The following is a 230,686-nucleotide window of genomic DNA, read 5'->3' on the forward strand; positions in this document are numbered from 1 at the left end:
GTCTTTCTGCTCCATTACACGACGGATACTGTTTCCATACCCATCGTAACGTTCTGCGATATTTTTTAAGGTTTCTAATCTGGACTGTTCTTTATGGTATCTGGTAACATCCTGCTCTAGTTTCTGACTGGTCCCGGAATACTTTCTGCGCCACTCGCGGTTCTTTTCTTCCATTGCAGCCGTCACTTCTTTCAACCCGCGGATCGTTTCATTGACATCATCTAATTCCTGCTGATACGCAGACAGCACATTATCTAAATCTTCTTCCTCTGTCTTTCTGGCAAGAAGTCTCTGTGTAAGTTTCGCTTTACGGATATTGATCTGCTCTGCCATCGTATCAAAACGCTGCTGTCTCGCCTTGATGGATGCCTTGTTATTAAGAAGTTCGATGATCTCGCTCTTTCCACGTTCAATCCCATCACTGCATTCTTTCATTCCATTTCGCAGATCTTCTAATTCTTTTTCGGCAGCCTGCTTTCTCTCAGAGATCCCGGCTAATGCCTCTAAGAGTTCTTCCCGTTCCCTGCCATAAACTTCTTTCTGTCCGATGCGCTCCTGTCTGTCTTTTTCGATGGAATCCAGCCTGTTTTTTAAATGCTCGTCCGTCATCTCCGCTGTATGGATCTGCTCTTTTAAGACATTGATCTGACCTTCTAATTTTCCTTTTAAAACAGTAGAACCACTCAGGTTATCACGCACTGCGGTGATTGCCTGCTCTAACTGTTCAATCTCTGATTCCATGCGCTCATATTCCGTTTTGACCTGCTCATAAGAATCTTTTGACTCATTCAGCTGTGCATTGGCAATGCCGCACTTTTCTTCTACCTCACGAAGCTGTGCGTCAATACGTGTCATCTCCATCAGAAACATATTGACATCATATGTTTTTAATTCTTCTTTTTTCTTTAAATAAACATGCGCTTTTTCTGCCTGTTTTTGAAGCGGACCAACCTGACGCTCCAGTTCACTTAAGATATCATTGACACGAACCAGATTTTCACGCTCATTCTCTAACTTTTTCTGCGCAGTTGCCTTGCGCTTTTTATATTTTACAATTCCGGCAGCCTCGTCAAACAGCTCTCGCCGTTCTTCCGGTTTACCGTTTAGGATTTTCTCGATCTGTCCCTGTCCGATAATGGAATATCCTTCTTTTCCGATACCGGTATCATAAAACAGCTCGGTCACATCTTTCAGACGGCAGGCATTGCCGTTGAGCAGGTACTCACTCTCCCCGGAGCGGTACACACGCCTTGCGACCGTAACTTCCTCATAATCTACAGGAAGTTTATGATCCGCATTGTCAAGTGTGATCGCAACATAGGCATAACTGAGCGGCTTACGGTTTTCCGTTCCCGCAAAAATAATATCCTGCATGCTGGCACCACGAAGCTGCTTTGCACTCTGTTCACCAAGAACCCAGCGCACCGCATCTCCGACATTGCTCTTACCACTGCCGTTTGGTCCCACAATTCCTGTGATCCCGTTATGAAAATCAAAAACGATCTTATTCGCAAATGATTTAAATCCCTGCACTTCAATACTTTTCAGATACATACTAAACCTCATTCTTTACAGTTTTGGTTTCAAAAGCAAAAGTGCCTGGTAGGCAGCTTCCTGCTCTGCCGCTTTTTTCGTGTGACCGCATCCCTCCCCGATCACTTTATCTCCGATGCGTGCTTCGACCGAAAACTTTTTATCATGATCCGGTCCTTCTTCTGAAATCAGTTCGTAATGCAGACTCTCCTTATAATTGCCCTGCACAACCTCCTGTAAAATAGTCTTGCTGTCATAAAACAGCTTTTTGTGTTCAATATCTGTCAGGATAAATTTATGTATAAACTTTTTCGCCGGCTCAAAACCACCGTCTAAATAAATGGCTCCGATCACAGACTCTAATGCATCTGATAAAATTGACTTACGCTTTCTTCCACCTGTCTGGTTCTCACCTTTGCCAAGCAGCAGATAATCACCAAGATCCATCTCTCTGGTGCAAAGTGCAAGTGTCGGCTCACAAACGATACTTGCGCGAAGTTTTGTCAGATCCCCCTCCGGCAGATCCGGATAATTGCGGTACAGAAAATCACTCGATACGATCTCTAAAACTGCATCACCTAAAAACTCCAGCCGCTCATTGTCAGAATGTTTTTTCATATGCTTTTCATTGGCATATGAACTGTGTGTCAGTGCCTGACGCAATAAACCTTCTTTCTCAAATGTATATCCTATCTGATTCTGTAATTCCTGTAACTTTGACATTTCATCCTCCCTAGTCAGGGGCTTTTTTCTACCTTACTGTCCGTCCAGCAAAATATAAAAAAGACTCTGTTTTTTATTATAATAACGGAAAAGCCCTTGCCTGACAAGATTTTGTCTTCAACAAGGGCATACGTTATCCTTTTATTTAGTTTAAAGCATTTTTGATCTGCTCAACTGCATCTGCAACTGTCACGATATGCTCAGCATCCTCATTTGCGATCTCGATATCGAATTCTTCTTCAATTCCCATAATGATCTGAAAAATATCAAGGGAGTCAGCTCCAAGATCATCCACAAAAGTGGTATCCATTGTGATCTCCTCCTCATCTACATTTAATACCTCTGCAATGATTTTTTTCAGTTTTTCAAATTCCATAACTTTACATTCCTTCCTGTTCCGTTGAACTTATAATATTTTTTCTGATTTTTCCGTTGATGTCCTGCTCTTTGAACGTCACACATTGAAAAATGGAATTGGTAATCTCAACTGCTTTCGCACTTCCATGAGTCTTTACCACAAGTCCATTCAGTCCTAATAAAGGAGCGCCGCCATACTGAGTTGCATCAAACGCTTTTAATGTTGACTTTAATGCCGGAAGTGCAAGTGCCGCACCGATTTTACTTCTTACGGTACTCATCATGCCTTTTTTTATTGCTCCGACAAGCGTTCCTGCCAGTCCTTCATACAGCTTTAAAATTACATTTCCAACAAATGCCTCACAAACGATCACATCTGCCTCTCCATGCGGGATCTCACGAGCCTCAATACCGCCCACAAAATTAATATCCGTACATTCTTTCAAAAGCGGAAATGTCTCTTTTACCAGTGCATTTCCTTTTTCTTCCTCCGCACCGATATTTACGATCGCTACTCTCGGATTTTTGATTCCAAGTACATTCTCCATATAAATGGAACCCATCTTTGCAAACTGAACAAGATGTGATGCCCTTGCATCTACATTCGCCCCGCAGTCGATCAGAAGTGACACACCCTTTTCTGTCGGAATAAGCGGTGCTAACGGTGGTCTCTCGATTCCTTTGATCCTGCCTACAATAACCTGTCCGCCGACTAATATGGCACCCGAACTTCCTGCCGATACAAATGCATCCGCTTCTTTTTGTTTTACCATATTCATGCCGACAACGATCGATGACTGTTTTTTCTTGCGGATCGCATTTACCGGCGGTTCTGCCGTCTCGATAACTTCCTCAGCATGTATAACCTCGATCTGCTCTGTCGGATAAGTGTATTTTTCAAGTTCCTTGCGGACCACATCCTCCTGTCCAACCAGAAGAATCTTAATATCCCTTCTCGCATTGACCGCATCCACAGCACCCTTTACAGGTTCGGCAGGAGCATAATCTCCACCCATTGCATCTAAGACAACTTTCGTAATCTCAAGTGATTGATTCTGCTGCATAATTACTTCTCCATTCTAATACGTTTAGGACTCTCCCTTCACGTCTATATTGAAATATACTATAACTCTTTCTATAAATCAATATAAAAATCGCTTGTCATTAGTTATAAAATTCCTGATTTCTTTCATTTTCTGCTTCACGGTCTTCATCAGACATATAACGCTCAAACACACCTTCTAATATGTAATTAAGTAACAGTGTCGCTAAAGCCGGTGAAATAATGGCAACAACCGGCAAAAGGTATGTTCCGATGCAGCATGCAAGGAAAAACATCAATGCCATAAATGTTTTTGGCAGATTACCGATCGCCATCAGTGCAGAATTTTTAAGGATCATTTTCGTTGTATTTTCAAAGCGCGCCATATATGGAAATACATACACTGCCCATGCAATGACCACAAGCATCAGCACAAAGAAAACTACATAAAGCACACCTGATTTTTCACCTGCTTTTGCAAACTGATACATAATGTAGCCATCGAGACCTACGAGAACAACTGCTGCTGCCACAATAAGCGTTACCAATGCTCCCTGCTTCATATTTGATCTAAAAGAATGCCAGAAAGAACTCCAAAGGTATCCTCTGCTGTGCCGGATCACCTTGTTTACTGCATAATAAAGTGCTGTTGTTGCAATTCCAGCCGGAACTGCCAGTACGATACACGGCAGTGCTAAAATGATCGCTTTTGTCACATATGCCACATAAATTCCAAATGCAAGCGGTATGCAGCATATCATCCACAACAGACTTAAACATACACAGTCGACACCCTTTCCAAGTGCCTGAAAAAACTTATTGTCCAGATTAAAAATATCTCCCATTGCCCTACTCCTTTGTTAAAACATTATTCTACCATTTTATTCTGTTGGCAACGATTATGCAACCGCTAATTTGTGAATTATTTGTTTACCCGGTTCTTTACCAGCACTTGCTGCATTTGCCCAGTCCCTGACTGATTGCCTGCGCCTCTGTGATCTGTGTTGCCTTATCAGGATTCATATTTCCGCAATTATTAATGCTGTGATACTTTGATCCTGTTGCAGATTTCCAGACCATTAATGTATCTGAGCCACCTGAACCTGATCCAGTGTCATTCGTTACACTTCCACTTGCATCTGATCCTGACGACATACTTTCATTTTCCGAACCTGTATTTCCGAAATCTGCAATACCATCACCTGCCGAAACAGTGCTCTTTTCTGTCTCAACAGATTCATCCGATGTAACAGCCGCTTTCTGCCCGGATGAATCCGTACTGTCACTCTGCACGGCTGCATCTGCCAAAAGACTGCTGTCACCGGTCGCATAATCGATTTCCACATCCGGCTGTACATTATAACAATATACATTAAAAAGGATTCCTTCCCCTTTATCCTCCACAGATTCCGCTTCGATCTGCACTCCACTGGCAAGCAGATTATCACCCTCAAAAACAGGTGTCACACGGTACATCACATGGTTTCCGGTCTCTTTCACATAATCCGCCACCATATTTTCAAACGGCAGCATACCATCCACATTTAAGTAACGTGTACCCGTGATCAGATTCTTTGTATTCGCATTTTCACCCGAAAGCTGGTATCCGATCAGATGACAACGGTTATACAGATATTTTCCATCTACAACATCATATTTTACAGTATGCCATCCGGTAGGTTTTACTGCCCCGATATTTCCGCGTTCTTCCGTTGGCATCAGATCGGTTCCAATACATGCATACACGACACCACAACGGCCAAGATCGTCTAAGTCACTGTAATATTCATAAGATGATACTGATAGATCCGTTTCCCGGAAGTACGGTACATTGTCATTGATCTCAACATATGGTTTTCCGGAATAAGCCGGAATATCAGATGCTAAGATCGTTACCTCTGTTGATGGCTGAGTCTGCACCGCTATGGTCTGTTCTGTCTCAGTCTCTGTTTCACTTTCGGTTTCTGTTTCACTTTCAGTTTCTTCCGTTACAATTTCCGGAATTCCGGGTTCCTGTTTTTCCGTTTCCTGGATCTTAGCCTGTTTATTTACAGACTCTTCTATCGCCACCACGGATTCTGTTGACAATTCCGCAGTCTGACCGGCCGGGTTGCTCCCCGTAGGGATCATACTGCAAAATACGAAAAACAAAACACCCAGCAGTACGGGTCTTAAAACTTTGCTTTTCGGAAGTTTTTTCCATATTTTTCTGACAGGTTTTACCGGCAATGATGCAATACCAAGCAGGAACATCAAAACAGCCCCTGGATGAAATCCATATACCGGCAGACATAACATGCAAAAAACTGCAAAAATCCAATTAAATATCTTCATGTTTCCACTCCTCTAACGTAATTTTTTTATGTGAACTCCCCTCAAATTCAGAAACAGATATCATTTTCCACTCATTCTGTAACATTGAAATATCCAGATATATATCTGCAGGATAACTTCTGTTCCATCTGAAAAGAAAAATTCTTTTTATCTTATTCTGATATTCTGTCAATGGAAGATTTTCCACAAAACAAAAATCAGAGTCTTCTGCCTTCTTCAAAAATTCATCATCCACTATAATATTATCCGGCAAAGGATTTTCAAATTGTCTGGCAGTATAATGATTGATCCAGAGTCTTTCCCCCTGTACTAATTCTATCAGGTGTTTTCTCAGCAGCTTATCCTGACTCTGCCTGCGCCTGTTAAACATCATTCCCATGTTATCATCTACAGCTACACATACATTCAATTTTTTCACTTCCTTATTTTGATCCCGATCACCCATAAAAACAAAAAGACCAAGAGGAAACTTACCGTTCCACCCTTGATCTTCCTGTATCCCGTAAGGATTAGTCCTGAGGGATGATTTCTTTTTTGTTGTAAGAGCCACAGTTTTTACATACTCTATGAGGCATCATTAACTCTCCACATTTGCTGCATTTTACTAATGCCGGAGCAGTCATTTTCCAGTTTGCTCTTCTTTTATCTCTTCTTCCTTTGGAAGATTTATTCTTTGGACAAATTGACATATTCTCACACCTCCTTAAATTTGTTAAAGACATCTTGGATTGCTGCCATTCTTGGATCCAGTTCTGTTCTCTGGCAGTTGCATTCCCCTTTGTTCAGGTTCATTCCGCACACTTTGCAAATTCCTTTGCAATCATCCCTGCACAGAACTTTCATCGGCCAGTTCACCAAAATCTCTCCATAGATAAGTCTATCTATATCCAGATTAAATCCAATCAGGTAGTCATTATCTTCCACATCTTCATCATGAACAACAGAATCTTCTAATTTGATATCCTTGTCAATCGAAAAGTGGATATCTGTCGGAACTTCCTCCAGACAACGGCTGCACGGAATCGATACACGCAGATCAACATCACCCTGGATAAGCAGCCGCTTGTTCTCCCGGTTTGCGATATGCAGTTCTATCGGTGCTGCACTGATAATAGGAAATTCCCCTAACTTTGATACAAAAGACGCAAGTTCGATCTGAACCTGTTTCGTTTCTTCCTTGTTCTCACAAGATAAAATGTCTGAAATATCTATAATCACGGCATTCTCCTATATCTTTTTTTGTGAATCAAACCTTTTATCTAGGCTTTTCACACCTAAATGATTATACATAGTGAAAACAGGTTTGTCAAGTATTTTTTCTTGACAACCCTGTTTTTTTATCTTCGCGAATCTGCTGCTATTTACACATGTGCAGTCAGCAACGATTTCAGCCCATAAAAATGCGTTGTCTCTGCCTATTTTACAAGTGCAACCGTCTCTCTTGCGATTGCAAGCTCCTCGTTGGTCGGGATCACACAGACTTTTACTTTGGAATCTGCTGTGGAGATCACTTTTTCCTCTCCGTGTACTTCGTTTGCCTGTGCATCTACTGTAATTCCAAGATATCCAAGATACTCAAGTACCTTTGCTCTGACGATCGTTGTATTTTCTCCGATACCTGCAGTAAATGCAATCGCATCCACACCATTCATTGCTGCCACATATGCACCGATATATTTTGCAACACGGTAGCAAAATACGTCGATAGCACCGATTGCAAGCTCATTTCCTTCATTGGCTGCAGCCTCAAGATCACGGAAATCACTTGATAATTTTGATAATCCCTGTACACCTGACTTTTTATTCAAAACATTCATGACACCTTCGATATCTAAGTTCTCTTTCTTTGCAATGAACTCCATGATTGCCGGATCAATATCGCCGGAACGTGTTCCCATAACAAGTCCCTCTAAAGGTGTAAGACCCATGGATGTATCTACACACTCACCATTTAATACGGCACTGATAGAAGCACCATTTCCAAGATGAGCCACAATGATCTTAGAATTTTTCAGATCCATTCCAAGGAATTCAGCAGTACGTTTTGATACAAAACTGTGGCTGGTTCCATGGAAGCCATATCTTCTTACTTTGTACTTTTCATAGTATTCGTATGGAAGACCATAAAGGAATGCTTTCTTTGGCATTGTCTGATGGAATGCTGTATCAAATACACCTACCATCGGCACGTCTGGCATCAGCTCTTTACATGCATCGATACCGATCAGGTTTGCCGGGTTGTGAAGCGGTGCAAGGTCATTACACTCTTCGATTGCTTTTAATACTTCTGGTGTTAAGACGGTAGAAGAAGCAAACTTCTCTCCACCATGTACCACACGGTGACCTACTGCATCGATTTCAGCAAGGCTCTTGATCGCACCAGTTTTCTCATTTACCAGTGCATCAAGTACCATCTGGATTGCCTGTTTGTGTGTCGGCATTGCTGCTTCTGTGATCTCTTTGTCTGATCCGGTCTTCTGGTATACCAGTCTACCGTCAATACCGATTCTCTCGCAAAGTCCTTTTGCTAATACTGCTTCACTGTCAGAATCGATAAGCTGATATTTCAGTGAAGAACTTCCGCAGTTTACTACTAAAACGTTCATATTTTCCTCCCATGCCCTGCCTGCTTTTTAACGGCAGCTTTCTTTTCTTAAATGATAAATGGGCAGTCCGACTGATACGAACCGCATATAATTTTAGTATACGCCTCTAACTCTGTTCGCACAAGGTATTTAAAGTGAGATTTTTTGTACAAAATGAAAAACAGGTTGACAGAATTTTAACGTTATTTTTTTAACAAATACCATTCTTTCACATTTGCGAAAAAAAACTGTATATGGTAGTCTTTAATCAGAATATTATTCACAAAAATGTTCTTTAATTTTTTTGAATGGAGAACCTTATGAAAGTTATCGGAATCATTGCAGAATATAACCCTTTCCACAACGGACATGCCTACCAGATCGCCAGACTCAAACAAAAAACAAATGCCGACTTTGTCATCGTCGCCATGAGCGGTGACTTTGTCCAGCGTGGTGCCCCTGCCATTGTCGATAAATACTGCAGGGCCAAAATGGCTCTCTCATGCGGCGTGGATCTTGTCATAGAGCTTCCGACCGTCTGGTCAGTCTCCTCTGCAGAAGATTTTGCCATGGCAGGCGTTACCCTTTTCGATAAAATAAACTGTATTGATGGAATCTGTTTTGGAGCAGAGTCTGACAACCTTCCTTTGCTTAAGATCATTGCAGATATTCTCGCAGAGGAACCGGATACTTATAAATCTGCACTTGCTTACTATTTAAAAAAAGGTATGACATTTCCATCTGCACGGGTTGCTGCACTGACAGATTATTTTAAGAATAACCTCCAAATTTTTTATTCTTGTACAGAAGAGATTTCTTCTATTGTAAATTATTCCATAGAGTCACTTATTTCCACATTAAGTACTCCAAATAATATCCTTGCGATCGAATATCTAAAGGCTCTGAAACGCCGCAATTCTGTCATGACTCCGATCCTGATCCCACGTGCCGGTAGCGGATATCATGACACTGCCATACATGCTCCTTCCGGAAAATTATACTTTTCCGAAGATGAGCAGCACTCCCAGCCAACAGCATCGGCTTCTGCGATCCGGACTGCAATTTCTGATTTTATGACAGCAGATAAGTCACCGGTTTCCCTTTGTGAAATTGCCATTTCCATGCCAGAACCTGCTTTTACGTTGTTTCAAAATGAGATTCTATCCGGCAGTTTTCTTAACGCAGATGATTTTTCATCGATTCTCGGTTACCGTATCTTGTCATGTAATAAAGAAGATCTGCTTGATATTTCTGACATGACACCGGAAATTGCAAACCGCATACTAAAAAATAAATATCAGTTTTCCTCTTTTACACAATTTAGTGAAAAAAACAAGAGCCGTGATATTACCTATACACGGATGAGCCGGATTCTTATGCATCTTCTCCTGCGGATAACTGACGCAGATGTAAAACGATATAAAGAAGCTGATTATATCCCTTACCTGCGCATACTCGGTTTTCGCAAAGATTCTGCTGATCTGCTCTCTGTTTTGAAAAAAAACGTGACTGTGCCTGTCATATCAAAACTTTCCAAATCCCTGCACACTTTTGACGGCACCGCAAAATACATGTTAGAGGAGGATATTTTTGCTGCAGAACTCTATGAACAGCAAAAAGCAGGAAAAACAAAAGATTGTTTTTCCTGCCCTGAATGCAGTAAGCAGATTATCCGCATCTGATCAATGATGGAACAGACGGATTCCGGTAAATGCCATTGCCATATTGTATTTGTTACATGTCTCGATAACATTGTCATCACGGATAGATCCACCCGGCTGTGCCACATATGCCACACCGCTTCTATGTGCACGCTCGATGTTATCTCCAAATGGGAAGAATGCGTCTGAACCAAGTGAAACATTCGTATTTTTATCTAACCAGGCGCGTTTTTCTTCTGCGGTAAATACCTCCGGTTTTACTTTAAAGATATTTTCCCATGCACCGTCAGCTAAAACATCCATATAATCCTCGCCGATATAAAGATCGATCGCATTGTCTCTGTCGGCACGTCCGATCTTATCGAGGAACTGAAGTCCCAATACTTTTGGAGACTGACGCAGCCACCAGTTGTCAGCTTTCTGTCCTGCAAGTCTGGTACAGTGGATACGTGACTGCTGTCCCGCACCGATACCGATTGCCTGTCCGTCTTTGACATAACATACGGAGTTGGACTGTGTGTATTTCAAAGTGATCATAGCGATTGCAAGATCTCTTTTTGCAGCATCCGGGATTTCTTTATTTTCAGTTACCACATTGTCAAAAAAGTGCTCATCGATCACTAATTCATTTCTTCCCTGTTCAAAGGTAATACCAAATACTTCTTTGTGCTCGACCTTTGCCGGCACATAATCCGGATCGATCTGAATTACATTATAATTGCCTTTTTTCTTTGCCTTTAAGATCTCTAATGCCTCATCTGTATAGCCTGGTGCGATCACACCATCAGAAACTTCTCTTTTGATGATCATTGCGGTCGCCTTATCACAGACATCCGATAAAGAAATAAAATCACCAAAAGAAGACATACGGTCTGCACCTCTTGCTCTTGCATATGCATTTGCCAGCGGAGTAAACTCCATATCCATATCATCTACCCAGTAGATCTTACGTTCCACGTCACTGAGTGGAAGTCCCACTGCTGCACCAGCCGGTGATACATGTTTAAAAGATGTAGCTGCCGGAAGTCCGGTTGCCTTTTTTAACTCACTGACTAACTGCCAGCCGTTAAATGCATCTAAAAAGTTGATATAACCTGGTTTTCCGTTTAATACCTGGATTGGCAGCTCACCATTTTCCATATAGATTCTGGATGGTTTCTGATTTGGGTTACAGCCATATTTTAATTCTAATTCTTTCATGGGTTCTCCTTTACTTATTTTTATTTATGATTCTGCTCTCATATTTTCCGGTCTCAATATCAATATAGCGGACAAATAAAGAAACCTTGTTATCCTCATTGAGATTTTCCCATACAAATGATGTAAATGTATCAATATCACCCTCGATCGCAACCGGTGTCGGCTCTCCCTCAAAACTTGGAAGCGGATTACCGTCCCCCATATAAGTATGGATAAAATGTGCTTCACCTGCTGTGGGATTCTCATATGCAAATGTATAGCGGTTGCAGGAGGATGGATCCCCGTTGTTGCTCTTTAAAATAGACATCGCATAGTTGAATTTACCGTTTTCAATATGCATGATACCGGAAATTCTAGGTGTATAATTTGGTGCATCCGGCTCAAATTCTCTTGTGCGCAGTGCCTGTTCAAAAGTCTGCTGCTTATCCATCAGTTCATAGATCGTATCTGTCTGATCTCCGTTTGTCACGATCGTTTTATTGCCAAGCACACGGACAGGCGCATAGATGATCAGGCTCGGATCTGTCAGTTTAGAAGGATCAAACGCCTGTGTACGGATACCCTCGCCATCCTCAACAAACACACGGTTACGGCTGTTCTCGCTTCTGCCCATAATAAAATAAGCTGTAATAGCGTGTTTTCCGTCTGCAGATTTTCCGATAATGATTCCTCTTCCAGGATAGGAATTGCCTGAAAGTTCATTCTTTAATGACATTTTCTCCATGATATCCTCCAATTCTTGCGCTGTTTTGCTCTTTTTATTTATCTTATCATTTTGATCCTGTTTTTACAATTATTAGCGTCATGAATTTATTTACTTAATTTTATAAGTTATATTAATATATTATATGAAATATTATTTCATTCGCCCGCTGTCTCCATGTATGTTCCCGGACAGCTTTCCCGTATCCTCTTTCTGCAATTTCCATACACGCGTCCGGTTTTTGCAAAAGCTCATTTACAAGCTCCGGCAGTTCTTCTCTTTTTTCCAGCGAATAATAAACCAGATCTTTTTTATCTGTAAAATTTTCCTTTAGATACCTGCTGTCATCAGTCAGTGAAAGTGTATGCTGTAACATCGCTGTAAATACCCGGTCATGTGCTCCGTCTTTAAACCAGGGCATGATGTTCAACGAAATCTTAGCATCCGCTATCGCCTCTGCGCAGGTCACAGAATCCACCTCCCTGCCATTTTTTATAATGTAATCCTGATTTTCGCAGTCAAGTTTCTCCCAGTTTGCTCCAAATACATGCACTGGGATTTTATGCTCTGCAAGGCATTTTATGATCTCCCCCCGAAAATAACTCCGCATACATATATCAATAAAAACCATTCCCGCAAACGCTGCACGAAGCTCCTCTTCCGGCACTTCTCCTAAATCCCTTCTGATATGTGTCTCTAACATCTGATCGACCGATACCGCAGGATGCACTTTCATATCTTCCATGATCTCATAATAAAACGTCCGGTACTCTACGCCCTGTCTGTCGATTTCCCGGTAAAGGTGTTCCACCGGCGTATAGTTTCCGGTAAAAACAATATCATATTTCCGATTCTGATACGGTATATTTTTAAGTTCCCATTTTTTTCCGTTCTGCTTTTTAATGCAGTTTCCCGCCAATGGCAGAAAATCCACCTGCAATGCCGGATAAAACCGCTTCATATATATCACATGATCCCTGTCAATACAAAAGATCCGCATATCAGACACCGGAGGTCCTGCCAGTTTCGAATGATAATATAACGGATGATCCACCAGAATATTGATGCATGCTATCCCATGATTTTCCCAGATATAACGTCCGTTTTCCTCAATAAAAATCTCTTCCCCGGAAAGTCCTATAAAGTTGAACGTACAAAGCCATGTTTCCCCGGCTTTTACAAACCGGCTGATACCATCCACTGTATTTACCAAATCATCGTAATCCACAAAATAAGTATCATAACCCAGCTCCTGAAATGCTGCTGCTAACTGTTCCGAGAAATATCCTAACGTTTCTACCGCGTTTTTTATAAAAATTATTTTCATACTTTTATACTTCCACCTCTTTTTCATTCACAGGATACAATTTCCCATGAATCAAAAAATCCTGCCCCGGACAGGTATTTTTGCATCGTATGCTAATCCCTGACGCAGAGCAGGCTCTATATTACAATCCTGATCGCAATTTAATCTTATTTACTTTTCTCACGCCTGTGAACGATCCCATTCATTTTTTTAAGATCAGTTTTTAAAGCTGTGGATCGGTGCCGGGATTCTTCCGGTACGGTTGATAAAGTCATCACAGGAATATTTATTAACCGGCATGATCGGCGCATAACCAAACAGACCACCGAACTCTACCGTATCGCCAACACCTTTGCCGATTACCGGGATCAGACGTGCCGCTGTTGTTTTCTGGTTTACCATACCAAGAGCCATCTCATCTGCGATCATACCGGAGATCGTAGTTGCCTTTGTATCACCTGGAATGGCAATCATATCAAGTCCTACTGAGCAGACACAGGTCATTGCCTCTAATTTTTCCAGAGTGATCGCACCTGCCTGTACGGAATCGATCATTCCCTGATCCTCACTGACAGGGATAAAAGCACCACTTAAGCCGCCGACATAAGACGATGCCATGACACCACCCTTTTTAACCTGATCATTTAACATGGCGAGTGCCGCGGTTGTACCAGGTGCACCGGCATATTCCAGACCGATCTCACAGAGAATATCTGCAACGGAATCACCGATTGCCGGAGTTGGTGCAAGGGAAAGGTCAATGATACCAAACGGAATCGAGAGACGTCTGGATGCCTCCTGCGCAACCAACTGTCCGACTCTTGTTACCTTAAACGCTGTCTTTTTGATCGTTTCACAGAGTACTTCAAAATTCTCGCCACGTACCTTTTCAAGTGCTGTCTTTACAACACCCGGTCCGCTGACTCCGACATTGATCACTGCGTCCGCCTCTGTCACACCATGAAAAGCTCCTGCCATAAATGGATTGTCATCCGGTGCATTGCAGAATACGACCAGTTTCATGCAGTCCACAGAATCACGGTCTTTTGAACGCTCAGCAACTTCCAGTAAAATCTCTCCCATCAGACGCACTGCATCCATATTGATACCAGTCTTTGTGGAAGCAAGGTTTACGGAACTGCAGACACGATTCGTCCGGCAGAGTGCCATCGGGATGGAACGTATCAGCATCTCATCCGCTTTTGTCATGCCTTTTGACACCAGTGCAGAATATCCGCCGATCAGATCAGCACCGATTGCTTCCGCTGCACGATCCATGGTATCTGCGATCGTCGCAAAATCTTCCGGTGTCTTGCAGGCTGCTCCACCGATCAGTGCGATCGGAGTAACAGAAATACGCTTATTGACAATCGGTATACCATATTCTGCCTCGATCTCCCCTGCAACTTTTGCAAGATCTTTTGCAACGGATGTGATACGGTTATAAATATTTTCATTTAATTTTTTCAGATCAGAATCAATGCATGAAAGCAGGCTGATACCGATCGTAATGGTGCGGACATCAAGATTTTCGTGTTCCACCATGTTGTTGGTCTCGTTTACTTCAAATATATTAATCATTGCTGCTTTCCTCTCTAAATACGATGCATTTTTTCAAAAATCTCAGCTTTCTGGCACTTGATGGATACACCGATCTGTTCACCAATCCCGTCAAGATCTTTCTGACAATCCACAAATGATCTGGTGGATCTGTTCATGTCAACGATCATCATCATATTGAAATATCCGGAAACGATCGTCTGTGAAATATCAAGTACATTCACACCATTTTCGGAAAGATAAGTACATACTTTTGCAATGATACCAACGGTATCCTTACCCACTACTGTAATAATTGTCTTGTCTGCTGTGTTCTCCATCTCTGCTCTCCTCACTTTTCTGCTTTACTAAATCAGTGCAAATATTATGGATAATCATATCATATGTGATTTATAATTTCCACTGTTAAATGTGTTGGAATTTATAAATTTTTCTACTAAATGTCATTAGAAATATTATTTTTTAAAAAACGATACGCTCTGACGGCTCATCCCGTTTTGCCACATACATCGGAAAATCATCACCTTTATAAGGGTTCTCTCCCATTGTTACCTCCAGCCGGACTGTCTCATATGCAAGCTCTGCATAATTATTTTCCTTGCTGAGATGGCCTAAAATAACCGTATTGAAATGATCATGAAGTACTTCTCCTAAAAGCTGACCAGAGAGTTCATTAGAAAGATGTCCCTTTTCCCCAAGAATCCTCTGTTTTAACTGATAAGGATAACTGCCGACCTGCAGCATATGTACATCATGATTTGCCTCTAATAAAAGTACATCCAGATTTTTTATTTTATGAATGATATTTTCATCATAAGTGCCAAGATCAGTTACTACCGCAGCTGTTTTTTCCTCATTTTTTATTTTGTAGGCGACCGGATCTGCCGCATCATGTGAGATTGAGATCGGTTCGATCAAGAGATCTCCGATTTCAAAGGGCTGTTCCGGCGTTATTGCATGAAATAAAGATTCATCTATTTTTCCGACAGACTTTGTATTCAAAATTGCATCTATCGTACCTTCCGTGGCATAGATCGGAAGCCCGTAACGCCTGGCAATGACGCCCAGTCCAGATATATGATCGATATGTTCATGTGTTACGAGAACGCCTTTCATTTCTTCCGTTTTCAGATCAATTGAATTGAGTCCGTTTTCAATCCGTTTTCCACTGATTCCCGCATCGATAAGTACATGACAGTCATCAGATCCGACACAGATACAGTTTCCGCTGCTACCGCTTGCTATACTGCATAATTCCATTGCTTTAATTCTCTTTCCATCTAAGTTCGATCGTATCTCCGGCCTTTAATACTGCAGAATACGATGCATTCTCACCATTTAGATTGGTAATGATTGCCCTGCCGTTTGAAGCTGTGAGATCAAATTCGTAAAAATCAAAAATATCTACAAATATATACTGTGGTTTTCCGGTAAGTTTTACCGGCTGACCATTGATATATACTAATACCGCGTTGCCATCTTCCGGTTTTTCATCCGTGTTCTGTACACTCTGTACTTCTGTCTGTTCTGTTACATTTTCAGCTGTATCTTCTGCTGCAGCGTCTGGCACTGAATCTGACTGGGACGCTTCTGCATTCACTGTGTTCTCATCTGTTGCCGCAGCTGCATTCCCGACATTCACTGTGGCTTCATCTGACGCAGCCATGCTGTCTGATCCTGCCGTATTTTCTTCTGATGCAGTAACATTGTCTGTTCCCTCTGTGCTGTCTGCATTTACCTGATCTTCATCTGGTGCGGCAGCATCATCTGTCCGCGCTGTACTCTCCTTTGCACTGCTGTCATCATGCGAAACTGCTGCATCTGCGCTATCCTGTGCCTCTGTCTCTGTCTTTGGCTCTACAATATCCGGTATCTCTTCTTCTTTGTATTCCCCGACAGTCGGTGTCTTTACTTCTTCCTGCTCTAACGGCTGGAATGATGGTTTACCATAAGAACGCACGGTCCACTCGATCGTGAAGTTTTCATAGATCAGGGAATCGAGTGTTGCACGACGATTATTTACTAAGATCACATGCTCAACATTCACTTCCACATCCATAAATTCTGCAAGCTGTCCTACTGTGTAGAAACTTCTGGTCTCCACCTGGTCTCCCTCTTTGATCTGATAGGAAGGCAGCTCTAAATTACCGTTGACCTCTAAGAACTTCGGACATCTTATCACATTTCCATTGACTACAAATGCCACGTAATCAGAAGTATATTCCTCTAACTGATCTAACGTGCAGGATGCCGGCTTTCCCACTGTGGACGGCTCAATTATGATCTCACAGTTAGGCTCTAAGGCGGCATTCAGGTTTGTCGGCCGGTCATTCATATAAACTGCTGCCGACTCGCCCTGTTCTCCGCGGATGATACGTTTTGCACCGTTTACAAAAAAGTTAAGTTCCGATCCCCTCTTCGGGAAAAGATCCTCGTTCGGGAAACCTGCCTGCAATGCGGCATCCACGATCGTTAATCCCTCATTATCATATAATTTAAGCCGCTCACCATTGAAACGCACCATGATAAATCCATTTCTCTGCTCATAATAATTAAGGCAGATTCCGATCGGTGTTACAAGCAGCGGATCTTTCTTGATATCCTGCTGTTCAAAAACAACTTCCTGCAGTACCTCTTCGCCACGCAGTGCCACACGCACGTCCGGAAGATCTAATTTCTCTGCAAGCATTTTTGTGTAACCATGGATCTTACCACCGCCACCAACGATAAACGCTGCACTGACCGTCTGATCACCATTCAATTCTTTGATCTTGGCAGCTACTGCGGTTGTCATCTCATCCACTACGGGTTTAGTCAGCTCCCATACCTCTTTTGCCGGAATCGTATGCTCGATCAGCATGATATCTTTATAGGTGATCTCATCCTCTGTTGTGCTCTGCAATTTGATATATTCGGCAGTTTTAAAATCAACCAGATAATTCTGCACGATCAGTTCTGTCAGTTCATCTCCTGCAAGAGGAATCATACCGTATGCAATAATGCTTCCGTCTTTCGTAATGGAAATATCGGATGTTCCCGCTCCAATATCGACCAGTGCGATATTAAGCAGACGATAGCTTTCAGGGATTGCAACATTAATAGCAGCAATAGGCTCCAATGTCAGATTTGCTACTTCAAGTCCTGCCTGATTTACCGCCGCATAAAGTCCGTCCACTACATCCTCCGGCAGAAATGTTACGATAATATCTTCGCCGATACGGTCTGCTTTATGTGATTCAATGTTTGAAAATGGCTCATCATTCAAAAAATATCTGACCACTGAATATCCCACACAGTAAAATTTGTAATTGGTATCATTCATCTCCTGTAAAATTTTCTGTGCCTTTTCAATTCCAAGCAGATCAAGTGTATGTATATCTTCTCCGGTGACTACGCTTTCCTCCGGATAATCGTAACTGATACTTGTTGTAACCGTCTTAAGCACACGTCCTGCGGCAGCAATACATACTTCTGTCAGGGTTTTTCCGATCTGTTTTTCCAACTGTTCTTTTACTTTTCTTATCGTCCCTGATACACGTCCGATATCATGGATCTGTCCATCTAACATCGCTCTTGTATCATGCTGCATGATATACTGTGCAGTTACGATAAACTGATCCTCTGTACGGTAACCTACAGTTCCAACTACATTTCTTGTACCAATGTCAAGTCCGAACACCAATGACTGTTCCATGTCTTTTCCGTCACTCATCTGCAGTATCTCCTACTCGTTCTCCATATTTGTGATTGCCAAATCAATCTGCTTTCTTGCTTCTTCCACCGTTCCGTTATTATCGATCACCACTTTACAATACTTCCGGTAAACAGATTCCTCTAACTGACTGTCAAAAATCTGCTGTACTTTCTGCATGGAATATCCGCGCGATCTCATAAGGCGTTCTTTTCTTATATCCTCTCTGGTATAAATATACCAAAGTTCGTCACAAATTTCATCATAATGTTCTTCAATCAAAAGTGCCGCCTCTAAAACAAGAATCTTAAGTTCTCCCTTTTCCCGCTCTGCTTCTGCAACAGTTCTGATGTATCTCTTGACTGCAGGATGCACGATTCCATTTAAAGTTTCTCTTTTTCCCTCATCGGAAAAAATAACTGCTGCTAACTTTTTCCGGTCAAACGAACCATCCTCTGACCAGATATCTTCATTCCGGAATCTGTCTTTTAATTTCTGATAACAATCTGTTCCCGGAAGCATCAGTTCGTGTGCGATTTCATCCGCCAGCATGACTTTTACGCCGTCTTTTGTTTCAAGATAATGAAGTATTTCTGATTTTCCCGCACCGACACCGCCGGTAATTCCTATAAATTTCATCTGTTCTGTGCTCCCCGAAACTGAAATATTTTATTTTGCTTCATACCAGTTTTTTCCCACATGTGCATCAATCTCAAGCGTTACCGCAAGGTCTGCTGCTCCATGCATTTCTTCTTCAAGAATCTTTTTGACTGCATCTTCCTCCTCAACCGCTGTCTCCACCAACAGTTCATCATGCACTGTTAAGATCAGACGCGATCTTAAATTTTCTTTTAACAGTCTGTCATGCACACGTATCATTGCGATCTTGATAATGTCTGCCGCCGTTCCCTGAATCGGAGAGTTCATGGCAACACGTTCACCAAACGAACGCTGCATAAAATTGCTGCTCGAAAGTTCCGGTACCGGACGCCTTCTTCCAAACATAGTCGTCACATAACCTTTTTCTTTTGCCTCCGTCACAAGTCCATCTAAAAATGTCTTGATCTTCGGATAAGTTTCAAAGTAACGCTCTATATACTCTGCTGCCTCTTTCTTACTGATGCTTAAATCCTGACTCAGTCCAAATGAACTGATTCCGTATACGATTCCAAAATTTACTGCCTTGGCATTGCGGCGCTGCAAATCCGTCACTTCGTCGAACGGAATGTGAAATACCTGGGATGCGGTAATTCTGTGAATATCCTGTGCTTCCCGGTATGCCTCGATCAGCTTTTCGTCCCCTGACATGTGCGCTAAAACGCGAAGTTCGATCTGCGAATAATCGGCATCCATAAACTCAAATCCTTCTTTTGGCACAAACGCCTTACGGATCAGTCTTCCCAGTTCGATCCGCATAGGAATATTCTGAAGATTCGGCTCCGTACTGCTCAAACGTCCGGTAGCTGTGATCGTCTGATTAAAACTGGTATGGATTCTGCCATCTTCTGCGATATAGTTTACCAGTCCGTCCGCATAGGTGGACTTTAACTTGGTAAGCTGACGGTATTCTAAAATATCGGAAACGATCGGGTATTCCGGTGCAAGCCGTTCTAACACATCTGCTGCCGTTGAGTATCCGGTCTTTGTTTTCTTCCCATATGGCATGGAAAGTTTCTCGAATAAAATTACTCCAAGCTGTTTTGGGGAATTGATATTAAATTCTTCCCCAGCCTCCTCATAAATCTGTTTTTCCAGTTCTGTGATACGCACTGCAAGTTTATCTCCATACTCCATCAGCGCATCCCTGCATGCAATGATTCCCTCATTTTCCATATCTGCAAGAGTAAATACAAGTGGCATCTCAATCTCGGAAAATAGCTGATCCATGCCCTCTTCTTTCAGATCATCTTCGAGTGTCTTCTTTGATGCCTGCGCCACATATGCCATGTAGCATACATAACTTAGGAATGCTTCCGGCGCATTTTTCATTGCCTGCTCTATGGTCTGTTTTCCAAGAAGATCCGCCTTAGACGGCACCATCTGTCCCAGATAGTCTTTTGCAATATCTTCATATGGATATTCATTTTTTAACGGATTCAGAAGATAGGCTGCGATCACTCCGTCAAAAAGATCTGATAAAGCAATATTACCATTTTCCTGACGTTCCAGTAAACCAAGTGCTGCAAGCTGTGGTTTTAAATCAAGTGTCGCATAGGATGCAGCCTCGCTTGCAGTAAACATGGAAAGGATCTGCTTTGCAGAAAGATTCTCTCCAGCTTTTATAAAAAAGGTTTCTTTCTCCCCAATTGAAACTGCAGCTCCAAGACAGCGTTCATCGCTGCCTGATACAATATAAAATCCACAATTTCTGCCGCGCAGTTTTGCAAATACTTTTTCTGCTTCTTTTTCATCTTCGACAAGTTTAAAATGTTCTGCCGCCTGATTCTTCGGTGTTTCCACCTCAAACCGGTTCAAAAGATTCTTAAACTCCAGCCGTTTGCAGAGAAGATATGCCTCCTCGGTATACAGAGTGGAAATGCCGTTTATCTTAGCACCGGCAAGATCATAGTCAATGTCTGCGTGAATTTCGATCGTTGCAAGAGTCTTGCTCATCTGTGCAAGATCATAGTATTCTTTTAAATTTTTGCTTGCACGCGGCGGCTTTAATTCATCCACATGCGCATAGGCATTTTCAATGCTTCCGTATTGCGCAATGATCGCAGTTGCCGTCTTTTCACCGATTCCAGGCACACCCGGAATATTGTCCGCTGTATCACCCATCAGTGCCTTGACATCTATAAATTCGATCGGTGTTACCTGATACTTTTCTTTTACCTCTGTGGCATTATAATCTTCAATCTCTGTACCGGTGCGCTTTGTTTTTGGGATACGGATCTTTATATGATCCGTTGCAAGCTGTAAAAGATCACGGTCGCCGGAAACCACGGAAACGGTAAGACCTTTCTGTTCGCTCTGTTTTGCAATGGTTCCAAGCAGGTCATCTGCCTCGTAACCGCCTTTTTCGATCGTGGTGACTCCCATCGCCTTTAACATTTCTTTTATGAGCGGAACCTGTTCTCTCAGTTCCTGTGCCATCGGCTTTCTCGTGCCTTTGTATTCGGCGAACATTTTATGGCGGAAAGTCGGCTCTGACACATCAAATGCAACCGTCAGATAATCCGGCTGCTCCTCCTCTAAAATCTTGAACATAATATTCAAAAATCCATAGACTGCGTTCGTATGAAGTCCCTCCGAATTCGTCAGATCCGGGATTCCGAAAAATGCCCTGTTCAAAATACTGTGTCCGTCAATCAATACCAGCTTTCCGCCCATTGTTCTCTCCATTCTCTGTCTTTTAGATTGCTCTTGTGTAGCGTTTCAGCCACTCATTTTCCTCCGGTGTCATATACGGGGAAATGGTATCATATACCATCTTATGATAATCATTTAACATCTTTTTCTCACGTGCGCTTAAAAGATCCGGATCGATCGCATCAAGATCGATCGGCGCATAGGTAATATTTTCAAATTCCATGAACTGACCATACTCATTTTTCTCAGCCTTACGGCATACAAGTTCATTTTCCGTACGGATGCCGTATCTGCCCTCTAAATATACGCCCGGCTCATCTGTCGTGATCATTCCTTCTTCTAAAACACCATTGTCATGACGCTCCGGCACAACTCTCCAGCGGAAACCATTCGGTCCCTCATGTACGTTTAACACATACCCAACGCCATGTCCGGTACCGCATTTATAATCAATGCCCATCTCCCAGAGAGGACCACGGGACAAAATATCAAGGTTTAATCCGGTACATCCATATAAGAACTTCGCATGTGCAAGATTCATATTCGATCTGCATACGGTTGTGAAATGCAGACGCATCTCATCTGTGATCGGTCCAAGTGCCATGGTTCTTGTGATATCCGTGGTTCCCTCAAAGTAATGTCCACCGGAATCCACCAGTAAGAATCCTTCCGGTTTTAATTCCGTATCTGATTCCGGTGTTGCAGCATAATGCATCATCGCAGCATTTGCACCATAAGCACAGATCGTATCAAAACTCAACTCAATAAAATTCTCCTGCTCTCTTCTTCGCGCTTCAAGATAGTCAGAAGCCGAGATCTCTGTCATAGGGATCTTGCCGATATTTGTCTTGAGCCAGTACATGAACTTCGTAAATGCAACACCGTCTTTTACATGTGCAGCTCTGGTGTTATCCACCTCCGTCTTATTTTTTACTGCTTTCATAAGCTCGGTCGGGTTCGGTTTATCCACAACTTTGATTGCTTTATCAAGACTGTTTACGATACGGTAATTAACCATGCCGCGGTTCATCAGCACGACTGCGTCTGCCGGGATTTCCGGTACATAATCGTAGACCGCATTATATGGTTTTGTAATGATATGGTTTTCATCCAGATAAGCACGGATCTTATCATCCACTACATCCTCCTGCAAAAACCAGATACATTCTGTTTCTGTCAGCACCAGATATGACAATACGACCGGCACATAATCAATATCATTGCCACGGATATTTAAAAGCCATGCGATATCATAAAGAGAAGTTAAAATATGGACATTTGCACCATTCTCCTTCATAGTTTTCCTTAGATCTGCAATTTTATCCGCGGTGCTTTTTCCGGAATATTTTTCTTCTAAAATAAATAAAGGCTGTTTTGACAATGCAGGGCGGTCTTCCCAGATCAGGTCGATCAGATCTTCTGTCACATGCATGGAGGCATTTTTTGCAGAAGCAATTTTTTCAAGTTTACCTCCCCAGGTACCGTTTACAACACGTCCGTCAAATCCGAGACATCCACCTTCGTTTAATTTATCTTTTACAAATTCATCTACGGTCGGCACGCCCTCTTCGCCCATGCGGTAGAGTGTAACTGTGCTGCCCTTAAGCTGGTTTTCCGCCTGTACAAAGTAACGTCCATCCGTCCAGAGCCCTGCCTCCTCTGCTGTGATAACGGCAGTTCCTGCAGAACCGGTAAATCCGGTAATAAACTTTCTTGCCTTAAAATGGTCTCCTACATATTCTGATTCATGGAAATCAGCAGTCGGCACAACATATACAGTGATCCCTCTTTTCTCCATCTCTGCACGCAGTGCCTTTAATCTTTCCTGTATCATTTCTTACTTTCCTCTTTCTTATATATTTTCCAAAATCTGTATATTACATGATGGCTGTTTCTTCCATCACGCATCCGTATACTCAAAAAACTTCGTATCGATCTCCGGATAAGATCGTTTTAATGAGATCGGTCTTCCGGAACGGTTCAAAAAGCAGTGGGAACTCTTTCCGGTTGTCCGCAGTTCTCCGGTCTCTTTGTCTGTCATCCGGTATTCCAAATCCATCTTGATACCATTATAACGGGTGATCTTTGTCTCGATCACGACGGTATCATCAAAATGTACCATGCTGTGATACTCACAGGATACGGAGAGCACAGGACTTATGATCTCCATCTCCTCCATCTGTTTGTAACTGAGTCCGATCTGATCCATTAAATCCATCCTCGCCTCTTCCATCCATTTGATATAATTTGAATGATGGATGATCCCCATCTGATCCGTCTCATAATATTTTGCATGATGCTCATATGGGCGGATTTTGATATCATCGGCATTTTCATTATAAATTTCTATCTCTTTTTTACTCATATAAATCACTACCTTTCTCAAACTCCTCCAAGCTATAGTATCTCACAGAACCGCTTTAATTTCAATGGTGCCTTTTTATCCGTGCGGTCAGGCATGCGGTCAGGATAACGATCATAACACAGACAAATGAGATCCCGGCTCCCACCATAAATCCAGGTGTCCGGTAACGCAGTTCGATCGTGTGTGTTCCTTTTTCAAGATAAGTACTGATAAATGCCTCTCCAAAAACTTCCGGCTTGGTTTCTTCTCCATCAACATACAATTTCCATCCTGCATCATCCGCCACTGAAAAGATCAGCCGTCCTTCTTTTTTCACATCGATCGTCCCGGTGATCTTCGTATCGGAAAATGATGTCATCTCCATCGTCTGCTCATTTAATGTCTGATAAGCAGTATCTACTGCATCGAGATTTAAGGCATATGCAGTAATGTTCACCCTCTCCTCGCTGCTGTTTTTGATCTTTACTTCCATACCTGCCGTGCAGTATCCAAGATCAAGCGTATAACCATGCGAAACTTTCGTGAAAGATTTTGTCCTGCCGTCACTGATCTCTTCTGTCAGGCTGTCCACGGTCGTCGAATCATAGGTAGCAAAAATATATGCATCTTCCTGCACATCGATCGTTGATTCTCCGACCACTGATTCCGATGGGATCTCTGTCAGCATCGTCTCATCTGCACCGAGAAGTTCTGCAAGTTTATTCTGCGCTGTGATCTCGTCTAAATCAGAATAATCCCACGCTTCGATCACATTCTCATCCATCATAAAGCCAAGCGGGAGCACGTATTTATTTTCATAGAGATAAGTGTTTCCGCTTCCTGCCACAAAAGAACGGATCGGGTTTGCCTCAAGCGCATTATCTGCGATCACATAGCGCAGGGATAACATCGCAGATAAAAGCGGTGTTGCCCCATTCACGCAGTAAAAATTCTTACCGCCCTCCATTCCGACTGCCTGGTAAAAATGACTGACATCTAAATTCATCAGTGACGAAAACTGTGTTGCAGAACGATATCCATACAATGCGGCATCATTTTTCGTTTTACGCTCTAATTCCTCTGTCCGGTAAAATAATACGCCTTCCTTCTGTGCCTGATCTTTTGCCTCTGCAAGTACCACATGATAATCATCCACCGCCTTTACATAAGCAGTCCTGCTTGTTGTCTCAAGTCCGGTCACATTGTAATTAAAGAATAATTCTAACAGCATCGCTACGCAGCCACAGACAAGCATGATCTTCTTCAGTTCTTCCCTGGTTGCCCTTTTGATCCTTCCGATCTTTTTTACCTCATCTTCCCGGATACATTCCTCCGCATAAAAATAGATCAGCAGCACCACAATATAGCTGCCCAGAAATACATAAGTTGCCGTTGCCGCGCTCTCTCCTAAGATCGTCCCATCGGAAAAATGACAGGAAACTGCCATCAGACCAACTGATGCCACTCCCGCTGCGATCACATCTAAAAACCGCGTCCCTTTAAAATGTAAAAATGCCTCATATGCAACCGCAAGCAATAAAAATGCGTATAAAAAAGTCTGTCTTCCCGGCAGGGAATCAGGAAAATGCATACCATGCCAGATGAAATCAAGTATATTATTTGAAAAACTGAGAACAAAAAATACTGCCAGAATTCCACGCGCCAGCTTCTTTTTCCAGGATATTTCACGATTAAGCAAATATAGTACAAACAAAAGAATAACAAATACTCCACAGTAAATATTTGGCCAGTGGTCTTTTCCTGTATAGGGCTCTGCCATCACAGAATGTCTTCCCAGCTCCGCAATGATGTTAAAATACCATTCCATCGTATCCGGGAACGAAATATTCTGTGACCCACTCGCACCAAGTGTGATCGCCTCAGGAATGATCAGAACTGCACCCGTTCCACCTGCCAGAAGAGAATAAACTGCAAAACGAATCCAGGCACCGATCCCTGTTTCCTTATTTTCAAGCCATGTGATCAAAAACCAGATCACCTGAAAAATGCATACCATGATCGCAATGTAATAATTACTGATAATGCATAAAGACAGCGAGATATAATAAAGCAGTACCTTTTTCTCTTTGATCAGTTTTTCGAGCCCAAGAACAACAAGCGGCGCTAACATCATACAGTCTAACCACATGATATCCCATGCATAGGCTGCGGAGAATCCGCACAATGCATAGGCTGTCGCAAAAATACTGACCGCAATATGATTTTTTTCAAAGTGCTCTTTTAAATAATAACCAAAAAACAGTCCCGCAAATGAAATTTTCAAGATCACAAGCAAGGTCATAAATTCGATCACATGATTTTGCGGACATAACAGCAGCAGCCAGTTCAGGGGGCTTGCCAGATAATAGGCATACAGAGAGATGAAATCTGCCCCCAGTCCGACATTCCATGAGTAAAACAGACTGCCGCCATGTTTGATCTTATCCATCAGCTCCGTGAAAAAAGGACAGTACTGATGGTACATATCAATGTGTAAAATACACTGCTCTCCAAACGGATAAACGTCATGAAGGATACATATCACAACCAGAATAAAAAATGGCAGAAAGAATGAAGCAAGAAGCGGCATTCTTTCTTCCCACAATTGATTTTGTAGTTTCTTTTCTCTTTTCAAAACAAAACCTCTCTTTTTATCATTTTCTAATTGACAGTTCCATGATCAAACAACTCATAATACTGCAGTTTCCGGTAAATATCCATCTCATCTTTTTCATCGGAACCCCGCACTTCACTGCCATCTGCTTTTACCGTACGCACGGCAGAAATGACCGGATATTCTGTCTTTAAATGCATCAGATAGGAACGGTATTCGTCCAGTGGAACACCTGCACGCTCTAACACTTCTGCTGCAAGATAATTTGCACTCGTATCTGCACCCGTTTCCTCATCAATATCATAATTTGCCCATACCACATAAGGAACCTGATAACGCAGTTTCTGCTGTTCCTCTGTCAGGTGATTCCAGGACATTCCATTTTTTGCAAGAACCGTAGATGCAACGGCATCACTCGGCTGGTGATCCCCGAAGAAAACGATCACTGTTTTTTCATCTGCATCTTTAAAATAAGAGATTAAAGACTCCAACGCTGAATCAGAAAGTTTTACCAGCGATAAATACTGCTGCAGCGAAAAATTAGTGGAATCTTTCACTGAGATATCCGGGGTAAAATTGCCATACTGATCCTGATATCCACCGTGATTCTGCATTGTCACATTAAAAACAAACAATGGTTTATCTGTTTCTTTATTTTCATAAAATTCGATAATCTTATCCACACAGCTCTCATCACTGATATACTGTCTCACATACTGTGGATTCACATACTCATCTTTAAATACACTTTCGTTAAAACCTAACATCGGATAAACCGTATCACGTTCCCATCCGCCTGCATTGTATGGATGTGTTGCAATCGTCTGATATCCTAATGTTTTCAGATAATCCGGAAGTGCCTTTAAATCCCCATTGATATACTGCTGGTACGGAATACTTCCCTGTGGAAGAAATGCCATGGTATTGCCGGTCAGAAATTCAAACTCGGTATTTGCCGTATTTCCGCCACATACAGATACGTTTAACATTCCGGTAACCGTATTTTCTGCTCCCTGTTCCAAGCTGTGAATAAACGGCATGTAATCCTCATTTGTCTCAAAATCACCCAGAACCGACAGATCCGAAAACGACTCATTCATCATCACAATGATATTTGGAAGTTCTTCATCCTTTTGTGTATCATCTTTTGCTGCCGGATCAGTATCCTCCGTCATTGCACCTCCTGCTCCGTAGGAATCAAGCACTGCCTGTGCCTCCGAGTCACTGTAATGCTCCGGTTTATCGATCGACATATATGCAAGATTCATCACAAATGTGACTGCCATTCCATCCACATCTGTCATGTAGACCGGTGTAAACAGCTTATTATAAAGTCTGTGGCTGTTCTGAAAGCTCTCCTGCTGTAAGGTTCCCGCAAACAGTGAAAACACCACAGCCACAAGTGCTGCCGGTATAAGCCGTTTCCAGAATACAAAACGTGTTACTTTTACCTTTATAAAATGAAATAATGCGATTGCCACAAGAAACACCAGTGTTACCACGACCATACGCGTATCCGGCATAAAATTATAATTATCCGCCACACTCGCCGCCGTTTTCCATGAAAAAATATCCCACGGCACAATCGGATTTGTACGGAAACGCACTACATAACTGTTTGCAATACCATAGATCATCGCCACACCATAAACGATCCGGTGTGCTGTCTTTAATTTTCCTGTCAGCAAAAACAGTACAATCGTTACCAGTAAAAACAGTACAATATTAAAAAACTGAGCCCACGGACGCACGACCATAAACGGATTGTGTGAATAACACTCCATAAGATAAAAACATGCCGCAGGCGGCAATATGACAAGCAGCAACGATATGATACTGCTTCCTGCCTTTTTTAAAATATCATTCTTCTTATCCGACTTTTTGTTCCTGGCTGCTATTTTCTCATTTCTCTGCTCTTTTAATTTTTCCCAGAAACCTTTTGGTTTCGTATTTTTTCTTTTTCTGCTAGCATTCATGTCAAACCTCATTTCAAGGGTGTATCTTCCCTTTAGATAATTAGCCGAATGATATTTTAGCACATTCCTCCAGCAAATAACATCTATTCGTAAAAAATTCATAAATTCATAAGTTTCCAGTATTGCAACACTATTTCCCAGCCTTTATTTTTTGCATGTTCTGTCGAATCAAATAGTTATTTTGACGCTTTATGTTAATAAAGCAATAATCTTTCCCACAGACGTCTTTATTGTCTTGACATTTCAAATAATTTTTTTTAACATGAAAATATATACAATACCTGTATCGATTTGAGTGGCGCAAAAAGGAAGATGAAAATGAATAGTGAATCTGAAATCAACCGTCTGACAAAAGAGAATGAAACTTTCCGAAAAATCATTGAAACACAGCAGCATACGATCAATCTTCTCATTGATCATTTTATTGCCGGTAATACAGATAAACAGATCAAAAAGAACTAAATTTTGTATTTTTATTAAAAAAACAGAGCGACCGTCTGCCGCTCTGTTCCTTTTATCCGTGATAAAAAATCTTTCTTCAAAATATACAATCTGCTGTTTATGATCTTTTTGGGCACAAAAAAAGCTGCTGACGGGAATCGGACCCGTGACCTCCGCACTACCAATGCGACGCTCTACCGACTGAGCCACAGCAGCATTGTGTTTTTCAACACCTGTATTACTATACAATAGGATTGTACGCTTGTCAAGCATAAAATGCAGGAAATTTTTGTAATTTTTCAAAAAATTTACACAATCCCAGATCAACATTCCATGTCTCACCGGGATTGTGTTCTTCGGGTCTTCTGGCCAGATGGTGTTTTGTCACCACATCCGTTATGTTCTTCCCGTTTTGTTTCAATCAGCCTCTCCTTTTTTACATCCGATTCATAATCTTGATGTGTGACTTAAAAAGAGAATAATATTTCATTCCCTTATCTTTGCCATAATGTCCCTGCAATGCAGCTCTTAATGAATTGAGATTCTTTCTCTTCGCATTTGCCTTATACAAAAACGAGGAAAAATCTTCCGGACAGTCCAGTTTTGGATCACTGTAGGCAAATACTGTCTGACAATAAACGTCAAACTTCTCTTCCTCACTGATCGCATTCTGATTCTCACGGCAGATTGCATATGCAGAACTGTTCTTTGCCTCCTGGTAAAGTTCTTTTCCGATCTCTTCCCCAAAGAACAATACCAGTGCATTGTGAAAATCTGCAAGACGATCTTTGCTGATGCAGGTAAGCAGGCTGCGGATAACCTCATCCTGTTCCTTTGAAATCTCTGGTGTTTTCACCATTATATTCTTCTCTGGATCTGCATCTGACAATTCTTCATCCTGCTGATTTCCATCTGCTGTTTCATCCGGTCTCATAATTTCATCCGGCATTTCCATCTGAATCTCTTCTGGTTCAGACATTTCTTCTGATTCCGCATATTTTTCCGTCTGTACCTGTTCTTCCGCAGTTACCGTTTCGTTTTTCATAGACTCAGCTGTCTGCTCCGTCGCAGCTTCTGTCTCGTGTTTCAGAAACTCTGCCGTCTGCCCTGTCGCAGCTTCTGTCTTGTGTTTCAGAAATTCTGCGGTCTGCCCCGTCGCAGCTTCTGTGGAATTTTCCAATAACTCTGCTGTTTTTGTCTTCTGCTGTAATCTGCGGCTTAATTCTTTTCCGCTGATACGCTGTACCGGCATATTACGCTGTTTCCAATAGCGGACTGCTGCATCAAATCCGGTATCATTTGAAACGATCACATAACAGTTTTCCTGATTCTCACACAACATATACCCAAGCTGTGTAACAAGCTGGAAATCAAGTGCATTGCTTCCCTCAAAACATTTTATAAACTCTGCTTCTTTCTCCGTCTCCTTTAATAACCTCACATTTTCGTAATTCATATGCGGACTTTTCTGCGTATAAAATACGATCACTTCCTCATCAGGCTGTGATGCTACCAGTAACGGTACCCATATATCTCCTACATTCTCACTGTCAACCAAATATATTCTTTTCATCTGATCACCGGCTGATCGAAACACATTTATTATAACATAAGACGGAATCATGCCTCTACTCTTTTTTACAGAATATCAATATATTCTCCCGCAAGTGCTTTATTCATGCTGCGTACTGCACAGAATTTTCCACACATGGAACAGGTATCCTCGTGTTCCGGTTTTCTGCTGTTCCAGATTGCTTTAGCCGTTTCCGGATCTATTGCACATTCCCACTGTGCATCCCAGTCTAATACACGTCTTGCATCTGCCATCTTATCATCGATCTCCCTTGCTCCACGGACACCCTTTGCAATGTCTGCTGCATGTGCTGCGATCTTCGATGCAATGATCCCCTGTTTTACATCCTCCACGTTTGGCAGTGCCAGGTGTTCTGCCGGTGTGACATAACATAAGAATGCTGCTCCGTTCTGCGCTGCGATTGCTCCGCCGATTGCGGATGTTATATGGTCATATCCTGGTGCAATATCAGTAACCAGCGGTCCTAACACATAAAACGGTGCACCCATGCAGATAGTCTGCTGAATCTTCATATTTGCTGCGATCTGATCCATTGGCATATGTCCCGGTCCTTCTACCATAACCTGTACATCTTTCTCCCATGCACGTTTTGTCAGCTCTCCAAGTCTTACCAGTTCTTCGATCTGGCATACATCAGATGCATCCGCAAGACATCCGGGACGGCAGGCATCTCCAAGTGAAATGGTCACATCATGCTCACGGCAGATCTCAAGGATCTCATCGTAATATTCATAAAACGGATTTTCTTCTCCAGTCATACACATCCACGCAAATACAAGAGAACCTCCGCGGGAAACAATATTCATTTTACGTTTATGTTTCCGGATCTGCTCGATCGTTTTTCTTGTAATTCCGCAGTGCAGTGTCACAAAATCCACGCCATCTTCCGCATGCAGACGCACCACATCAATAAAATCTTTTGCGGTCAGTGTCGCAAGATCTCTCTGATAATGGATCACGGAATCATAGATCGGCACGGTACCGATCATTGCCGGACATTCTGCGGTCAGTTTTCTGCGGAACGGAATTGTATTTCCATGAGAGGATAAATCCATAATAGCATGTGCGCCCATATTGACTGCCGCCATAACTTTCTCCATCTCCACATCATAATCTTTGCAGTCCCTTGACACACCAAGATTGACATTGATCTTTGTGCGGAGCATGGACCCCACGCCCTCCGGATCAATACATGTGTGATGTTTGTTTGCGCAGATTGCAACTTTTCCCTCTGCTACAAGCGGCATCAGTTCCTCTACTGTCATACGCTCCTTTTTTGCCACGATCTCTAATTCTTTTGTCACAATGCCTTTTCTTGCTGCATCCATCTGTGTTGTATACTGTTCCATACATTTTCTCCTTTTCGCATGAAAGACTGCTGGCGATGAGAATTTTTCTATGAATGATTTAAAAAATCTCCTGCCGCAAGTGCGACAGGAGATAACATCTTCCCAATACGCTCCCTACGACAGTATTAACTGACAGGTTCAAAGAGTCAGGTTTTAACCTTCTCAACTGCAATCTCTCCAGGCACTATCCCAGACATGCAGTCCCTCTGCGTTGTTTTCTATTATATTTTACCGACTCATTCAGTCTAGCGGAATCTATGATAGTTGTCAATATTTGTACAACAAAAAAGACAGCCGATGCTGTCTTTTTAGGAGAAGGTATTTTTACTATGGGGTATAGCAAAAACTATATATAATGTATTGGGGGGTTTTTACAGTCATTATAATAGCATGATTTTCTCAATAAGTGTTCACAAATGTTACAATTTTCTCTTTTATTTTTTATGCAACATGCACAATCATTTTTCGTGACAATCCACAAAAAAGCAGATAAATCTTTTACATCTTCCCCATTTCAGGATTCATCTCACGGATTTTTGCCTTAATACGCGAGAGCGCATTATCAATGGATTTTGGCGTCTTTCCCATCTTTTCTGCAATCTGCTGATAATGAAGTCCCGCAAGGTACTGGTCTAATACTTCCCGTTCCATCCTGCTTAAATGTGTCCGGAGCCTTTTCCAGAACTGCTCTACATTCTCCTGATCGATCATCATCTGCTCCGGATTGCCGATTCCATCCATCGTCAGTGTTTCCGCCAGCGGATATCCGTTTTCGCCGTTTTCTGAATAGAAAGAAACATAAGAATTAAGTGGTGCATGCTTCTTGCGGTTTGACGCCTCAACTGCCTTATATAACTGTCTTGTGATACATAATTCCGCAAAATGAAAAAAAGACGCTTCTTTCGTGTTATCAAAATCTCTGATTGCCTTAAACAGACCGATCATCCCCTCCTGGATCAGATCATCCGTCTCCCCACCGATTAAAAATACTGCATTTGCCTTTTTGCGGACCAGCGGTTTATATTTATCCAGAATATAATCCATGATCTTTCCGTCCGTATCACCGCTGTCTTTTAATACCGCGATCAACTGTTCGTCTGTCAAATCCTGATATGACTCTAACATGTTCCTCCCAAGACTCCCGCTGCAAATTTAGCGCATACGCTGCCGCACGATCTCATATGCAAGTACACCTGCTGCTACTGATGCGTTCAAAGAATCAATATCCCCCTTCATTGGGATGGACGCAACAAAATCGCAGTTTTCACGCACAAGTCTGCCAACACCTTCGCCTTCACTGCCGATCACAAGACCGATCGGTCCTTTCAGATCGAGATCATACATACAGGTTCCATCCATATCTGCGCAGACAAACCACATTCCTTTGTCCTTTAACTCTTTCATCGTTGCAGTCAGATTTGTTACCTTTGCAACCGGGGTATAGTTGATCGCTCCGGCAGATGTCTTTGCCACGGTAGCTGTCAGACCAACTGCACGGCGTTTTGGAATAATAACACCATGTGCCCCCGCAAGATTTGCGGTACGGATGATCGCACCAAGATTATGTGGGTCCTCAATATTATCCAGAATAAATAAGAACGGCGGCTCACCCTTTTCTTCTGCCAGTTTTAACATATCTTCCACCTCGGCATATTCATATGCAGCAGCAACAGCGATCACACCCTGGTGTTTTTTTGTCTCAGAAAGCTGGTCTAAGCGTTCCTTTTCCACAAAATGTACGATCGTGTCGTATTTTTTCGCCTCTCTTACGATCGTGCGTACCGGACCGTCCTGACAGCCGTCTAACACAAATAATTTATCAATCGTTTTTCCGGAACGGAATGCCTCAAGCACCGCATTCCGTCCCTCTATTTTCAGCTCTTCGTAGCCCATTACTCTCTCCTTTTACATTTTCAGTGCAAGTTCGCCCACACCTGTCTTTACCAGTTCCACCAGACGTTCAAACTCATCTTTTAAATACAGATATCCCATCAGTGCCTCAAATCCGGTTGCTTTCCGGTAGTCTGACATTGTCGCATTTTTTGCCATTGTCGGCGATTTTGCATTTCTTCCGCGGCGGTACACTTCCGTTTCTTCCTCCGTCAGAACCGGCAGTAATTTCTCGATCATCTCCGCCTGTGTGTGTGCTTTTACAATCTGGCTTGTCCTCTTATGAAGCTCTCCTGCTCTCGTGTTTCCTTTTCCGACAACAACCGAACGGATCACCAGGTCAAATATCCCATCTCCGATATATGCTAACGTAAGAGGTGAATATGTCCGGATATCTACTTCACTGATCCCAAACTGTTCTTTAATATAGGAATCTATTCCTTTCTGCATCGGCATTTCCCCTCTCTCACGCTTTGTGCCAGATCACACCTTCTCTGGTATCTTTCAGTACAATGCCTTTTTCAAGCAGTTCATCGCGGATTGCATCTGCTTTTGCAAAATCTTTTGCTTTCTTTGCTTCCTTACGTTCCTCAATCTTTGCAAGTACATAGTTTTCTAACTCTGCATCGATCTCCTCTTTTGCATCTGTCTGTGCCGTTGTCAGATTTAAGGATAATACTTTGTCAAAATCATTGATCAACGCAAGTTTTGTTTTATCATTCATATCATCTTTGAGCAGATCGTAAATGATCGTGATCGCCATTGATGTATTCAAATCATTGCTGATCGCATCCTCAAATTTTGCCTTATAAGCATCAAATTTATCCTGCTGTACCGCTCCCTCATCCTTTAATTCTGCGATTCGTTTGGTCAGTTTTTTATAAGCTGCAGCCATATTATCTAATACTTCATAGGAAAACTCCAACGGTTTTCTATAATGGGACTGCAGACAGAACATACGGTATACGATCGGATCATACCCCTTTTCCTGCAGCAGGGATACGGTAAGGAAATCCCCTTTGGACTTACTCATTTTTCCGGATTTATCATTCAAATGCTGTACATGGAACCAGTATTTACACCATGTATGGCCAAGGTAACTCTCGGACTGCGCGATCTCATTGGTATGGTGCGGGAAAATATTGTCTACACCTCCGCAGTGGATATCTACATACTCGCCCAGATGTTTCATGCTGATACAGGAACATTCAATATGCCATCCCGGATATCCAACACCCCATGGACTATCCCATTTGAGTGCCTGATCCTCAAATTTTGATTTTGTAAACCAGAGTACAAAATCATTTTTATTTTTCTTATTCACATCTTCTTCCACATCATCGCGGACACCGACTAACAGTTCTTTCTCACTCTGGGAAGAAAATACATAATAATCGTCTAATTTTGAAGTGTCAAAATAAACATTTCCACCTGCCACATAAGCATAACCTTTTTCGAGCAGCACCTCGATCATATGGATGAACTCCAGGATACAGTTCGTTGCCGGCTCCACAACATCCGGTGTCTTGATATTTAACTTCTTACAGTCACTAAAGAATGCGTCTGTATAATATTTTGCGATCTCCATCACTGTTTTGTGCTCTCTTTTTGCACCTTTTAACATCTTATCTTCCCCGGTATCTGCATCAGAAGATAAATGTCCGACATCCGTGATATTCATGACGCGCTTGACATCATAGCCGACATAACGGAGTGATTTTTCCAATATATCCTCCATGATGTAACTTCTGAGGTTGCCGATATGTGCAAAATGGTATACGGTCGGTCCACAGGTATACATGCCGATCTTTCCATCCTCATGCGGGATTACCGTTTCTACTTTTCTTGTCAGTGTGTTGTAAAATTGAAATTTATTTTCCATTTAAATAATCCTCCTTGTTTTGCGAAGCAAAATGCGAATCCTCTGATGAGCAGAGGATTTTACTCCTTGTTTTGCGGAGCAAAATACAATTTTATTTTGTTTTTTGTGCATCAGCACTTAAAATCCGGACTGCCTGCTCTAAATCAAGCACACGGTTGACCAGTTCTGCATTTTCCCTCTGCAGTACGGTAATATCCTCTTTGACCGGATCCGGCAGATGGCATTGATCCATATCACTGCGCGGCATCTTCACATTGTCACGTTTTACGATTCTTCCCGGAACACCAACTACGGTACAGTTTGGCGGCACTTCCTCTATGACCACACTTCCCGCTCCGATCTTGGAATTTTCTCCAACGGTGAAGGAACCGATGATCTTTGCACCCGCACTGATCATAACGTTATCCCCGATCGTCGGATGACGTTTTCCGGTCTCTTTTCCGGTACCGCCTAGTGTCACACCCTGATACAGAGTAACATTGTCCCCAACGATCGCCGTCTCTCCAATGATCACACCACTGCCGTGATCAATAAAAAATCCTTTCCCGATCGTTGCTCCCGGATGTATCTCAATTCCTGTTTTTCTCGCTGCCCGCTGTGAAATATATCTCGCCCAGAAGAAATGTCCTTTTAAATACAGCTTATGCGCACGTCTGTAGCTCAACATAACCCGAAAACTCGGATAAAGCAATACCTCCATCGGCGATTTGATCGCCGGGTCCCGCTCCTTTATCACTGTAAATTCTTCCTTAATATGACTGATGATTCCCAAAACCGGCATCCCCTTTCCTGAATCAAAAAAAAGATCATTTCATCTCTAAGAGACGAAATGATCCGTGGTTCCACTCTAATTTAAGGATCTTATGATCCTCACTCAATACACTTAACGTGTGTAACCCGTATCCGGATACTGTATTGGCAGACAAAGCCCTTTCCCCGGACAGGCTCACGGAGGCACTTCGGAAATCTCTTTCTGAAAACTGCTTGCAGCCGATGGCAGTTTCTCTCTGTCAGCACTCTGGTTTCTTACTCTTCCCGTTCAACGCCCTTATCGTATTTATACTGGTAAGTTTATTTACTTACTCTAGTTTATGCACTTGCTTCCGATTTGTCAACTTTTTTATTTGTTCTCTTCCCTTTTTCTCATTGCATACGATCCTTTTCCGTGTTACATTATAAATAGTATCTGGTTATTCTGGGGATAATTTACAATTTATACGAAGGATTTTATTATGGAACAGCAAAGAGAAACTCTGTTGATTGTAGATGATTCACGCTTACAGCGTGCAGTTTTAAATGAAATATTTTCTTCAAACTTCAATATTCTTGAAGTATCCTCCGGCGAGGAATGTCTGAAAATGATCGAAGAAAAACAGGACATGATCGATCTTGTCCTTTTAGATCTGGTCATGTCCGGCATGGATGGTTTTGATGTTCTAAAACACAGACAGGGAATGCCGGAATTTAAGAAAATCCCGGTTGTAGTTCTCACAACCACCGATACCCCTGAAGTCCAGACAAAAGCATTCGAATTAGGTGCAAGCGACTTTATCAGTAAACCTGCTGAACCCGCCATCGCACGCCTGCGTATTGGTAACATTTTGAAAACCAACCGCAGACTGAATAATATTTTACAAAAGCGGGAAGAATTACGGATCAGATCAGAAGTTGATGAGATGACACATCTTCTGAATAAAACCACAGCTGAGCACACAATTTCCCATATACTTTTATCAAGTCCCGAAGGTCTGCATGCATTATTCGCCATTGATATCGACAATTTCAAAGCAGTTAACGATATCTGTGGCCACAAAATGGGGGATCACACAATATCTGTGGTAGCCGGTATTCTTGCATCCCATTTTTCAGGTTCTGATATTGTTGGACGCATCGGCGGAGATGAATTTGTTGTTTTTGTGCGAAATATAACAACCAAAGAGGCAATCTACGAAAAAGCACAGGAGCTTTTAAATGCCATTTCCGACAAGGAAGGACTGTCAATCCCTGAAAATGTTACGATCAGCATCGGTATTGCTTTCACAGATCCATACGAAACGTCTTATACCACACTTTTTCAGAAAGCAGATACTGCACTCAGCAACTCAAAAAAATCCGGGAAACAATGTTTTTCCGAATATGGGGTTTCTTCGCCAGTATCCGATGCCACGCTGAAAAATATTTTATTATATACACAGTCCAGGAATGTCGCATCCACGTTGAAGTTCGCTCATTCTTATCCGGACAGGCTTGTAAAAATATCTTCCCTTGCTGAGATACATTATGCGGTTATGGATAAAAACAACCACGTTCCTGCCGTTTACATAGATGTATCCGAAAGCGAAGATGACGGTCAGAAAATATGGGAAGAATTAAGTCATGAATCCTGGGCACAGTCAGTCCCTGTTATTGCCATCTGTCAGGAAAGTAACCTGACACAGGTTCGGAATGCCATATTATCCAATGTGATCAGCGATCTTATTTTTGATCCGATTGATGTTGAAAGTATCAAAAGACGCATCAAAAAATATCAGACACATGATGATATCTCATAAAAACAACGGTCAGATGACTTTATTTATCATCTGACCGCTTTTTATTCTGCGTATCTATTTTTTTGTTTTAACTGATTTTTTATTTGACCAGTCTGAATAAATCTTTACCTTTTTGGTTCCTGATTTTATTTCTTTGTACGTCCGTATTTTTATATAATACTTTTTCCCCGGCTTTAGACCTTTTATTCCTTTCGATGTAGTCTTATTACCTTTGACTACTGTCGTTTTTGTGTTCTTTTTGGAAAATGATGCATCCGTTGCATATGCGATTTCATATCCGCTTGTCTGTGATGCCTGTTTTTTCCATTTTAGTGTAAATGATTTTTTTGCGGCTTTTACATCTGTGAGGGATGTTCCCTTCGGGCAGATCTCAAACGTCTTTTTCAGTGCTCCGGTATAATTTCCACGGAATTTAACTGTTACAGTCGCTTTTCCGGTATTCTTATTGTTCTGATATGACACCTTATAAGAACCGCTTGAAATCACTTTTCCTTTATTATCTGTCACTTTTATGGCAGGCTTTTTCGCTTTTCCATCGTACACATAACGCTCTTTTGACAGTTTTAACTTCTTAGGTGCGTTAATTGTCTCCTGCTGCAGCACTGTTTTGCATACACTGCACACAGTCACATTTTTCCCATTACTGCCCGGCTTTGCCGGCGTCAGCTTCTTCTCCGGTGTGTGGGATTTCTTTGCGATCTTCTCTTTGTAGCTTTCCCCGCAGGTACAGGAATAAACTTTTTCGCCTTCTTTTTCACAGGTCGCCTCTACGGTCTTCTGCAGTACATAACTGTGTTTGTGTGCCGGCTTCTCTGTATCCGGTTCCGGTGTCTCTGTTCCCGGCTTTTCTGTATCCGGTTCCGGTGCCGGTGTCTCTGTTCCCGGCTCTTCTGTATCCGGCTCTTTCAGGGCTGGAATCACTATTTTTTCTCTGCTTAACTCCTCATGACATGTGGTGCAATACATTACTTTTTCATAGCTTCCTTCCACACCCACTTTTGCTTCCACACGATTTTCGATGACAGTGTCTCCCTTTTTATGCCCTAATGCTGAAACCATAATATTCTCACGGGAAAGTTCTTCCCCGCAGCCTTTATCCTTACAATAAACTACCTTATCGTAGCTTCCTTTTTGGGTACAGGTCGCAGCTATCTCGTTTTCTTTTACCGGCTCGCCCGCCACATGCTGATGCGATACATCTGGTTCATCTGTGAATATTATTTCCTTTTCTGCCAACACGGTATCTTTCAGTGCTTTTACATCTGCCACAGTATTCGGATCATCAAACGGATCCGAACATAATAATAAGGTGTATTTTCCTGTTTTCACTTCACCATATGCAATCAGATAATAGCGGTCTGACTCATTTTTATCCACATCCAGACGGATTGGGTTTTCCCAGTCCTTTTTTTGTTGAATGTCTTCATCATCACTATTCCAGTAATCAGAACGGATCAGTATCATATCATTATAAAATCCATAGCCATCATATTCATTTGCAACTTCATCAAACGTGTAATCTTCTCCATACTGATCCTTCCATATCACATCCAGATATGGTGCATCATCGGTTTTATCTGTAATGTCTGTCGGAATATTACCGGTGTAAACATTTTTCGGGCAGGATTTTATCTCGATACTATCAAGTTCACGTTCCTCCGGTACATAATTGCGATACGCTGTCCACATCCCATTTTTGCAGATCAGGCTGTAGTTGTTATTGATATCTTTATCTGATAACACAAAATTTCCTGCTGTTCCATTCTCTGCTATGATATAGGTATGCTCATTTAAAAGATTACCAGATATAGCATGACTTCCCACCTGGAACTGTGTAACACCGCTTACCTGTCCATTAATCTGAACGTATCCATTTTGATCAAGAACAAGCTTTCCCTTTGCCGCACTGCCACCACTTGTGAAATTGCCCTTTACCTGAGCATCTATTATTTTTGTAAGATCCAGACAACCACCGTTTTTCAATGTAATATTGTTTAACTGCGCTGTTTCATCTTTCGGCTGCAGTCTTCCTCCTGCATCTAAAACAATATCTTTAATCCCTGTTGTAATGACACCTGACACAGCACAGTTGTTTACGGTCAATACTGTATTTGCATTTCCCCTGATCTCCACAAGACTGATCTCGTCATATCCATTTTGTTTACCTGAAAGCGTAAGTGTTGCAGATGTTGTGTCCTCTGCCGAAATAATATCCCGCACTTTTGCATCTGCGTCCAGATTTAACTCCACACTCCCCGTATAGGCAGTCCTCTCACCTGCTGACGCTTTATGTCCCATATAGATATTCTGGAACATTGTATCACTGTTTGCATTTACAACTGTGAGTGACGCTTTCGTCCCCACCGCTGTATTACTGTGATATCCTCCTGCATAGATGGTTGGAAGAAGTTCTTTTTCTGTGCCGCCAAAACCACCCAGGCTGGCGTCCCCTCCTCCCGGCAAATATGTTTTTACATTATCCAGTGTAAGGCTGTGCCCTGCAAGAAAAATCTCACGATGCGGCACAGAATTCATACTATTGGTAGAGATAAAACCAATCTGGATATCCCGGATCACAACACCGTCTCCCATGATCTGGATTGGTCCGCTGAACGTAATACTTCCTGTATTATTTCCAGTAATCACTGTCCCGTCCGGTATCTCAACAGGCATCATCTGTCCACTCGCTTCTGCCTGACCTCTGACGGAAAAGCTTCCAGTTACAACAATATTCTTCTGCTTTTGTGCAAGTGCCGACAGAAACTCATTCTCATTCGACACTGTAACTGCTGTCTCAGCCGCCGCAGCCACATTCCACAGCAAATGATTTTGGGTTACTCCCTCTGCTCCCCCAGACGGTATGCCACAGATCAGCAGGCCCGCAGCCATAACTCCACAACAGAAACGTATCGTCCTTTTTTTCATATACTCATTTTCCCTTCTTTTGTACATAAAAAGACCCAGTATATATCTTTGCTTTGAATATCCCCTGATGTCCTTACAAAAAATATATCTGAGTCTTACTTCAATTCGCCAAAACATGGCTTATTATATCGTATTTATGCGATTGTGTCAATCATTTTTATACTTTATCTCCCACAGGCACATCCCGGACATCCCGCACATCCTCCGGCAGAATCAGCCACACTGACGCTGTTCTCATAGATCGTTGTCAATGCACAGACTGCCTGCGCAGAAATTCCCTGTTCTGTTCCGGTAAATCCCAGTCCTTCTTCTGTTGTTGCCTTCACATTGATCTGGTCTTCTGATATCTTAAGTGCTTCTGCAATATTTTTCTCCATCTGTTCAATATGCGGACGCATCTTCGGCTTCTGTGCAATGATCGTCGCATCAATATTTTCCACGATATAACCTTTTTCTGCAATCAGTTCTGCCACATGTTCAAGTAATTTAATACTTGAAATTCCTTCATATTTCGGATCAGTGTCCGGAAAATGTTTTCCAATATCACCAAGAGCTGCTGCACCAAGCAGAGCATCCATAATAGCATGAAGTAAAACATCTGCATCCGAGTGTCCCAAAAGCCCTAATGTATGCGGAATCTTTACCCCGCCAATAATCAGGTCTCTTCCCGCAACTAATTTGTGAACATCATATCCCATTCCTACACGCATTTTTTTCTATCCCTTTCATAAAATTTTTACTGTGGTGGATTACACTTCGAACATGGTGTAAATCCTCTTGCTTCTGTCTCTGATAATATCTCTTCAATATCACTTTTTCTTAAATACCGGCATCCCGATCTTATTATACAGAAAAAAATACCGATATACAACAAAAGACCTCAGAATGTCTGAGGTCTTGAAGTAGCGGAAGGGAGATTCGAACTCTCGACACTACGGGTATGAACCGTATGCTCTAGCCAACTGAGCTATTCCGCCATATTAAATTGTCATCAGAAGTTCTGATGTAATGGGACCTATAGGGCTCGAACCTATGACCCTCTGCTTGTAAGGCAGATGCTCTCCCAGCTGAGCTAAGATCCCGTCCGTGTCGGTCGCTTTCCGCAACCGACTTCTAAAGTATACTATTTCAAAATAAAAATGTCAACACTTTTTTTCATATTTTTTCAAAAAATTTCAAAAAAACATTCTTTAACAACAAAACAACCAGATTATGCCAGTAACCGTTCCACCAGTTTCACACATTCCGCTGCATCTTTGGAATATCCATCCGCTCCGATCTCATCTGAAAAGCTCTCTGTGATCGCCGCTCCTCCGATCACGATCTTCGCCGTGCATCCTTTCTCTTTTGCAAGTTCCACAACATCTTTCATCCGCATCATCGTGGTCGTCATCAGTGCAGAAAGGCCTATTACCTTTGCGCGCTCTTTCATTGCAGTATCCACGATCACATCTGCCGGAACATCCTTGCCAAGGTCGATCACATGATACCCGTAATTTTTCAGCATCAGAACCACCAGATTCTTGCCGATATCATGAATATCCCCCTCAACAGTTGCTACAACGATCGTTGCCATTGCCTCAGTATTGCTGCGCTCTAACATCGGCTCTAAATATTCGATTGCAAGTTTCATCGTATTGGCAGAAGAAATAAGCTGTGGCAGAAAATATTTCTTTTTATCAAATAGCTCTCCCACTTCATTGATCGCAGCGATCAGATGTTCATTGATAATTTCATCCGGTTTTGCACCGTCATCTAACATCTTTTTTACTTCATCTAACACATGCTCTTTATTTCCCTTTAAAACTGCCTGAAATACGCCGCTTCCTGCACTCTCCTTTTTGGTCTCACCACTCGCAGATGCACCTGTCGGAGTCTTTTGAACCATCACCCGTTCCATGCCGGCATATTTTTCTGATAAAAAGTTCATCCTTTCAATATAACGGATATCACTTTCCTTCTTATTTAAAAGCATATCAGATGCAAACGCAGCATTCATCAGAAGTTCCTGAGACGGATTTGCGATCGCCATCGTAAGTCCGTTTGCGATCGCCATCGTAAGAAATGCCGTATTGACATAAGTACGCTCAGGCAGTCCAAATGAAATATTGGAAAGTCCACACGCCGTTGGAAGTTCCAGTTCATTTTTGCAATAAGAAAAAGTCTCAAAACATTCTAATGCAGCATTTGGATTTGCCCCGATCGTGGCAACCAGTCCGTCCACAATGATATCTTCTTTTGCCATACCAATTCTGACTGCCTCATCCATGATTGTGCGGATAATTCCATGTTTCTCTGCAGAATCTTTCGGCAGCCCCTCATCTGAGAGAGGAAGCAGGATAAACATTGCACCATATTTCTTTGCAATTGGAAGGAGTTTTTCAAACTTTTCTTTTTCCAGTGATATTGAGTTGATAAGTGCACGTCCCGGATAAATACGAAGTGCAGCCTCAATAATATCCACGTGGCTGGAATCAATACAAAGCGGGCAGTCCACCGTTGAAGTTACCTCATATATAGTACGCAGCATCATTTCTTTCTCATCAATACCATTCATACCCATATTGATATCAAGGATCGACGCTCCGTTTTCTTCCTGCTCTAATGCCATCGTGCGGACAAGATTTAAAGAACCTTCTTTTAACTCAGCCTGCAGCTTTTTCTTTCCGGTCGGATTAATGCGCTCTCCAATGACCATAAAACGTCCATCGAGTGTGATCTCCACTGATTTGCGTTCTGAAGTCAGCATTCTTCTCTTTGTCTGAAGCGGTGCTTTGACCGGAATATCCTTTACTGCCTGCTTTAAAGCACGGATATGTTCCGGTGTTGTTCCACAGCATCCTCCAATGATGGCTGCTCCCTCTTCGACTAACTTTTTCCCGACTTCGGCAAATTCTTCCGGTTCTACATTAAAAACGGTCTGACCATCGATCAACTCCGGCATGCCGGCATTCGGTTTCGCAAGAAGCGGTATCGTTGCGTACTCTGCCATTTTTGCGATCGGTTCTAACATAGCTTCCGGTCCGGTTGAACAGTTCATCCCGACCGCATCCGCACCAAGACTCTGCATCACAACAACCGCTGTAACCGGATCAGTTCCGTAGAGTGTTCTTCCGTCTTCATTGTAGGTCAGTGAAACCATAATCGGCAGATCACACACTTCCCGGATCGCAAGTACCGCCGCACGGCATTCCTGCAGGCTCATCATCGTCTCAACTACAAAAAGGTCAGCCCCTGCATCTGCGATGATCTTTGCCTGTTCTTTATAAACATTCACCAGGTCTTCAAACATCAGATCTCCTAACGGGTAAAGCTGTTCTCCTGTCATGGTAAGATCTCCGGCAACCAGCGCATCCGTACCTTTTGCGGCTTCTTTTGACAATGCGATCAGCTTACGGTTCATCTCCTCTAAATGATCTTCTAAACCGTATTCTTTTAACTTGATCCTGCTCGCGGTAAAAGTCGGAGCAAATAAAATATCTGTTCCTGCCTCCACATACTGTTTCTGCAGATTAACCAGTACTTTTGAATTTTCCAGAATCCACTGCTCCGGACATACTCCAACCGGCATTCCTGCTTTCTGTAAATTTGTTCCTGTCGCACCATCAAGCAGTACCGGGCCATTTTTTACCAGCTCTCTAAACGCTTCTCTTGTCATCTCTGCCAGTTCCTTTCTTTTCCATGTCATTTGTATTTTCTGTGATCTGCCGTCTATTCATCGGATCACTTCAGCAGTTCTCTGTTGTTTATACTTTTCTAAAGGATGGTACCACCCCCGGCAACATATTCTCCATCATACAATACAACTGCCTGACCCGGAGTTACCGCACGCACCGGCTCTAAAAATTCACAGTGTATCGTATCCTCCCCTGTTCTTGTTACCTTGCACATACTTCCACTGTGGGAATAACGTATTTTGGCTTTTAAAAGCATCTCATCTTTAATATCCGGAATTGACATAAAATTAATATGATCCGCATCCAGTTCATAGGTAAACACATCTTTATTCTCGCCAAGTACAACTTCATTCGTCTCCGGACGTATCTCTGTGACAAAAACCGGATGCCCAAATGCGATTCCGAGTCCTTTTCTCTGTCCGATCGTGTAATGTGTGATTCCTTTATGTTTTCCAACCACAGTTCCGTCTGTCAGGACAAAATTTCCCGGAGGCGGTACCTGACCTTTGCATTCCCTGTCAATAAAACCGGCATAGTCGTTGTCAGAGACAAAGCAGATTTCCTGGCTGTCTTTTTTATGTGCAACCATAAGACCGATATTCTCGGCGATCTTACGGATCTCATCTTTATGATAGGTACCAACCGGCATCAGTGTATGTGATAGCTGCTCCTGCGTCAGATTATAAAGTGCGTAAGTCTGATCTTTTGCTGCCGTTACAGAATTTTTGATCGCATATCTTCCATTAGAAAGCTGTTCAATTCTCGCATAATGTCCGGTTGCAATGTAATCTGCACCAATTGCAAGACTCCTGTTTAACAGTGCTTCCCATTTTACATAACGGTTGCAGGCAATACACGGATTCGGCGTTCTGCCCTTTAAATATTCCGCGGTAAAATAATCCATAACATTTTTCTTAAATTCCTGTTTAAAATTCATAACATAATACGGGATTCCCAGACGGTCTGCCACTCTTCTCGCATCATCTACCGCAGAAAGGCCACAGCATCCGCCACTCTCCTCCTGCACAAATTCATCCTCATCCTGCCAGATCTGCATGGTCACACCAATGACGTCATATCCCTGTTCTTTTAAAAGGTATGCTGCCACGGAGGAATCCACACCACCGGACATGCCGACTACTACTTTCTTTGCTGCCATTTTATTCTCCATTTCATCTATCTCAAATTTTACATATAATCCTTATTCCTGCACACTACCTATTATTTGACCATACATCGCACCATTGTGCAATATTTTTTTCCGGCACGCTTATTATTTTTTTGCAAAATTTATGAGAAACCCAATCTGAGTTTCTCATAAATAGCCGTTTCTGCACAGACCAGCTTTCTTTCCGTCCATGCCAAACCAATATAATCATTACCGTCTGCTTTTCACATTTTATAACAGTAATGTAATTTCATCATCCCATTCTACGATCAGATCTTAGAATTATAAAGCTCACCTGTTCTGTAATTATAAGTATAAGAACCTGATTTCTGATAAGTATTCGCCTTTGCTGCCTCACTCTTTGCATAAGATTCTGCACGTGATGCCTGACGTTTTACTTCTGTCCCGTAATAACTGTTGTCTGCAAACATTGTCTTAACTTTGCCCATATCAGCTTTCTTAAACTTCTCTTCATCGATCGTAAGTTTATTATCTGCTCCAATGGAAATACCGATATCGGAAAGTGACCTGCGGTTTGCCTCTGTCACACTCACCATGCTTGCACCAGCTCTTAAAATACTTTTTGTATTCGAATCGCCGACTTCATCAAGCAGGCTGTTATAGCTGTCGGTAAAGTCTTTCACAGCTTTATAAATCGCATCCGTATCATATCCGGTTGTCTTATTTCCATCCTTATCTGTCTTTGTCACTTCTTTAAATAAGGATTTATCTCCCGTCTCCTGAAGTGCTGCAACGGATTTTTCCACATTCTTCGCATCACTCTCGATTGCTGCAAGTGTCTTAGTGTCATCTTTGGATGTTGATGTTGAAGAAGATGTTGTATCACCAGAGCCGCTGACCTGCCCGCCTTTTCCATAGTAGGCATCTAACAGTTTAAAATAGCTGCCGGATTTGATCGTTGCCCAGTCACTGTAATTAATTCCAAGTATATCACTTCCTGACATACTGCTGGAAAATAATGAATTCTTAGATGACGTGGTATTTAATCCAGAGAACAAAACTCCCATTGAATATGAATTATAACCGGAAATCGTTGCCATATATCTCACTCCTTTGAAATAATACAATAGATTACCAAAAACTTCCCTGTTGTTTCTTATATCGTCATTTTAGGCTGTTTTCTTTACATTTTCAAGTATTTTACACATTCAAAATAATCATTTCGTGCGTATGGTTAACCTCACCAATTTTTTTGTATTTTTCCCTGTTTTTTTGTTTTAAATCACTAAAAAAATTGTTAATTTATTATTCATACTTTGTTCATATATGATTGATATACTAAATACAGTTAAAAAATACTTAGACAACTTGTTATAATATACTTGATAAATTTTTTTCATAATAGCCCAGGCGCCGAAAGGTGTCTGGGCACTCCTCATTTATAGAGAAAATAACCAGAATGTACGCTATACGAACATTCTGGTTATTTAAAAATCGATGTACCAGACACCGAATCAGATATTCTCAATCTGCCAGTCGATCGGCGCGATCCCATTTGCTTTTAAGAAATCATTTGCCTGACTGAAATGTCTGCATCCAAAGAATCCTCTGTATGCTGAAAGCGGACTCGGATGCGGTGCCTTTAAGATCAGATGCTTCGGATTCGTGAGCATCGGGATCTTGCTCTGTGCGGGTCTGCCCCACAGCATATATACGATCGGACGATCCTGGGCATTGACAGCCTGAATGATCGCATCGGTAAACTGCTCCCATCCTCTTCCCTGATGGGAATTAGCCTGATGCGCGCGAACCGTCAGCACCGTATTCAAAAGAAGCACTCCCTGATCCGCCCATTTTTTTAAATATCCGTTGTTCGGTATATAACAGCCTAAATCATCCTGCAGTTCTTTATAAATATTCTGCAATGATGGTGGAATCTCCTTCTGTGATGGCAGTACTGAAAAGCTCAGACCATGTGCCTGATTCTCATTGTGATACGGATCTTGTCCTAAGATCAATACTTTTACTTCACTAAGCGGTGTAAAATGCAGCGCATTGAAGATATCATCTGCCGGCGGATAAATGACCGCCCTGCTGTATTCTTCTTTTACAAATTGAAATAATTCCCTGTAATATGGCTTTTTAAACTCTCCCTGAATTGCCGGAAGCCAGTCATTTGTGATCATTGCCATGATAAATTCTCTTTTCTTTATTTTTATCTTCTTACAGAAACACCACGCTCTGCCAGATAATCTTTCAGATCGCGGATTTCAAGTTCTTTATAATGGAATAAAGACGCTGCAAGTGCTGCATCTGCTTTTCCTTCCGTCAATGCATCATAAAAATGTTCTTTCGTACCCGCTCCACCGGAAGCAATTACAGGAATGGATACATTTTCCGCAATGGTGCGCGTCAGTTCAAGATCATAACCTGCCTTTGTTCCATCACAATCCATGCTCGTCAGAAGAATTTCCCCCGCACCGAGTCTGTCTGCTTTCATTGCCCACTCTACTGCATCAATGCCAACATCGATACGTCCGCCATTTTTATAGATATTCCATCCCGAACCATCAGCTCTTTTTCTGGCATCGATCGCCACAACCACACACTGACTGCCAAACTTATCTGCAGCCTCACTGATAAGTTCCGGGCGGTTGATCGCAGATGAATTGATGGATATCTTATCGGCTCCCTCGCGGAGTAAGGCTTTAAAATCATCCACAGTACGGATACCCCCGCCGACAGTAAATGGTATAAATACCTTTTCTGCCACCTTGCGCACCATATCCACAACTGTCTCCCTTGCATCTGAAGTTGCAGTAATATCAAGAAATACCAGTTCATCTGCGCCTGCTTTATCATAAGCTGCTGCTATCTCCACCGGATCTCCGGCATCTCTTAAATTTACGAAATTAACACCCTTTACCACACGTCCGTTATTCACATCCAGACACGGAATAATTCGCTTTGTAAACATTTTTATCCTCCCGTCTTAAATCCCGGCAAAATTTTCTAGTATCTTAAGTCCGACTGTACTGCTTTTTTCCGGGTGGAACTGACATGCAAAGATATTGTCCTGTTCCACAGAAGCGTGAATATGTGTGCCATATTCCGTAGTTGCCTTTACGATCATATCATCCTTTGCTTTCATATAATAAGAATGAACAAAATAAACATACGGATGTTCCGGCAGCCCTGCAAATAATCTTCCATTATTCTGAAAATCCAGTGAATTCCATCCGATATGCGGTATTTTTAATCCTTCTGTATCCGGTATCCGTAAGATCTGTCCGTCTAACAAATGCAGTCCTTCCACTCCGCTGCTTTCCTCACTGCCTTCAAATAAAAGCTGCAGTCCAAGACAGATTCCAAGAAATGGCTTTTTCTCTTCTGCCACTTCACGAATTACTTTGTCCAGCTCATATTTTTTTAACTGATCCATCGCCTCGCCGAAAGAACCAACCCCCGGTAATATTACCTTGTCTGCCTGACGGATCTCATGAAAATCCCTTGTTACCACGCAATCCTGATGTAAAAAATCAAGTGCTTTCTGTACGCTCTTTAAATTACCTGCATCATAGTCTATGATCGCTATCATTTTTATTCCTCACTAAGTCCTGCATCATCCAGTATCCGGTAAATCTCTTTTGAATATGCAGTCCGGTCTTTCATGCCATACACTTCAAGTGCTCTTTGGGCATCGATCTTAAATGCTTCCAATGCCTCCTCTGCTTTTGCCTGTATGTCTGAAATCTCTCTGTCACATCCAAGTTCTTTGGCATCACTGCTGTATTCATCACATCTTCCGATCGTACTGATCAGCGAATCTAACGCCATATCATAAATTTTCTGATTCATCAGATTCTGATATGCTCTGTACTGCCCTGCCGTGTATGCAAGAATACGGTATTTTCTGTATGTATCCTGATCTTTCTCCTTTACCTCAAGACCAGATACATCCTGAAATGCCTGCTCATAATTGCCCTTTGCATATGCATCTTCCGCATTTGAAAAACTGCTGGAATAACCCACTAAATTAGTTGCTAATACTACAAGAACAAGGAATGAAAATACCATCACAAAGATCAGAATTACCGGTACCTTCGGGAGTGGAGGTGTCAGATCCGGCTCCTTTGGTGGCTTCGGTTTCTTTTCTTTCTTTGGCTTTTTCGGTTTCTTCTCTTTCTTTGGCTTCTTCTCTTTTTTCTTTTTTTCTTTTTTCTTCTTTTTATCTTCTTCCGGATCTGATTTTTCTTCTTCCTTCGGCGCGTCCGATATACCTGGAATATCTCCAAGTTCCTGTAATATCTGCATATTCGGATCTGACAGATCAATGTCGCCTGCATTTTCTTCTGTTATCACTTCTTTTCCGGACGATGCAGGATCACCTTCCTCATCCTCATCATCTTCCCCAAAAAGAATACGTGATAATTTTTTCAGGAAACTTTCTTTTTTCGGCTTGTCTTCCCTGTCATTTGGCATGACATCTGACATGCTGTCCGAAGTATTTTCACTTTCTCCTGCTCCATCATCTCCAAATATATCCGCTTCACCAAGATCTCCAAAATCGTCTAGTCCATCACTGGCTGCATCCTCCATGCCTAAAGCATCACTTTCGCCTTTGTCTGTGTAATCCGTCATCTGTGCACCTTCTGTCACGTCAGCGCTTTCCTCCGATATATCATCCGATATTCCAAAATCTCCAAGTCCGTCTAGATCACCCAGTCCGCCTAGATTCTCCGGTGCTTTCGTATTCTCCTGCTGCCCGCTTTCTTCTTTTTCATCCGTCTGCGGTTCTGATGTCTGTGCAGGTTCTTCCTTTTTCATGATATCATCAATTCCTGGAATATCTCCAAGCGTATCCATCATGAAATCATCTTCTTTATTATTCTGACCTGTTCCATCTACAATCTGATCTAAACTGTTAAAGAAATCATCTTTTGTTTCCGCTTCTGGTGCAGACTTCTCATTTGCCAATTCCTTTTCAAATTGTTCTAAAAAATTATCTTCCGCCTCTTTGGAAAGTAAATCATTTTCCATCTCATTCATAATATCATCCTCTGTCCGCATCGTTTTACTCCCGGTTTCTTTCTCTGCATCCATATCTTTTTCTGATAAGGAATTTAACAGTCCATCCAGATAATCCTCTGTCCCGCTCATCCGACACCTCCGTCAAGCCTATAACTTAATTTGGGGATGTGACAATATATCACATCCCCTTCTTCGCTTCAACCTAATCAATGCTTTTATCAATTAAATTATCAATAGCCTCTACAAGATTGCCGATTTCAGGTTTTGTCAACTGGGCATCTGCCCCTAACTGTTTACCTTTAATTCTCATTTCTTCATTAACTAAAGATGAGAAAATAATAAGCGGTATCTTCTTCATATTATCGTTCGTCTTAACAAGTTTGGTCAGTCTGTGTCCATCCATCATCGGCATCTCGATATCAGTGATAATACAATGAACCTTATCACGTACATTACCCGCCTTTTCAAATTCGGTCAGCTTATCCCATGCCTCCTGGCCATTCATTGTCACGATCAGATTGGTGTATCCTGCCTTCTTCAGACAGTCTGTGATCAGACGGCTAAGAAGTGGCGAATCCTCAGCGATCAGGATCGGTGAATCACAGCGCTCACGGCTTGCCATATTATCAACATCTGATACCTTAAGACCTGTCTCCGGACTGATATCAGATACGATTTTCTCAAAGTCAAGGATGATGATCAGCTTGTCATCCATCTTGATCACTCCTGTGGATGCACTGTTATCCTCTGTATTGATCGTCGAATCCGGCTTGATAATAGACTCCCATGATACACGGTGAATGCCAATTACAGCATCTACATGAAACGCAATATTTAATTTGTTGAAGTTTGTGATGATAAAAAGTCCCTTGCCATCTCCACTCTCTGCCATCCCCAGACATCTTTTCAGATTAACAACGGTAATCATTGTATCACGTGGCATGAAAATACCTTCCACACTTGGATGAGAATTTGGTACCGGTGTTACCGGCTGATACGTCAATATCTCTCTGATCTTTGCAACATTGATTCCATAATGATTATTTCCTAATGTAAATTCCAGGACTTCCAGCTCATTCGTTCCTGACTCTAAAAGTATATTTGTATCCATTCCTGTCTCTCCTCCCGCGTATCATTTGCTACGCAATTCATTGCTTTTGCCATTGCATAAATATTAATGTCATTATAACACATTACTAATATCATTACAAAGTAATTTGATAATTTGTTTCACTGATATTTACATACAGATCCAGACTTTCAATACTTGTCACACTGTCCGGTACCTGAAACAGCAACACGGTATTTTCTGTCGCACCAGCCGGAATTGTTTCCTGATACAATGCAAAATCAGATGGAAGTATGGTATTTTCCTCATCTGCTTTTTCCTGACCATTGACCATGACAGAAAACTTCGGTGTCTTTGCAAAATTGTCGATCGCTATTTCATCTGTTCCGGAATTTGTAATATCAATACTGACAATAACAAATACTTTTCCTTTCTCTGCATCCAGCGAATAGTATCCGCCTTCCATATAATCCGCCGCAATCTCGGCTCCGGCATATGCTATGGTCAGGTTTTCTTCGCCAAACAGTTCATCAAGAGTGGAAGACTCTGCTGCAGCCTGCTCTGTTCCATCTTCTGCAATCTGTTCACCTGCAGACGCATTACCGGATGCATCCAGTGTAATTCTGTTCTCTGTTTCTGTCTCCTGTGGTTCATCCGTAGATTCCGTCTCCTGCTCATCATGACTCACATTTGCAAGACCTTCCGGCTGGCTCGTATTAAACTTCGCCACAGCGTGTGCCGAATAATCCACAATCACGCCTTCTTCATCTTCTGTTAAACTGTATGGCTGTTCTCCACATCCTCCAAGCAGCAATGTTGTTACTGCTGCCACTGCCGTTAATCTCATTCCTGTTCTTTTCATGGTATTCCTCTCATGATATCTGTAAATAATAGAATATACTCTATCCATATGTTAGCATTTTTGGTATCATTTATCAACTGAAAAAATTTCCATTATTTGTCTCTAATTCAAACCAGAATTCTACTCCGTCTTCGTGATTGATCACACCACACTTCTGATGGAATGAATCCATGATCGCCTGAACAATAGAAAGACCTATACCGCTGCCGCCGTATTCTCTGGTTCTTGCTTTATCCACCTTATAAAATTTGATCCAGATATTATCCACATCTTCTTCCGGTATCGGCTTTCCGGTGTTGAAAACACTGACGCGGACTTTATCATCTTTCTTTACACAGCGGATATCAATTCTTTTTTCACCCTCTGCATGATGAATCGCATTGCTTAAATAGTTGGTCACTACTTCTTCCACCTTAAATTCATCCGCCCAGGCAAATAACGGTTCCTGCTGCGAAAAGTTTAATGTGATCTCATTCTGATTTAAAAGGATCGCAGACGCATTGATCACTCCCTGTATCAGTTCCGTCAGATCAAACCTTTCCATGGTAATGACCTCATTACCAAATTCAAGCTGGTTTAAAGTCAGCAGTTTTTTGACCATTTTATTCATCTTGTCTGCTTCGTCCATGATGACTTCACAATAAAAGTCCCTGCTCTCCGCATCATCATTAATACATTCTTTCAGTCCTTCTGCGTATCCCTGTATCAGTGCAAGCGGTGTTTTTAACTCGTGTGAAACATTTGATAAAAATTCTTTCCGCATTTCATCGATCTGTGTTTTTTTATCGATATCAATCTGTAATTGATTGTTTGCACTCTTTAGTTCAGAAATCGTGTGCTCTAACGTAGTTGACATGACATTCATGTATTCGCCAAGCTCGTCCACTTCATTGTGATATCTGCTCCCAGGCTGATATTTTGCTTCAAAATCAAGTTCCGTCATCCGCTTCGATATATCCGTCAGACGTAAAAGCGGCGTTGTTATGCCTCTCGAAACGAAAACAATGACGACCGCACTGATGATCGCAGCAATGACACCTACCCATGCTAAAAATGTATTAGAGAGACTGACACTCTCACGGATACTCTCAAGTGCTGTCCGCATCAGGATCAGATTCCCATTGGAAAGTGTCCCGTAAAGCACCAGATACTCTGAATCCAATCTGGCATCTGTCTGTTTCTGTATAATATAATTGTCAGACTGCATCAATACCGTCACTTCATTCTGCTTCTCCCCAAAAATAATGTTCATAAATTCCAACATCATTTTCTGTGTATCATTCACGGACGACCGTACAATGGTCCGGTCAGAGCTTATGATCATGACAGTGATATTTCCATTTGCACAGAGATTATCAAATGTCACATCAAAAGAGCTGTCATCTAGTGATCCGTTCTCACTCGCTTCATTGATCGTCTCAAATCCGGACAGCAGTGTATTTTGTTTATTGACCACATAATACGGCTCCAAAAAAACGGTATTAATAAACCAGCATAAAAGAAGTGTTCCTGTAACCAGACAGATACTGATCAGTATCAACTGATGTGTCAGTGAACCAAAATATTTTCTTTTCCGATCTTTCATCAATTTTTTCATCATTTATCACTGCCGTTTTCTTCTGCTTCAAATTTGTACCCCATACCCCAGATGGTTTTGATATAGTCACCTTTTTCTCCGATCTTGGCACGCAGTTTTTTAACGTGTGTATCGATGGTTCTTGCATCTCCAAAGTAATCGTAATTCCAGACATGATTGAGAATTTTCTCTCTGGAGAGTGCAATGCCCTCATTTTCCATAAAATAAGTAAGCAGTTCAAATTCCTTGAAACTCAGTTCAATCTGTTTTCCATCCACTGTGACCGTATGTGCTGTCTGATCGATCACGATTCCTCCGATGGAAAGAAGTTTTCCCTCCTCAGGTGCTTTTCCACTTCTTCTTAAGATCGCACCGACACGTGCGACAAGAATCTTCGGAGAAAACGGTTTCGAGATATATTCATCAACACCAAGTTCAAATCCGGTGAGCTCGTCCTCTTCATCACCCTTTGCTGTCAGCATGATGATCGGCACTTTTGACGTTTCCCTGATTTCCCTGCATACGTCCCAGCCATTCATTTTTGGCATCATCACATCCAATATGATCAGTGCAATATTTTTTTCCTGATAAAAAATATCCAGTGCTGCCTCACCGTCTCCTGCCTCTAATACCTCATAATCTTCCCTGACTAAAAAGTCACGGACCAGCTTTCTCATTCTGCTCTCATCATCCACAACCAATATCTTTATCTTTTCCATACTTAATGCTCCATTCCTGCCATTTTTCACATTACAATTTAACAGATAATTATGAAATAAATGTGATAACTTCTATGGTTCTTCCACCATCTGTTCACGTTCATTCAAGGCAGCTTCCCGCTCATCAAGTTCCTGCTCCCATTCCGCATATTTATCGATCAGTTTATTCTCATAATTTAAAATTGTAGGGTTGTCACTCGTCGATGCAATGATAAACATGCCGATTATACTGATTGCAAGAATCACAGATATAAATAATGTAATCTCATACTTTTTGCGGTACCCATCTGCTTTTCCCTGTTTTTTCTTTTCATCTGACTGATGTTTTGCAGAAATCCTTAATTTCTTTTTGAGACTCTCCTCTAACATCGGATGTGTCACATAGATTGGAAGGATATCCGCATTATTGATTGCAGGATTCTGGATCAGGTATTCCTGAAGTTCTTTTAAATAGGTATATCCAACCGCTGTTTCAAACAATTCCTGCTTTACCATTTTAGTGTAGATTTCAAGTACTGTTTCCGGATGATGCATATCTGCACGTTCTTCCACATAATGGATTCCCTGCGCTTCCTTTTTTGCCTGCTCTGCTTCCGCTTCATCTGTAAATACAAAACCATTTATTTTTACTGTTTTCTTATTGGACATGATCATTCCTCTTATTATCTGACTAATTTGATACCATCATCATTATAAAAAAATGTGAAAAGAAATGCAATGCGTTATTGTATTGTAATTTCTATATAGTATAATCGGCTTATGAGATCACTTTTGGAGGGTATTTATGAACAAAAATAATTTTGCACCGCTGCCGCCTATGGGGTGGAACAGCTATGATTACTATGACACTACGGTAACAGAAGATGCCGTAAAAGCAAATGCAGACTATATGGCTGCACATTTAAAAGATTTCGGTTGGGAATATATCGTTGTCGACATCGAATGGTATGCGATCGGTGCCGGTTCCATGCGTGATCAGTTCCAGTACATTCCGTTTGCCGACGTTGCAATGGACGAATTTTCCAGATTACAGCCTGATCCGGATCGATTTCCATCTTCCGCTGACGGCACCGGATTTACCCATCTTGCAGACTATATCCACAGTCTCGGTTTAAAGTTGGGAATCCACATCATGCGAGGAATTCCCAGAACTGCCGCACATAATCACAGTAAGATCAAAGGCAGCAATGTGACTGCTGATATGGTTGCCAATCCTTCCTCCATCTGCGGATGGAACCCGGATATGTATGGAGTACGTGACACAGCGGCAGGACAGGCTTACTATAATTCCCTGATGGAACTTTACGCTTCCTGGGGTGTCGATTTTATCAAATGTGATGATATCTGCAACACCAATATTTATCCGGCAAACCCATATTCTGCACGCCACGAGATAGAAATGCTGCATAAGGCGATCACACGCTGTGGAAGACCTATCGTTTTATCCCTGTCTCCGGGTCCTGCACTGATCGAACATGCATGGCATTATGAAACTTACGCAAACATGTGGCGTATCACTGATGATTTCTGGGATAAATGGGATCTGTTAAAAGATATGTTCCATCGCTGTGAACTCTGGCAGAACCATGTTTCAAAGGGATGCTATCCGGACTGTGACATGCTGCCGCTCGGCTGGCTTGGAAAAGGCTTCGGACACGAATGGTACACTAATTTTACACCGGATGAACAGCATACCATGTTAACACTCTGGTGTCTTTTCGGCTCTCCTTTAATGCTTGGCTGTGAACTGACAAAATTAGACGATGCCACGCTTGCACTTTTGACCAACCGCGATATACTTTCCATGCTGACACCGGACTGTAAACCTCATCAGATATGTCTTGACGATGAAAAAGCCATCTGGTGCGCACATAATGCAGTTACAGGCGAACATTTTATTGCTTTCTTTAATCTCTCAGATGAAACACAGACAATCCATTGTGAGATTGAAACTCTCCGTGTCGGTGATGAATTATGCATCCATGAAAATGCCAGTCTGACAGAACTCTGGAGCAAAGAAAAAACATCCGTATCCGGCAGTGCGATCTCTGTCACCCCGCCAGCACACGGATGTCTGGTATTTCGTGTAGAAAACTGATCTTTGTCTTTGATGCTGTAAAATAAGTCTCTGATAAGCCAAAAGATTTATTCTTCCGGCATCCAGACGCGCATCTGATTTTCTCCCCGGTTCGCCCATGCATAATAAGGAATTGCGGTCAGCATTACGTCTGTCCGCTTTGGGCGTTCCTCGGAGTAAAGCGCATCACTGCTCTCCATCCGGTATCCCGGCAGATGGATCAGCACATTTCCCGCTAATACACCTTCTTTGCAAAGTTCCGTCTCAGCTTTGATCTCTCTTGGTATACGAAGTGCCTGAATGCACTCACCATTGTCTGCACCTTCAAAGCAGTAAACGACCGGTCCCCTCATCAACGCGACACAGCCCTCATCTTCACGCACATTCGTATTTGCATAAATTTTTCGTACCGGAAGATCAAATGTAAGTGCAACCACATCATTTTCTCCCCAGTTTCTCTTCAGATAAAGATAACCATCTTTCACAAAAGACATGTCATCTGTTTTTTCTCCGTTTACTGTCACAGCAAGTGTGTCCGGACGAATATGGGATGGGATATGAATTGCAAGTTCAAACGCCTTTTCTTTTTTTGCTTTTACCTGATAGGATACCTTTCCTTCCCACGGATAACTGCTTTCTACCGTAATCACCGCTTTATCAAAATCCGCGGTCTGTCCCAGAAACAGATGTGAATAGAGCGTCGTTTCACTCTCACTCCATGCATAAGTTCCCAGTGAAGTTACAAGACGTACCAGGTTCGGCGGACAGCATGCACATGCATACCAGCCCGGACGGGTCGGCAATACATGTTTATAACCAAAGATCGTGCCGGATGTTCCCGGATTTACCTCAAGCGGATTCACATAGAAAAACTGTTTTCCATCCAACTGGATACCGCTGATGGTTCCATTGTAAAATTCCCGTTCCATGATATCGGCATAAATTCCAAGGGGTTTTATTTCCAACATTCTCTTTGCAAAAAAGATCATTCCTATCGACGCGCAGGTCTCCGCATATGCCATATCGTTTGGCAGGTCATAATCAATCGTAAAAGCCTCGCCTTCAACCGTAGAACCGATGCCGCCGGTGATATACATTCTTTTCTTTACGATATTATCCCATAAAGTCTGGCATGCCTCATAAAGTCTCTCATCTTTATCTTCCCCGGCAAGGTCAGCCATTGCCGTATACATATAAACAGCACGGACACTGTGTCCGACTGCCTCTTTCTGCTCATAAATCGTAGCGTGCGTCTGCGTGTATCTCTGATCTAACGGTTCTAAGCTATACTGTCCCCAATGCTGCCAGCCTCTTTTTTTCTTTTCCTCATAAAAATAATCCGGATTTTTTCCTCGTTCTTCCAGAAAATACCGTGCCATCTTTTTGTATTTTTCTTTTCCGGTTGCACGGTATAGTTTCATCAGTCCGATCTCCACTTCCTGATGTCCCGGTATTCCCGGCTCTTTGTCCTCTCCAAATCTGGAAATGATATGGTCAGCAAGACGCTCCACCACATGAAGCAGTTTTTCTTTTCCGGTTGTCTGATAGTATGCGACACCAGCCTCCATCATATGTCCGGCACAGTACAGTTCATGGCACTCCTGCAAATTCTGCCAGCGGTGTTCCGGTTCTTTTACAATAAAAAAGGTATCAAGATAGCCATCCGGCTGCTGTGCCTTTTCGATGACGTCAATGATCTCATCCGCACGCGCTTCCAACTCATTGTCCGGCTTTACCGCAAGCGAATAGGCGACACCCTCTAACCATTTTGCGACGTCACTGTCCTGAAAGACCATACCGTAAAATTCTCCTTCGCTTAAACCTGCGGCAATACGAAAGTTTTCAATGGCATGGCTTTTTTCCACTCCCGGCACTTCATCATTTAATACTTTCTCCTGAAATGGAATGACGGTGTCTGTCATGCGGTGCTGCATGGCAGACCAGAATGGGTCGTGGATTTTTATCTGGTTGATGTTGATTTCACGAATATTTTTTGACATGATTTCTCCTTTAGTTTGTGGCTCCCGCTTTGTGCTTTACCACCTAACCCTTATACTCAAAATTAGGTATCTCTCCCCATCTCTCTTTAAAGTAATGCGCCGCCATTTTCGGTCTGCGCTCTCTCGTAAACAGTCCCTTTTTATTACCATCAACTCTCATGCATCCCTGCACGGTCGCAAAGTCCGCAAAGTTCCAGACATGCTCCCCGATAAAGAACTTCCTCTTATCGAACTGTGCATTTTGTCTCTTATAAAATTCCACCTGAAATTCCTCCGAGAACATCTCGGGCACACACTCATGGATACCGGCTACGGCATCAGCGCCGTACTCGGTGATCATGACCGGTTTATTCTGGGATTCCCAGAAGTCGAGTTCAAGATTTAATCCATAGCAGGCAGCGTCAAGATCTCCGGACAGGTTGTACCATCCATAGTAACGGTTAATGCAGACGACATCCATGCTTCTTGTGACAATATCTTTTTCATAGTTGTTCTGACAGCAGACTAAAGTAACTGGACGGTCAGAAGGGTCTGTCTCATGTGCCAGCTCATAGAGTGAATGCCAATACTCGTATGCTGACTCCGGAAAATTCTCCGTATCCGGTTCATTTCCAAGTGACCACATGACAACGCATGGATGGTTTTTGTCACGCGCGATCATGTCCTTAATGACCTGTTCATGGTGTTCACGGATAGGAAATGTCTCATAAGGATTGATTCCTGCTCCGGCACCGATCCCGACTGCCGGAACCTCGTCGATGATCACGATTCCTTCACGGTCGCACAGGCGGTACATTTCTTCCGCATATGGATAATGGCTGGTACGGAAAGAATTTGCATGCAGCCAGTGAATCAAATTGACATCTTTAACATCCAGACAGACATCCATACCCCGTCCATGAAATGCCGAATCCTCATGTTTTCCAAACCCTTTGAAATAAAACGGTTTTCCATTGATCAGAAACGAAGTCCCCTCCACGCGCACCGTACGCACGCCAAACGGCTCCTCATAATAATCATCACCGAACGTGACTGCTGCCGTATACAGATACGGTGTTCCCGGATATGGCTCCCACAGTTTTGCATCCGGTATCACGATCTCCCCGGAAGTGCCTTTTGCCTGTGCCACTTCATTTCCATTGGCATCTAAGATCTGCAGTACAACTTCCTGTCCATCTGTATCTGAAGTCTTAACCTGATAATTCACAATGCCATCTGTTCCACGGATATCTGTCACAAGCGTTACATCTTTGATATACGCCTTCGGTGTCGTATAAATTCGGACCGGACGGTTGATCCCTGCATAATTAAAGAAATCAAAATTAGGAAGATTCTGTGGTTTTCTCCAGCGTTTTGCAGCTTCAACTCCCGGCACTCCTGCATTGTCTGCTCCCATAAATGAGGTTCCCTCCTCATTTCCAACCGGAAGTGTGCTGTGATTAATGCGGTTATCCACAGCAACGACCAGTTCTGCACTCTCCCCTGCACATAATTTGTCAGTGATATCCACTTCAAATGGAAGAAATCCTCCTTTATGCTGTGTGAGCAATACCCCATTCAGATAAATTTTTGCAAAATGTGTTACTGCGTCAAAGCGAAGCACCAGTCTCTGTCCCTTGTAATAAGAAGGCACTGTAATATTTCTCCGGTAATACGCATAACCGTAATGATTCCGGTAAGCAATATCATCTTTCTGATCATTGTAAGATGCCGGAACTGCGATTGGCTCCATCTTATCTGGAAGTGTTACCGAATCTTTCGGCTCCTCCGTTGTCCCAAGTGCAAAATCCCACACTCCGTTTAAATCAATGATCCCACGAATCTTATTTTCCTGTGGATATAACATGTTACCCCTCCATTTCTGCCTTAATTAATCTCTCATACTCTGCGTCACTTAATTCCAACACCCCGCCGTGTCTTTTTTTCGTCCTGCCAAGATCATATTTTTCTTTTTCCAAAATCGTGAAATCACCCGATGACAGATCTTCCGTGATCATCGGCAGATACCCTTTTCCCTCGGCAAACTGGTCTGCGATCACACACCAGCTCCTGCCCTCCGGCAAAAGATAGCCCTCCGGGCCTTCCACGCCTTTTAATTTTTCAAAAACCGGGCAGGAGATCCGCTTAAAATCCCCGCGGAGACTGTCTGACTCCTCTAAAATCAGCCTGCTGTCGGTCTCATCCTTTGAGATCCGGTAATATTTTCCGTTACTCCTTAAAATCGTGGTATCGATCACATCCCGTTCACGTTCCATATACAAAAATGTATCCGAAAATGTGACAAAATCCTTTGTATAAGCGGCATAGATGCGGTGTTTTGCAGTCTCTTCCCCATCACATTTTACTTTGGATGCAAAAAAGACTAAAAATGCCTGTTCTTCCTCGTCAAACACAGCCTCCGGCGCCCAGACACAGCCAGCCTCACGGATGCCGACTGTATGGGCGCGCTCCTTTTCCCAGTGCACAAGGTCTTCTGATTCCCAGATGATGATATCCCTGCTGCCGCACTCCTGCGCTGCCTGCCAGCCCTCACCCTTTTCGATTCGAAGATCGGTTGCGATCAGATAATAACGTCCATTCAGCGGATTTTTTACCGGAAACGGATCGCGCACGCCGCACTCGCCGATATGCGAATACAGTACCGGTTTTCCATCGTTTAGATCCGTCCAGTGCAGTCCGTCCCGGCTCACGGAAAAATAGATCTGCTCGCCGTCCTTCTGTTCCCCGGTAAAGTGTACAAATAAATATCCTGCCATACCCTGCTCCATTCATATTACTTGGTTTTTATTTTCGTGGACACTCAGCCAATATCCGGCTCATCCTTCAACACGATCGTATCGCGGGTCTTTCCCTCCGTCTCAAATACGATGATCTCGTTTTCCCCCTTTTTCAGCAGTGGTGCCGGGATATAGAGTCTTTTCTGCGGTCCGATCTCCCAGAATCTTCCGATATTAAATCCGTTTACAAAGACACAGCCCTTTCCCCATCCCTCAAAATCCAGGAATGTGTCTGCTGTCTCGTCGATATCCACCGTAAAACGGTAAAATCCCGGCAGCCCTTCTTTGTATTCTTTGGAAAAGTCAACTTTTTCGATATTGTCGAGCGGCAGCGTGTACTGTTTCCAGTGGTTGTGCATATGTCCGTTGACCTGCACACACTGACCAATGCCTTTTCTCTGGTGTTCCATGCGCGGTCCGAAATTGACACGCCCCATATTTTCCATCAGGATATCAAAATCTGCTCCCCTTTCAAACGTGACATCCAGCTCTTTTTCTTTTAAAAGTTCTAAATCATAAAGTGTTGTGACCGGTTTTTGATCCACAAAAATATTGGCACGGTCGTTTGCCTCCCACAGGCGGAGTTTTTCGAGTTTCTCCTCCGTATCTAATGTGGAATGATATAAAATATAGCCGTAATTCTGCCCCAGTTTTTCCATGCTCTGCGGAAAACTGCTCTCCACCGGAGCACTGAGGTCATCCAGCACCGAAAACAGGCTTACCTTTTCTTTTGCCTGCAGTGTTCCATATGCCTTCCTTTTGATCTCAGTCGTAAATGTGACTTCCGGTATCTCTCTGTATTTTGCAATGACGTCGCGGTATCTGCGGTATTTTTCCGTGATCTGTCCATCTTCCGTCAATAGCGCATCATAGTCATACGATGTCACATCCGGGGTCAGCTCATCATAGTAGTTCGAGCCATTCATAAATCCAAAATTCGTACCGCCCTCAAACATATAAATATTGACATGACCGAGTTCTAACATTTTGTCGAGGTCCTTGACGCTCTCCTCCAGATTGCCTGTCATATGACCGCCATTTCCCCAGTGATCGAACCAGCCTACCCAGAACTCCGTGCACATTAATGGCCCGCCGTCCGTATATTTTTTCAGGACTTCAAAACGCTCCTCTGTCTTAGATCCAAAATTTCCGGTCGGCAGCGCGCCTTCTAAATGACCTCCGTTTAAGTTTTCTTCAAACGGTCCGTCCGAGGTGACAAGCGGGACAACGACACCGCCTTTTTGCATTTTATCTTTCATTGCAAGCAGATATTCCCTGTCGTTTGCATAATATCCGTATTCATTTTCGACCTGCATCAAAATGACCGGTCCGCCGTAATTGATCTGATACGGCACGATTTTTTTCAATAATACATCATAGTAATCCTGCACATGTTTTAAAAACGGCGGATAGGAAACGCGCAGTTTCATTCCATCTTCCGCTAACAGCCATGCCGGCAGTCCGCCAAATTCCCACTCCGCACAAATGTACGGCGACGGTCTTAAGATCACATATAACCCTAAATCCTGCGCAGTTTTTATAAAACGTTCTATGTCAAGCATGCCCTCAAAGTGGAATTCCCCTTTTTTCGGTTCATGCATGTTCCACGGGATATACGTCTCCACCGTATTGCATCCCATTGCCTTTAATTTTTCAAGTCTGTCCTTCCAGTACTCCGGAACGATTCTGAAATAATGAATTGCGCCCGATATGATCTGAAACGGTTTTCCATCCAGATAAAAATTGTCTTTGATCTCAAAATTTCCCATGTCATCTCTCCTCTTTTTCCAAAATGTTCCTTTTGTATCAGTTCCTTCCTATAACAAAAGGTGTTGATCCCCTATTTCTTAGAATCAACACCTTCTGTTCAATAGCGGCACATCATGCCTTTATTGTATACCTATTTGTATAATGCATCAAACTGTTCCTGCAGTGCTGCGGTTACTTCTTCAATACCAGCCTGTTTTAATGCTGCCTGCATCTCTGCAACGATCTCCTCTGCAGTTCCCTGATATTTACCATAAGAGATCTGTTTTGTATAGTTGGTATATACTTCGTTGATGTTATCGATCTTAGACTGGATATCATCAACTTCCGGTACAAACTGTCCATACGGATAATCGATCTTTAAGGAATCATACTCGCTGTAAAGTTTGTCAATTGCATCCCAGTTTCTTGTAGCGTCCCTGATTTCAAGATCGTCGTTACGTCCCCACCACCAGTTGGTCATACCGTTGATGTTGTCTGTGTCTGAGTTGTATCCCTCCGGAGTTGTGCGGAGTCCCTCATCGTTGATCTCGTAAGATACGCCTTCAATACCATAGCAGAGTAATCTGTAGCATTCTTCGTCATTTCTTAATAAATCATATACCATCAGTGCTCTTTCCGGGTTCTTGCTTGCTGCGGAAACTGCCATTGCACCGTGTGTGATGGAAAGTGCTACCACGTTTCCGGTCTCTTCTCCGAAGTAGAAGAAGCCTGACTCTGCATCCGGATCATCCTGGTAAATGGTATTTGCCGGAGTTGCACTGCACAGATCTGTCCAGGTCTGTGTGTGGTGCTGCTCTGCTGCAACACGTCCGATACGGTAATCATCACGGTTTGAGGAAGCGGTATTGTTTAATACGTCTGTCTTCCATACACCGATGTTATCCCATTCTTTCATTAATTTTGCATACTCGACCATCATATCTGTGTCTGTGTATGCAGGTGTTGTGATCGTGTAAAGGTCATCTTTTGTACCGCCCCATAATGCGCCGGAGCAGATACCGTCGATTGCAACAAAATTGCTGTGGGAGGTGATCCAGCCGTTTGCCATCTGTGCATACTGTGTACCGTCAGAATCCCATGGAATGATATCCGGGTAAGCTTCTTTTACATATTTAAAGTAAGTTGTAAGATCTTCCCAGCTCTTGACACCATCTGTCAGTCCTGCTTCTTTTGCCCAGTCAAGACGATAGATAAATCCATGATTGGTCCACTGTGCGTAATTATCCTCCGGGATCAGATAGATCGAGCCGTTATATTTACACAGATCCCAGTGATCCTGGCTTACGCTCTCCCATGTCTTTGGTGCGTAGGTCTTTAACATATCCTCGGAAAGCTCTAAGAATGCTCCGTTCTTTGCGTTTGGCCAGGCATCGAGCCAGTCAGATGCAGTTCCGACAAGGTCGACAGAACCATCCATCTGTGCCAGTGTCAGGTTGTAGTTGGAGAGATAATCGGTCCATCCGATGTAATAAATCTCAAGTTCTGCATTTACTTTTTCGGTCAGGATCGCATTCAGTTTTTCTAACATCTCATCAAGACGCTCTGCTTTCTGTCCATCCGGTTTATCACCGGTCACCATATAAGTGATCACTACATGTTCGGATGTGTCAATGTCACCACTACTTGTCGTTCCCCCTGCTTCCGTAGTGGATGCACTGTTTTCCGATTTTGCTGCATTTCCTGTTGTGGAAGAATTGCTTCCTCCGCCACAGGCTGTGGCGCCAAGTAACATTGTACCTGCGAGTAACATTGCCCCAAGTCTCTTAAATCTTTTCTTCATACCATACCCTCCATATGATTTATTTTTGCAGCAGATCTGTCTTTCCCTAAGACAAATCTGCTTTTATTATGACTCTGCCCCATGCAGAGTGATAATCGTATCGATCAGCCTTTTACGGCTCCAACGGTAATACCGCTGATGAAATATTTCTGAACGAATGGATACAGGAAAATGATCGGTCCGGTTGCAAGGATCGCATTTGCCATCTTGATTCCCTCGGTCGGGATATCTGCTAACGATACATACTGTCCTGCAACGGAGTTTTTGAGCTGATCCATTTTATTTACAACTTCATATAATGTATACTGTAACGGTTTTACATCCACTTTCGAGCTTAAGAAAAGTGATGACTGATACCATTCATTCCAGTATCCCAGTGCAAGGAATAATCCGATCGTCGCAAGTGCCGGTTTTAACATCGGAAGGATCAGTGAAACAAAGATCTTCATATCCCCCGCGCCGTCGATCTTGCCGGACTCTGTGATCTCATGCGGGATCGCCTTCACAAAGTTTTTCATCATGATGATCAGCCACGGTGACATCATAAGCGGTAATAAAACTGCAAAATAGCTGTCCTTTAAGTGGTAAGTCTGTGTCATCAGAAGATAGTACGGTGCAAGTCCTGCGGAAAACAGGCTTGTAAAATATATGTAGAAAGAAATTCCGTTGCGGAACGGGAAATCTTTTCTCTGTAATGCGTAGCCTGTCATTGCTATGATCGTCAGTCCGATCGCTGTACCGACCACCGTCAGGATGATCGTGAGCAGATAAGATTTCCAGATACCACCGCTCTTGCAGACCATCTCATAAGCCGCCAGTGTAAACTGTTTCGGAATCAGCTGTACACCTTCTGCACGGATCACTTCTTCTGCCGTAAACGAGCTGCCAAGGATCAAAAGGAACGGGAATACACACGCAACTGCATAGATCGTGATCACTACATATCCAAATCCCCGTACAATCTTATCAGAAGCTCCAAGTTTTACTTTATTGCTGTTATTTTTCTTCATAGTCGACCTCCATAGATATTAAAACAGGGAATAATCCGGTTCAATTTTCTTAACAATATAGTTCACGACCATAACGATCACAAAACCAACGACTGACTGATACAGACCGACTGCCGACGCTGTCGAGAAGTTAAAATCCGTCATCGTAGCCCTGTAAACAAACGTCTCAATAATATCTGTCGTGTCATATAATAAGGAGTTCGTACCAATGATATTGTAGAACAATCCGAAATTACCTTTTACGATGCCGCCCAATGCAAACAGTAACAGGATGATCACGGTAGGTTTTAAACTCGGGAGCAATATGTAACGGATCCTCTGAAATGCATTTGCTCCATCGACCTTGGATGCCTCTATCATCTCTGCGTCAATTCCGCAGATGGATGCGAAATATACAACGGAGTTGTAACCTGTCTGCTGCCACAGATAAATGATAACCAGCAGTACCGGCCATACATGCGGATCGCTGTAAGGTCCCCATTTTTCCATTCCAAGTTTGGTGAGGATTTCATTTACAAATCCGGTATCATAGTTTAACAGGTTGAATACCAGCACTCCGACCAATACCTGTGAAATGAAATATGGAAGAAACATCATCGTCTGTGATACTTTCTTGAACCATTTACATCTCATTTCATTTAAAAGGATCGCTACCACGACCGCAAGTAAATTTCCAAGAAGGATAAATGCCAGATTATATAAAATTGTATTTTTCGTCAGTGATAAAATTTTTCCTGATTCCCAGAGGAACTCAAAATTCTGTAACCCTACAAATTTGCTTCCAAAAATACCATCGCGGTAATTGTATTTAACAAACGCAACATAGATTCCTGGCAATGGCATATAGTTAAATGCAAAGAAAAAAATCATTGCCGGGACACACATCAGTGTCAGTACACGGTACTTCCAGAGTTTCTGCCAGAAGTTTAGTTTTTTGCCAACCTGTTTTGCAACACCGTTCTCCTTTTTCATATATTTTCCCCTCTCCAATGTTTTCTTGAAACCGGTTTCAAAACCTTGTAAAAACAAAGCACTTATATTTTTCACAAAACTGTCTGCCATCTTCCATAAGGTGTAATATTTTTTGATCTTAAGTGTCAGAAACGCCTTTATATCTTCTTTTTTGCATGTTTCCCGCACTTATCTTACACCTTTGCTGTGTAAACCCCATCCATGCAGCCGGCTTTTACACCAGTTGTGTATTTTATAGTGCTTTTTAATTTGAAACCCTTTTCATATTGTTATATTACAATACATATTATGAGTTGTCAACAGGTTATTTTACTTTTTGTACATATTTATTTCATATTTATTTTATTTTTCCGTCATTCTAACGGATTTTACCGTTTTAACTCCGCTACGGATTCTCTGATGATCAGAGTCGGTGTCACTTTCTGTACCTCCGGCACTTCTTTTCCGGCAATCTTATCTAATGCGGTGTCAACCAAAAGCTTTCCAAATGCTTCATAATCATAGGAAATACTGCTCAGCCTTGGTATGACGGTATCTACGATAAACGTATTATCAAAACTGATGAGGGAAATATCCTCCGGGATCCTAAGTCCATGCTCTTTGATGGAACGCATCACACCCACTGCACTGTAGTCGTTGATCGCGATCACCGCCGTGGGAAGTGTCTTATTTCCCTGAAAGAGTGCCTCGAACCCCTGATAACCGCCCTCAATCGAATAATTGGAATTGATCACATAGCGCTCACGGTAGGTCAGACCGTTCTTTCGCAGCAGACTTCGGTAGCGGATGCGCTTATCGTAAGTGGATTTCATCTCCTCGACTCCGCCGATCAGTGCGATTCTTCTATGTCCTAAACCGATCAGACATTCCATGCTCTGGTTCATGCCCTCCGCCTCGTCGATCGTGACCTGGCAGCACTCACCGCCCTCCACCTTTCCTGTTGTGATGACCGGGATGGATTCAGCGACACGGTTGATCAGATCTGCGTATTCCGGCTCCGTGACAAGGCTGTCTGATTTTCCCCCGATAATGATGATTGCATCCATACGCATGTCAAACATTTTCTGAATATATTCTACCTCGAGATCCGAATTGCTTAATGTTCCGCAGATCATTGGCACATACCCGCGCGCAATGATCTCCTTCTCACAGTTTTCCACCATGGATGAATAATATGGATTGACCAGATCTGCAGCAAGCACACCGATGACGTTCGTTTTCGTCTTGATCAGTCCCTGCGCAAGCGCGTTTGGCCTGTAATCATATTTGCGGATCACTGCTTCCACACGCGCTCTCTTTTCCTCGCTCACCCTCGCATTTTTTGTCATGACTCTCGACACTGTTGCCGGTGAAACTCCCGCTTCCTGTGCAATTTTATAAATATTTAACTCACTGCCCATCGGCCATCCCCCTTAAAAAGTCATATTTGAAAACGTTTTCAAGTTAATTTTATCGGGATTTTGCAGGTTTGTCAATATAGGGTCAGATTCTTTTTTTCGTCCATTTTCGTGAGCGGAAACGGATGAAAAAGATACTTCCGCGGAACATCTCATCGAGCATGAACGCGATCCAGCATCCTGCCAGCCCCATCCTAAGGCGTATCCCAAGCAGATATGCAAACAAAATGCTGACGCCCCAGCAGGAAATCACGGCGATGACCATCGGAAAGAACACATCCCCCGCTCCCCGGAGCGAATTGTCCTCGACATGGTTGAATGCACGCCCGATTTCCACAAAAATATCGATAAAAAAGATCACGCCCGTCATCCCGATGATCTCCTCACTCTGCGTAAACAAATGCATCAATGGTCTATGGCAGAGAAAGATCAGAACCGAAAGCACGATATTTAAGCTGACCGCGATTTTTAACACCTGCTGGTTCAGCCGATATGCCTTTTCATACTCCTTTGCCCCCGTCATCCATCCCATCAGGATCGCCGTGGAAAGTCCAAGTGACATTCCGGTCACATAGACATAAAACACGATGGATGAAACATAGATCTTTGCGGTGAGCGCCGCTGTTCCAAGCACTGCTAAGATCGATGTTGACACGATCTGTGAAAAGGAATACGACAGGGAACTGATCCCTCCCGGCAGTCCGATCTTTAAGATTCCACCCACGCAGGATAATGTCTTTAAATTTTTCGATGCAAAATCAAGATGCAGTCCGCAATGGAACAGAAACCAGACGCCAAGTAAAAGCGCCGTCCCATGGCTTGCCACGTTTGCCATTGCGATACCTTCCACGCCCTCCGGCACAATTTTCACCGGCTGGAAAATCACAACGTAATTTAACACTGCATTCACGATATTCATAAACAAAGATACCGTCACTGCAAGTTTCGGTTTTCCATAACTGCGCAGTACCGCGGAGATAGCAGAAATAATGCCCTGCAGTACGGAAAAGCCGATACAGATGCGAAAATATACCACCGCCATCTCATACACCGATGTTTCTAACTGCATCGGACGCATGACTGCACCTGCAAAAAATGCCAGTATCGTTCCTAAGATCAGGCTGATTGCACCTCCGCACACGATGGAGGTAAACGCTGCATCCGACGCCCTTTTTTCATCTCCCGCCCCTAGTCTGTGGCTGATGACGACCGATGCGCCGCCGCTGAATACCGCATAAAACGTGTACAAAAATCCGATCACCTGGTTTGCCGCACCGACTGCCGCGACCGCATCATCCGCATAGTGCCCAAGCATCAGCGTATTGACCGTACCGGTCATATTCATCAAAAGCTGTTCAATAAACAACGGGATAAACAGTCCCTTCAGCGTCAGCGTTCCCTCTGCCGTGGTAACGCTGGTGCAGTCTGCATCAATCCATTTCCACTTCAAGATGCATTCCTCCTTTTTCTGCTATGCAGTTCTTTTGTGCTATGCTGTCTGTCTCTGAAATTTCTACACGGATCTTTCCCTTTTTTATTCTTCTCACATAGATCATGAGCCTTCCGTCCTTTGTCTTTCTCGCATTTTCCGCATATGGAGTCACATCCGACAGATCCCCGTTCTCGATCCCTGCTAACATGCCTGCCCCGCTCACAGCCATACGCAGTTTTTTATCATCCCAGACAACCTTCTGTCCGTTTTGATCCACAAGTGTGAGCGCGATCTGATAGAGATATCCGTTTTTCTGTGTCTCTTGGAAAGGAATCTCCTCCGGCTGATAGACCTCTGCTTTGATGCCAGCAGCGTTCTGCGTGGTAAGCAGTCTCTCCTGTTCTATGATATTTCCGTTTTCATCATAACCGCTTGCCTCAAGGATCCCTGCCTCCCAGAGTACCTCAAAACGATATGCACCGTCGTCGTTGTAGCCGATCTGTCTGCCAGCCTCTTTTCCATTGATAAAAACAGCTGTCTCCGGCAGATTTGAGTAACACATCACAATGACTTTTTCTCCGGCTTTATAATTCCAGTTTTCCTGACACGGAATCCACTCGGCAGACTCCTCACTCCACAGTCTTGTGGCAAGGTAAAGCTGAGGTTCTTCACACCACAACGATTTTCTGCGGTAATATCTTGCCTTTTCAAATCCGGCGCAGTCCAAAATTCCGGCTCCCGATCCATGAATCGGCCAGCCATGTGCCTCCCCTAAATAATCGATCCCTGTCCACAAAAACTGTCCGCTGATATAGTCGTTTGATTTTACCGCATCCCATGCCTCATAGCTGTGTCCGTTTTCACTCCCTAAAAACGGGATGTGTGGGAAATCTCTGTGGTCGGCTTCGTAATACTGCTCCTTATAGTTGTAGCCTGCCACATCCAGATGCTCTAATATGCCAAGTTTTGCAGACAGCTCCGGGTAGGCAAGCGCCATGGTGACCGGACGGCTCTTATCTTCACTCTTTACAATACGGGAAAGTTCTTCGGCGATCGGAAGCAGTCTTCGCATGTCCGGTTTTGCCGGATCATACTGCCGTTCTGCCGCCGGTTTATTCGCGTCGTTATTTCCAGTCATCTCCATAAAACTCGGATGACAGTACGGATCGTTCGGATAGTCGATTTCATTTCCGATGCTCCACAAAATGATGGACGGATGATTGCGGTCACGCCTTACCATGGCGCGCAGATCCTTTTCGTGCCATTCCGGGAAATCTTCAAAATAACCCTGGTGTTTCGGTGGATAGACATTGTGTCCCGTGGACCATTTGTTTTTTGCATTTTCCCACTCGTCAAACGCCTCATCCATCACAAGAAATCCCATCGTATCGCACAGCTCATACAGTTCCGGCATATGCGGGTTGTGGCTGCACCGGATCGCATTACAGCCACATCCCTTTAATTTTGCAAGCCGTCTGTGCCATACTTCCTTTGTCACCGCGGCGCCGAGACAGCCGGCGTCATGATGCACACAGACACCTTTGATCTTCATCGGCACACCGTTTAAGAAAAATCCCCGGTCCGCGTCAAATTCTGCCACACGGATCCCGACCTTCTGTGTGTCTGCAAGATAAGATATTTTCTTTCCATCCTCATCCGTTGTCTCATACCAGGTTTCCATCCCATAGAGATCCGGGTGCTCCGGCGACCAGCACTTCGGATCACGGATGGTGCCATGCATGCTGCAGGATACCGTATTTCCTGCCGGGATCTGTACCTGTTCTTTCCACTCTGCCACAGGTGTTCCCAGCGGATCAGACAGTTTTGTGCAGACCACACATGTTTTCTGCTCCTTCGTCTGGTTGCATATCTCGTGGCGGATACTGACTGCCGCCTGCACTTCCGGAAACTCTTTCCCATCAGCCACAAGTTTCTCTGTCACAAACGTCACGCCATATTCTGCCGGATGCACCTGTTCTTCCACCACAAGAGTGACTTTCCGCGTGATCCCGCTTCCCGTGTACCATCTCGAATCCGCAATGTCCGTGTGCGTCACTTTCACACTGACCACATTTTCCTGCTCCCCAAAATGTGCGATCCCAGAGATATCATAGGAAAATCCGGTGTAACCATACGGGTGTTTTCCCTGATAATAACTGTTGACCCACACCTGGCTGTTTTTATACACACTGTCAAATACCAGACGGATCGATTTCCCCTGATATTCCTCTGGCAGATAAAAATGCAGCCGGTACCAGCCGATCCCGCCCGTGAGATATCCGGTGCCGCTGGAATATTGTTTTGAAAAAGGATAAGCCACTGCCCAGTCATGCGGCAGCATGACACGCTCAAATGCACGATCGTCATATCCCTGATACCATGCCTCCTCACATTCTCCAAAATGAAACTTCCATCCCTCACTTAATAACAGTTCTGTTTTATTCATAATCATAAAAAATACCTCCATTTTTACTACGGTCTATGTTTTCTTTTAAACACATCATAGTAAAAAACAGAGGTATGATACAATGGAGAATAGTGACACTTTTTGTCTTTTAGCGACTTTTCATGATTTATTTTTTGACAGAGAATCTGCGTAGGCGCGCGGTGACATCCCGACATTGCGCTTAAACACTTTGCTGAAATAATATTCATCCGGGTAGCCGACCTCCTGGCCGATCACCCCGGTATGCATCGTCGTCTGCGCGATCAGACGCTTGGCATGTTCCATGCGGACTGCCGTCAGATACTGGAAAATGGTCTGTCCTGTCACGCGCTTAAAGATGCGGTTCATGTAATCAAAATTGCCGTCAAACTCCTCCTCTAACCGCTCCCCCGAAATGTCTGCCGCATAAGACGCATTCAGCCATTCCTGTATTTTCTGGACTTTATAATAGCTTTCCGGGAACCCGCCTGCAGTCCTTTCGCGTTCCGCTGTCGCAAAACAGCGCGCGATCTCGATCAACGCCTCCTGTATCCGGCAGGCACAGAGGATCTTATGATTCTCAAACGTGCTGTAATCCTCCGCGATCGCCTGCTTGATCAGCTCATCAATGTGGATCTGGTCGGTGACTTTTTTGATATGCCAGTATTTCGGCAGCCAGATCTTGCTCTCATCATAACTTCCATAAGGCTCACACGGCTCCTTTGCCATCGCCTTTCTCCGGCGTTCAAACTGCTGCCTGGCGACTTCCTCTTCTTTTGCATCGACCAGTTCCATCTCCCCATGCATGAAATGTACATAATAATAATTGCAGGTCGTCGCCTTTGTTCCCTCATGCGTGCGATCCTTATCCAGCAGACAGACATCCCCCGGCTTTAAGATCAGAGGCTTTCCGTCCTCAAGCAGATGCATCTCCCCGTGCCGGATAAAATATAAGATCTGTTCTCCCGCCCTGCGTTTCCGGTGGACATAAGGCGGTCTTATCTCTGTCTCATCCACAAAATTTACCTTCGGGAGCATCTGTGCATTTATCCTGTAAAATTCCATCTCTTCCCCTTTACCAGTAGATCTGCCAGTCTTTCTGCAGCCTCGTCAGCGCCTCCATGTAAAAATAATCGCCCCAGCTATTGCACTCATCCACACCGCACGGATTGCAGGTATTATACGGCGAACGGTTCGAATATGTGCTGTGCAGTACGATCCCGTTGGATTTTTCAAAATCTTTTACCGCATAGTTCCGGTATACAGAACCAATAAATTTTTCCGCAAGATCCCGGTAAAATGCCGCCTCCTCATCATATAAGTATTTTGCCATCTCAAGCATTCCGCACGCTGCAATGGAGGCGGAGGAAGAATCCCTCGGCTGTGCATCACCATCCGAAAACTCCAGATCCCAGTACGGTACGAGATCTTTCGGCAGATGCTCTATATAATATTTACTGACACCACGGAAAATATATTTGTATTCCTCTCTTTTTGTATAGCGGTATGCGAGTGCCGTTCCGTAAATTCCCCACGCCTGGCCTCTCGCCCAGGCAGAACCGTCCCGGTAGCCCTGACAGGTTGCCCCGTGATCCGGATTTCCAGTTACCGGATCAAAGAAAAATGTATGCCAGGTCGAAAAGTCCGGGCGGATCACATTTTCAAGTGTGGTATGTACATGCCGGTCAGCGATCTGACGGTAACTCTCATCTCCCGTTTCCTGTGACGCCCAGTAAAGCAGCGGTACGTTGAGCAGACAGTCTATGATCAGCCTGTAATTTTCCGGCTCTCCCATAGCGCCCCACGCCTGGATAAATTCTCCCTTTTCCTGAAAACGGCTCTTTAACTGGTCTGCCGCAAGGAGCGCCGCTCTTTTTCCCGTCCCGGAACCGGTCAGCTTATAACCTGCGACACAGGATGGTGTATACAAAAATCCCATATCATGATGATCCACACAGATCTTCTGCTCGATCCGGTGCAGGAAATCCTGCATCTGGATCTCTGCCGCCTTTAACAGAACGTCCCCCCCGCCATATTCATAGGCAAGCCAGATCTCCCCCGTCCAGAATCCCGTCGTCCACTCCACGTTGTCGATTGGACGGTAAAATCCATTTTCACTGTATGCATTCTGAAATTTTGTCGTAAATTCCGGCAGAACACGCTTTACCTGCATGCAGGCAGATGCCAGCGCATCCTCGCGCTCCTCTTTTGTAATCGGCATAACGCCTTTTAAATTATTCTTTGTCTTCTCTGATAACTGCATATTCTTCCCCCATTTTCTTTTCAACAATGATTTTTTTCCCTTTCACCGGTACACAGAGCCGAAACTCCCTGATTTTCTCCGGGATGTGCGGTGTCCAGTAATATCCATCCTTCTCTGCCGCATCGATATGTACCCCCGCGATCTCCTCGATCAAAATCGGGACCGGTGCAGATGCCCAGGGGTGGCACAGGCTGGTATTCCATTTCTGGTCTTTCCCCCATGCCTCAAAACAGGTCGTTGCACCCTCGCGCAGCATGTTGACCCATCCGTGTTCCCCCTCATTGATCAGCAGCTCATACACCGTATCGTACTGTCCGCGTTCTGCGAACACACGCAGTACAAAATAACTCAGCATCACGCCGCAGGAAAATCCCTTCTGTTCCATAAATGTCAGTATTTTCTGTTCATCCGCTTTGGGAAGTAAATGAAAGTACATCGCATAAACATTCGAATGCAGTGCCGCGTGGCTGCTTGTCTCGCTGTCCGCTAAAATTCCTGTCTTTTCCCGGTAAAAAGCGTTCCGGTATGCTTTTTTAATTTCTTTCGTCTGATACGGCATTTCCCTTCCACAGATCTCTGCCAGCGTATTCTGTGTCTCCATCGCCCCGATGTAGAGTGCATTGATCACATTATGGCAGCCTGGTGCCACCACAGGTCTCGTCAGTGGAAAATCATATCCATCCCGCAGATTTTCCGGCCAGTCCACAAGATTCCATTTGTCAGCGACCTGCTCTAACAGACCGTCCTCCCTCGCATACTGCGAAAAATGTTTTAAAATCCCATCTGCGATTCCATAATAACGGTCCACCGTCTCTTTCTCCCCGGTAAAACGATAATACAGCAAAAGGAGCTGCGAATACAACAATGAAAAATCTGCAATCTCCTGCATCAGGCCGCCCGGCGCAACCGCAAGCAGTCCCGGACAGACCCTCGCTGTCTGTGCAAACTGATCGATGCATTTTAACAGCATATCCGTCTTTCCGGTCAAAAGTACCTGCGCGTGCGCCGTCACGACCGCATCCCCTAAGTACTGACCTTTTTCCCTCGTCGGGCAGTCCACATAATTCTCCTGTGTTCCAAGACGCACTGCATTTTTGCAGATTTGAAAAATATTTTCTAATGTTTTCTCCTCTGTCTTTAACTCACAAAGTGATTCATCCATCGGATAATGCCTTACCAGAAAACGGATATCCGACAGTTTAACGCCCCCGTCCGGCACGATCTTAACATACCGGAATCCCTTGTAATCATACGGATCAAACTCACATCTGCCATCCGCCAGCGTCCAGATTTCTCTGTAACAGCAGTTGCACCGCATGTCATAGCGCACACTGCCCTTCCCGTCCAGTTCCTCCCCGTAAAACAACTTCACCTGATCGCCGTCTTTCCCCTCCGCGGTGAGCAGGATCATGCCTGTGATCTCCTCGCCCGCATCCAGAAGCATCGCACCATCGGGATCTTGTCTTATCACGGACGGTGTGATCTGATGTATGTGACCGTTATGATCTGCACACTTGTGCTCTAGCTTTGCCGATTCCAATGGCTGTACGGCATCAGAGTGCAGCTTTATCGGTTCTAGTGGATGCTCATTACCAGCGTGCAGCTTTATAGTCCCCAACTGATATTCCATGTAAGAGAGCATCTCCGTCGGCTGCTTCGTCAGCGTGTAATCTGCCCACACCGCCGGAACGGGTTTCTCCCAGCCGTCCGCATCAAACCCGATATTTTTCCACCCATACGGGTATTTCCGGCTGTCAAAATTTTCTAAAAACTGTGTCTCGTATCCGACTGTCTCTCCCTCATAACAGTCCGTTTTCAAAAAGCAAAAAGAAACCGGTATCTCATTTTCTTTTTCATCCCACAGCCCCGCCGCAAAGGCAAAACGCAGATCCCAGCTGTTCCACACACGGTTCACAAGTCCCTGATAATACAGATGGAGTGCCAGCACATGCTCCCCGGCAGCAAGTGTTCCAAGTTCCAAAACATTGTAATAATACTTCGTATGATATGCCGCGGCAGGTCCTTCCCCCATAAACGTTCCATCCAGATATGCCTTATAATGGTCATCGGCTGTGATCTTACAGAAAATCTTCTGTGCACGCTCTAAAGTAAAATACCCGCGCACAAACACATGGACATTCTGAAATTCTGCCGTTTTCCTGCCTTCAACAGACGGCTGTACCTGTTCCTTATGAAACAGATTAAGAGGCACAGCATCAGCAAACTCCGGTATGGTGAGCCATCTGGCATCCCATGACTCATTTTTCTTAACTTCCTCTCCCATATTTTCCCCCATAATATATTTTCCAATAAGTAAGCAAAAACAGGGCGCCATGCGACGCCCTGCCAGATTTTTACTTATTCTTCTGACACTTCTTCAACTTCAAGTCCCAGTTCTTCCAACTGTTTTTTATCCACGATACCAGGTGCCTGTGTCATCAGACAGGATGCATCTTTTACTTTCGGAAATGCAATGACATCACGGATAGAATCTGCGTGTACCATATGCATGACCAGACGGTCAAGTCCGTAAGCCAGTCCTGCGTGTGGCGGAACACCGTATTTGAATGCATCTAACAGGAATCCAAACTGCTCATGTGCGCGCTCTTTCGTAAAGCCGAGCACCTCAAACATCTTCTCCTGAATGTCATCCTGATGGATACGCACGGAACCACCGCCAAGCTCTGTACCGTTTAATACGATATCGTATGCTTTTGCACGGACACTGCCCGGATCAGAATCGATTTTATCCCAGTCCTCCTCCATCGGCATGGTGAACGGATGGTGCATTGCCATAAAACGGTTCTCCTCGTCAGACCACTCTAACAGCGGGAACTCTGTTACCCATAAGAAGTTGTACTGGTTTGGATCGAGCAGATCTAACTCTTTTGCAAGTTCGAGACGGAGTGCTCCAAGTACATTCCATACGATCTTGTTTTTGTCCGCTGCGAATAATAATAAGTCTCCCGGCTCTCCCTGCATTGCAGAAACAAGTGCCTTTAACTCGTCCTCTGTCATGAATTTTGCAAAGGAAGATTTGTATGTGCCATCCTCATTTACTGCGAGGTAAGCAAGTCCCTTTGCACCGTAACCTTTTGCAAATTCAACCAGTTTGTCGATCTTTTTACGCGGCATGCCAGCCTGTCCTTTTGCATTGATACCACGGACAGAACCGCCATTTTCAAGTGCACCGGTAAATACGGAAAATCCGCATCCCTCTACGACTTTGGATACATCACAAAGCTCCATGCCGAAACGTGTATCCGGTTTGTCAGAACCGAAACGATCCATTGCTTCCTGCCATGGCATTCTTGGCAGTGGAAGTGTCACATCCACACCGATTGCTTCTTTAAAGATATATTTGAGCAGTCTCTCGTTGACATCAAGTACATCCTCTACATCTACGAATGCAAGCTCCATATCTGCCTGTGTAAATTCAGGCTGACGGTCTGCACGCAGATCCTCATCACGGAAGCATCTTGCGATCTGGAAATAACGGTCATAGCCAGAGCACATTAAAAGCTGTTTGTAAAGCTGCGGTGACTGCGGCAGCGCATAAAAATGTCCCGGATGAACACGGCTTGGTACTAAATAATCTCTTGCACCTTCCGGTGTTGACTTACATAACATCGGAGTCTCGATCTCAAGAAATCCCTCTTTTGCCATAAAGTCACGCATCAGATAAGCTACTTTACTGCGGAGCATCAGGTTTTTCTGGATATCCGGTCTGCGCAGGTCTAAGTAACGGTATTTTAAACGGACTTCGTCTTTTGTCTGGCTGTTCTCCTCGATCTGGAATGGAGGTGTCTCTGCCTCAGATAAAATACGGATATCCGTTGCGATCACTTCGATATCACCGGTCTTTAACGCCTCGTTCACCGCTGCGGAACGTTTTTCCACTTTTCCGGTTACAGCGATCACGAACTCACTTCTTAAACGCTCTGCCTTCTCATATCCCTCTTTACCAACGCTCTCCTCGTTAAATACGAGCTGTAAGATACCCGAACGGTCTCTTAAGTCGATAAAGATCAGACTTCCTAAATTTCTTCTCTTCTGTACCCATCCCATGACGGTTACAGTCTCACCGATGTTCTGATTTGAAACCTCGGTACATCTATGGCTTCTGTGTAAGCCTTTCATTGATTCTGCCATTACTGCAATCCTCTTTCCTTTTTACGTATTAAAAAACTCAATGATCTCAAAGAGATCATTCACTCTGTCAATGAACTTTATTTATTGAAAAACTCAATGATCTCTTTATATCCCTCGGCATCTAATTTTTCCTTCTGGAATTTTTTATTCTTATTCATACGGACAACAAGCACCTGTTTGCCTGCAGCACGTTCTTCCTGTGCTTTTCCGATGATCTCGCCAAGTTTCTCTGCCGGGCATCCCTTTTCGATCAGGTACGCAACTTTCGGGCGCTGTGTCGGAACGGTAAATCCGCTCTCCATCAGAAGAAGGATGATACGCTCAAAACCGATGGAAAATCCACATGCCGGCACATCCTGTCCGGTAAATTTGCCAACCATCTTATCGTAACGTCCACCGCCTCCACAGGCTGCGCCAAGCTCCGGCATGGAGATCTCAAAAATGGTTCCGGTATAGTAGCTCATACCACGAACCAAAGTCGGATCAAATACCATTTTAAAGGAAGCCGCCTTTGCCCCCTCCACGGTATCGATGATCTCTAAAAGATTGCGCTCCACCTCAGGATCTAAATATCCCTCCAAGGTCTTTGCAAGGTATTTGATGCCGTTTTCTGCTTCCTCAACACCTTTAAAAAGTGCAAGATATTTCTCGATCGACTCTTTTGCATAGCCCTCTTTTTCGAGTTCCTCTGCCACACCGTCAAGCCCAATCTTGTCCATCTTATCTAAGATGATAAATACAGTGTCGAAATCTTCCTCTGCAAATCCACTGTATGCTGCCATCGCCTTTAAGATCCGGCGTTCATTGATGCGGATCTCGAAATTCTTAAATCCGAGTTTTCCGATTGTTGTAGTTGTTGCTAAGATCAGCTCAATCTCTGCAAGGTTCGTCGGCTCTCCGATAATATCGATGTCACACTGCATAAACTGACGATAACGTCCACGCTGTGGGCGGTCAGCTCTCCAAACATTTCCGATCTGAATCGCCTTAAACGGAGATGGAAGATCATTTGCATTATTCGAATAAAAACGAACTAACGGAACAGTCAGATCATAACGCATACCAAAATCAACTAAATCCGCTTCTTCTTTTGCTTCAGCGACCTTCAGCTTTTCACCACGCTTCATTACCTTAAAAATCAGTTTTTCATTTTCTCCACCCTGTTTATTGCTCAGGTTTGCAATATTTTCCATGCAAGGTGTCTCGATCGGTGTAAAACCGAAACTGCGGTAAGTCTCTTTGATGACTTGCTGCACATAATCCCGGATCTGCATCTCTTCCGGTAAAATATCTTTCATGCCGTTGACCGGCTTTTTACTTAATGCCATAAAATTTCCTCCATCTTATGCCTAATATCCTTTGCCTATTATACGTTTCACAGTTGTATACGTCAAGAACTGTCCTGTGTACAGTACAAAAAATCTTATTTTTATGTTACTTCAATGTCATTTCGTTAAGTTACAGGGTTAGCCCCTAACTGGTTGTCTAATCCAAATTTTTTCAAAAAAGTTACCAAAATTGAAGAGTTGTCAAAACAGTACCTGATGAACACCACTACTTTGAAATCCGTTTTCAAAGCAGTCTATGGAATGCCCATCGCTTCTTACATGAAAGAATACCGTATGAAGTTGGCATCGAATATGCTGTTGCAGGAAGATAAATCTATTTCGGAAATTGCCGCCGCTGTGGGATATAAAAGCCAAAGTAAATTTACATCGGCCTTCCGAGATATATTTCAGATATTACCTACTGCATATCAGGAACAAGTATCCTATACAAATGCACTTGCAAACGCTTGAAATTATAGGATTTAAGGAGTCTGTGAAGAAATCAAATACATAGCACTGTAAAATCAAAGTAAATATTTCGATCAACAGAACCTTTTATGACAACATCTCTTTCACACAAGTACTTCGATAATCACTTGGTGATATTTTATATCTTTCTTTAAATACTCGGTTAAACGTTCTCTGACTTTCAAATCCACTATCCAGACAAATATTTGTAATAGAATCACTCGTATTTTCCAAACGATGGCATGCATAGTTCAGCCTTGCATCGTTAAGATATTGATTAAAGTTTCTATGGAATGTCTTGGAAAAGAGTCTGGATAAAACATATTTGCTCACGCCCAGGTCTTTTGCCATCTCTTCCAACGAAAACTTCTTCTTGAAATTTGCTGATATATAGGAAACTGTCTGGTAAATAAGATCGTTGCTCCCCACACTGCTCTTTTCTACCAAATTTAATTTTCCTATGCAGCGTGCCAACACAATTTGAAGATATGCCTGTGTAACAGTAATATCCGACTGTTCTGTCTCTAAAATTGCATTTATAACCCTATATACCTCCGGTTCAACCTTTTCCGCTTTGATGATTGGGTATCCAGGAGCCATGGATTGCATGATATCTGCAAATTTGGCTATCGCAAATGGCGATGCAATCAGATAAGTCGCTTTATTTACACCGGGTGTCAGTACCTGATAGTGATGAATAACATCTGGAAATACAAAGCCTATATCTCCTTTTTCCATATGGTATAGTTCCTGTCCGACACCAAGTTCTAATGATCCACTTGTTACACAAACGATCTCCAGTGCATTATGAAGATGTGGTTCAATATGTTTTGACTTCCTATTTATTGCTATAATCTCCTCTTTTGTGTCAACATATTTTAACTGCATGAAATACTCCCCTTTGCAACATTTGTCTATATCTTCTTTCGATTTGGCAAGCAATCCTTTTACACCTATCTTATAATCAACTTGTAAATAAGGAAAGGAGGAATTGCAAATGAGCAACCTAAAAAAATATCTGAATGACCTTTTAGTATTCTACACTGAATATTTTGAGCATCCTTACCATGTATAAATACTAAAAGGACTATTTATAGAAAAAAGCACTGTCTCATCGAGCAACGACCAGACAACGCTTTTTCCTGCCAGATTCTAATTTATGTCTGATGCATCTGTTACTTCATCTGCAGCAATTCCTTTTTCTGCTTTCAGTTTTTTATTTGCATCTTCTACATTCATTCTTGAAAGTACAAACATAATCAATACATCTAAGATTAACGGAAGCCAAAGATACATAAACTGCATCATATCAAGTGCAGACTGCGGCTGAGTTGCATTTGTTCCGATATATCCACTGAACTCAAGTATCCATCCAACAACAGCGGTTCCAATACCTCCACCGATTTTTACGCCAAGAGAAGTACAAGAGTACATCGTTCCGTCAATTCTCTTTCCCTGTGTAAGATAAGTGTATTCAGAACAGGATGCGATAACTGCATTCATATCTCCCTGCCATGGTCCCTGACCTAAGGCTGCAAGAGCTGTAAATGCCATCATCAGCGGAACACTGCCCATATATCCTGCAACAACAACAAGTGCTCTACCGATGACTGCTAAGACATAACCTCTTAAGTTCAGTTTATACATACCTTTCCACTTACCAACTAATGTCGGTGTGAAAATCAGGGCAATGATCAGTGGAATATTTACTGCCCATGCAAATTGTCCAAACAAATTCTTATTTTTCAGTACCCATGTCATGTAATAAATGCCGGCTCCAATCATGGCACCATATAACTGCTGTAAAATATATGTTCCACAAATCATCATGTAATATTTGTTTTTAACAAGAAGCTTGAATGCCTGTACCATTCCGTACTTTTCATTATCATCCTTTACTTTTCCTTCGTTAAGTTCTTCCTCAGGAAGTTCCTTAACAGAAATTGCTGAAATCGTATTTACGACAAGACCAATGATTGCATAGATAATAGCAACCGTTCTCCATGCTGCAGCATCTCCACCACATTTATCTACAAATCCAACTGTAATTGCCTGAATCAGAAGACTTGTCGAAAACGCAAAAATAAAACGGTAAGATCCCATCTGCACACGCTCTTTGCTGTTCTTTGTAATCAGTGACGTAAGTGCTGAATAAGCAATATTGTTTGCTGTATAAAACACACCATTTAACAGTGTGTAAGAGATAAAGAACCATGCATATTTAGCCGTTGTTCCCAAGCTGACTGGTACTGCAAAACAGCAGACCAGCGTAATGGCACAACCAATATATCCGTATAGCATCCAGGGTTTCGCTTTTCCCATTTTACTGTGTGTTTTGTCAATCATTGATCCAAAAAATATATCCGTAAAACCATCAAATAGTTTTGATACGGCAATCAGGGTACCTACGACACCTGCAGCAAGTCCTACTGAGTCCGTCAAATAGACCATCATAAAAGATGTCAGGAACGCATAGACTACATTACCTGCAATATCGCCTGATCCATATCCAATTTTGTTATACCATTTCAAATACTTTTTTTCTTCCATCGAATTTCTTTGCTCCTCATCTTCATCGCACTTAGAATCTCAATATGGCTAACCGTATGATATCCAATTCTGTTTTTTTCTCTGATTTTGTCTGATTGCTCTGTATATCCGGACTTTACATTACAATCAGACTCTCTTTCCTTGTTTACGGGTTACATGAAACTTTATTATCCCTTTACATACGGTATCAGTGTAAACTGGAACCGGAATAATACATCATCAAATCGGTACTGATCCAATACAACTGGACCACAACTATTAGAACCAATGCCATTTAATGCGTAGTCAACACAGAATACTACACTATCTGATTCTATTAATTCATAATTATGCGTTTTCTTCTCAAGTTCTTCCTGTGTATAATAAGAAACATTGAATGAAAATGCCTTTTCTGCGGATGCCACAATTCCATATCGGCTGTTGTTAAGCTCTACATATTCACAATCATAATGGCTTCCATTTTCCTGTGGACGGATATAGCCCTCATGTAAATCCCCTACATCTGCCCGGTACAAACCGTGGCTCGCAGCCTGATGTTTATCACAATAACTTTCCTGTGGTCCCATTCCAAAGTATCTTACAGCTGAAAGTTTTTTATCCAGGAACATCCTCACACCAAATCTCGGAAGATCCGGGAATTCATCGTCTTTTGTTACTGCAATATCTGCATCAATCTTTCCAGCAGCTTCTATTTTCCATGTAATCGTCACATCAAGAATCTTCTGTACTGTCTCTGCCACAACGGAAGCATGGCTTGTAATCTTCACACCATGTTTTCCCTGCACAACCTCTGTCGTATAGGCTCTTGTGTAAGCCTTATCATAGTGGGCTTTCTTCCATTCAGACTTGATGTACATATCGTTATCTGTTGGAGCTCTCCAAATATTTAATTCCATCGGATGGTTCAAGTATTCCCTCCCTGCGAATTTCATCTCTGTAAAGAGTGCAGTACGTTTGTCTATGGTATAAGCAAATTCACGCCCCTTGATATGAATCTGTGTATCATTTTCATTTACCTGTAATTCAGAGTCCACTACTGTTTTTGGTATCCATTTCTCTGCAAGTTTACATTTTGTATCCTCTTTACTTACCTCAATTTCATCAAATCCAAGAATATGGTCTTCATCCAACAGTGGCAATTCTTTTTTCAGATGGTAAATAAGTTTTAAATAACATTTCCCATTCTCTGGAACATTGATCTTCAGGTTTGTTTTTCCTTCCCCGTGTGGTGCCACAGAAAACTCCGGAAGTATGCCTTTGCTGATCACAAGACCATCCTGGGTCAGCTCATAACTAATCTTCACATAATCTTTCAAGTCATCAAAATCCATGTAGTTATGAAGCACCAGTTCTCCGCTTTCTTTGTTATAGGAAATAACTCTTGCCGGGCGATAAACATTCTTGTATTCCAAAAGTCCTGTATGTACCGTTCTGTCCGGATATACTAATCCATCCATACAGAAGTTGCCATCATGAATTTCTTCGCCATGGTCGCCCCCATAAGCATATATAGTCTTTCCATTCTCAGCAGTTCCATGAGCAATCGCATGGTCACACCATTCCCAGACAAAGCCGCCGCACATTTTATCATTATCCTGAATCATCTGGAAGTAATCTTCAAAATCTCCAGGTCCGTTTCCCATGCTGTGACAGTACTCTACCAAAAGGAAGGGTTTGCTTCCATCTTTATCCAGATATTCCTGAATTTCGGAAAGCGCTGGGTACATCCGGCTGTACACATCCAGATTGCTGTAATCATATGTTTCATCATAATTACGGTATCTTGCACTCTCATATTGTGTGATACGGTCTGGATCAAAATTCTTTGTCCATTCCAGTGCTTTTTCAAAGTTGCAACCATAAGCACTCTCATTTCCCATTGACCACATGACAATACAGAAACGGTTTTTGTCACGTTCCACCATGAGTTTTACGCGATCAACGATTGCCTCTTCCCATACCGGATCATCTGCAATCTTCTCATTCCATCGTTTGAACCGATTGTAATCAGTGTCTTCTTTTCTGTAGATCATAAATGAACCATGAGCTTCAATATCTGCTTCATCTATTACCATGAATCCATACTTGTCACACATTTCATAGAAAAATGGTGCGTTCGGATAGTGGCTGGAACGGATCGCATTAAAATTATGCTGCTTCATTAACGTAAGATCGGTTGTAATCTGTTCCGTATTGATTGTAAATCCAGTAACCGGATCAGAATCATGTCGATTGACACCACGGAATTTAATCTTCTGTCCATTTAAATAAATAACCTGGTCTTTAATCTCTATCTTTCTTAATGCAATGTGATCTACAATTACTTCATTCTCTGTTTCCAGAATCAGTTTATATAGATATGGATTTTCTGTATTCCAAAGTTCCGGACTTGCGATTTCTAATACAGCTTTCCCTTCTTCAGCAATACTTCCTAGTGCTACAACTGCTCCATTTCTATCTTCAATCGAAATTTTTACATTTAACGGAGAGTAGAATTTCATTTCAATTTCTACTTTCGCAAGCATATCCTCAATTCTTGTTTTAATATGATAATCACTGATTGCCTGTTTTGGGCGTTTCAAAATGTACACATCCCGGAAAATACCACTCATACGGAATTTGTCCTGATCTTCCAAATAGGAACCATCACACCACTTCATTACCAACACTGCCACCGTATTCGTTCCATCCTGAAGTACATCGGTAACATCAAACTCACTGGTCATATGCGAAACCTGGCTGTATCCTATGTAAGAGCCATTGATCCATACGTAAAAGCAACTGTCTACTCCTTCAAAGTTCAAAAAAGATTTTGGCGCTTTCTCATCTCTACTGTACTCAAAAGTATGTACATAGACTCCACACGGAATGTCCTGTGGCACATATGGTGGATCAAACGGAAATGGATACCGGATGTTTGTATACTGGTGTGTATCATATCCAGCCATCTGCCATACACTTGGAACCTGAATCTCATCAAAATTTTCTGTATCATAATTCTTCTCAAAGAAAGAATCCTGAATGTCATAGATGCTGTTAAAATACTGGAATTTCCAAGTTCCATTCAATAACTGCATACGATCTGACTCTTCTCTGTGTTCCACCAAGTTATCCATTCTTCTGGATGCCGGAATATAATAGGCTCTGGCTGGCATTGTGTTTTCGTGCAGTACGCTTAGATTTTCATAATAACGTGGTACGATCATAAATAGCTCTCCTCCAATACATATACTTTTTTGTTCTTTGTTTTCCTAAAGCAAACCTTATACTTTACTTTTTGTTTACGTTCCTTAGTTATGCTGTATATAGCTTATCCTAATTCGCAAAATATGTCTATGAATTGGATTAGACAAAATATGCACTAAATGATACAATGATAAAAAGTACGAAAAGAGGTGCCCTCCTATGTATTTGAACACCGGTTATTGGAACCACTCACATATGGATTTCAAAGACAAAAGTCGTCCGCTGATTGTCGGTAGCTGTGGTACTTACCGTCTTTCCAGACATCCCAAACTTCCGACCTACCGTCCAAGGGGTCGTCTGGATTATCAGATTATATATATCACTGCTGGTTGTGGGCATTTTCATTTTGATAATGTAAATAATGAAACGATTGTTCCAGCCGGCAACATTGTACTGTACAGACCGAAAGAACTCCAAAAATATGAATATTACGGAGAAGATAAGACAGAAGTATACTGGATTCACTTCACAGGAAGCAATGTGAAAAATATCTTACGTCAATATGGGTTTCCGGATAAAGAACGTGTCTTTCAAGTGGGTACATCTAATGAATATGAACAAATTTTCAAACGTATCATTATCGAGCTCCAACGCTGTCAAGACAATTATGAGGAAATGCTTGTCCTTTTGCTACGTCATCTTCTGATCAGTTTCCACCGGGAACTGACAAGAGAGCACATATTAAAAAATGAATATCTTGATCATGAGATGGATAATGCTGTTACCTTTTTCAGTGAAAACTACAATCAAAATATCAATATTGATGATTATGCTGCCTCACGAGGCATGAGTGTCAGCTGGTTTATCCGAAATTTCAAAAAATATACCGGTTCTACACCAATGCAATTCATTGTGGGAATCCGCATCAACAATGCTCAGATGTTACTTGAAACAACAACTTATTCCATCAATGAGATTTCTAAGATTGTCGGATATGATAACCAGCTTTATTTCAGCCGGCTTTTTCACAAGTTGAAAGGATATTCGCCGAGAGAATACCGAAAGCTGAGAAACAAATTCTGAAATCCACAAAGAGGATACCACCGAATTATCAAAACAATGATTTGTAATATCCTCTTCTCACTTTTGCTATTCTTATTTTACAAACTCAGCCGAATAATAATACATATACTCATTATCTGTATCTATGTATTCTCCTGTAATGTCCTGTATCGGCAACGAACTCACTCCTTGTTCGCCATAGATCAGTGCTGCCAATCCTTGCTCTGTTCCGTACTCTATCGTGCTTTTGTTCTCTATAGAGGTCGCAGATCTTCCATAATATTCTCTGTTTGCAACACCTTCCAAGATTGGCGTTTCTGTCATATATTTTGAATATTCATCTGCTGCAATAAGCTTTGCAGTAAAATTATCAAAATCCGGAGTGATGACAATCAATCCTTTTTTTGCAGATTTCACGTCCTCATAGGAAAGTTCCAAAACTCGTTTATGAGAAACTCGTTTTCCAGAATGATATTCTGATAAGTAAACGTATAATGTTTGAAATGTATCTTTTGAATTGTATCGAAACATCATGGTTCCATCAATTCCGGACAACAATTCAGCCGTTTTCATTTCTACACTATCCGGATCTACTGCTTCTATATAATTTTGTGGTTGCCGCAATTTATTACATACCATGATTCCAAGAGTAATAACAAATACTCCCACAGCAATAAGAAGTACAGCAATAATCTTCTTTAAATAACGCTGTTTATGACTACTATCTTTTGATATCTGTATCAGTGTATCTTCCGATTTTTTTCTACATTAGTTACCTCAATATCTTCACCTGCCAAAAATTCATTTAGACTGATCATCCATACGGACGGTGCGATGATTGCTGACGGCAATGCGATGAGTATACTTACCAAGGTATTTCATTACTGTTTGAGCACCATTGAATGTCTTTTTACAATGAGGAATCCAGTCCATACCATAACAGGAATCTAAAAGCTCCTTGAACGTATAATGGTTACGAAATTTTTCTGCAGTACCATGAAATACCAGCTTATCCTCTTCCCACAGCCTCTTTAGTTCCTCCAGATATTTTCCGCGGAACACTTTGGAGATGACCCGGATGGGAAGAAAGAAATTTTCACCATTGTCCTTCCACTGGTTGTTGGAAGCCAGTCCTCCACCCAGCAGGATGGCATGAATGTGGGGATGAAAGTTCATTTCAGAACCCCATGTATGTAAAATGCAGATGTATCCCACCTTTGCGCCGAGATGTTTTGGGTCGGCGCAGTCAGTTCGCTGATTGTGGAAGAAGCTGCATGGTATAAGGCATCATAAAGAAGTCTCTGGTTGCTGTAAATGACAGGGTTTAAAATATCAGGAACCGTAAAAACCAGATGGAAATAAGGAGCATCAAGGATATCCTCTCTGCGTGCATCCATCCACATTTCTTTCGGAACAGCCTGACACATGGGGCAGCAACGGTTACGGCAGGAATTGTAATGAATCTGTACGAAGCCACAAAATCCTCACATACACATACATTTGCACCATAGGCACCAGTCTTGCAGTTCATGATGTTATGTGCAACCTTTGCCTGTACAGGGGAAGGTGAATATTGATCAAGGTATGCCGGATAAAAACGATGAAAAATATCCTGTACTGTGGGCTTATCCATTGGCTGTACCATCCTTTCTGTCAAAAGGACTGCGGATGCCCATAAGGGATTTGTTGCTGACATGAAGATAAACTTCTGTGAATTTCGGATCGCGGTGTCCAAGCAATGCCTGAATATCCCGCTGTTCCACTCCCTGCTCCATAAGGTGGGTGGCAAAGCTGTGACGGAGGCAGTGAGGAGTAACACCGGATAACCCGGCAGCCGATGCAGAACGTCGGATAACCTGTTCCAGTGTACTTACGGTAAGATACTGCCCTGTAAACTGATTCGGAAACAGAATGCCCTTTGGTCTGCCTTTCCGGAACCAGTATTCCGTAAGAAGTGCAAGGTTTCTTTCAGACAGAATGGTATAACGGTCCATCCGGTTCTTGGTATCCCGGACATGAATCTGCATGTTTGTGCGGGAAATATCATCATAATGAAGATGAATCACTTCCGAGACACGCATTCCGGAAGAATCCAATTGTGGCGAACATGGCTTTATATTTCAGGTCATCCGTAGCATCAAGAAGCCGGTCAATTTCATCAGTAGAAAGTACGGTTGGGAGTTTGTGCTCTATTATCATGCGTGGAACAGTGATATCATCCCACAGAACGTGAAGTACATTCCGATAGAAAAAACGGATGGCTGAATTATAAAGGTTGAGGGTGGTCGCTTTCAGACCATCGTCCTTCTTGGCAAGAAGAAAGTCCCTGACATCCTGACAGGTAAACTCTTCCGGGTGCTTTTCCATGTAATTAAGGAAATAAGAAACATAGTTTTTGTAGCAGTTAATGGAACGCTCTTTAAGGTTACGGATTTTTCCGGCTTCCTCAAGCTGTAATAAATATTTTTCGTACATAATAATTCCTCCATGTAAAGTCAGTAATTTCGGGTATCACTGCTTACATGGAGGTGCATTGGAATAATAAAACCACTTGCTAAAAGAACGGTTAGGTGTTAATCTTTTCATAGGCAGTGGTAATGTCGATCCTGTTTGATTGTTGGTTGTGGTGACTTAACAATACTACTATTAGGACTTGGTTTCCACTGCTTTTTTATTTAGGAAAAGAAAAACTGCGCCACAGCCTTGGCAGGCCATCGCGCAGCGATTTTGTTCAATGAGAATTTGTCCGCTCCTTTATATAAAATAATTCCATTTTTCAGAACTACTAACTATTTTTCTTATCTAAATGACATTGATTATCTAATAAACTACATTATTTTCTGTCTAAAATATCCATAAATTCGTCACCTGTAATTGTTTCCTTCTCATACAGGTACATAGCCAGTTCGTCCAGTTTTTCCCTGTTTTCAGCAAGGATTTTTCTTGCTTTTTCATGCTCTGCTTTTACGAGCTGCACGACTTTTTCATCAATTTCCTTCTGTGTATCTGCAGAACAGGAAAGAGACGTATCGCCGCCAAGATACTGGTTGGTCACGTTTTCCATTGCCACCATGTCGAATTCATCTGTCATGCCGTAGCGGGTGATCATCGCTCTTGCAATTTTTGTTGCCTGTTCGATATCATTGGAGGCTCCAGTCGTGATCTCACCAAATACGATCTCCTCTGCCGCACGTCCGCCTGTAAATGTAGCAATCTTATTCTCAAGTTCTTTTTTCGTCATCAGATATTTATCACCCTGCTCAACCTGCATAGTGTAGCCGAGTGCACCTGAGGTACGCGGGATGATCGTAATCTTCTGGACCGGAGCTGAATGACTCTGTAATGCAGCTACCAGAGCGTGTCCTATCTCATGATATGCAACAACCTTCTTCTCCTGATCTGAAAGAACCGCATTCTTCTTCTGATATCCTGCAATAACCACTTCTATACTTTCTTCGAGATCAGATTCATTTACAACGGTCCTTCCACTACGGACAGCACGTAATGCTGCTTCATTTATAATATTGGCAAGCTCCGCACCGGATGCCCCAGATGCCATACGTGCAATCGTATGCAGGTCAACATCATCAGATGCTTTTATCTTCTTTGCATGAACCTTTAAAATTGCTTCACGGCCTGCAAGATCCGGCAGTTCAACCGGCACACGTCTGTCAAAACGTCCCGGACGTGTAAGTGCCGGATCTAACGACTCCGGACGGTTCGTTGCAGCAAGAATGATGACACCATTATTTCCTTCAAATCCGTCCATCTCTGTAAGAAGCTGGTTTAAGGTCTGCTCCCTCTCATCATTTCCGCCCATTTGTCCGTCACGCTTTTTACCAATGGCATCAATTTCATCAATAAACACGATACATGGTGCCTTTTCCTTTGCCTGTCCGAAAAGATCTCGAACTTTGGAAGCTCCCATACCGACAAACATCTCAACAAATTCTGATCCGGACATTGAGAAAAATGGTACATTTGATTCACCCGCCACTGCTTTTGCAAGCATTGTTTTGCCGGTTCCCGGAGGTCCTACAAGAAGGACACCTTTTGGCATAGACGCACCTACATCGGTATACTTCTTCGGATTGTGAAGATAATCAACAATCTCTGAAAGGTTTTCTTTCGCCTCATCTTCTCCTGCAACGTCTGAAAAACGGATTCCCTCACTGGATTGCACATAAATCTTCGCATTGCTTTTTCCCATTCCAAAAGCCATCGAATTTTTTCCTCCGGCATGCTCCATCAGTTTCTTCGCCATATAATTTCCCAGTGCGATAAAAAGGATCAATGGCAAAACCCCGGTCAGCAGGAAGCTGATGATCGGTGACATCTGCTTATCGATATCTTTTGCGAATACTGCTCCACATTCATATAGCCTGTCCGTCAGGTTTGGATCGTTCATCAGACCTGTTTTATAAATATTTTTTTGATCTTTATCTGTAAAGATGATCTGATTGTCCTCAACTTCTACTTCACCAATATTCTTCTTCTCGATCATGCTCATAAAAGTGCCATAATCCGTTTCCTTCACCTGATGCTCCATAAGGATTGGTGTGACAACCAGATTAAATACGATCAGCACTATTAACACAATCCCATAATAATATGCCAGTGGTTTTTTCGGTGTTTTAACTTCTTTCATGGTCTTTCCTCCTGTTGTTCTGCGATATGCTTTCTCCGTGCATTTTCGTATTATTTATTCTGCCATCTGACTTCGCCCTTGGACAGAAGCGGATAACAGATCAGCTGATCTGAATCCAGATTTTCCGCATGCATGTCAACCGCTGTGATCTGATGATTATCATAAGTCGTATAATAATAAATACCTTTTGCTGTATTACAACAGGACGTGTATATCGTGATCTCATATTTGCCTTCTGTCACCTCACAGCATCCACGCTGCTGATCTACGGATCCTAAGATATGGAAGAACTGGCTTACACTCTCATCCTCTTCTTCACCGGAGATCGAATTTAATTTTGTAAAGGCAACTTTCACAAATCTTGACTGGCTGGAAAGATCTCCAGGTATTCCCATTCCCCCCATTCCTCTGCTATATGCATCAAGCTGTAATACTCCTGCAAAAGTACTCTCCGGCTGTTTTCTGGATACTCCGGCATAATTATTCAGTGCAAACATCTGACCCGGGAATGGTGGATTATTGGTAAGCACTCCTACCGGATTATCATATACATGCAGCCCATCCTTCATAGACTCAACAACGATACAGGAGTCTTTGTCTGCAATGATCCAGTGAAGCTGTGCTGTCGGCAGCTGTTCACTGAATGCTGTGCCTGTCAGTCTCATTGCTGCCAGCTTCTCTCTCGCCTCGGCTACAGTAGCACACTGTGTAAGGATCCATGGGATGAACTCGAACTGTGCCACCTGGCTGACTTCTGTTTCATCTTCCGGCAAAGCCTCTTCATATGCCGCATTGCCGACAAAATTAAGACCTGCCATTCCAAGGCCTTTTTCATTAACAGCATCATAATAAAGCGGATAACCTCCTGCAACAAATGCCATTCCGATCAAAGCATAATGGCTTTTTATCTTCCCGGCAAACCGGAAATCAAATTCGTAATTTCTTGGCGTTATCGTGATCTGTTCCCCATAGGAAAATTCATAATCAAGCGTTCTGCCCATATAAAAATCTTTTGTTTTGTAAGTTGCTGCTGTACACATATCGAACACCTCTTCTTTCTGCTATAATAGTCCTGCAGACAATCTCATAAACAACTGTCCGAGCCGTAAATATGCACTCCGTCCTGTGCGGTACTTTTCGGTCACTTCCCTGCATTCATTCATGGTTGCTCCCAGATCATCTCTTATATCCAAAACTGTCTGACTATCCGCCATAAAACAACCATTTTCAAAGTGGTGATAAAGCAATGCCATTCAGTTAAGCATCATTTTAGTGGTTTTCTGTCATAGAAAGCCACTGTTTTTATGCCTAAAAACTTTAAAAATATTACAAAAAACAGTTGACAAGTAAACCAATATATGTTGCGCAAGCCTTGATTATAAACATATTTCAAGGAGGCTCATTATGGCTGATTTTTTCTTATCTAATTTAAAATCCACACTCGACAACTGCATCACAGAACTCGATGAAATTCACTCCATGTTCTGCCGTAATCCGGAAAGTGATTTTACCAGGAACCGCAAACTTTCTTTCCGCGAGTATATTCAGTTTATGCTCCAGATGCAGAGTAAATCCGTTTCAAATGCAGTAAACATATGCAGGGCATATCTCAAACACGATGGTAACGAAACAGAGTCCATGCTTCTCATACAAAAGTATCTGACACCTGTCAAGTACAATCGAAAATATCCTATCCACCTCCGTCCAAAGAGAAATAGGGATTTCATGTATCGGGTTGCATAAATCTCGTTACCATTATACTGCATTATAAGGCAGATAAGCAATCTGTCTTTTTGTCATAAAAAACCTTATCTAAATGACATTGAATGATTTATTTTCTATCTAAAATTTTATTAAACCGACTAAAGACTCCATAGTTTGTGTGTTTGACTTACTGTTTATATCTATCTTCTCCTAAATATTTTCTAGTCATTGCAATATAAAATTGCTTATACAGTCTCTCCCTTAAGAGTCCTGGTATTCTGGATAATATACAGAGCGACCGATATGACCATCATTATAGCGCACAAACCAATCAACAGATCTGATACCATCGGTGTAATTTGGAACCATATAATATGCACCGCTGCAGTTCCATATAATAAAAAGGTTACTATCTTTCCATGCCAGTCTGCACCATGTACTTTTCCTGTCTTTCGTATCACAAGACATCCACTGACTACCATATACAGCTCCTTACCTGCCATTATTACGATTAAAAGAAGCATATGCGGAAAACGAGTAAACAGACAGATTAACATCGCTGCCTGTGTCAGCTTATCAGCCACCGGATCAAGTATTTTTCCTAAATTACTAATCCTATGGAATCTTCTTGCGATATATCCATCAGCAAGATCCGTAAGACCAGACAGCAATAAGATTTCACCAGCTAACAGAGGATTTTTCTTTACACAATAACTCCATATAATTACCGGAATCAGACAAAGCCGAAAAAAAGAAAGAAGATTAGGAACCGTAATAATTCTATTCAAATTTTCTTCCTGATTCACTTCACTCTGCATGTACGGTCACATCACTTTCCTTTTTTTTAGACATAAACCAATAAAATATAACACAAAATGCTAAAGCAAACACAACACCAAAAACATTTTGAATCACTCTAAGACTAACCGCTCCTTGTAGTCCATAAGTCTCTGCAGCAATGGCTAAAGCACCAAATGTGTTAAATACTGCCTGCCAGCCATATTGTGCTGAAAATCCTACACCGATTCCACCAAGAATTCCTATATATGCATAGATTGACGAAGGAAGCAGAAAATATAATACTGTAAAACATATAACACCTGCAATATTTCCGACAATCCTTTTACGGACTCTGTAGTGCATATCTTCCATAAACGGCAAAATCGTGGACATGGCCGCAATACCAGCCCACATTGCACGTGGCATATTACAAAGTTCTGCAATGCAAAGGACGATCGGTACGCATAAAATCTGACATATCTGCCATTTTGTTCTGGAAGAAGTGATATCAAATTCTTGTATCAGATCTTTCAGATTTCTTTTATAAGTTCTGTTTTTATGATTTCGATAAAATACGAAGCAGGTAAGTGCTGCACCTAAAGCCATTCCGACTAATCGCATCTGATAGCTTTTTCCCGTAACATCATAACCATATAGCAGCAGATACCCAAGAACCAATGTAGATTGATTAAACATGAATGGATTATGGCATCCGAACAGAATCAACACAGCCAGTGCCGCAATATTTAACAGCATTCCCAATACCGGTGAAAACTGATTTGCTAAATGCGGACATACAGTCATAATTACAAAGAACAAAGCCAAAAGCATCGTAGATTGTCCGGTGTGGATCCCCAGATCCGCATTTCGAAATACCATAAGGCATAATAAAACTACTACACCCACAATACTATTCTCATTTCCAAAGAAGATACTGAAAATAGTAACAAATAAAAAACAAAATGCCATTGTAACAGCTATCTTTACCAAATATACCAGTATATGATATGATTTTTCTTTCACTGTTTCACTCTTTTTCAACAGATTTTTAGAACCTGCCTGATTTAACTGCAATTCCTGATAAAATGTCATGTAATTCCTCCTCTATCTGTTTTTCTTAAACTTATATGGCCTCATCTTTCTGTATTGGAAGCTCTACAACAAATCTGCATCCACCATATTCCCGGTTTTCTGCCTTGATTGTCCCGCCAGCACTATCTACGATCCGTTTCACAAGTGCAAGGCCGAGACCATTTCCTTCTGCTTTGTGAGAACCGTCTGCCTGATAAAATTTATCAAATATTCTGGTTTTCACATCATCCTCTATTCCCGGTCCTTCATCTTCCAGAATAAACATTACAGAATCCTTTTCCTGCTTCAGAAACATCATAATTGTCCCCTTTGCAGGACTGAACTTAATCGCATTATCTAAAAGATTCATCCATATATGCATAAAAAGTCCTTCATTCCCAGTATATTTAACTTCCTCCAGCTCTACCTGGAAACCAATTTCTTTTTCTGTCCATTTTGTCTCCAGGGAAAGAAATGCCTGACGGATCTGTTCATCCAAACGATATTCTGTTTTTTTCATTGGTATGTTCTGATTCTCTAACTTGGATAACAGCAAAATATTTCCAACCAATCCGGAAAGCCTTTGGGTATTAAACAGGATTTTTTCTACATATTCCTCTTGCTCCTGAGACAGTTCTTCTCCCTGAAGAAGCATTGTATACCCTTCAATGGCATTAATCGGGGTCTTAAACTCATGAGAAACATTAGATACAAAATCCATCTGCAGCACCTCTGTTGCACGAAGCTCTTTTGTCATAACGTTAAAACTTTGATAAGATTCTCCAACTTCTGCTATACGGCTGTTCGTTTCCAAATGCTGTTCAAAATCTCCCCGAGAAACTTCCTTCATTGCTTTACTAAGTCTGGTAATTGGTTCCAGTAACTTTGCATTAATAAAGGAAGTGATCAGCCCTGCAATCAATGTATTGAAAATCAAAAGCCAGCCAAGCACAGGTATGCTGCCCGGCAGATTAAAAAAATGATTCAAAAAAGCAAATAATAAAGCAGATATGACTGTTGAAAATACAAGTGCCAGCCAGATTGCACCAGTCAGACAGGATCGGATCCGCAATCCTTTTTCTTTCTTTTGTTCCATTATTTTTTCACCACCTTGTATCCAATTCCACGCATTGTCACGATTTCAAAATCAGGGTTATCTTTAAAACGCTCTCTGATTCTTCCTATATGTACCTCTATCGTATGTGAGTCTGCCTCCGTCTCGTATCCCCATACTTCATCCATCAACTGTTGTTTTGTAAATGTTCTGCCTGGCGAAGCTGCAAGCTTATATAAAAGCAGGAATTCTTTTTTAGGCAAAACAAGACTTTCCTTATCAGTTGTCACCGTCATTGCATCATAATCAAACTCTGTTGAACCGATCACAATTTTGTGTTCATTCAGTATCTGTGCACGGCGAAGCAGTGCTCCGACTCTTAAAACCATTTCATTCACATTTACCGGTTTTACCATATAATCGTCACTTCCCGAAAGAAATCCCTGGCGCATATCATCAAAGGAACCTTTCGCAGTGATCATAAGCACTGGTATCTGATATCCTGCTGAACGAAGTTCTGACACCAGTTCATAGCCATCCATAACCGGCATCATAATATCAGAAATGATCAGATCAATATATTCCTTATCCAATACTTCTAATGCCTGTGCTCCATCCGATGCACTTTTGACTTGATATCCATTCTTCTCAAGCACTTTTTGGAATAGCTGGCTTAATTCTTTATCATCTTCTACAATCAATATTTGAAACACGTTTTCCTTCCTCCTTATTAAAACAGATACCTTGCCCATCCAAGCAGATGCTGTACCAAAAATATTTTTCTCTGACGTTTCTTTGTTAATTCGATTGGCTCTACATGATATGGATCATTATAAGTTCCGCCTTCTAATATCTGGCGGGACACTTTTTCATATTCCATCATCCCCTCTTCCAACTGTTTATTAATATCTTTACTGCGTATTACAAGCATCAGTTCCGTATCCAGATATGCACTTCTCATGTCCATATTAAAGGAACCGATTACAGACAGATCATCGTCAATCAGAATACTTTTTCCGTGGTATGAATAACCGCCTTCATATTCCCAGATATTAATTCCTGTACTTAAGATTCTATTTCTGTTTTTCGCATAATCGGCAGCCCCAAATGGATTCCCATTATTCGCAACTGAATTTGTCATGATAGAAAAATCTGAAACGTTCTCTGCAATCTCCTCCCATGTATTATACATCATATCATTACAGATAATATATGGCGTGTGGATCTTCACACGATTTTTTGCATTTTTCATCAATTCTCCCAACTGATACCACACTACTGGTTCTTTGGAACCTGTGTGAATAGGATTTGACACTAATGCAATCTTTTCTGTCTCAAAAGTTTCGTCCGTGTAATCGGTATCGCAGATTCTTTCCTTATTCTCTTCAAAATATTTCTGATAGCCGTTCTGCAGCTCTAAAACTGCGTTCTTTACAGATTTTCTATTTGCCAGTTTTTTATTGTCATGAAAATAACCACTGTCTTCTTGTTCCCATATCGTTTCAAAATACTCTGACAACTGGTTAACTGAATTTTCTTTCTCAGGTTCATCGCAAACTACTAACACGTCTCTGTCATAGTTCTTATGTCCCGGAAAATCACCCAGGAAATAATTGTATGTATTTCTTCCCCCAAGAATATATCTCTTTCCATCTGCAATCAAATATTTATCATGCATTCTACCCATCATCTTCCATGGTTTCAACGGATTAGCCTTATTATATAGTTTAATTTCAACATTCTCATGGGAAGATAATCCATAGAAATACGGATTTCCTTCCATATCAATCCAGCTCTCCATTCCATCTACTAACAGACGAATATGTACACCTCTGTCTGCCGCATCATGCAGTGCTCCTAAAATCAATTTTCCACTTTCATCGGATTGAAATGCAAAAGTAGAAAGAATAATTTCCTTTTTTGCATTCTTGATCAAACGCACTCTTTGTAAAAGCGCTTCTGGATTCTTTTCTATGATTACTGCCCGTTCTGTATTTTCACTGCATTCGTTCCATGACCCATTTTTTGTTTCTTTTTTGGTTGTATTGGACACTTCCGGCTGCTTTTTATATGCAACGCAGATTCCGAGCAATTCATAAAAAGCCATACATAAAAAAATTGCCAGTATAACAAGAAGGATTTTACATATTTTATACTTTTTCATTGTACATCACCTGATTCCTTTTTATTTCATACTGATACAATACAAAGTCAATCTCAATTTAACCTCAACAAAATTTATTTTTCATAAAAAAATATGACAGGCTTCTTTTTAAAGAAACAGTCATATTTTTATTCTAATATATGAAGGAGCTTTTCTTACTCCGTTGTATTAATCACTATTTTATTTCTTCCATAAGCTGTCGGATTTTTCTCAATGTACACCGTGTAACTGCCAGGTCATCTTCTTGTATATTCGATATGATTTTTTCATAAGCTTCTATCATTTTTTGTTTCTGACAATTACTTAATTCAATTGCCTTGTTCGTCAAAACAAGGTACGTTCTTTCTTTTTTTTCATCTAATTTCCAGATAATATATCCTTTATTTTCAAGACTTTTTACCATCTTAGATGTTTCTGGAATCGATAATTTCATGTATTCTGCCACTTCTGAAAGATATACTCCTTCATGACAGTCTGATTTTTCAACACATTCCTTTATACTATAAAGGAACAAATAATCTGTTCTTTCAACAAATTCAAATATACTTTCAACATTGATGCTCTTTAAAAAAAACTCCTCTGCACTGGTTCCTGCTCCCATATTATCGTTCCTCTCTTTCTATATATTCTTTTTTGCTGACTAGACTCTTATATGCCGGGCGAATGATCTTATCTGTAGTTATCAATTCTTCCAGGCGATGTGCACTCCAACCAGCAATTCTTGCTATCGCAAATAATGGCGTGTACAATTCTCTTGGAATATTCAACATGTCATACACAAAACCACTATAGAAATCTATATTAGGACTTACTCCTTTGAATATCTGACGCTGCTTTGCAATCAACTTAGGTGCAATCTTCTCAATATTGTTATAAAGGGTCATATCTTTCTCACGTCCTTTATCCCTTGCGAGTTGTTCTACAAAACCTTTGAACACCCTTTCTCTCGGATCGGAAATAGAATATACAGCATGTCCCATTCCATAAATAAGTCCTTTCTGATCAAACGCCTCTTTCTTCAAAATCTTACTCAGATATGATGCAATTTCCTCTTCGTCTTCATAATCTTTCACATGACTTTTAATATCATCCATCATATTCATTACCATCAGATTTGCACCGCCATGTTTTTTTCCTTTTAAGGATGACATTGCTGCTGAAATAACAGAATAAGTATCTGAACCTGAAGATGTTACTACCCGTGTAGTGAATGTAGAATTGTTACCACCACCATGTTCCATATGTAACAATAATGCTATATCCAGTACTCTTGCTTCCAGTTCTGTGAATTTTGTATCTGGTCTTAATAGGCGCAGGAAATTTTCAGCAATAGATAAATCTTTTTCAGGTCTATGAATATACATACTTTCGTTTTTTTCATAATGACAATAAGCATGGTATGCATATACTGCTAACATAGGAAATGCTGCGATCAACTGCATACTCTGCCTTAGCACGTTCGGAATTTCAAGACTTTCTTTCTCCTTATCGTAAGAGCCCAATGTAAGAATACTTCGAGTCATAGAACCCATAATATCTGATGTAGGTGCTTTCATAATGACATCTCTGGTAAAGTTAGTCGGTAGTTCCATACAATCAGATAGTCTTCCCTGAAATTCCATTAACTGTGTATCAGTTGGCAATTCTCCGAATAAAAGAAGATATGCTCCTTCTTCAAAGACAAACCTTTTTCCTTTACTTCCTGTTACTAAATCTTTTATATTATAACCACGATAAGATAACTCGCCATCACATGGACTCTTTACTCCATCACGATATTCAAAAGCTTTTATATCAGAAATATTTGTAAGCCCCGTCAACACACCTTGGCCTTTTTCATCTCGTAAGCCTCTTTTTACACCATACTCTGAATACAGATTCTTACTAATGCTATCATTTTGTTCACAAAAAATTGCTTGCTGTTTCATATAATTTTCCAAATTGCTCATTTGAATCGCTCCTTTCATTCTGTTACGAACTTACATACTATACTCAGATATTCTTGTTTCCAGAGCATTCAGCATTGTCTGTTCTTTTTCTTATTCTTATTCATTAGCAATACAATACAATGGAAAACTCAATTTAACCTCAACAAGGTTTGTTTTTTCATCCATGCAAAATCTTCTTTGTACAACAGACTGTTAGATATAGCAAAAACGGCCTTTCAAAAACAGTTAACTTCTAAATCAACTGTTTTTTGAAAGGTCGTTTCATCAGATTCTTATAGCAATCCAGCAAATAATCTCATAAATAATTGTCCCAGTCGCAAATATGCACTTCGTCCGGTTTGATATTGGTCTGTCACATCACGACATTCTCCCATCGTTCTTATCAGATCATTTTTTATTTCCACAACTGCCTGACAATCTGCCATAAAACAGCCGTTTTCAAAATGGTGATATAAACTTCGATAATCCAGATTAATTGTTCCACAAGTTGCCATACAGTCATCTGCCACACTCATTTTTGCATGACAGAAACCAGGAGTCCACTCATAAACACGAACACCATGTTTAACTAATCCATGATAAAAAGAACGCGTTATATTATAAATGAATTTTTTATCAGGGATACCAGGTGTGATAATTCTTACGTCTACCCCTCGCTTAGCAGCCAGACATAACGCATGCGTCATTTCATCTGTTATGATTAGATATGGAGTCATAAACCAACAGTATTTTTCAGCTTTATTTATCATACTGATATAAACTTCTTCTCCTACTTGCTCATTATCCATAGGGCTGTCTGCATAAGGTTGAACAAACCCAGTTTGCTGTGCCGCATAATCATAGTGGAAAAGGTATTTACTAAAATCAGAATCATTAGCATCCTTATCACTTACTGCATTCCACATTTCCAAAAATGTCACCGTAAGCGACTGAACAGCATCTCCTTCTAAACGAATACCTGTATCTTTCCACTGTCCATACGGGTGTGTGTAATTAAAATATTCGTTTGCTAGATTATATCCACCTGTAAATCCGACTTTTCCATCAATAACTGTTATTTTTCTATGATCACGATTGTTCAAAAACAGATTTAAACCTGGCATAAACGGATTGAATACACGGCAATGAATTCCTATTGCCTCCATCTTTTTCACAAAATCTGTGTTAATAAAGCCTATAGAACCCATATCATCGTAGAATACTCTAACTTCCACACCTGCTTTTACTCGCTCTTCCAGAACATCTTGAATCTTATGCCATGCTTCAGCGTCTTCTATCGCATGATATTCCATAAAGATAAACTTCTGTGCTTTCTCCAAATCCTTAAGCTGTGCCTCTAATCCTTTCACTGCTTCATCAAAATACACAATATCCGTATTCTGATAGATTGGATACTGCGAATTTCTTTGTATGTAACTTGCTATATTTCCTGCTTTCGGAATTGTTTCTTTTATTCTGCTCAAACACTCCTGACTGTCCGGAAGCATTGGTAACAATTTGCTATCAATTTTTGCATATCGCTCACGCATTTTATGTGTGCCACCATTCAAACCAATCAACAAATACAGGCCTACACCCATAATTGGGAAAATTAGAATTAAGATGACCCAAGGCATTTTCATAGAGGATGTCTTATTTGATGCGTACAATCCCAAAACCAAGATCCCACTCAAAATCCTTGTAAATAAATTTATGATTTCTGCATATTCATTCAAGCGTGTTACGATAGTAATAATAAAAATCACTTCTAGAAGAATGCAGATTATGGAAAAACACAGCCGTTTTACCCCATTTTTTGTTTTTGCTTTGCCCTCTAAAGTATCTTGTTTCATATATATTCCACCTTCCTATTTGCTCAGTTTTCTCCCTAAATTTCGTGGAACATACCAATTTTGTCTTTTATTCTCTGCATTTCATTATCTGCTTCAATGATAGCTCTTGCAGAATGAAGTAATTCTTCACTTATCTCATCATAGCCAGGCATTTCTTCAATTCCTTTTTTATAGCGAAGTTGATGTTCCAATGTTGCCCAGAAATCCATACCATTGGTTCGAATCTGTAATTCTACACGCATAGGTGTTTTACCCTTAGCAAAAAATACTGGTATTTCAACAATCATATGATAGCTTCGATAACCATTCGATTTTGGATTTTTTATATAATCTTTTATTTCAATAACTTTAATATCATCCTGTTGGGTAATCAAATCTGATATCATATAAATATCGTCAATAAACGCACAAACTATTCGAACGCCTGCTACATCATTGAGATATGTCTGTATATTTTCTGTTGTAAATTCATATCCCATCTTCTGCAGTTTATCGTAAATACTATTGGGCTGCTTAATTCTTGTTTTTATAAAAGAAATAGGATTTCGATTGTTCTCAACTGAAAATTCATCATCCAAAACCTCAAGTTTAGTTTGTATCTCCCGAATAGCACAACGATACATCATCATTAAATTATAAAATTTTGTAGCATTATTTAAAAACTGTAGTGATTCCGGACTAGCCATCCTGAGTTTTTTTACTTCATCTTTTGTCATGAAACTTTCCTTTCTACCTCATCCCTGATTTCAAAACATTATTTATTTTGATAGTTGATTCGTTCTCCTTGAATTACTGGATAACAAATCATTTTATCACTATCCAGATTTTCTACATGCATATCTACTGCACTGATCTGATGGTTTTCATAAGTATTGTAATAATAAATACCTTTTGTAACATTACAACACGACGTATACAATGTGATTTCATATTTTCCATCCGCTACTTCGCAACATCCTCGTTGCTGATCCACAGATCCGAGAATGTGGAAGAATTGGCTAACGCTTTCTTCCTCTGATTCACCTGAAATTGCATTTACCTTTGTAAAAGCTACACGTACAAAGCGAGAGGAAGATGAGAGATCTCCCGGAAGACCTAATCCTCCCATACCTCTACTATATGCATCAAGAGCCAAATTTTCGCAGAAAGTATTTCTGGGCTGTTTAGGAGATAAATACATATAATTATTTAGTTGAAACATCTGCTGTGGAAATGGCGGATTATTCGTAAGCACTCCTACTGGATTGTCATAAATATGCAAACCATCTGACATAGATTCTACCGTAATTGACTCATTCTCATCAGAAATGATCCAGTGTAATTGTGCTAATGGTAATTGCTCGCTGAAAGGAGTATTAACAATATTAATTCGTTCAAGAAGCTCGCGAACTTCAACTAAAGAAGAACACTGACTTAAAATCCACGGAATAAATTCAAACTGTGCAATATTTTCCACATCTGGCTTAATCGCGGCATAAACAGCATTTCCGACAAAATTCAGTCCTGCCATTGCCACTCCTTTTTCATTCATAGCATCATAATACAAAGGATAATCTTCTGCAACATGAGCCATTCCAATAATTGCATAATGATTTTTCATATCGCCAACATGGCGAAAATTAAACGCATAATTACGTGGTGTAATTACTATCTGATCACCATAAGAGAATTCATAATCGAGGGTTCGTCCAAAGTAAAAATCTTTTGTTTTATAAGTTGCTGCTGTACACATGATCGTTTATCCTCCTAAATAGATTGAAATATGTCAATGAGTTTTTTTCTTGAACAATATTATAGCACAATTCTTTTATTTTGTTCCAACTTCATACATGATCATAACATGTAAACTTTAAACTATTTTCCTAGATTATTTCTCCATCAGTTTTTCAAACCAGGTATCCATAGCTAGGATGAATTGACCTACTGGTATATAGCCATTTCTTTGAAAGCCCTCTGAAAGGCCACCTGCACCAGCAAATATATCAATATATGAAAATGCCATTGTAATGGCCCTCCTTCAATAAAACAATTATGCCAAGTTTAATTTATCCTTTTTTCTTGATATCTATCATTTCACAAACATACGTATACTTTAAAAACTTAGTTCAGCAAGAGAATGAACTTACCGAATTATTTTTGTATTTAATGCCTGAGAGCTAAGAATAGCAGGGACAGGCAGTGTATATACACTGCCGGGCATTCGCCTCAAAAGCGGGACCCTCCCCACTTTTGGAAACGAAAGCTTGTAAAACATAAAAAGCTTTCAAATAACCGTATTATAGAGATCGATAACTGTTCACCGCTTGAAATACGGAAACTCCAGAACAATCTCACGATGATCGCAGACAACGAGGGAATCGAATTCGTTTACGGAAAAGGAAAAAGAAAACCTGCACTTCAACAGCTGCATGAGGAACTGGAACAATGCGGAAAACGACTGATGGAATATAAAGAATGCTTTGAGATCATGGGAAAAGACAGAAACAGTTATTCCAAAACAGATCTGGAAGCGACTTTTATGCGTATGAAAGAAGATCACATGCTGAACGGACAGTTAAAGCCAGCATATAATGTTCAGATCGCGGTAGAGAATTATTATATCGTACATGGATATGTAAGCAGCGACCGCACCGATTATAATACCCTGATCCCGGTCCTTGAAAAACATAAGAATGCTTTCGGGAGTATTCTGGAAGAAGTAACTGCGGACAGCGGGTACTGTAGTGAAAAAAATCTGCTTTATTTAAAACGGAATGAAATATCCAGTTATATAAAACTGCAGGATCATGAAAAGCGAAAAACACGCGCTTATTCAGAAGATATCAGTAAATATTACAACATGAGGACAGGGATCTTTGAAGATGAACAGTTCTATATCTGCCATGACGGACGTGAACTGCGGCATCTCAGGATAGAGAGCAAAGAGCAGGATGGATATACACAGACCTTTGAGGTATATGGTTGTGCAGACTGCAGCGGATGTGAACATAAAGCGCGTTGTCTGTATAAGTATGATGCGGAAAAAGATGCCGAAAAGAACAAAGTCATGAAGATCAATGAACAATGGGAGAAACTGAAAGAAAGATCGCATGCCAATATCCAGAGTGAACGCGGGATCCTGAAACGCCAGACACGTTCCATTCAGACGGAAGGACATTTTGGAGATATCAAGGAAAATGAGAACTTCCGGCGTTTTAATTACCGTTCGGCAGATAAGGTATATAAAGAATTCATGCTGTATGCTATTGGAAGAAATATAAATAAATATCATCGTTTTTATACGAAAAACTGAGAAAATTTGAAGGAAAAACTGCCTAGAAAAAAATGCGGCTGAAAAAATCCAAACAAGGATTTTTTGCGGCCAAAAACAGAAAGTATTTATCAAAATAAAAATATCCTGAACAAGTTGCAGAGCCAGAAAGCTCTGTAACTGTCAGGATATTTTTGTTTGGTGCTGTCAGCTCTAAAAAACGTTATTTACCGACAGCTCCCTGTTTTGTTTTAATGATATTTATGCATCCGTACATAATAGCTGATGCATAAGATCACAGTGGCTCCGCTCCATGCTGCAATCTCTGCAAAGAAAATACCGTCCTGTCCGATAAAATGGGGAAGGATCAGTGCAGCACTGATACGCATGACAAATTCAGCCATACCACTTACCATAGGCATTAAGGTATCTCCCATCCCCTGAAGTACAGATCTGTACACGTACAGGAAGTACAAAACCCAGAGCATGGCAGCCATAATAGAAAGGTATTTAAAAGCAATTGCCAATACCTGCTGTGTCTGCTGCGGTTCACCTGAGATGAAAAGTGAGAGAATATTTTTTCCAAATAAAAACATGGCAGCAGAAATGATCAGTGAGGTAAGCAGGGAAAGCAGCATACTGCTGCGTACGCCTTTTCTGATCCTGTCAATCTTTCCGGCTCCCAGATTCTGACCCACATAGGTAACGATGGCATATCCATAGGAAATAGCAGCCATTTCCAGCAGACCATAAAGCTTGTTTGTAGCTGTAAATCCTGCTACAAAAAGGAAACCATAGCCATTGATCACATACTGGACTACCAGACCGCCCACACCGATGATGATATTCTGAAATACAACAGGAATACCAAGCTTCATCAGGCGGGCATTCATGCCGGAGGCAGGCATAAAATCTGCTCTGGTCAGATGAACGATATCAATTCTGCGTAAAATCAGGAAACAGTAAACAGCGGAGAAGCTCTGTGCAATCACAGTTGCGATTGCTGCTCCTGCCACACCCCATCCGAAGCCTGCCACAAAAAGGATGTCCAGTGAGACATTCAGCACAGATGCGATGATCATTGCGGTCAGCGGTGTTTTACTGTTTCCCATAGCCCTTAGAGCAGAAGCAAACATATTATAGGCTGCTGTGGCGGGGATTCCACAGAAAATGATGCGCAGATATAACAGAGACATTCCGATAATATTGGAAGGTGTATGCAGCCCTGTTAATACCAGCGAAGCAAATGACTGGCTGAGAATCAATACTCCGGCTGCGATGAATGCGGTCAGCCGGTAACTGTGAGCCAGAGATTTACGCAGATTTTCGAAATCCTTTGCCCCATAATACTGGGAGAGTTGAATAGAAAATCCCTGAGTGAGTCCTGTGGATATTCCTGTGACAACCCACATCAGAAAGTCAACAGCACCCAGTGCGGCAAGAGCCTCCACACCTGCAACCTGACCAACAATCATGGTATCCACCATTGTATAAAGCTGCTGACAGATATTTCCCAGCATCAGGGGAATTGCAAAAAGAATGATCAACCGTCCCGGTGAACCGGAGGTCATATCCTGAATCTTGGTTTTCATTAGTATAAAAGTTCCTTTCCGGAGCATATTTGAAAAAGTTTAGAAATGATTATTCGAATATGCCCTGATATTTACATTGATAATTTTACATCATTAACGTGAAAAATGAAATATAATATATCATCAGAATGATATAAATTTATCAATACCTGCTATAAGCAGCATGTTGTTGAAATTATTATGCATAGCGCCTGAGAGGAGTTTTTGATTGCTATTTTTTAAAATACAGATATATAATAGAAGGCAAGTCTTTACGGAAGGAGACATGAATTATGCTGAAAAGATTCACTAAATATGTAACCCAGAGTGTTGCCGGAATGATCGGGATTTCCGTTTATGTTCTGGCAGATACTTTCCTTATATCTGTATATTCCGGTGCTGACGGACTGGCAGTTCTCAATTTGATCCTGCCGGTTTATGGACTGATCTATGCGATTGGGGCTATGATCGGGATTGGTTCCGCTACCAGGTATGCCATAAGCAGGGCAAAAGGAGAAAATACAGAACATTATTTCGTACAGTCAGTAACCTGGAGCATACTGGTTGCTGTTCCATTTATGCTGATCGGAATTTTTATTCCGGACAAAGCATTGGCTTTGCTGGGTGCAGATGCCGGACTGATCGGACTTGGACGAAACTATGTGAGAATTATTCTGATCGCAACACCATTCTTCATGTCAAATTATACATTTACTGCATTTGCCAGAAACGATGGGGCGCCTTCTATTGCAATGATCGGTTCCATCAGTGGAAGTATCTTTAACATTATATTTGATTATATATTCATGTTCCCAGTCGGTCTGGGATTTTCCGGAGCCGGACTGGCTACTGCAATCTGTCCGATCGTAACAATGAGCGTCTGTACCATACACTACAGAAGCAGCAGAAACCATGTAGGATTCCATTGGAAAAAACCGTCATTCAGACACCTGATTTCCTGCTGTCAGCTAGGAGTTTCCGCATTCGTCGGTGAACTGTCTTCCGGTGTGATCGCTATTGTATTTAACTTCCTGATCCTGGGAATTGCAGGAAATGTAGGTGTAGCAGCCTATGGAGTTGTGGCAAACCTTTCTATCGTGGCATTTGCAATCTTCAACGGTCTGGCCCAGGGAGCACAGCCTCTGATCAGTGAAAGCTACGGAAAAGGTCAGCCTACTCAGGTAAAAAAACTTCTGAAATGGAGCCTGCTCGTATGTCTTGCAGTAGAAGCATTGATCCAATTGATCATCTGGACAGCAACTGACCCGCTAATCAGCATTTTCAACAGTGAAAACAATGTTCAGTTATTGAATTATGCACATACAGGACTGCGTCTGTATTTCCTTGGATTTATAGTTGCAGGAATCAATGTTGTACTGGTGGCATATTTCTCAGCAGTAGATGAACCGAAAATCGCGATTGTGGGATCATTCCTGAGAGGAATTGTTGCTATTGTTATCTGCGCAGTTATACTTGCGAAATTATTCGGATTAAATGGAATCTGGATCTCTCTTCTTGCAGCGGAGACAGTTACGTTTCTGACGATTCTGTTTCTGGCATATAAAGACAGAAGAAAAAGAATGGGGCTGTCGGGAAATATGTAAAAAACGTTATTTACCGACAGCTCCACTATTGATTGTGATTTCCTTAATTATGATGTCATAAAACTGTTTCCCTCAAATGGACTTTCGCTTCCCTCTGCGTCATCCATAAGTATATTCATTGCAATAATATATTTTGCAGCATGTGGCTGCTGGTCTATCATCTCCTCCAGAGATTCTTCCAAATCATATTTATGATAACGAACCCAACAAGCTAAGTTACAGGATTGCTGAACAATATCACGAATCATGCTCCGCATGGTTTCTTCATATAAATGAATTGCGTCTGCATCAATCTTTTCGATATTCTCCTGTAATTGCCTGTCTGCTTCTTCTTTCCTCTGATTTAACAATTCATATTGCTCCTGATAGCGTGCTTGGTATTCCTCAGGTAATTGAATAAACGCCCATAAAACCTTTACAACATCTGGATCCAGATCTCTTTTTAATGCTGGTAGCTGAATATATTCTTTTTCCATAATAGTTTCCTCACTTAATAATCCATTTTCCAATTTTGTGTTGTGCTGATTCCAGTATAACTTCCATAAACACTCCGATCCACAGAAAGAACAGCAAGATACCACTGGCAACTGCAAGTAAAGCAAACCGCTCCCATTGTCTGTACCAGAGCAGTGTTCCAATCAGCATAAAACCCAGAATGAGATTGACAATCCCTTTGCCGATGCAGTAGATTTCAACTACGATCTTTACCAGTAAATGGGCAGTGGCTAATAATAACCACACCGGTAACAATAAAATTTTTCCTGCCATTCTTAAAACAATCATAAGTACCTCCTTCAGTTTGCGTACTGTGGCATGTCGTGATTTACCGCTGCTTTATAATAACTTCCAATCGTTGATGGTGCATTAAATAAAGCAGCCAGCAAATATTGTTTTATGTTTCTGACTTTCGTAGTATTTTTATCCATGCACTCCAGCACATACTCGATATGCGAATAATTCAGTTTCAGTAATTTTCCCTTCACAAAGCCTGCCGGATAATATTCGCCGGCGATCCGTATCATATCCTTTTCAGTTTGAACGGTCTCCAGAATCAACTGATATATTTCTTCTACCAGATCCTGCTCTCTGCTATATGTATGCAGTAAAACATCAAAATCAATATTTTTCTTTACCAGTTCAGCATAAGCATTGATTGTCTGTTCTTTTTGATCACATCGAATCCTATCGCCATCTGATTTGATATGATTCGATGTGATATTACTCTGATTATTATAATTCATATAAGTCTTATTATATAGCGGTACCGTTTTGGGAACCTCTTGCAGTCCGTTTTTGGGCACTTCTGAGGTATCTGTTTCGGCACCTCTGAGGTGCTTATTCATCACCTCAGGAGTTCCCATTTCGATACTTCTATGTACCACATCTTTTTCCTGTGAAGTTCCCATTTCATTACTTCTTTGACTACTCTGATGTGCCATAAAGCTCTTAACATATATAATGTTCGGCAATCCAAAGCCTCTCTTTTTCTTTTCAATCAGTCCGATTTTCTCCAATTCTGTGAGATAATCCATTGCTTTTTTCTTAGAGAATCCCAAGTCACTCTGTATCTCCGTGATCTGATAGATAATGTACACCTTGTTTTCTTCGTCAACTTTCCTTCATACTCAAGTACATCGCCGAAAAGTGCCGGAGTTGTTGTAATCTCCTTAACTCCTGTGACAAATACCTGAGAGATTGTTTTCATCATTGACCAGCCATGATCAATGCCGATTACTTCTAACTTGTTATTCATGTTCCTTTCACTCCTTTTCTGTATTGTCTGCATTATTGTTTTGCAAAATTTCATATAATTACCCACACCCTTTCAAGTGCTCGGTTTTGTCAGATGCAGGAATATCATCAGACCTGCCATAAAAATGTTTTTTCATTAATTCCTCATACAGTTCATCACTCTCTGCCTTAACTTTCATAAGACAGTAAAGAACCACTATACTAATAATGATTACGAACCAAATTAACACCTTGCCCATTCGACCACTCCTCTCAAATAAAAAGAGGACCAAACCAGCTGATGGAGTATTCCATCTCAAGTGCTAATTTAGTCCTCACTAAATGTTTTTGATATAAAATTGTACCTAATCTAAGCACACAGATTCACTCTCAGACTGATTGCGGACATCTGTGATACTGACTTGGATTTTCGGTTTAATATTGCAGCGCTGCCCTATCTTTACCGCTAAAATGGTATAAAAATAAGGACTAAATTAGGCATAACCCCTTGATTTTACTGGGTTTCATCTAACTTGGTCCTATTATAACTCAAACACCACGTTCCCATTTGGAAACTGACTTATCACTCTTACCCAGTTTCTCAACAAGCTGTTTTTGAGTCATACCAAGTTTTTTTCTTTTTTCTGCAATATAGCTTCCGATTTTCACAAGGTCCATAAATACTTCCCCCTTTCAGAATTATAGTATCTATTTTGTCCCAAAAAGTACACCCCTTAATGGTAGAATCGTATTATATAGGCAGAATCTCATCCAATTTCATAAAAAAAATGATAAGATACTATTTCTCTGTTTTCCCATTACCCAGGTTGCATCCTATTACGCTTCCGTATCCGTTTCTACTTTCTGCACCCACTCTTTTTGCATAGCAGCAGCCAGAAAGCATTGAATCAGTTTCATAGAAAACGCTCCACATTCACCATTTATAATCATCCTTACCGCTTCTCCATGTCTCAATTTGCGTTTATATGGTCGTTCACTGACCAATTTTTTGATGTACTATTTCAGGAAGAAAAACCCTTTTATTCTTCTGCAAAAAGTTTCTGCTTCCGCTCAATCATCTCATCAATTCTCTCGATATACTGCCCGACATCCTTGACATTCTCGCATCGTTCGATCCGATGTGTGCCATCCGGATTTGGTTCTGTCCAGACACGTTTTGTGGAAGCTCCGGCTCCGCAAGCTACGATGGTCTGTTTCTCTTCCATGATCAGAATATTATAAACTCCCGCTTTTCCTTCTTTCGCATAACCGACATTCTCAAGGTTTCCCGCCATTCCCTTCTGGCGGTACAGATAATAAGGGAACAGGTCCATCTTCTTCGCATAGGAAGCGGTCAGGTCCATATGTTCCTGCGTGTTGACCATCTTATAATCTTTATAGTCTTCCTTGAACATATTTAAGCGCGCCGCGCGTTTTAGTGCCAGAGAGTGAACAGTCAGATTGTCCGGTTTTAACTGCATGATCTGCTCTAATGTATCGCGTACATCCTCTAAAGATTCTTCCGGCAGTCCCATAATGAGATCCATATTAATATCATCAAATCCAAGTTCTCTTGCGATCTTAAAACTTTCCACAGTCTGTTCTACCGAATGGCGCCTTCCGATCAGGTCGAGCGTTCTCTGCTGCATGGTCTGCGGATTGATGGAAATTCGTGTGATTCCCCATTTGCGCAGCACCTCTAATTTTTCTCTTGTGATGCTGTCCGGTCTGCCGGCTTCCACAGTAAACTCAAGGCAGTCTGACAAATCAAAACTACATTTAATTTTACGGATCAGACGGTCTAACTGATAAGGCTCTAATGTTGTCGGCGTTCCGCCACCGATATAAATGGAATTTAAATGCTTGTGATAAAACTTTGCCGCCGTATAATCAATCTCTTTTTCCAGTGCATCTAAATAAGCATCCACACGGTTCTTCCAGCTTACAAGCGGATATGATGTAAACGAGCAGTACAGGCAGGTCGTCGGACAGAACGGGATTCCGATATAAAGACTGTATCCGTTGTCATAATCAATTTTCTTTAAGATCGCATTTTCTCGTTCTGCAATATCGGTTGCAAGTTCAATCTTCTCATCGGAAGCAAAATAGGTATCCTTCATATACCGGTAGATCTCCTCCCGGCTTTTTCCTTCCTCCAGCAATTTCATAGGAATCTTCGTTGGACGGATTCCGGTCAGGTTTCCCCATGGAAGTGTTCGTTTCGTATAATCACAGAGCATACGGTACAGCATCTGCTTCAGCTGATTTTTCGTCCGCACGCGATCCGAAAAATCTACCTGAATTGTCTCATCCGGTATCTCTTTTACTTCTTCCTGACCCGGTTTTTCATTTGCCTGCGCATCCTCATTTGCATGCACGATCTCCTGCCATGTGATCTGAATCGTATCTTCCCCGTAGTTTACCTGCATGCGGATATCGATTTTTTCATCATATTCTTTTTTTTCTGCCGACACACCCACATACTGTTCCGGGAAAAATGCCTTGATCAGAGAATGAATATCATATTCAAATTCCGGTTTATTTAATAAAACTTCTATCATCCCAAAACCTCTCACTTACAGATACGGATTATACATCCGCTCTGTCCCAATCGTTGTAATATCATTGTGTCCGGTGTACACGGTCGTTTCATCCGGAAGCGGCAGAAGTTTCTCCTTAATGGAGCGGATGATCTGTGCTGCACTGCCCTTTGGAAAATCAGTACGGCCTACCGATGTGCAAAAGAGTGTATCTCCGGAAAATACAACATTCTGATAAGGGAAATAATAACAGCATCCCCCCACCGTATGTCCCGGCGTATGAAATACACGGATATGAAAACCGGCAAGGTCGATCTCCTGCTCATCTTTCAGGAAAATATCCGCATGATAAGTTTTCTGTACGCCTTCCCAGCCACTTAAGTTAAGAGACGGTGTATCTAATGTCTCTTTCTCATGTTCTTCAGCATATATTTTAATATCAAAATGCTTTGCAAGTTCCTCTGCTCCACCCGCATGGTCAAAATGTCCATGTGTCAGCAGGATTGCCACAGGAGTCAGATTTTCCTGCCGTATCTTTTCTGCAAGTTTATCAGCACTTGCCCCCGGATCAATAATCAAAACTTCTTTCGTGTCATCATTGACCGCAAAATAACAGTTTGTCTGTACCGGACCAACTACATATTGTTCTACTTTCAGTGGTGCCATATTTTCCCCTTTCCTGTCTGACAAAATCTTTTTCTTTACAGAAAAACTGGCTGCCCATCTGGATGCGGCTCATGTTTCCCACAACCTTCTGACAACCAGTTCTTTTAGCCCGTCGTTCTCTCTATATCAATGATACTCTCGATCTGCCGCAGTCTCTCCACAACGCTTGTAAGTTCTTCCCTGCCCTTCGTGCTGAAAGATACATCGATTGTTGCAATTCCCTGCTTGCTTGTTTTGGAGTGAATCGAATCAATATCGATCTCACGCTCTGTAAATACCTTTGTGATATCCACGAGAAGACCGGTTCGGTTATTGCCGTAGATCTTGATCTCTGCACGGTACAGGCCACTGCTGCCGGACTCTTCATCATGCTGCCACTCGGCATCGATCAGACGCTCACGCTCCATATCAGACAGATTGATAATGTTGATACAGTCTGTTCTATGGATGGAAACACCTCGGCCTCTGGTTACAAATCCAACGATCTCGTCTCCCGGTACCGGACTGCAGCACTTTGAAAAATGCACTGCCACATCATAAAGTCCTTTTACGATGATACCGCTCTTGGAATGTTTCTGTACGACCTTATCTTTATTCTCGGCAATGGTCTCAAGCACTTCATCATCCGTGATACACGCAAGATGGTCTTTTTTGTATTCCTCATACATGCGGTTTACGATCTGACCTTCTTTTAAACCACCATGTCCGATCGTTGCAAGGCAGGAATTCCAGTCATGGAAACCATATTTTCTTAAAATTTTCTCCTGATATTCCGGCTTATTGATATCCGGGAAATTGATTCCCTTGGATTTTGCCGATGCGATCAAAAGTTCCTTGCCGTGTGTAATATTTTCTTCTTTTAACTCACTGCGGAACCACTGATTGATCTTATTTTTCGCCTGGGTGCTTTTTACAATATTTAACCAGTCACGGCTCGGTCCCTTTGAATTCTGGGAAGTGATTACTTCCACACGGTCACCGTTCTGGATGATGTAGTCGATTGGAACCAGTTTTCCGTTGACTTTTGCACCGATCATCTTATTGCCGACCGCGGAATGAATACTGTAAGCAAAGTCGATCGGCGTGGAACCGGTCGGAAGATTCTTGACATCTCCGGTCGGTGTAAAACAGAATACCGTATCGGAAAACAGGTCAAGATCGCTCTTTAGCAGGCTCATGAACTCTTTATTATCTGACATGTCGCGCTGCCACTCTAAGATCTGACGGAGCCAGCTCAGCTTTTCCTCTTCGGTAACGGTCATTGGCTGTGACACACCGCCATTGTTACTTGCCTCTTTGTACTTCCAATGGGCAGCGATACCATATTCAGCCGTACGATGCATCTCAAAGGTACGGATCTGTATCTCAAACGGCTGACCGGTCGGTCCGATCAGAGTCGTATGGAGTGACTGGTACATGTTCGGCTTAGGCATCGCAATGTAGTCTTTAAACCGTCCCGGAATCGGCTTATACATCTCATGAATCACACCGAGTGCTGCATAACAGTCCTTGACGGAATCCACGATGATGCGGATGGCAAACAGATCATAAATCTGGTCTAATGTCTTGTGCTGATTGACCATTTTTTTGTAAATACTGAAGAAATGTTTTGCACGTCCGTCAACCTGTGCAGGAATTCCTGCATCTTTGATGTGCTGACGCACTTCTTCCACCAGTTTCTGTACATATTCGTCCCTGACACTCTTGCGCTGTGCAATCTGATGTACCAGATCATAATAGGCATCCGGCTCTAAATACTTGAGTGAGAGATCGTCCAGCTCGATCTTGATCTTGGAAATACCAAGACGCTGTGCGATTGGTGCGTAAATATCCATCGTTTCACGCGCTTTTTCCTTCTGCTTCTCAGGTGTCATGTATTTGAGCGTACGCATATTGTGAAGACGATCCGCAAGCTTGATCAGGATAACACGGATATCCTTTGCCATTGCAAGGAACATCTTACGAAGATTCTCTGCCTGAACCTCCACTTTATCCGCATCATAAGAGAGCTGTCCTAATTTGGTAACACCATCTACCAGAAGAGCAACCTCATCTCCAAACTCCTGTGCAATCTGTTCATCCGTCATAACAGTATCTTCCACAACATCATGTAAAAGTCCTGCAACGATCGTCTCCTTATCCAGCTCTAACTCCGCTAAAATAATCGCAACACACAATGGATGGATGATATATGGCTCGCCGGACTTTCTTGCCTGTCCCTCATGTGCATCCCTCGCAACATGATATGCTTTCTCGATCAGCGATATATCTGTCGATGGATGATACTTTCGCACGCTGGCGATCAGTTCGTCATATAGTTTTTCCGGACTCTCAAACTCTTTCATCGGCTTGATGTTATCGTCCTCTTCTTTTACTTTTTTTTGCAGATCCAGTGATTCTGATGAAAAATCCGCCATGTGCCTCACCCACTTTATCCCTTTTTTAGTAGTTTATATTATATTTTATTTTTATGGAAAATGCAACGTTTATTGATGATATCATACCCCGCTTTTGCTTATGGTATAGCGTTTCATGCATTTTCCGTCCAGATCCATTTCCTCCCGGAACATAAATCCCAGTTTTTCTGCCAGACATTCCGATGCTTTATTTCCTTTCTGGATCAGACAGTTTAATTTATCGAATTCAAGAAAATTCCATGCGTAACCGATCACAGCAAGACAGACCTCTGTTGCATATCCTTTTCTCTGATACGATACGTCGATCATATATCCAAGTTCCGGCTCACCGTCACACGCCTCACGATTCTCGATCCCGACCCGCCCGATCAGTTTTCCCGTCGCCTTTTCGATCACGACCCACATGCCGTACCCATAAAGGCGGTACATATAGTTAATATACGACCGCTGATACTCTTTTTCCTTTTCGTATTCATACAGCGGGTCTAAATATTCCGTCATTCCCTCCCCGGCATACAGTGCAAACAGGCCGTCTAAATCATCCAGCGTGATCTCCCGCACGATGCAGCGTTCTGTCGTGACGATTGTCCACGGAATACCATGTTTACGTTCATACGCACGAAGCAGAAACGTTTCATCCACTTCCTCAAGACCTTCGATTAACATAACCGCAGCCTGCATTCCCTGTTCTTCGATTCCCTCCGTCACTTCATCTGTGCTGTCATTACAATTCACGTTCTGACTACCAATTTCTGTAATCACATCGTCCGGTACTTCTCCTGTGCTCTCATTCTCTGCTCCGCCCGGTCCGATATATCCCAGCGTTGCCATTCCAAGCTGATCCATATTAGAAATAATGTGCCCATCTGTAGAGATGAGCACACTTTCTTCTGGCGGGAACAGAGAAAACTCTGCTCTGCGATTGGCATTATTTTTCCCTGTTACCACCAGTTTCAGATCCGGTTCCGGTCTGATATTCTGTTTTAAATAATCCAGTTCCCGCTCCGGGAGTCTGTCTGCTATTATAAATCTTAATTCCGGCATCGTATTTCACATTACCTCAATCGCTTATTCTAAGGTATCCTCTTCTGTATCCGGTTCCGGCACGACCGGATCTGTGGCATAATCATATTTGATATCATCATATCCCCATCCGGCAATGATATCTTTTGGTTTGCCATCTACCATAACTGTTTTATAGGTCGTTATTCTTACAAAATAGCGTTTGCCCTTGGTAAGTCCCTTGATCGTATATCTTAATTTATTACTGTTTTTGATCTTGATCAGATGGATATCTTTTTCCGGTGTCGAATAAAAACCACCTTCTCCATCCGTATACTGGATCATATAACCGGTAATCTGCTCTTTGGTCTTCTTTGGTACATTCCAGCTTACCGTAGCAGAATTTGACGTCATCACCAGATCATTCAGCATTGCATTCTGCGGTGCGATCGTAAACTCCCGGATGATCGTTCCGCGGAAGTCACCTTTTAATTTAATCTGAATACGATGCACTCCGATACTCCTGCAGTCTGTCAGATATTTTACGGAATAATTCTTTTTCGGAACCGTCTTTCCGGTATAATTACGTTTTACCGTTACTGCAGGTTTATGTTTCTTTCCGTCGTAGACATAAGTTGTCTCTCTCTGCCAGTTATCATCCGCAAGACACACATACAGGCTGGTTGACTGTACTAGCGGCCATTTGTTTTTGATGGAACGGTTATTTTTAAAAGTAGACTTTTTAATTCCAGGAATCTGTGTCCATGAACTTAAGTCTGTATAGGAGAGAAGATTCTTCGTCTTATCCAAAGACTCCTTTGAATCGATCACCTTAAATGTATTATAGACCTTACGCTCCCTGCCATTGCTATCGCGAAGTCCCCAGTAAAAGCCCTGATCCACATCCGACTGTGGTTCGGTATCTCTCGCATAGATAAAGGATTCGATCATCTTATTTCCTTCGCTGATATAATAAGCATACGCATAAGTTGCTGCCTGTAATTCTTCTCCCTGTGTCGAATTGAATGCCTGCTCTGCGAGCATAATCGTCGCATCTTTTCCGATCTTCTTTTTCACATATTCTGTAAGAACAGAAATGTTTTTCATAGTGATGATCGTAGAATCCACTCCACTGCCTGCTAAAGAGTCATCCCAGAATTTTGGCTCCACAAGACCCTGTGAATATGCATGATATGCAATGTTTGGACAGATCTTACCCTGCGCTTTCAGTTTCGAATAAAATGTGTCCAGTGTATTCTTCGTCGAGAAAAAGCTGTTCCCGCCTCCATCGACATCCTGATTCCAGTTATAATCAAGGCTGATATATACCTTTGAATGGCTGCTGACACTCTTTGTGGCATTATATGCAATGCGGAATGCCCGCGCATAATCATCCATATACGCACTTAAACTTTTTCCGCCCGCATAGTTCCAGTCATAAGGGCTGTCAACCTCATTTCCTAAGATCCATCCGGACACCAAATGCTGTTCATTTCCAAACTTTTCTGCCATGTAACTCATAAATGCTTCCCAGGTACGGCATCCTGCTGCTGATGTTGTCTTAATGGAAGAAAATATTTTTCCACCGCCATAGCTCATTTTGCCCGCCTGACCTTTTGCATCTTTTCCAAGCAGAAGAATCACATATACTTTTGAACCATCATCAATATACTGTCTGACCTGATCCTGCAGCCAGTTTACACGATCCCTGTCAAATGTGTATTTTTTCCCGCGGTATTTATACACCTCTTTATTTCCGCAGTCTTTGTTTAAAATTTCTTCGATTGACCAGTTTAAGACAACATGCTGCGTACGGAGTTTCTTTACCGACGTGTGATCTGCCCAGTCCGGCTGCAGTCCTTTTTTAGACGTTGTCTTAACACCGGTACCGGTGTAGGATGCCAGTGCCTCCGGATTTGTAATATACTGTGCACCACTGACTGCTATATATTTTTTTCCTTTTTTGTATGCAGCCACAAATTTCTGGCAAAGCATGCTGCTCTTATATTTTACAGAAAATGTGACAGTACCTTTTTTAAAGTTAGCGGAAGCCACCGGTTTTCCGGCAAGTTTTGCATTTTCTTTCACATTGGCATCTACCGAAAACAGGTAAAGTTTTTTTCCCATTCCTTTCTGTATTCCGGCAACTTTTGCTTTTACCGTTACCTTGCTTCCAACTGAATTTACTTTACAGGATACTAACTGTACCGGTTTTCCAGCCGCCATAACTGTTGTCTGTCCCACCGGTAAAAGTCCTGCTGCCATAATGGCCACGAGACAGATACAGATAACTTTCTTTAACATTTTCATAACTTATATTCCCTCACTGTTTACCGGTCATGTACTGCGCCGATAAGTTCTTTGATATCTTTTACCTGATAGCGCTCCATATAATCACGGATTCCATCTACGATCTCCATAGTGACCTGCGGATTGGTAAAGTTTGCCGTTCCAACAGACACTGCTGTTGCACCTGCAAGGATCATCTCGATCGCATCATCCGCATTCATGATGCCTCCCATACCAACGATCGGGATATTCACTGCCTGCGCAGTCTGGTATACCATGCGGACTGCAACCGGATGCACTGCAGGACCCGACATACCGCCTGTTCTGTTCGCTAATGCAAATGTACGTCTGTGGATATCAATCTTCATACCTGTCAATGTATTGATCAAAGATAAACCATCTGCACCGCCAGCCTCTGCCGCACGTGCCATCTCAGTGATATCTGTTACATTCGGAGAAAGTTTCATGATGACCGGCTGCTTTGCATGTGCCTTGATCTCTCTTGTAATATCCTCCACCATTTTCGGATTCTGTCCAAATGCGATACCACCCTCTTTTACATTCGGACAGGAAATATTGATCTCTAACAGATCGACCGGCTGATCGGCAAGTCTGTCTACAACTTCAACATATTCCGCAGTTGTGTGTCCACATACATTGACAACAATTCTGGTATCATATTTTTTTAAAAACGGAATATCACGCTCGATAAAAAGATCGATACCCGGATTCTGAAGTCCGATCGCATTTAACATACCGCCATACACTTCTGCCACACGTGGTGTCGGATTTCCCTCCCATGGCACATTTGCAACACCTTTTGTCACAACAGCACCAAGACAGTTCAAATCCACGAACTCAGAATATTCTTCTCCGGCGCCAAACGTTCCGGACGCAGTCATGACCGGATTATTTAATGTCACTCCACATAAATCAACTTTCATGTTCATCAGAATTCTACCTCCTGTGCAAGAAATACCGGTCCCTCTTTACAGATTCTCTTATTTTTCACATTACTGTGTGCATCTTTTTCTTTTGACTTGCACACACAGGCAAGGCAGGCACCGATTCCACATGCCATACGCTCTTCCATGGAAATCCAGCATTCGATATTCTGCTCTGCCGCGTATTCTTTGATCGCACGAAGCATCGGTGTCGGTCCACAGGCATAGATGATATCTGCGTCTAATCCATTCTCACGGATCGCATCCAGGACATTTCCTTCCGTTCCGGCACTGCCATCCTCCGTTGCAATATAGATCTGTCCGCGATTCCGGAAATCCTCTAATAAAAACAGTTCATCCCTGAATCCAAGCACGATCTTTTTCTCGCAGTCTAACTCTTTTGCGAGTTCTAACATTGGCGGAATTCCGATTCCGCCGCCGATTAAAAATGCTTTTTTATTTTTCTTCGGAAATCCGTTTCCAAGCGGGCCAACCACTTTTAACTGCATACCGGTACGCATACCGGAAAATTCTGCGGTTCCCTTTCCTGCCACACGGTATACCAGACGGATGGCGCCGTCTTTTCTGTCGATCTCACAGATACTGATCGGTCTTGGAAGCAGTCTGCTTCCCTCATTACAGTAAACAGAGACAAACTGTCCTGCCTTTGCATGTGCTGCGATATTCTCTGTGCGAAGCCACATGCTGTAAATGTCATCCGCGATCTCTTCCTGCCTGATGATGATCGCAGTTTCCTCAAATTTTGTACCCTTTGTCTGCATGAATTTTCTCCTTTTATTAACCGCTTTTCTTATTCTTCATATACAATGTGACCGCCAACGATCGTCATTTTTACTTTTCCGGTCACGGTTCTGCCGTCAAACGGTGTATTTCTTCCTTTGCTGGCAAATTTATTTTTATCAATCTTATAAGTCTCATTTGGATCAAAGATCACAATATCTGCTGTCTTTCCCGGTGCAATATCACCCTTATCGATTCCAACGATCTTTGCCGGATTGTAGCTCATTTTTTCTGCCATCTGCATTGGTGTCAGATAACCGCCAAGTACAAGCTCTGTATAAGTCAGGCATGCAGCCGTCTCAAGACCTACGATTCCAAACGGTGCATTTTTCATGGATGTATTTTTATCTGCAAATGTATGCGGTGCATGATCGGTAGAAATAACATCCATAATATTGTCACGAAGTCCGGCTCTTAATGCCTCCACGTCTTTTTTGGTACGAAGCGGAGGATTCATCTTGAAATTGGTATCTGCATCCGCATCCGCAGCGATCACATTCTTTTCCACATCCATTTCCGGTGCGATCTTGCGGATATCATCAGAAGTCAGTGTAAAATGATGCGGGCATACTTCAGCGGTAACTTTTACATTCTTTTGTTTTGCAAGATCCACCATCATGACAGAATCTTCCGTCGAACAGTGACATAAATGCAGCCTTGCCCCTGTGTCGTGGCTTAACATGATATCTCGTGCTACAATGATATCTTCTACAGAATTGGTGATTCCCTTTAACCCAAGCTCCCTTGCGTGCTCATCCTCATTCATGACACCGCCATTGACAAGATTTTTATCCTCACAATGTGCAAGTACCACAATGCCCAATTTTGCAGCTTTTTCCATCGCCTCGCGGTATAACTGGGCATTCATGACGGATTTTCCGTCCTCACTGATTGCAGGGATTCCAGCCTTTACCATTCCCTCAATATCCGCAAGTTCTTTTCCTTCCTGATTTTTTGTCACGGCACCCACCTGTAATACATTTACAAGTCCGACCGTTTTTGCCTTATTATGCACATAATTTACAACATCCGGATTGTCAACAACCGGTTTGGTGTTCGGCATTGCAAGAATCGTTGTATATCCACCGTGTGCTGCTGCGCGGCAGCCTGTTTCGATCGTTTCCTTTTCCTCAAATCCCGGATCACGCAGATGCACATGCATGTCAATAAATCCCGGCATGACAAAACATCCCTTTGCATTGATCTTCCGGTCTGCTTTCTCTTTGATCCCTTTTTCGATCTTAGAAACAACACCATTTTCCACCAACACATCTGCAACTTCATTCATCCCTGTGGCAGGATTGATCACCTGTCCATTTTGAATTAATATTGTCATAATTTCTCCATTCCGAAGCACGCTTTCATCGCTTCTGTGCAAAATTTTGTCTGTATTCTGTCAAATTTTATATCAGTGTACCATATGCAAAAATCTTCGTAAACACAAAGCCTCTATAAACTGCCATAGATTTCCGGCGTGACATAGGCGCGGATAAAAATGCCCTCCGGCCGGTACTCTTCCTCTAAAAGTTCTCCACTCTTTCTGATCTGCTGTAAAATTCCAGCCTCCTGATAAGAGATTGTACGCTCCACTAATATTTTATTATCCCGCAGCAGCGTACAGAAAAGTTCTTTCAACTCCTCTAATCCTGTTCCCTTTTTTGCGGAAACCGCCAATGTATAATCTGCCTTAAAATCACGGATCGGCTCCTCATCTGTGACCTGATCCTGCTTATTAAATAAGGTAATGATCGTTTTTTCCCTGATATCAAGCTGGTAAAGTGTGTCATACACGATATGCATCTGCTTGTCCCGCTGTGGATTGGAAGCATCTACCACATGTAGAATATAGTCCGCATATTTTGCTTCCTCTAAAGTACTCTTAAACGCTTCGATCAGATGATGTGGCAGCTTCCGGATAAAACCAACCGTATCTGTCAGAAGGATTTCCTGTCTGCCCGGCAGCTCTAAGACACGCGTTGTCGGATCTAAGGTAGCAAACAGCTTATCTTCCTCTAACACGCCCGCGCCAGTTAAGTGATTTAACAGTGTTGACTTTCCTGCATTGGTGTATCCGACAATCGCAGCCACAGGTATCTGTTTCTTTTCTCTCTGGGCACGCGTGATCTCGCGGTGTTTACGCACTTCTTTTAATTCGCGGTTCAACTGGGCGATGCGGTCTTTGATAAGACGCCTGTCCATCTCTAACTTTTTCTCACCCGGTCCTCTTGTACCGATACCACCACCAAGCCTTGACATTGACCTGCCAAGTCCGGTCAGACGGCTGAGTCTGTATTTTAACTGCGCTAACTCAACCTGGATCTTTCCTTCACTTGTTGTCGCCCGCGCCGCAAAAATATCAAGAATAATAAGTGTCCGGTCCATGACCTTCGTGTCTAACATCTGCTCTAAGTTTTTAAGCTGTGCCGGTGACAGCTCATCATCACAGACAATACCTGTTGCCCCCAGCTCTGCGATCATGTCTGCGATCTCCTGAACTTTTCCGGTTCCGACATAGGAGCCCGGATGGATCAGTTCGCGTTTCTGGATCAGAGTTCCAACGGTAACCGCTCCGGCAGTCTTAACGAGTTCTGCTAACTCTGCAACAGAATCCTCCGCATCGTCTCCCTCCTGTTCACTGACACCTACTAAGATGACGCGTTCTTTTACCTCTTCTATTTTAATGGGTTCTGGCATTTGTTCCTCCCTTGCTGTTTTTAATTCTGACTTCCCGTATCCTGTGAAGAACTATCCTCTGCGGAACTATCTCCTGTGGCATTTTCTGCTGAGCCATCTGCTGTGGAACTATCTCCTGTGACATTCTCTGCTGGGCTATCTGCTGTGGAACTATCTCCTGCAGCACTTTCCTCTGTAGATTCTGTGTTACTGCTCTCATCCGTACTCTGACGGTTCTTTAAGAAAATATATTCTCTCTGTGCCGCCTCATCATCCGGATAAAGCGAAACATACTGCTGGACAACATCCCATGCGGATGTAAAATCTCCACTATATTCATAAGCAATGATCTGATTTGACAGAAGTTCCTGCTGGTTCGTAACATTATCCATCGCAAGTCCCTGTCTGATATCCTCTAAAGCTGCCTCATAGTTGCCTTTTCCCATCTGGATCTCGGCAAGTGCATTCATTGCAACCGAATCAGCCGTACCACTGTCCACATATGCCTGATAATACTTCTCTGCATTCGCAGAATCTTCCTCAGCTTCATAGACCTGTGCAAGATAGAGATTTGCCTTGGCACTGTCTTTTTTCACTGCTTCTTCTAACTCTTTAACTGCATTTGCATACTGACCAAGAAGATAATAAATCCTGCCTCGCCAGGTCAGATTTTCTGCAGAATTGCCTTTGATATCAAAAGCCCTGTTTAAATACTCTTCCCCTTCGTCAGTCATATTATTAGCGGCAAGGTTCTCATAAATCCCAACATACAATTCATAATCATCCGGGTTATATTTCACTGCATTTGCAAAATCTTTTTTTGCTGTATCTGTATCCTGCTGTTTTAAACTCAGACATCCATGCAGGTAATAGGCATTTCCATTCTTCCCATCATAATCGATCATCGCCTGGTAAGTTGCAAGTGCTCCCTCAATATCTCCTCCGGCATACTGTGCCGCTGCCTTGTAGTAACAGATATCTAACTCGGTATCTGTGATCTTACCTACACACTGGGAAAGTGCACTGTTAAAAGCTGCAACTGCCCCCTCATAGTCACCGGACTGCATACTGTTGATCCCGATCTTGCGAAAATCCAGTTCGTCCTCTAAACGCTCATTGGTGCATCCGGTAAAAAGTGCAGCAAACAGCACTGCCCCTGCAACCATATACGGCAATCTGTGTTTCTTCATCTCTATATTAATTCCTTTTCTCTATAATTCTTCAAACACCAGCCGCATATCATACCACACGGCTCCCCCATGTTTTGACATGGACTTTCCTTCATTAATATAACCAAATTTCTCATAAAATGGAATAAGACTTTCTTTACATGTCAAAACAATTCCTTTGCGTCCCTGTGCTTTCACGTCCTCAACCACATGCTCCATGAGCTTTGACGCACATCCCATCTTCTGATATGCCGGCAGCGTTGCCACTCCAAAGATCATCTGCCACTGCCCATCTTCCATGTGCATCGTGGCATCCTCAAACATCTCATCCCGCAAAATCGGAATATTGGTCGTCATTCCATTGATCACGCTCACTATTTTTCCAGAGTCCTCCAGTAACCAAAAATGATTCGGAAATACGGTCAGTCTTTTTTCAAAAGAGTCTTTTTCTGCTGCTTCTTCCGGTGGAAAGCACTGTCTCTCCATTTCCGTGATCGCATCTATATCATTTATTGTTGCTAATCTTATGTCCATTGTTGTGTGTCTCCATTATTTCTTAAAAAGTGCCTGCTGGCAGTCATTTTTTATCATTTGGCTGCACTCCAGTCCGCAGTGCACGTCCGAAAAATCAGAGATTTTCCGGACTGTCGGGCTTTCGCCCTATCAACGAAGCAAACAATAAAAAAGTGCCTGCAAGCAGTCATTTTTTATTGTTCACTTCGTTGGCACTGCTCAATGCTTACGCACATTATACCATACCTTTTTGATATTTTGCATTGTATTTGAAACTTTTTATGACTATGCTGTATCTAATAGTCAGATGATTCGAAAGAATCAAATATTTGCAAAGGAGGATCTGATCTTGAAATTCTTTTCCGGAAAAGAAAAAAAACTTACTGCAGAATCCAATGACGAACTCATTGAACGATTACTGCTTGAAAATTACAACCGCTACTATCATCTTGCATACAGCTATGTACATAATCCAGACGATGCAAGTGACATCGTACAAAACGGCGCTTATCTGGCGATCAAAAACAGTGCTTCCCTAAGGCAGCCGGAATATGCGGCGACCTGGATTTACCGCATCATGTTAAATGAGATTTTTCATCATTTAAAGCGGCCGGATACCATTTCTTACGAGGATTCACTGATCGCAGAGGGAAAACCGGACCAGTATCAGGACTTAGATCTTAGAACTGCGCTTGATTCTTTGTCCCCGGAGGATAAGGCGATCGTGGAACTTCGGTATTTCGAGGACTTAAAAATCGAAGATATCGCCCGCGTCTTAAATGAAAATGTCAATACCATAAAAAGCCGTCTGTACCGCAGTATGCAGAAGTTAAAACTGAAAATGGAGGTAACCGAATGAACACAAATGATTTTTATGAATTAAAAAAATCCTATGACACCTCGCAAATGCCTGAAAAGGAGGTCATAAAAATGAAAGAAAAAATGAATCAGGCGAAAGCCGAGAAGAAGAACAAACACAATAAAACCATTATCACAAGAATCTGGGTTGGCGCTGCTGCAGCGATCGCAGCGTTTGTCATCCTGCCAAATACTTCACCGAGTGTCGCCTATGCGATGGAACAGATCCCGCTGCTTGGAAATCTGATCGAGGTCGTCACATTCCGCGATTACCAGTACAGCAGTGACAAAAACAACGCCGATGTCAATGTTCCAAAACTGGTACCGGAAACTGTTGCTTCCACTGAAAATACAACGGAAGACCCGGTTGGGGAAAATTTAAAGAAATCAACCGATGAGATCAATGCAGAGATTGAAAAGATCAGTGACAGCCTGATCGCAGAGTTCAAACAGAATATGAACAACGAAGGTTATCAGGATGTCATGATCAAACATGAGGTCATCAACACAACTGACGACTATTTTACCTTAAAACTGATGTGTTATCAGGCTGCCGGCAGCGGTTATGAGATGGATTATTATTACACGATTGATTTAAAGACCGGGGAACGCCTTGCGTTAAAAGATCTTTTTAAAGAGGGATCTGACTATATCACCCCGATCAGCGAAAACATCAAATCACAGATGCGAGGGCAGATGGATGCCGACGAAAATGTCTCCTACTGGCTGGATGATACAGAAGTTCCTGAATGGAACTTTACCTCCATTAACGATGATACTTCCTTCTATGTTAATGCTGACGGAAATCTCGTCATCAGCTTCAACGAGGGCGATGTCGGTCCAATGTCTATGGGTGTTGTAGAATTTACGATCCCACACGATGCGATCGCCGATATTTTAAAATAAGAAATGTCTATGTAGTAAAGGATTCTGGCATGGTATTCAGCAGTCTCAACTTTATTTTTATTTTTTTGCCATTATTTCTGTTTGCCTATTATGTCACACCTGCTGCTTTCAGAAACAATACGCTCTTTGCAGGGAGCGTATTGTTTTATGCAATCGGGGTGATCAAACAGCCATATGCACTGTTTCTGTTAATGGTTCTGACCTATCTCAATTATGTGTTTGGAATCTGCCTTTATCAGATACACAATTCAAGAAAAAAGAAACTCTTTTTGACAAAAGTTATTTTTTTCGATTTTTTATGGTTGTTTTTGTTTAAATATTCCAGACATTTATCTCTGCCGCTCGGAATCAGTTTTTATACGTTCCAGCTGACTGCATATCTTTTTGATATCTATTACGGACGTATTTTACCGGAACGGGATTTTGTGACATTCGGTACTTACATCAGCATGTTCCCAAAATTAATTTCCGGACCAATTACCCCGTATGAGATGCTGCGCAGGCAGCTTCACAGCGCAAGACGCTTTCTGCCCGAAAATCTTGCGGAGGGTATGAAACTTTTTATCCGGGGACTTGGCTTAAAAGCGATTCTGGCGAATCAGTTTGGCAGTCTGTGGGCAAATGTTGGCACGATCGGATATGAAAGTATCTCCACACCGCTTGCATGGCTTGGAATCTATGCATATTCTTTCCAGATTTACTTTGATTTTTATGGTTATTCCCTGATGGCAGCAGGTCTTGGCAGAATGCTTGGTTTTAATCTTCCCATAAACTTTATGCACCCCTATCTCTCCACAAGCATGACAGAATTCTGGCGGCGCTGGCATATTACACTTGGACAATGGTTTCAGACCTACATCTATATTCCACTTGGCGGCAACCGCACAGGCATCTGCAAATGGATCCGCAACCTGCTTGTCGTGTGGATACTTACCGGAATCTGGCATGGCACAGAATTTCATTTTATTCTGTGGGGATTTTCCCTGTTCGTCATTGTATTGACAGAAAAACTGCTGTTAAAAAAATTGACGGACCGATACGCGCTGGCCGGACATCTTTATATGGCAGTTCTGATCCCATTGTCGTGGATGCTTTTTGGAATCAGTGATCCCGGCAGTATCGAAGTCTACATCCGGAAATTATTTCCATTTTTTTCCGCCGATGATGCCATTATTTATGTGAATGATTTCTGGAAAAATTTAAATGATTTCCGCTTTATCATCCCTGCCGGCTTCCTTTTTTCTACAAGGCTTCCGGTCCGCCTTTTAAAAAAAATCAGGGGCTCTGTGCCAGAAATTTTTGTCTATCTGGCAATTTTCTGGTCTTCTGTTTACTGTATTTACGTTGGCTCTAATGACCCATTTTTATATTTCAGATTTTAACGAAGGAACACTATGCGAAAAAAAATATCTGCCATATTGTTTTATTTTTTCTTTTTGATAAGCTGCCTTTTGATTCCACTCATTTACTTATATGTAACGTTAAACATAAATGCAGCCAAAAATACGTCCTTGTCCGTGTCTTCTGTCTCCGCCGCACAAAAACAGGACACCACGACACCATCGGACACTTCCGGTGCGCCATCTGACAATACAGACCGGCAGGATATCCCGGACACAGAAGTTCCGATGACAGAAATGACCACTGTTGATGCAGATTATTTCGATGACGCTTTAATGATCGGTGATTCCCGCACCGTCGGATTAAAAGAATATGGTACGTTGGGCAATGCCACCTTTTATTGTGATTCGGGTCTCAGTATCTATGATCTGGAAAACAAAAAAATTATGGTGGACGGTATCGGAAAGGTCAGTATCTCTGATCTTTTAGCCAGCCATACCTATCATAAAATATATCTGATGCTCGGCATTAATGAACTTGGCTACGATGTCACACAGACATTTGAAAAATATGCGTCGTTTGTAAATTTTCTGCAAACCATGCAGCCGGATGCGATCATTTATGTGGAAGCAAATCTTCATGTGACTGCACAGCGCTCAGACTCGGATAAGACATTCAATAATGCCAATATCAACGCCTTTAATCAAAAAATTTCGACATTAGCCGATCACCGGACCATTTATTATCTGGACATCAATGAACTTTTTGACGATGCAAACGGCAATCTCGGCACACAGTACAGCAATGATAATGCGCATCCCCTCGGAAAATACTACGCAGTATGGTGTGACTGGTTAATGGAGCACGCCGTTGTCCGTGACGGGAAATCATAATCCCTTGCACCGGTTTTAAAATATCGTTATAATATTTCTTGCAGATTACGGGGACATGAAACAGCCTGCGCTATCTTTCGTATGGCATCCCCTCAGAAATGGAGATATAGATTTATGAACAAAAAAGACATTTTAGAATTAAAACGGCGTTTTAAAAAGGATGCCTGCACTTTTACAAGACTGTGCGGCTGTTATGTGGATGCTGACCACAATAAGGTAACTTCTTTCGGAGAGACATTTTTAAATCTGGAGGATGAAGAATTTTACAAATATTTAGAGATTGCCAAAAAAGTAATGTCCGGCACGATCGGGAATAACCTTTTAGAGCTGGAATTTCCAACCGCAGAGGAAGCTGCCGGCGGCAGACAACAATTTTTGATGGGACTGCGCGAGAGTGCCTTAAAAAATGATGATCTGATGGATGCATTTTATGATCTCGTCATCGACAGTTACGACTACGTGGGAAATTATCTGATTCTTGTATTCCATGATGCCTATGACGTCATGACAAAAACATCAGACAATAATAAATTAGACGAATCGGAGGAAGTTTACGAATACCTGCTCTGCGCGATCTGTCCGGTCAACCTGACAAAACCGGGGCTTGGCTACCGTGAGGATGAAAACCGTATCGGTCCGCGTATCCGTGACTGGGTAGTAGGCGCACCGGATACCGGGTTTGTATTTCCTGCATTTACTGACCGAAGTACTGATATCCACTCTGTCATGTTTTACACCAGAGATACCAAGACACCTCACTCTGAATTTATGGAATCCGGTCTCGGCTGCGGTTCTAAATTTACTGCTACCGAACAGAAACTTACTTTCCAGAGCATTGTAAAAGAAGTTATCGGGGAAGATGATGATGAAAGCGATGCTATCTTCATGGATATTCAGGATAATTTAAATGACCTGATCCCTGTCGCTTTAGAAGATGAACCAGAACCGGAACCGGTTCCTGTCACAAAGAGCACAATCTCTTCCGTACTCGCAGAGAGCGGTGTGACCGAAGAACAGGCAGCTGTGATCGAACAGACCTATGAAAATGTATTTGGAGAAGAAGTCCCTGTTGCAGAACACCTGGTAGATCCAAAACTGGTAGAAGCAAATGCAAAACGTAAAGAAAAATTAGAACTGATACAACAGGTTGAAAATCTGAAACAACAGTTAGAAGAAACACGTGCCCTTCCAGTCGGAGAATCTGATGAGGACGATGTCCCGGCAGTCAAAACCTATGATGTCATTCTGCGCGTCAAACCGGAAAAAGTCGATCAGATCCACTCTCAGGTTATCGACGGTCAGAAATGCCTTGTTATTCCAATGGATGAGGACGAGCATGCTGCCGTTAATGGTGTGAATACAACGATCTGATAGCCTTTCTGACAAATGCTGGTTTGTTTATGAAATAAATCATCTCCCCAAATGGTGTATCGTAGGCTTGTGAGTGGCATCTTGCGCAAAGCCGGATTAATTTTTGTTCCGTTGTACGAAAATAAGAAAAGTCTAGGTATGCCTGAATTAGATTTTCTCGGAGTGACGTGACCGGCAACAACGAGTCATCCATGACTCGATGCTGCCTTGTTCTGCCATCCGTGGCAGAACATCACTATGTATAGACAGGCACACCAAGATTTTCTAATTTTCTCCCAAAGTCACAAAATTAGCTCCGGCTTTGCGCAAGATGCCAGCCTTCAGGTTGTGAACACCATTTGGGTGGGCGGTTCATCTCAAAATGGGGGCGCGGGTGTGAATTTTTGATATTCGCACGAATGAAAATATGCTTAAAATCCTAATATGCTGTATCATTAATATTCAGCCTAACGGCTTCCCAGAATTTTTATATGCCACATTGCATTACACGAATTATTTCGTAAATTGCCAGATTAATAACGCAGAATATTTTTTCAAATGTGTATGGCAATAAATATGGGCATAGTGGTATATATCGATGTTTTTACCAGTGTTATCAAACAAATAATAAATTATTGAATCTAGTTATTTGGAAATATTTTTTAATCAGATTCAGACACAAAACACTAAAAATTTACGCACTTCCAAGGTTGTAAAATGAGTTCCCCGGCGAAGGGTGTTTCACAACCTTGCGGCTGGCAAATCGCATCAAGCCGAGACCTGTTTTGTGACTTTGGGAGAAAATTAGGCAATCTTAGTCTGCCTGTCCGTAACACAGTGTTGTGCTGCCACGGACGGCAGCACAAAGTCTTAATGCCCCCGGACGGGGCGTTTAAGACGCACACGTCACTCCGCCACAACCTATACCAGGCAGCCTTAGATTGACTTATTTTCGGACAACGGAAACAAAACAGTCCCGGCTTGATGCAATTTGCCACTCACAAAACTGTAAATCCACCCTTCGCCGGGGAACTCACATCACAACCACAAACCAGCATTTGATGGGCAGTTTTCTTTCATGAAAGCCGTTCTTTAATATAATCTTCCATTTTCTCCCGCGGTACACCGAGCGTCAGAGAAAGCTCTCCATACAGTTCATTCTCTGCCACTTTCATATAACGTTCATCTACCGCAGTCACTTTTTTGCCCTGCGCGATCCGCTCTTTTTTACGCTTATACAATGTCTTTACAATGCTGACCCATGCATGATAATCACATGTCCGGAGTGCTTCTTTATATTTTGCCTCGCGTTGTTTATCATCAGGCACCCACAAAAGTTCTATCCGGGGCATTTCCTCAATCAGCTTTTCTGCCTCTTCCTTTGAAATCGTCCTACGCATTACAATTTTCTCGCTGTCCGTAGGTACATAGACAGTCCCATTCGAATCCCCGACCGGTGCTAAAACATAATACAAACGTTCCTGGTCCGCTCCCGAAATATCGATATGGGTAATATCTTTGATCTGACAGACACCTTTTGCGCCACACACAACATATTCTCCGATTTCAAACATTCTTTTGATTCTCCTTTCCCTGGTTTCAAATTTAAATGATCATCTACAGGTATTTTTTCTATCTTATATTTACCTGGTATTTCATACCTGATATTTTTTATATCATACCACTATTTAACTATATCATTATTTTTCCCAAAAAGTCAGCAAAATAAGCGTTCAACGTTTATTTTTGTGAAAACTATAGCACATGATACTATACTTTATTAGTCATATTTTACATAAAACGGGCGGCACAAAATTTTATGCCGCCCGTTTTTGATATAGTAATATTTTTTCTGCCACTGCTTTTGGCATAATCTAACAATTCCTGATTTTCTTTCCGGTTAATGACATTTTCCACGCTGTTCTTTTTTTGCACTTTCAACGTCTTTATGGATGCCTGTTCACACTCTAAATATCTTAAATACCTGTTTACCGCAATCACGTAAAGATTTATCGTTGCAGGTGCCAGATTCTCATCCTGCAATTTCTGTTTATATAGCAGTGTCCTTTCTTTTGTAACTTCCTTTCCATTTAAATACCGGATAAATTTTTCTGCCTCCCTCAGATATACCTGTCTGGTATGTTCCGACAGCTCACTTTGTTTTAAATATTCCTCATACATTTCTGATCGTTTCATATGATAATCCTCCGTATTTCTAATAGTTTTTCCATAAGAAATAAAATTATCACAAAATAAAGAGTCGCTTGCGACTCTTTTGCGCTCGAGCGGTGCTGTTTACAGCTAACTTCTTCTCCGCGAGATGCGCATCCCGCCCGGAGGGCTTTTTGATTCATAGGACGTAATATCTTATGAATCAAAAAAACTGCCGTCTCATGATATTCTCATGAAACGGCAGTCCGTCTTGTTCGTACAGTCCAAATGGGTAAAAAGACTATACACTATCTGCACATGGCAGACAATTATATTAAATTAGGGAAAGGAATTAACAAAATGATCTTGTCGTAATCTTATTATCTCTGAACACGTCCGGAAGCATCTCCGCCAGCTAATTTCTTAACTTCATCAACGCTTACCATGTTGAAGTCACCTTCTACGGAATGTTTCAGACAGCTTGCTGCTACTGCGAACTCAATGGTAGCCTGTGGATCATAATCATTTAAACAAGCGTAGATTAATCCGCCACCGAAGGAATCTCCTCCACCAACACGGTCAACGATGTGCATTAAGTACTCTTTGGAGAAGTAGCTCTGTCCATCCTCATAGAGCATTGCTGCCCAGCGGTTGTCGTTTGCAGAGATAGATGTTCTTAATGTGATCGCAACTTTCTTGAAACCGAAACGGTCTGTTAATTTCTGTGCAACCTCTTTGTATCCTTCTTTATTTAACTCGCCTGCAGTTACCTCTGTACCCTCAGACTTGATACCGAATACGTCGTTTGCATCTTCCTCATTGGAGATACATACATCTACATATTTGCAAAGCTCGCCCATAACCTGGCCTGCTTTTTCTTTGGACCATAATTTATTACGGTAATTTAAATCACAGCTTACAGTGATTCCTTTTGCTTTTGCAGCTTTACATGCCTCTAAACAGATTGCTGCAACATTATCGCCAAGTGCCGGTGTGATTCCTGTAAAGTGGAACCAGTCTGCACCGTCAAAAATCTTATCCCAGTCAAAATCAGCAGTTGTAGCTGTTGCAATGGAAGAACCTGCACGGTCATAAACAACTTTAGATGGTCTCTGGCTTGCGCCTTTCTCTAAGAAGTAGATACCAACACGGTCACCACCACGAACGATATCAGATGTGTCAACACCATACTGTCTTAAAGCATTCACACCAGCCTGTCCGATCTCATGTGTCGGGAGCTTTGTAACAAAACTTGCATCCAAACCGTAGTTTGCTAAAGAAACTGCAACGTTAGCCTCTCCACCGCCGTATGTTGCGCCGTAGGATGTAGCCTGTACGAAACGATAATATCCTTCTGGTGCCAGACGAAGCATGATCTCACCAAATGTAACGACTTTCTTTGCCATGATTTAAATCCTCCTAAAATAAAATGTTTCACATTGTGAAACGTTGTTTCATAATTTATATTTTTATTATAGCACTGAAAAATAGAATGTCAAACATGTTTTTACTTTAATGCAATTTTTATAGGTTCTGTTATTTTTATCCAAAAAAGTTGTGAAATATTTGCAACTTTCTCTTTTTTATTTTTGAGATGTGTTATATAATGCATATGTATTGGTTCATATTGTAGAACTTAGTTTCATATTTTGAAACTGTTATGATATATTTTTTAAGGAGGTTTTTCCATGGACCGTAAATATGATGTCATCACATTAGGAGAGATTCTGCTTCGTCTTTCCACTCCGATCAACGGACGTCTCGCACAGGGCGATACTTTAATGAAGCATTTAGGAGGTGCCGAGTTAAATATTGCCTCCGAGATCGGACAGCTTGGCTTAAAGACGGCAATGATCTCTAAGATTCCAAATAACCTGCTCGCCGCATTCATCAAAAACCAGATGAACGCATCCCGTGTCAGTGAAAATTACCTGATCTCCGATACAGCAGACGACAGCCGTATCGGTGTCTATTATTACGAATATGGTTCCTATCCACGTAAACCGCGTGTTGTTTATGACAGAAAACATTCTTCCATCAACAACATCGATATTAAAGATGTACCGGAAACCATGTTTTATAACACACGCCTGTTCCACACCAGCGGTATCACTTTAGGTCTTGGCGGCAAAGCACAGAAGTTTGCCATCGAGTGTATCCGCAAATTCAAAGAGCAGGGCACTTTGATCTCTTTTGATGTCAACTACCGTGCCAATCTCTGGACTGGTGAGGAGGCAAGAGCCTGCATCGAACAGATTCTTCCCTTTGTAGATATCTTTTTCTGTTCTGAAGATACCGCCCGCCTGACCTTTGGCAAAACAGGCTCGATCGAGGAAATCCAGAAGTCTTTCTGCGAGCAGTACCCGATCTCCGTGGTTGCATCCACAGAGCGCACCGTCATCACGCCAAAGAAGCATAACTTTACTTCCATTATTTATTCTGCGAAAGATGATGCCTACTACCGCGAGGAACCCTACAACAATATCGACGTAGTCGACCGTATCGGAAGCGGTGATGCCTATGTTTCCGGTGCCCTCTATGGCTACTTAAAACATAAGGACTGCCGTAAAGCCTTAGAATACGGCAATGCCATGGCAGCCATCAAGCACAGTGTCATCGGTGATATGATAACGACCGACCTTGAAGAGATCGACAGCATTATCGCAGAACACAAAAATACAGGTTATCATTCTGAGATGAACCGATAATAAATATACCGCCTGCTGCTTTGAGCATGCGGCAGATAGAAAGAACCGGAATATCCATATCCAATTTTTATGGGTATTCCGGTCTTTATATTTTCATTCCATTATATTGGTACCTGGCTGCTCTTTTTCACAATAATAGTTTTTACATCACTTCACGGATCACACGTTCCACATTTTTGTACGCGATTCTTTCTATGTCATCCTCACAAAATCCTTTTTTCTGCAGTGCATCGAATAATTTTTCCATCTCCATGCAGTCAGCAATCTCAAGATTTCCCTCAATCCCGTCAAAATCCGTACCAATGCCCACACATTCAATCCCGCCAACATTGACCAGATGTTTCACATGTTCACACATTCTTTCGATCCTGCTTACTTTATCCACCGGATCTGTATTTAAAAACGGTGGATAAAAATTAAGTCCACACACACCGCCATGCTCTGCCAATATCCGTATCATATCATCCGTCAGATTTCTCGTTGCAGGAGCGAGTTCCCTGCAGTTTGAATGGGATGCCACAAACGGTCCCTTCACAAGCTCTGCCACATCATAAAACCCGCCATCCGATAAATGGGAAACATCCACAAGGATTCCACGTTCTGTCATATATGTGACAGCTTCCTTCCCAAACGGCGTCAGTCCAAGTTGCATCCTTCCTGCATCTTTCGCATGCGGATGTCCGAAACAGTTATCATCATTCCAGGTCAGCGTGATAAGCCGTACTCCCATCTGATAAAGCTGCTCTAAGTGCTCCATTTTTCCATCCACAACGCATCCGTTTTCCACCGTCAGAAAGGCTGATACTTTTTTCTGCTGCCAGTTGCGCTGCAAATCCTCATAGGTGCATGCCGGCGCAATGATATCTGCACAATTTTCCATCGTATTCTGATATACTGCATACATATCCTGCATCTGCTTTTCGATCTCTGCCCCGTTATACCAAAGACTTATCTTTCTCTTTTCTGACCGGCAGTCGTCTGGATCATGTCCCGGATCACTCCAGTTTTCTTCTTTTTTCTGCTGTAAAAACATGGCAAAAAACTGTGCTTTTGTGCCACACCGGTGCAGCCTTTCTGCATCCACCATCGTATGTTCCAGTTTTTTTGCCGTCTCTTTTTTCTGTTCCACTGCTTTTGCAAGCGTATCACAATGCATGTCGATATAATTCATATCCGATGAATCCTTTCTGCAAATCTGCCCCTGTAAACCTGCCAGGCTTATAAAACCGCCGTATTTTTTCTTTCAATGCACGGTTCTTTTAATATCATTTTATTCCGCAGCACACAAAATAACAACCCGACATAAATTCCATTGACTACTGCCATCATCAGATTTGTGGAAAAAAACGGAACTGCCACCGTATAGATCACGGCATATCCAAAATTCATTGCAACATAAATGACCAGCACACGCACGATCAATGCAATACTGCATGCCATTCCGAGCAAAAATCCCATCCGGTTGCTCTGCATCAGTGACTGTCTGAATGCCTGAAGTAAAAACCACACAAAGGCTGCTATAACCAGCACACCTGCTATGATTCCAAAATAACTGAAGATATTTCCAAGTAAATATTCGCCGTCCTGTGCATGCCCCTGCATCAGCAGCGTCCTGTTTCCAAACAGGCTGTATTCTGCAGCCGCACTCTTTATCATTCTGTTTTGGAAACCAAATTGCCCCATATGTTCAAGTCTTGCCTTCACATAACCATTTGTGAAAAAATGATGATACAAAAGCACTCCTGCTCCCAAAAGCCCGAACGCAAGACCTGCCAGTTTTACCAGATACCGTTTCTTCTTATTTCCAAATATCCCACGAAGTACCGCTGCCACAAGCAAGAACAGACAGACCACTGCATTTTCCAAAACCGCCGCTGTACTCATCGGTGTTGCCATAAGAAACAATACCAGAAATGGTACAAAGATCCATCCCACTGCTTTCAGGATACCAGCAAATTCATTCCCACGATACTGGTAAATGACTCCTGCAAAAATAACCGGCAGTAATACCTGCATACTGTAACACGCTAAAAGTGCGGTCTGATAATTTCCAATAACACCACCTGACCATACCAGACACAGGCAGATCAGATAACAGACAGCAACCGCACGGATATGTAAAAACAGCCATGTATAATCGACATACATCACCAGAAAGATCATTGCAAAGCTGACACCATTTATCACAAGTAATGATCTAAGCTGTTCTGCCTGTGATGCCCCACCTTCTGTTTTTCCGGAAATAACAACTGACATGAGTATAGATGCCGCCGTTAAAAGAACCGCCAGCACAAAAAGTTTCCATGGAAATGCCGGTCTGTGGATACGGTTTAATGCACATCCTGTTTCCACCGGATCTCCCATCTGCCGCACTGCCTCTCTTTTTGCATCTTCCCTGCTCATTCCTTCTTCCTCATAGCCTTGTGCCTGTTCTTCTATATGCCCGTTTATTTCTTCTGACACAAGCGCTCTGGCACGTTTATTTTGAATCTGTTCTTCCAGAGTCTTCATATATTCTGTATAATCTGTCAATGTATTCCCTCCCGGCTCTTTCTGCCATGCTTGCTTTTTTTATCCCTGCATTTTTTACACATTTCACTGCCTGATGCCATTTCACTTTTTCAAATACACATTTCCATGGCTTTACATGACAATACATTTGTAACTGCTGCGGCATACGTATTCCATTCGTCTTTTTTCTCTTTTAAAATACGCTTTCCTTCCCCGGTAATGTGATAATATTTGCGCATTTTCCCACTTGCATCATCCTCATAGACCGTAACAAGATTGTTTGCCTCTAAGGCATGCAAAAGCGGATAAAGCGATCCCGCTTTTAATTCAAATACATTTTCCGATCTTTTCCTTAATGTTTCGATCATTTCGTAACCATACATGTCTTTCTCGTCTAAAAGCCGTAAGATCAGCATGGAAAGACTACCCTGAATCAATGATTTGTTTAACATAAAATCCTCCTTGTTTTCCGAAGGAAAATGCGAGCCCTTTGGCGAGCAGAGGATTTTCCTCCTTGTTATATAGTCTATCTATATATCTAAAGTATATAGTCTGTCTATATATATGTCAAGTTTTTTCTCATTTTTTGATCTTACATATTTGTTTGTAAGAATAAATACTGCATCCCCTTCACTTTCGGCATTATCCTGAAAATACTTTTGATCATAAAATATACAAAAACAGGTTATCCATAGTTTAAATCTATGAACAACCTGTCCTGATGTCTGTCTGACATTTAAAAATCATTCTTTTATTTTTCTGCAAGATTTTCGAGGATTACATCCATATCATACCCCGGTACCGCCTTCACTACAGCTTCAAATGCTTTTCTTTATTATATAGAACCCCAAAAACATCTTCAAGCCATTCCTACATATTTTTGTTTTGTGAAACTTGCTGCTGATGTGGCATAGAATTACTGAGTTATCAGAACTATTTTTATAGTATACTACAAGAAGCCGCATTATTCAATCACAAAATAAAAGGAACTCTGCTATCCGGTTAAATGCTGGTTTGCGGGTGACATGAGTTTCCTCGTGTAGGGTGGTTCCGGGGGTTTACGATTGGCAAATTGCATCAAGCCGGGAATGTTTTGTTTCCGTTGTCCGAAAATAAGGCAAGTCTAAGTCAGCCTGATTTAATGTTTCTCGGAGTGACGTGTGCGTCTTAAACGCCCCGTCCGGGGGCATTAAGACTTGTGCTGCCGTCCGTGGCAGCACAACACTGTGTTACGAACAGGCAGACTAAGATTGCCTAATTTTCTCCCAAAGTCACAAAACGAATCCCGGCTTGATGCGATTCGCCAGCCACTAAGTTGTGAACCACCCTTCGCCGGAAAACTCATTTTACAACCTTGGGGGCGTAAATTTTTAGTGTTTTGTGTCTGAATCTGATAAAAAAAAGATTTCCAAATAACTATATTCAATGGTTTATTATTTGTTTGACAACACTGGCAAAAACCTCGATATATACCACTATGCCCATATTTATTGCCATACACATTTGAAGAATATTTTGTGTTATTGGTCTGACAATTTACAAAACAATTCATGTAGTACAATGTAGCAGATGGAAATTTTGGAAAGTCATCAGGCTGAATATTAATGATACAGCATATTAGGATTTTAAGCATATTTTCATTCGTGCGAATATCAAAAATCCACACCTACGCCCCCAATTTTGAGATGAACCGCCCACCCAAATGGTGTTCACAACCTGACGATTGGCATCTTGCGCAAAGCGAAGCTAATTTTGTGACTTTGGGAGAAAATAAGAAAATCTTAGTGTGTCTGTAGGTACACAGTGATGTTCTGCCACGGATGGCAGAACAAGGTTTCACGAGCCACGGATGGCTCGTTGAACGCCGGTCACGTCACTCCGAGAAAATCTCACTCAGACACACTTAGACTTTTCTTATTTTCGTACAATGGAACCAAAATTAACTCCGGCTTTGCGCAAGATGCCACTCACAGACCTGCGACACACCATTTGGACGGGCGATTTATTTCATAAACAAACCAATATTTATCAGATAACGCGTTCTATAAAGCAAAAAAGGAACCACAAAACCATTCTAAGTTTTGCGGTTCCCAATTAGGAAGAATTTGTAATTTAAATATTGTGAATTAACTGCTGCTCTGCAAGCCACATAATCGCTTACAAGATTTTACGAGATGCATAGCATTTTACAAATGCCAGATATCCTCATTGTACTGTGCAATGGTACGGTCTGATGAGAAGAATCCTGCCTTACTGATGTTGACAAGCATTTTCTTAGCCCATGTCATGCGGTCTTCGTAATCTGCGTAGATACGCTCTTTGGTTGCAACGTACTCCTCGAAATCCGGAAGAGTCATGAACCAGTCTTTATTTAACAGCTCATTGTAGAGACGCTCTAAGTTTTCTGCACATCCGACTGCTTTCATCTGGTCACTTACGATGAAATCGATCGCACGTTTGATGTTCGCATCATTCTCATAGTAGCTTCTTGAAACGTAATCTGCTTTCTCGTAGTGTCTGATAACTTCCTCAGATGATTCACCGAAGATATAAATATTGTCATCACCAACGAACTGATGCATTTCAACGTTTGCTCCATCCATGGTTCCGATCGCAACAGCACCGTTTAACATGAATTTCATGTTGGATGTTCCACTTGCCTCTTTGGAAGCTAAAGAGATCTGCTCATGGATATCTGCTGCCGGGATCAGTTTCTCAGCTAATGTTACGTTGTAGTTTTCTACCATCACTACTTTTAAGTATGGTGCGACTTCCGGATCATTTGCGATCAGTTCCTGTAAGCAGAGGATCAGATGGATGATGTCCTTTGCAATGATATATGCCGGAGCTGCTTTTGCACCGAAAATAACAGTGATCGGACGAGCCGGTTTCTTTCCTGCTTTGATCTCGAAATATTTGTGGATCACATAAAGAGCATTCATCTGCTGTCTCTTGTACTCATGTAATCTCTTGATCTGGATATCGTAGATAGAGTTATCATCTAATTCGATCCCCTGTGTTTTTGCAAGATAATTCTTTAACTCTGTCTTTCTTGTACCTTTTACTGCAAGAAGTTTCTTTAATACTTCTTCGTCATTTACATATGCGCCGAGTTTCTCTAACTCTTCTGCGTTTTTCTTAAATCCAGGTCCGATTAAGGATGTGATAAATTCGGTCATCTCCGGATCGCAGTGTAATAACCAGCGGCGGAATGTGATACCGTTTGTCTTATTATTGAACTTCTCCGGATAAATCTTGTAGAAGTTATTTAACTCTGTATTCTTTAAGATCTCTGTGTGCAGGTAAGCAACACCGTTGACGCTGTATCCGTAATGAATATCCATATGTGCCATATGAACACGTTTCTCATCATCAATGATTGCTACGGATTTGTCATCATATTTCTTTGTCACACGGCTGTTTAACTCATAAATGATCGGCAGTAACTGCGGAACCGCTTTCTCTAAGAAATGGATCGGCCATTTTTCAAGTGCTTCTGCTAAAATGGTGTGGTTTGTGTAAGCACATGTCTTAGATACGATATCGATCGCTTCATCCATTAAGATTCCACGCTCCATCAACAGACGGATCATCTCAGGAATTACCATACTTGGGTGTGTATCGTTGATCTGGATCACTGCATACTCATTTAATTTGCGAAGATCTCCGCCTCTTGCAAGTGTCTCATCAATGATCAGGCGCGCTGCGTTGCTGACCATGAAGTACTGCTGGTATACACGAAGGATTCTTCCCTTATCATCGGAATCATCCGGATATAAGAATAATGTTAAATTCTTTGCAATATCCTCTTTGTCAAAATCGATGCCGTCTCCAACCAAACTCTCATCCACTGTCTCAACATCGAACAGATGAAGTTTTGTGGTACGGTTCTCATAACCGATCACATCGATATCATATAATCTGGACTGTAACGTAAAACCGCCAAACTGAATCGGGTAAGTAACGTCTGTTTTTGTCAGCCAGCTTTCTTTTTCAATCCATGGGTTTGGTGTTTCATTCTGCAGATTGTTTTTGAATACCTGTTTGAACAATCCGTAATGGTAATTTAAACCAACACCGTCACCGTTTAATCCAAGGCTTGCGATAGAATCAAGGAAACATGCTGCAAGACGTCCGAGTCCACCGTTTCCTAATGACGGCTCCGGCTCAACCTCTTCGATCTCAGCAAGGCTCTTGCCGTTATCTGCTAAAAGTTTTTTCACATCCTCGTAAATACCAAGGTTGATCAGGTTGTTGGATAATAATTTACCGATCAGGAACTCAGCGGAAATGTAATATAATTTACGTTTTCCCTGATTGCTTTCTTTTTCCTTAGCCATTCCTTTTGTCATCTCAAGCAGTGCATAGTAAAGTTCCTCATTTGTGCACTGTGAAATTTCTTTGCCACATCTGTTTGATACGATTTCCTGTAATTTCATTTTTTCCTCCATTCCAGCGCCCCTGCGCTGTTTTCATTATGTTCCCCAATTTTAATGTTTATGCTTGTTCCTGTTGTCCTGATTTCGCTTTTTTTCGCAAAATCATTGTTTATGATGTTATTATAGTTTCCATACTCACTTTTTTCTTGTAATATTGACTCAAAAAGTGGTACAATCCTATCATCATGAATATTTTAGAATATGAAAACTATCAGGAAAAAATTTCACATGGCGATCCTTTATTTCCTTATATCACATATCTCTGCTCAATTCCGTTAGATTTCGGGTATGTGCCGATGCACTGGCACGATGAGATGGAAATTATCTATATAAAAAAAGGAAAAGGCACGATCACGGTCGATTTCGCCCAGCACACGGTAACTGCAGGAGACATTGCCCTGATCCTTCCGGGACAGCTTCACTCGATCGGGCAGTTTGAGTCTGAATCCATGGAGTACGAAAATATCATTTTTCACCCAAACATGCTGATCTCCAAGAAAACGGATACCTGTAATACGGATTTTTTAGTTCCGCTGATCTCCGGCAATGTCTCCCTGCCGCTTTTGTATACACCGGACAGTCCGCATTATGGGGAGATTTCTGCCTGTATCGATGCAAATGATGAGATATGCAAAACTTATCCGTCCGGTTATCAGCTTTTTATCAAAGGACAGCTTTTTCTGCTGTTTTATACTTTGTTTCATAAGTGCAGCACAAAAGAACTTTCCGGCAAAGACCGCAGCAAGTCTTTAGAAAAAATGAAGCTGATCCTAAAATATGTAGAAAACAATTATATGGAAAAGATCACAATCGAAGATATCGCAAACGAAGTGGACTTAAGCCAGTCCCATTTTATGAAATATTTTAAAAATACCATGGGAACCTCTTTCGTCGATTATCTCAACGAATACAGGCTCACCATGGCATCAAGACTTTTGATCTCCTCCGACTCTTCAATCCTTGCGATCGCATCGGAAGTCGGTTTTGAAAATCTTTCTTATTTTAACCGTATTTTTAAGAAACGCTTCGGACAGACCCCCCGCGAATACCGCAGGCGGCAGTCGCCAGATACGGTTCATCCATAAGCCTGACATCCACTGTCAGGCTTTGCGCCTAAGATCCTGTCATGTCCGATCACGCAGTAAGATGAGCAGCAGCCACCGCCGGTCCAATCAGATTCTCATAGAATTCTTCTGCCGGCTGTGGTCTGCCGAATAAGAATCCCTGGATATAATCCGGATCTAACTCTGATATCTTTTTAAACTCACTCTCTGTCTCAATTCCCTCAACACAGAGCGTCAGCCCAAGTTTGTGCGTCATCGTGATGATCTGTGTCATCAGATCGTGTTCGTACTGGTTATTTAATGCTTTTAATGTAAAGGAACGGTCGATCTTGATATAATTCGGTCTTAGATCACCAAGACAGTGAAGATTGGAATATCCTGTTCCAAAATCATCTAAAATTACAAGTACACCGTTTTTCTTTAATCCATCCCACAGTTTTTTGAAATGTGTATTAGAATCCAGATAACCACTTTCTGTCAGCTCAATTCCTACTGCGGACGGTTCAAGTCCGTAAAGACGCAGTGCTGTCAGTATCTCTGTCAGAACACGGCTTTTCATGACCTGCACATAGGACAGATTGATATTGATCCTGAAATCAGGAATATATTTCTGCCATCTGCTGCAGGTTGAGATTGCCTGATGAAGCATCCATTTTCCTGCCGGAATGATCAGACCGGTTTCCTCCAGCAGCGGAATAAATTCTACCGGAGAGATACGCTCCCAGCGGACTGTATCTTTTGCCCCGTTTTCATCTTCCTTTACACATACCACTTCTTTTTCAGACTCTCCCGCCTGAATTTTTTCCGGCATGGAAAAACGCATCAGTGCCTCTGCACCGACCAGCCGGCGTGTCTTTGTGTCCACGATTGGCTGATAATAAGTCTCAAATCCCTCAAATCCATGATTTACTGCATGATGAAGCTGGCGTGTGATCTGTTTCTTCCGTAGAAAACTGTCATAATCTTCCTTCATAAATATATAACAGCGGTTCTTTCCCAGATCTTTGGCAGTGTTAAGGGCATACTCGGACAATTTCATGATATTTTTGTATGTTCCGGATGTCTTTGCTGTATCGACAGCCCCCGCAGATATGGTAAATACAGATTTATATCCATTTTCCTCAATAAATACGTCAAGACTCTTCCGGATTGCTTTATAGAGTTCCGTTGCTGCTTCCATATCACCACCGGAAAAATCAACAACCATGAACTCATCTGCTAATACACGGTACAGCTTCTGCCCCGGTTTGATATTAGCGCTGATACAATCTGCCGTACTTTTTAAGATATAATCGCCATACTCCATTCCGAAGTCACCATTGATATCCCGAAAATCATCAATGCCAATACGAAGGAAAAATCCATCCGGCAATCCTTCCCCAAACTGCTCCACATAAGCCGAAAGGCTCGATTCACCAAGCAGTCCGCTGACATTGTCTGCCTTTTGTTTCTGACCGATCTCATTGATACATCCAACCAGAAAATGTGGTCTTCCGTCAGCGTCATTTAACACACGCCCCCTGCAGTTGATCCAGACCGGATGCCCCTCACGGTCTAACCACCGGTAATGCATATTATGAAAAACAATCTCCCCATTCATAATACGGTTAAACTCTTCATCCAGACGCGGCTGATCTTCTGTGTACACAAATGTATGATGCTCTTTTGCTGCATTGTCAAAAGTTTCTCCCGGTAAAAGGAAACGATCTGTCGCATGTTTTGAGATCTTATAAAAATCTTTCTGCAGATCAAACACATACAGATAATCGTCCATACACGGATTAAACAATTCCACGATATATTCCATCTGTTCTCTTGAAAAACTATTCATCATCGTGTCCATCTTCTTCTCCATTTCTGCAAATCCAAAAAATTTTCATTTACAGTTCGTTGTTTTTATTTTTCCAAAAATATATGGTAATATTCGTTTACTATCGCTAATACGGAAGCAGATAATATCCAAGTACACCGCTTACAATCCCCACTGCTGCGCCTGCTGCGACATCGAGTACCGTATGAACGCCCCCGATCACCCGGATCACTGCGATCAGGATCCCTGTCACTGCAAGTATACAACCTGCCACCGGATTCTTTACAAATACCGTAACAGCAATCACAAATACAGAAAACACATGACGGCTCGGAAACGATTTTCCACTGGTATTCTTGTCTAACACCGGCGGAATGCCGTATTTTTCATAAGGTCGCGGTTCATTGATAATCTTACGTGACACCGACACTACCACAAATGAAACCGCCGGTACCAGTACCGCCTGCAGCAGGAAAGTATCTCCTAAAAAAAACAAATACAGCAGATAAAGCGGATAACTGAAAAAAACGATCCCTGTAAAAATCCTGTTTGCCCAGACGATCCGGCAGATTTTTTTTTTATCCTGTAAAAAGTACCCCATCATCTTCCGGTAAGTCTGCTGCGTCATGATGAGACCTCACTTCCCACAACCGATAAAAATGCACCGATAAAAATACAGAAATCTGAGATATTAAATATGATCCCACGCAGCCACTTCGGTCCAAAATTAAACTTCACATAATCAACCACATACCCTCTGGTATAACGGTCCAGCAGATTATTTAGCCCTCCACCGACAAGTAAAGATGCACCTGTCTTGCTCAGACGGTGCCCCGGCATACGAAGCAGGAAATAATATAAAACTCCGACAAAAAACATGATCACCGTATGCAGCGTGCGCATTACACGGGGCTTTTTTGCCAGGAAATTAAGTGCAGCCCCGCGGTTATAATATTTTTCGATCAGAATCTTATTCCGCCGCCTCGGATGCACCACATATCTGGCATATTTTTTATCCATATGGTGCTTGATCCACAAATCAGAACCAAATACAATCCCTGCTAGTAATATATATGGCATGCAAATCTCCATTTCTAAACAATCTGTTGTGTCTGTTGTATTTCTTCCTATTATAATGCTTTTGTTTCAAAAAGGAAAGTACATAACCATATTTTATTTATCACTTTCCAAGTGCCTTTTCCAACTCTTCGATCACGATCTTAAGTGCCTTGATCCTTGCATACCGCTTGTCTACCGACTCTAAAATATGCCACGGCGCATACGTGGTACTTGTTTTCTGGATCATTTCATTGACCGCATCTTCATACTGATCCCATTTTTCACGGTTGCGCCAGTCCTCATCTGTGATCTTCCACTGCTTCTGCGGTGTATTCTGCCGCTCATTGAAACGTTCCAACTGCGTATCCTTATCGATCTGCACCCAGAACTTGATAATGACAGCGCCCCAGTCGTGCAGCTCTTTTTCAAACTCATTGATCTCGTTGTAAGCACGTTTCCAGTCATTTTCACTGCAGAATCCCTCAAGGCGTTCTACCATGACTCTGCCATACCAGGTACGGTCAAAGATCGCAATATGCCCTGTCTTTGGCAGCCTTGTCCAGAAACGCCAGAGATAATGTCTCGCTTTCTCGTGCGGCTCCGGACTTGCGATCGGATGTACTTCATAGCCTCTGGGGTCCAATGCGCCTGTGATCCGTTTAATATTGCCACCCTTTCCTGCCGCATCCCATCCCTCGTATGCAATGATAACCGGAACCTTTTTACGGTACAGACGGTTATGAAGTTCTCCTAATCTGTGCTGTAATTGTTTCAGCTCTTTTTTGTACGCATCTTCTTCCATCGTCTTATCCAGTGGAATCTCAGATAATAACGGCATTTTTTTCATGGAAAATACATTCTGTAAGATCGGTACTGCCATCGCATTATTGGCAAGTGCCACATCAATTCCCTCTGTCAGAATCTCAAGTGCCTGCAGCTCTGTCCATTTTTTTGACTCTGCATCAATGATATACCACGGTGCCGACGGCAGATTCGTTTCCTTTAAATAGGAATCAAATGCATCTGAGCATTTTTCATAGTGATCATTCTGCCAACGGTCATTTTTACTGACACGCCATCTGGTATCCTTCTCCTTCGACAGATGCTCTATACGTTTTTCCTGCTCAGATTTGGAAACCTGCAAAAATAATTTCACAACAAGATAACCGTTGTCTGTCAGCTGACGTTCGAACCGCTTGACACTCTCAATACGGTGCGCATATGCCTCATCGCTGATCTTTTCGTGCAGTCTTTCTTTCATGATCTCGTCCATCCAGCCGGAATCTAAGAAACTGAACTTGCCGTTTTCCGGAATCTTCACAAAATGACGGTACAAAAACGGCTTTCTTTTTTCCTCCTCCGTCGGTGCTGACATTGATTCTACCTTAAAAAATCGCGGATCGATATTTTTGATGATCTGACCGATCAGAGAACCTTTGCCTGCGGTTCCCCAGCCTTCGACCAGTACAAGTACCGGCAGTCCGTGTTCTTTTACCTTAAGCTGCTGCTCCTGTAATTTCATCCGTGCATCCTTAAGCCGCCCCTCTAATTTCTCATCCGACGGACGCTCTGGTTTTTCCCATTGTTTTAACATGCAAAACCCTCCATTCTTTCATGTTTTATTTTCACGTTCATCCAGTTCTTCTTTCTTTAGTTTTTCACATTCATTCTGAAATATCAAGCATTTTCATATTTTTTCAAAAAATATGTTTTCTGTTTATTAATTGTAAAAAAATGTGTCTTTTTTCACAGATTTATAGTATAGTAAAGATAGATAAATATTAAAGTTTTGTATGGTTTTTCCAACAGGAATCCATGCTATAAGGAGAACGCCTATGCTGGTTACATTAATACCCCTATTTGATGAAAACATAAAAGTCAGCGCATATTCTCTATATACGCAGAAAGCGAATTTCCTGCTTCACCCAAATCTTTTAGGAAGCGGAAGCAATGACGGTGCCGCCCAGATTGAAGGGTTCGAACTGATCTTAAATATGGGGCTTGAAACACTTTCCCCTGCAAAAGAGATTTTTGTTCCGGTCAATGAAATATCGATCTTTTCCGATATTCCTGCACAATGCGGTCTGCCACACGAATTTTTCGTATTACTGCTAAAAGGAAATATTCCATGTACACCAATGTATATTGACCGTGTAAAAGCGCTCAAAGAGATGGGATACCGTTTTGCCATCCGTAAACTTCCTGTATCAAGCTATGAGGCTTATCATGATCTGCTCACACTGATGGATTATGTCATGTTAGACTGTGAACAGATCGATATCAGTAAAGCCCGTATTTACTTTAATCAGGTTTATCCGGATATCAGACTCTGTGCTTCAAACATAACAGATACAGAGACCTTCGATGCGATCCGTCAGGATAAGAGCTGCTGCCTTTATGAGGGAAGTTTTTACAGACTGCCTGTCACAAAAGGAACACACAAGGTAGCTCCATTAAAGATCAATTACATTGAACTTATGAATCTGGTCAATACAGAAGACTTTGACCTGACAAAAGCAGCAGACATTATCGCTCATGACACTGCGCTTGTCATCTCACTTCTTCGTATGGTCAATCATATGGCTGTCAACTCGGAGATTACTTCTATCCGGCACGCGGCTGCCATGCTCGGACAGAAAGAGTTGAAACGCTGGATCAACACAGCCGTTGTCAATCAGTTGTGCTCTGACAAGCCAAACGAGATCACGCGTTTATCCCTGTTACGTGCAAAATTTGCCGAAAATCTCGCTCCTGCATTTGAACTTGGCGGAAAGGCTTCCGAACTGTTCTTAACCGGACTCTTCTCCGTGCTTGATATTATCCTCGACAAACCAATGGAGGAAGCACTATCCCTTGTCAAGGTTTCGCATGACATTGAAGATGCACTCATCCGGCAAAGCGGCATTTTTGCAGAACCGTTATATTTTATCAAACAGTACGAGGCTGGCAACTGGTCTGAAGTTTCAAGACTTATGATCTTAGAAAATCTCGATACACAGACCGTATATGATGCCTATATTGATGCCCTGAAATGGTACCGCGAGCTGTTTTCCGATACCTACCGGAGCTGATGCGCCAGGCATTTCGCTTCTTATAAAAATATGGGTGCAAAATCTGGTTCATAACTTAAAGACTGTCAAATTGCACAATCATAAATTCAAAATCCAGATTTTGGCACCCATGTTTTTTTATTTTTCATTCTTTATCCGGTTTTTCTTTACAACTTTCTGTCTTGTGAATTCTTCCCTCTCTTTTTCTTCCAGATACTCCTGTATTTCACGCGACAATTTTTCATATTTCGGAATCGTAATATTCGATAGCGCATTTGCACGCTTCTGTGTTTTTTTTATATTATATGCAAGACGGTAGGCAGAATTTTCAACCTCTGCAAGGCGGATGGTAAGCTCTTTTACCTTTTCAAACTGCTGACATGCCTCATCTAACGACATTCTTGTATGATAAAAAGAATACGCAGGGGTCTGCTTGTTTTTTTCATACTCTACCTTTGGAATCTCCGTACCCATGACACTGCGGCGCTTGATACGGATGGAATTTTCCACCGGAACTGCCTTTGCGATCTGTTCTACCTGATGGATTCCCATCTGGATATTGGCTTTCTGCAATGCCTGATAGGCATTGGAAAATGTCTCATCGATCTGACTCTGGATATCTGACGCTTCCGTAATTAATTCCATCAATTCCCGGATCAAGATATTTCTTTTTTTATCCATCAGATCGAATCCCTGTCTGGATAATGCAAGCGCATTTTTTGCCAGTATGAGGTTTCCTTTCGTCGGAAACGTATTCGGATCCATGCGTCATCCCTCCCTGTAAAAAAATTTGCGGTGAACAGAATTATTCTTCCCTGTCCCAGTACTTTTCAAGGATCTTTGTATCAATACGGTCTAACTCTCCGCGTGGCAGAATATGAAGCAGTCTCCATCCGATATCAAGTGTCTCTGCCATTGAACGGTTCTCATCTTTTCCCTGCCCGATAAATTCTTTTTCGAAAGCTGTACCAAACTTTAAATACTGTTTATCGGTATCGGAAAGTTCATCCTCACCGATAACACTTGCAAGATCTCTCGCCTCTCCCACACGGGCATAGGATGAAAAAAGCTGATTGGCAAGATCCTGATGATCTTCTCTCGTGTATTTTTCACCAATGCCGTCTTTCATCAGACGCGACAAAGACGGCAGCACATTGATCGGCGGATAAATATTTTTCTGGTGAAGTGATCTTTCAAGTACGATCTGACCCTCGGTGATATAACCGGTAAGATCCGGGATCGGATGCGTGATATCATCATTTGGCATTGTCAGAATCGGGATCTGTGTCACAGAACCGGCCGATCCTTTTACGATTCCGGCTCTCTCATATAGAGCTGCAAATTCACTGTAGAGATAACCTGGATATCCTTTCCGGCTTGGGATCTCACCTTTCTGTGCCGATACCTCACGCATTGCCTCCGCAAACGATGTCATATCCGTCAGTATTACAAGAATATGCATATTTTTTTCAAACGCAAGATATTCAGCAGCAGTCAGAGCCACCTTCGGCGTGATCAGACGCTCTGCGACCGGATCATTGGAAAGATTTAAAAACATTGCAACATGATCACTTACACCACATTCTGCAAAACGCCGTTTAAAATATTCCGCCACGTCATATTTTACGCCCATTGCCGCAAACACGACTGCAAACGGCTCATCCTCATTTTCCCCGTCTCCTAAACTTGCCTGCTCTACGATCTGGGCTGCAAGCTCGTCATGCGGCAGACCGTTACCTGAAAAGATAGGAAGCTTCTGTCCACGGATCAGTGTTGTAAGACCATCGATCGCAGAGATACCGGTTCTGATATAGTTTCTTGGATATTCCCTGCTGCACGGGTTCATCGGCTGACCGTTCACGTCGCGTACAACCTCGGCACGTACTGCCCCAAGCCCATCAACCGGCTGTCCTAAGCCGTTAAACGTCCTTCCTAAGATCTCCTCTGATAATCCCACACAAAGTGGTCTGCCGGTTAACCTTGCATGCGTATTTAAAAGAGACATTTCCTCCGTGCTCTCAAATACCTGAACGACTGCATAATCATCATTGATCTCTACAATGCGCCCTAATTTTTTCTGTTTTCCATCCACGACCAATTCCACGATCTCATCATAGAAAGCACCTTTTACGCCTTCCACAGCAACTAACGGTCCATTGATCTCACTTAATCCCAGATACTCAATCGCCATACTAATCTCCATTCCTGCACTGCCCTCAGCGCATCTTAAGTTCGTGCGCAAACACAATTTATGCGTAGTCAGCCGCCTTTTATGCGTTTTCTGCCATCAGATGCTGATAAAATTCTTCAATTCTGTCATCATACAGATTCAGCTGTTCTAACTTGTCATTTGCCACATCATATTTAATGGATATGATCTTCTCAAATATATCACTTTCGCGCAGAAGCGCCATCGGCATATTCCGGTCGATCAAGGCTTTGCACCGGTCATACAGATGAAGGATGATCTCCATCATGCGAAGCTGTTTTTCCATCGGCACATAGGTATCTTCCTTATGGAATGCGTTCTGCTGCAGGAATCCAAGCCGGATCACACGTGCGATCTCAAGCACCAGCTTCTGGTCATCCGGGAGCACATCACTTCCGATCAGCTTTACGATCTCATTCAGACGATTTTCCATGGTAAGCAGATTTAAGATCTCATTCCGGCACTGTACAAATGTCGGTCCGACATTCGTTTCATACCATGCTGTCAGATCCGGAATATATTCGGAATAACTGGTCAGCCAGTTGATCGCAGGATAATGTCTCGCATAGGCAAGTGATTTATCAAGCGCAAGGAAACAGCGGACAAACCGCTTGGTATTCTGTGTGACCGGTTCCGAAAAATCGCCTCCCTGTGGGGAGACTGCTCCAATGATCGTCACACTTCCATCCGAACCGTTTAGATTTTTCACATATCCGGCACGCTCGTAAAATGCAGAAAGCCTTGATGCTAAATATGCCGGGAAACCTTCCTCTGCCGGCATCTCCTCAAGTCTGCCCGAAAGCTCACGCAGTGCCTCTGCCCAGCGCGATGTGGAATCTGCCATGATCGCCACATGATATCCCATATCACGATAATATTCCGCCAGTGTAATGCCGGTATAAATACTTGCCTCACGTGCTGCTACCGGCATGTTGGAAGTATTTGCGATCAGTGTGGTACGATCCATCAGAAGGTTGCCGGTCTTTGGATCGTTTAACTCACCAAATTCCTCTAAAACGTTGGTCATCTCGTTTCCACGTTCCCCGCAGCCGATATAAATGATAATATCTGCATCACACCATTTTGCAAGCTGATGCTGTGTCATGGTCTTTCCTGTTCCAAATCCTCCCGGCAATGCCGCCGTACCGCCCTTTGCAATAGGAAAAAGTGTATCTAAGATACGCTGTCCCGTCACAAGCGGTCTGTCTGCCGGATACCTGTCTGATACCGGGCGCGGTTTACGGATCGGCCACTCCTGTGTCATGGTAAGTTCTCTTGTACTGCCATCCTCCGTCTGTATCGTAACGATCCCTTCACAGATCGTATATTTTCCATCCGGTTTTACAGCTGTTACCGTCCCGGATACCCCGGGTGGAAGCATCACACGGTGTACGATCGACTTTGTCTCCGGTACCTCTGCAATAACAGAACCTTCTTTTACCTGATCACCAGCCTGTACCGTGATGTGCGTCTCCCAGAGTTTCTCTCTGTCCAACGCATCCGCCTGCGCACCTGTCGGGATAAATGCCCCGCTTTTTTCTGCAATCTTCTGCAGTGGACGTTCAATACCGTCAAAGATATTATTTAAGATTCCAGGAGCTAATTTTACACTGATGGCACTGCCGGCACCGATAACTTTTTCCCCCGGTTTTAACCCGGAAGTCTCCTCATACACCTGAATCGTCGTTTTCTCTTTCGTCAGCCGGATCACTTCCCCGACTAAATGTTTCTCTCCGACATATACCATCTCATTCATTTTATAACCGAGATTTCCCTGTATCGTGATAACCGGTCCGTTAATCCCATATATCTTTCCTGTTATACCCATGTCTGATCCTCTCACTACTATCCGTTTTCAGGCAGCCTATTGCTTCGAAATATTCCTGCAAATCAGTCTCTGCCCTAAGACAACTCATATCATATCCAGCAGGTTTCCTGTGCGCGTCTCATTCTCTCCGCAAACGATTCATCGATCAGAACGTTCTTTGACGGAATGACAGCCCGTATGCCACCGGAAAATTCATCCTCGGCAATCTCTACCTTACACCCACTCTTTTCCTGCAGCACTGTCTGCCTTTCCCGATCCGAGGGACTGATAAAAATTATCATTTCCTCACCCTGTGCAAATTCTTCTGCCTTCTTAATCTGGGCAAGTAAAAATGTCTCATATCCGTCTGTCTGCCGGTATGATGCGAGCTTCTTTGTTACTATTTCAAATAATTCTCTGGTTTTCTGCTCTCTTCGCGCCTGATAATCTTTTTTCCAGGTCATCATCTGCTCCGCAGCCTGACGGTTTACTTCTTTTTTCTGTTTTTCTAAGAAAATACGTCTTGAGCTTTCAAGTGCAGCACGGCATGACTGTTCATGTTCTTCCATCGCCGACTGATAAATATTTTTCTGCTCGCCTAATATCGCCGCACTCTGACTGTTTGCAGCACCGATCGCCGCACCATAAAAAACTTCCAGTTTTTCATTGATCTCCATGCATCCATCCCCCGTTTACAGCTTCAGTCCGATCGCCTGACTAACATAATCCGTAATAAAATTCTTGCTTCTGCCACTTCCGTGCCGGTCCGGGATCTCCACAAACAAAGGCGTTCTCCGGTTTAATTTCAGATCACTCACCAGCTCCGGAAAATCCCTGCCTAACTTTTCTGTCAGCAATACAATGCCTATATCTGCCTGTCCCGTCACAAAGGTAAGTGCCTCTTCTAATTCTTCTCTCTCATGTACGACCACTCCCTCAACACCGGAAAGCCGCATCCCCGTATATGTGTCTATATTGTCGCTGATCAAATACATCCTCATGGAAATCCGCCATCCTTTCCGTCTTTTTTATCCCAGAATGGAAAATGAGATCAAAAGACCATACAGCGCAATAGATTCTGCCAGTGCAACGAAAATGAGTGCTTTACCCATAATACCGGAATCCTCGCTCAATGCTCCGATTGCTGCGGAAGCTGCACTTGCAACTGCAACACCTGCACCGATACAGGAAAGTCCTGTCGACAGTGCTGCTGCCATATATCTCCAGCCCTCCGCTGCAGAAGCTGCCGTATCCGATGCCGCATAAATATGTCCGCTAAAGAGCAGCATGTCTGCCACCACAACCGTTCCAAAAAACAATACCAGATTTACCGCAAGGGACGCTTTAAAACTTTTCTCTTTCTTTTGTCCAAGATAGTATCCCAAAAAAGGGATCACCATACTGAAAATTAAAATTGCCACCAGTGTTATTTTTGCTGCCATATCTTTTCTCCTCCTATTTTCGTTTTCCGGAAAAAGCCACAAATGGTTTTCCTGTTCCCTGATAAAATCTGCTGAACATCTCATAATATTCAAGTCTTAATACCTGAATCCCTACGACAAGTCCTTCCAGTCCTGTCACGACAATATTTCCAAGTACCACAACGATCCAGTTTGGCGAACCGCTCTCATATCCGGCAAGTGTCAGTACTACGCCCATCATTCCCGCATGGCTTAACGCAAATGCGCCAACACGGACAAAGGATATACTGTTTGTTGCATAACTTAATACCACGTCAAACAATTCCACAAGAGATTCGACAAAAAACATTGCCTTGCTCTCTCCTTCCGGAAACAACTTCTTCTTTCGCTCGATCAGATTCGTAAGCGGTTCCTTCAAAAGAATTGCGATGAGCGGCACCCCGATCAGGACACCAAGAATACCAGTCGCCGGAACCGGTCTGCCCATCACGTACAATACAATACAAAGGACTACACAGCCATAACATATCATTCCTGCAATTCCGCTCGGACTGAATAAAATGCGCCCCAGATCCTTTGCACGCACTGCATTGATGATATTTAAAACCATCGCAACCAGGATCAAAAACATTCCAAAGCCGATCGCCAACATAAGCGTTGTCATGATATTATCCATCGGACGCATCCACACAGGTTTTAGTATTCCCTCAAATCCAAACACGCTGCCATACATAAATCCAAATACGGTAGACCAGATGCCTGCTAACGAAAGGATTGCTCCAAGATTCATATGTTTTATCTTATAAAAAACAAACCCTCCGATCAAAAGACATAGTCCCTGCCCGACATCCCCGAACATAATACCGAACATCAGCGTATAAGTAAGGGCAATAAATATCGTCGGATCCATTTCCTGATATGCCGGGAGTCCGTACATTTCCACAAACATTTCAAACGGCTTAAACAATGCCGGATTCTTTAATTTTGTCGGTGGACTGACGGACATATGATCTTCCACATCCTCCTCCATCACATGGATCTTTGGATCTTCCACTGTCTCTTTTTCTAATTTCACGGCATCTTCCGCACTCATCCAGCCATATAAAATATAATATTCTGTCTGTTCTCCCGGTTTTCTTCCCGGTGTTGTACAGACCGCAAATTTACGCACATCAAAATTATTACAGTAATGTTCTAATGCAGCACATGCACCTGCAATTTTCCCGGCATGTTTTTCTAACGTATCATGAAGCTGTTTTTTCAGCTTCTGCTCTTCCTCATCATATGCCTGTTTTTTCTGCAATGCCTCCTGATAAGCACTTTCCGGCGTTCCATCAAAAGAATCCGGTATATAGATACGCTCAAAATGAAATGACAGGCACACTGCATCTACTTCTTTTGCGTAGACTCTCGGCACAAAATAGCCGCCCCACACATATGCCTCATCGCTGTCACATTCATAAAACAGTACATGATCAGTATCATGGATATAACGTTCGAGTTTCTGATAATGTTCTCTTGCGATCCTTCCAAAACGGAATGCGATAAACTGAAATTCCAGAATTTTTTTAAATTCATAATCAAGTCTTCGAAATGGTGAAATCTGATCCATCAGACTCTGATTCTCCATGCGTTCCTTCCGCACTTCTTCCTGACGTTTTACGATCTCGTCGGTCAGACGGTACGCGGCTTCCACTACTTTCTCTGCTTCTGCAGGTTCCATTTTTACCGGTACGGCATAATCTGCTGTCCCACCCGGCTCATCTTTGATATGCTCCCACAATGCCTGTGCTTTTGTACAGGCATCCTTGTAGATATTCGTCTCGGCAAACGGTCTTACATGACCGGATATGCCAAATCCGGATGTGGCATTTTCAAAATGTATCTCATATCTGCTCAGATACTGCTCCATTACACGGTCGATATCATTTTTCGGTCCGGTAATATGAAGCAGTTTCATTTTCTCTACCACTTGCACCCCTCCATCCTTTACATTGCAAAAATAAGATTCCGTATCTCATACGGCGGTATGTGGTAACGGATTCCCTCAAGTGCCGTCGTCAGGCGATCGATCTCATGCTCTTTCTCATACAGATAACGCAGAACCGGTGCCACAGACATTGGATGCTTTTTACATATTTTCTCATATGTCCTTATCATGACCCGCTCCCACGTCAGTTCATCCTCCGGCTCAAGCACTGCCTGTTTTCCACGAAAATATGCAGTCTGCCGGACAAATTCCACAAATTGCTCTGCCGATTCTGTTTCTAAAAGTCTGTTTGTCTCCGCAGGCTTTAAACGGTAGCTTACCGGTATCCGGTGTTTTTTCATATCCGCCTCTCCCATCGAATAAAACCGCTTTGCCCGGTACATCCACATCAGATTCTGCCAGTCGATCTCTGTTCCGAAAATCTGTTCTAAGATCTGCCTCGTTTCTTTGTCGGAAACCTTTGCGATCTCTTTCCATATTTTCTTATAGTAATAAATATCAAGTGCAAATGCATAATCCGCGTAGTTTTGTCCTGTTTCCGTCTCTAATTCCCTTAACAGAGCTTCATATTCCGTTCCAGCCACCGCCTGTATCAGCTCCTGCACACTGCATGCCGCCATCACTGCTCTTAAATCAAAATCTGCATGCCGTTCAAAAAAACCTCCGCTTAAGGTAAGCTCACGTCCGTTTCCTTCCATCGCAGACTGCAGACAGTTTTTAATCACATTGACCTGATAGCGTGAAAATACAAACTGCAATGCACTTCTTGGCTGCACACCGGAAAACCGGTATAACTTGCAGTAATCCATATACAGTGAATCCCTTATCACCGCTTCTGCCTGACCACGGTGTGCCACTTCCCCGTGCCGCTCAAATACCGGTGCATATGCAGGCTGTTCCCGCAAAAAAGCAATAAAATCTGTCACAGATTCATATTCCGAAACTACCGCATAATCATCCGCCTCAAGCAGTCTTGCACGCATTGCTTTGGTCTTTGTCACCAGACCGCTGTACTCTAACAATCCTCCTGCCATTATCTTCCCCCATTTCGCCATGCTATCAGCATTGCTATCAGCATTGCTACCTGCATTTTCTCAAGCTATCACCGCGCATAACATCAGGAGCTTATAATACTTTCAAAAATTTTCTCTGCAAGAGTCTCCTTTTTCTGCAGAAATTCCTCTTCCAACTGTCTCATTTTGGCTTCGTAATGTTCTTTCTGCCCCAAAAGTTTTGTCTTAGACTCCGATAAAAGCTGCTGTTTTATCTCTTCTTCCTGTTTTTGTCTCATGGAAGCATATTGCCTGTCCATCTCTCGTTTATCAAATTCTAACTGTTTTAACATCATTTCTTTTTCCGCAGCTGCATCCGTCAGAATAGACTCTGCCTTCTTTTCGATCTCATCAAGCTTCGTAATGATCTCATTCATGAAAAACCCCTGTAACCTTTCTGTTGTCTATTACGTTTCCCAAAAATTACTGATATATTAATTATATTCGTTTCTTAATCTGATAGCAAGGCATTATTTCGGTTGTTTTTTCAGTCAATATAAATGTCAGATGCTTTTTTATAATACAAAAAAGACCAGTCAATGTATCGCTACACCGGCTGATCTTCTTGTATACAATATTTACTTTTTCTCCGCTATGCTTCTGCAGACCTTTGTATTCTGGCTGTAATATCCCTTACCTCAGCCATAATAGCCGCATACATTTCATGCTCTAATCCCACTGGTGACATATGCGGGCACTCCTGTTTCATTCGATATGCCTGTACTAAAAGTCCCCTCTTCATGTCTTCGAGTTCCAAAAGCTGCTCTCTGCTCATAACGCTTCTCCATCTCCTGCTCTTATTCTATACTGCCTTCTCTGATCTGCCGACATACGGCAAATCCTTCGTCATAAGTATAACTATATGCTGTGCACGCACCTATGACATAATAGCATATCTGGTAAATTTTAGAGCATCAACTTGTTCGGCAATTTTACCAAATTTTGGAGATGGATTTTCCCATTTTGCCTATTTACAAACTATCTTTTATTCATTTGTTACAACGCTATCAGCGTTTGCAGAGCCTCTTTTTTAACAATACAATCTCCGTGTTCACGGATATAGGAAATTTGTCCTATCTCCGAAATTCTGCCCGCATCATACTCGACAGCACCGAATGCAAACGCCCTCATTTCGTCTCTTGGGAACTTCGAAAAATCCATAATCAGATAATATGCACCCTCTAACCGGTAAAGACTGCTCTTTGGAAAAATCTCCTCAAAACATGCCCTTCCCATGCGTGATGCTTCATCTAAATCAAAGAACCGGAGTGCACAGACCATCTGTCTGTTGATCATCTGCTGTTTTTTTGATTTTTTTTCTTCTTTTGATGACTTCTTTTGATTTTCTTTTTTCTGCGTATATTCCTGTTCTTTAGTATCTTTCTTCCGGTCTAAGAACGCATCCAGTACTCCCTGGCGCTCCTCTTTGCTTAAGTTTCGGAACTCCTGCATCTTCTCCGGCGTCATCTGACCGACCAGATCAGAGATTGCCTCCATCAGCTGCTGAAAACTCGTATCTGAATCGCCGCCAAATGTGATCGCCATACTGTGATCTGAAAGAAGTTCTGCTTTTACCATCGGTGAAATGTTCTCCAGACTGATGTTCTCGTGTTCTTCCACGATCTTTAAGACAACACGCATAAATTTCTGTGTTGCTTCTCCATTTCCAATGATCTCATCAATATCAAAACCCATATCCCGGATTTCTTCCTCGGTCAGGGCACATCTGATTTTATTTTCTCCTACGCGCTTTATTTCCATGTCGTATTCCCCATTCGTATATCATAAATCTATTACTATTATCCTATTTTTCCGGTTATTTGTAAAGTCTGAATCACTGGAGAATAACAACTCTTTACTGCATCTGCAGTTTTACTTTTACAATACGCACAACCGATTCGTTGATACGTTCCTCCGTGATCGTTCCATCCTTTACCGCCTGAAGAAGTCCGTTATATGCTGTTTCATAATCAGAAGGTGCTAAGATCATATCAACACCTGCATTGACTGCCATGACTGCTGCCTGGTCTGCCGTATAACTGCCTGTGACTGCCCCCATATTCATGGCATCTGTGATCACGATCCCCTGATATCCAAGCTGTTCCCTCAACACATTGCTTACCATCATCTGGGACAGTGATGCCGGCGTATTATCTCCAACTACCTGCGGAACTGAGATATGTCCGACCATAACAAATGACACACCGTTTTCAACCGCTCTCTGGAATGGCACAAGTTCGGTCTGCATCAGTTCTTCTAATGATTTATCAAGTGTCACTGCTCCGTCATGGGAGTCGCCCGAAGTGCCGCCATGTCCCGGAAAATGTTTTACTACGCCAAAAACTCCCTGACTGCTTAATCCTTCAAGTTCTTTTGTGACCATATCTGCCACCACAGATGCATCCGAGCCAAAAGATCTTGTCCCAATAACTGTATTGTCCGGATTGGTAAGTACGTCTGCTACTGGTGCATAGTCCACATTAAAACCAAGCTGTTTTAAATATGTTCCGATCGATGCTCCCGCATCATATGCTTTCTGCAGATCACCGGTCGCACCGATATCACTCATGTTCCCAACATCTGTAACACCAAACGCTTCATTCTTTGCAACTCTTGCAACTGTTCCGCCTTCTTCATCCACACTTAAAAAGACGGGCAGCCCGGTCCGCTCCATGGCTATATTCTGCATATTGGTAAGCATCTCTGTCGTCTGTTCCGTACTGACAAGATTATCTGCCATATAGATCAGACCTCCGACCGGCCTGTTTTCATATGCCGCTTTTGTTGTATCGCCGGCTGCCGTCACACTCGCATACCCTGTCAGCGCCTCCGGTGTAATAACAAACATCTGTGCGACTTTGTCTTCCAGTGACATGCCTGACACAAGCTGTGCAGCCTGCTCAACTAACGGATCAACTACAGGTTCTGCTGCTTCACTCTGTTCCTGTACGGTCTGTGAATCCTCCATTATCTCCGTACTTTGTGTTTCCGGTATTTTTTCTGCTTTATCATTCTTTGGTAAAAACTTATGTATGGCAGCTGCTGCCCCTGCAAGCAATGCCGCCAAAATCAACACAAACACAGCTACTACAACTACTGCATGTTTAAAATCGTCCTGTCTTTTCTGTCTTCTTTCTTCCTGATTCATACATTCTCCATTTCCATATATTTCTGTTTATATTGTACGCACATTTTTTATGGTGCCACCCATGCCTCATCTATTCCATCCTGTTTCCACTGGTTCTGTTCCTCAGAATAACCATCTACAACCAGATACTGATATTTACTGACCGTTTTTAAAGCATCATAAACATAGCGCAGCGGAATATAATTCCGGTTTCCATCCGGGTCTGCCGGATCTGCAAGAAATACTTCATCTGTCTCTTCTTTGTACAGACAGATATTCACATAATGACCACCTGTCTTTTTCCAGTAAGTATTATCATCATGACTGCTGACTAAAACAATGGCACTTTTTGCTGTTTTGATCTGCTCCCGGAATGCCTCATAAGTCTGTGGTTTTGTATAAAGCTCCGCATCAAATCCGCATTTACGCATAACCGTTTTCATATCACCCCAGCCGATCGCCCCAATCTTTTTCGTCGGCGTATATCCGGAAGTCTCCCGTGCATATAGAAACATATCCCATGGCGAACAGGTATGATCCGAAAATGTACTGTATATATTTGCCATACAGCACAGTCCACACCCGAAATTACCAAAATAATTGCCTCTTACATACTGATTACTCCATTCGCCGGACCAGGCCCGTCCCTCTCCCCAGGATTTTGGTCCCTGCAAAAAAGAGTAGACATCCGTCTCATTATAATATCCCCTGTTTGCCGCAGCTACCAGAATGTCTTTATTTTTTTTGATCACAGCATACTCTTCGCCGTCCAGTTTTGTAAAAATACCAGCATACAGTTTCACTGCCGGCACATATTCCGGCTGCGTGGCAGAAACGTCTGCAGCATTTTGATCAATTTCTGATGTAAAATCTCCATCCAGACAGTATGCCCCAGCAATCAGTAGAAACATTCCTGCTAACATCGCATAAAATCTGTACTCCTTTCTTTTCTGACGATTCAAATACCCTTCCTCCCAATTCTGATCTGATTTCTGATATTTTTAAATAGTATCTCCCATTTTCATCTCAAACCCGTCTATATTTATGTTACCTTGTAAAGAATCTTTATTCAAGCAAAGATTTTCTTAAATTATTTACTTTACTACTCCTTTTTTTTCCGCTACAATAGAGCAGTATCATTACAGACACTATTATTTTGAAAAGAGGTACACAATTATGGCAAATCCAGTCGTTACGATTGAAATGGAAAATGGCGATATCATGAAAGCGGAACTTTATCCTGAAATCGCTCCGAATACTGTCAATAACTTTATCAGCCTGATCCAGAAAGGTTATTACAACGGACTGATCTTTCACCGCGTGATCAAAGGATTTATGATCCAGGGCGGATGTCCTGACGGAACCGGCATGGGCGGTCCTGGCTATGATATCAAAGGTGAATTTTCCCAGAATGGTTTCAAAAATGATTTAAAACACACCGAAGGTGTTTTATCCATGGCAAGAGCTATGCACCCGGATTCAGCCGGCAGCCAGTTCTTTATCATGCACAAAACATCTCCGCACTTAGACGGAGCTTATGCTGCTTTCGGTAAAATCACGGAAGGAATGGATATCGTAAATAAAATCGCAGAAACCGCAACCGATTACAGTGACAGGCCATTAGAGACACAGCGCATGAAAACTGTTACTGTTGAGACTTTCGGTGTGGATTATCCGGAACCGGAGAAATGCTGATCCAGACTGCAAACCTGTTATCCTGACAAGACAAAAAATCCACAGCGCACACCATATCGTGTGCACTGTGGATTTTTATTATAAATTGTTTGAACCGTCAATTATTTTACCGGAATAAGTTTCTCTTTTCCACCCATATACGGCTGTAATGCCTTCGGTACATTAACACTGCCGTCTTCATTTAAGTTGTTCTCTAAGAATGCGATCAACATTCTAGGTGGTGCAACAACAGTATTGTTTAAAGTGTGTGCAAAATATTTATTTCCGTCGGAACCTTTCACACGGATCTTTAAACGTCTTGCCTGTGCATCTCCTAAATTAGAACAGCTTCCAACTTCAAAGTATTTCTTCTGTCTTGGAGACCATGCCTCAACATCGCAGGATTTTACTTTTAAGTCTGCAAGGTCGCCGGAGCAGCACTCTAAGGTACGAACCGGAATATCAAGGCTGCGGAATAAGTCTACCGTGTTCTGCCATAATTTATCATACCATGTTTTAGACTCTTCCGGTTTGCAGACAACGATCATCTCCTGTTTCTCGAACTGGTGGATACGGTATACTCCACGCTCCTCAATACCATGTGCACCTTTCTCTTTACGGAAACATGGAGAGTAGGAAGTCAGTGTATACGGTAATTTCTCCTCATCGTTGATCGTGTCGATGAATTTACCGATCATGGAATGCTCAGAAGTACCGATCAGATAGAGATCCTCACCCTCGATCTTGTACATCATTGCATCCATCTCATCAAAACTCATAACACCTGTAACAACGTTGCTTCGGATCATAAATGGCGGGATCACATAGGTAAAGCCACGGTCGATCATAAAATCACGCGCATAAGAGATCACTGCAGAATGAAGGCGTGCGATATCGCCCATCAGATAATAAAAACCATTTCCTGCAACTTTTCCTGCAGCATCAAGATCGATACCATTAAAACGCTCCATGATCTCTGTATGATATGGGATCTCGAAATCCGGTACGACCGGCTCGCCGAATTTTTCGATCTCTACATTGCAGCTGTCATCTTTTCCGATCGGTACAGACGGATCAATGATATTCGGGATCGTCATCATGATCTTTGTTACTTTTTCCTGCAGTTCTTTTTCCTGCTCCTCTAACTCTGCAAGACGTGCTGCATTGGCATTTACCTGTGCCTTTACTGCTTCTGCCTCATCTTTTTTCCCCTGTCCCATTAACTGTCCGATCTGTTTTGACAGTTTATTTCTGCTTGCACGCAGATCATCTGCTTCCTGCTGTACAGCTCTCGCTTTTGCATCAAGCTCAATCACCTCATCTACTAATGGCAGTTTGTGATCCTGGAACTTATTTTTAATATTCTGTTTTACAACTTCCGGATTCTCTCTTAAAAATTTTAAATCGATCATCTTTCTCCTCTTTCTGCGGAACATGCCGCCCGTTTTTGTAGATTTTCATTTTGCCTGACCTAATATCTGTCTGACATTTTCTTAACGATAACACAAAAAGCCTTCCGCCCTGTGTGCCATCCTGCACATGGGACGAAAGGCTCTAAAACTCTTCCGCGTTGCCACCCATCTTGTCACTGCTTTTTCTTTTTAACACAGATGCTCATTTCCAGTATCTGTTTCTCCTGCTGTGACCTCTCAATTCGTATGCTATGGGATACGACCCCGTGACTTTCATCACTGACTCCGGAAGTGGAAAGGCATCTTTTCTGTACCGGTTTCCAGCACCCACCGGCTCTCTGAAACAGTCTTGCTGCCGCAGCTTCCATCACTGCCAAATTCTTTCGTTATTATACACTCATTATTTCCGTAATGCAAGTCTAACATGCTTCCTGCCTGATTTTTTCTTCCAGTTCGATTGCCCGCATCGCCCAGATATGCTTCCCTGCCGTTTTCTCCACTCCACGCATAACAATATCTCTCATCTGCTGTTCATTTTTCAGCAGATCACTTACTTTTACCGGTAGTTGCTCTAAATGTTTCAGGTCATAATACGAGACACCATCTCCCTCTTTTAGTTCTTCGCAGAGGTAGTGACTGGTATCCGAAACACAGACTGCACCGTTTAAAATCGAATTAAACACCCGGTCATGTGCACCATCTTTAAACCATGGCATCACATTAATTGAAATCTTCGCATGTGCAAGCTGCTCTAAACAGGTCAGGGAATCCGTCTGCGGATGTATTCTTATATTCTGCATCGCAGTACAGTCAAGTTCTTCCCAGCCCTTTCCAACAACATCCACGGTGATCCCTGCTTCTGCCAGCGTCTTTATGACCAGGCCACGCCAGTAATTGCGCACATACAGATCAATGAATATCATCTTATGCATCACAAGTCTGAAATCATCCGGTACCACCTTCCCCATCTCACGTTCACAGTGACGCAGTGTCACCTCCTCGATGGTCTGGTCCGTTTTTTCCAGCAGCTCGTCAATGATTCCGCGGTAAAATGCCGCATACTCATCATTGATCCAGTTGATATGCTGTTCAAAAAAAGACGGAGGCGTGTAATTTCCGGTCATGATCACATCAATATTCCGCTGTTCATACGACACATCAAGTGCTCCATCCAGCCCGGTTCCCGCTAACGGAAGAAATCCGGCACTTTTATATCCGGAATAATATTTTAAAAAATATGCTTCCTGTTTTCTGTCAATACTGATGTGGTGATATCCGGATGGCAGATCATGCAGACGGTTATCATAATAGTACGGATGATCTGCCGCAATATTATAACAGGGAATCTTATATTCATCCCAAATATAACCGTTTCTTTCACTGTATACACCCGCTTCTTTTTCCAGTCCCTGAAAATTGAAAGTGATCATCACTGTCTCGCCGGGTTTTATGAATTTTCTCAGCCTTTTGGCACTTCCCTTTTCATCTTTCAGATCGTAGAAAAATACTGCATATCCCATCTTTTCAAACTGCCCCGCCATCTGTTTCGAGAAATACGCAAGCGTTTCCACGCCTCCTTCAAACATCACGATTTTTTTCACACGAATCTCCATTTCCATTATCCAGACGTTTATTCATGGCGCAGCGCGTCAATCGGGTTTAGATTCGCCGCCTTATAAGACGGGAAAACCCCGAATACAATTCCGATCACCATAGAAAACAGCACGGAACCGATCGCCGCCGGAATACTGATTGCAACCGGCATCGTCGTCACATAGGAAATGATCTCTGCTAATATGATACCGACAATTACACCAAGCACACCGCCTAAACTTGTAAGCACCGCTGCTTCGGTCAGAAACTGATTCAAAATCTTTGACTTTCTTGCACCGATTGCCTTCTTTAAACCGATCTCCTGCGTACGCTCTGTCACTGATACCAGCATGATATTCATAACACCGATACCACCAACGATCAGGGAAATTCCAGCGATCCAGATCAGCATCGTATTTGTTGAACTGCTGAGTTCCTGTATCTGCTGTGCCTGCTCTAAAAGATCCTTTGCCTTATACTGGATCGTATCATCTTTCGGTGACAGATAATTGTTTAGCAGATCTGCACATGCTTTTCCGGCAGATGTCATATTATCCGTACTGTCCACACGGATCACAACATTCTGTGGCTCGTCATACTGATATATGATCGGCCAGGTCGTATTCGGGATATAAATAGAACCTGCCGTATCCTGCGCATATGTATAATAATCATCAATGGAATTGATGACCGGCTCAAATACCTTTGCCTTGGTTACGATTCCAATTACCGTATAAGGCTCCTTCTGGATCTCGATCGTATTTCCGACCGGATCTTCTCCCTGAAACAGCGCATTTGCGGAATCCGTATCCAAAATAGCGACTTTTTTATACTTTTTAAAGTCCTCATCCGTAAAAGCACGTCCCTCTTTCATAACATAATTGCAGGTATCAAAATAGCTGTTGTCGATTCCGCGCACATATCCACCGGAAAAAGCCGTATTTAAATGATACACTCCGCTATAATCCTGTCTGCTTAAGTATGCAGATGCATTCTCTACATGATCGAGATCTTTGATGTCACTCATGACCTCATCCGTTACAAGCGGCACTCCCTGCGGCACTCCGTTGTAATCCATCTCGTATTCCCACTCGCCCTGATAAAGAGACACTTCCACTGTATTCTCTCCGGAGCCGATCAGGTTTTCTTTGATCTGTTCATTCGTTCCTTTGATCGTCGATACGATCGCAATGATCGCTGCGATACCTATGATAATTCCAAGCATGGTCAGAAAGGAACGCATCTTGTGGGACCAGATTCCCTGAAAAGATAATCTTATATTCTCAAACATCCTGTTCCTCCTGATTAATATTCAACACTTTCATCCTCTGTTACTGCTGCTCCCTCGACTGCTGTCTTTCCATAAGGGAAGGCGATCCTGTCATCCTCTGTCAGTCCTGATTTGATCTCAACTGCAGTACCATATACTGTTTTTCCGGTTACAACATATTGTTTTTTCAGATGATCACTCTCATCTGCGATCATAACATATGATTTTCCATCTTCCTGTCTCACATATGCCTTATCAAGGTAAATTCCGCCTGTTTCTGACTGATTTGTCTGAATTGCAAGATCCACATATTCTCCATTTTTCAGTGCAGAACTGTCTTCCATATATGCAGTATACTGATAATAAGAAACATTCGGATTTCCTTCTCCCCAGGAATTGCCACTCACAGGATAATCCGATACGCTCGTTACGGTTGCCTCAAATGTCATTCCTGATTCCCATGAATTTGCGGTAACAACCGTTCCCGGTTTGACTTCATCTAACAAAAGTTCGCTGATCGTACCGCTCACGTACAGTCCGTCATCTCCGGTTACCACAAGAAATGCATTCCCATCATCCTGTTTCTGATCCGGATCTCCCACAGATTTCACAACACCATCAAGTTTTGCATAAACCACACCATCATTGATGCTGTCCTGTAACGTTTCCAGCTCCAGTTTTAACTTGCGAAGCTGTATATCCAGTTTTTTTACTTCTGATTCTTTGTCATTGATTGCCTCTGCAAGTTCTTTTTCGGTATATCCTTCCGGCTCTTCCCAGTCATCTTCATCGTTCCAGTTATCTTCATTCTCAAGTTCATCCAGATAATCCTGAAGACTTTTTCCAACTTCTTCTCCTGAAAAAACATACCAGGACCGGCTTTTATCATAGTCCATAGGCATGGTACTTCCATCGACATCTTTTACATTCGGTGAAATACTGTCATCTGCCACAGGCTCATATTTCTGTACTGTAACTTCTTTTGTGTCACCATTCGACTCAGTACTGTCATCCACCACTTCATCTCCTGTTTCCACACTTTCAAACACCATTTTCCCATCGCTGTCTTTTTTGCAGATAATAAACTTTACATATTTTCCATCCGTATAAGTGCCATCTGATTTTTTCTGCGGCCGCAGCGAATTGTAAAAACTTCCATATGCAAAAACATCTTTATTACAATAATAAATGTAAGGATTCTCTGCTGTTCCATCTGCCGTGTCTTTATTATATGGCTTTGAATCTTCCGTCACATAATTATAAATGCGGTTATCCTTCGCATCCTTTTCCGGCAGTGACTCTATGTAGGCTTTCTTCTGCTCTAATTCCTGCAGCTTTTTATTTATGTACGAGGATGCAGTACTGGCAGTAGAAGGCCGTGTCTTATCCACCGGTTTTGTGTTTTTTAATGACTCTAAAGAATGCTGTGCCTTCGCAAGACTGTTTTCTGTTGTACTGATCTCAAGGTTTTTCCTCTGGATATCGATCTCTGCCTCCGATGTATCATACTGGATCAGCGGATCTCCCTCTTTCACTGTATCGCCTTTTGAAACATAAACCTCCTGCACTTTGTTGGAATCATCTAAATATACTTCCTGGGAAGAATCATTCGTCACAACACCATAGCTTGTTTCAGAGTTCCCATAATATCCATAGTTTAAACTGGAAACAGACTGTACTTCTGCCACCAGATTCTTCTTCTGATACGACTTATAACCATAAATTCCTCCGGTGACTGCACCAACAGTGACGGCAAGTACGACAATGACTGCGATTACTTTTTTTAATTTCATGATGCATCCTCCTTTTCATCGCCCTCAAAAATCTCCCCGTCAATGATTTTCACCATGCGTTTTGCATTGGATGCGATATGCGGATCATGTGTGATCATAACGATCGTAACACCCTCTTCATTGAGTTTCTGAAACAGTTCCATGATCTGCTCTCCTGACTTGGAATCAAGTGCTCCGGTAGGTTCATCCGCAAGTAAGATCTTTGGATTATTGACCATTGCTCTCGCAATCGCAACCCTCTGTTTTTGTCCACCGGAAAGCTGCGTCGGACGAAAGTCCACCCTGTCACCAAGTCCGACACGTTCCAGTGCTTTGATTGCACGCTCCCTGCGCTCCTTTTTTTTCACGCCGGCATAACTAAGCGGCAGTGATACATTTTCCACCGCAGTCTCTCTCGGCATCAGATGAAAACTCTGAAATACAAACCCGATACTGCGCAGTCTTAAATCTGACAGCTGCTTGTCTTTTAACTTTAAGACGTCCTCTCCTGCCAGCTCATAAGTCCCGCTCGTCGGCTTATCCAGACAGCCTATGATATTCATAAGTGTTGTCTTTCCGGAGCCGGATGGTCCCATGATCGCAACATACTCTCCCTCTTCCACGGTAAGACAGACATCTTTTAATACCGGAACGACCAGCTTATCCTGCTGATAATCCTTGTAAATATTCTGCAGATTCAGTATCATTCCCCTACCTCCATATCATTGGAATCATCATAGGAATCATCAGAATCCTCATAGTCAGAATCATCGTAATCAGAGTCATCATATTCCGCATCATCCGCAGAATCGCCATCGTCAGCTCCATCATAACCTGATCCATCTTCCATATCGCCATTTACATAATTCTGCATGCCATTATCGTTCATCATTTCCGTATCGTACATTCCGTTTTCATACAACATTTCGGTTCCGTAATCAAGCATCTCTGTACCATCCTGATTGTACAACGGAGAAGAATAATCGACCTCGCTCACATCTGTCACCGTAGTTACTCCTTCATAGAGTCCTTCCATCGGCCATGTGATATAATCATCAAGTGAAAGACCGGATAAGATCTCATACTCTGCCAGATCCTCATCATATTCACCAAGTTCTACATATCGTTTTTCCAGACGTTTCTTATCATTTGCAGCCCAGACATAAGCACCGCTGTCATCCTGAACAACATAGTTTGAATACAGCCAGATTCCTTCTTTCTGCTGATCGTCCTGACCTTCGTCAAGTTCAATATATACATGCTGTCCTAACAGCAGTCCTTCTGCAGATGGAAGTTCCACATAAAACGGGTACTTTGTTGCAGAGACACTACTGTCTGAAGATGAATCGTCATCACTTTTCTGCACGTTATCTGTATCAATCTTTGAAATCGTTCCATTCCATGTCTGACTTTCATCCACCCTCGAACGTATGATGACCGCCTGTCCATCTGAGATCATCCATACATTCTGCTCATCGATACTTCCTTTTACACGGTATTCACCTGTCTGAAGAATCGTCATAAACGCAGCATTATTACCATTACTGTCTGTACCGTTCTCGTTGATTTCCTTTACCACGCCGGATTTTTTGCTGACAACAGACGATGCATCGATCTGGGCTTCATATTTTGATATTTCAAGGTTCTTGCTCTCAAGATCAAGTTTATTCTCCTCGATGGAATTTTCCTCCGACTGAATATCTGTCGTCAATGAAAATTTATCGTCCTCATCTGTCGTTTTATTTAATTCATCGGTCAATGTGGCTATCTTTTTTTTGGAACTGTCAATCTCATTCTGGATTCCCTCGAGTTCAAGTTTTGCCTGTTTCACCTGCATCTCAAGTTCGCTGGTATCATAGGTAACAAGTGTCTGACCCTCTTCTACCTCATCCCCTACTTTTACAAGGATTTCTTTGATGGTACGCGATGAATCTACATTTACCTCATAACTGTCCTGCGATTCCACAACACCATTATACCGGTTGGTATTTCCCGTATATGTATTCATGATCTTAGAAACTTTCTCAACATATACCTTGTCATCCGATTTTCCTGACTGTAAAAACGGAATTTTCTCTGAAACTACATCAATTGCCTGTGTTGTCACATCTATAATATTGTTGCGATAATAATAACCGGTTCCTCCTACTGCTCCAATTACTGCAATGGCTACGACCGGAATAATTATTTTTTTCTTTTCCATAGTTCCTCCTTAAATGTACACTGTCTGCATCCTGATTATCAGACATTCCGTATTATAGCATTTTTCCTACTTAATATATAGATGAATATTATTAATTCTTTTTTAAATCACAGATGAACTTTTTCTCTTAAGGATAAAAAAAATATTATTGCTATTTTAAAAAAATTATTGACAAATTGTTTTTGCCATAGTATGATATCAAATGTGTCTGACAGACAGATACAGAATAATTTCAGATATGCGCGAGTGGCTCAGTTGGTGGAGCACGACCTTGCCAAGGTCGGGGCCGCGGGTTCGAGTCCCGTCTCGCGCTCTCTTTTATCAAAAAAAGGACATCATTCAGATGTCCTTTTTTTGAAAAATCGAGTCCTGCCGGACTCGAACTTTCGAGTTTCTTCGCTTCCGCTCCGGTCCGCGCATAGCGGACATCCACCGGATGTCCTGCGGCGGGTCGCTCTAGCGACATTATTCCACTCCGCCGCAGTGCGATCCTGCCCGGAGGGCTTTTTGATTCATAGGATGTAATTTCCTATGAATCAAGAAAAAGTCCAGTAAAACTGGACTTTTTTCTAATGCCGGCAATGGGACTTGAACCCATACGATGTTGCCACCGCCAGATTTTGAGTCTGGTGCGTCTGCCATTCCGCCACGCCGGCTTATTCTTTTTTAATCGCTCGAACAATAAACATCTTATCATATCATGTTACAAATTGCAAGCAATTTTATTTTAACATTTAGGGATTACTTTCCTGATTTCAGCAAAAATCCGAAGGTTCACACTCCCTTCGGATTTTTTACCATCGCTATTCTTCACCAACTCCACTGATCTTTGTCCTCTGCACACTTGTGACACCGTTCTCCACAGTCGTTGTTTCAAGATAAGTAATACCATTGACCACAACCGTCTTTGTTGTTGTAGTAGTTTCGTCATCACTGTCTCCACCGCCACCGGCACTACCAGCAGCCCCGGTTCCGGATGCCTGCCCTGTCTGTCCTTCTCCGCCGGAAGCAGAATATCCATCAGACTGACCTGCTTCTGCTTTTGTTTTCTGGATCACTTTTAAGATATCGCCTTTCTCTCCCCGTTTGTATTCTTATTTTTATTTATATCGTATTACATTTTGAAGTTTATAACCAGTTTCACAAAAATTACATAAATACAGATAAACAATCTTGCTGTTTTTTCTAAACATTTTCTAAATAATATTTCGTCGTTTTATCACAGTCTCAGATTCTGAAATGCCCCATACACATCAAGTGTCCCATATCCCCACTCCCGGTTCGGATATGTCCGGTTTTCCGGTTTTGCAGTACCGCGGATCAACATGTTTTTGATAGATGTATGTGACATGATCGTATTATTCTGATCCACGATCGCCCACTGCATGATCTGCGCACAGGCTCCAGCTGTGATCGCTGCGGCTGCACTTGTTCCCGTAAAAGTGATAAAATTATTGCGAAGTCCGGGACCATAAACATCCACCGCCGGTGCCACAAAATCGGGTTTGATCTCTCCTGTCGTAGTATAACCTCTTCCGGAATCCGCATAGATACTGGTGTTCGATGCCTGATAACCGCCCACTGTGATGACCTGTCTTGCCGCACTGGGGGAAGTCAGTGTAATTTCCGGATTCGACCGAAGGAAAAAATTATTGCCATCTGTCATTTCTTTCAAAGGAAGCCAGAGATGATAATTTCCGGTGACAGTAAGCTGTGGAAAAATACGTATTGTCCAAAGTCCCGGTGTCGGTCTTATAAACCGGAAAAAAATCAGCTGGCTTGACGTTTCTTTCATATCGATCCGGTAATCTACCGTGATCGTCGTCCCCTCAAAAATAAAGTTAAACTGCTCTGATGCCCCACGGCGCACCGAAATCCGCGGAATCTGCTCTCCTGATGGTGAAATTACCGCAACCGCATACAGTTCCGGCGCAGATGCCCACAGTTCCACAAAAAAACCTTTCGTATTTTGCTCTACCGTGATTTCTGCATCCTCATGCTCCATCTCCCCTATGATACGTCCCTGAAAATGATGTCTTGCATTCGCCTCGTTTCCGGCTGCAACCACAACGACTCGTTTTCTTCTTCCGCACATATAATTAAGATAAGAAGGAAGAAAACCCTCACTCGCATGGCTCCCGGCACTGTTTCCTAATGCCATGCATATGACAAGCGGACGATTCAAAATATTTGCTACACTGTTTAAATAAGAAACTGCCATCATAATATCATTTTCCTGATATGCCGGAACACCGTCCTTCACAAAAAAGAAATCCCGAAGATACTGCTTTGCCTCTTTTAATTTTATCATAATGATCTCAGACTGGGGTGCCGCCCCGATAAAATCACCGTTTTCACTCTCACTTGCACATGCCACTCCTGCAAGAAATGTACCATGTCCATTGGTATCACGCGACGGCACGATATCGTACGGGTCTTCGGAAAATAACGCCGCATTGATCTGTTCTTTTGTATACTCTGCCCCATATAAAATACCCGCTGGTGGCATTCCATCCTGTATCGTCTGATCCCAGATACGGACGATCCGGCTGCTCCCGTCACTGTAGCGAAATGCCGGATTTGTATAATCAATCCCCGTATCAATAAATCCGATCAGCACACCGTTTCCCTTTAATGCAAGAACAGGCTGATTCTGCATTTTTAAAATACCGGACACCTCAAGTGCTGTCCGATCCAGCAGTCCATAACATTTTGGGATCTCAGAATAAGAATAACCGCCTACACTAAGCGGAGGTAATCTCTCCCTCGGATAATAATAGATATCATACCCTTCATCGATTCTCTGGATACAAGCCTCTGCGATCGTCTGTCCACTGGTTTCCTCATAAGATACGATAAAATCAAAAAAATCATCAGAATATACCTGTTCCCTGCAATCTGCCATAAATAAAAAAACTCCGGTCATCTATTCATTTACTAAATAGATGCCGGAATCTTTTACTTTAGAACCATATTTTTTATTTTAATTCGAACTTCTGCACAAGTTCATTTAATGAAACTGACTGTGCTGTCTCCTGCATCATAATCATCTCCGGAGATCGTGTCACCTGATGTAATAGATACATTACTGTCAATGTCCGCAACAAATACGCCCTAAATGTTTTATAAATTGAAAAACTCCGGTCATCTGTTTATCGTAAAACAGATGCCGGAGTGCCCGTTACAGACTTATTTAATTGTATTATTCGAAAGCCGCGATCTCCGGAGCTTTCTGTTCCCCGATCTGTGGTTACTGTTCACACTTCCGGTGTGACCAGCAACGATTACAGCCCATGAAAAGTGCCTCTTCGAGGCAGGGGCTGTAATCTCACAACAATATACACTACGGCGCATAGCTTGACAGCAAAGTGTCAAGCTTGCGTCTGAACAGCAGCAATCTGTGCACAGCCACGCATCGTAATAAGCGGACCGCCTTTTTTCTCCACATACTCTTTCGTAATGGTTACCATACCGATATTGTCATCTTTCGGAATTTCATACATGATGTCAAGCATAAATTCCTCGATGATCGCGCGAAGTGCACGCGCACCGACTTTCTTTTCCTTCGCCTGCTTTGCGATCGCCATCAACGCATCATCCTCAAATTTGAGTCTTACCTCATCCATGGCAAGCAGCTTCTGATACTGTTTTAAAATCGCATTTTTCGGTTCTTTCAAAATGCGTACCAGCATATCTTCTGTAAGTGCTTCTAGCGTAAACATGATCGGCAGACGTCCTAAGAACTCAGGTATCATGCCAAACTTACGCACATCTTCTGTAGTCACTTTCTGCAGGATATTTTCGTCCTGATCATATTTATCCTTTAATTCTGATTTAAAGCCGATCGACGCAGACTTATTGAGACGTTCCTTAATGATATCCTCTAACTCCGGGAATGCACCTCCACAGATAAAAAGGATATTCTTTGTGTTGACCATAGTCATCGGTACCATCGCATTCTTACTGCTGGCTCCGACAGGCACCTCAACTTCTGCACCCTCTAACAGTTTTAACATTCCCTGCTGTACGGACTCACCGCTGACATCACGCTGGTTCGTATTGCGTTTCTTGGCGATCTTATCGATTTCATCGATAAAAATAATACCGTGCTCTGCGCGCTCCACATCATTATCTGCTGCGGCAAGCAGCTTACTTACAACGCTCTCGATATCATCACCGATATATCCTGCCTCTGTCAGGGATGTTGCATCTGTGATGGCAAGCGGCACATCTAAAAGTTTTGCAAGTGTTTTCACCAGATAAGTCTTACCGGAACCGGTCGGTCCGATCATTAACATATTGGATTTTTCAATCTCAATACCATCCTTCTCATCTGATGCGATTCTCTTATAGTGATTGTAGACAGCAACAGACATAACCTTCTTTGCGTGCTCCTGTCCTACTACGTACTCATCTAACGATGCCTTGATCTTATGCGGTGCCGGGATCTTTTTGATATCAAGCACCGGCTCTTTATTTTCTTTTGGCTTTTTCTTTTTGATCTTCTGGTTATTCGGAATAAATCCCTGCATCCCCTGAAGATCTGACAGATTGATCATGCTGATATTCGGCATCTTGCCCATATTCATGTTCAGCATATCATCCATGGAAAATCCTGTCTGGTTCATGCTGTCAAAAGTTTTCTGCATGCAATCCTGACAGATACAGATATTATTCGGTATCCGTATCATCTTTCCTGCAATATGTTCCGGTCTGCGGCAGATATAGCAGATATCTTCGTATTCCGTTTCTTTCTCCTCCGGTGTGTCTGCATTTGTCACTTCTGCCTCTGCGGTTTCTTTTTCATGTTCTGATACATCATGGGTATCACTACTGTTTTCCTGTCCGTTTATTTCGTCCTTTGAACTTGTAGAAACTGTTGTTGCTTCATCCTCTGTTACTTCTCTATAATCATTATTATTCATCTGAAAATCTCCTAAATCATTCCATTCATCTATCTTTAAAACAGACTTATTTAAGACATTGTACCGCAAAATATCTGCAATCACAAGGAAATCAGGAAGATTTCATTTTTATTTAAGGATTTCTGCGAATATTCTGTAACAGAAAAAATCCGGGCATTCCTTTCACCGAAAGGTCATACCCGGAGATTCCACATCCGTTATCTTGCACTGTTATCAGTAGCATTTCCACTATTGTTATTATTTCCGGTTGCATCATCCACACCGTTTTCAACACCGTCGATAATATCTTTTCCCGCATCACCGATGCCGTCTACTACATCATCCACAACAGCACCACCATCTGTGTCATTGCCATTGTTATTATTTACGGTTCCATTCGTGCCATTTGCGTTGGTATCATTCATTGTATCAGTTCCATTCACATTGGTATCATTCATACCATTTTCGGTAGCATTAACACCATTTTCCGTGTTACCTTTTACCTGGTTTTCCGTACCTGCAGCCGGATTATTTCCATTGTTATTGGTATCCGTGTTGTTACTGTTTGTGCCGCATGCGGTCAGTGCACTAAGAGACAATGTAAGCACCAGGCATGCCGCAAGCATTTTGAATTTTTTCATGGTCATTCTTCTCCTTTACTTTACAAGAAATTATTTGTAACCGCTCAAAAACTCTCTGAACCATTACCTTTTCAAGGATAGTATGACCAACTCTGCTATTTTCTATACCAGCCTAATTCCATGGATAATTCTTCCTGTACTTTTTTGACATCCACAGACAGCTCTTCCACGCGCTCTCGCGTCATCCGGCTGGTCGGACCGGAAATACTGAATGCATATTTTACTTCATTATGATAATCACGAAGACTCGCCGCGATGCAGCGCACACCTTCTTCATTTTCTTCATCATCAAGCGCATATCCATTCTTTTTTGCTTCTTTTAACACCCGAAGCATCTCATCATAATCTGTGATCGTATGCTCTGTCTTTTTTTCGATGATACTCTCATTCCAGATCTGCTTCACTTCTGATTCCGGAAGTTCTGCCATGATCGCTTTACCCACACCGGAACAATACATCGGATGCACCATACCAACATGGGACACCATGCGGATCGTACCAATCTTTGCTTCTATTTTATAAATATATAAAATATTATTTCCTTCCCGCTGCACTAAATGCACCGTTTCCCCGCTGATATCTGACAAACGTTCCATATATGGTTTCGCGACCTGTAAAATATCCATGCGGTCAAGCATTTTTCCTGCCATGCTTACTATTTTATAGGAAAGCATATACTTCTGGGATACCTCATCCTGCTTTGCATATCCCATATAGACTAAAGACATCAGAAGGCGATGTACCGTGCTTTTGTGAAGTCCTAACGCTGTGCTGATCTCCATCAGTCCCATCTCACCGTGATCGGCCAGCATTTCCATTACCTGAAAAATGCGCTCTGCCGACTGCACCGGATTTTTTGTTTCTTTCTGTTCTGCCATAATTACCTCATATTCTATGTAAGGTATCAGTTATTTTTCCAATACCTGTCTTTTAGGTTTCATAATTCACATTATTGTTTCATTATATGAAACCATATGACATCATAACATGACCTTCCAATAAAAGTCAAATTTTTGTTTTTTGCAAAATACAACATTTTCTTTCCCTAAATTATTGACAAGGCATTTTGTAATGTTATAATACTATTGTACCGTTGTATGAAACAATGTTTCATATTACGAAACCAATTTAAGAACCTTAAAATTATTCAAAATAAAGGAGAAGAATTATGAACAAAGTATTAGAAGAGTTTTCCAAAATCGGTATTATCCCGGTTATCGCACTTGACAATGTAGAGGATGCTGCACCTTTAGCAAAAGCATTATGCGACGGTGGTCTCCCATGTGCAGAAGTTACTTTCCGTACAGCAGCTGCTGAGGAATCTATCCGCATCATGTCCGAGCAGTTCCCGGAGATGTTAGTAGGTGCAGGTACTGTTCTTACCACAGAGCAGGTTGACCGTGCTGTAAATGCAGGCGCTAAATTTATCGTAAGCCCTGGTTTAAATCCAAAAGTTGTAAAATACTGTGTAGAAAAAGGAATCCCGGTAACTCCTGGATGTTCTAACCCAAGCGACGTTGAAGTTGCGATCGAACTTGGTCTTGACGTTGTTAAATTCTTCCCGGCAGAAGCTGCAGGCGGACTTAGCATGATCAAATCCATGGCAGCTCCTTATACCAAAATGAAATTCATGCCGACCGGCGGTATCAATGCAAAGAACTTAACAAGCTATCTTGATTTCAAGAAGATCATCGCATGCGGTGGATCCTGGATGGTTAACAAAGACATGATCGCAGCAAAAGACTGGGCTGGCATCACAGCTTTAACAAAAGAGGCTGTTTCTACCATGTTAGGTTTCAAACTGTTACATGTAGGTGTAAACAACGCTTCTGAGGAAGTAGCTGCTGCTGAGTCAGCAAAATTCGCAACTTTACTTGGTGAAAACGTAAAAGTTGGAAACAGCTCCATGTTCGTAGGTTCCCTGATCGAAATGATGAAAAATCCGGGACGTGGAACCAATGGTCATATCTGCATCCAGACTAACTACTTAGACCGCGCTATTTATCATCTTGAGAAACGTGGTTTCGTATTTGACGAATCTTCTTTCAAATACAATGACAAGGGCGAACTTACTGTTGCCTACTTAAAAGACGAGATCGCAGGTTTCGCAGTTCACTTCAACCAGAAATAATTTTAAAAAATCAGGTCTGCACCGGTCTATGATTTGTGCAGACCTTTTTTTCAATGTTAAATAAAAAAACAGACACGGGAGGTTTCTTATGGATCAGAATTGTGCATATTGTATGGAGGGCGAATTAGTTGCCCAGTTTGGTATTAAAATCTGTGAACTGCCAAGTTCAAAGGTATATCTTTTTAAAGAGCAGAGCCACAAAGGCCGTGTGATCGTTGCACACAAAAAACATGTCAGTGAGATCACCGAGCTGACCGCCGAAGAACGTGCTGCTTACATTGAAGATATCAATCATGTGGCAGAAGCACTTCACAAAGCATTTCACCCGCAGAAAGTTAATTATGGTGCTTACGGTGATACAGGTCATCATCTGCATTTCCACCTCGTTCCAAAATATACAGACGGTTACGAGTGGGGAGGCACATTTGCCATGAATCCGGGAGAAAAATTCCTGTCAGAGGAAGAATATGCCTCATTGATCGAAGATATCAAAAAATACTTATAAAGTCTATTTTTTCATCTTAGGCTGAAAAATAATACTTGCAAGATATGCAAAGACCAGTGCCGCTGAAATACCAGCGGCACTTGCTTTTAAGCCGCCTAAAAAGATCCCAAGAAAACCATATTCATCTACTGCTTCTTTCACACCCTTAAACAGGGTATTTCCAAATCCAAGCAACGGAACACTTGCTCCCGCTCCTGCAAATTCAATAAACGGCTGATAAATTCCCAACGCTCCAAGCAGCGCACCAAGACACACCAGCATGACCATAATTCTGCCCGGAAGCATCTTCGTTTTTTCCATTAAAATCTGTACCAGTGCACAGATCGCACCTCCCACCCAGAATGCATTGACATAATCCATGATTTTTTCTTTCCTCCTTTTTAATCTGCATGCTCGATCACAACACCATGTGCGATTCCAGGCACCGTTTTTCCCTCATTAAAAGATACCGTGGAAAGCAGTGCACCGGTCGGCACGAATAAGATACGGCGTAATTTTCCCATCTCAACCTGCTTTAAGAAATGTCCTGCAAGTGTCACGGCAGAGCAGCCGCATCCTGAGCCTCCGGCACCGGTTTTCTGTGCTTTACTCTCAAAGATCAGCATACCACAGTCTAAATGCTCCTGGCTGATATCATATCCTTCTTTCTTTAAAAGATCGATCAGTATCTCCTGTCCCACACTTCCAAGATCCCCGGTAATAATTTGATCATAGTCCTCCGGTTTCCGTCCGAAATCTTTGAAATTCTGACAGATCGTATCTGCTGCCGCAGGTGCCATTGCCGCCCCCATATTCATGGAATCTTTAATTCCATAATCCATGATCTTACCGGTCGTGATTCCAGTGATACAGGCACTGCTTTTCCTTTTTCCAAGCACATACGCACCACTCCCTGTCACCGTCCATGTTGCTGACATTGGTCTCTGGTTTGCATATTCCAGCGGAAACCGGAATTGTTTTTCGGCACTTGCAAAATGACTCGACGTCATTGCCACAACGTAATCTGCATATCCTGCCGCAACACACATTGCACCAAGTGAAAGTGCCTCGCCACAGGTACTGCATGCACCGTACAACCCAAAGAGCGGTACCTGATAATCCATAAGTCCAAATGAGGTTGCAATATTTTGTCCCAGGAGATCCCCTGAAAAAAGATAGCGGATATCTTCTTTAAAAAGTCCTGCTTTACCAACCGCCATCCCAAAGGCCTCTTTCTGAAGCGTACTCTCAGCCTCTTCCCATGTATTCTGTCCGAATTTATCATCTTCACCGATCAGGTCAAAACAATCTCCCAGTGGCCCTTCTCCCTCTTTTTTTCCAACAATGCTTGCGCTGCTTATGATATAAGGCGGCTCCTTAAAACAAATACTCTGTTTTCCCATCTGCATGCTCATATGATTCTCCATTTCCAGATCTAATTACAGCATCGTTTTTTCAAACATCATGCTCTCTATATGCTTTAGCATGTACATTTTGCAGATATTTATACCAGAGTCTTCATCTACTTGCACTTCATTTGTTACACTTTATTTATCACGCTTCGCACCTGCTCCGGCTGTATGCCAAGACACACACATAAAGTAAGAAATTCCTCCGCATCCAGTGGTTCTTCATAATCCTCCCGCAGTTTTCCCGCATCGATGCCCGCATGTGCCGCAAGCGATTTTGCATCCATCTGGTTTTCTTCTATATAACGGATCATATAATCAGTCACTTTTGATTTTCCCATGTTATCGCACCTCTTCTACAAAAATCTGTTTTCCCTTATTTTATTCTTTAGCTTTAGGAATTGCAATTATATTTTTCTCTCGTATTAAGAACTCGTTGACTGATAAAATGAGGTGGGATATGATACGGTTACAAAGCATTTTGACTGCTTTAAAATGCAATAGAACGGAGATCGACATGAAAAATCAGAATATAGCAAAGGTTTTAAAAGAATATCGTAAACGTAATCATCTGTCTGTCAATGATGTATCTCTCCTGTTGGACGAACGTTCTTTTACCGCTGCTCCAAAGACAATTTACGGTTGGGAAAGCGGGCAGGCAAATCCAAGTGCAGATATCCTATTAACACTCTGTGATATATATAATATTACCGATATTCTTGACGCATTCGGTTATGACAGTAATGAAAATTTTCATGTAACGCCCTCTGAGCGGATGATCATCGAAGCCTACCGTGCACATCCGGAAATGCATGAGGCAGTCAGCGTTCTGTTAGGCTGCAGTGCGCCACGCAAAAATCCTGCACCTTTACACGGTACCACAATACAAAAAGACAGTTCACATAAAAAACAACACTCTGCGGAAATGAATACTTTGGCCGCCCATAAGAATATTTCTTCCAATAACCAGCATCTGTAATCTGCCACGAAAAAGCTCCTGCGCATTATGTTTAGCGCAGGAGCTTTTTCTCTCTGATCTGTATCTGTTAAATTAGTTTTCTCATCCTCTTACCGCTCTTTATCTGTCTATTGCCCCTGATCCTGTGGCTGGCTCTGGTCTGGCTGCTGCCCCTGATCCTGTGGCTGGCTCTGATCTGGCTGCTGTCCCTGATCCTGTGGCTGGTTCTGGTCTGGCTGCTGTCCCTGATCCTGCGGCTGGCTCTGGTCTGGCTGCTGCCCCTGATCCTGCGGCTGGCTCTGATCTGGCTGCTGTGCTTTCAATGCCGCAAGTGCCGCCTCTGCCGCTGTCAGTGTATCATAATTCGTTACCTGTGCCTTATCTGCATCCGAAAGTGAATTGTACATATTTCTCGCATTCACGATTGCTGTTTCGCTCTCTAATGTTACAGGCCCGATAATACTGATCGCATTGATCACAGATGGAACATCCGCCTGGGGCTGCTGCACAACAGTCGGATTGTCACCCGGCATACGATATACTAAAACTGCATATCCCTTATCGATCGTCTCATAGATCTTCTTTGCTGCAGATGCCGGCAGGTTGATACATCCATGAGAACCACCTGTCTTATAGATACTTCCTCCAAATTTGTTACGCCAGGTCGCATCATGCATACCTACGTCACCATTAAATGGCATCCAGTAAGTAACCGGTGTCTCATAATCCGGTCCTCTTAAAACCGCATTCATGGTCTTATAAGTCAGTCCAAAAGCACCTGTCGGGGTGTCATGCCCTTTTGCAAGATTTCCTGAAACAAAATCACTTTCCACCACCAGCTTTCCATCTTTATAGAGGAATAAATGCTGGTTTGTCAGATTGATCTCAACGTAAGAATCACCATAGTCATGCTCTCCATGACTGTTCGCAGTTGTGAGATATACCGGCTCTCTTTCCACGTCTTTTCCTGCTTTTAAATCTGCTAAAATCTGTTCTACTTCTCCACTGTTGTCAATTCTCCAGCCATAAAAACCACCTGTGACCGTAACTGTCGTACCGTAAGAAGTTTTTAATTCTTTCGGGGAATAGGCTGTGTTATATTTTTTTGCCAGCGTCTTTACAAATGCAAGCACTTCTTCCTCATCAATGGAAACCTTTTCATCGGTACCCTCAGAAAGCCAGGTACTGATCGTAGTTCCATCCAGTACTTCCTTATCATCCCCAAAGTCATATGTAATCGTAACACCTACATACTGGTTTAACGTGTCAATCAAATCCAGCAGATCTTTGTCATCATCTCCGACTGCAGGCTTCCGATAACAGTCGCTCTGCTCTAGATCAACGGTTTCATCCAGTACTAAAATGGCGTCACTTACTGCCTTTTTCACTTTTGCCGCATCAACCTCTGTTCCATAATCGGCCGGGACAAGTGCATAACCGTTTTCTTTTGTATAATCAGCATAAGTCGCATCCACCGGTGTGCGCTGATCTTTCATACATGGTAAATTACTGACTGCCTCATTCAGTTTCTGCTCATCATAGGATACAACCTTTTCCAGTTCAAACTCCTGCTTCTGAAACATCCGTATCAGCCAGGAAAAGCCATTCTGCTCATTTAAAAGTGTTTCTATCTCACCCTGGAATACAGGCTCCATATCAATATCCGAACCTGCGATCGTTCCATTTTTATCCTCACGTGCAGTAACTGTCAGCTGGTAATTTTTCATTTCAGTCCGAAAAGCATCCTCGACTTTTTCCACACTGCTGCCACCGACAGCAATTCCATCAATAGACGTTCCAAAACAAAAATGACTTTCAAAATAAATCGCAAAACCGACATAAATCACTGCGATCGCCGTCATAATGCATGTAAGCACCAGTCCCGTATAATTTTTCCCGGACGCAGCCTGCTGCTTTTTCCGCTTATTTTTTTCTTTCATTCTCCTAAATATCCTTTCATCCCATGTGTAAAGATATGTTGTATCGCATAAAATATGCAAACGGACACCTACTCTATTATAATATCCCGCAAAGTCTTGTCAACAAATTGTCCAAATCGTAACATTAAATTAAGAATTCGTTCTTTTTTCGCATTGTTCTGTAATAAAAAAAAACGTCAAACTCCCCAAAAACACTGGTCATAGCTTAAAGTTTTCTTAAATTTTAAATAATCTTTCTTAAAATAAGAAAAAGGTAATTGTTTCTGAAAAATTGCTGTGCTATAATCCCTATCGTTGAGATTAATGAAAAGAGGGTGAAACCGTGAAAACAAAGACACGTGATGCGGTCAACGCATTTATCGAGAGAAACAAACATGCTCTTCTTTTGCTTTATTTCATGATTTATCTGCCATGGTTTGGTCATTTAGAGAGAACCGTTACCACACATTTTCATGTGATCCATGTTGCACTGGATGATTATATTCCTTTCTGTGAATATTTTATCATTCCATACTTCTTATGGTTTGGATATGTGGCATGGGGACTTGGTTACTTCTACTTTAAAAATAAAGATGAATATTTCCGTTTATGCACCATGTTATTTACCGGTATGACGATCTTTCTGATCGTTTCTACCATTTATCCAAACGGGCATTATTTAAGACCGACTACCTTTGCACGTGATAATGTATTTGTACATATGGTAAAATGGCTTTACACAACTGATACAGCAACGAATCTTTTTCCGAGCATTCACGTTTACAATTCCATTGCCGTCAATTTAGCTGTATGGCACAGTGGGAATTTCCGTGATAAAAAAGTTATCCGGATCGGCTCTGCTGTTCTTATGGTAAGTATTATTCTTTCTACCATGTTTTTAAAACAGCACTCTGTATTCGATGTTGTTACCGGAATCATCATGGCAGTATTTATGTATATGCTTGTTTATGTACAGAATCCGGCACGCATGCCGGCTGGCGAGCGCAAATACGAGCGCAAATTTTTATAATTTGCACTCGTATCCCGCTACATATTTCGCACAGACTGTCATCAAATTCTCATCATACATCATCCGCTGTGTGCGCTCTATTGGTGTATATTTTCTAACTTCCTTCGATATATGATCTTCTACTACTACCGCATCAAATTCATATCCATCCAAAAAAGTACCAACTTTTCCAAAATAGCTTCCGCCTCCGGCTGTTGCTAAATAGAACGCCTCTGCAAACGTCAGCGGCTTGCTGTTTTCATCGATCAGACGCCATTACATTTTTGAAACCTGTACTGCTAATGTCAACGCTTTTGCCATGGATAAAGATGAGCCTCCCGCCACATCAGAGCCAAGTCCGACCGCAATACCATCTTCTAAAAACTTCCGGACTGGTGCGATACCGGAGGAAAGGTTTAAGTTTGATTCCGGACAGTGCGCCACATAGACACCATGTTCTTTCAAAAGATCCATCTCATCTTCACTGTAAATACAGTGAGCCATGATCGCCGGATGCTCCTTATCTCCTAACATATCAAAAATGGCATAAGCATCTGCATAATTTTTTGCCGCCGGAACAAGTTCTTTTACCCAGGCAACCTCAGACGGATTTTCCGACAGGTGAGACTGCACACGAAGCCCGGTGGTCTTTTGCAGTTTTGCAAGTGCCATCATCAGCTCATCCGTACAGCTTGGGATAAATCGAGGCGTTAAGATCGGTTTTGTTCTTTCATATTTTCCGGCTGTCTCATCAATCCACTTTTTTGTGTCCTCTGCTGCTGTCAGCGCATCTGCCTCGCATAGATTTTCACCGCCATTGCGATCCATATCTACCTTACCGACATAGCTTACAACTCCGCTCTCTTCCAAAAGATCCATCAACATGATCGTCGCTTCCCTGTGAAGCGTTGCAAAAATACATGCACGTGTCGTCAGACTGTGTTTCAGATCAGACACAAAATTCCCATATGCACGTTTTGCATAGGAGATATCCACATATTTTGCCTCTTCCGGAAAAGTATGCACATTCAGCCAGTCTAGAAGTTCTAAATCCATACCAAGCCCGCGGAAGGTATATTGTGGGGCATGCACATGAAGATCCGTCATGCCCGGAAGAATGATCTTATCTCCGTAATCTGTAATCGGCAGTTTTTCATACTGCTGCGGCAGCTCTTCAAATGCACCTCTACAGATACCGTTTTCACAAACAATATAACCTCCTTCCATGCTGTACAGTTCTTTATTTTCTCCTGAAAATACAATATTTCCTTTTAAAACAAAACTCTTTTTTTCCAATACTTTTTATCCTTTTCTTTTTGTCTTACCATAATTTGAAAATCCGGATCGCAGATTTCATTACTTTATATTTCACATCTTCCAGTTCTGATGCCGCACACTTTAGCTCTTTTCGGATTTCAAGATGCTGTGGACAATGTGTCTCACATTTTCCGCATCCGACACACTGGGATGCACTTGCCGTGTCCTTACGGAAAGCCGTGCATTGTAAGTAATCCCTGCGCCCAGATTTTTTTCCTTCTGAGTACATTGCATTATAGCAGCGGAATGTTCCCGGTATATCTACACCTCGCGGACACGGCATACAGTATCCGCAGCCGGTACATCCGACTTTCACGTGCTTTTTGATTTCTTCCTTTACCTGTTCGATCAGCGCAGCATCCGATGTCGTCAGACAGCCCACATGAGACTCTGAGGCAGTCTTTACATTCTGTTCTACCATTTCCATGGAATTCATTCCTGAAAGTACACAGGTCACTTCCGGCTGGTTATAAAGCCATTTTAAGGCGAGTTCTGCCGGTGTACGTCCTTCTTCATCGTTACGGAACAGCTCTTTTGCAGATTCCGGCAGAAGATTTACAAGCCTGCCTCCCCTAAGCGGCTCCATGATAATAACAGGAAGTCCTTTCGCATTTGCATAGCGCAGTCCCTCCACGCCTGCCTGTGAGTATTCATCGATATAATTATACTGGATCTGGCAGAAATCCCAGTCATAAGCATCCACAAGCTGTTTGAACATCTCGGTATTCCCATGATAGGAAAATCCGATATTACGGATCTGACCGGACGCTAACTTTTCCTCGATCCAGTCCTGCATACCGATCTTTTTTAATTTTTCCCAGGTTGGAATATCGGTGAGCATATGCATCAGATAATAATCGATATAATCGGTCTTTAATCTGCGAAGTTCCTCCTGAAACATCTTTTCCGCACCTGCGACAGACTTGATCAGATAATGCGGCAGTTTGGTTGCAAGATAGATCTGCTCCCTGCAATGGTTGCGGTTTAAGATCTCTCCAACTGCCACTTCATTGCCTGCATAAACATATGCAGTGTCAAAATAATTCACACCTGCTTTTATCGCAGCCATCACTTCTTTTTCTGCTTTATCAATATCCACACTGCTGCCGTTTTTGGTAAAACGCATACATCCATATCCCAAAACAGAAATTTCATTTCCTTTTTTATCCCTGCGATACTGCATCCTTTAACTCCTCCAGTTCTGATAACCATATAGCAGCACACGCATCCGACGGCATACGCAGATCTCCGCGCGGAGATACTGCAACACTTCCAACCTTCGGTCCGTCCGGCAGACAGGAACGCTTAAACTGCTGCGCAAAGAACCGGCGGTAAAATGTCTCTAACCACTTAAAAATCGTCGCATCATCATAAGTTCCGGCAAAAGCCTGTTTTGCCAGACGGTAAACCTTTGCCGGTGCATAAGAAAGGCGCAGCATATGATACAGATAAAAATCATGCAGTTCATACGGACCGACTAGATCTTCCGTTTTCTGTGAGATCTTTCCGTCCTCCGGCGGTAAAAGTTCCGGTGAAACCGGTGTGTCAAGCACATCAAGAAGAACCTGTTTTAATGTTTCATCCCCACAGGTATCTGCATAATAGCGTACCAGATGGCGCACTAACGTTTTGGGCACCGATGCATTGACTGCATACATGGACATATGATCTCCATTATAAGTTGCCCATCCAAGCGCAAGCTCCGAGAGATCACCGGTTCCGATGACCATACCGCCGGATTTATTTGCAATATCCATCAATATCTGCGTACGCTCTCTCGCCTGTCCGTTTTCATAAGTCACATCATGCACGGATGGATTCTGTCCGATATCACGGAAATGGACGTTAACAGCGTCTTTAATATCAACCTCTGTAAAGTCCGCTCCAAGACAGCGGATCAGTGATACAGCGTTATCATAGGTACGGTCTGTCGTACCAAATCCCGGCATCGTAACTGCCTTGATATTGCCATGATCCATTCCAAGAGCATCAAAAGCACGCACGGTAACAAGAAGTGCCAGTGTGGAATCGAGTCCTCCGGAAATTCCGATCACCGCAGATTTACAGTGTGTATGCTCTAAACGTTTTTTCAGTCCCATTGACTGAATGGATAATATCTCTTCACAACGCAGTGTTCTGTCACGCTCCCCGGACGGTACAAACGGCATCGGATCGATATAACGTGTCAGTTTTGTCTCCTCCATCTTTAAGGAAAATACTGTCTCATGATACATAGGCTCTGTAGCTGTCTCAAATGTCGTCATTCTGCGGCGCTCGGACGCAAGACGCATCACATCGATCTCTGTGGATACTGTCTGTGTAGAAAAAAGCTCCGACTCTGCCAGCAGGCGGCCGTTTTCTGCGATCAGGTTATGCCCGGAATAGACAACATCCTGTGTGGATTCTCCATCTCCTGCACTCGCATAGATATAACCACAGAGCAGTCTCGCCGACTGTCCGCTCACAAGCTCCCTGCGGTAAGCCGGTTTTCCGGTTGTCTCATCCGATGCAGAGAGATTCACGATAAGAGCTGCCCCATGCATAGCATGTGAAATGCTTGGCGGATTCATCGTCCAGAGATCCTCGCAGAGCTCTGCCGCGATCACAAGTTCCGGCATTTCGAGGCAGGTAAAAAGCTGCCTTGTTCCCATTGGCACGATCATTTCTTCGGTCAGTCTCACATCAACCACTTCTTCCATGCCTCTTGTAAAATGACGTGCCTCATAAAACTCATTGTAATTCGGAAGATAGGTTTTCGGCACAATGCCAAGAATTTTTCCACGGTTTAGTGCCGCTGCCGCATTATATAATTTACCTTTATATGCAAGTGGAAGACCAACAAATACGATCGCATCTATATCTGCTGTAAATTTTGCAATATTTATTAATTCATTTTTTGCCTCCCGAAGCAGCTTTTCCTGCAAAAACAGATCTCCACAGGTATATCCGGTGATACATAACTCCGGCAGAACGATCACTTTTGCTCCCTCATCTGCTGCCTCTTTGATTGCCTGGCAGATTACTTTTGCATTATATCCGGTGTCGGCAACCCTGATCTTTGGCGTTACTGCTGCAACTTTTACAAATCCCTGTCTCATTCTTTCCTCTTTTCCGGTTACGTTTTACCTTACTTTCTATTTTGCGGAACGCATTTCTTTTAACTCGTCCACATCAAAATGATATGCCTTATTACAGAACTGGCATTTTACTTCGATTGCCTCTCCGTCATTGATGATCGAATCTAAATCTTTTTTGCTCAACGTGGAGATTGCGCGTGAAACACGCTCTTTAGAACAGTCACACTCAAATGCCGCCGGAATTTTATCCGTGATTTCAAGACCAAAATCTCCTAAGATCTCCTCTAAGATCTGCTCCGGTGTCATGCCCTGTTCTAACATTTCCGTCACGGATGCGATCTCTTTGATCTTATTTTCCAGTTTCTCGATGATCTCATCACTGGTAAATGGCATAAGCTGGATAATAAAACCGCCTGCCTGACGCACTGACAGATCTGTATCTACTAAAACTCCAAGTCCTACTGCGGACGGAATCTGCTCGGATGTCGCAAAATAATAAGTCAGATCCTCTGCGATCTCTCCCGTCTGCAGCGCGATCTGTCCCACATACGGTTCTTTTAAACCCATATCCTTAATTACACTCATCACACCAAGTCCGAGTGCACCGCCCACGTCTAATTTGCCCTGTGCATTTAACGGCAGTTCTACCTGGGACTCCATCGGAAATCCCTTGACATGACCATGGGAGTCAGCAGTCACGGTAAGTCCTTTTGCAGGACCGCCGCACTGGATCTGGATCGTTAAAAGATCCTTCTCCCCCTTCATCATTGTTCCCATCATTGCTGCACCACTCAAAAGACGTCCTAACGCTGCTGTAATGACCGGTCTTGTTTCATGGTCACGTCTTGCCTCTTCCACCAGCTCTTTTGAATTAATGGCAAATGCACGGATCTGGCTGTCTGCCGCTGTTGCTCTTACAATATAATCACTCATATTTTATCCTCCATTTTCGTACTATATTTATAATTTTATTCAGTTATTTCTGTCTTTCCGGCATTACTCCTCGCAATCACATAGATGCGCTCACTTTCCTCTTTTACCGGTTCTCTCGTAAATGCGTCATATGCTGCGACGAGTTCAAGTCCCGCCTGTTCTAAGAGATGTTTTACGTTTTCTAACGCATATGCACGCTGATAATGCGTCTCTTCAAACTTACGATAAAGCCCCTCTTCTTCGCGGATAAAAAGTGTCAGATCGTATTCGTTGATCTGTTCTTCTTCATCAAAGTAATTGTCCCAGATAAAACTGCCTTCCTCACGGTTCTCTGCAATCGTCGTCTCACCTAAAAGCTCTTTATATTTATATACTGTGTTCAGATCGAAGATAAAAATACCATCCGGGTCTAAATATTCATTTACACGATAAAACAATGAAAGCAGATCCGTCTCTTCCAGCAGATAATTCATGGAATCACAGATACTTACGACTGCACGCACACTTCCATACAGTTCAAGTTCTCTCATATCCTGCAGCAGATATAAAATCTCATCCTCCGGCATCTCCTGATATCCGGTTTCCGCTGCGATCTCTAACATTTCCGGTGAATTATCCACACCGATCATATCGTAGCCCGCTTTTTTCAACAATCTTGTGATCTTTCCTGTACCACATCCTAAATCAAGCACTGTTCCTTCACAGATCCCATATTCTTTCAGAAGTCCTATAATGTACTGGCTCCACTCTTCGTATGGAACATTATCCATGAACAGATCATACACCTGTGCAAAACTCGTATATGCTTCCAAATTATAATCTCCTTTTAATGTTGGTTACTGCTTTTCAGTCATTTCTGCCGTACCTTTTAGTCATTTCTGCAGTACCTTTCCAAGCAAGTACCATCTTATCACAGGTTTTAGTTGAAATAAAGCAAAAAAGAATCTATACTATTAACAGTATGTCATTTTTTATTTGAGAAAAGGATTTTGATATGCCTGAAAATTACGATCATTATATCAGCAAAAATATAAAGGCGTTTTATAAACGAAGACTTGCAGCTCCGATTATTTACCTGATCGTGCTCATTCTTGCATGGCACTTTTTTTCACTGTCCTCCGTATTTTCTCCGGATATTCTGCCTGCAGATACTTCTTTAGAGACAGCTTTCCGGAATGGCGAACAGTATGTGAGCACCACGCTTTCTGATTTAAAATTTACCGGATATACACAGTCCCTTTTCGGGCACACCAACGGTTATTATTATTACACGATGCGTGCCGGAGAATGTGTCATCGTATTGTTAGCCCCAGATACAAGTGAGGAAGGTCTGCCTTCGATCGAAGAGGTTACCATTCAGGGAAAGATTTCAAAGGGAAATGAAAACTTTGACACCCTGCTTTCAAACCTTTCAACCGATTTAAACTGGACAGAAAATGGTATCCGCAACAAGGTATCTTCCTATTATATCAGTGAACCCGGATTTAATCATGTTGGGAACCGGATCTTGTTTGCAGCTATTTTTATTACCGGGATTTATGCACTGCTCTGTGTCGTACTGTCTATTGTGTATATGTTTTTCCCGGTACTCTCTCCTGCCTGCCAGGATCTTGCGCTTTTTGGCAATCCGAAAAAAATGTTAGAACAGGCAGAAGAAGAACTTGCCACATTGCCGCAGCTTGCAACAGAAGATATGTTTATCACGGAACATTTTTTCATCGAAACTTCCGTTTATGGCAATGCGATCGTACCGATCGATCAGATCATATGGATCTACAAATATTCCACGCTGCACAAGTTCTTCTGGTATCATTTCAGTATCTCATATACACTGCATATCAGTGCAAATAAGCATCTGTATATCCAGTGCCCGAAAAATATCAAATCCGACATCGACGGTATCATTGATTATCTTTCGGAGGCAAACCATAATATTCTTGTGGGATTTAATGAGAAAAACCGCCTGAAAGTACAGGAAATACAGGGAACACCGATGCATTTCGAAAAATTTATCGCTTTCTTAAATAAGCGTGTATAGACAATCCCATATATTTTTCTTTCCAAATGAAAGGAGGCAGGTGAAATCATCACCCGCCTCTTTTTTGCGTTCTGTTTTAACTATATAACCCTATTGATCCCTGTAAAATTTACTAATCTTTGCTGATTCCGTTTTTTCTGCCTATATAAACCCAACGATCCCGGAAAATTTTACCTGCACGATGTGCTGATCGACTCGATCGCCACTGCACCGCCGCGCACAACCTCGATCCGGCGGAATTTGGATTTTAACAGAGCGATCAGTTCATTGTTGCGTCGTTCTGTCAGTTTGCACTCTAAGAGTACACTGTCGTTTCCGATATCTGCCACCTGCACATTAAATACCTGTGCGATCTGGAATACTTCAAGTTTTCCAGCCTCATCGACATCTAACACTTTCGCAAATAAAATCTCCTTCATGTGGATCGGCACATCTGTAAGATCGATGACTTTAATGACCTCGACCATACGGTTCAACTGCTTTTTGATCTGCTCAAATGTGATATCATCACTGGTCACACAGATCGTCATTCTTGAAACTGTCTCATCCTCTGTTGTACCAACCGTAAGACTCTGGAGATTGTAAGATTTTCCGGAAAAAAGACCGGATACTTTTGCTAAAACACCCACCTGATTTTCCACATATAATGCAATCCATCTATTTTTCATATCCGTATCCTCTCCTATTTCAAAATCATCTCGCTCATTGGATTTCCGCTCTTTACCATAGGAAGTACGATCTCATCTGTGGAAATCATAAATTCAATGATCGTCGGGGCATCTGTATAAGTACGTGCCTCATCAAGTGCTGCCTGGATATCCTCCTCTTTTTCCACCCGGATACCATGTGCACCATAACTCTTCGCTAATGCAATAAAATCCGGTGTATATGGAGGGCAGGATGCATTCGGTCCCTTACAGTTCGCCGGACAGGTTCTTCTTCTCCGCAGACAGGTTGCCTCGTAACGTTTTCCATAAAACAACTGCTGCATCTGACGTACCATGCCAAGATAATAGTTATTGAACAGACAGATGATCACCGGTGCTTCCTGTACCACCGCCGTTGCCATCTCCTGAATATTCATCTGAAAACCGCCGTCACCGGTAAAGCAGATGACTTCCTTATCACGATTACCGATCTTTGCCCCGATTGCTGCCGGGAATCCAAATCCCATTGTGCCAAGTCCACCGGATGTGATCAGCTGATGCCAGGAATCTAACTCTAAGTACTGTGTTGCCCACATCTGATGCTGTCCGACATCTGTTACATAAACAGCCTCCCCAAAAGTACGGTTTACATGCTCAAATACCATCTGCGGTGTCATGCCACAGTCTCTGCGCATCTCAAGCGGATTTTTCTTATCCCACTCTGCGATTTCTTTCTGCCACTGTTCTGTATCCTTTGATTCTGCCCATTCAAGCAGCTTTTCCAACGCTAAATTAGCATCCGATACGACCGGAACATCCACAACGACATTTCTGGAAATAGATGCCGTATCCACATCGATATGCACGATCTTAGCTTTCGGTGCAAATTCATTTAAATCTCCGGTTATACGGTCATTAAATCTGGTTCCGATGGAAAAGAGCACATCACATTTGCTGACTGCCATATTTGCCGCATATTTTCCATGCATGCCACTGTTACCAACATAAAGTGGATGGCTCGTCGGGATCGAACCTTTTCCCATGATCGTCGTAACAACCGGAATCTGCATCTTCTCTGCTAACGCAAGCAGCTTATCATTTGCATGCGCAATATTGATACCACCTCCGGCAAGGATCAGCGGTTTCTTTGCGGTACGGAGCAATTTGTATGCTTTTTTCAACTGTCCGATATGTACCGAATCATTCGGCTTATAACCACGGATCTGGATATTTGACGGATATTCTGCCGGTCCTGCTGCCGTCTGGATATCCTTTGGAATATCAATCAGTACCGGCCCAGGCTTGCCGGTGGATGCGATATAAAATGCCATCTTGATGATCCGTCCTAAATCTTCCCGTCTGCGCACTGTTACGCCATATTTTGTGACACTTCTTGTCATTCCGACAATATCTACTTCCTGAAACGCATCATTTCCTATTAAAGAAAGTGGAACCTGTCCCGTAAAACAAACTAACGGAATACTGTCATAATGTGCATCTGCAAGTCCTGTGATGATATTCGTTGCCCCAGGTCCGCTTGTTACCAGACATACACCGACTTTTCCGGTAGATTTCGCATACCCTTCTGCTGCATGTATCAGTCCCTGTTCATGTCTCGGCAGGACGACGTCAATACTATCCTGTTTATATAATTCATCGAAAAGATCTGTTACAGTACCGCCCGGATAACCGAAAATGGTATCCACGCCCTCTTCCTGCAGCGCTTTTACAAATAATTTTCTGCCTGTTATATCCATATCGTCCTCCCAAAAAACCAAGGTATTTTTCTTTCAAAAAACTATATCCCATCTTACCGGGAAATGCAATGATTTTATTTATCCAATCAGACCGACTGATTTTAATATAAAAATCCATCCGGTCAGCGTAAATGCTGCAAGCAGCGTTGTCGTCACGATCACACTCGCCGTCAGTACACCATCATTATTCATGCTTTTCGCCATGATATAACAGCTCGGTGTTGTCGGGGATGCAAGCATGATCAGTATCGCGATCATTTTTTCCCCGCTAAATCCCATCCAGGCTGCAACCGGAAGAAAAATAAGCGGCTGGATCACCAGTTTGATCATAGATGCCGCGATCGTCGGTTTTATTTTTGCGAGTGCTTTTCTCCCCTCAAATCCGGCTCCGATCGTGATCAGTGCAAGCGGTGTTGCCATCTGCGCCACACTGTTTACCGTCTTATTTATGATCGTTGGAAATTCGATTCCGGAAAGTCCCACAACCAGTCCCGCTAAAATACCAAGAATGATCGGATTTTTAGCAATTCCGACACATGCCTCTTTGATCTTTTCTTTTCCATTTACTCCGCTCGCATTTTCCCCCTCAAATGTCAGCACGATCACAGAAAAAATGTTGTAAAGTGGTACCGCACTGACGATCATCAGTGGTCCCATCGCCGAAGTTCCGTAAATATTCTGGATAAAAGCAAGCCCCATGACCGCTGCACTGCTGCGGAACGATGCCTGCACAAATGCGCCCCGCATGGACTTATCTTTCAGAAAAAGTTTCACACCGCCCCAGATCAGCCAGAAACATGCTGTACTTACCAGTGCACAGAATAACACATATTTTAAATCAAATACTTCTCTGATATCCACACCTGCGATATCGCGAAACAGCATAAACGGCAGCGTCACCTTAAAATTAAAACGATTTGCCACCGTAACAAAATTGTCATTTATCATTCCGATCTGTTTTAAAAAATAACCGATGACCATAACTAAAAAAATCGGGAACGTCACATTGATACTGTAAATAAAATTTTCCATCTTCGCTGCACTGCTTTCCGTTTTGGTTTATTTATTTTCTGACTCTCTCATACCGGTAAAAATAATACTCCAGATCAAAATATGTCTGTTCTTCACTGTCCGCTGTTACCTGCCATGCCGGATCTGCATCCAGATCCGGAAAATGTGCATCTGCATCATATGCAAAATCAATCTTTGTGACATGTGCCACATCACACTCATCAATGAGCTGCCTATATACGGATTCGCCGCCGATCACATAAATATCTTCACTATCGTACTTTTTCAGTTCTTCATGAAGTTCTTCCATATCATGTACGATCAAAGCTCCCGGAACCCGGAACTTTTTATCATGTGTCAGCACAATATTCGTCCGCCCCATCAGTGGAAGTCCATTCGGAAATGTTTCTAACGTTTTCCGCCCCATCACAACTACTTTTCCCATCGTTGTTTCACGGAAAAATTTCTGATCTGCCGGAATCCGGACTAACAATTCATTTTTATTACCGATCGCCCAGTTTTCATCTGCTGCAACAATTATATTCATAAAAATTTCTATCCTCCATCCACAATGCACTTCTTTCCCTGTGCATTGTTGTTTTCTGTCTGTCCATACTCTTTCAAACTCTCATTTTAACCAATTTCCCCAAAAATGACAAGGTGTATTTCTATTGCTTTTTCGGGCAGAATGGGGTATATTATCAATATGTTTATATGATTTTTACCCATGCATCAGCATGTAAATAATAATACGGAGGATAATTATGAGTCAGGCAAAAGTTGACCGCTATAAAGAAGAGAAAGCAAACCGCAAAAAGATTCTCGCAAAGGAAAAAAGAAAACGCATCGCAGGTATTATCTGTGGATGGGTAATCGCAGTCCTTATCGTTGGCTGGGCAGGATATTCCGGTTATCATGCATATGAAAAGAGCAGACCGATCAAAACGATCTATGCCAATCTTGACGCAGTGAATGATTATATGAATACACTCGATACAGAAGAATAACATTTCAACAAAAAGGTTCCGGAACATCCGGAACCTTTTTTTACATAACATATCATCTGCAGACCAGCTATTCTTTTTCCATGCTCTGTCAATCTGCTTCCCCCTCTGCGATCTCTGCTTTTGCAAGTGCATTCTCGATCGCATTTAACAGTACGATCGATGTATACTGATTATCCTTATTATATGTAATTCCTTCCGTTGACTGCTGTTTTATCACCTGTTCGCTGACATTTTCCAATGCCGGTTCCATAAGCGGATACATTGTCGCTACTGTTTCATCCAGACTGAGCAGGGAAATAGATTGTATACGATTTTCATCTACAATGACCTGTATATCAGCTGACTGACTGCCCATCATTACCGACGATGTATATACACCTGCTGTATACTGCATCGTTGGCTCTGCCCCATTCTTCTGTTTTTTCGGCAAAAACATGAAAAGCAGCAATATAATCAATACGATCCCAAGTCCGACAAATATCGCTGTATAGATAACCTCCTTCATATGAAGGACTACGATCCTCGTCTTTGCGCTCACCCTGTACCTCCATGGTATCGATTGTTATATTGTATGAATCCAAAGCATATTACATGCATGCTTCTTTTAAACATTCTTCATATTCTCTTACCGGCAATGGCCGTGAAAAATAATATCCCTGTATATCATCACAGTCCAGATTGCACAAAAACATCAGCTGTTCCACAGTCTCTACACCCTCAGCCGTGATCTCCATTCCAAAACTCTGCGCCAGTTTTGTGATAGAATTCAACAATTTCTCCCCATTGTCATCTCCGATATAATCAACCAGACTCTTATCCAGCTTGATCGTATCAAAATGCATCCGGTTTAATGTGGAAAGGGACGAATAACCACTTCCGAAATCATCCAGAAGTATCTTAAATCCTGCCGTGTGAAACTGTTCTAACAGATTAAATATTTCGTTATTATCGATTGTTGCACTCTCTGTGATCTCCAGTTGGATATATTTTGAATCAAGATCATACGAACGGATAATGCTTTCATATTTTTCAACAACATTCGAATAATAGAGACTGACACGCGAAATATTTACTGAAACAGGAAACATCTTCTGTCCCTGTTCCTGCCAGGCTTTCTGCTGCCTGCACACAGCCCGGAACACATACTCATCAAGTCTTATGATGTTGCCATTTCGCTCAAACAGAGGAATAAATTTAAGCGGAGGAATAAGGCTTCCATCCTGTCTCCTCCAGCGTACCAGTGCCTCTGCACCTACAAGTTTTCTGGTATGTGCGCTGTATTTGGGCTGATACCAGATCTCAAACTCTTCTTTTTCAAGTGCCATCTCAAAATGATCTTCCAGTTCACGATTTTCCTGGATACTCTCATGATTCAGTTCATCATAAAACATGTAGTGTCTGTCACGTCTTCCTTTGATCTGGTGCTTTGCCAGAACAGCATTTCCATATAAAGGATCGATCTCATCCAAAACCATTGTATGATAAATTCCAAACACCGGAAAAAGATTTGGTATCTCTAAACGCTCCGGTATCTCTTCTATCTTTTTGATCACACGTTCCAGTCTCTCTTTGATTGCGTCCTGATTTTCTTCCATCCAGAACAATACAAACCGGTCAGCATTCACATGTGCCACCAGTTCATTATCCCCCTTCTCATTTTCAAATATCTCACTTACAGCCCGCAGCACCTCGTCACCTTTTTTCACGCCACAGGTACTGTTGATCAGTTTAAAATCCGCAAGATCCATGGCTGCCAGCCACCCAGCACCATCTTTTTTGCTCTTTGCCTTTTCCTTAAATGCTGCAAAATTATCTCCTAATGTGACAGGATCCTGATATGCAAGCGAAATAAGTTCTTTTTTACTCTTACGCCATGAATAAATATATACTCCGACACTGACTGATATTATAACCAGAATGATAACAATCAGGCTGTTGATCGCATCCATAACCACCTGCATACGGTTTGTCAGAACACTTTCCGATGCCGCTGTGACAACATACCATTCATCACCGGTTTCCTCTATCTTAAGCGGCATATAATAATAAAGAGAAACTTCCTTACGTTTTGGATCCATTCCATAACCGCTTTTTCCTGACTTCATATCACTGATCATACGGCTCTTTGCAGCGTCATCATTTTCATCTGCTGAAATATCGGCAGTAAAAATATTTTTACCAATTCCCCATTCCTTACTGTTTCCGGAAGCAGCAATGATCATACCATCCATTTTTACAATATAATTAAAAGCCTGACCTTCAAATATCTCATTTTGCAGGCATCCCTCAAACATTTCATATCTGCCAGTTGCAAATAAAACGCCTTTTACCGTTTTTTGATCTTTTTCATATACCGGTACACTGAATGCATTTACAATTTCATCTGAACCATCAATCTGGTCTTCAAATGTATCCGTCAGACGTTGTTTTCCCTGCATCGACTGTCTGAATGTCTCTCTGTCGGACATATCCAGATGATACCCGTCTGTCGTCTGTGCCATCCCATCTGACGCGATATATCCCATACGTTTGAACTGGTATGTCTCCACAAATCCCTGTAATCTATCAACAAAAATGCTCTCGTCCCCATCTGAAAACTCTCTGGCAAGACTTGAAAGCAGACGAAAACGTGTACTTACTTCTTTCTCAATCAGTATCTCATTCTGCTCAGCCATCCCCTCTATGCTGCTCATCAACTGTTGCTGTAAACTATTTCTGATCTGCCCAAAACATCCAAATAGTGCTATTCCAAAAATCAGTAATATCGCACATAAAACCGCCACATTACGAATTCCCGCATTTTTTTTATACATTATGCCACCCCTTTGGCTTTCCCATGTCTGATTTAAAATCTTCCTGTGACCATTTTCCTATACTTTCTATTATAACATTCTTCATTTATGAGTTCCAGCCTAAAAAATGACGTTTTCATTCTGTTTTTCGTTTTTTTCGCCAAAAAACAGTGCTTTCCTTTCAAAGGAAAAAATTTGCAAAAAATAATTGACAATTATCCTTTTCCATGGTAAGATACCAAATGTGTCTGGCAAACAGATACATAAACATTTCATATATGCGCGAGTGGCTCAGTTGGTGGAGCACGACCTTGCCAAGGTCGGGGCCGCGGGTTCGAGTCCCGTCTCGCGCTCTTGTATCTGATATACAGATATATAAATTTTCATATGTGCGCGAGTGGCTCAGTTGGTGGAGCACGACCTTGCCAAGGTCGGGGCCGCGGGTTCGAGTCCCGTCTCGCGCTCTCTTTCATCAAAAAGGACATCATTCAGATGTCTTTTTTTGATAAATCGAGTCCTGCCGGACTCGAACTTTCGAGTTTCTTCGCTTCCGCTCCGGTCCGCGCATAGCGGACATCCACCGGATGTCCTGCGCCGTCTCGCGCTCTTATTCTGTTACTTATAATCCCCTGATACATCCATATACTCCCGTTTTCCGGATATATAATCTTCATGGGCAAGTTCCGGATCTTTCCCCTTGAATACAGTACACAGTCCACACATATCACAATCTGCGATACATTTAAAGGTATCCTTAATATATTGCTTGTCCACATGATATCTTCGACGAAGAAGAGAGGAAATTGCTTCTACTCCATTTCTAAATTTTGCATATTCAGAAAATTCTTCCGTTTACATGTACTGTAATTGTTTTACTGATTGTCTGCGTAGGTAAAAGGAATCGGTTTTCCGATTCCCTTTACTGTCTAAAAATTATTTTTCATCTTTTGTATTGCACAGCATACTTTTACCTAATATATTACTATATATGTCAAGATCTTCATCCTTGAACACATTGAAAATAACTTTCATCTGACTTCCTGTTTCCGCATAGTATTTACGCACTGTTTCCACTGCTATTTGGGCAGCGCGTTCATTTGGAAACATAAATACTCCCGTAGATATACAACAGAAAGCAATGCTTTTCACTTCGTATTTTTCTGCAAGTTCCAGACAGGAACGATAACATGAAGCTAAAAGTTCCTCGTCCTTTTTTGTGACTGCCCACTGAACGATCGGACCTACTGTGTGAAGGATATATTTTGCAGGAAGATTATAGCCGGCAGTAATCTTTGCCTTTCCGATCTCCTCCTCATGCCCCTGCGCTGTCATGATCTCATACATTTTAAGACGAAGTTCAACTCCGGCATAGGTGTGGATAAAATTGTCAATACAGGCATGCATTGGTGAAAAACAGCCTAGCATCTGCGAATTGCAAGCATTTACAATAGCATCACATTTTAACGTTGTGATATCACCCTGCCAGATATAAAGTCTTTTATCCGATGAAACCGGCTTTAAATCTTCGATATCTGTGATTCCGCGTTCCAGATTTCTTTCTTTCAGATAGTCATCCTGAATTTTTAAAAATTCTTCACTGACCGGTTTCGGCAATCTGACATTCATTAGGGAACGAAGCAGTTTCTCCTGTTCTTCCCTTTGATCCGGTATTCTCTGTCTGAAGATTTTTTTATCTTCTTTTAAAAGATAATTGATCAGATATTCCCGTCTTTCATTCTGTGTCATGATAACCTCCATATATCTGTGATTGCATGGGTCATATCTCCGCCGATCCCAACTGCACGTTTTCCAAAGCTTTCCGGGACAACAGCTTCATCTTTATTCAGTCTGATCAGGCTGTAAGAGGCATTCTCCCGCACCATTTTTTCAAAAGGAAACCTGATTATAATTGGTGTGTTAAATCCAACCCCAAGCTCGATCAGTACAACTTTTTCTGACTGGTGCTGCTCTAAGAAATCTGCATACCTGTCAGCCGCCTCATGCCATGCTTCATCCTCCACAAAATAATTATCGCATCTTAAATTCATAGCCATATTTCCACCACATACCGGACATTTTGGCACCAGTTCTGATGGGATCAGGCAGTCTTTTCTTGCGGCATCCATCTTCTGAAATAATTCTTTTGCATCATAAGTCTTTGGATGACAGCCTCTCTGACACTGTATTTTCCCATAATCTCCCTGTGTCGCAAATATCCTTTTCTCTGCAAATCCCGCTTTATAAAACTGATGATCCACATTCGTTGTGAGTACAAAATATTCTTTATCCTTGACAATATCGTACAATTCTTTGTAAAGCGGCAATGCAGGTGGGTCAAACCGGTTTATAAGTGCATGCTTTGACCAGTATCCCCATTTTGCTTCTTCCGATGGGAATGGATAAAATCCTGCCGCATACATATCCGTCATATAGTGACCGCCATATTTCATAATAAACTCATGAAAATTTTCCCGGAATTTCTTCCCGCCATATTCTAAACCTGCCGCCGTAGAAGCACCGGCTCCCGCACCTATGATCACGGTATCTGCATCTTTTATCAGATTAACCGCATTTCTGATCTGATCCTCATAATCATCCTTTTGAAATATATAGTCATTTGCCGGAGTTCCACACAGGAAATCCCGCCAGTCAACATGGGCTTTTTTTATCTTTTTGAAAATCATGCCGCACCTCTTTTCTTAATGCACTGTTTCGGACAAATTTCTGTACATCTTCCACAATGCAGGCAGTGATTCTGGTTGATCACAACTGGCTTTGCTGATGTATCAATGCATTTCTGCGGACAGACAGAATAGCATAATTTACAGCCGATGCAGCCCTCTCCGGCAATATATCCGGTCTGTACTGTATTTCCATTGCCAATTATGATCGTATCCCGCACTATATTGGAAGGATCACTGATATCAAAATATTCTCCCTGTGCCTCACATAACCAGAATACTTCAAGTGCCGCTCTTGTATCACCCGGATAAATTCCTTTCATGTAAGGATTTTTCTCAAACATGATATCAAGATGCTTCTTACCGATATTTTTCACTGTTCCACGGAGTGACACTGCTATTTTTGCCCTTGTTGCTGATATCGCCACATATTGCTGCTGCATTAGCTGCGCATAAAATTCTTTGCCTTTTGCTGTGAGAAAATAAACACCTCAGTGTCCCTCCTTTTAGAACAGGTGTGAGTCTCTTATATATTACGGTAATTAAAATTCGTATGGCGGGTTACCGGAAAAATCTGCGATAACACCATGTGGATTTTCAAGATAAAATACCTCAAAGATTGGGTTATCTGCTGTCTGATACTGTCCTTTCACGATCGGATTGTTCATACATCCTTCCTTAACACTCATGTTGTTTTCAAATACTGCCTTGCCATGGAGACGGATCCATGCATACTCCGGTGAAGAAACGGATACCTCGATTTCCGGATTCTCTAACATATCCTTGTAAACATCCTTTGTGTTGTTTGTGCAGAACCAGAGTTTTCCATCCTGCTCAAAACAGAACATAAATGGACGGCATTTTGCCTTTCCGTCACGTCCTACTGTTGCTAAATACTGAACTGGGTTTGCCTGTAAAAATTCTACTACTTTCTGCATAAAATAGTACCTCCTAAGTTTTTTATTGTTGTTTTGTTTTTTGATGTAATGTTATTTGTTACATCTAATGGTTGTACTATATCATGTCTTTGATGTAATGTAAATAGTTACATCAAATTTATTTTTTATCCCGTATTCCCCTGATATGGGTAATCAAAGTTTTTGAGGGGCTACGATCTACTAAAAAACAGGACTAATCAGTTACAGTTACTGGTTAATCCTGTTTTCTTTTTGCCCTTCTTTGCTATGATTGTTTTGCGGAAAATAACCAAAGCGAAAGGATGATACATGAATAGTATACGAATTGCCTTTTCACCTTTATTTACATGACGCTCAAAATTTTTCTGCCAATCCTTGTATCCGACCACTAACGTAGCGTCAGGCTTTTGCTTCCTCGTTGCCTAGGCGTGTTCGGGACTTTCACCCATTAGAGTGCGCCCATGGCGCGCAAACCAAAAGGCGCTAAAAACTTCATGTTTTCAACGCCTTTGTCCGTAAATTTATCATTTGTATGTACTATAGATGATTGTTTTGATTTTGTCAAACTGCTGTAGCAGTACATATCCTGCCACAAACATCAGCAAATGTCCCATGCTCTCGAATGCAACGGACACATCATTGCACCAGACAACCGGTATTGCCGCGAAAATTTCACATAACACAAGACCGCCCACCGGATGAAAACATGCCATCCATTTTGGCAGTGCAAACCGTCTGGTCAGGATCAGATAGACCATCACCACAGACATTCCGATATCCATAACCAGATAATAAATCATAAATGGAAGCAATATGTACATGCCGACCTGATTTGTCACATCTGCTGCCTGTTCAAATGTACTTCCCATTCCATAAGATGTTTTAAAGATAATCGGCAACAGGCAGCACATAATATGGATAAACAACACAGATATTAATCCTGCTGCAGAACTGAAATCAAACAAACGCTTCATTGCCAGGGCATGCCCCTTTGGATTCCTGCTGCAGGCATCTGTCACTATATGCCTAAGTTCCTTAAGCGCAATCCAGTATAACGGCATTGCCGCTGCTGCTAAAAGAATAGATACCTCAAAACGCCACATAGACATTGCTGACCAGTTGGAATTGACAAATAACCCAACCTCTTTATTGCCGCTTCCTTTGACATCCAAAAGCCAGTCACCGATCATAAAAAGCGCCATTGCCGCAATTCCTGCAAGCATTGCTCTTTTTTGCTTCTCTTTTTCCATTTTGGTTTCCTTTCTGTACGTCTTTATTTTTCTGTTGACGTTTATATGTTAGTCTTTTCTAACTCCCGTGTCAACGAAAATAATATTCTTATGTGTCCGCAACTGGTGTCACTTCCTATCTCCGTATAAACTTGAGTTTCCACAAACTGTAATAAAAAGTGAGTATATCTTCCTAAAGTACCAATCTGCTAAATTTTTGAATGATTTTGAATAGCAGTGTTCTGATTAGAGATACTTTGATAACCCCCACCGGAGCTGGGCTTTGGGAGAAATATACTTTTTCTTTTATAGTATCCGCTGTTTGTATAATTGCAACTTTTAGCGCATGGATTTCTGATTTCATGGAAATGTGAGCCAGAAATGCCATGCATAAGGTAATGTAAAAATTAAGTGCATTGATAGCTTTCAGTTTGCGAACACGAAAGTTTTCAAACTGGAACATTTGCTTCTTACAGCAAAAATATTCCTCTATTTTCCAGCGTGAGAAATAGGTTCTTGACACTTTGATTACTGCTTGTAAGTACACAAGCCTCTGTAACATGATAGCCCTTTTTGTAAACATTTTTTGTAGATGTAATTTCTGAACCATCCCGGACTATGCCAAGCGACTCAAACTGATATCCATCAGGTTTTACAACATCACTATCATCGATATGGATGACCGGATCTGATGGAATCCACTTTTTTATTAACTGAAGATAAGAAGCAGCTGCAACGGTAGGAGTACCTTTTTCAAGGTGTCTGGATAAACGGTCAACAATGTTGATCTTTTGTGAAGGTTCATGGAGCTGATCTGCAACCTCTGTTAACAGACAACTGCCAGAAGCCAGCATGCCATAAGTGATATCAGCAGTAAACTTCTTTTCTGGCTTAGAAAGATGTTCAGAAATCTTATTTGTAAAAGTTAAAATTTCCCGTTTCATTTGATGTAAAATTAACCACAGGGAATCCTCCTCTTTTTTTGTTTAGTATGATTTTTTTGTAGTGATTAAATTTTACATCAAAAAGGAATAGGATTCCTTATATTTTGGACATTTTTGAAAGTTGTTTATAGCAATGCCTATAAAAACGGGGCTTTGTGGATAAAAGTACGGAAACTCAAGAAGCGTATAAAATATTGACGTTTCCACCCAAATAGACTAGGATAGAATTTGAATGATAAAAAAGCAAAACAAGGAGGATTTTATGTTAGATAAAATGATTGGTTTTATCGGTGCCGGCAATATGGGAAGCGCCATGATCGGCGGTATTTTAGATGCGTCTTTGGTGACGACCAGCCAGATCATCGCAAGTGCGCATTCTCCTGAGACACTTGATAAAATCCGTACAAAATTTTCGATAGAGACAACACAATCGAATGAAGTTGTTGCAGAACGAAGCGATATTTTATTTCTCGCTGTAAAACCAAATAAATTTGCGGAAGTGCTTCCACAGATCAAAGATCATTTAAAACCGGACTGTATCGTAGTTTCCATCGCAGCCGGACAGCCGATCTCAAATATTGAAGCAATACTTGGCAAAATCAAGCTGGTACGCGCCATGCCAAATACCCCGGCGCTTGTCGGAGCTGCAATGAGTGCACTCTGTCCAAACGACAAGGTAACAGCTGAGGAAGTAAAACTTATCGAATCATTATTCAACAGCTTTGGCCGTGCGGAAGTCGTACCGGAGAGCATGATGGATGCCGTTGTCGGTGTTTCCGGTTCTTCTCCTGCCTACGTCTATATGTTTATTGAAGCAATGGCAGATGCCGCTGTCGCAGATGGAATGCCGCGCACCCAGGCATATAAGTTTGCCGCACAGAGCATTTTGGGTGCTGCAAAAATGGTTTTAGAGACCGGAAAACATCCGGGAGAATTAAAAGATGCAGTCTGCTCTCCTGGCGGTACGACCATTGAAGCGGTTGCAGCTTTAGAACATGGCGGTTTCCGTGATACCGTGATCTCTGCACAACGCGCATGTTCCAAAAAATCATACGATATGAGTCATAACTCCTGATAAGGATGTACATTCTTCTGTATCATCGGATTTATGATCAGTTCTGATTTCAATAATATAATTTGGAGGTTTTCTTATGTGGGCTTACGAAAGTGTTTTTTATCAGATATATCCGCTTGGATTCTGCGGTGCTCCGTTCGAGAATGATGGTGTTTTAGAGCATCGTATTTTAAAGGTCAATGACTGGATTCCTCACATCAAAAAACTTGGTGCCAATGCGATTTATTTTTCTCCGGTCTTTGAGTCTGACACACACGGATATAATACCAGGGATTATACAAAGATCGATACCAGACTTGGCACAAATGAGGACTTTGCCACAGTCTGTGACAATCTTCACAAAGAAGGGATCAAAGTCGTATTAGATGGTGTATTCAACCATGTCGGTCGTGGTTTCTGGGCTTTTCGGGATGTTTTGGAGAAAAAGTGGGATTCCCCGTACAAAGACTGGTTCCATATCAGTTTTGACGGTAATTCCAACTATAACGACGGTCTGTGGTATGAAGGCTGGGAAGGCAATTATGACCTGGTTAAATTAAATCTGAGAAATGAAGATGTCATCCAGCATATTTTTGCTGCGATCAAAGGCTGGGTAGAAGAATTTGATATCGACGGTCTGCGACTTGATGTCGCTTACTGTCTCGACCATGATTTTCTGCGCCGTCTGCGCAGTTTCTGTGACAGTTTAAAACCGGACTTCTTCTTAGTCGGTGAAACATTACACGGCGATTACAACCAGTGGATGAATGACTCCATGCTTCACTCTGTGACCAACTATGAGTGTTACAAAGGACTTTATTCCAGTTTTAACAGCATGAATATGTTTGAGATCAACCATTCCCTGCTTCGCCAGTTCGGTCCTGACAACTGGACACTCTACAAAGGCAGACATCTGCTCTGCTTCGTGGACAATCATGATGTCACAAGAATTGCAAGTATCCTGACCAACGAAAAACATCTGCCGCTGATCTACGGCCTGCTCTTCGGTATGCCTGGTATCCCATGTGTCTACTATGGCAGTGAATGGGGCGCAAAGGCGAGAAAAGAAGAAGGCGATCCGGCTTTACGCGCCTGCTTCTTGGAACCGGAATGGAATGATCTTTCTGATATAATCAGCCGTCTCGCCGAGATCAAAAAGAACTCTGAGGCATTAAATTACGGCTCTTTCCGCTCTGTACTCTTAACAAACCGTCAGTGCATTTTCGAGCGTAAGAGTGAACATGAACGCATTTATGTAGCAATCAATGCGGATGAAAACAGCTTCCACGCAGATTTTGATGCCGGATGCGGCACGGCACAGGAACTGATTACCGATACACCGCATGATTTTGGCGGTGGAACGGATCTTCCGGGTTACTCTGTGGCTGTATGGAAGATGGAACATTAGAAATACATATACAGAAATGGGCAGAAACCGGTAATCCGGCTCTGCCCAATTTCTATCTATTGATCCGATATTCAGATTGGCGGATATCTCTTACATTATCGACTGCCATCCTCATTTTACGGAACCCAATATCTGATGATCTGTACGATCTGTCCCTGTCTGACTGTGATCACTGTATTGTTACAATTAAATGCCATATCACTATTTTCAATGGCTGCCGGCAGATCATTTAGCTCTACGACCGGCAGGTCTGACTCCTGATTCTGATCTGCCTGATCTTCAAAGGTTACATCCTCAGATAAAGGAAGTGTTACTTTGCCTACTGAATAATAAACCGGATAATCATCCAAAGTCACCGTACGATACAATCCGTCATCTTCCATCAGATCAATTCCATCATTTTCAATGCCTCCATTGATCTGGACAGATCCTGTTTCGGAATCTGCATTATCTTCTGCTGCAGTTTCTGTGTCTGCCTTAGTTTCTGTATTTGCACTTGTCTGTGCATCTTGTGCAGACTTTCCGCATCCGATTACAGAGGCTGCAGTCAGCATCGTTCCCACTAAAATAAAGGTCAACAATTTTTTCTTCATACTCTTGACTTCATGTCCTTTCTTTTTTAATGGTACGATTATAACACAATAATGTTTTCATTTTATTCGGACTCTGTGATCCGGAAATCACCAGCATCTTTTGACTTGATATTCATCGTGATACAGCAGTCTGCCATGTGCTCATAATTGACCTCCAGCTCATAATTGACCTTGACATCAATATCATTTTCCGTCTCCCGCACATCCACACTTTTTGCATCGATCCCAATCAGAAGGCTTCCATATGGCGTATAATAATACGTCACATTCTTCCGGTTCTTCTCGAACATCATATGTACATTCGAAACACCTCTCTTGGTGATATCCATAAAATCATCATTCAGTTTGATGATGTTTCGTGTTGTCTGGGAAAATCCCTCGTTGACTTCATCATAGATGATATAATGTTTTCCATTTTTTTTATAATAACTGCCGGATGTGATCAGTTCCACGGATTCATTGTCAGTTTCCGGTGAAAACTGAAGCCCGCTGATAGTTACCAGTACTTCTTTTGTCATCCTGATCCTCATTTCTAATTTAACCCTGCCTGATTTTTGCAGGATTATTTATCTTAAATTGCCTTATTATATTATATGTTTTTTTTTTATTATTCAATACTATTTTTCTTGATATTTTGAAATCTCTTTCTATAATGGTATATAGAAAATATGTAAGTGCTTTCATTTTTGGGATAAGGTATTTACAGAGAGTATTTTACTGCCTAAATTTATACAATAGACTGTACGCTTTGCCTATGGAACAGGCAACCTACTCGGCAGTGGTGCCCTGGATGTTATCATGAATCCACTGATGGGTTTTATCTCCGACAGCTTTTATAAAACAAAGCTCGGTCAACGGTTTGGACGAAGACGTTTCTTTATCCTGATTGGAATCCCCCTTATGTGTCTGTACCCGCTGTTATGGGTGGAAATATGAATTTCTGGTATTATCTGTCCACCTATATCATGTTTGAGATCGTATACACCAGCGTCATGATCCCATACAACACACTTCCGGTAGAAATGACGGATGATTTTGACCAGAGAACTTATCTTGCAGGTTCAAAAGCCATGTTTGGAAAAGTTGCAAACTTCCTCGGTACCGCACTTCCGGGATTTTTCATCAGCATTTATGGACAGGACTCTCCGACTCCGTTCTTCTGTACCGGTGTTGCATACGGAGCAATCCTTATCGTTTCCATGATCCTGCTCTACACGAACTTCTGGGAGCGTCCGAGTGACGAGGTTGAGGATGAGAGCGTGGCAAACGTTTTTGAAGGCTTCAAAAAGCTCTTTATGGATATCTTACCTACTTTAAAGATCCGTACTTTCCGCCGCCATCTTGGAATGTACCTGTTCGGTTTCGGCGCAGAATGGCTTTTTACCGCAGCATTTACCTAAAACCGCTTATCGCCGCCCTCACCGGTGTTCCTTACGAGCACTGCTTTGGCAATAACAACATCGGATATAAAGTACATCATACTTCCCATTAGATAAAAAATCTGATGACACATATCCGATACCGGGATTATTTTCCCTTTTCAATGTAAGCGTTTTTATTATCCTCACATAACTGGTTTAAAAATGTGAGGTAACGGAATCTTACTTTATAATCGCCACTCTCAAGTACTTTCTGATATTCATCATCAGAAAGTACTTTTTTTAATGAACTTTTCGCATCCTCATCGATCACTTCATACATCGTATCAGAAAAACACATGTTCGGATACATCACACACCACCAGTTATGTCCCTTCCCCGCACCGATGATAATCTCCAATGCTTCATAATTTCCTGCCGGAAATGTGTACGCACCATATGTTTTTACTGGGAAATCCGTTTCTTTCAGGCAGATATCCACATCATAATCAAATCCTTTGTCTGCAATGACTTTCTTCGCCGTCTGCTTCATATTTTCCATGTTCTTCCAGATCACGATTTCTGAACTGCTGCGGTCAGACACATCCTTTAACAGTTCTGACATATGGATACCGACGGCATCCCGCACAGCAAGTTTTAAGTCCTGATCCTCTTTGGCATCACTGTTTGCGATCACATGAAAGCGTATGATCTTTTCTGCGATACCTTTTTGCATTTCAAGCCTCTGTTCATACCGCAATCCAATGATACAGGCAAAAGAAAATAAGAAAAACAGGGTTATGTACAGGAAATCTTTTTTACATTTTATGATCGTTAATTTCATTGGAATACTCCTTTTCTGTTTGATAGCAGGAGTATTCCACTTGTTTTTGTTTTTATACAAAACCTGTTAACAAAATCTATTGTTATCATTTTAAAACAATGTTATTATTTTCCATATAATCAAATTTGTACGCATTAAAAGAAAGGAATCGGAGTTATAAAAAGGATCTGATTTTGGCAGGGATCTTTCTCTTTGGACTGGTGATCGGGGCTATTTTATAAGATTCGGGTGGCAAAAGGGGACTTTTAATTTCTTGATTGGCAAATTGCACAAAACAGTGCCTATTTTGTTCCGATGTCCGAAAATTAGTCCCTGCTTCGTGCAATTTACCGGCCACTAAGTTATAAAACACCTTTTTCCACCCGAATCTTTCTAACCACCACCTTTTCACTCACCCAGATTTACCCAGTCAACCTTTACCTTGTAAATTATTTCCATATCTTTTTCATACTGCTTAGGCTGCTTCTGATAAAACAGATACCAGTCCCTGCGCTGTCCGCCCAGTTTTTTATAGCTGTTCATGCAGTCGATCTCCGCTTTTTGTGCGATTATCTGAAAATATTCTGTAATCTGTTTCTCCAGTTCTTCCTTTATATCACCGGATTTTAAGCCTTGACCATATTCTGCCTGTATCTTCTTCCTCCATCCCGGTTTTTCATACAGAATCTCTCCACTACAATTAATTTCTGCGATGACTCTTTTATCTTCTGTCTGCGAAAAAACAATCTGATTGTGCGGATCAAACAGGCGTACATCCACTCCGTCTGCAAGCGTCAGCGTATATTCTTTCATTTGATTCTGGATAAAAAAAGAAAGCATCGCCGTCTGATTGTTAATAAGTCCTGCTGCCTCACCGCGTTTCCAGACATAATACCCCCTCACGGCAGGTTTTTTTTCTGCTTCCCCAACATAGGGGATGAACAGTGTTTCCATTTTATTTTCCTGCTCCTGATAAAGCATGCCAATCGTCGGATACGCAGTCTTTTTGATTTCAGATACATTTTCAAAATAATCTTCCAGATAAGTTCCCACGGACTCTTCCATATTTTCCTGCAGATTTAAAATTGCCTGTGCATCCTCTGCCACCACAAGATAAGTATTTCTTGGCACGTCGCTCTTTTTTTCCAGAATCTCCAGAAAAGCATCCATATTTTCTGCATCCTCTAAAAAGGTATGATCCAGCAGAATAACCTTCATATGGCTGTAATCCACCACGCGGTTCCCGGACTCATCGGCATTTAGCCATTCCCTGTCAAACTGTTCCATATCACATACTGCCATTTCGATCGGGAAGTTGCGCTCCTCAAGTTCTGCCGTGGCACAGCCGGAAAGACCAGTCAGTACAAACAGGACACCTATCATCAGATAAACGCGCAGAATAGGATAATTTTTATGTTTCCATTGTTTCTTATACCGGATGACTGCAAACACCACAGGAATAAGCACTAGAAACGGTGTTCCGATATACCACACAAATTTCTCATACAGTACCGTATTTTCTTTTGAACTGTAAAAGAATACTGTAATGCCAAAAACCACAGCAAACACTGCCGCACGTTCCCACTTTTTCCACAATATCTGTCTTTTTTTTGCATGATATAAACCATTTAATAACATTTCTGCATAAAATACTGCACTATTTAACAATGCATACAATGTAAAGAACCAGATTCCAAACATAAATGCATCTGCCCTTTTTAAAAATCCACCGGTAATTTTAATCGTACTCATCAGTGTGATCGCCGGAGTCTGCATGTCTGAGAGTGCCGCACCTCCAAACACTCCAAGCAGGATCAGATAAAGTCCTGCCTCCAGGCAGCCGGTGAAAATCAATGCGAGGCGTCCTGCTTTCATCAGGCTTTCCCGTTTTCGCAGATACCCTCCCAGAAACAAAACAAGAAAAATAAGAGATGAACAGATAAACACATAATAACTGCCGGCAAAAAAATCACTTTTTTCCGTAAAAAACACCGGATTCCAATAATCCGTTTTCACCTCATCAAGTGCGGACGCTAACATGATAAAAAGCGGTATCAGGATGATCCAGAATAGCAGTTCATAGACACGCGCCCTGCCCTCGATCCCGCTTAACAGACCATACCAGACTAAACCTAAGATCAGCACAAGCACCAGATAAAATGATTCTCCCCGCAGCAGGTTGTTTAACACCGTCACAGAAAAAAGATATGCCGTATATCCCGCTAACAGCACCAGATATAAAAAATACCCCGCTTGTATGATCTTTCCAAAAAATGTACCACACATGTTTACGGTATATTCTGCAAAACTGCCCTGCATATCCCCCACCGCATAAACCATCAGCTTCAAAAACAAAATTCCTGCAACCGTTCCCGCAATGATACAAAATATTCCATCTCTTCCGCAAAAACCTGCAACCGCAGTCGGGATCAAAAGTGTTCCAAGTCCCAGAAGATCAAAAACCAGAAGCCGGAAAGCCTGACGACCTGAAATCTTTTCGTTCGATGAAAACATAATTTTTTCTCCTTTTTGTTTCAAACATCCTTCATGCTCGTTTTACTGTTTCAAACATCTTTCGTACTCATTTCAAATTTTATTCGAAACATCTTTCATACTTATTTCAATTTCAGTTTCACCCGCTCATCCCGCTTTGCGTAGATCGGGCGCTTGGTCAGTTTCCGTATCGGCAGACGCCACAGAAAGTCCCGCTCGTCTTCATAGTCGGTCAGATCTGCCCCGACAAATGGCATCAGGTACGGGATTCCAAAACTTTTTAAATGTGCCAGATGAATCAGTACAAATAGCAATCCAAGCAGCATACCAAAGTAGCCTAACCATGCACACATTCCGATAAAAAAGAATTTCAAAAGACGGAATGCTGTTGCAAATTCCTCATTCGGTATCGCAAATGAGCATAGCGCTGTAAATGAGATCACGATCACAACGATCGGGCTGACCAGATTCGCCTCGACTGCCGCCTGTCCAATGATCAGTCCTCCGACGATACCGATCGTATTTCCCATGGCACCGGGTAACCGCACACCTGCCTCCCTCAAAAGTTCAAACGAAAGTTCCATCAAGATCACCTCGACCACTGCAGGAAACGGCACCCCGCTTCTTGCATCTGCAAAAGATAAAAGCAGCATAGTTGGCAGTATCTGTGTATGAAAATTTGTCACGGCAAGATAAAATCCCGGCAGTGTCATCGCAAAAAAGGATGCAACATAACGCAATAATCTTCCAAAACTCGCAATTTCCCACCGGTTGTAATAATCATCACTCGTCTTAATAAACGAATTATAATCTGTCGGCAGGATCAGCCCAACCGGAGAATTGTCCGAAAGTACGACCACCCGTCCCTCTAAAACAGCCATTGCTGCACGGTCCGGGCGCTCCGTTGTCTGAAACTGCGGAAACGGCGAATACCACTTTTCTTCGGTAAGCTGTTCGATCACACCACTGTCCAGCACTCCGTCAATCTCAAATCCTTCCAGCCTGTGCTCGATCTCCCTCACCAGTCCCGGATACACCAGATCCTCCATGAAAACAAGATAGACATTCGTGTTCGAACGCACACCACATTTCTTCTGCTTCACCTTGACTTTCGGCGAACGGATACGCTTCCGGATCAATGCTGCATTCTGCTTGACGGAATCACAAAATCCTTCATTAGAACCCCTTATCACCTTCTCCGAATCTGCCTCTGTGATTCCCATATTCGGATAACCGTCATCCGGTATCTTTACTGCCTGGTCAAATCCTTCCACAAACAGGATCACTTCTCCGGTCAGAAGTCCGTCCACCGCATCTTCTATCGTGTCAAAATACGTTGCATCCGAAATTCCCAGCGCATTCTTCTCAAGCACCTGATAGATTTCGTCTTTTTCAAGCCCATTTAAATGCTTTAATACCTCGCCAAGCGCCGATGTTCCCATATCTACCGACACCTCAATAAACGTCAGATAACATGGCACATCCATCTGCCTGCCAAGCATCATTTCCTTCTTCTTGATATCATCACACTCATGAAAAAACTGCTCCATCTGTGCGATATTCTCGCTCAGCCTCTTTGAAACCGGTATTTTCTCTGTCATAATAATCTCCATTTCTGCACTGTTTAATGAACTATCCAACAAATGCTGGTTTGTGGTTGACATGCGTCGCCCGTCCAAATGGTGTGTCGTAGGTCTGTGAATGGCATTTTGCGCAAAGCCGGAGTTAATTTTGGTTCCGTTGTACGAAAATAAGAAAAGTCTAAGTGTGTCTGAGTTAGATTTTCTCGGAGTGACGTGACCGGCAACAACGAGTCATCCATGACTCGATGCTGCCTTGTTCTGCCATCCGTGGCAGAACATCACTGTATACCTACAGACACACTAAGATTTTCTAATTTTCTCCCAAAGTCACAAAATCAGCTCAGGCTTTGCGCAAGATGCCAGTCTTCAGGTTGTGAACACCATTTGGGTGGGCGGTTCATCTCAGAATTGGGGGCGCGGGTGTGGATTTTTGATATTCGCACGAATAAAAATATGCTTAAAATTCTAATGTGCTGTATCATTAATATTTAGCCTGATGACTTTCCAAAATTTTCAGCTGCTGCATTGTATTACATGAAATTTTTCGTAAATTGCCAGATTAATAATGCAGAATATTTTTTCAAATGTGTATGGCAATAAATATGGGCATAGTGGTATATATCGAGGTTTTTGCCAGTGTTGTCAAACAAATAATAAACCATTGAATATAGTTATTTGGAAATCTTTTTTTAATCAGATTCAGACACAAAACACTAAAAATTTACGCACCCCCAAGGTTGTGATGTGAGTTCCCCGGCGAAGGGTGGTTCACAACTTAGTGGCTGGCAAATTGCATCAAGCCGGGATTTGTTTTGTGACTTTGGGAGAAAATTAGGCAATCTTAGTCTGCCTGTTCGTAACACAGTGTTGTGCTGCCACGGACGGCAGCACAAGTCTTAATGCCCCCGGACGGGGCGTTTAAGACGCACACGTCACTCCGAGAAACATTAAATCAGGCTGACTTAGACTTGCCTTATTTTCGTACAACGGAACAAAACAGTCCCGGCTTGATGCTATTTGCCACTCACAAAACTCCACCCCCCTTCGCCGGGGAACTCATAGCCCAACAAACCATCATTTAGTGACAGCAAAAAAGGATAAGCAAACGCTTATCCTCATTTCTGTTTCTTATTCTATGCGATTTTCCACGGATTATACAACTTTTGCGAAGCAGCAGCTACTCCTGCTCACGTATCATTTCCTTGACTGCCACGACCTGATTTTTGACATGTTTGTGCATCGCTTCTGTCACACGCACTTTATCCTTTGTCATAAGTCCTTCCACGATCTCATTATGCTCCCGCATCAATGTCGGATAATTTCTTTCATCCTTTAAATACTCGACGCGATAGCGGTACATCTGCTCTCTTAAATTATTGAGCATATTAACAAGTTTTGGATTGCCGGTTGCCTGATAAATAATATCATGAAACTTTACATCTGCTGCTGCGATCTTTTTTAAATCTTTTGATTTGGTAGATTCCTCAAACTCATGCATTGTTTCTGTCAGGGTATCTAACTGTTCTTTCGTCATCTGTTCACATGCGATCGATGCAGCAAGTTCATCTAAGGCGTCACGGATCTGAAGCACATCCTCCATATCCTTTTCCGTCATTTTGGCTACTTCCGCACCTTTTCTCGGAATTGTGACCGCAAGTCCTTCCTGCTCTAACATACGGATTGCCTCACGGATTGGTGTACGGCTGACGCCTAACTTTGCAGCAAGCTGCAATTCCATCAGACGCTCTCCGGGTTTTAACTCTCCTTTTAAGATTGCCTCGCGCAGTGTATTAAACACCACATCCCGAAGAGGCAGATACGCATCCATATTCAGCGTCAAATCGTCTGTCATAAACCTGTCTTCCTCCATTTCTTCGCTTATCTCATGTTGTTGTAAATACTGGTCAGGTAAACCTGTTTTGCCAGTCCGGATGCCTGCATCGCCTCATATGCTGCAACCGCTTTCTCTTTATCATCAAACAATCCGAATACGGTCGGACCGCTCCCGCTCATCATTGCCCCTGCAGCCCCATGCACCATCATATGTTCTTTGATTTCTGCAATTACCGGATAATTCGGGATTGTTACTGTTTCTAAAACATTTCCCATATCTGCGGTAACAGCTGCAAGATTTTTCTGTCTGATATCCTCAACCAGCCGGTCAATATCCGGATGAACAGTGTTTTCATCCAGTCTGAGATTCTCATATACAAACTTCGTCGATACAGAAATCTGCGGTTTTGCGATCAGCACCGGACATTTTACCATCGGAGGCAGTGCTGTAAGTTTCTCACCGATTCCCTCTGCAAGCGCGGTTCCACGCATAATACAGTAAGGAACATCCGCTCCGATCTTAACTCCGCGCTGCATCAGCTCCTCCTTAGACAGTCCAAGTTCAAACATCCGGTTCATACCATAAAGCACTGCTGCAGCATCTGTACTTCCTCCTGCCATCCCGGCTGCAACCGGAATATGCTTGTGCAGTTTTACATCGATGCCGTCCTTGATCTGAAATTCATCGATCAGAAGTTTTGCTGCCGTATAAACCAGATTATTTTCATTGGTCGGCAAAAAAGACAGGTTCGTTGTCATTGTGATCCCGCCTGCGGTCTTTTTCATTTCAAGACGATCAAACAGATGTATCGTCTGCATAACCATTTTCACTTCATGATACCCATCTTCACGTCTGCGTACAACATCAAGTCCAAGGTTAATTTTTGCAAGTGCTTTTACTGATATTTCCTTCATAATCCCCATACCATCATTATGTATTTTCGTTGTTTTTTGTATACAACATAAATCTTAACATTTTAAGACCAAAAGGTCAATTCCATCTAAATTATTTTTCCCGAAAAGCCGATATACCTTACAGAAAAAAATGCATGAACAAATCAGTCATTCATTTACTGGAATGGAGGAATTATTTATGGATATGAATGCAATTAACAGCGTAACTTCAACATTTAACAGCTATCAGACAAGTCAGGCTTCCAAGAAAGTTTCTGAGACAGCAGACAAAACAACTACCACGGATAAGACGGAAACCGGTGTTGTATATGAGAAATCTTCTCAAACTGACAAAAACACCGTTACCAAGAAAACAGACTATAAAATGGTAGAAAAATTAAAAGCAGATGCTAAACAGCGTACTTCCCAGTTACGCAGTCTGGTCGAAAAGATGATGACCAAACAGGGCACAGCCATTGCAAATGCTGATTCCATGTGGAGCTTCTTAGCAGAAGGCAACTTTACCGTTGACGAAGAGACCCAGAAACAGGCACAGGCAGATATCGCAGAAGATGGATACTGGGGTGTAGAACAGACTTCTGACCGTATCCTTGATTTTGCAAAAGCACTTTCCGGCAATGATCCTGAAAAAGCGGATCTTCTGATCGACGCATTCAAAAAAGGCTTTGATGATGCAACCAAATCCTGGGGAAAAGATCTCCCGGATATCTCTAAACGCACCTATGATGCAGTTTTAGAGAAATTTGACAAATGGAAAAATGGTTCTACCACAGAAACTGCCGGAACTGAGACAGAAAACTAATTTCTACAAAACAGACATCACATCTGATGTATCTCATAAAAAACTGCAGGGATCATATTTTCATGATTCCTGCAGTTTTTTATTATAACATTCTGCATATTGCTGCTTTTATGTTTTATGTTTTCTATTTCTCTGCTTTTTTATTTCTCTTCTAAGATTTTTTCAATACTTGCTAATTTCACGCAGACAACAAAGATCTCTGCTGCTGTTGTCAGATCCTCTAAACTTGGATAAGACGGTGCGATACGGATCACGGAATCTTTCGGATCTTTTCCATATGGGAACGGCGCACCTGCCGGAGTCATTACAACACCTGCTTTTTTCGCTTTTGCAACAACATTCTTTGCACAGCCGTCTAAAGTCTCATATGTGATGAAATAACCTCCCTTTGGTTTATACCAGGTACCTACGCCTAAACCTCCAAGTTCTTTATCAAACATGTCTGTGATCATTTCAAACTTCGGACGTAAGGATGCTGCGTGTTTACGCATATGCTCTGTGATACCATGAATGTTCTTAAAGAAACGTACATGACGGAGCTGGTTTACCTTGTCATGACCGATGGTCTGAACCTTCAACTGTTTCTTGATATCCTCTAAGTTATTTGCGGAAGTTGCGATCGCAGCAACACCGGAACCAGGGAATGTGATCTTGCTGGTGGAACAGAATTTGTATACCATATCCGGGTTTCCTGCACGCTTACATTCTGCAAGGATCTCGATCAGATGATCCTGGTCGATATCATATAAATGATGTACGCAGTAAGCATTGTCCCAGTAGATACGGAAATCTTTTGCAGCCGGTTTCAATCTTGCAAAACGGCGTACTGTCTCATCGGAATATGTGATACCCTGCGGATTAGAATATTTTGGAACACACCAGATACCTTTGATCGACTCATCTTTGCTGACTAAATCCTCTACCATATCCATATCCGGACCTGTTGGCAGCATCGGCACATTGATCATCTCAATGCCGAAATATTCTGTGATGGCAAAATGTCTGTCATATCCCGGAACCGGACATAAGAATTTTACTTTATCTAACTTGCACCATGGAGTATTTCCCATAACACCGTGTGTCATGGAACGTGCAATCGTATCATACATGATATTTAAACTGGAGTTACCATAGATAATGATATTGTCCGGATTACACTCGATCATATCGCCGATGAGCACTTTCGCCTCATGGATACCGTCAAGCACACCATAGTTACGGCAGTCTGTTCCATCTTCGCAGGTTAAGTCCACATAAGATGCTAAAACATCCATCATTCCCATAGACAGATCAAGCTGCTCCTGGGATGGCTTTCCTCTGGACATATCAAGTTTTAATCCGCGCTGCTGGAATTTCTTGTACTCTGCCTCGAGTGATTTTTTTTCGGCTAACAGTTCTTCCTTTGTCATTTCCTGGTAAGCTTGCATTGTTTGCTTCCTCCTCTTGGTTTTCTATACATTATTTATCATTCATGGAATATTCCCCTTTTATCTTATGGAAATATTCCCTGATCTGCTGTTCATAACCGTTCTCTGACGGTCTGTAGAACTTCCGGTCAGTCAGTCCGTCCGGCAGATACTGCTGTTCTACATAATGATTCGGATAATCATGCGCATATTTATATCCTATGCCGTGACCGAGTTTGGATGATGATTTGTAATGGGCATCCTGCAAGTGGGACGGAACCGGTGCTGTCATAGTATTTTTCACTGTTTCCATCGCCTCACTGATCGCATTGACTGCGGAATTGCTCTTTGGCGCGCTCGCCACATAAGTGACTGCCTGGGCTAATATGATCTGCGCTTCCGGCATCCCGATACGCTCTACTGCCTGTGCTGCCGACGTTGCAACAACAAGTGCCATCGGATCTGCATTGCTCACATCCTCCGATGCACAGATCATGATCCTTCTTGCGATAAATTTGATATCCTCCCCCGCATACAGCATTCTTGCTAAATAATAGACTGCCGCGTCCGGATCAGAGCCGCGCATGCTTTTGATAAACGCGGATACCGTATCGTAATGGTTATCACCGGACTTATCGTACTTTACCACACGTTTCTGTATACATTCGGAAGCAACGGAAAGCGTGATATGTATGAACCCGTCCTTACTGCGTTCCGTTGTCAGTATTCCAAGTTCTACCGCGGTCAATGCTGCACGTGCATCGCCATTTGAAATATCTGCAAGAAAATCCAATGCGTCCTCATCAATGACGGCATGGTATGCGCCCATACCCTTTTTCTCATCGTTTACTGCCCTTAAAATAAGAGTTTTAATATCCTCTTTTTCCAGACTTTTCAGTTCAAAAATGATCGAACGCGAAAGAAGAGCACCGTTTACTTCAAAATAAGGATTCTCGGTCGTTGCACCGATCAGAATGATGGTTCCGTCCTCCACAAACGGCAGAAGATAATCCTGCTGTCCCTTATTAAAACGGTGGATCTCATCAATAAACAGGATCGTCTTTTTTCCAAACATCCCCATGTTATTCTTCGCCTTGGAAATAACATCTTCCATGTCTTTTTTGCCTGCGGAAGTTGCATTCATCTGCAGAAATTCAGCACTTGTAGAGTTCGCAATGACCTTTGCAAGTGTTGTCTTGCCGGTTCCCGGAGGTCCGTAGAGGATAATGGAACTTAGCTTATCCGCCTTGATCGCGCGGTACAGTAACTTGTCCTTCCCGATAATATGCTGCTGTCCTACCATCTCATCTAAAGTTGCCGGACGCAGACGCGATGCAAGCGGCGATTCCGTTTCTTTTTTCTGTTCTCTCATATATTCGAATAAATCCATGTTTCAACCTGTCTTTCTGACACATACATTTGCTCTTTTTGCATTTTTCTTTCTGCAATCCTGCATTTTTACGTCTAAATATTTATTTTTTTGCATTACTTCCTGCAAATATGACAGATCAATTTTTCAAAAATTCATTCATCTATTACCATACAGGAAAATATACGCTTTTGCAAGACGTAAAATTATTTTCTCCGTTCTGTATGATTTTCTCTGAAAATCTGTCACTTTACTGTGCAAAAGCATATACGTACTTCTGAAATGCCTCTCCACGTTCCTCAAAGTTTTTAAAATAACCATAAGATGCTGCTGCCGGTGAGAGAATACAGGCACCTCCCGGCTCTGTCATCTGCACTGCTGCCTCAACTGCCTGCTCTAAATCTTCCACATAAACACAGTTCTCACAGTCACCAACTTCCCCGAAAATACGTTTACCGGATGCATATGCACAGATAAACTGAAATTCCCTGTGTTCCCTGATAAATGTGATCAGAAGATCATAATTGATCCCACGGTCCATGCCTCCGATCAAAATAGTCTTTGCATCCGGAATACTCATTGCTGCATTTATGGCAGCCTCCGGAATTGTTGAGATGGAATCGTCAAAGTATCTGACTCCTCTGTAGGTGCCAATATACTGCAGCCGGTGCGGCAATCCCTCAAACTCTGCCATGCTCTTTAACACCGCCTCTTTTTCACATCCAAGCAATTCCGCCACATGTTCTACAAACTGCGCATCATACTGGTTATGCTCCCCGGCAAGTCTCAGTTTATAATGCACATCTTTCGGCTGATGAAGCACTGTCTTTTCCGCTTTTGTCTCAATCTTCGGTACATTTTCCCCGACAAAGAAAAAGTCTCCACTTTTCTGATACGCTGCAATATGGCTTTTTGCCTCAAAATATTTTTCTACCGTCCCATAATAGTCAAGGTGTTCCTCATAGAGATTTAAAAAGATTGCAATATGCGGTGACACATTCGTATGCGCAAGCTGGTGGCAGGACATCTCATAGACAATGATCGTATCTTCTGTCACTTCCTCGAAATAATCAAGACAAGGCTGTCCGATATTTCCGAGAAGCAGCACCGGTCTGCCGCTGCATGCTTTTAAAACGGTATAAAGCATGGCAGATGTCGTGCTTTTTCCTTTTGTGCCTGTGATTCCGATCACCTGGTCACGAAACTGCTGCAAAAACAATTCTGTTTCTGAAGTATATTTCGGATTTTCTTCCTTCATCACAATGCCAGGACTCTTTATGATAAAATCATACGCATCCTCATTGATCTCTTCTCTTTTTCCTTCAAATATATCCACAGATGCCGGTTTTGCACATCTTTCCAGGAAGTGCTCTGTCGCTTTTCCTTCTCTGCCGTATCCCCAGATCAAAATCCGTTTTCCATCCAACTCGCTGATGATGTCCATTTTTATCTCCATTTCTCCATGCACGCATATTCTATTTGGGTGCATCCTGCAATTTCTTTTTTACTTTAAAATTCATTTCCGGCTTTTATGCCCTATGCCCGGCTCATAAATTCTTTTAAGACTTCTAAAAAATGCTCCGGCACCTGATTTTCAGATACCCATTCAGAAAGCATCCCGTCTAACTCTCCCGGTGCAGCCTCGATCGTCTCTTTATAACGCTCTGTTAAAAGGCTTTTTCCACCGCGGTTTACAAATGTTTTTAATGCAACCAGGACTTCACGTCTTGTTCCCACACATTCAAATGGTTTATTCTCCTCAATTCCTGTCAGTTCCCTGAAATCAAGATCCAGTGAGTCTTTTTCTAACAGGTTCTCTCCAAAAATGTGTACCAGATCTTCCTGTGATAAAAACGGTGTTAAAATAATATAGACAAATAAACATTTCGGGCAGTTGCAGCACCAGATTCCCTGCTTACTTCCCGCATTACAGCTCCGAAATACCTCATGATAATTCTTACACTTTGAAAACAGCCATGCGATCTGCATCTCGGTGAGCGGACGAAGAAGACTGAAATAGTGGATATCTGAATCCGTCACTTCTTTGATATATGATACAAAATCCTGCTCAAATTCAAAACTCTTTGAATACTGATGGTTGACAAAAGAATCCTTTACCGTTGTCTCATTTGCACTCGTCTCATTCGAAAGCACGATATAGCGGTTGCCACTCAAAAATGCTGAAATAAAGGATGAAAATGCCACAACAGCAGAAAACGGGATATGTCCGTTTAAATACCCTTCTGCATTGAGCTCTAATATTTTTTTATCAAGGATACGCTTTGCGGCATAATCTCCCTGTTTATGATCACAGACTGCAATGACGTTTTTCGTAGTCGCATTACCGTTGATACTGTATGTGGTGATCTTCTCTCCCTTTAATACTTCCAGCGAAACAACCGAATCCTTTCCACCTCCGACTGATACCAGACATCCGTCATAGGAATGTGTATCATGGATCGGTACATCTTTTTTCTCTTCACACTCGATCGTTACAAGATCTTCCTCTGAAGCCACGATCCCATTGCAGTACATAAACTCGCCAAGTCCATTATAATATAACTTTTTCCACCATTTTTTCTGTTCAGCGGAAAGTGTTCCACAAAGTATCTTTAACTGTTTCGGACAGGCACATTTCCAGTAACTGATCGTCTCTGCCATTCCAAGGTGAAACGCAAGTGCATTTAAGATTGTCTCATCCACGCGCTCCGCAGCCGGGAACTCCCATTTTGACTGAAATTCACACAGTCCCGGTATCTCAAAGTGATACACAATACGATATGCATTTTCGATATACTCCACCGAATGATCTTTATATAAAAAAGAATTGTACTGATTTCTGAAATCTTCAAACTTTGACAACGTAAATCCTCCATTCCAGACGCGATACGTCCCAGACCTATTTTTATTATATGAAATAACCGTCCGCTATAAACATCCACACCGCAAAGCAGACTCTAAAATATCATAGCACACATCCTTGCAAAAGTCGATAGCAGAGGGACGCACAAACAGCGTCCACCAAAAAAGGAGTGGGCTTTTCGCCCACTCCCTATACGGTCATGCCATTAATTTTTCTTGCCAAGTGTAACAGAAATCGTCTGCTCCTGATATTCACCATTCGTAGAACGCTGAATCTTCACATCAACGGTTGTACCTGCTTTATAATACTCCATTGTAGATGACAGTTCTTCCATGGAACCGATCTGTTTTCCATCGAATTCTGTGATGATATCGCCTTTCTGGATGCCCGCCTGCTCTGCTGCGGAACCACTTGTTACCTGTGCAACATAAACACCGGATGGCATATTATATGTCTTTGCAACATCATCTGTCACATCGACGCCTGCAATACCAAGGTATGCACTGTCAGATTCATCTACTTTTTCTTTCGTGATCAGATCATTGATAATAGGTGCTGCCGTATTGATCGGGATCGCATATCCGATACCCTCTACCGAAGTATCAGAATATTTTACAGAGTTGATACCGATGACCTCACCGTTTGCACTGAGTAATGCACCACCACTGTTACCAGGGTTGATAGCTGCATCTGTCTGGATCAGTTCTGCGGTATAACTCGTATCACTCTCTGAATCACCGACGGATACCTGACGGTTCAATGCACTGATATAACCAACAGTTACAGACTGTCCATAACCAAGTGCATTACCGATCGCGATACAGGAATTACCAACTTTTAAGCTGTCGGAATCACCAAGTGTAGCTACTTTGATGTTATTCATGGTGTCACTCTCAATGCTGCTTAAAGCGACACGGATGACTGCAAGGTCAGTGGATGGATCTGTACCCTTTACCTCTGCGCTGACGGTTGACTCATCGTTAAAGGTAACTGTCAGGCTGTTTGCACCGTTTACCACATGGTTATTGGTTGCAATGTAAAGGTACTCATCATCCTGGCTTACGATGATACCTGATCCACAGCTTGTGCTCTCATACGTCTGTGGCATACCGCCCCAGAAACTCTGGTATTCGGTCTCGCTCACATTTGTGATTGCCACGATGGACGGCATTACGGATGATACAATATCAGATACATCCGTTGCAACGTAATTCGATGATGTGGAAGTTGCCTCCACCTTGCTGTCTGCCTTTGTCAGTGAATTCTGACTGCCACTGCTCTCTGCCACGCTCTCATCATTTCCAAATGCCTTGGAAGATACAAGATGTACGCCCTCAAATGCAGTACCGGATACCAATCCAAATACTAAAGCAATAGCTGCGCATTTTGCAAGTTTTGTTCCAAATCCACCCGGTTTTTTTTCTCTTTTCTTTTTCTGCTTTTTGCCGGTCGGCTGTGCATTCTGATAAAATGCATTGCCAGTATTCTGATATCCTCCATTTTGATATCCGGTATTCTGGTAAGTACCATTCTGCTGATAGCCGGTATTCTGATATGTGCCATTCTGATATGCACCACCCTGCTGATATCCTGTGTTCTGTGAATATGAACTGCTGTTCTGATAAGAATTCTGGTAATGGTTTACGTTTCCTTCATTCGTGTGTTCTGTCTGCTGGCTGTTCTGGCTTCCGTTATTGTATGAATAGAAGGAATCCGAAGACCCATTCTGATTGTTGTTATTGTTATAATTGTTACCATCCATAACGATTTCTCCTTTCGTATTCGGAATTTCTTTTCCTTTTCTGATTATGAGTGTACAGAGAAATTGTGTTCTATTTGTGACAAAACAATCAAAAAAATATGTTTTTATTTTCAAATGTAATTTATGATCTGATGCAAAATATTCCAGACACCAAGACCTGCCATAATGGAATAAAACAGATCCCGCCATTTTTTTTCAGGGATTTTAAATGCCAGAGCCAGCATGATAAACATACACATCCAGTCTGTCAGATAATAAACCCTTGCACCGGACGCATAGATCGTCGGCGAAAAATGCATGATTGCTTCACTTGCAATTCCACCAAGCCATGCCAGCACAAGTACTACACTGTGTTTTGAAACTTTCCATATCAATATGCAGGTAAATAAAAGTGCCACAATCCACCAGCACATTGCAAACCAGTTTGCCGCCTGCATATCTTCGATCCGCGGTACCTGATCAAGCCGCACTGTAATATCCTTAATATGAAGCCCACAGTCTGAAAATATTTCGATACCAAAAAATGGAAGTATTGCAGTGAGTAAAAACAGACCTGCCCCAGTCACACATACCAGATCTGATGTTTTTCTTTCATTTTTACATAAAATATGCAGGATTCCCGTCAACCAGATTCCTGCCAGCAACAGGCGGTTCTCATTTGCAAAAGAAGACACCAGCCATTGCACAGTAATAAAAAAATGCTGCCCAAATGAGAGTTCATTATACTGCGGCATCCAGTTCTGCACTTCCGATACAACCCGGATATCATTTCCCGGTGCCAGAAACAGAATGATAAATGCCACGACAGTCACCGCAGTCTGTGCAATAAGAAGGATATTTCTGATCCGTTCATTTTTCCCCGGATGTTTTTTACATCCATATTGCCTGACTGCAGCCACCAGTACTGCCAGCACCTCAAACGTCAGCAGTACCGCTGCCATCTGTTCGATTGACATGCTTGCAAGAATCGCACAGGGGATGGAATAGAAAAAATGTTTTGTGTTTCCCACTCCCGTATCAAACACAATATCTGCAACCGGGATCAGAGCCCAGATCCCACAGGTAAATGACCAGGTGTAAAAAATAGATCCGTTGATCCATATTGCCGCATATCCAACGGTCATAATCGCCATCAGAAGATAACCGCACACCACTGTAAGTGTCGGTCCCGCCAGAAATCTTTCTGTACGAATCCCCGCTGCTTTTTCTGCCAGTTTCAGAACACCGCATGGAAGAAGTACGATCATCATGGCATTTACAACACGCCAGAACCAGATTCCCAGTGTAAACGCAGCATATACCATCGCTTCTCCAGACATTCTTCCCACCCATGTCGTATAACGCCAGCTCAGATATTCCAAAAATCCCATTTCATGTGTATACTGATAAAAAAAGGCATCGTCGCCATCGGAATACCCCACCTGCGTCAGCAGGAGGAATACTCCCATAAACATCAATGCCCAAAATAAAACTTTTTTAGAAGTCTCTTTCATAATTTACCTATTCCCGTCTGATACTTCCTGTTTCCACATACGTCTCCAGTAATCCGGACTCATCGTGCACTTTAAAATCTGTTTTCTGCTCAGCTTTTTATATCTTTTTCCGAGCCAGTACCCCGCATATTTTCCAACACACATGATTCCAAGTTCAAAAATAAGATGTGGCTTTCCAATCGAGCACAAATACTTCATGGTACTCTTTACCAGCTTCATTCCCTCCGCTTCCGAACTGATCTGTTCAAATATCTCAGGATGCATGGTCTGTGAGACAGCCAGATCAAAATTCCGGTGGAACTGCTGTTTTACTGTATAATTGTGGGAATGAATCACTTTCGCGTCCGCTTCATATTTTACATAATATCCTGCAAAAACTGCTTTTGCCGCAAAAAACATATCTTCATTAAAAATAACCGGTGACTCGAATCCTCCAAGCTCACGAAACAGATCCACCCTGTAAGCTGCACATACATCAGAGCAGAAAAATGTTTTAATGCCAAGTTCTTTTATATCATCTTTCCCTTTTTTTCTGCTTTTATCCGGATAATTAAAAGATCTTGTATAGCGCTCTACAATGCGGCAGTTCTCATTTGGAAGCTGTCTTGCATAACAGACTGCTGTATCCGGTTCCTCTAAGCCTGCTGCCAGCCGTTCAATCAGATCTGCATCTGCAGGGACTGCATCCTGTGTCATAAAAATAACAACATCTGCATCAGAATGATCTGCGCCATACATTCTCGTTCCACCATGGTCAAATGTTTCTTTGCTGACATGATACAGTGTATATTCACATGGAAGTGCCTGCAGGCACTGTTCAATTGGATACTTTGCTACAGCCTCTCTCCATAATGCTTCTTCTGTATTTAAAATAAGAACCCTATGAACGACAAAGGTCTGCTCCTGCAGTTTTTGCAGGAGCAGACAAAATGTGTCATCCGGTCTGTAAGTCGGTATGATCAGATCTGCTTTCATTAATATCCTTCTCCCTGATGGAATCCGGTATCATTGACAATCTGAGCACTGTTATTCTTGACTGTATCGGTCGGTGCATATTCATTATCATCGTATAAAAATACATGAAGCTGTTTTACATTGGATTCAAGATCACATGGTACAACAACGCTTCCCTTATTTCCAAGTGTTGTCGTATTCTTCTCAAATGGGAATCCTGTTGTCTCGCCAAGGCTGTAATTAAATACCTGTGCAGCCAGAGAGATCAGCTCTGTATTTGAAAAACTTGTCTTGATATCACCAAATACTTCATCGAGCAGGCTGTTGATCGTAGTAAGATTTGCTTTCTGGGCTTTCTGTACCATTGCAGTAAGAACTGTACGCTGGCGTTCTGTACGTTTATAATCATCTCCTGCAGTATAACGGATACGCGCATATGCACATGCCTGAACACCATCCATCTCTACGTTTGTTCCGCCGCCGGATAAATATTTTGAATTATGTTTTGTCAGCTTATTGATCTCATCCATGTAACCATGCATTAATACAGCCTCGTCATCGGATACCTCCGGAATCGTAACTCCTCCAAGAAGATCTACACATTCCACAACTGCATTAAAGTCCACTGTTACATAATCGGTAATGTCCATATCCAGGTTTTTATTTAACATGGTAATTGCCTGCTCCGGACCACCTTTTGCATATGCGGAATTACATTTCTTAAAAGTACCGCCTCCGATATCCAGATAACTGTCTCGATATACAGATACCAGCTTTACCGCATGTGTATCATTATTGATACTTGCGATCATGATAACATCACTGTTACCTTTGGAGAGATTACCGTTTGAACGGTTATCAAGACCAAACAGTGCGATTGTTGTATAACCTGCCATGATTTCCTGTGACTCCGAAGATAATCCCTCATTTACCTCGATATCTTCTTTATTGAAGCTTGTGTCTTTCTGGATCTTTGAAAGTTTTACCGTAACAAACAACACTGCTGCTAAAATCAGCAATACAAGAATCTCAATTACAACGATAATAAGTCTGTTTTTCTGCTTCTTTCTTCTTTTTGACGCTTTGCTGTGTGCCCCGTTTCTTCCCTGTACTGTTTTACTCATAAATGTTTTCTCCTAATATGCATTTTTATTTATAAAACCCTTGAAGACGGTAAGAAACAGGATTTTAATATCCAGCCCTATCGTCCAGTTTTCAATATAGTAAAGATCATGTTCGATCCGCTTGCGGATGGATGTATCTCCCCGATATCCATTGACCTGTGCCCATCCGGTCATACCGGGACGCACCTGATGTTTGATCATATAACGCGGTATCTCTTCCCGGAATTTTTCCACATACTGTGGCCGTTCCGGTCTTGGTCCCACAAGACTCATATCGCCTTTTAACACATTAAATAACTGTGGAAATTCATCCAAGCTTGTCTTGCGCAGGAATCTGCCGATCTTTGTGATCCGCGGATCATCTTTATGTGTCCAGCCCTTGCGTTCTTCTTCCTCTGTCTGCACATACATGGTGCGGAACTTATACATGCGGAATGGCTCATTGTGCAGTCCGACACGCTCCTGTTTAAAGATCAGCGGTCCTTTTGAAGTCACCTTGACTGCTATTGCGGTAAGCAGCATAATTGGCGAAAAAAGCACGATACAGAGCAGTGAGCCAATAATGTCCATACACCGTTTTACAAGTGCATTAAACGTATTTGACAACGGCACATAACGGATATTGATAACAGGAAGTCCTAAAAGATCCTCCGTATACGGCTTTGTCGGAATGATATTTCCATAATCCGGAATAAATTTGGTATGAACTCCGGATTTTTC

General features: G+C 42.2%; 191 protein-coding genes, 7 tRNA genes, 7 pseudogenes, 1 riboswitch and 1 other annotated feature (2 of these 207 cut by a window edge). Of the genes and pseudogenes, 31 read left to right on the forward strand and 174 right to left on the reverse strand.

Annotated elements, in window-relative coordinates; all coding sequences use genetic code 11:
• The 10 genes and pseudogenes from smc to ACDD58_RS04475 form a co-directional block, all read right to left on the reverse strand.
• Window positions 1-1,554: the beginning of a chromosome segregation protein SMC gene (smc, locus tag ACDD58_RS04430; RefSeq protein ID WP_370776038.1), read on the reverse strand. The gene continues 2,007 nt to the left of window position 1, outside the view; only the first 1,554 of its 3,561 coding nucleotides appear in the window; its start codon is at window positions 1,552-1,554; its stop codon lies beyond the left edge, outside the window.
• A gap of 15 nt (window positions 1,555-1,569) precedes the next feature.
• On the reverse strand, window positions 1,570-2,256 hold the full coding sequence (rnc, locus tag ACDD58_RS04435) for a ribonuclease III (RefSeq protein WP_370776040.1): 687 nt from the start codon (window positions 2,254-2,256) through the stop codon (window positions 1,570-1,572).
• A gap of 145 nt (window positions 2,257-2,401) precedes the next feature.
• A complete protein-coding gene (gene acpP, locus ACDD58_RS04440) occupies window positions 2,402-2,632 on the reverse strand; it encodes an acyl carrier protein (protein ID WP_006858544.1) in 231 nt (76 codons plus the stop codon).
• A 4-nt stretch (window positions 2,633-2,636) separates the two neighbouring features.
• Window positions 2,637-3,677, reverse strand: a complete 1,041-nt coding sequence (plsX, locus tag ACDD58_RS04445; RefSeq protein WP_370776043.1) for a phosphate acyltransferase PlsX — start codon at window positions 3,675-3,677, stop codon at window positions 2,637-2,639.
• A 100-nt stretch (window positions 3,678-3,777) separates the two neighbouring features.
• Complete coding sequence (locus tag ACDD58_RS04450; protein WP_370776045.1) at window positions 3,778-4,500, reverse strand: YesL family protein; 723 nt, start codon at window positions 4,498-4,500, stop codon at window positions 3,778-3,780.
• A 468-nt stretch (window positions 4,501-4,968) separates the two neighbouring features.
• Window positions 4,969-5,659 (reverse strand): annotated as a pseudogene (locus ACDD58_RS04455) (DNA/RNA non-specific endonuclease); the annotation flags it as partial.
• A 316-nt stretch (window positions 5,660-5,975) separates the two neighbouring features.
• Window positions 5,976-6,398, reverse strand: a complete 423-nt coding sequence (locus tag ACDD58_RS04460; RefSeq protein WP_370776047.1) for a ribonuclease Z — start codon at window positions 6,396-6,398, stop codon at window positions 5,976-5,978.
• 100 nt (window positions 6,399-6,498) lie between these two features.
• The gene (gene rpmF, locus ACDD58_RS04465) at window positions 6,499-6,678 is read right to left on the reverse strand and encodes a 50S ribosomal protein L32 (protein WP_006858546.1); all 180 of its coding nucleotides are present in this window, start codon (window positions 6,676-6,678) and stop codon (window positions 6,499-6,501) included.
• Between the two features lie 4 nt (window positions 6,679-6,682).
• Entirely contained in the window at window positions 6,683-7,207 is a 525-nt protein-coding gene (locus ACDD58_RS04470) for a DUF177 domain-containing protein (RefSeq protein WP_182002514.1), read from the reverse strand.
• Window positions 7,208-7,404: 197 nt separating this feature from the next.
• Window positions 7,405-8,595, reverse strand: a complete 1,191-nt coding sequence (locus tag ACDD58_RS04475; protein WP_117919744.1) for an acetate kinase — start codon at window positions 8,593-8,595, stop codon at window positions 7,405-7,407.
• Between the two features lie 299 nt (window positions 8,596-8,894).
• Here ACDD58_RS04475 and ACDD58_RS04480 point away from each other — a divergent pair, with 299 nt between their 5' ends.
• Window positions 8,895-10,256, forward strand: a complete 1,362-nt coding sequence (locus ACDD58_RS04480; RefSeq protein WP_370776050.1) for a nucleotidyltransferase family protein — start codon at window positions 8,895-8,897, stop codon at window positions 10,254-10,256.
• On the opposite strand, the gene ACDD58_RS04485 is transcribed toward ACDD58_RS04480, so the two are convergent.
• The 13 genes from ACDD58_RS04485 to ACDD58_RS04545 all read right to left on the reverse strand — a co-directional run bounded on the left by ACDD58_RS04485 (window position 10,257) and on the right by ACDD58_RS04545 (window position 29,043).
• Window positions 10,257-11,435: a phosphoribosylaminoimidazolecarboxamide formyltransferase gene (locus tag ACDD58_RS04485; protein WP_117919748.1), complete on the reverse strand. Its 1,179-nt coding sequence runs from the start codon at window positions 11,433-11,435 to the stop codon at window positions 10,257-10,259. It lies immediately after the preceding gene.
• 10 nt (window positions 11,436-11,445) lie between these two features.
• Window positions 11,446-12,159, reverse strand: coding sequence for an IMP cyclohydrolase (locus ACDD58_RS04490; protein WP_117919750.1), 714 nt, complete (start codon window positions 12,157-12,159; stop codon window positions 11,446-11,448).
• A 112-nt stretch (window positions 12,160-12,271) separates the two neighbouring features.
• Window positions 12,272-13,465, reverse strand: a complete 1,194-nt coding sequence (locus ACDD58_RS04495) for a glycosyltransferase (RefSeq protein WP_370776055.1) — start codon at window positions 13,463-13,465, stop codon at window positions 12,272-12,274.
• 195 nt (window positions 13,466-13,660) lie between these two features.
• The gene (locus tag ACDD58_RS04500; protein ID WP_117919752.1) at window positions 13,661-15,025 is read right to left on the reverse strand and encodes a PFL family protein; all 1,365 of its coding nucleotides are present in this window, start codon (window positions 15,023-15,025) and stop codon (window positions 13,661-13,663) included.
• Between the two features lie 14 nt (window positions 15,026-15,039).
• Window positions 15,040-15,324: an ACT domain-containing protein gene (locus ACDD58_RS04505; RefSeq protein WP_117919754.1), complete on the reverse strand. Its 285-nt coding sequence runs from the start codon at window positions 15,322-15,324 to the stop codon at window positions 15,040-15,042.
• A 142-nt stretch (window positions 15,325-15,466) separates the two neighbouring features.
• Window positions 15,467-16,264, reverse strand: a complete 798-nt coding sequence (locus ACDD58_RS04510) for an MBL fold metallo-hydrolase (RefSeq protein WP_117919756.1) — start codon at window positions 16,262-16,264, stop codon at window positions 15,467-15,469.
• A 4-nt stretch (window positions 16,265-16,268) separates the two neighbouring features.
• Window positions 16,269-18,716, reverse strand: coding sequence for a pilus assembly protein PilM (pilM, locus tag ACDD58_RS04515; protein ID WP_370776059.1), 2,448 nt, complete (start codon window positions 18,714-18,716; stop codon window positions 16,269-16,271).
• Between the two features lie 12 nt (window positions 18,717-18,728).
• Window positions 18,729-19,334, reverse strand: a complete 606-nt coding sequence (gene coaE / locus ACDD58_RS04520) for a dephospho-CoA kinase (RefSeq protein ID WP_118209632.1) — start codon at window positions 19,332-19,334, stop codon at window positions 18,729-18,731.
• A gap of 30 nt (window positions 19,335-19,364) precedes the next feature.
• Window positions 19,365-22,028, reverse strand: a complete 2,664-nt coding sequence (polA, locus tag ACDD58_RS04525) for a DNA polymerase I (RefSeq protein WP_199654230.1) — start codon at window positions 22,026-22,028, stop codon at window positions 19,365-19,367.
• A 22-nt stretch (window positions 22,029-22,050) separates the two neighbouring features.
• On the reverse strand, window positions 22,051-23,841 hold the full coding sequence (locus ACDD58_RS04530) for an aminopeptidase P family protein (protein WP_370776063.1): 1,791 nt from the start codon (window positions 23,839-23,841) through the stop codon (window positions 22,051-22,053).
• Between the two features lie 66 nt (window positions 23,842-23,907).
• Window positions 23,908-24,372 (reverse strand): thioesterase family protein, encoded by a 465-nt coding sequence (locus ACDD58_RS04535; protein WP_117919889.1) that lies wholly within the window; start codon window positions 24,370-24,372, stop codon window positions 23,908-23,910.
• 61 nt (window positions 24,373-24,433) lie between these two features.
• Complete coding sequence (locus tag ACDD58_RS04540) at window positions 24,434-26,986, reverse strand: YfhO family protein (protein WP_370776065.1); 2,553 nt, start codon at window positions 26,984-26,986, stop codon at window positions 24,434-24,436.
• A 26-nt stretch (window positions 26,987-27,012) separates the two neighbouring features.
• Window positions 27,013-29,043 carry an LTA synthase family protein gene (locus ACDD58_RS04545; protein ID WP_370776068.1) on the reverse strand — a complete coding sequence of 677 codons (2,031 nt, stop codon included), beginning with the start codon at window positions 29,041-29,043 and terminating at the stop codon, window positions 27,013-27,015.
• 216 nt (window positions 29,044-29,259) lie between these two features.
• Here ACDD58_RS04545 and ACDD58_RS04550 point away from each other — a divergent pair, with 216 nt between their 5' ends.
• Entirely contained in the window at window positions 29,260-29,403 is a 144-nt protein-coding gene (locus ACDD58_RS04550) for an adenylate kinase (RefSeq protein ID WP_158570861.1), read from the forward strand.
• A 122-nt stretch (window positions 29,404-29,525) separates the two neighbouring features.
• Here the strand turns inward: ACDD58_RS04550 and ACDD58_RS04555 are convergent.
• The 8 genes from ACDD58_RS04555 to epsC form a co-directional block, all read right to left on the reverse strand.
• Window positions 29,526-29,598, reverse strand: a tRNA-Thr gene (locus ACDD58_RS04555).
• Window positions 29,599-29,818: 220 nt separating this feature from the next.
• The gene (locus ACDD58_RS04560) at window positions 29,819-30,955 is read right to left on the reverse strand and encodes a PIN domain-containing protein (RefSeq protein ID WP_370776071.1); all 1,137 of its coding nucleotides are present in this window, start codon (window positions 30,953-30,955) and stop codon (window positions 29,819-29,821) included.
• 65 nt (window positions 30,956-31,020) lie between these two features.
• Window positions 31,021-32,325, reverse strand: a complete 1,305-nt coding sequence (gene thiC, locus ACDD58_RS04565; RefSeq protein WP_117919768.1) for a phosphomethylpyrimidine synthase ThiC — start codon at window positions 32,323-32,325, stop codon at window positions 31,021-31,023.
• A gap of 94 nt (window positions 32,326-32,419) precedes the next feature.
• Window positions 32,420-32,543: riboswitch (TPP riboswitch) on the reverse strand.
• A 280-nt stretch (window positions 32,544-32,823) separates the two neighbouring features.
• A complete protein-coding gene (locus ACDD58_RS04570) occupies window positions 32,824-33,450 on the reverse strand; it encodes a sigma-70 family RNA polymerase sigma factor (protein ID WP_118209627.1) in 627 nt (208 codons plus the stop codon).
• Window positions 33,451-33,477: 27 nt separating this feature from the next.
• Entirely contained in the window at window positions 33,478-34,218 is a 741-nt protein-coding gene (gene rlmB / locus ACDD58_RS04575; protein WP_370776075.1) for a 23S rRNA (guanosine(2251)-2'-O)-methyltransferase RlmB, read from the reverse strand.
• A gap of 12 nt (window positions 34,219-34,230) precedes the next feature.
• Window positions 34,231-34,665, reverse strand: a complete 435-nt coding sequence (locus ACDD58_RS04580) for a Mini-ribonuclease 3 (RefSeq protein ID WP_370776077.1) — start codon at window positions 34,663-34,665, stop codon at window positions 34,231-34,233.
• Window positions 34,666-34,681: 16 nt separating this feature from the next.
• Window positions 34,682-36,097 (reverse strand): cysteine--tRNA ligase, encoded by a 1,416-nt coding sequence (cysS, locus tag ACDD58_RS04585; protein WP_370776080.1) that lies wholly within the window; start codon window positions 36,095-36,097, stop codon window positions 34,682-34,684.
• Between the two features lie 91 nt (window positions 36,098-36,188).
• Complete coding sequence (gene epsC, locus ACDD58_RS04590) at window positions 36,189-36,869, reverse strand: serine O-acetyltransferase EpsC (protein WP_186898983.1); 681 nt, start codon at window positions 36,867-36,869, stop codon at window positions 36,189-36,191.
• Between the two features lie 45 nt (window positions 36,870-36,914).
• Window positions 36,915-37,149, reverse strand: a binding site (T-box leader).
• A gap of 180 nt (window positions 37,150-37,329) precedes the next feature.
• On the opposite strand from epsC, the gene ACDD58_RS04595 reads away from it, so the two are divergent.
• Complete coding sequence (locus ACDD58_RS04595) at window positions 37,330-38,649, forward strand: diguanylate cyclase domain-containing protein (protein WP_118209624.1); 1,320 nt, start codon at window positions 37,330-37,332, stop codon at window positions 38,647-38,649.
• A 54-nt stretch (window positions 38,650-38,703) separates the two neighbouring features.
• Here the strand turns inward: ACDD58_RS04595 and ACDD58_RS04600 are convergent, their stop codons facing one another.
• The 16 genes from ACDD58_RS04600 to ACDD58_RS04675 form a co-directional block, all read right to left on the reverse strand.
• On the reverse strand, window positions 38,704-41,574 hold the full coding sequence (locus ACDD58_RS04600) for a fibronectin type III domain-containing protein (protein WP_243102902.1): 2,871 nt from the start codon (window positions 41,572-41,574) through the stop codon (window positions 38,704-38,706).
• Window positions 41,575-41,738: 164 nt separating this feature from the next.
• Window positions 41,739-42,284: a 2-C-methyl-D-erythritol 2,4-cyclodiphosphate synthase gene (ispF, locus tag ACDD58_RS04605; protein WP_370776084.1), complete on the reverse strand. Its 546-nt coding sequence runs from the start codon at window positions 42,282-42,284 to the stop codon at window positions 41,739-41,741.
• 193 nt (window positions 42,285-42,477) lie between these two features.
• Window positions 42,478-42,551 (reverse strand) — tRNA-Met (locus ACDD58_RS04610).
• Window positions 42,552-42,583: 32 nt separating this feature from the next.
• Window positions 42,584-42,656: transfer RNA gene (locus tag ACDD58_RS04615), tRNA-Val, on the reverse strand.
• Window positions 42,657-42,784: 128 nt separating this feature from the next.
• Window positions 42,785-45,232: a homocysteine S-methyltransferase family protein gene (locus ACDD58_RS04620; protein WP_370777451.1), complete on the reverse strand. Its 2,448-nt coding sequence runs from the start codon at window positions 45,230-45,232 to the stop codon at window positions 42,785-42,787.
• Window positions 45,233-45,330: 98 nt separating this feature from the next.
• On the reverse strand, window positions 45,331-46,422 hold the full coding sequence (mnmA, locus tag ACDD58_RS04625) for a tRNA 2-thiouridine(34) synthase MnmA (RefSeq protein WP_370776086.1): 1,092 nt from the start codon (window positions 46,420-46,422) through the stop codon (window positions 45,331-45,333).
• 266 nt (window positions 46,423-46,688) lie between these two features.
• Window positions 46,689-47,480, reverse strand: a complete 792-nt coding sequence (gene fliD, locus ACDD58_RS04630) for a flagellar filament capping protein FliD (protein WP_241070928.1) — start codon at window positions 47,478-47,480, stop codon at window positions 46,689-46,691.
• A gap of 414 nt (window positions 47,481-47,894) precedes the next feature.
• On the reverse strand, window positions 47,895-48,572 hold the full coding sequence (locus ACDD58_RS04635; protein ID WP_117919783.1) for a uracil-DNA glycosylase: 678 nt from the start codon (window positions 48,570-48,572) through the stop codon (window positions 47,895-47,897).
• Between the two features lie 23 nt (window positions 48,573-48,595).
• Window positions 48,596-49,357, reverse strand: coding sequence for an imidazole glycerol phosphate synthase subunit HisF (hisF, locus tag ACDD58_RS04640; RefSeq protein ID WP_118209617.1), 762 nt, complete (start codon window positions 49,355-49,357; stop codon window positions 48,596-48,598).
• 15 nt (window positions 49,358-49,372) lie between these two features.
• Window positions 49,373-49,978, reverse strand: coding sequence for an imidazole glycerol phosphate synthase subunit HisH (gene hisH / locus ACDD58_RS04645; RefSeq protein WP_370776091.1), 606 nt, complete (start codon window positions 49,976-49,978; stop codon window positions 49,373-49,375).
• Window positions 49,979-49,980: 2 nt separating this feature from the next.
• Window positions 49,981-51,540, reverse strand: a complete 1,560-nt coding sequence (locus ACDD58_RS04650) for a hypothetical protein (RefSeq protein WP_118209615.1) — start codon at window positions 51,538-51,540, stop codon at window positions 49,981-49,983.
• A 73-nt stretch (window positions 51,541-51,613) separates the two neighbouring features.
• Window positions 51,614-52,522: a chemotaxis protein gene (locus ACDD58_RS04655; protein WP_117919790.1), complete on the reverse strand. Its 909-nt coding sequence runs from the start codon at window positions 52,520-52,522 to the stop codon at window positions 51,614-51,616.
• A gap of 94 nt (window positions 52,523-52,616) precedes the next feature.
• Window positions 52,617-53,342 (reverse strand): DUF4352 domain-containing protein, encoded by a 726-nt coding sequence (locus tag ACDD58_RS04660; protein ID WP_118209614.1) that lies wholly within the window; start codon window positions 53,340-53,342, stop codon window positions 52,617-52,619.
• A 73-nt stretch (window positions 53,343-53,415) separates the two neighbouring features.
• Window positions 53,416-54,939, reverse strand: coding sequence for a sensor histidine kinase (locus ACDD58_RS04665; RefSeq protein WP_370777453.1), 1,524 nt, complete (start codon window positions 54,937-54,939; stop codon window positions 53,416-53,418).
• On the reverse strand, window positions 54,939-55,637 hold the full coding sequence (locus ACDD58_RS04670; RefSeq protein ID WP_117919796.1) for a response regulator transcription factor: 699 nt from the start codon (window positions 55,635-55,637) through the stop codon (window positions 54,939-54,941). Before ACDD58_RS04670 ends, ACDD58_RS04665 begins: the two co-directional genes overlap by 1 nt.
• 72 nt (window positions 55,638-55,709) lie before the next feature.
• Window positions 55,710-56,285, reverse strand: coding sequence for a hypothetical protein (locus ACDD58_RS04675; RefSeq protein WP_370776096.1), 576 nt, complete (start codon window positions 56,283-56,285; stop codon window positions 55,710-55,712).
• Window positions 56,286-56,421: 136 nt separating this feature from the next.
• Here ACDD58_RS04675 and ACDD58_RS04680 point away from each other — a divergent pair, with 136 nt between their 5' ends.
• Window positions 56,422-57,735, forward strand: a complete 1,314-nt coding sequence (locus ACDD58_RS04680; RefSeq protein ID WP_370776098.1) for a glycoside hydrolase family 27 protein — start codon at window positions 56,422-56,424, stop codon at window positions 57,733-57,735.
• Window positions 57,736-57,782: 47 nt separating this feature from the next.
• Here the strand turns inward: ACDD58_RS04680 and ACDD58_RS04685 are convergent, their stop codons facing one another.
• The 15 genes from ACDD58_RS04685 to hisS form a co-directional block, all read right to left on the reverse strand.
• Entirely contained in the window at window positions 57,783-59,714 is a 1,932-nt protein-coding gene (locus ACDD58_RS04685; RefSeq protein ID WP_370776101.1) for a glycoside hydrolase family 127 protein, read from the reverse strand.
• 43 nt (window positions 59,715-59,757) lie between these two features.
• Window positions 59,758-61,560: a beta-glucuronidase gene (gene uidA / locus ACDD58_RS04690; RefSeq protein ID WP_370776103.1), complete on the reverse strand. Its 1,803-nt coding sequence runs from the start codon at window positions 61,558-61,560 to the stop codon at window positions 59,758-59,760.
• A 1-nt stretch (window position 61,561) separates the two neighbouring features.
• Complete coding sequence (locus ACDD58_RS04695) at window positions 61,562-62,470, reverse strand: glycoside hydrolase family 43 protein (protein ID WP_370776105.1); 909 nt, start codon at window positions 62,468-62,470, stop codon at window positions 61,562-61,564.
• A gap of 44 nt (window positions 62,471-62,514) precedes the next feature.
• Window positions 62,515-64,260 (reverse strand): beta-galactosidase family protein, encoded by a 1,746-nt coding sequence (locus tag ACDD58_RS04700; protein WP_370776107.1) that lies wholly within the window; start codon window positions 64,258-64,260, stop codon window positions 62,515-62,517.
• A gap of 131 nt (window positions 64,261-64,391) precedes the next feature.
• Window positions 64,392-66,041 (reverse strand): ABC transporter substrate-binding protein, encoded by a 1,650-nt coding sequence (locus ACDD58_RS04705; RefSeq protein ID WP_370776110.1) that lies wholly within the window; start codon window positions 66,039-66,041, stop codon window positions 64,392-64,394.
• A gap of 104 nt (window positions 66,042-66,145) precedes the next feature.
• Window positions 66,146-67,051 (reverse strand): carbohydrate ABC transporter permease, encoded by a 906-nt coding sequence (locus ACDD58_RS04710; protein WP_117919810.1) that lies wholly within the window; start codon window positions 67,049-67,051, stop codon window positions 66,146-66,148.
• An 18-nt stretch (window positions 67,052-67,069) separates the two neighbouring features.
• Window positions 67,070-68,023 (reverse strand): sugar ABC transporter permease, encoded by a 954-nt coding sequence (locus ACDD58_RS04715; RefSeq protein ID WP_186899065.1) that lies wholly within the window; start codon window positions 68,021-68,023, stop codon window positions 67,070-67,072.
• 368 nt (window positions 68,024-68,391) lie between these two features.
• On the reverse strand, window positions 68,392-69,423 hold the full coding sequence (locus tag ACDD58_RS04720) for a LacI family DNA-binding transcriptional regulator (protein WP_370776114.1): 1,032 nt from the start codon (window positions 69,421-69,423) through the stop codon (window positions 68,392-68,394).
• An 82-nt stretch (window positions 69,424-69,505) separates the two neighbouring features.
• Complete coding sequence (locus tag ACDD58_RS04725; protein WP_055193425.1) at window positions 69,506-70,870, reverse strand: MATE family efflux transporter; 1,365 nt, start codon at window positions 70,868-70,870, stop codon at window positions 69,506-69,508.
• Window positions 70,851-73,304 (reverse strand): glycoside hydrolase family 2 TIM barrel-domain containing protein, encoded by a 2,454-nt coding sequence (locus ACDD58_RS04730; protein ID WP_370776118.1) that lies wholly within the window; start codon window positions 73,302-73,304, stop codon window positions 70,851-70,853. Before ACDD58_RS04730 ends, ACDD58_RS04725 begins: the two co-directional genes overlap by 20 nt.
• Before the next feature lie 114 nt (window positions 73,305-73,418).
• Window positions 73,419-74,342, reverse strand: a complete 924-nt coding sequence (locus ACDD58_RS04735) for an AraC family transcriptional regulator (protein ID WP_118589946.1) — start codon at window positions 74,340-74,342, stop codon at window positions 73,419-73,421.
• Between the two features lie 10 nt (window positions 74,343-74,352).
• Complete coding sequence (locus ACDD58_RS04740; RefSeq protein WP_117919817.1) at window positions 74,353-75,540, reverse strand: glycoside hydrolase family 88 protein; 1,188 nt, start codon at window positions 75,538-75,540, stop codon at window positions 74,353-74,355.
• Window positions 75,512-77,836 (reverse strand): family 78 glycoside hydrolase catalytic domain, encoded by a 2,325-nt coding sequence (locus ACDD58_RS04745; RefSeq protein WP_370776121.1) that lies wholly within the window; start codon window positions 77,834-77,836, stop codon window positions 75,512-75,514. Before ACDD58_RS04745 ends, ACDD58_RS04740 begins: the two co-directional genes overlap by 29 nt.
• A gap of 62 nt (window positions 77,837-77,898) precedes the next feature.
• Window positions 77,899-79,692 carry an aspartate--tRNA ligase gene (aspS, locus tag ACDD58_RS04750; RefSeq protein ID WP_117919821.1) on the reverse strand — a complete coding sequence of 598 codons (1,794 nt, stop codon included), beginning with the start codon at window positions 79,690-79,692 and terminating at the stop codon, window positions 77,899-77,901.
• 77 nt (window positions 79,693-79,769) lie between these two features.
• Window positions 79,770-81,020 carry a histidine--tRNA ligase gene (hisS, locus tag ACDD58_RS04755; RefSeq protein ID WP_370776124.1) on the reverse strand — a complete coding sequence of 417 codons (1,251 nt, stop codon included), beginning with the start codon at window positions 81,018-81,020 and terminating at the stop codon, window positions 79,770-79,772.
• A gap of 198 nt (window positions 81,021-81,218) precedes the next feature.
• On the opposite strand from hisS, the gene ACDD58_RS04760 reads away from it, so the two are divergent.
• A complete protein-coding gene (locus ACDD58_RS04760) occupies window positions 81,219-81,491 on the forward strand; it encodes a helix-turn-helix domain-containing protein (protein ID WP_330379875.1) in 273 nt (90 codons plus the stop codon).
• An 84-nt stretch (window positions 81,492-81,575) separates the two neighbouring features.
• On the opposite strand, the gene ACDD58_RS04765 is transcribed toward ACDD58_RS04760, so the two are convergent.
• The 3 genes from ACDD58_RS04765 to ACDD58_RS04775 form a co-directional block, all read right to left on the reverse strand.
• A complete protein-coding gene (locus ACDD58_RS04765; protein WP_118209602.1) occupies window positions 81,576-82,376 on the reverse strand; it encodes an AraC family transcriptional regulator in 801 nt (266 codons plus the stop codon).
• Window positions 82,377-82,640: 264 nt separating this feature from the next.
• The gene (locus ACDD58_RS04770) at window positions 82,641-84,038 is read right to left on the reverse strand and encodes an MFS transporter (protein WP_370776127.1); all 1,398 of its coding nucleotides are present in this window, start codon (window positions 84,036-84,038) and stop codon (window positions 82,641-82,643) included.
• A 167-nt stretch (window positions 84,039-84,205) separates the two neighbouring features.
• Window positions 84,206-87,244: a glycoside hydrolase family 2 TIM barrel-domain containing protein gene (locus tag ACDD58_RS04775; protein WP_370776129.1), complete on the reverse strand. Its 3,039-nt coding sequence runs from the start codon at window positions 87,242-87,244 to the stop codon at window positions 84,206-84,208.
• A gap of 199 nt (window positions 87,245-87,443) precedes the next feature.
• Between ACDD58_RS04775 and ACDD58_RS04780 the strand changes: the two genes are divergently transcribed.
• Window positions 87,444-88,307 (forward strand): AraC family transcriptional regulator, encoded by an 864-nt coding sequence (locus ACDD58_RS04780; protein WP_370776132.1) that lies wholly within the window; start codon window positions 87,444-87,446, stop codon window positions 88,305-88,307.
• Between the two features lie 72 nt (window positions 88,308-88,379).
• On the opposite strand, the gene ACDD58_RS04785 is transcribed toward ACDD58_RS04780, so the two are convergent.
• The 6 genes and pseudogenes from ACDD58_RS04785 to ACDD58_RS04810 form a co-directional block, all read right to left on the reverse strand.
• Window positions 88,380-88,859, reverse strand: a complete 480-nt coding sequence (locus ACDD58_RS04785; RefSeq protein WP_370776134.1) for a hypothetical protein — start codon at window positions 88,857-88,859, stop codon at window positions 88,380-88,382.
• A 234-nt stretch (window positions 88,860-89,093) separates the two neighbouring features.
• A pseudogene (locus tag ACDD58_RS04790) lies at window positions 89,094-89,919 on the reverse strand (transposase); the annotation flags it as partial.
• Window positions 89,912-90,761, reverse strand: a pseudogene (locus ACDD58_RS04795) (tyrosine-type recombinase/integrase). The pseudogenes ACDD58_RS04790 and ACDD58_RS04795, both read right to left, overlap by 8 nt.
• 358 nt (window positions 90,762-91,119) lie before the next feature.
• Window positions 91,120-92,934, reverse strand: coding sequence for an ATP-dependent zinc metalloprotease FtsH (gene ftsH / locus ACDD58_RS04800; RefSeq protein ID WP_015559639.1), 1,815 nt, complete (start codon window positions 92,932-92,934; stop codon window positions 91,120-91,122).
• A 50-nt stretch (window positions 92,935-92,984) separates the two neighbouring features.
• Entirely contained in the window at window positions 92,985-93,974 is a 990-nt protein-coding gene (gene bsh, locus ACDD58_RS04805) for a choloylglycine hydrolase (RefSeq protein ID WP_118209599.1), read from the reverse strand.
• A 21-nt stretch (window positions 93,975-93,995) separates the two neighbouring features.
• Complete coding sequence (locus ACDD58_RS04810) at window positions 93,996-94,187, reverse strand: hypothetical protein (RefSeq protein ID WP_370776138.1); 192 nt, start codon at window positions 94,185-94,187, stop codon at window positions 93,996-93,998.
• Window positions 94,188-94,338: 151 nt separating this feature from the next.
• Between ACDD58_RS04810 and ACDD58_RS04815 the strand changes: the two genes are divergently transcribed.
• Window positions 94,339-94,677 carry a hypothetical protein gene (locus ACDD58_RS04815; protein WP_007887600.1) on the forward strand — a complete coding sequence of 113 codons (339 nt, stop codon included), beginning with the start codon at window positions 94,339-94,341 and terminating at the stop codon, window positions 94,675-94,677.
• Window positions 94,678-94,883: 206 nt separating this feature from the next.
• Here ACDD58_RS04815 and ACDD58_RS04820 read toward each other — a convergent pair whose 3' ends face one another.
• From ACDD58_RS04820 to ACDD58_RS04870, 11 genes are all read right to left on the reverse strand, one after another.
• Window positions 94,884-95,456 (reverse strand): CDP-alcohol phosphatidyltransferase family protein, encoded by a 573-nt coding sequence (locus ACDD58_RS04820; RefSeq protein WP_006858451.1) that lies wholly within the window; start codon window positions 95,454-95,456, stop codon window positions 94,884-94,886.
• Window positions 95,446-96,510: an FUSC family protein gene (locus ACDD58_RS04825; RefSeq protein ID WP_370776140.1), complete on the reverse strand. Its 1,065-nt coding sequence runs from the start codon at window positions 96,508-96,510 to the stop codon at window positions 95,446-95,448. Before ACDD58_RS04825 ends, ACDD58_RS04820 begins: the two co-directional genes overlap by 11 nt.
• A 31-nt stretch (window positions 96,511-96,541) precedes the next feature.
• Window positions 96,542-97,585 carry a HAMP domain-containing sensor histidine kinase gene (locus ACDD58_RS04830; RefSeq protein ID WP_005608371.1) on the reverse strand — a complete coding sequence of 348 codons (1,044 nt, stop codon included), beginning with the start codon at window positions 97,583-97,585 and terminating at the stop codon, window positions 96,542-96,544.
• Window positions 97,585-98,295: a response regulator transcription factor gene (locus ACDD58_RS04835; RefSeq protein WP_370776142.1), complete on the reverse strand. Its 711-nt coding sequence runs from the start codon at window positions 98,293-98,295 to the stop codon at window positions 97,585-97,587. Before ACDD58_RS04835 ends, ACDD58_RS04830 begins: the two co-directional genes overlap by 1 nt.
• A complete protein-coding gene (locus tag ACDD58_RS04840; protein WP_370776144.1) occupies window positions 98,274-99,707 on the reverse strand; it encodes a phospholipase D family protein in 1,434 nt (477 codons plus the stop codon). Before ACDD58_RS04840 ends, ACDD58_RS04835 begins: the two co-directional genes overlap by 22 nt.
• A gap of 175 nt (window positions 99,708-99,882) precedes the next feature.
• The gene (locus ACDD58_RS04845) at window positions 99,883-100,308 is read right to left on the reverse strand and encodes a MarR family winged helix-turn-helix transcriptional regulator (RefSeq protein WP_117919838.1); all 426 of its coding nucleotides are present in this window, start codon (window positions 100,306-100,308) and stop codon (window positions 99,883-99,885) included.
• A 1-nt stretch (window position 100,309) separates the two neighbouring features.
• Window positions 100,310-101,674, reverse strand: coding sequence for a citrate/2-methylcitrate synthase (locus ACDD58_RS04850; protein WP_172679323.1), 1,365 nt, complete (start codon window positions 101,672-101,674; stop codon window positions 100,310-100,312).
• Window positions 101,675-101,928: 254 nt separating this feature from the next.
• Entirely contained in the window at window positions 101,929-103,488 is a 1,560-nt protein-coding gene (gene cls, locus ACDD58_RS04855; protein ID WP_270414589.1) for a cardiolipin synthase, read from the reverse strand.
• A gap of 35 nt (window positions 103,489-103,523) precedes the next feature.
• Window positions 103,524-104,204 (reverse strand): GTP pyrophosphokinase family protein, encoded by a 681-nt coding sequence (locus ACDD58_RS04860; RefSeq protein WP_117525961.1) that lies wholly within the window; start codon window positions 104,202-104,204, stop codon window positions 103,524-103,526.
• A 38-nt stretch (window positions 104,205-104,242) separates the two neighbouring features.
• A complete protein-coding gene (gene bsh / locus ACDD58_RS04865; RefSeq protein ID WP_005347230.1) occupies window positions 104,243-105,220 on the reverse strand; it encodes a choloylglycine hydrolase in 978 nt (325 codons plus the stop codon).
• Between the two features lie 135 nt (window positions 105,221-105,355).
• On the reverse strand, window positions 105,356-105,490 hold the full coding sequence (locus tag ACDD58_RS04870) for a DNA cytosine methyltransferase (RefSeq protein WP_117594046.1): 135 nt from the start codon (window positions 105,488-105,490) through the stop codon (window positions 105,356-105,358).
• Window positions 105,491-105,721: 231 nt separating this feature from the next.
• On the opposite strand from ACDD58_RS04870, the pseudogene ACDD58_RS04875 reads away from it, so the two are divergent.
• Window positions 105,722-106,806, forward strand: a pseudogene (locus ACDD58_RS04875) (transposase); the annotation flags it as partial.
• Window positions 106,807-106,989: 183 nt separating this feature from the next.
• Here ACDD58_RS04875 and ACDD58_RS04880 read toward each other — a convergent pair.
• Window positions 106,990-108,330 carry an MATE family efflux transporter gene (locus ACDD58_RS04880; protein WP_117919840.1) on the reverse strand — a complete coding sequence of 447 codons (1,341 nt, stop codon included), beginning with the start codon at window positions 108,328-108,330 and terminating at the stop codon, window positions 106,990-106,992.
• Between the two features lie 272 nt (window positions 108,331-108,602).
• Here ACDD58_RS04880 and ACDD58_RS04885 point away from each other — a divergent pair, with 272 nt between their 5' ends.
• Entirely contained in the window at window positions 108,603-109,913 is a 1,311-nt protein-coding gene (locus ACDD58_RS04885; RefSeq protein ID WP_117919842.1) for an MATE family efflux transporter, read from the forward strand.
• Window positions 109,914-109,960: 47 nt separating this feature from the next.
• On the opposite strand, the gene ACDD58_RS04890 is transcribed toward ACDD58_RS04885, so the two are convergent.
• From ACDD58_RS04890 to ACDD58_RS04970, 17 genes and pseudogenes are all read right to left on the reverse strand, one after another.
• The gene (locus ACDD58_RS04890) at window positions 109,961-110,389 is read right to left on the reverse strand and encodes a hypothetical protein (RefSeq protein WP_117919844.1); all 429 of its coding nucleotides are present in this window, start codon (window positions 110,387-110,389) and stop codon (window positions 109,961-109,963) included.
• Window positions 110,390-110,399: 10 nt separating this feature from the next.
• Window positions 110,400-110,696 (reverse strand): hypothetical protein, encoded by a 297-nt coding sequence (locus ACDD58_RS04895; RefSeq protein ID WP_055066640.1) that lies wholly within the window; start codon window positions 110,694-110,696, stop codon window positions 110,400-110,402.
• A gap of 11 nt (window positions 110,697-110,707) precedes the next feature.
• The gene (locus tag ACDD58_RS04900) at window positions 110,708-111,508 is read right to left on the reverse strand and encodes a DUF6017 domain-containing protein (RefSeq protein WP_199654224.1); all 801 of its coding nucleotides are present in this window, start codon (window positions 111,506-111,508) and stop codon (window positions 110,708-110,710) included.
• Window positions 111,509-111,516: 8 nt separating this feature from the next.
• Window positions 111,517-111,666: pseudogene (locus ACDD58_RS04905) on the reverse strand (plasmid segregation actin-type ATPase ParM); the annotation flags it as partial.
• 58 nt (window positions 111,667-111,724) lie between these two features.
• Window positions 111,725-111,904, reverse strand: coding sequence for a hypothetical protein (locus tag ACDD58_RS04910; protein WP_117919850.1), 180 nt, complete (start codon window positions 111,902-111,904; stop codon window positions 111,725-111,727).
• Window positions 111,905-112,196: 292 nt separating this feature from the next.
• A pseudogene (locus ACDD58_RS04915) lies at window positions 112,197-112,322 on the reverse strand (helix-turn-helix domain-containing protein); the annotation flags it as partial.
• A 362-nt stretch (window positions 112,323-112,684) separates the two neighbouring features.
• Entirely contained in the window at window positions 112,685-114,205 is a 1,521-nt protein-coding gene (gene hemZ / locus ACDD58_RS04920; RefSeq protein WP_117919852.1) for a coproporphyrinogen dehydrogenase HemZ, read from the reverse strand.
• 15 nt (window positions 114,206-114,220) lie between these two features.
• On the reverse strand, window positions 114,221-114,850 hold the full coding sequence (locus ACDD58_RS04925) for an MBL fold metallo-hydrolase (protein ID WP_118210084.1): 630 nt from the start codon (window positions 114,848-114,850) through the stop codon (window positions 114,221-114,223).
• Between the two features lie 104 nt (window positions 114,851-114,954).
• Window positions 114,955-117,267: a bifunctional (p)ppGpp synthetase/guanosine-3',5'-bis(diphosphate) 3'-pyrophosphohydrolase gene (locus tag ACDD58_RS04930; RefSeq protein ID WP_015521218.1), complete on the reverse strand. Its 2,313-nt coding sequence runs from the start codon at window positions 117,265-117,267 to the stop codon at window positions 114,955-114,957.
• A gap of 81 nt (window positions 117,268-117,348) precedes the next feature.
• On the reverse strand, window positions 117,349-118,311 hold the full coding sequence (locus ACDD58_RS04935) for a GNAT family N-acetyltransferase (RefSeq protein ID WP_370776153.1): 963 nt from the start codon (window positions 118,309-118,311) through the stop codon (window positions 117,349-117,351).
• A gap of 24 nt (window positions 118,312-118,335) precedes the next feature.
• The gene (locus ACDD58_RS04940; RefSeq protein ID WP_370776156.1) at window positions 118,336-120,579 is read right to left on the reverse strand and encodes a DUF5722 domain-containing protein; all 2,244 of its coding nucleotides are present in this window, start codon (window positions 120,577-120,579) and stop codon (window positions 118,336-118,338) included.
• A 20-nt stretch (window positions 120,580-120,599) separates the two neighbouring features.
• Window positions 120,600-121,508, reverse strand: a complete 909-nt coding sequence (locus tag ACDD58_RS04945; RefSeq protein WP_370776158.1) for a dihydroorotate dehydrogenase — start codon at window positions 121,506-121,508, stop codon at window positions 120,600-120,602.
• Complete coding sequence (locus tag ACDD58_RS04950) at window positions 121,508-122,284, reverse strand: dihydroorotate dehydrogenase electron transfer subunit (RefSeq protein ID WP_117919862.1); 777 nt, start codon at window positions 122,282-122,284, stop codon at window positions 121,508-121,510. The genes ACDD58_RS04945 and ACDD58_RS04950 overlap by 1 nt, the downstream gene beginning before the upstream one ends.
• 29 nt (window positions 122,285-122,313) lie before the next feature.
• Window positions 122,314-123,639, reverse strand: coding sequence for a dihydroorotase (locus ACDD58_RS04955; protein ID WP_370776159.1), 1,326 nt, complete (start codon window positions 123,637-123,639; stop codon window positions 122,314-122,316).
• A gap of 113 nt (window positions 123,640-123,752) precedes the next feature.
• Window positions 123,753-124,997, reverse strand: a complete 1,245-nt coding sequence (hflX, locus tag ACDD58_RS04960; protein WP_370776161.1) for a GTPase HflX — start codon at window positions 124,995-124,997, stop codon at window positions 123,753-123,755.
• A 20-nt stretch (window positions 124,998-125,017) separates the two neighbouring features.
• The gene (locus ACDD58_RS04965; protein WP_370776163.1) at window positions 125,018-126,166 is read right to left on the reverse strand and encodes a tetratricopeptide repeat protein; all 1,149 of its coding nucleotides are present in this window, start codon (window positions 126,164-126,166) and stop codon (window positions 125,018-125,020) included.
• Window positions 126,167-126,187: 21 nt separating this feature from the next.
• Complete coding sequence (locus tag ACDD58_RS04970) at window positions 126,188-126,679, reverse strand: GNAT family N-acetyltransferase (protein ID WP_370776165.1); 492 nt, start codon at window positions 126,677-126,679, stop codon at window positions 126,188-126,190.
• Between the two features lie 328 nt (window positions 126,680-127,007).
• Here ACDD58_RS04970 and ACDD58_RS04975 point away from each other — a divergent pair, with 328 nt between their 5' ends.
• The 5 genes from ACDD58_RS04975 to ACDD58_RS04995 all read left to right on the forward strand — a co-directional run bounded on the left by ACDD58_RS04975 (window position 127,008) and on the right by ACDD58_RS04995 (window position 132,027).
• A complete protein-coding gene (locus ACDD58_RS04975; RefSeq protein WP_330414640.1) occupies window positions 127,008-127,517 on the forward strand; it encodes a sigma-70 family RNA polymerase sigma factor in 510 nt (169 codons plus the stop codon).
• A gap of 71 nt (window positions 127,518-127,588) precedes the next feature.
• Window positions 127,589-128,422: an RsiV family protein gene (locus ACDD58_RS04980; protein ID WP_243102942.1), complete on the forward strand. Its 834-nt coding sequence runs from the start codon at window positions 127,589-127,591 to the stop codon at window positions 128,420-128,422.
• Window positions 128,423-128,451: 29 nt separating this feature from the next.
• A complete protein-coding gene (locus ACDD58_RS04985) occupies window positions 128,452-129,804 on the forward strand; it encodes an MBOAT family protein (protein WP_370776168.1) in 1,353 nt (450 codons plus the stop codon).
• A gap of 12 nt (window positions 129,805-129,816) precedes the next feature.
• The gene (locus ACDD58_RS04990) at window positions 129,817-130,656 is read left to right on the forward strand and encodes a GDSL-type esterase/lipase family protein (protein WP_118210040.1); all 840 of its coding nucleotides are present in this window, start codon (window positions 129,817-129,819) and stop codon (window positions 130,654-130,656) included.
• Between the two features lie 114 nt (window positions 130,657-130,770).
• Window positions 130,771-132,027 (forward strand): DUF4317 domain-containing protein, encoded by a 1,257-nt coding sequence (locus ACDD58_RS04995; RefSeq protein WP_370776170.1) that lies wholly within the window; start codon window positions 130,771-130,773, stop codon window positions 132,025-132,027.
• Between the two features lie 1,055 nt (window positions 132,028-133,082).
• Here the strand turns inward: ACDD58_RS04995 and ACDD58_RS05000 are convergent.
• The 3 genes from ACDD58_RS05000 to ACDD58_RS05010 form a co-directional block, all read right to left on the reverse strand.
• Window positions 133,083-133,580, reverse strand: a complete 498-nt coding sequence (locus ACDD58_RS05000) for a CarD family transcriptional regulator (RefSeq protein WP_117922659.1) — start codon at window positions 133,578-133,580, stop codon at window positions 133,083-133,085.
• A 217-nt stretch (window positions 133,581-133,797) separates the two neighbouring features.
• Entirely contained in the window at window positions 133,798-134,202 is a 405-nt protein-coding gene (locus ACDD58_RS05005; RefSeq protein ID WP_370776172.1) for a site-specific integrase, read from the reverse strand.
• A 335-nt stretch (window positions 134,203-134,537) separates the two neighbouring features.
• The gene (locus ACDD58_RS05010; RefSeq protein ID WP_117922657.1) at window positions 134,538-135,563 is read right to left on the reverse strand and encodes a sugar kinase; all 1,026 of its coding nucleotides are present in this window, start codon (window positions 135,561-135,563) and stop codon (window positions 134,538-134,540) included.
• Window positions 135,564-135,845: 282 nt separating this feature from the next.
• On the opposite strand from ACDD58_RS05010, the gene ACDD58_RS05015 reads away from it, so the two are divergent.
• Window positions 135,846-136,865 (forward strand): sugar kinase, encoded by a 1,020-nt coding sequence (locus ACDD58_RS05015; RefSeq protein ID WP_118210045.1) that lies wholly within the window; start codon window positions 135,846-135,848, stop codon window positions 136,863-136,865.
• 142 nt (window positions 136,866-137,007) lie between these two features.
• On the opposite strand, the gene ACDD58_RS05020 is transcribed toward ACDD58_RS05015, so the two are convergent.
• The 4 genes from ACDD58_RS05020 to ACDD58_RS05035 form a co-directional block, all read right to left on the reverse strand.
• On the reverse strand, window positions 137,008-138,036 hold the full coding sequence (locus tag ACDD58_RS05020; protein ID WP_370776175.1) for a dipeptidase: 1,029 nt from the start codon (window positions 138,034-138,036) through the stop codon (window positions 137,008-137,010).
• Between the two features lie 47 nt (window positions 138,037-138,083).
• Window positions 138,084-139,397 (reverse strand): permease prefix domain 1-containing protein, encoded by a 1,314-nt coding sequence (locus tag ACDD58_RS05025; protein WP_370776177.1) that lies wholly within the window; start codon window positions 139,395-139,397, stop codon window positions 138,084-138,086.
• 89 nt (window positions 139,398-139,486) lie between these two features.
• Window positions 139,487-139,828, reverse strand: coding sequence for a PadR family transcriptional regulator (locus ACDD58_RS05030; RefSeq protein WP_118210048.1), 342 nt, complete (start codon window positions 139,826-139,828; stop codon window positions 139,487-139,489).
• Window positions 139,829-141,562: 1,734 nt separating this feature from the next.
• Window positions 141,563-143,815: a glycogen/starch/alpha-glucan phosphorylase gene (locus tag ACDD58_RS05035; RefSeq protein ID WP_370776179.1), complete on the reverse strand. Its 2,253-nt coding sequence runs from the start codon at window positions 143,813-143,815 to the stop codon at window positions 141,563-141,565.
• Window positions 143,816-144,000: 185 nt separating this feature from the next.
• On the opposite strand from ACDD58_RS05035, the gene ACDD58_RS05040 reads away from it, so the two are divergent.
• The gene (locus ACDD58_RS05040) at window positions 144,001-144,900 is read left to right on the forward strand and encodes an AraC family transcriptional regulator (protein WP_370776181.1); all 900 of its coding nucleotides are present in this window, start codon (window positions 144,001-144,003) and stop codon (window positions 144,898-144,900) included.
• 49 nt (window positions 144,901-144,949) lie between these two features.
• Here ACDD58_RS05040 and ACDD58_RS05045 read toward each other — a convergent pair whose 3' ends face one another.
• The 4 genes from ACDD58_RS05045 to pap form a co-directional block, all read right to left on the reverse strand.
• Window positions 144,950-146,722, reverse strand: coding sequence for an EAL domain-containing protein (locus ACDD58_RS05045; RefSeq protein WP_370776184.1), 1,773 nt, complete (start codon window positions 146,720-146,722; stop codon window positions 144,950-144,952).
• Window positions 146,723-146,816: 94 nt separating this feature from the next.
• Entirely contained in the window at window positions 146,817-147,317 is a 501-nt protein-coding gene (locus ACDD58_RS05050; protein ID WP_370776187.1) for a phosphatase PAP2 family protein, read from the reverse strand.
• Window positions 147,314-147,769, reverse strand: coding sequence for a signal peptidase II (locus tag ACDD58_RS05055; protein ID WP_117921498.1), 456 nt, complete (start codon window positions 147,767-147,769; stop codon window positions 147,314-147,316). Before ACDD58_RS05055 ends, ACDD58_RS05050 begins: the two co-directional genes overlap by 4 nt.
• Before the next feature lie 100 nt (window positions 147,770-147,869).
• The gene (gene pap, locus ACDD58_RS05060; RefSeq protein WP_186900258.1) at window positions 147,870-149,342 is read right to left on the reverse strand and encodes a polyphosphate:AMP phosphotransferase; all 1,473 of its coding nucleotides are present in this window, start codon (window positions 149,340-149,342) and stop codon (window positions 147,870-147,872) included.
• A 241-nt stretch (window positions 149,343-149,583) separates the two neighbouring features.
• On the opposite strand from pap, the gene ACDD58_RS05065 reads away from it, so the two are divergent.
• The gene (locus ACDD58_RS05065) at window positions 149,584-150,819 is read left to right on the forward strand and encodes an EAL and HDOD domain-containing protein (protein WP_117921502.1); all 1,236 of its coding nucleotides are present in this window, start codon (window positions 149,584-149,586) and stop codon (window positions 150,817-150,819) included.
• A 117-nt stretch (window positions 150,820-150,936) separates the two neighbouring features.
• On the opposite strand, the gene ACDD58_RS05070 is transcribed toward ACDD58_RS05065, so the two are convergent.
• The 13 genes from ACDD58_RS05070 to ACDD58_RS05130 form a co-directional block, all read right to left on the reverse strand.
• On the reverse strand, window positions 150,937-151,563 hold the full coding sequence (locus ACDD58_RS05070) for a V-type ATP synthase subunit D (RefSeq protein ID WP_117921504.1): 627 nt from the start codon (window positions 151,561-151,563) through the stop codon (window positions 150,937-150,939).
• A gap of 40 nt (window positions 151,564-151,603) precedes the next feature.
• Window positions 151,604-152,989: a V-type ATP synthase subunit B gene (locus ACDD58_RS05075; protein WP_117921506.1), complete on the reverse strand. Its 1,386-nt coding sequence runs from the start codon at window positions 152,987-152,989 to the stop codon at window positions 151,604-151,606.
• 79 nt (window positions 152,990-153,068) lie between these two features.
• Window positions 153,069-154,835, reverse strand: a complete 1,767-nt coding sequence (locus ACDD58_RS05080; RefSeq protein ID WP_370776193.1) for a V-type ATP synthase subunit A — start codon at window positions 154,833-154,835, stop codon at window positions 153,069-153,071.
• Between the two features lie 89 nt (window positions 154,836-154,924).
• A complete protein-coding gene (locus ACDD58_RS05085) occupies window positions 154,925-155,491 on the reverse strand; it encodes a V-type ATP synthase subunit E (protein WP_118210054.1) in 567 nt (188 codons plus the stop codon).
• Between the two features lie 15 nt (window positions 155,492-155,506).
• Window positions 155,507-155,815, reverse strand: a complete 309-nt coding sequence (locus ACDD58_RS05090) for a V-type ATP synthase subunit F (RefSeq protein WP_117921512.1) — start codon at window positions 155,813-155,815, stop codon at window positions 155,507-155,509.
• Window positions 155,816-155,842: 27 nt separating this feature from the next.
• A complete protein-coding gene (locus ACDD58_RS05095; RefSeq protein ID WP_117921514.1) occupies window positions 155,843-156,256 on the reverse strand; it encodes an ATP synthase subunit C in 414 nt (137 codons plus the stop codon).
• Between the two features lie 13 nt (window positions 156,257-156,269).
• Window positions 156,270-158,207, reverse strand: a complete 1,938-nt coding sequence (locus ACDD58_RS05100; RefSeq protein ID WP_243006867.1) for a V-type ATP synthase subunit I — start codon at window positions 158,205-158,207, stop codon at window positions 156,270-156,272.
• 17 nt (window positions 158,208-158,224) lie between these two features.
• Window positions 158,225-159,259 (reverse strand): V-type ATPase subunit, encoded by a 1,035-nt coding sequence (locus tag ACDD58_RS05105; protein WP_117921517.1) that lies wholly within the window; start codon window positions 159,257-159,259, stop codon window positions 158,225-158,227.
• Between the two features lie 83 nt (window positions 159,260-159,342).
• Window positions 159,343-159,654, reverse strand: coding sequence for a hypothetical protein (locus ACDD58_RS05110; protein ID WP_370776199.1), 312 nt, complete (start codon window positions 159,652-159,654; stop codon window positions 159,343-159,345).
• A 215-nt stretch (window positions 159,655-159,869) separates the two neighbouring features.
• On the reverse strand, window positions 159,870-160,052 hold the full coding sequence (locus ACDD58_RS05115; protein ID WP_117921521.1) for an aminotransferase class-III: 183 nt from the start codon (window positions 160,050-160,052) through the stop codon (window positions 159,870-159,872).
• A 221-nt stretch (window positions 160,053-160,273) separates the two neighbouring features.
• Window positions 160,274-161,038, reverse strand: coding sequence for an adaptor protein MecA (locus tag ACDD58_RS05120; protein WP_370776202.1), 765 nt, complete (start codon window positions 161,036-161,038; stop codon window positions 160,274-160,276).
• Between the two features lie 94 nt (window positions 161,039-161,132).
• A complete protein-coding gene (locus ACDD58_RS05125; RefSeq protein WP_117921525.1) occupies window positions 161,133-162,425 on the reverse strand; it encodes a glycoside hydrolase family 3 protein in 1,293 nt (430 codons plus the stop codon).
• Between the two features lie 47 nt (window positions 162,426-162,472).
• Window positions 162,473-163,366 carry a C39 family peptidase gene (locus ACDD58_RS05130; RefSeq protein ID WP_370776204.1) on the reverse strand — a complete coding sequence of 298 codons (894 nt, stop codon included), beginning with the start codon at window positions 163,364-163,366 and terminating at the stop codon, window positions 162,473-162,475.
• A gap of 214 nt (window positions 163,367-163,580) precedes the next feature.
• On the opposite strand from ACDD58_RS05130, the gene ACDD58_RS05135 reads away from it, so the two are divergent.
• A complete protein-coding gene (locus ACDD58_RS05135; RefSeq protein ID WP_117921529.1) occupies window positions 163,581-164,099 on the forward strand; it encodes a peptidylprolyl isomerase in 519 nt (172 codons plus the stop codon).
• Window positions 164,100-164,200: 101 nt separating this feature from the next.
• Here ACDD58_RS05135 and serS read toward each other — a convergent pair whose 3' ends face one another.
• From serS to ACDD58_RS05165, 6 genes are all read right to left on the reverse strand, one after another.
• Window positions 164,201-165,490, reverse strand: coding sequence for a serine--tRNA ligase (gene serS / locus ACDD58_RS05140; protein WP_117921531.1), 1,290 nt, complete (start codon window positions 165,488-165,490; stop codon window positions 164,201-164,203).
• 419 nt (window positions 165,491-165,909) lie between these two features.
• Entirely contained in the window at window positions 165,910-167,091 is a 1,182-nt protein-coding gene (locus tag ACDD58_RS05145) for a glycosyltransferase (RefSeq protein ID WP_370776206.1), read from the reverse strand.
• Between the two features lie 29 nt (window positions 167,092-167,120).
• On the reverse strand, window positions 167,121-168,374 hold the full coding sequence (locus ACDD58_RS05150) for an ABC transporter permease (protein WP_117921535.1): 1,254 nt from the start codon (window positions 168,372-168,374) through the stop codon (window positions 167,121-167,123).
• A gap of 14 nt (window positions 168,375-168,388) precedes the next feature.
• Window positions 168,389-170,146 carry a biotin/lipoyl-binding protein gene (locus tag ACDD58_RS05155; RefSeq protein ID WP_370776209.1) on the reverse strand — a complete coding sequence of 586 codons (1,758 nt, stop codon included), beginning with the start codon at window positions 170,144-170,146 and terminating at the stop codon, window positions 168,389-168,391.
• A complete protein-coding gene (locus ACDD58_RS05160) occupies window positions 170,143-170,832 on the reverse strand; it encodes an ABC transporter ATP-binding protein (protein ID WP_006855684.1) in 690 nt (229 codons plus the stop codon). Before ACDD58_RS05160 ends, ACDD58_RS05155 begins: the two co-directional genes overlap by 4 nt.
• The gene (locus ACDD58_RS05165) at window positions 170,829-172,328 is read right to left on the reverse strand and encodes an efflux RND transporter periplasmic adaptor subunit (protein WP_370776211.1); all 1,500 of its coding nucleotides are present in this window, start codon (window positions 172,326-172,328) and stop codon (window positions 170,829-170,831) included. The genes ACDD58_RS05160 and ACDD58_RS05165 overlap by 4 nt, the downstream gene beginning before the upstream one ends.
• A gap of 240 nt (window positions 172,329-172,568) precedes the next feature.
• Here ACDD58_RS05165 and ACDD58_RS05170 point away from each other — a divergent pair.
• Window positions 172,569-172,641 (forward strand) — tRNA-Gly (locus ACDD58_RS05170).
• A 260-nt stretch (window positions 172,642-172,901) separates the two neighbouring features.
• Here ACDD58_RS05170 and ACDD58_RS05175 read toward each other — a convergent pair.
• The 6 genes from ACDD58_RS05175 to ACDD58_RS05200 form a co-directional block, all read right to left on the reverse strand.
• A tRNA-Leu gene (locus ACDD58_RS05175) sits at window positions 172,902-172,984 on the reverse strand.
• A gap of 147 nt (window positions 172,985-173,131) precedes the next feature.
• Window positions 173,132-173,386 (reverse strand): hypothetical protein, encoded by a 255-nt coding sequence (locus ACDD58_RS05180; RefSeq protein ID WP_241070904.1) that lies wholly within the window; start codon window positions 173,384-173,386, stop codon window positions 173,132-173,134.
• A 161-nt stretch (window positions 173,387-173,547) separates the two neighbouring features.
• Window positions 173,548-175,233 (reverse strand): S8 family peptidase, encoded by a 1,686-nt coding sequence (locus tag ACDD58_RS05185; RefSeq protein ID WP_370776214.1) that lies wholly within the window; start codon window positions 175,231-175,233, stop codon window positions 173,548-173,550.
• Between the two features lie 466 nt (window positions 175,234-175,699).
• Window positions 175,700-177,253 carry an ATP-dependent Clp protease ATP-binding subunit ClpX gene (clpX, locus tag ACDD58_RS05190; protein WP_117921543.1) on the reverse strand — a complete coding sequence of 518 codons (1,554 nt, stop codon included), beginning with the start codon at window positions 177,251-177,253 and terminating at the stop codon, window positions 175,700-175,702.
• 197 nt (window positions 177,254-177,450) lie between these two features.
• Window positions 177,451-177,873: a hypothetical protein gene (locus ACDD58_RS05195; protein ID WP_370776217.1), complete on the reverse strand. Its 423-nt coding sequence runs from the start codon at window positions 177,871-177,873 to the stop codon at window positions 177,451-177,453.
• Window positions 177,874-177,968: 95 nt separating this feature from the next.
• The gene (locus ACDD58_RS05200) at window positions 177,969-178,751 is read right to left on the reverse strand and encodes an IclR family transcriptional regulator (protein WP_117921547.1); all 783 of its coding nucleotides are present in this window, start codon (window positions 178,749-178,751) and stop codon (window positions 177,969-177,971) included.
• 290 nt (window positions 178,752-179,041) lie between these two features.
• Between ACDD58_RS05200 and ACDD58_RS05205 the strand changes: the two genes are divergently transcribed.
• A complete protein-coding gene (locus ACDD58_RS05205; protein WP_370776219.1) occupies window positions 179,042-180,004 on the forward strand; it encodes a bifunctional 4-hydroxy-2-oxoglutarate aldolase/2-dehydro-3-deoxy-phosphogluconate aldolase in 963 nt (320 codons plus the stop codon).
• Window positions 180,005-180,092: 88 nt separating this feature from the next.
• Window positions 180,093-180,509, forward strand: a complete 417-nt coding sequence (locus ACDD58_RS05210; RefSeq protein WP_370776221.1) for an HIT family protein — start codon at window positions 180,093-180,095, stop codon at window positions 180,507-180,509.
• Window positions 180,510-180,512: 3 nt separating this feature from the next.
• Here ACDD58_RS05210 and spoVAE read toward each other — a convergent pair whose 3' ends face one another.
• The 3 genes from spoVAE to ACDD58_RS05225 all read right to left on the reverse strand — a co-directional run bounded on the left by spoVAE (window position 180,513) and on the right by ACDD58_RS05225 (window position 182,238).
• Entirely contained in the window at window positions 180,513-180,869 is a 357-nt protein-coding gene (gene spoVAE / locus ACDD58_RS05215; protein WP_117921553.1) for a stage V sporulation protein AE, read from the reverse strand.
• 20 nt (window positions 180,870-180,889) lie between these two features.
• Window positions 180,890-181,903 carry a stage V sporulation protein AD gene (spoVAD, locus tag ACDD58_RS05220; protein ID WP_186900271.1) on the reverse strand — a complete coding sequence of 338 codons (1,014 nt, stop codon included), beginning with the start codon at window positions 181,901-181,903 and terminating at the stop codon, window positions 180,890-180,892.
• A gap of 125 nt (window positions 181,904-182,028) precedes the next feature.
• Complete coding sequence (locus tag ACDD58_RS05225; RefSeq protein WP_370776226.1) at window positions 182,029-182,238, reverse strand: hypothetical protein; 210 nt, start codon at window positions 182,236-182,238, stop codon at window positions 182,029-182,031.
• 176 nt (window positions 182,239-182,414) lie between these two features.
• Between ACDD58_RS05225 and ACDD58_RS05230 the strand changes: the two genes are divergently transcribed.
• A complete protein-coding gene (locus tag ACDD58_RS05230) occupies window positions 182,415-182,876 on the forward strand; it encodes a helix-turn-helix domain-containing protein (protein WP_370776229.1) in 462 nt (153 codons plus the stop codon).
• Window positions 182,877-182,983: 107 nt separating this feature from the next.
• Here the strand turns inward: ACDD58_RS05230 and ACDD58_RS05235 are convergent, their stop codons facing one another.
• Window positions 182,984-184,795 (reverse strand): L,D-transpeptidase family protein, encoded by a 1,812-nt coding sequence (locus tag ACDD58_RS05235; RefSeq protein WP_370776232.1) that lies wholly within the window; start codon window positions 184,793-184,795, stop codon window positions 182,984-182,986.
• Window positions 184,796-185,192: 397 nt separating this feature from the next.
• On the opposite strand from ACDD58_RS05235, the gene ACDD58_RS05240 reads away from it, so the two are divergent.
• Window positions 185,193-185,804: a phosphatase PAP2 family protein gene (locus ACDD58_RS05240; RefSeq protein WP_370777454.1), complete on the forward strand. Its 612-nt coding sequence runs from the start codon at window positions 185,193-185,195 to the stop codon at window positions 185,802-185,804.
• Here the strand turns inward: ACDD58_RS05240 and ACDD58_RS05245 are convergent.
• The 5 genes and pseudogenes from ACDD58_RS05245 to ACDD58_RS05265 form a co-directional block, all read right to left on the reverse strand.
• Window positions 185,799-187,079 (reverse strand): annotated as a pseudogene (locus ACDD58_RS05245) (amidohydrolase family protein). The gene ACDD58_RS05240 and the pseudogene ACDD58_RS05245 sit on opposite strands and share 6 nt — an antisense overlap.
• A gap of 25 nt (window positions 187,080-187,104) precedes the next feature.
• On the reverse strand, window positions 187,105-188,283 hold the full coding sequence (locus ACDD58_RS05250; protein ID WP_370776235.1) for an aldo/keto reductase: 1,179 nt from the start codon (window positions 188,281-188,283) through the stop codon (window positions 187,105-187,107).
• A complete protein-coding gene (locus ACDD58_RS05255; protein ID WP_370776237.1) occupies window positions 188,264-190,198 on the reverse strand; it encodes an NAD(+) synthase in 1,935 nt (644 codons plus the stop codon). The genes ACDD58_RS05250 and ACDD58_RS05255 overlap by 20 nt, the downstream gene beginning before the upstream one ends.
• A gap of 36 nt (window positions 190,199-190,234) precedes the next feature.
• Complete coding sequence (gene hslO, locus ACDD58_RS05260) at window positions 190,235-191,110, reverse strand: Hsp33 family molecular chaperone HslO (protein WP_117921567.1); 876 nt, start codon at window positions 191,108-191,110, stop codon at window positions 190,235-190,237.
• A 35-nt stretch (window positions 191,111-191,145) separates the two neighbouring features.
• Window positions 191,146-191,922, reverse strand: coding sequence for a class I SAM-dependent methyltransferase (locus ACDD58_RS05265; protein ID WP_186900277.1), 777 nt, complete (start codon window positions 191,920-191,922; stop codon window positions 191,146-191,148).
• Between the two features lie 182 nt (window positions 191,923-192,104).
• Here ACDD58_RS05265 and ACDD58_RS05270 point away from each other — a divergent pair, with 182 nt between their 5' ends.
• Window positions 192,105-193,148, forward strand: coding sequence for a DUF6709 family protein (locus ACDD58_RS05270; protein ID WP_370776240.1), 1,044 nt, complete (start codon window positions 192,105-192,107; stop codon window positions 193,146-193,148).
• 170 nt (window positions 193,149-193,318) lie between these two features.
• On the opposite strand, the gene ilvN is transcribed toward ACDD58_RS05270, so the two are convergent.
• The 4 genes from ilvN to ACDD58_RS05290 form a co-directional block, all read right to left on the reverse strand.
• On the reverse strand, window positions 193,319-193,816 hold the full coding sequence (gene ilvN, locus ACDD58_RS05275; protein ID WP_118210071.1) for an acetolactate synthase small subunit: 498 nt from the start codon (window positions 193,814-193,816) through the stop codon (window positions 193,319-193,321).
• Between the two features lie 14 nt (window positions 193,817-193,830).
• Entirely contained in the window at window positions 193,831-195,552 is a 1,722-nt protein-coding gene (ilvB, locus tag ACDD58_RS05280; RefSeq protein ID WP_118210072.1) for a biosynthetic-type acetolactate synthase large subunit, read from the reverse strand.
• 78 nt (window positions 195,553-195,630) lie between these two features.
• Complete coding sequence (locus tag ACDD58_RS05285; protein ID WP_370776244.1) at window positions 195,631-196,584, reverse strand: AEC family transporter; 954 nt, start codon at window positions 196,582-196,584, stop codon at window positions 195,631-195,633.
• A 31-nt stretch (window positions 196,585-196,615) separates the two neighbouring features.
• Window positions 196,616-197,110 (reverse strand): dihydrofolate reductase, encoded by a 495-nt coding sequence (locus ACDD58_RS05290; RefSeq protein WP_186900281.1) that lies wholly within the window; start codon window positions 197,108-197,110, stop codon window positions 196,616-196,618.
• Between the two features lie 217 nt (window positions 197,111-197,327).
• Between ACDD58_RS05290 and ACDD58_RS05295 the strand changes: the two genes are divergently transcribed.
• A complete protein-coding gene (locus ACDD58_RS05295) occupies window positions 197,328-197,570 on the forward strand; it encodes a hypothetical protein (protein WP_117921576.1) in 243 nt (80 codons plus the stop codon).
• Between the two features lie 88 nt (window positions 197,571-197,658).
• Here the strand turns inward: ACDD58_RS05295 and ACDD58_RS05300 are convergent, their stop codons facing one another.
• Window positions 197,659-198,075 (reverse strand): hypothetical protein, encoded by a 417-nt coding sequence (locus tag ACDD58_RS05300; RefSeq protein ID WP_118210089.1) that lies wholly within the window; start codon window positions 198,073-198,075, stop codon window positions 197,659-197,661.
• Between the two features lie 82 nt (window positions 198,076-198,157).
• Window positions 198,158-200,383: an EAL domain-containing protein gene (locus ACDD58_RS05305; RefSeq protein ID WP_370776247.1), complete on the reverse strand. Its 2,226-nt coding sequence runs from the start codon at window positions 200,381-200,383 to the stop codon at window positions 198,158-198,160.
• Window positions 200,384-200,642: 259 nt separating this feature from the next.
• Here ACDD58_RS05305 and ACDD58_RS05310 point away from each other — a divergent pair.
• Both ACDD58_RS05310 and ACDD58_RS05315 read left to right on the forward strand, forming a co-directional pair.
• A tRNA-Gly gene (locus ACDD58_RS05310) sits at window positions 200,643-200,715 on the forward strand.
• 38 nt (window positions 200,716-200,753) lie between these two features.
• Window positions 200,754-200,826 (forward strand) — tRNA-Gly (locus tag ACDD58_RS05315).
• Window positions 200,827-200,850: 24 nt separating this feature from the next.
• On the opposite strand, the gene ACDD58_RS05320 is transcribed toward ACDD58_RS05315, so the two are convergent.
• The 7 genes from ACDD58_RS05320 to ACDD58_RS05350 all read right to left on the reverse strand — a co-directional run bounded on the left by ACDD58_RS05320 (window position 200,851) and on the right by ACDD58_RS05350 (window position 206,133).
• Window positions 200,851-201,036, reverse strand: a complete 186-nt coding sequence (locus ACDD58_RS05320) for a hypothetical protein (protein ID WP_370776250.1) — start codon at window positions 201,034-201,036, stop codon at window positions 200,851-200,853.
• 259 nt (window positions 201,037-201,295) lie between these two features.
• Window positions 201,296-202,108 carry a protein-ADP-ribose hydrolase gene (locus tag ACDD58_RS05325; RefSeq protein ID WP_370776252.1) on the reverse strand — a complete coding sequence of 271 codons (813 nt, stop codon included), beginning with the start codon at window positions 202,106-202,108 and terminating at the stop codon, window positions 201,296-201,298.
• On the reverse strand, window positions 202,105-203,046 hold the full coding sequence (locus ACDD58_RS05330; protein ID WP_370776253.1) for a Sir2 silent information regulator family NAD-dependent deacetylase: 942 nt from the start codon (window positions 203,044-203,046) through the stop codon (window positions 202,105-202,107). The genes ACDD58_RS05325 and ACDD58_RS05330 overlap by 4 nt, the downstream gene beginning before the upstream one ends.
• A complete protein-coding gene (locus ACDD58_RS05335; RefSeq protein ID WP_370776255.1) occupies window positions 203,043-203,471 on the reverse strand; it encodes a 4Fe-4S binding protein in 429 nt (142 codons plus the stop codon). Before ACDD58_RS05335 ends, ACDD58_RS05330 begins: the two co-directional genes overlap by 4 nt.
• Window positions 203,472-203,585: 114 nt before the next feature.
• On the reverse strand, window positions 203,586-203,981 hold the full coding sequence (locus ACDD58_RS05340) for a pyridoxamine 5'-phosphate oxidase family protein (protein WP_117921584.1): 396 nt from the start codon (window positions 203,979-203,981) through the stop codon (window positions 203,586-203,588).
• Window positions 203,982-204,484: 503 nt separating this feature from the next.
• Complete coding sequence (locus ACDD58_RS05345; RefSeq protein WP_370776257.1) at window positions 204,485-205,210, reverse strand: DUF6796 family protein; 726 nt, start codon at window positions 205,208-205,210, stop codon at window positions 204,485-204,487.
• Between the two features lie 449 nt (window positions 205,211-205,659).
• Window positions 205,660-206,133 (reverse strand): hypothetical protein, encoded by a 474-nt coding sequence (locus ACDD58_RS05350; protein ID WP_370776258.1) that lies wholly within the window; start codon window positions 206,131-206,133, stop codon window positions 205,660-205,662.
• Window positions 206,134-206,395: 262 nt separating this feature from the next.
• Between ACDD58_RS05350 and proC the strand changes: the two genes are divergently transcribed.
• Both proC and ACDD58_RS05360 read left to right on the forward strand, forming a co-directional pair.
• A complete protein-coding gene (proC, locus tag ACDD58_RS05355; RefSeq protein ID WP_370776260.1) occupies window positions 206,396-207,208 on the forward strand; it encodes a pyrroline-5-carboxylate reductase in 813 nt (270 codons plus the stop codon).
• Between the two features lie 76 nt (window positions 207,209-207,284).
• Window positions 207,285-208,595, forward strand: coding sequence for an alpha-amylase family glycosyl hydrolase (locus tag ACDD58_RS05360; protein WP_186900285.1), 1,311 nt, complete (start codon window positions 207,285-207,287; stop codon window positions 208,593-208,595).
• 116 nt (window positions 208,596-208,711) lie between these two features.
• On the opposite strand, the gene ACDD58_RS05365 is transcribed toward ACDD58_RS05360, so the two are convergent.
• Together ACDD58_RS05365 and ACDD58_RS05370 are read right to left on the reverse strand one after the other, a co-directional pair.
• Entirely contained in the window at window positions 208,712-209,188 is a 477-nt protein-coding gene (locus ACDD58_RS05365) for a hypothetical protein (RefSeq protein ID WP_370776263.1), read from the reverse strand.
• Window positions 209,189-209,250: 62 nt separating this feature from the next.
• Window positions 209,251-209,706 carry a DUF1934 domain-containing protein gene (locus tag ACDD58_RS05370; RefSeq protein WP_117921593.1) on the reverse strand — a complete coding sequence of 152 codons (456 nt, stop codon included), beginning with the start codon at window positions 209,704-209,706 and terminating at the stop codon, window positions 209,251-209,253.
• Window positions 209,707-210,120: 414 nt separating this feature from the next.
• On the opposite strand from ACDD58_RS05370, the gene ACDD58_RS05375 reads away from it, so the two are divergent.
• Window positions 210,121-210,588, forward strand: coding sequence for an MFS transporter (locus ACDD58_RS05375; RefSeq protein WP_370776266.1), 468 nt, complete (start codon window positions 210,121-210,123; stop codon window positions 210,586-210,588).
• Window positions 210,589-210,715: 127 nt separating this feature from the next.
• Here the strand turns inward: ACDD58_RS05375 and spoIIR are convergent, their stop codons facing one another.
• The 5 genes from spoIIR to ispE form a co-directional block, all read right to left on the reverse strand.
• Window positions 210,716-211,390 (reverse strand): stage II sporulation protein R, encoded by a 675-nt coding sequence (gene spoIIR, locus ACDD58_RS05380; RefSeq protein WP_370776269.1) that lies wholly within the window; start codon window positions 211,388-211,390, stop codon window positions 210,716-210,718.
• 387 nt (window positions 211,391-211,777) lie between these two features.
• Window positions 211,778-213,883 (reverse strand): GerAB/ArcD/ProY family transporter, encoded by a 2,106-nt coding sequence (locus ACDD58_RS05385; RefSeq protein WP_370776270.1) that lies wholly within the window; start codon window positions 213,881-213,883, stop codon window positions 211,778-211,780.
• A 101-nt stretch (window positions 213,884-213,984) separates the two neighbouring features.
• On the reverse strand, window positions 213,985-215,463 hold the full coding sequence (locus tag ACDD58_RS05390; protein ID WP_186900289.1) for a spore germination protein: 1,479 nt from the start codon (window positions 215,461-215,463) through the stop codon (window positions 213,985-213,987).
• Window positions 215,464-216,622: 1,159 nt separating this feature from the next.
• On the reverse strand, window positions 216,623-217,297 hold the full coding sequence (locus ACDD58_RS05395; RefSeq protein WP_186900142.1) for a GntR family transcriptional regulator: 675 nt from the start codon (window positions 217,295-217,297) through the stop codon (window positions 216,623-216,625).
• A 26-nt stretch (window positions 217,298-217,323) separates the two neighbouring features.
• Window positions 217,324-218,202 carry a 4-(cytidine 5'-diphospho)-2-C-methyl-D-erythritol kinase gene (gene ispE, locus ACDD58_RS05400; protein ID WP_186900141.1) on the reverse strand — a complete coding sequence of 293 codons (879 nt, stop codon included), beginning with the start codon at window positions 218,200-218,202 and terminating at the stop codon, window positions 217,324-217,326.
• Between the two features lie 154 nt (window positions 218,203-218,356).
• Here ispE and ACDD58_RS05405 point away from each other — a divergent pair, with 154 nt between their 5' ends.
• Window positions 218,357-218,995, forward strand: coding sequence for a hypothetical protein (locus tag ACDD58_RS05405; RefSeq protein ID WP_117921040.1), 639 nt, complete (start codon window positions 218,357-218,359; stop codon window positions 218,993-218,995).
• 140 nt (window positions 218,996-219,135) lie between these two features.
• On the opposite strand, the gene ACDD58_RS05410 is transcribed toward ACDD58_RS05405, so the two are convergent.
• The 9 genes from ACDD58_RS05410 to ACDD58_RS05450 all read right to left on the reverse strand — a co-directional run.
• On the reverse strand, window positions 219,136-220,422 hold the full coding sequence (locus ACDD58_RS05410; RefSeq protein WP_118210135.1) for an aminotransferase class I/II-fold pyridoxal phosphate-dependent enzyme: 1,287 nt from the start codon (window positions 220,420-220,422) through the stop codon (window positions 219,136-219,138).
• Window positions 220,423-220,453: 31 nt separating this feature from the next.
• A complete protein-coding gene (locus ACDD58_RS05415) occupies window positions 220,454-221,791 on the reverse strand; it encodes a replication-associated recombination protein A (RefSeq protein ID WP_118210136.1) in 1,338 nt (445 codons plus the stop codon).
• Between the two features lie 229 nt (window positions 221,792-222,020).
• The gene (gene murD / locus ACDD58_RS05420; protein WP_241070897.1) at window positions 222,021-223,214 is read right to left on the reverse strand and encodes a UDP-N-acetylmuramoyl-L-alanine--D-glutamate ligase; all 1,194 of its coding nucleotides are present in this window, start codon (window positions 223,212-223,214) and stop codon (window positions 222,021-222,023) included.
• Between the two features lie 92 nt (window positions 223,215-223,306).
• On the reverse strand, window positions 223,307-224,632 hold the full coding sequence (locus ACDD58_RS05425; protein WP_370776276.1) for a hypothetical protein: 1,326 nt from the start codon (window positions 224,630-224,632) through the stop codon (window positions 223,307-223,309).
• A 206-nt stretch (window positions 224,633-224,838) separates the two neighbouring features.
• Window positions 224,839-226,395 (reverse strand): S1C family serine protease, encoded by a 1,557-nt coding sequence (locus tag ACDD58_RS05430; RefSeq protein ID WP_118210139.1) that lies wholly within the window; start codon window positions 226,393-226,395, stop codon window positions 224,839-224,841.
• A 110-nt stretch (window positions 226,396-226,505) separates the two neighbouring features.
• Window positions 226,506-227,888 (reverse strand): DUF6056 family protein, encoded by a 1,383-nt coding sequence (locus tag ACDD58_RS05435; protein WP_370776279.1) that lies wholly within the window; start codon window positions 227,886-227,888, stop codon window positions 226,506-226,508.
• A gap of 3 nt (window positions 227,889-227,891) precedes the next feature.
• Window positions 227,892-228,863 carry a glycosyltransferase family 2 protein gene (locus ACDD58_RS05440; protein ID WP_186900137.1) on the reverse strand — a complete coding sequence of 324 codons (972 nt, stop codon included), beginning with the start codon at window positions 228,861-228,863 and terminating at the stop codon, window positions 227,892-227,894.
• A complete protein-coding gene (locus ACDD58_RS05445) occupies window positions 228,863-229,966 on the reverse strand; it encodes an LCP family protein (protein WP_370776282.1) in 1,104 nt (367 codons plus the stop codon). The genes ACDD58_RS05440 and ACDD58_RS05445 overlap by 1 nt, the downstream gene beginning before the upstream one ends.
• A 12-nt stretch (window positions 229,967-229,978) precedes the next feature.
• On the reverse strand, window positions 229,979-230,686 hold the end of the coding sequence (locus ACDD58_RS05450; protein ID WP_370776283.1) for an undecaprenyl-phosphate glucose phosphotransferase. The gene runs 711 nt beyond the window's last position; the window shows 708 of its 1,419 coding nt (coding positions 712-1,419); the start codon falls outside the window, past its right edge; it ends in the stop codon at window positions 229,979-229,981.

This window comes from Roseburia sp. (genome assembly GCF_041325975.1).
In the GTDB taxonomy this organism is placed as follows: Bacteria; Bacillota; Clostridia; order Lachnospirales; family Lachnospiraceae; genus Roseburia; species Roseburia rectibacter.

Coding starts and splice junctions, on each gene's coding strand:
- ACDD58_RS05385 (WP_370776270.1), bottom strand. CDS start 213,883: ATGTTTTCATCGAACGAAAAGATTTCAGGTCGTCAGGCTTTCCGGCTT.
- ACDD58_RS05050 (WP_370776187.1), bottom strand. CDS start 147,317: ATGACGCAGCAGACTTACCGGAAGATGATGGGGTACTTTTTACAGGAT.
- ACDD58_RS05325 (WP_370776252.1), bottom strand. CDS start 202,108: ATGACACAGAATGAAAGACGGGAATATCTGATCAATTATCTTTTAAAA.
- ACDD58_RS05105 (WP_117921517.1), bottom strand. CDS start 159,259: ATGGCAGGAGGATTGTTAGAGTACAGCGGTCTGGTGACAAAGACCAAA.
- ACDD58_RS05195 (WP_370776217.1), bottom strand. CDS start 177,873: ATGAAAAAATTCAAAATGCTTGCGGCATGCCTGGTGCTTACATTGTCT.
- ACDD58_RS05185 (WP_370776214.1), bottom strand. CDS start 175,233: ATGGCAGATTGCAGGGAACAGGTATATTCTGATGATTTTTTTGATTTT.
- ACDD58_RS05075 (WP_117921506.1), bottom strand. CDS start 152,989: ATGGCGATTGAGTATCTGGGATTAAGTGAGATCAATGGACCGTTAGTT.
- ACDD58_RS04745 (WP_370776121.1), bottom strand. CDS start 77,836: ATGGGGGAAAATATGGGAGAGGAAGTTAAGAAAAATGAGTCATGGGAT.
- ACDD58_RS05415 (WP_118210136.1), bottom strand. CDS start 221,791: ATGGATTTATTCGAATATATGAGAGAACAGAAAAAAGAAACGGAATCG.
- rnc (WP_370776040.1), bottom strand. CDS start 2,256: ATGTCAAAGTTACAGGAATTACAGAATCAGATAGGATATACATTTGAG.
- hslO (WP_117921567.1), bottom strand. CDS start 191,110: ATGAGTGATTATATTGTAAGAGCAACAGCGGCAGACAGCCAGATCCGT.
- ilvB (WP_118210072.1), bottom strand. CDS start 195,552: ATGGATATAACAGGCAGAAAATTATTTGTAAAAGCGCTGCAGGAAGAG.
- ACDD58_RS04530 (WP_370776063.1), bottom strand. CDS start 23,841: ATGATACAGGAAAGATTAAAGGCACTGCGTGCAGAGATGGAGAAAAGA.
- ACDD58_RS04955 (WP_370776159.1), bottom strand. CDS start 123,639: ATGACAATATTAATTCAAAATGGACAGGTGATCAATCCTGCCACAGGG.
- ACDD58_RS04680 (WP_370776098.1), top strand. CDS start 56,422: ATGAACAAAAATAATTTTGCACCGCTGCCGCCTATGGGGTGGAACAGC.
- ACDD58_RS05150 (WP_117921535.1), bottom strand. CDS start 168,374: ATGTTTGAGAATATAAGATTATCTTTTCAGGGAATCTGGTCCCACAAG.
- ACDD58_RS05135 (WP_117921529.1), top strand. CDS start 163,581: ATGGCAAATCCAGTCGTTACGATTGAAATGGAAAATGGCGATATCATG.
- ACDD58_RS05300 (WP_118210089.1), bottom strand. CDS start 198,075: ATGAAGGAGGTTATCTATACAGCGATATTTGTCGGACTTGGGATCGTA.
- rlmB (WP_370776075.1), bottom strand. CDS start 34,218: ATGGGCTACGAAGAGCTGAAAATAGAGGGACGGAATGCGGTGCTTGAG.
- ACDD58_RS04595 (WP_118209624.1), top strand. CDS start 37,330: ATGGAACAGCAAAGAGAAACTCTGTTGATTGTAGATGATTCACGCTTA.
- ACDD58_RS05210 (WP_370776221.1), top strand. CDS start 180,093: ATGGATCAGAATTGTGCATATTGTATGGAGGGCGAATTAGTTGCCCAG.
- ACDD58_RS05305 (WP_370776247.1), bottom strand. CDS start 200,383: ATGTATAAAAAAAATGCGGGAATTCGTAATGTGGCGGTTTTATGTGCG.
- ACDD58_RS04490 (WP_117919750.1), bottom strand. CDS start 12,159: ATGGAGAAAATGTCATTAAAGAATGAACTTTCAGGCAATTCCTATCCT.
- ACDD58_RS05080 (WP_370776193.1), bottom strand. CDS start 154,835: ATGGGTATAACAGGAAAGATATATGGGATTAACGGACCGGTTATCACG.
- ACDD58_RS05020 (WP_370776175.1), bottom strand. CDS start 138,036: ATGAATTATATCGACATGCATTGTGATACGCTTGCAAAAGCAGTGGAA.
- ACDD58_RS05390 (WP_186900289.1), bottom strand. CDS start 215,463: ATGACAGAGAAAATACCGGTTTCAAAGAGGCTGAGCGAGAATATCGCA.
- cysS (WP_370776080.1), bottom strand. CDS start 36,097: ATGGAAAATAAATTTCAATTTTACAACACACTGACAAGAAAAGTAGAA.
- ACDD58_RS04675 (WP_370776096.1), bottom strand. CDS start 56,285: ATGTCCAATAAGAAAACAGTAAAAATAAATGGTTTTGTATTTACAGAT.
- ACDD58_RS05370 (WP_117921593.1), bottom strand. CDS start 209,706: ATGACAAAAGAAGTACTGGTAACTATCAGCGGGCTTCAGTTTTCACCG.
- ACDD58_RS05000 (WP_117922659.1), bottom strand. CDS start 133,580: ATGTTTGAAATCGGAGAATATGTTGTGTGTGGCGCAAAAGGTGTCTGT.
- ACDD58_RS05115 (WP_117921521.1), bottom strand. CDS start 160,052: ATGAGCAGAGAGCAGCTTTTGGAACTCGAAGACATGAAGAGGGGACTT.
- ACDD58_RS05155 (WP_370776209.1), bottom strand. CDS start 170,146: ATGAAATTAAAAAAAGTAATCGCAGTCATTGTCGTACTTGCCGTCACT.
- ACDD58_RS04650 (WP_118209615.1), bottom strand. CDS start 51,540: ATGAGCGGGACAGAGGATTATCTGGATGGACTGTTAAATTCCTTATCA.
- ACDD58_RS05125 (WP_117921525.1), bottom strand. CDS start 162,425: ATGAATCAGGAAGAAAGAAGACAGAAAAGACAGGACGATTTTAAACAT.
- ACDD58_RS04700 (WP_370776107.1), bottom strand. CDS start 64,260: ATGGGAAATTTTGAGATCAAAGACAATTTTTATCTGGATGGAAAACCG.
- ACDD58_RS05085 (WP_118210054.1), bottom strand. CDS start 155,491: ATGGAGATCAATGAAAAACTGGAAGTTTTTTATGGTGCGGCGATCGGT.
- ACDD58_RS05230 (WP_370776229.1), top strand. CDS start 182,415: ATGAAAAATCAGAATATAGCAAAGGTTTTAAAAGAATATCGTAAACGT.
- hisF (WP_118209617.1), bottom strand. CDS start 49,357: ATGTTTACAAAGCGAATTATTCCGTGTCTGGATGTGAATAACGGACGT.
- ACDD58_RS05440 (WP_186900137.1), bottom strand. CDS start 228,863: ATGAAAGCAGATCTGATCATACCGACTTACAGACCGGATGACACATTT.
- hflX (WP_370776161.1), bottom strand. CDS start 124,997: ATGCCAGAACCCATTAAAATAGAAGAGGTAAAAGAACGCGTCATCTTA.
- ACDD58_RS04995 (WP_370776170.1), top strand. CDS start 130,771: ATGAACAAAAAAGACATTTTAGAATTAAAACGGCGTTTTAAAAAGGAT.
- polA (WP_199654230.1), bottom strand. CDS start 22,028: ATGGGCGGAAAGCTGGTATTGATTGACGGACACAGTATTTTGAACAGG.
- ACDD58_RS04550 (WP_158570861.1), top strand. CDS start 29,260: ATGAATAGTGAATCTGAAATCAACCGTCTGACAAAAGAGAATGAAACT.
- ACDD58_RS04785 (WP_370776134.1), bottom strand. CDS start 88,859: ATGAAAACGGCTGAATTGTTGTCCGGAATTGATGGAACCATGATGTTT.
- ACDD58_RS05045 (WP_370776184.1), bottom strand. CDS start 146,722: ATGGACACGATGATGAATAGTTTTTCAAGAGAACAGATGGAATATATC.
- ACDD58_RS04535 (WP_117919889.1), bottom strand. CDS start 24,372: ATGAGTAAAAAAGAGATAGAAATTTATAATGAAAATGCCGATGATATC.
- ACDD58_RS04990 (WP_118210040.1), top strand. CDS start 129,817: ATGCGAAAAAAAATATCTGCCATATTGTTTTATTTTTTCTTTTTGATA.
- ACDD58_RS04840 (WP_370776144.1), bottom strand. CDS start 99,707: ATGAAAAAGTATAAAATATGTAAAATCCTTCTTGTTATACTGGCAATT.
- ACDD58_RS04860 (WP_117525961.1), bottom strand. CDS start 104,204: ATGACAAAAGATGAAGTAAAAAAACTCAGGATGGCTAGTCCGGAATCA.
- ACDD58_RS04635 (WP_117919783.1), bottom strand. CDS start 48,572: ATGGCAATGATCACAAATGACTGGCTTCCGGCAATTCAGGGAGAGTTT.
- ACDD58_RS05435 (WP_370776279.1), bottom strand. CDS start 227,888: ATGAAAGAGACTTCTAAAAAAGTTTTATTTTGGGCATTGATGTTTATG.
- ACDD58_RS04695 (WP_370776105.1), bottom strand. CDS start 62,470: ATGGCAGGATATTTATTTGTACACTTTACCGGGGAACAGAAGGACGGC.
- ispE (WP_186900141.1), bottom strand. CDS start 218,202: ATGGGGATTATGAAGGAAATATCAGTAAAAGCACTTGCAAAAATTAAC.
- spoVAE (WP_117921553.1), bottom strand. CDS start 180,869: ATGGATTATGTCAATGCATTCTGGGTGGGAGGTGCGATCTGTGCACTG.
- ACDD58_RS04710 (WP_117919810.1), bottom strand. CDS start 67,051: ATGAAGAAAAATAACAGCAATAAAGTAAAACTTGGAGCTTCTGATAAG.
- ACDD58_RS04580 (WP_370776077.1), bottom strand. CDS start 34,665: ATGCAGAAAGGAATAGATTCCTATATTAAAGAACAGTTTGGGATCAGT.
- ACDD58_RS04930 (WP_015521218.1), bottom strand. CDS start 117,267: ATGGCGGATTTTTCATCAGAATCACTGGATCTGCAAAAAAAAGTAAAA.
- ACDD58_RS05445 (WP_370776282.1), bottom strand. CDS start 229,966: ATGAGTAAAACAGTACAGGGAAGAAACGGGGCACACAGCAAAGCGTCA.
- aspS (WP_117919821.1), bottom strand. CDS start 79,692: ATGGCAGAATCAATGAAAGGCTTACACAGAAGCCATAGATGTACCGAG.
- ACDD58_RS05395 (WP_186900142.1), bottom strand. CDS start 217,297: ATGACAGACGATTTGACGCTGAATATGGATGCGTATCTGCCTCTTCGG.
- ACDD58_RS04450 (WP_370776045.1), bottom strand. CDS start 4,500: ATGGGAGATATTTTTAATCTGGACAATAAGTTTTTTCAGGCACTTGGA.
- uidA (WP_370776103.1), bottom strand. CDS start 61,560: ATGTTATATCCACAGGAAAATAAGATTCGTGGGATCATTGATTTAAAC.
- ACDD58_RS04775 (WP_370776129.1), bottom strand. CDS start 87,244: ATGATCGTACCACGTTATTATGAAAATCTAAGCGTACTGCACGAAAAC.
- ACDD58_RS04495 (WP_370776055.1), bottom strand. CDS start 13,465: ATGAAAATAATTTTTATAAAAAACGCGGTAGAAACGTTAGGATATTTC.
- ACDD58_RS04660 (WP_118209614.1), bottom strand. CDS start 53,342: ATGAAAAGAACAGGAATGAGATTAACGGCAGTGGCAGCAGTAACAACA.
- ACDD58_RS04880 (WP_117919840.1), bottom strand. CDS start 108,330: ATGAAAACCAAGATTCAGGATATGACCTCCGGTTCACCGGGACGGTTG.
- ACDD58_RS04940 (WP_370776156.1), bottom strand. CDS start 120,579: ATGAAAATGTTAAAGAAAGTTATCTGTATCTGTCTCGTGGCCATTATG.
- spoVAD (WP_186900271.1), bottom strand. CDS start 181,903: ATGAGCATGCAGATGGGAAAACAGAGTATTTGTTTTAAGGAGCCGCCT.
- acpP (WP_006858544.1), bottom strand. CDS start 2,632: ATGGAATTTGAAAAACTGAAAAAAATCATTGCAGAGGTATTAAATGTA.
- ACDD58_RS05030 (WP_118210048.1), bottom strand. CDS start 139,828: ATGTTAAACAAATCATTGATTCAGGGTAGTCTTTCCATGCTGATCTTA.
- ACDD58_RS05035 (WP_370776179.1), bottom strand. CDS start 143,815: ATGAAATTACAGGAAATCGTATCAAACAGATGTGGCAAAGAAATTTCA.
- ACDD58_RS04620 (WP_370777451.1), bottom strand. CDS start 45,232: ATGACAAGAGAAGCGTTTAGAGAGCTGGTAAAAAATGGCCCGGTACTG.
- ACDD58_RS05360 (WP_186900285.1), top strand. CDS start 207,285: ATGTGGGCTTACGAAAGTGTTTTTTATCAGATATATCCGCTTGGATTC.
- ACDD58_RS05010 (WP_117922657.1), bottom strand. CDS start 135,563: ATGGCAAAGAAAGTCGTTACATTTGGTGAGATCATGCTTCGTCTGGCA.
- ACDD58_RS05250 (WP_370776235.1), bottom strand. CDS start 188,283: ATGCAGTATCGCAGGGATAAAAAAGGAAATGAAATTTCTGTTTTGGGA.
- ACDD58_RS04765 (WP_118209602.1), bottom strand. CDS start 82,376: ATGCAGTTAAAATATGTTGACACAAAAGAGGAGATTATAGCAATAAAT.
- ACDD58_RS04485 (WP_117919748.1), bottom strand. CDS start 11,435: ATGAAAGAATTAGAATTAAAATATGGCTGTAACCCAAATCAGAAACCA.
- ACDD58_RS04665 (WP_370777453.1), bottom strand. CDS start 54,939: ATGAAAAAATTGATGAAAGATCGGAAAAGAAAATATTTTGGTTCACTG.
- ftsH (WP_015559639.1), bottom strand. CDS start 92,934: ATGAAAGAAGTTAAAACACCGAAAAAACCACTGGCATATTATTATGGG.
- ACDD58_RS05005 (WP_370776172.1), bottom strand. CDS start 134,202: ATGAAACGATCAGAAATGTATGAGGAATATTTAAAACAAAGTGAGCTG.
- pap (WP_186900258.1), bottom strand. CDS start 149,342: ATGTTAAAACAATGGGAAAAACCAGAGCGTCCGTCGGATGAGAAATTA.
- ACDD58_RS04820 (WP_006858451.1), bottom strand. CDS start 95,456: ATGCAGAGTGAAGTGAATCAGGAAGAAAATTTGAATAGAATTATTACG.
- ACDD58_RS04505 (WP_117919754.1), bottom strand. CDS start 15,324: ATGGAGAACACAGCAGACAAGACAATTATTACAGTAGTGGGTAAGGAT.
- ACDD58_RS05065 (WP_117921502.1), top strand. CDS start 149,584: ATGCTGGTTACATTAATACCCCTATTTGATGAAAACATAAAAGTCAGC.
- ACDD58_RS05340 (WP_117921584.1), bottom strand. CDS start 203,981: ATGCAGAAAGTAGTAGAATTTTTACAGGCAAACCCAGTTCAGTATTTA.
- ACDD58_RS05290 (WP_186900281.1), bottom strand. CDS start 197,110: ATGAATATAATTGTTGCAGCAGATGAAAACTGGGCGATCGGTAATAAA.
- hisH (WP_370776091.1), bottom strand. CDS start 49,978: ATGATAGCGATCATAGACTATGATGCAGGTAATTTAAAGAGCGTACAG.
- ACDD58_RS04835 (WP_370776142.1), bottom strand. CDS start 98,295: ATGGGCAAGGTATCTGTTTTAATAAGGAGGAAGGAAAACGTGTTTCAA.
- pilM (WP_370776059.1), bottom strand. CDS start 18,716: ATGAGTGACGGAAAAGACATGGAACAGTCATTGGTGTTCGGACTTGAC.
- ACDD58_RS04985 (WP_370776168.1), top strand. CDS start 128,452: ATGGTATTCAGCAGTCTCAACTTTATTTTTATTTTTTTGCCATTATTT.
- ACDD58_RS05240 (WP_370777454.1), top strand. CDS start 185,193: ATGATTTATCTGCCATGGTTTGGTCATTTAGAGAGAACCGTTACCACA.
- ACDD58_RS04965 (WP_370776163.1), bottom strand. CDS start 126,166: ATGAAGAAACACAGATTGCCGTATATGGTTGCAGGGGCAGTGCTGTTT.
- ACDD58_RS05070 (WP_117921504.1), bottom strand. CDS start 151,563: ATGGATCCGAATACGTTTCCGACGAAAGGAAACCTCATACTGGCAAAA.
- ACDD58_RS05255 (WP_370776237.1), bottom strand. CDS start 190,198: ATGAGACAGGGATTTGTAAAAGTTGCAGCAGTAACGCCAAAGATCAGG.
- murD (WP_241070897.1), bottom strand. CDS start 223,214: ATGGACATCATCAGCGAGTTGGATGGAAAACGGATTTTGATCTGGGGA.
- ACDD58_RS04560 (WP_370776071.1), bottom strand. CDS start 30,955: ATGAAAAGAATATATTTGGTTGACAGTGAGAATGTAGGAGATATATGG.
- bsh (WP_118209599.1), bottom strand. CDS start 93,974: ATGTGTACAGCAGCAACTTACAAAACAAAAGATTTTTATATGGGCAGA.
- ACDD58_RS04850 (WP_172679323.1), bottom strand. CDS start 101,674: ATGAAAGGAGCGATTCAAATGAGCAATTTGGAAAATTATATGAAACAG.
- ACDD58_RS05110 (WP_370776199.1), bottom strand. CDS start 159,654: ATGAATGAGATCATTACGAAGCTTGATGAGATCGAAAAGAAGGCAGAG.
- ACDD58_RS05430 (WP_118210139.1), bottom strand. CDS start 226,395: ATGGATGGTAACAATTATAACAATAACAACAATCAGAATGGGTCTTCG.
- ACDD58_RS04910 (WP_117919850.1), bottom strand. CDS start 111,904: ATGGGCAAGGTGTTAATTTGGTTCGTAATCATTATTAGTATAGTGGTT.
- ilvN (WP_118210071.1), bottom strand. CDS start 193,816: ATGAAAAATAGATGGATTGCATTATATGTGGAAAATCAGGTGGGTGTT.
- ACDD58_RS05375 (WP_370776266.1), top strand. CDS start 210,121: ATGAATTTCTGGTATTATCTGTCCACCTATATCATGTTTGAGATCGTA.
- ACDD58_RS04780 (WP_370776132.1), top strand. CDS start 87,444: ATGTATTTGAACACCGGTTATTGGAACCACTCACATATGGATTTCAAA.
- hisS (WP_370776124.1), bottom strand. CDS start 81,020: ATGGCATTAAGTAAAAAGCCGGTCAACGGCATGAAAGATATTTTACCG.
- ACDD58_RS04815 (WP_007887600.1), top strand. CDS start 94,339: ATGGCTGATTTTTTCTTATCTAATTTAAAATCCACACTCGACAACTGC.
- ispF (WP_370776084.1), bottom strand. CDS start 42,284: ATGCGTGTAGGAATGGGATATGATGTTCACAAATTAGTTGCGGGAAGA.
- ACDD58_RS05015 (WP_118210045.1), top strand. CDS start 135,846: ATGGACCGTAAATATGATGTCATCACATTAGGAGAGATTCTGCTTCGT.
- ACDD58_RS04970 (WP_370776165.1), bottom strand. CDS start 126,679: ATGGACATAAGATTAGCAACAATAAATGATATAGATGCGATCACGGAA.
- cls (WP_270414589.1), bottom strand. CDS start 103,488: ATGAAACAAGATACTTTAGAGGGCAAAGCAAAAACAAAAAATGGGGTA.
- ACDD58_RS04500 (WP_117919752.1), bottom strand. CDS start 15,025: ATGATTAATATATTTGAAGTAAACGAGACCAACAACATGGTGGAACAC.
- ACDD58_RS04705 (WP_370776110.1), bottom strand. CDS start 66,041: ATGAAGAAAAGATTTAAGAGACTTGGGGCAATGTTACTCGCAGGTACA.
- ACDD58_RS04655 (WP_117919790.1), bottom strand. CDS start 52,522: ATGGATACAAATATACTTTTAGAGTCAGGAACGAATGAGCTGGAAGTC.
- ACDD58_RS05120 (WP_370776202.1), bottom strand. CDS start 161,038: ATGGAAATAAAGCGCGTAGGAGAAAATAAAATCAGATGTGCCCTGACC.
- ACDD58_RS05055 (WP_117921498.1), bottom strand. CDS start 147,769: ATGCCATATATATTACTAGCAGGGATTGTATTTGGTTCTGATTTGTGG.
- ACDD58_RS04740 (WP_117919817.1), bottom strand. CDS start 75,540: ATGCAGTTATCAGAGAAGACAAAGAATAATTTAAAAGGCGTTATGCCG.
- ACDD58_RS04685 (WP_370776101.1), bottom strand. CDS start 59,714: ATGTCAAAAAATATTCGTGAAATCAACATCAACCAGATAAAAATCCAC.
- ACDD58_RS04895 (WP_055066640.1), bottom strand. CDS start 110,696: ATGATTGTTTTAAGAATGGCAGGAAAAATTTTATTGTTACCGGTGTGG.
- ACDD58_RS04810 (WP_370776138.1), bottom strand. CDS start 94,187: ATGGCATTGCTTTATCACCACTTTGAAAATGGTTGTTTTATGGCGGAT.
- plsX (WP_370776043.1), bottom strand. CDS start 3,677: ATGCAGCAGAATCAATCACTTGAGATTACGAAAGTTGTCTTAGATGCA.
- ACDD58_RS05090 (WP_117921512.1), bottom strand. CDS start 155,815: ATGAGGATGTATTTGATCAGCGACAATATAGACACATATACGGGGATG.
- ACDD58_RS04735 (WP_118589946.1), bottom strand. CDS start 74,342: ATGGAATTTTACAGGATAAATGCACAGATGCTCCCGAAGGTAAATTTT.
- ACDD58_RS04830 (WP_005608371.1), bottom strand. CDS start 97,585: ATGGAACAAAAGAAAGAAAAAGGATTGCGGATCCGATCCTGTCTGACT.
- ACDD58_RS04545 (WP_370776068.1), bottom strand. CDS start 29,043: ATGAATTTTTTACGAATAGATGTTATTTGCTGGAGGAATGTGCTAAAA.
- ACDD58_RS05345 (WP_370776257.1), bottom strand. CDS start 205,210: ATGGAAAAAGAGAAGCAAAAAAGAGCAATGCTTGCAGGAATTGCGGCA.
- ACDD58_RS04945 (WP_370776158.1), bottom strand. CDS start 121,508: ATGAACATGAAAGTTGATTTATGTGGAGTGACATTAAATAATCCGGTC.
- coaE (WP_118209632.1), bottom strand. CDS start 19,334: ATGAAATTTATAGGAATTACCGGCGGTGTCGGTGCGGGAAAATCAGAA.
- spoIIR (WP_370776269.1), bottom strand. CDS start 211,390: ATGAAATTAACGATCATAAAATGTAAAAAAGATTTCCTGTACATAACC.
- ACDD58_RS04950 (WP_117919862.1), bottom strand. CDS start 122,284: ATGCAGACAAAGGGTACAAAATTTGAGGAAACTGCGATCATCATCAGG.
- ACDD58_RS05040 (WP_370776181.1), top strand. CDS start 144,001: ATGAATATTTTAGAATATGAAAACTATCAGGAAAAAATTTCACATGGC.
- ACDD58_RS05405 (WP_117921040.1), top strand. CDS start 218,357: ATGGAGGAATTATTTATGGATATGAATGCAATTAACAGCGTAACTTCA.
- ACDD58_RS04480 (WP_370776050.1), top strand. CDS start 8,895: ATGAAAGTTATCGGAATCATTGCAGAATATAACCCTTTCCACAACGGA.
- fliD (WP_241070928.1), bottom strand. CDS start 47,480: ATGGCAACGATTTCCGGTTATAATTCATATTCAATGGGAGTTTTGTTC.
- ACDD58_RS04890 (WP_117919844.1), bottom strand. CDS start 110,389: ATGGAAAAAGAATATATTCAGCTACCAGCATTAAAAAGAGATCTGGAT.
- ACDD58_RS05095 (WP_117921514.1), bottom strand. CDS start 156,256: ATGGCAGCAAAAATAACACTGGTGGCAATTTTAATTTTCAGTATGGTG.
- ACDD58_RS05285 (WP_370776244.1), bottom strand. CDS start 196,584: ATGGAAAATTTTATTTACAGTATCAATGTGACGTTCCCGATTTTTTTA.
- ACDD58_RS04730 (WP_370776118.1), bottom strand. CDS start 73,304: ATGATTATGAATAAAACAGAACTGTTATTAAGTGAGGGATGGAAGTTT.
- ACDD58_RS05200 (WP_117921547.1), bottom strand. CDS start 178,751: ATGGCAGAACAGAAAGAAACAAAAAATCCGGTGCAGTCGGCAGAGCGC.
- ACDD58_RS05225 (WP_370776226.1), bottom strand. CDS start 182,238: ATGGGAAAATCAAAAGTGACTGATTATATGATCCGTTATATAGAAGAA.
- ACDD58_RS05410 (WP_118210135.1), bottom strand. CDS start 220,422: ATGCAAGCTTACCAGGAAATGACAAAGGAAGAACTGTTAGCCGAAAAA.
- bsh (WP_005347230.1), bottom strand. CDS start 105,220: ATGTGTACAGCAGCAACTTATAAAACAAAAGATTTTTACTTTGGACGA.
- ACDD58_RS04925 (WP_118210084.1), bottom strand. CDS start 114,850: ATGGCACCACTGAAAGTAGAACAATATGTAGTTGGTCCGGTACAGACA.
- ACDD58_RS05320 (WP_370776250.1), bottom strand. CDS start 201,036: ATGAAGATTATATATCCGGAAAACGGGAGTATATGGATGTATCAGGGG.
- ACDD58_RS04870 (WP_117594046.1), bottom strand. CDS start 105,490: ATGGCATTTTCATATATTGATATATTTGCTGGTGCAGGTGGCCTTTCA.
- ACDD58_RS05365 (WP_370776263.1), bottom strand. CDS start 209,188: ATGAAGAAAAAATTGTTGACCTTTATTTTAGTGGGAACGATGCTGACT.
- ACDD58_RS04770 (WP_370776127.1), bottom strand. CDS start 84,038: ATGGAAGAAAAAAAGTATTTGAAATGGTATAACAAAATTGGATATGGA.
- ACDD58_RS05160 (WP_006855684.1), bottom strand. CDS start 170,832: ATGATACTGAATCTGCAGAATATTTACAAGGATTATCAGCAGGATAAG.
- ACDD58_RS04715 (WP_186899065.1), bottom strand. CDS start 68,023: ATGAAAAAGGAGAACGGTGTTGCAAAACAGGTTGGCAAAAAACTAAAC.
- ACDD58_RS04720 (WP_370776114.1), bottom strand. CDS start 69,423: ATGGGCAGTGAGTTAAATATTTATAAAATTGCACAGGAAGCGGGAGTT.
- ACDD58_RS05235 (WP_370776232.1), bottom strand. CDS start 184,795: ATGAAAGAAAAAAATAAGCGGAAAAAGCAGCAGGCTGCGTCCGGGAAA.
- ACDD58_RS04475 (WP_117919744.1), bottom strand. CDS start 8,595: ATGAACGTTTTAGTAGTAAACTGCGGAAGTTCTTCACTGAAATATCAG.
- proC (WP_370776260.1), top strand. CDS start 206,396: ATGTTAGATAAAATGATTGGTTTTATCGGTGCCGGCAATATGGGAAGC.
- thiC (WP_117919768.1), bottom strand. CDS start 32,325: ATGGAACAGTATACAACACAGATGGATGCAGCAAGAAAAGGCATTGTG.
- ACDD58_RS05205 (WP_370776219.1), top strand. CDS start 179,042: ATGAACAAAGTATTAGAAGAGTTTTCCAAAATCGGTATTATCCCGGTT.
- serS (WP_117921531.1), bottom strand. CDS start 165,490: ATGATCGATTTAAAATTTTTAAGAGAGAATCCGGAAGTTGTAAAACAG.
- ACDD58_RS04935 (WP_370776153.1), bottom strand. CDS start 118,311: ATGCCGGAATTAAGATTTATAATAGCAGACAGACTCCCGGAGCGGGAA.
- ACDD58_RS05295 (WP_117921576.1), top strand. CDS start 197,328: ATGAGTCAGGCAAAAGTTGACCGCTATAAAGAAGAGAAAGCAAACCGC.
- ACDD58_RS04980 (WP_243102942.1), top strand. CDS start 127,589: ATGAAAGAAAAAATGAATCAGGCGAAAGCCGAGAAGAAGAACAAACAC.
- hemZ (WP_117919852.1), bottom strand. CDS start 114,205: ATGATAGAAGTTTTATTAAATAAACCGGAATTTGAATATGATATTCAT.
- ACDD58_RS04600 (WP_243102902.1), bottom strand. CDS start 41,574: ATGAAAAAAAGGACGATACGTTTCTGTTGTGGAGTTATGGCTGCGGGC.
- clpX (WP_117921543.1), bottom strand. CDS start 177,253: ATGAATAATAATGATTATAGAGAAGTAACAGAGGATGAAGCAACAACA.
- ACDD58_RS04845 (WP_117919838.1), bottom strand. CDS start 100,308: ATGGGAGCAGGAACCAGTGCAGAGGAGTTTTTTTTAAAGAGCATCAAT.
- ACDD58_RS04670 (WP_117919796.1), bottom strand. CDS start 55,637: ATGGAAAAGATAAAGATATTGGTTGTGGATGATGAGAGCAGAATGAGA.
- ACDD58_RS04825 (WP_370776140.1), bottom strand. CDS start 96,510: ATGACATTTTATCAGGAATTGCAGTTAAATCAGGCAGGTTCTAAAAAT.
- ACDD58_RS04885 (WP_117919842.1), top strand. CDS start 108,603: ATGCTGAAAAGATTCACTAAATATGTAACCCAGAGTGTTGCCGGAATG.
- ACDD58_RS04570 (WP_118209627.1), bottom strand. CDS start 33,450: ATGTTAGAGTCATATCAGGATTTGACAGACGAACAGTTGATCGCGGTA.
- ACDD58_RS05350 (WP_370776258.1), bottom strand. CDS start 206,133: ATGAAACGGGAAATTTTAACTTTTACAAATAAGATTTCTGAACATCTT.
- ACDD58_RS05165 (WP_370776211.1), bottom strand. CDS start 172,328: ATGGAAAAGAAAAAAATAATTATTCCGGTCGTAGCCATTGCAGTAATT.
- ACDD58_RS05330 (WP_370776253.1), bottom strand. CDS start 203,046: ATGATTTTCAAAAAGATAAAAAAAGCCCATGTTGACTGGCGGGATTTC.
- ACDD58_RS05270 (WP_370776240.1), top strand. CDS start 192,105: ATGCCTGAAAATTACGATCATTATATCAGCAAAAATATAAAGGCGTTT.
- rpmF (WP_006858546.1), bottom strand. CDS start 6,678: ATGTCAATTTGTCCAAAGAATAAATCTTCCAAAGGAAGAAGAGATAAA.
- mnmA (WP_370776086.1), bottom strand. CDS start 46,422: ATGGAGAATAAAATGGCAGCAAAGAAAGTAGTAGTCGGCATGTCCGGT.
- ACDD58_RS04510 (WP_117919756.1), bottom strand. CDS start 16,264: ATGGAATTATGCAGTATAGCAAGCGGTAGCAGCGGAAACTGTATCTGT.